General features: G+C 68.2%; 242 protein-coding genes and 1 tRNA gene (2 of these 243 cut by a window edge). 148 read left to right on the top strand and 95 right to left on the bottom strand.

What is annotated here, in order from left to right; translation table 11 throughout:
• The 3 genes from AB0B61_RS16500 to AB0B61_RS16490 form a co-directional block, all read right to left on the bottom strand.
• A protein-coding gene (locus AB0B61_RS16500) for an MFS transporter (RefSeq protein ID WP_358432197.1) crosses the window boundary here: on the bottom strand, positions 1 to 1,191 show its 5' portion. The gene continues 81 nt to the left of window position 1, outside the view; 1,191 of the gene's 1,272 nt are visible here — the first part of the coding sequence; its start codon is at positions 1,189 to 1,191; the stop codon falls past the left edge of the window.
• Between the two features lie 382 nt (positions 1,192 to 1,573).
• Positions 1,574 to 1,858, bottom strand: a complete 285-nt coding sequence (locus tag AB0B61_RS16495; protein ID WP_358432196.1) for a hypothetical protein — start codon at positions 1,856 to 1,858, stop codon at positions 1,574 to 1,576.
• A gap of 34 nt (positions 1,859 to 1,892) precedes the next feature.
• On the bottom strand, positions 1,893 to 2,666 hold the full coding sequence (locus AB0B61_RS16490; protein ID WP_358432195.1) for an NAD(P)H-binding protein: 774 nt from the start codon (positions 2,664 to 2,666) through the stop codon (positions 1,893 to 1,895).
• A 106-nt stretch (positions 2,667 to 2,772) separates the two neighbouring features.
• Here AB0B61_RS16490 and AB0B61_RS16485 point away from each other — a divergent pair, with 106 nt between their 5' ends.
• Both AB0B61_RS16485 and AB0B61_RS16480 read left to right on the top strand, forming a co-directional pair.
• Complete coding sequence (locus tag AB0B61_RS16485) at positions 2,773 to 3,387, top strand: GNAT family N-acetyltransferase (RefSeq protein ID WP_358432194.1); 615 nt, start codon at positions 2,773 to 2,775, stop codon at positions 3,385 to 3,387.
• 25 nt (positions 3,388 to 3,412) lie between these two features.
• Positions 3,413 to 4,159, top strand: a complete 747-nt coding sequence (locus tag AB0B61_RS16480) for a class I SAM-dependent methyltransferase (RefSeq protein WP_358432193.1) — start codon at positions 3,413 to 3,415, stop codon at positions 4,157 to 4,159.
• On the opposite strand, the gene AB0B61_RS16475 is transcribed toward AB0B61_RS16480, so the two are convergent.
• Genes AB0B61_RS16475 through AB0B61_RS16460 form a run of 4 tightly spaced genes read right to left on the bottom strand, consistent with a single transcriptional unit; the run spans position 4,156 to position 7,709 of the window.
• Positions 4,156 to 4,695: a GNAT family protein gene (locus AB0B61_RS16475; RefSeq protein WP_358432192.1), complete on the bottom strand. Its 540-nt coding sequence runs from the start codon at positions 4,693 to 4,695 to the stop codon at positions 4,156 to 4,158. The two genes, AB0B61_RS16480 and AB0B61_RS16475, sit on opposite strands and share 4 nt — an antisense overlap.
• A gap of 35 nt (positions 4,696 to 4,730) precedes the next feature.
• Positions 4,731 to 5,561 carry a carbohydrate ABC transporter permease gene (locus tag AB0B61_RS16470; protein WP_358432191.1) on the bottom strand — a complete coding sequence of 277 codons (831 nt, stop codon included), beginning with the start codon at positions 5,559 to 5,561 and terminating at the stop codon, positions 4,731 to 4,733.
• A complete protein-coding gene (locus tag AB0B61_RS16465) occupies positions 5,551 to 6,462 on the bottom strand; it encodes a sugar ABC transporter permease (protein WP_358432421.1) in 912 nt (303 codons plus the stop codon). The genes AB0B61_RS16470 and AB0B61_RS16465 overlap by 11 nt, the downstream gene beginning before the upstream one ends.
• The gene (locus AB0B61_RS16460) at positions 6,429 to 7,709 is read right to left on the bottom strand and encodes an extracellular solute-binding protein (RefSeq protein WP_358432190.1); all 1,281 of its coding nucleotides are present in this window, start codon (positions 7,707 to 7,709) and stop codon (positions 6,429 to 6,431) included. The genes AB0B61_RS16465 and AB0B61_RS16460 overlap by 34 nt, the downstream gene beginning before the upstream one ends.
• 165 nt (positions 7,710 to 7,874) lie before the next feature.
• On the opposite strand from AB0B61_RS16460, the gene AB0B61_RS16455 reads away from it, so the two are divergent.
• On the top strand, positions 7,875 to 8,819 hold the full coding sequence (locus AB0B61_RS16455; protein ID WP_358432189.1) for an ATP-dependent DNA ligase: 945 nt from the start codon (positions 7,875 to 7,877) through the stop codon (positions 8,817 to 8,819).
• Here AB0B61_RS16455 and AB0B61_RS16450 read toward each other — a convergent pair whose 3' ends face one another.
• The 5 genes from AB0B61_RS16450 to AB0B61_RS16430 form a co-directional block, all read right to left on the bottom strand.
• The gene (locus tag AB0B61_RS16450) at positions 8,820 to 9,194 is read right to left on the bottom strand and encodes a hypothetical protein (RefSeq protein WP_358432188.1); all 375 of its coding nucleotides are present in this window, start codon (positions 9,192 to 9,194) and stop codon (positions 8,820 to 8,822) included.
• Positions 9,195 to 9,264: 70 nt separating this feature from the next.
• Positions 9,265 to 11,214 carry a beta-galactosidase gene (locus AB0B61_RS16445; protein WP_358432187.1) on the bottom strand — a complete coding sequence of 650 codons (1,950 nt, stop codon included), beginning with the start codon at positions 11,212 to 11,214 and terminating at the stop codon, positions 9,265 to 9,267.
• Between the two features lie 16 nt (positions 11,215 to 11,230).
• Positions 11,231 to 12,073: a carbohydrate ABC transporter permease gene (locus AB0B61_RS16440; protein ID WP_358432186.1), complete on the bottom strand. Its 843-nt coding sequence runs from the start codon at positions 12,071 to 12,073 to the stop codon at positions 11,231 to 11,233.
• The gene (locus AB0B61_RS16435) at positions 12,073 to 12,954 is read right to left on the bottom strand and encodes a sugar ABC transporter permease (RefSeq protein WP_358432185.1); all 882 of its coding nucleotides are present in this window, start codon (positions 12,952 to 12,954) and stop codon (positions 12,073 to 12,075) included. The genes AB0B61_RS16440 and AB0B61_RS16435 overlap by 1 nt, the downstream gene beginning before the upstream one ends.
• A gap of 44 nt (positions 12,955 to 12,998) precedes the next feature.
• The gene (locus AB0B61_RS16430; protein ID WP_358432184.1) at positions 12,999 to 14,300 is read right to left on the bottom strand and encodes an extracellular solute-binding protein; all 1,302 of its coding nucleotides are present in this window, start codon (positions 14,298 to 14,300) and stop codon (positions 12,999 to 13,001) included.
• A 172-nt stretch (positions 14,301 to 14,472) separates the two neighbouring features.
• Here AB0B61_RS16430 and AB0B61_RS16425 point away from each other — a divergent pair, with 172 nt between their 5' ends.
• Positions 14,473 to 15,462: a LacI family DNA-binding transcriptional regulator gene (locus AB0B61_RS16425; RefSeq protein WP_358432183.1), complete on the top strand. Its 990-nt coding sequence runs from the start codon at positions 14,473 to 14,475 to the stop codon at positions 15,460 to 15,462.
• 320 nt (positions 15,463 to 15,782) lie between these two features.
• On the opposite strand, the gene AB0B61_RS16420 is transcribed toward AB0B61_RS16425, so the two are convergent.
• Positions 15,783 to 16,268, bottom strand: a complete 486-nt coding sequence (locus AB0B61_RS16420) for an Lrp/AsnC family transcriptional regulator (protein ID WP_358432182.1) — start codon at positions 16,266 to 16,268, stop codon at positions 15,783 to 15,785.
• Between the two features lie 104 nt (positions 16,269 to 16,372).
• On the opposite strand from AB0B61_RS16420, the gene AB0B61_RS16415 reads away from it, so the two are divergent.
• The 4 genes from AB0B61_RS16415 (at position 16,373) to AB0B61_RS16400 (ending at position 20,132) form a co-directional block, all read left to right on the top strand.
• Positions 16,373 to 16,918 (top strand): alpha/beta hydrolase, encoded by a 546-nt coding sequence (locus AB0B61_RS16415; RefSeq protein ID WP_358432181.1) that lies wholly within the window; start codon positions 16,373 to 16,375, stop codon positions 16,916 to 16,918.
• A gap of 93 nt (positions 16,919 to 17,011) precedes the next feature.
• A complete protein-coding gene (locus AB0B61_RS16410) occupies positions 17,012 to 17,206 on the top strand; it encodes a DUF1737 domain-containing protein (RefSeq protein ID WP_358432180.1) in 195 nt (64 codons plus the stop codon).
• A 265-nt stretch (positions 17,207 to 17,471) separates the two neighbouring features.
• Positions 17,472 to 17,828, top strand: coding sequence for a hypothetical protein (locus tag AB0B61_RS16405; protein ID WP_358432179.1), 357 nt, complete (start codon positions 17,472 to 17,474; stop codon positions 17,826 to 17,828).
• Between the two features lie 1,572 nt (positions 17,829 to 19,400).
• Positions 19,401 to 20,132, top strand: coding sequence for a UTRA domain-containing protein (locus AB0B61_RS16400; RefSeq protein WP_358432178.1), 732 nt, complete (start codon positions 19,401 to 19,403; stop codon positions 20,130 to 20,132).
• Between the two features lie 233 nt (positions 20,133 to 20,365).
• Here the strand turns inward: AB0B61_RS16400 and AB0B61_RS16395 are convergent, their stop codons facing one another.
• Positions 20,366 to 21,355 (bottom strand): aldo/keto reductase family protein, encoded by a 990-nt coding sequence (locus AB0B61_RS16395; protein WP_358432177.1) that lies wholly within the window; start codon positions 21,353 to 21,355, stop codon positions 20,366 to 20,368.
• Positions 21,356 to 21,710: 355 nt separating this feature from the next.
• Between AB0B61_RS16395 and AB0B61_RS16390 the strand changes: the two genes are divergently transcribed.
• Entirely contained in the window at positions 21,711 to 22,538 is an 828-nt protein-coding gene (locus AB0B61_RS16390) for a hypothetical protein (RefSeq protein WP_358432176.1), read from the top strand.
• Complete coding sequence (locus tag AB0B61_RS16385; RefSeq protein WP_358432175.1) at positions 22,535 to 22,915, top strand: GntR family transcriptional regulator; 381 nt, start codon at positions 22,535 to 22,537, stop codon at positions 22,913 to 22,915. Before AB0B61_RS16390 ends, AB0B61_RS16385 begins: the two co-directional genes overlap by 4 nt.
• 67 nt (positions 22,916 to 22,982) lie before the next feature.
• On the opposite strand, the gene AB0B61_RS16380 is transcribed toward AB0B61_RS16385, so the two are convergent.
• The 5 genes from AB0B61_RS16380 to AB0B61_RS16360 all read right to left on the bottom strand — a co-directional run bounded on the left by AB0B61_RS16380 (position 22,983) and on the right by AB0B61_RS16360 (position 28,864).
• On the bottom strand, positions 22,983 to 24,173 hold the full coding sequence (locus AB0B61_RS16380) for a MarP family serine protease (protein WP_358432174.1): 1,191 nt from the start codon (positions 24,171 to 24,173) through the stop codon (positions 22,983 to 22,985).
• A gap of 64 nt (positions 24,174 to 24,237) precedes the next feature.
• Positions 24,238 to 25,050 carry a class I SAM-dependent methyltransferase gene (locus AB0B61_RS16375; protein ID WP_358432173.1) on the bottom strand — a complete coding sequence of 271 codons (813 nt, stop codon included), beginning with the start codon at positions 25,048 to 25,050 and terminating at the stop codon, positions 24,238 to 24,240.
• 55 nt (positions 25,051 to 25,105) lie between these two features.
• Positions 25,106 to 26,356 (bottom strand): vanadium-dependent haloperoxidase, encoded by a 1,251-nt coding sequence (locus AB0B61_RS16370; protein ID WP_358432172.1) that lies wholly within the window; start codon positions 26,354 to 26,356, stop codon positions 25,106 to 25,108.
• A 269-nt stretch (positions 26,357 to 26,625) separates the two neighbouring features.
• Positions 26,626 to 27,288, bottom strand: coding sequence for a GDSL-type esterase/lipase family protein (locus AB0B61_RS16365; protein ID WP_358432171.1), 663 nt, complete (start codon positions 27,286 to 27,288; stop codon positions 26,626 to 26,628).
• A gap of 58 nt (positions 27,289 to 27,346) precedes the next feature.
• A complete protein-coding gene (locus AB0B61_RS16360; protein WP_358432170.1) occupies positions 27,347 to 28,864 on the bottom strand; it encodes an FAD-dependent monooxygenase in 1,518 nt (505 codons plus the stop codon).
• Positions 28,865 to 29,053: 189 nt separating this feature from the next.
• Here AB0B61_RS16360 and AB0B61_RS16355 point away from each other — a divergent pair, with 189 nt between their 5' ends.
• Positions 29,054 to 32,452, top strand: a complete 3,399-nt coding sequence (locus tag AB0B61_RS16355) for a BTAD domain-containing putative transcriptional regulator (RefSeq protein WP_358432169.1) — start codon at positions 29,054 to 29,056, stop codon at positions 32,450 to 32,452.
• An 8-nt stretch (positions 32,453 to 32,460) separates the two neighbouring features.
• Here AB0B61_RS16355 and AB0B61_RS16350 read toward each other — a convergent pair whose 3' ends face one another.
• The 3 genes from AB0B61_RS16350 to AB0B61_RS16340 form a co-directional block, all read right to left on the bottom strand.
• The gene (locus tag AB0B61_RS16350) at positions 32,461 to 33,300 is read right to left on the bottom strand and encodes a PhzF family phenazine biosynthesis isomerase (RefSeq protein WP_358432168.1); all 840 of its coding nucleotides are present in this window, start codon (positions 33,298 to 33,300) and stop codon (positions 32,461 to 32,463) included.
• A 7-nt stretch (positions 33,301 to 33,307) separates the two neighbouring features.
• On the bottom strand, positions 33,308 to 33,817 hold the full coding sequence (locus AB0B61_RS16345) for a hypothetical protein (protein ID WP_358432167.1): 510 nt from the start codon (positions 33,815 to 33,817) through the stop codon (positions 33,308 to 33,310).
• Between the two features lie 299 nt (positions 33,818 to 34,116).
• Entirely contained in the window at positions 34,117 to 34,314 is a 198-nt protein-coding gene (locus AB0B61_RS16340) for a hypothetical protein (protein ID WP_358432166.1), read from the bottom strand.
• Between the two features lie 118 nt (positions 34,315 to 34,432).
• Between AB0B61_RS16340 and AB0B61_RS16335 the strand changes: the two genes are divergently transcribed.
• Complete coding sequence (locus AB0B61_RS16335; protein ID WP_358432165.1) at positions 34,433 to 34,837, top strand: hypothetical protein; 405 nt, start codon at positions 34,433 to 34,435, stop codon at positions 34,835 to 34,837.
• A 159-nt stretch (positions 34,838 to 34,996) separates the two neighbouring features.
• Here the strand turns inward: AB0B61_RS16335 and AB0B61_RS16330 are convergent, their stop codons facing one another.
• Together AB0B61_RS16330 and AB0B61_RS16325 are read right to left on the bottom strand one after the other, a co-directional pair.
• Positions 34,997 to 35,197, bottom strand: coding sequence for a DUF5708 family protein (locus AB0B61_RS16330; protein WP_357958197.1), 201 nt, complete (start codon positions 35,195 to 35,197; stop codon positions 34,997 to 34,999).
• 153 nt (positions 35,198 to 35,350) lie between these two features.
• A complete protein-coding gene (locus tag AB0B61_RS16325; RefSeq protein WP_358432164.1) occupies positions 35,351 to 35,812 on the bottom strand; it encodes a hypothetical protein in 462 nt (153 codons plus the stop codon).
• 188 nt (positions 35,813 to 36,000) lie between these two features.
• On the opposite strand from AB0B61_RS16325, the gene AB0B61_RS16320 reads away from it, so the two are divergent.
• Entirely contained in the window at positions 36,001 to 37,122 is a 1,122-nt protein-coding gene (locus AB0B61_RS16320) for a hypothetical protein (protein WP_358432163.1), read from the top strand.
• A gap of 52 nt (positions 37,123 to 37,174) precedes the next feature.
• Here AB0B61_RS16320 and AB0B61_RS16315 read toward each other — a convergent pair whose 3' ends face one another.
• Positions 37,175 to 37,723: a flavoprotein gene (locus AB0B61_RS16315; protein WP_358432162.1), complete on the bottom strand. Its 549-nt coding sequence runs from the start codon at positions 37,721 to 37,723 to the stop codon at positions 37,175 to 37,177.
• 129 nt (positions 37,724 to 37,852) lie between these two features.
• Here AB0B61_RS16315 and AB0B61_RS16310 point away from each other — a divergent pair, with 129 nt between their 5' ends.
• Positions 37,853 to 38,455: a cadmium resistance transporter gene (locus tag AB0B61_RS16310; RefSeq protein ID WP_358432161.1), complete on the top strand. Its 603-nt coding sequence runs from the start codon at positions 37,853 to 37,855 to the stop codon at positions 38,453 to 38,455.
• Between the two features lie 53 nt (positions 38,456 to 38,508).
• Here the strand turns inward: AB0B61_RS16310 and AB0B61_RS16305 are convergent, their stop codons facing one another.
• The gene (locus tag AB0B61_RS16305; RefSeq protein ID WP_358432160.1) at positions 38,509 to 39,036 is read right to left on the bottom strand and encodes a MarR family transcriptional regulator; all 528 of its coding nucleotides are present in this window, start codon (positions 39,034 to 39,036) and stop codon (positions 38,509 to 38,511) included.
• Positions 39,037 to 39,074: 38 nt separating this feature from the next.
• Between AB0B61_RS16305 and AB0B61_RS16300 the strand changes: the two genes are divergently transcribed.
• The gene (locus tag AB0B61_RS16300; RefSeq protein WP_358432159.1) at positions 39,075 to 39,971 is read left to right on the top strand and encodes a DMT family transporter; all 897 of its coding nucleotides are present in this window, start codon (positions 39,075 to 39,077) and stop codon (positions 39,969 to 39,971) included.
• Here AB0B61_RS16300 and AB0B61_RS16295 read toward each other — a convergent pair.
• Positions 39,953 to 41,332: an FAD-dependent oxidoreductase gene (locus AB0B61_RS16295; RefSeq protein ID WP_358432158.1), complete on the bottom strand. Its 1,380-nt coding sequence runs from the start codon at positions 41,330 to 41,332 to the stop codon at positions 39,953 to 39,955. The genes AB0B61_RS16300 and AB0B61_RS16295 overlap by 19 nt on opposite strands.
• Positions 41,333 to 41,428: 96 nt before the next feature.
• On the opposite strand from AB0B61_RS16295, the gene AB0B61_RS16290 reads away from it, so the two are divergent.
• Complete coding sequence (locus tag AB0B61_RS16290; RefSeq protein WP_358432157.1) at positions 41,429 to 41,809, top strand: glutaredoxin domain-containing protein; 381 nt, start codon at positions 41,429 to 41,431, stop codon at positions 41,807 to 41,809.
• Between the two features lie 125 nt (positions 41,810 to 41,934).
• The gene (locus AB0B61_RS16285) at positions 41,935 to 42,609 is read left to right on the top strand and encodes a hypothetical protein (RefSeq protein ID WP_358432156.1); all 675 of its coding nucleotides are present in this window, start codon (positions 41,935 to 41,937) and stop codon (positions 42,607 to 42,609) included.
• 78 nt (positions 42,610 to 42,687) lie between these two features.
• Here AB0B61_RS16285 and AB0B61_RS16280 read toward each other — a convergent pair whose 3' ends face one another.
• From AB0B61_RS16280 to AB0B61_RS16270, 3 genes are all read right to left on the bottom strand, one after another.
• Positions 42,688 to 43,077, bottom strand: a complete 390-nt coding sequence (locus tag AB0B61_RS16280) for a hypothetical protein (protein WP_358432155.1) — start codon at positions 43,075 to 43,077, stop codon at positions 42,688 to 42,690.
• A gap of 83 nt (positions 43,078 to 43,160) precedes the next feature.
• Complete coding sequence (locus AB0B61_RS16275) at positions 43,161 to 46,511, bottom strand: tetratricopeptide repeat protein (RefSeq protein WP_358432154.1); 3,351 nt, start codon at positions 46,509 to 46,511, stop codon at positions 43,161 to 43,163.
• Positions 46,512 to 46,795: 284 nt separating this feature from the next.
• The gene (locus tag AB0B61_RS16270; RefSeq protein WP_358432153.1) at positions 46,796 to 47,482 is read right to left on the bottom strand and encodes a response regulator transcription factor; all 687 of its coding nucleotides are present in this window, start codon (positions 47,480 to 47,482) and stop codon (positions 46,796 to 46,798) included.
• A 175-nt stretch (positions 47,483 to 47,657) separates the two neighbouring features.
• Here AB0B61_RS16270 and AB0B61_RS16265 point away from each other — a divergent pair, with 175 nt between their 5' ends.
• The 11 genes from AB0B61_RS16265 to AB0B61_RS16215 all read left to right on the top strand — a co-directional run bounded on the left by AB0B61_RS16265 (position 47,658) and on the right by AB0B61_RS16215 (position 53,753).
• Entirely contained in the window at positions 47,658 to 47,909 is a 252-nt protein-coding gene (locus AB0B61_RS16265) for a MoaD/ThiS family protein (RefSeq protein WP_357958303.1), read from the top strand.
• 71 nt (positions 47,910 to 47,980) lie between these two features.
• A complete protein-coding gene (locus tag AB0B61_RS16260; RefSeq protein ID WP_358432152.1) occupies positions 47,981 to 48,646 on the top strand; it encodes a DUF2993 domain-containing protein in 666 nt (221 codons plus the stop codon).
• Between the two features lie 37 nt (positions 48,647 to 48,683).
• Positions 48,684 to 49,196, top strand: a complete 513-nt coding sequence (locus AB0B61_RS16255) for a sigma-70 family RNA polymerase sigma factor (RefSeq protein WP_358432419.1) — start codon at positions 48,684 to 48,686, stop codon at positions 49,194 to 49,196.
• Positions 49,196 to 49,999, top strand: a complete 804-nt coding sequence (locus AB0B61_RS16250; protein ID WP_358432417.1) for a zf-HC2 domain-containing protein — start codon at positions 49,196 to 49,198, stop codon at positions 49,997 to 49,999. The genes AB0B61_RS16255 and AB0B61_RS16250 overlap by 1 nt, the downstream gene beginning before the upstream one ends.
• A gap of 28 nt (positions 50,000 to 50,027) precedes the next feature.
• Positions 50,028 to 50,471: a thioredoxin family protein gene (locus AB0B61_RS16245; protein WP_358432151.1), complete on the top strand. Its 444-nt coding sequence runs from the start codon at positions 50,028 to 50,030 to the stop codon at positions 50,469 to 50,471.
• Between the two features lie 32 nt (positions 50,472 to 50,503).
• The gene (locus AB0B61_RS16240) at positions 50,504 to 50,587 is read left to right on the top strand and encodes a putative leader peptide (RefSeq protein ID WP_350668905.1); all 84 of its coding nucleotides are present in this window, start codon (positions 50,504 to 50,506) and stop codon (positions 50,585 to 50,587) included.
• Positions 50,588 to 50,648: 61 nt separating this feature from the next.
• Positions 50,649 to 51,080: a DUF4395 domain-containing protein gene (locus AB0B61_RS16235; RefSeq protein WP_358432150.1), complete on the top strand. Its 432-nt coding sequence runs from the start codon at positions 50,649 to 50,651 to the stop codon at positions 51,078 to 51,080.
• Complete coding sequence (locus tag AB0B61_RS16230; RefSeq protein WP_358432149.1) at positions 51,077 to 51,916, top strand: sulfurtransferase; 840 nt, start codon at positions 51,077 to 51,079, stop codon at positions 51,914 to 51,916. Before AB0B61_RS16235 ends, AB0B61_RS16230 begins: the two co-directional genes overlap by 4 nt.
• Positions 51,916 to 52,236, top strand: a complete 321-nt coding sequence (locus AB0B61_RS16225) for a DUF1416 domain-containing protein (RefSeq protein WP_358432148.1) — start codon at positions 51,916 to 51,918, stop codon at positions 52,234 to 52,236. The genes AB0B61_RS16230 and AB0B61_RS16225 overlap by 1 nt, the downstream gene beginning before the upstream one ends.
• Positions 52,237 to 52,455: 219 nt before the next feature.
• Complete coding sequence (locus tag AB0B61_RS16220; protein ID WP_358432147.1) at positions 52,456 to 53,016, top strand: RNA polymerase sigma factor; 561 nt, start codon at positions 52,456 to 52,458, stop codon at positions 53,014 to 53,016.
• Positions 53,013 to 53,753: a methylated-DNA--[protein]-cysteine S-methyltransferase gene (locus tag AB0B61_RS16215; protein WP_358432146.1), complete on the top strand. Its 741-nt coding sequence runs from the start codon at positions 53,013 to 53,015 to the stop codon at positions 53,751 to 53,753. The genes AB0B61_RS16220 and AB0B61_RS16215 overlap by 4 nt, the downstream gene beginning before the upstream one ends.
• Before the next feature lie 52 nt (positions 53,754 to 53,805).
• Here the strand turns inward: AB0B61_RS16215 and AB0B61_RS16210 are convergent, their stop codons facing one another.
• On the bottom strand, positions 53,806 to 54,360 hold the full coding sequence (locus AB0B61_RS16210) for an XRE family transcriptional regulator (protein WP_358432145.1): 555 nt from the start codon (positions 54,358 to 54,360) through the stop codon (positions 53,806 to 53,808).
• Between the two features lie 224 nt (positions 54,361 to 54,584).
• Here AB0B61_RS16210 and AB0B61_RS16205 point away from each other — a divergent pair, with 224 nt between their 5' ends.
• Positions 54,585 to 55,844, top strand: coding sequence for a hypothetical protein (locus AB0B61_RS16205; protein ID WP_358432144.1), 1,260 nt, complete (start codon positions 54,585 to 54,587; stop codon positions 55,842 to 55,844).
• A 37-nt stretch (positions 55,845 to 55,881) separates the two neighbouring features.
• On the opposite strand, the gene AB0B61_RS16200 is transcribed toward AB0B61_RS16205, so the two are convergent.
• The 3 genes from AB0B61_RS16200 to AB0B61_RS16190 all read right to left on the bottom strand — a co-directional run bounded on the left by AB0B61_RS16200 (position 55,882) and on the right by AB0B61_RS16190 (position 58,192).
• Positions 55,882 to 56,499, bottom strand: a complete 618-nt coding sequence (locus tag AB0B61_RS16200) for a hypothetical protein (protein WP_358432143.1) — start codon at positions 56,497 to 56,499, stop codon at positions 55,882 to 55,884.
• Between the two features lie 359 nt (positions 56,500 to 56,858).
• Positions 56,859 to 57,488 (bottom strand): hypothetical protein, encoded by a 630-nt coding sequence (locus AB0B61_RS16195; RefSeq protein ID WP_358432142.1) that lies wholly within the window; start codon positions 57,486 to 57,488, stop codon positions 56,859 to 56,861.
• On the bottom strand, positions 57,485 to 58,192 hold the full coding sequence (locus tag AB0B61_RS16190) for a hypothetical protein (RefSeq protein ID WP_358432141.1): 708 nt from the start codon (positions 58,190 to 58,192) through the stop codon (positions 57,485 to 57,487). Before AB0B61_RS16190 ends, AB0B61_RS16195 begins: the two co-directional genes overlap by 4 nt.
• Before the next feature lie 163 nt (positions 58,193 to 58,355).
• On the opposite strand from AB0B61_RS16190, the gene AB0B61_RS16185 reads away from it, so the two are divergent.
• The 4 genes from AB0B61_RS16185 (at position 58,356) to AB0B61_RS16170 (ending at position 64,583) form a co-directional block, all read left to right on the top strand.
• A complete protein-coding gene (locus tag AB0B61_RS16185) occupies positions 58,356 to 60,293 on the top strand; it encodes a hypothetical protein (protein ID WP_358432140.1) in 1,938 nt (645 codons plus the stop codon).
• 70 nt (positions 60,294 to 60,363) lie between these two features.
• Positions 60,364 to 63,327 carry an ATP-binding protein gene (locus AB0B61_RS16180; RefSeq protein WP_358432139.1) on the top strand — a complete coding sequence of 988 codons (2,964 nt, stop codon included), beginning with the start codon at positions 60,364 to 60,366 and terminating at the stop codon, positions 63,325 to 63,327.
• A 327-nt stretch (positions 63,328 to 63,654) separates the two neighbouring features.
• Complete coding sequence (locus tag AB0B61_RS16175; protein WP_358432138.1) at positions 63,655 to 64,221, top strand: hypothetical protein; 567 nt, start codon at positions 63,655 to 63,657, stop codon at positions 64,219 to 64,221.
• Positions 64,222 to 64,367: 146 nt separating this feature from the next.
• Positions 64,368 to 64,583 (top strand): hypothetical protein, encoded by a 216-nt coding sequence (locus AB0B61_RS16170; RefSeq protein ID WP_358432137.1) that lies wholly within the window; start codon positions 64,368 to 64,370, stop codon positions 64,581 to 64,583.
• Positions 64,584 to 64,854: 271 nt separating this feature from the next.
• Here AB0B61_RS16170 and AB0B61_RS16165 read toward each other — a convergent pair whose 3' ends face one another.
• Positions 64,855 to 65,085: a DUF397 domain-containing protein gene (locus tag AB0B61_RS16165; RefSeq protein ID WP_358432136.1), complete on the bottom strand. Its 231-nt coding sequence runs from the start codon at positions 65,083 to 65,085 to the stop codon at positions 64,855 to 64,857.
• Positions 65,086 to 65,115: 30 nt separating this feature from the next.
• Positions 65,116 to 65,979: a helix-turn-helix transcriptional regulator gene (locus AB0B61_RS16160; protein ID WP_358432135.1), complete on the bottom strand. Its 864-nt coding sequence runs from the start codon at positions 65,977 to 65,979 to the stop codon at positions 65,116 to 65,118.
• A gap of 620 nt (positions 65,980 to 66,599) precedes the next feature.
• Between AB0B61_RS16160 and AB0B61_RS16155 the strand changes: the two genes are divergently transcribed.
• From AB0B61_RS16155 to AB0B61_RS16115, 9 genes are all read left to right on the top strand, one after another.
• Positions 66,600 to 67,073 (top strand): ATP-binding protein, encoded by a 474-nt coding sequence (locus AB0B61_RS16155; protein ID WP_358432134.1) that lies wholly within the window; start codon positions 66,600 to 66,602, stop codon positions 67,071 to 67,073.
• Between the two features lie 664 nt (positions 67,074 to 67,737).
• Positions 67,738 to 68,277, top strand: a complete 540-nt coding sequence (locus AB0B61_RS16150; RefSeq protein WP_358432133.1) for a hypothetical protein — start codon at positions 67,738 to 67,740, stop codon at positions 68,275 to 68,277.
• Positions 68,278 to 68,308: 31 nt separating this feature from the next.
• Positions 68,309 to 69,094, top strand: a complete 786-nt coding sequence (locus tag AB0B61_RS16145) for a helix-turn-helix transcriptional regulator (protein WP_358432132.1) — start codon at positions 68,309 to 68,311, stop codon at positions 69,092 to 69,094.
• Positions 69,091 to 70,293 carry a M20/M25/M40 family metallo-hydrolase gene (locus tag AB0B61_RS16140; protein ID WP_358432131.1) on the top strand — a complete coding sequence of 401 codons (1,203 nt, stop codon included), beginning with the start codon at positions 69,091 to 69,093 and terminating at the stop codon, positions 70,291 to 70,293. Before AB0B61_RS16145 ends, AB0B61_RS16140 begins: the two co-directional genes overlap by 4 nt.
• Positions 70,294 to 70,424: 131 nt before the next feature.
• Positions 70,425 to 71,531: an NAD(P)-dependent oxidoreductase gene (locus AB0B61_RS16135; RefSeq protein WP_358432130.1), complete on the top strand. Its 1,107-nt coding sequence runs from the start codon at positions 70,425 to 70,427 to the stop codon at positions 71,529 to 71,531.
• Entirely contained in the window at positions 71,528 to 72,307 is a 780-nt protein-coding gene (locus AB0B61_RS16130) for a class I SAM-dependent methyltransferase (protein WP_358432129.1), read from the top strand. Before AB0B61_RS16135 ends, AB0B61_RS16130 begins: the two co-directional genes overlap by 4 nt.
• A complete protein-coding gene (locus AB0B61_RS16125) occupies positions 72,304 to 72,975 on the top strand; it encodes a class I SAM-dependent methyltransferase (RefSeq protein ID WP_358432128.1) in 672 nt (223 codons plus the stop codon). The genes AB0B61_RS16130 and AB0B61_RS16125 overlap by 4 nt, the downstream gene beginning before the upstream one ends.
• The gene (locus AB0B61_RS16120) at positions 72,972 to 74,117 is read left to right on the top strand and encodes a hypothetical protein (protein WP_358432127.1); all 1,146 of its coding nucleotides are present in this window, start codon (positions 72,972 to 72,974) and stop codon (positions 74,115 to 74,117) included. Before AB0B61_RS16125 ends, AB0B61_RS16120 begins: the two co-directional genes overlap by 4 nt.
• A gap of 12 nt (positions 74,118 to 74,129) precedes the next feature.
• Positions 74,130 to 75,035, top strand: a complete 906-nt coding sequence (locus AB0B61_RS16115) for an S-adenosylmethionine decarboxylase (protein ID WP_358432126.1) — start codon at positions 74,130 to 74,132, stop codon at positions 75,033 to 75,035.
• Positions 75,036 to 75,320: 285 nt separating this feature from the next.
• Here the strand turns inward: AB0B61_RS16115 and AB0B61_RS16110 are convergent, their stop codons facing one another.
• Positions 75,321 to 75,521, bottom strand: a complete 201-nt coding sequence (locus tag AB0B61_RS16110; RefSeq protein WP_358432125.1) for a hypothetical protein — start codon at positions 75,519 to 75,521, stop codon at positions 75,321 to 75,323.
• A gap of 396 nt (positions 75,522 to 75,917) precedes the next feature.
• Between AB0B61_RS16110 and AB0B61_RS16105 the strand changes: the two genes are divergently transcribed.
• A complete protein-coding gene (locus AB0B61_RS16105) occupies positions 75,918 to 76,658 on the top strand; it encodes an alpha/beta hydrolase (protein WP_358432124.1) in 741 nt (246 codons plus the stop codon).
• A gap of 94 nt (positions 76,659 to 76,752) precedes the next feature.
• On the opposite strand, the gene AB0B61_RS16100 is transcribed toward AB0B61_RS16105, so the two are convergent.
• Positions 76,753 to 78,903: a hypothetical protein gene (locus AB0B61_RS16100; RefSeq protein ID WP_358432123.1), complete on the bottom strand. Its 2,151-nt coding sequence runs from the start codon at positions 78,901 to 78,903 to the stop codon at positions 76,753 to 76,755.
• Between the two features lie 159 nt (positions 78,904 to 79,062).
• Positions 79,063 to 79,926, bottom strand: coding sequence for an LLM class F420-dependent oxidoreductase (locus AB0B61_RS16095; protein ID WP_358432122.1), 864 nt, complete (start codon positions 79,924 to 79,926; stop codon positions 79,063 to 79,065).
• 217 nt (positions 79,927 to 80,143) lie between these two features.
• Between AB0B61_RS16095 and AB0B61_RS16090 the strand changes: the two genes are divergently transcribed.
• Positions 80,144 to 81,373 carry a MurT ligase domain-containing protein gene (locus AB0B61_RS16090; protein WP_358432121.1) on the top strand — a complete coding sequence of 410 codons (1,230 nt, stop codon included), beginning with the start codon at positions 80,144 to 80,146 and terminating at the stop codon, positions 81,371 to 81,373.
• A complete protein-coding gene (locus AB0B61_RS16085; RefSeq protein WP_358432120.1) occupies positions 81,363 to 82,076 on the top strand; it encodes a glutamine amidotransferase in 714 nt (237 codons plus the stop codon). The genes AB0B61_RS16090 and AB0B61_RS16085 overlap by 11 nt, the downstream gene beginning before the upstream one ends.
• Here the strand turns inward: AB0B61_RS16085 and AB0B61_RS16080 are convergent.
• The 3 genes from AB0B61_RS16080 to AB0B61_RS16070 all read right to left on the bottom strand — a co-directional run bounded on the left by AB0B61_RS16080 (position 82,028) and on the right by AB0B61_RS16070 (position 84,206).
• Positions 82,028 to 83,311: a sigma-70 family RNA polymerase sigma factor gene (locus AB0B61_RS16080; RefSeq protein ID WP_358432119.1), complete on the bottom strand. Its 1,284-nt coding sequence runs from the start codon at positions 83,309 to 83,311 to the stop codon at positions 82,028 to 82,030. The genes AB0B61_RS16085 and AB0B61_RS16080 overlap by 49 nt on opposite strands.
• Positions 83,312 to 83,330: 19 nt before the next feature.
• On the bottom strand, positions 83,331 to 83,735 hold the full coding sequence (locus AB0B61_RS16075) for a YciI family protein (protein ID WP_358432415.1): 405 nt from the start codon (positions 83,733 to 83,735) through the stop codon (positions 83,331 to 83,333).
• A gap of 108 nt (positions 83,736 to 83,843) precedes the next feature.
• Positions 83,844 to 84,206, bottom strand: coding sequence for a DsrE family protein (locus AB0B61_RS16070; RefSeq protein ID WP_358432118.1), 363 nt, complete (start codon positions 84,204 to 84,206; stop codon positions 83,844 to 83,846).
• 67 nt (positions 84,207 to 84,273) lie between these two features.
• Here AB0B61_RS16070 and AB0B61_RS16065 point away from each other — a divergent pair, with 67 nt between their 5' ends.
• The 4 genes from AB0B61_RS16065 (at position 84,274) to AB0B61_RS16050 (ending at position 86,812) form a co-directional block, all read left to right on the top strand.
• Complete coding sequence (locus tag AB0B61_RS16065; protein WP_358432117.1) at positions 84,274 to 84,774, top strand: FABP family protein; 501 nt, start codon at positions 84,274 to 84,276, stop codon at positions 84,772 to 84,774.
• A gap of 5 nt (positions 84,775 to 84,779) precedes the next feature.
• Positions 84,780 to 85,076 carry a DUF2470 domain-containing protein gene (locus tag AB0B61_RS16060; RefSeq protein ID WP_358432116.1) on the top strand — a complete coding sequence of 99 codons (297 nt, stop codon included), beginning with the start codon at positions 84,780 to 84,782 and terminating at the stop codon, positions 85,074 to 85,076.
• A gap of 305 nt (positions 85,077 to 85,381) precedes the next feature.
• Positions 85,382 to 85,795: a Fur family transcriptional regulator gene (locus tag AB0B61_RS16055; protein ID WP_358432115.1), complete on the top strand. Its 414-nt coding sequence runs from the start codon at positions 85,382 to 85,384 to the stop codon at positions 85,793 to 85,795.
• A gap of 78 nt (positions 85,796 to 85,873) precedes the next feature.
• Entirely contained in the window at positions 85,874 to 86,812 is a 939-nt protein-coding gene (locus AB0B61_RS16050; RefSeq protein WP_358432114.1) for a glycine cleavage T C-terminal barrel domain-containing protein, read from the top strand.
• Positions 86,813 to 87,121: 309 nt separating this feature from the next.
• Here the strand turns inward: AB0B61_RS16050 and AB0B61_RS16045 are convergent, their stop codons facing one another.
• Entirely contained in the window at positions 87,122 to 88,006 is an 885-nt protein-coding gene (locus AB0B61_RS16045; RefSeq protein WP_358432113.1) for a LysR family transcriptional regulator, read from the bottom strand.
• 895 nt (positions 88,007 to 88,901) lie between these two features.
• On the opposite strand from AB0B61_RS16045, the gene AB0B61_RS16040 reads away from it, so the two are divergent.
• The 3 genes from AB0B61_RS16040 (at position 88,902) to AB0B61_RS16030 (ending at position 91,090) form a co-directional block, all read left to right on the top strand.
• Positions 88,902 to 90,131, top strand: coding sequence for a serine hydrolase domain-containing protein (locus AB0B61_RS16040; RefSeq protein WP_358432413.1), 1,230 nt, complete (start codon positions 88,902 to 88,904; stop codon positions 90,129 to 90,131).
• A gap of 295 nt (positions 90,132 to 90,426) precedes the next feature.
• Positions 90,427 to 90,678, top strand: a complete 252-nt coding sequence (locus AB0B61_RS16035) for a DUF3224 domain-containing protein (protein WP_358432112.1) — start codon at positions 90,427 to 90,429, stop codon at positions 90,676 to 90,678.
• A 16-nt stretch (positions 90,679 to 90,694) separates the two neighbouring features.
• Positions 90,695 to 91,090, top strand: coding sequence for a VOC family protein (locus tag AB0B61_RS16030; protein ID WP_358432111.1), 396 nt, complete (start codon positions 90,695 to 90,697; stop codon positions 91,088 to 91,090).
• 22 nt (positions 91,091 to 91,112) lie between these two features.
• Here the strand turns inward: AB0B61_RS16030 and dtd are convergent, their stop codons facing one another.
• Entirely contained in the window at positions 91,113 to 91,538 is a 426-nt protein-coding gene (gene dtd / locus AB0B61_RS16025; RefSeq protein ID WP_358432110.1) for a D-aminoacyl-tRNA deacylase, read from the bottom strand.
• Positions 91,539 to 91,597: 59 nt separating this feature from the next.
• On the opposite strand from dtd, the gene AB0B61_RS16020 reads away from it, so the two are divergent.
• Positions 91,598 to 92,506, top strand: coding sequence for an asparaginase (locus AB0B61_RS16020; protein WP_358432109.1), 909 nt, complete (start codon positions 91,598 to 91,600; stop codon positions 92,504 to 92,506).
• A gap of 11 nt (positions 92,507 to 92,517) precedes the next feature.
• Here AB0B61_RS16020 and AB0B61_RS16015 read toward each other — a convergent pair whose 3' ends face one another.
• On the bottom strand, positions 92,518 to 94,125 hold the full coding sequence (locus AB0B61_RS16015; RefSeq protein WP_358432108.1) for a DUF2207 domain-containing protein: 1,608 nt from the start codon (positions 94,123 to 94,125) through the stop codon (positions 92,518 to 92,520).
• 49 nt (positions 94,126 to 94,174) lie between these two features.
• Positions 94,175 to 95,269 (bottom strand): FAD-dependent monooxygenase, encoded by a 1,095-nt coding sequence (locus AB0B61_RS16010; RefSeq protein ID WP_358432107.1) that lies wholly within the window; start codon positions 95,267 to 95,269, stop codon positions 94,175 to 94,177.
• A gap of 117 nt (positions 95,270 to 95,386) precedes the next feature.
• Here AB0B61_RS16010 and AB0B61_RS16005 point away from each other — a divergent pair, with 117 nt between their 5' ends.
• Complete coding sequence (locus AB0B61_RS16005; protein ID WP_358432106.1) at positions 95,387 to 96,424, top strand: TetR/AcrR family transcriptional regulator C-terminal domain-containing protein; 1,038 nt, start codon at positions 95,387 to 95,389, stop codon at positions 96,422 to 96,424.
• 54 nt (positions 96,425 to 96,478) lie between these two features.
• On the opposite strand, the gene AB0B61_RS16000 is transcribed toward AB0B61_RS16005, so the two are convergent.
• Positions 96,479 to 97,213 carry an alanyl-tRNA editing protein gene (locus tag AB0B61_RS16000; protein ID WP_358432105.1) on the bottom strand — a complete coding sequence of 245 codons (735 nt, stop codon included), beginning with the start codon at positions 97,211 to 97,213 and terminating at the stop codon, positions 96,479 to 96,481.
• 162 nt (positions 97,214 to 97,375) lie between these two features.
• Between AB0B61_RS16000 and AB0B61_RS15995 the strand changes: the two genes are divergently transcribed.
• Positions 97,376 to 97,969 carry an SGNH/GDSL hydrolase family protein gene (locus AB0B61_RS15995; RefSeq protein WP_358432104.1) on the top strand — a complete coding sequence of 198 codons (594 nt, stop codon included), beginning with the start codon at positions 97,376 to 97,378 and terminating at the stop codon, positions 97,967 to 97,969.
• Here AB0B61_RS15995 and AB0B61_RS15990 read toward each other — a convergent pair.
• The 5 genes from AB0B61_RS15990 to AB0B61_RS15970 form a co-directional block, all read right to left on the bottom strand.
• Complete coding sequence (locus tag AB0B61_RS15990) at positions 97,954 to 98,322, bottom strand: DUF2516 family protein (RefSeq protein ID WP_358432103.1); 369 nt, start codon at positions 98,320 to 98,322, stop codon at positions 97,954 to 97,956. The genes AB0B61_RS15995 and AB0B61_RS15990 overlap by 16 nt on opposite strands.
• A gap of 118 nt (positions 98,323 to 98,440) precedes the next feature.
• The gene (locus AB0B61_RS15985; RefSeq protein WP_358432102.1) at positions 98,441 to 98,857 is read right to left on the bottom strand and encodes a hypothetical protein; all 417 of its coding nucleotides are present in this window, start codon (positions 98,855 to 98,857) and stop codon (positions 98,441 to 98,443) included.
• Between the two features lie 3 nt (positions 98,858 to 98,860).
• On the bottom strand, positions 98,861 to 99,352 hold the full coding sequence (locus AB0B61_RS15980) for a helix-turn-helix domain-containing protein (RefSeq protein WP_358432101.1): 492 nt from the start codon (positions 99,350 to 99,352) through the stop codon (positions 98,861 to 98,863).
• A 59-nt stretch (positions 99,353 to 99,411) separates the two neighbouring features.
• Positions 99,412 to 100,317: a M56 family metallopeptidase gene (locus tag AB0B61_RS15975; protein ID WP_358432100.1), complete on the bottom strand. Its 906-nt coding sequence runs from the start codon at positions 100,315 to 100,317 to the stop codon at positions 99,412 to 99,414.
• Positions 100,314 to 100,676, bottom strand: a complete 363-nt coding sequence (locus tag AB0B61_RS15970; RefSeq protein WP_357648863.1) for a BlaI/MecI/CopY family transcriptional regulator — start codon at positions 100,674 to 100,676, stop codon at positions 100,314 to 100,316. Before AB0B61_RS15970 ends, AB0B61_RS15975 begins: the two co-directional genes overlap by 4 nt.
• Before the next feature lie 54 nt (positions 100,677 to 100,730).
• Between AB0B61_RS15970 and AB0B61_RS15965 the strand changes: the two genes are divergently transcribed.
• A complete protein-coding gene (locus tag AB0B61_RS15965) occupies positions 100,731 to 101,234 on the top strand; it encodes an O-acetyl-ADP-ribose deacetylase (RefSeq protein WP_358432099.1) in 504 nt (167 codons plus the stop codon).
• A 17-nt stretch (positions 101,235 to 101,251) separates the two neighbouring features.
• On the opposite strand, the gene AB0B61_RS15960 is transcribed toward AB0B61_RS15965, so the two are convergent.
• A complete protein-coding gene (locus tag AB0B61_RS15960; RefSeq protein ID WP_358432098.1) occupies positions 101,252 to 102,043 on the bottom strand; it encodes a class I SAM-dependent methyltransferase in 792 nt (263 codons plus the stop codon).
• On the bottom strand, positions 102,036 to 102,779 hold the full coding sequence (locus tag AB0B61_RS15955) for an SDR family NAD(P)-dependent oxidoreductase (protein WP_358432097.1): 744 nt from the start codon (positions 102,777 to 102,779) through the stop codon (positions 102,036 to 102,038). The genes AB0B61_RS15960 and AB0B61_RS15955 overlap by 8 nt, the downstream gene beginning before the upstream one ends.
• A gap of 132 nt (positions 102,780 to 102,911) precedes the next feature.
• Here AB0B61_RS15955 and mshA point away from each other — a divergent pair, with 132 nt between their 5' ends.
• Genes mshA through AB0B61_RS15940 form a run of 3 tightly spaced genes read left to right on the top strand, consistent with a single transcriptional unit; the run spans position 102,912 to position 105,430 of the window.
• Positions 102,912 to 104,150 carry a D-inositol-3-phosphate glycosyltransferase gene (gene mshA, locus AB0B61_RS15950; protein WP_358432411.1) on the top strand — a complete coding sequence of 413 codons (1,239 nt, stop codon included), beginning with the start codon at positions 102,912 to 102,914 and terminating at the stop codon, positions 104,148 to 104,150.
• A 26-nt stretch (positions 104,151 to 104,176) separates the two neighbouring features.
• Positions 104,177 to 104,665: a YbjN domain-containing protein gene (locus AB0B61_RS15945; RefSeq protein ID WP_225294241.1), complete on the top strand. Its 489-nt coding sequence runs from the start codon at positions 104,177 to 104,179 to the stop codon at positions 104,663 to 104,665.
• Positions 104,666 to 104,686: 21 nt separating this feature from the next.
• Positions 104,687 to 105,430: a phosphoglyceromutase gene (locus AB0B61_RS15940; protein WP_358432096.1), complete on the top strand. Its 744-nt coding sequence runs from the start codon at positions 104,687 to 104,689 to the stop codon at positions 105,428 to 105,430.
• Between the two features lie 108 nt (positions 105,431 to 105,538).
• On the opposite strand, the gene phoU is transcribed toward AB0B61_RS15940, so the two are convergent.
• Positions 105,539 to 106,189, bottom strand: a complete 651-nt coding sequence (gene phoU / locus AB0B61_RS15935) for a phosphate signaling complex protein PhoU (protein WP_358432095.1) — start codon at positions 106,187 to 106,189, stop codon at positions 105,539 to 105,541.
• A gap of 123 nt (positions 106,190 to 106,312) precedes the next feature.
• On the opposite strand from phoU, the gene AB0B61_RS15930 reads away from it, so the two are divergent.
• On the top strand, positions 106,313 to 107,491 hold the full coding sequence (locus tag AB0B61_RS15930; protein ID WP_358432094.1) for an ATP-binding protein: 1,179 nt from the start codon (positions 106,313 to 106,315) through the stop codon (positions 107,489 to 107,491).
• A complete protein-coding gene (locus tag AB0B61_RS15925; protein WP_225294233.1) occupies positions 107,488 to 108,180 on the top strand; it encodes a response regulator transcription factor in 693 nt (230 codons plus the stop codon). The genes AB0B61_RS15930 and AB0B61_RS15925 overlap by 4 nt, the downstream gene beginning before the upstream one ends.
• Positions 108,181 to 108,246: 66 nt before the next feature.
• Here AB0B61_RS15925 and AB0B61_RS15920 read toward each other — a convergent pair whose 3' ends face one another.
• The gene (locus AB0B61_RS15920) at positions 108,247 to 108,828 is read right to left on the bottom strand and encodes a copper chaperone PCu(A)C (protein WP_358432093.1); all 582 of its coding nucleotides are present in this window, start codon (positions 108,826 to 108,828) and stop codon (positions 108,247 to 108,249) included.
• Between the two features lie 241 nt (positions 108,829 to 109,069).
• On the opposite strand from AB0B61_RS15920, the gene AB0B61_RS15915 reads away from it, so the two are divergent.
• From AB0B61_RS15915 to AB0B61_RS15900, 4 genes are all read left to right on the top strand, one after another.
• On the top strand, positions 109,070 to 109,552 hold the full coding sequence (locus tag AB0B61_RS15915; protein ID WP_043624891.1) for a CarD family transcriptional regulator: 483 nt from the start codon (positions 109,070 to 109,072) through the stop codon (positions 109,550 to 109,552).
• Between the two features lie 17 nt (positions 109,553 to 109,569).
• Positions 109,570 to 110,025, top strand: a complete 456-nt coding sequence (ispF, locus tag AB0B61_RS15910) for a 2-C-methyl-D-erythritol 2,4-cyclodiphosphate synthase (RefSeq protein WP_357648841.1) — start codon at positions 109,570 to 109,572, stop codon at positions 110,023 to 110,025.
• 228 nt (positions 110,026 to 110,253) lie between these two features.
• On the top strand, positions 110,254 to 110,541 hold the full coding sequence (locus AB0B61_RS15905) for a GlsB/YeaQ/YmgE family stress response membrane protein (protein ID WP_358432092.1): 288 nt from the start codon (positions 110,254 to 110,256) through the stop codon (positions 110,539 to 110,541).
• Positions 110,542 to 110,635: 94 nt separating this feature from the next.
• Positions 110,636 to 110,911: a GlsB/YeaQ/YmgE family stress response membrane protein gene (locus tag AB0B61_RS15900; RefSeq protein ID WP_225294225.1), complete on the top strand. Its 276-nt coding sequence runs from the start codon at positions 110,636 to 110,638 to the stop codon at positions 110,909 to 110,911.
• A gap of 107 nt (positions 110,912 to 111,018) precedes the next feature.
• Here AB0B61_RS15900 and AB0B61_RS15895 read toward each other — a convergent pair whose 3' ends face one another.
• Complete coding sequence (locus AB0B61_RS15895) at positions 111,019 to 112,620, bottom strand: DUF2637 domain-containing protein (RefSeq protein ID WP_358432091.1); 1,602 nt, start codon at positions 112,618 to 112,620, stop codon at positions 111,019 to 111,021.
• Positions 112,621 to 112,672: 52 nt separating this feature from the next.
• On the opposite strand from AB0B61_RS15895, the gene AB0B61_RS15890 reads away from it, so the two are divergent.
• On the top strand, positions 112,673 to 113,059 hold the full coding sequence (locus tag AB0B61_RS15890) for a PPOX class F420-dependent oxidoreductase (protein ID WP_225294221.1): 387 nt from the start codon (positions 112,673 to 112,675) through the stop codon (positions 113,057 to 113,059).
• 43 nt (positions 113,060 to 113,102) lie between these two features.
• Positions 113,103 to 114,494: a cysteine--tRNA ligase gene (cysS, locus tag AB0B61_RS15885; protein WP_358432090.1), complete on the top strand. Its 1,392-nt coding sequence runs from the start codon at positions 113,103 to 113,105 to the stop codon at positions 114,492 to 114,494.
• Between the two features lie 182 nt (positions 114,495 to 114,676).
• Here cysS and AB0B61_RS15880 read toward each other — a convergent pair whose 3' ends face one another.
• Entirely contained in the window at positions 114,677 to 115,111 is a 435-nt protein-coding gene (locus AB0B61_RS15880) for an organic hydroperoxide resistance protein (protein ID WP_358432089.1), read from the bottom strand.
• Between the two features lie 110 nt (positions 115,112 to 115,221).
• On the opposite strand from AB0B61_RS15880, the gene AB0B61_RS15875 reads away from it, so the two are divergent.
• Both AB0B61_RS15875 and AB0B61_RS15870 read left to right on the top strand, forming a co-directional pair.
• Entirely contained in the window at positions 115,222 to 116,367 is a 1,146-nt protein-coding gene (locus AB0B61_RS15875; RefSeq protein WP_358432088.1) for a TIGR03619 family F420-dependent LLM class oxidoreductase, read from the top strand.
• A complete protein-coding gene (locus tag AB0B61_RS15870) occupies positions 116,364 to 117,158 on the top strand; it encodes an alpha/beta fold hydrolase (RefSeq protein ID WP_358432087.1) in 795 nt (264 codons plus the stop codon). Before AB0B61_RS15875 ends, AB0B61_RS15870 begins: the two co-directional genes overlap by 4 nt.
• Positions 117,159 to 117,343: 185 nt before the next feature.
• Here AB0B61_RS15870 and AB0B61_RS15865 read toward each other — a convergent pair whose 3' ends face one another.
• From AB0B61_RS15865 to AB0B61_RS15850, 4 genes are all read right to left on the bottom strand, one after another.
• Positions 117,344 to 118,204 (bottom strand): NBR1-Ig-like domain-containing protein, encoded by an 861-nt coding sequence (locus tag AB0B61_RS15865; protein WP_358432086.1) that lies wholly within the window; start codon positions 118,202 to 118,204, stop codon positions 117,344 to 117,346.
• Positions 118,205 to 118,405: 201 nt separating this feature from the next.
• Entirely contained in the window at positions 118,406 to 118,924 is a 519-nt protein-coding gene (locus AB0B61_RS15860) for a hypothetical protein (protein ID WP_358432085.1), read from the bottom strand.
• Positions 118,925 to 119,020: 96 nt separating this feature from the next.
• Positions 119,021 to 119,545 (bottom strand): hypothetical protein, encoded by a 525-nt coding sequence (locus AB0B61_RS15855; protein ID WP_358432084.1) that lies wholly within the window; start codon positions 119,543 to 119,545, stop codon positions 119,021 to 119,023.
• 294 nt (positions 119,546 to 119,839) lie between these two features.
• Entirely contained in the window at positions 119,840 to 120,097 is a 258-nt protein-coding gene (locus tag AB0B61_RS15850; protein WP_358432429.1) for a hypothetical protein, read from the bottom strand.
• Between AB0B61_RS15850 and AB0B61_RS15845 the strand changes: the two genes are divergently transcribed.
• From AB0B61_RS15845 to AB0B61_RS15830, 4 genes are all read left to right on the top strand, one after another.
• A complete protein-coding gene (locus AB0B61_RS15845) occupies positions 119,999 to 120,472 on the top strand; it encodes an FAD-dependent monooxygenase (protein ID WP_358432083.1) in 474 nt (157 codons plus the stop codon). The two genes, AB0B61_RS15850 and AB0B61_RS15845, sit on opposite strands and share 99 nt — an antisense overlap.
• Positions 120,406 to 120,774 carry a hypothetical protein gene (locus AB0B61_RS15840; RefSeq protein ID WP_358432082.1) on the top strand — a complete coding sequence of 123 codons (369 nt, stop codon included), beginning with the start codon at positions 120,406 to 120,408 and terminating at the stop codon, positions 120,772 to 120,774. Before AB0B61_RS15845 ends, AB0B61_RS15840 begins: the two co-directional genes overlap by 67 nt.
• Before the next feature lie 16 nt (positions 120,775 to 120,790).
• Positions 120,791 to 121,186: a VOC family protein gene (locus AB0B61_RS15835; protein ID WP_358432081.1), complete on the top strand. Its 396-nt coding sequence runs from the start codon at positions 120,791 to 120,793 to the stop codon at positions 121,184 to 121,186.
• 460 nt (positions 121,187 to 121,646) lie between these two features.
• On the top strand, positions 121,647 to 122,333 hold the full coding sequence (locus tag AB0B61_RS15830) for a winged helix-turn-helix transcriptional regulator (protein WP_358432080.1): 687 nt from the start codon (positions 121,647 to 121,649) through the stop codon (positions 122,331 to 122,333).
• An 11-nt stretch (positions 122,334 to 122,344) separates the two neighbouring features.
• Here the strand turns inward: AB0B61_RS15830 and AB0B61_RS15825 are convergent, their stop codons facing one another.
• Positions 122,345 to 123,340 (bottom strand): alpha/beta hydrolase, encoded by a 996-nt coding sequence (locus AB0B61_RS15825; RefSeq protein ID WP_358432079.1) that lies wholly within the window; start codon positions 123,338 to 123,340, stop codon positions 122,345 to 122,347.
• Between the two features lie 225 nt (positions 123,341 to 123,565).
• Between AB0B61_RS15825 and rlmB the strand changes: the two genes are divergently transcribed.
• Together rlmB and AB0B61_RS15815 are read left to right on the top strand one after the other, a co-directional pair.
• The gene (gene rlmB / locus AB0B61_RS15820) at positions 123,566 to 124,525 is read left to right on the top strand and encodes a 23S rRNA (guanosine(2251)-2'-O)-methyltransferase RlmB (RefSeq protein WP_358432078.1); all 960 of its coding nucleotides are present in this window, start codon (positions 123,566 to 123,568) and stop codon (positions 124,523 to 124,525) included.
• A gap of 21 nt (positions 124,526 to 124,546) precedes the next feature.
• A tRNA-Thr gene (locus AB0B61_RS15815) sits at positions 124,547 to 124,619 on the top strand.
• Between the two features lie 79 nt (positions 124,620 to 124,698).
• On the opposite strand, the gene AB0B61_RS15810 is transcribed toward AB0B61_RS15815, so the two are convergent.
• Positions 124,699 to 125,985: a tyrosine-type recombinase/integrase gene (locus tag AB0B61_RS15810; RefSeq protein ID WP_358432077.1), complete on the bottom strand. Its 1,287-nt coding sequence runs from the start codon at positions 125,983 to 125,985 to the stop codon at positions 124,699 to 124,701.
• Complete coding sequence (locus AB0B61_RS15805; RefSeq protein WP_358432076.1) at positions 125,982 to 126,626, bottom strand: hypothetical protein; 645 nt, start codon at positions 126,624 to 126,626, stop codon at positions 125,982 to 125,984. Before AB0B61_RS15805 ends, AB0B61_RS15810 begins: the two co-directional genes overlap by 4 nt.
• Before the next feature lie 802 nt (positions 126,627 to 127,428).
• On the opposite strand from AB0B61_RS15805, the gene AB0B61_RS15800 reads away from it, so the two are divergent.
• The 13 genes from AB0B61_RS15800 (at position 127,429) to AB0B61_RS15740 (ending at position 134,685) form a co-directional block, all read left to right on the top strand.
• Positions 127,429 to 127,740: a hypothetical protein gene (locus AB0B61_RS15800; protein WP_358432075.1), complete on the top strand. Its 312-nt coding sequence runs from the start codon at positions 127,429 to 127,431 to the stop codon at positions 127,738 to 127,740.
• A 10-nt stretch (positions 127,741 to 127,750) separates the two neighbouring features.
• On the top strand, positions 127,751 to 128,518 hold the full coding sequence (locus AB0B61_RS15795) for a phage antirepressor N-terminal domain-containing protein (protein ID WP_358432074.1): 768 nt from the start codon (positions 127,751 to 127,753) through the stop codon (positions 128,516 to 128,518).
• 85 nt (positions 128,519 to 128,603) lie between these two features.
• Positions 128,604 to 128,948 (top strand): hypothetical protein, encoded by a 345-nt coding sequence (locus tag AB0B61_RS15790; protein WP_358432073.1) that lies wholly within the window; start codon positions 128,604 to 128,606, stop codon positions 128,946 to 128,948.
• Entirely contained in the window at positions 128,945 to 129,814 is an 870-nt protein-coding gene (locus AB0B61_RS15785) for a hypothetical protein (protein ID WP_358432072.1), read from the top strand. Before AB0B61_RS15790 ends, AB0B61_RS15785 begins: the two co-directional genes overlap by 4 nt.
• Before the next feature lie 20 nt (positions 129,815 to 129,834).
• Positions 129,835 to 131,103: a hypothetical protein gene (locus AB0B61_RS15780; protein WP_358432071.1), complete on the top strand. Its 1,269-nt coding sequence runs from the start codon at positions 129,835 to 129,837 to the stop codon at positions 131,101 to 131,103.
• A 62-nt stretch (positions 131,104 to 131,165) separates the two neighbouring features.
• The gene (locus AB0B61_RS15775; RefSeq protein WP_358432070.1) at positions 131,166 to 131,417 is read left to right on the top strand and encodes a hypothetical protein; all 252 of its coding nucleotides are present in this window, start codon (positions 131,166 to 131,168) and stop codon (positions 131,415 to 131,417) included.
• Positions 131,414 to 131,617, top strand: a complete 204-nt coding sequence (locus AB0B61_RS15770) for a hypothetical protein (RefSeq protein WP_358432069.1) — start codon at positions 131,414 to 131,416, stop codon at positions 131,615 to 131,617. The genes AB0B61_RS15775 and AB0B61_RS15770 overlap by 4 nt, the downstream gene beginning before the upstream one ends.
• Before the next feature lie 83 nt (positions 131,618 to 131,700).
• A complete protein-coding gene (locus tag AB0B61_RS15765) occupies positions 131,701 to 132,093 on the top strand; it encodes a hypothetical protein (RefSeq protein WP_358432068.1) in 393 nt (130 codons plus the stop codon).
• Entirely contained in the window at positions 132,090 to 132,506 is a 417-nt protein-coding gene (locus AB0B61_RS15760; protein WP_358432067.1) for a hypothetical protein, read from the top strand. Before AB0B61_RS15765 ends, AB0B61_RS15760 begins: the two co-directional genes overlap by 4 nt.
• Positions 132,507 to 132,522: 16 nt before the next feature.
• Entirely contained in the window at positions 132,523 to 132,933 is a 411-nt protein-coding gene (locus AB0B61_RS15755; RefSeq protein ID WP_358432066.1) for a hypothetical protein, read from the top strand.
• Positions 132,930 to 133,361: a hypothetical protein gene (locus AB0B61_RS15750; RefSeq protein ID WP_358432065.1), complete on the top strand. Its 432-nt coding sequence runs from the start codon at positions 132,930 to 132,932 to the stop codon at positions 133,359 to 133,361. The genes AB0B61_RS15755 and AB0B61_RS15750 overlap by 4 nt, the downstream gene beginning before the upstream one ends.
• Positions 133,362 to 133,504: 143 nt before the next feature.
• Positions 133,505 to 134,332, top strand: a complete 828-nt coding sequence (locus AB0B61_RS15745) for a hypothetical protein (RefSeq protein WP_358432064.1) — start codon at positions 133,505 to 133,507, stop codon at positions 134,330 to 134,332.
• Positions 134,329 to 134,685 carry a DUF6221 family protein gene (locus tag AB0B61_RS15740; RefSeq protein ID WP_358432063.1) on the top strand — a complete coding sequence of 119 codons (357 nt, stop codon included), beginning with the start codon at positions 134,329 to 134,331 and terminating at the stop codon, positions 134,683 to 134,685. Before AB0B61_RS15745 ends, AB0B61_RS15740 begins: the two co-directional genes overlap by 4 nt.
• 801 nt (positions 134,686 to 135,486) lie before the next feature.
• Here the strand turns inward: AB0B61_RS15740 and AB0B61_RS15735 are convergent.
• Entirely contained in the window at positions 135,487 to 135,849 is a 363-nt protein-coding gene (locus AB0B61_RS15735; protein ID WP_358432062.1) for a DUF6221 family protein, read from the bottom strand.
• Positions 135,850 to 135,882: 33 nt separating this feature from the next.
• Here AB0B61_RS15735 and AB0B61_RS15730 point away from each other — a divergent pair, with 33 nt between their 5' ends.
• The 37 genes from AB0B61_RS15730 (at position 135,883) to AB0B61_RS15550 (ending at position 163,322) form a co-directional block, all read left to right on the top strand.
• Positions 135,883 to 136,383 carry a phage terminase small subunit P27 family gene (locus tag AB0B61_RS15730; protein WP_358432061.1) on the top strand — a complete coding sequence of 167 codons (501 nt, stop codon included), beginning with the start codon at positions 135,883 to 135,885 and terminating at the stop codon, positions 136,381 to 136,383.
• Entirely contained in the window at positions 136,364 to 138,103 is a 1,740-nt protein-coding gene (locus AB0B61_RS15725) for a terminase TerL endonuclease subunit (RefSeq protein WP_358432060.1), read from the top strand. Before AB0B61_RS15730 ends, AB0B61_RS15725 begins: the two co-directional genes overlap by 20 nt.
• 41 nt (positions 138,104 to 138,144) lie before the next feature.
• Entirely contained in the window at positions 138,145 to 139,599 is a 1,455-nt protein-coding gene (locus AB0B61_RS15720; protein WP_358432059.1) for a phage portal protein, read from the top strand.
• Entirely contained in the window at positions 139,577 to 141,262 is a 1,686-nt protein-coding gene (locus tag AB0B61_RS15715; RefSeq protein WP_358432058.1) for a hypothetical protein, read from the top strand. The genes AB0B61_RS15720 and AB0B61_RS15715 overlap by 23 nt, the downstream gene beginning before the upstream one ends.
• Positions 141,259 to 141,462, top strand: a complete 204-nt coding sequence (locus AB0B61_RS15710) for a hypothetical protein (RefSeq protein WP_358432057.1) — start codon at positions 141,259 to 141,261, stop codon at positions 141,460 to 141,462. Before AB0B61_RS15715 ends, AB0B61_RS15710 begins: the two co-directional genes overlap by 4 nt.
• Positions 141,463 to 141,563: 101 nt before the next feature.
• Complete coding sequence (locus AB0B61_RS15705) at positions 141,564 to 142,181, top strand: hypothetical protein (RefSeq protein ID WP_358432056.1); 618 nt, start codon at positions 141,564 to 141,566, stop codon at positions 142,179 to 142,181.
• A gap of 9 nt (positions 142,182 to 142,190) precedes the next feature.
• Positions 142,191 to 143,393 (top strand): DUF5309 family protein, encoded by a 1,203-nt coding sequence (locus AB0B61_RS15700; protein WP_358432055.1) that lies wholly within the window; start codon positions 142,191 to 142,193, stop codon positions 143,391 to 143,393.
• Positions 143,393 to 143,713 (top strand): hypothetical protein, encoded by a 321-nt coding sequence (locus tag AB0B61_RS15695; RefSeq protein ID WP_358432054.1) that lies wholly within the window; start codon positions 143,393 to 143,395, stop codon positions 143,711 to 143,713. The genes AB0B61_RS15700 and AB0B61_RS15695 overlap by 1 nt, the downstream gene beginning before the upstream one ends.
• 2 nt (positions 143,714 to 143,715) lie before the next feature.
• Positions 143,716 to 144,111 carry a hypothetical protein gene (locus AB0B61_RS15690; protein ID WP_358432053.1) on the top strand — a complete coding sequence of 132 codons (396 nt, stop codon included), beginning with the start codon at positions 143,716 to 143,718 and terminating at the stop codon, positions 144,109 to 144,111.
• Positions 144,108 to 144,506: a DUF6093 family protein gene (locus tag AB0B61_RS15685; RefSeq protein ID WP_358432052.1), complete on the top strand. Its 399-nt coding sequence runs from the start codon at positions 144,108 to 144,110 to the stop codon at positions 144,504 to 144,506. Before AB0B61_RS15690 ends, AB0B61_RS15685 begins: the two co-directional genes overlap by 4 nt.
• Positions 144,507 to 144,518: 12 nt before the next feature.
• A complete protein-coding gene (locus tag AB0B61_RS15680) occupies positions 144,519 to 144,908 on the top strand; it encodes a hypothetical protein (protein ID WP_358432051.1) in 390 nt (129 codons plus the stop codon).
• Positions 144,905 to 145,321: a hypothetical protein gene (locus AB0B61_RS15675; RefSeq protein WP_358432050.1), complete on the top strand. Its 417-nt coding sequence runs from the start codon at positions 144,905 to 144,907 to the stop codon at positions 145,319 to 145,321. The genes AB0B61_RS15680 and AB0B61_RS15675 overlap by 4 nt, the downstream gene beginning before the upstream one ends.
• Before the next feature lie 68 nt (positions 145,322 to 145,389).
• Positions 145,390 to 145,719, top strand: coding sequence for a hypothetical protein (locus AB0B61_RS15670; protein ID WP_358432049.1), 330 nt, complete (start codon positions 145,390 to 145,392; stop codon positions 145,717 to 145,719).
• The gene (locus AB0B61_RS15665; protein ID WP_358432048.1) at positions 145,719 to 145,913 is read left to right on the top strand and encodes a hypothetical protein; all 195 of its coding nucleotides are present in this window, start codon (positions 145,719 to 145,721) and stop codon (positions 145,911 to 145,913) included. The genes AB0B61_RS15670 and AB0B61_RS15665 overlap by 1 nt, the downstream gene beginning before the upstream one ends.
• A 4-nt stretch (positions 145,914 to 145,917) precedes the next feature.
• Entirely contained in the window at positions 145,918 to 146,403 is a 486-nt protein-coding gene (locus AB0B61_RS15660) for a hypothetical protein (RefSeq protein ID WP_358432047.1), read from the top strand.
• Entirely contained in the window at positions 146,403 to 146,945 is a 543-nt protein-coding gene (locus AB0B61_RS15655; RefSeq protein WP_358432046.1) for a hypothetical protein, read from the top strand. The genes AB0B61_RS15660 and AB0B61_RS15655 overlap by 1 nt, the downstream gene beginning before the upstream one ends.
• 98 nt (positions 146,946 to 147,043) lie before the next feature.
• On the top strand, positions 147,044 to 147,301 hold the full coding sequence (locus tag AB0B61_RS15650; protein WP_358334878.1) for a hypothetical protein: 258 nt from the start codon (positions 147,044 to 147,046) through the stop codon (positions 147,299 to 147,301).
• Positions 147,302 to 147,516: 215 nt separating this feature from the next.
• Positions 147,517 to 151,479 (top strand): hypothetical protein, encoded by a 3,963-nt coding sequence (locus AB0B61_RS15645; RefSeq protein ID WP_358432045.1) that lies wholly within the window; start codon positions 147,517 to 147,519, stop codon positions 151,477 to 151,479.
• Positions 151,480 to 151,495: 16 nt separating this feature from the next.
• Positions 151,496 to 151,720, top strand: a complete 225-nt coding sequence (locus tag AB0B61_RS15640) for a hypothetical protein (RefSeq protein WP_358432044.1) — start codon at positions 151,496 to 151,498, stop codon at positions 151,718 to 151,720.
• Between the two features lie 2 nt (positions 151,721 to 151,722).
• A complete protein-coding gene (locus AB0B61_RS15635) occupies positions 151,723 to 152,196 on the top strand; it encodes a hypothetical protein (RefSeq protein WP_358432043.1) in 474 nt (157 codons plus the stop codon).
• Between the two features lie 58 nt (positions 152,197 to 152,254).
• On the top strand, positions 152,255 to 152,749 hold the full coding sequence (locus AB0B61_RS15630) for a hypothetical protein (RefSeq protein WP_358432042.1): 495 nt from the start codon (positions 152,255 to 152,257) through the stop codon (positions 152,747 to 152,749).
• Complete coding sequence (locus tag AB0B61_RS15625; RefSeq protein WP_358432041.1) at positions 152,750 to 153,439, top strand: hypothetical protein; 690 nt, start codon at positions 152,750 to 152,752, stop codon at positions 153,437 to 153,439.
• A gap of 15 nt (positions 153,440 to 153,454) precedes the next feature.
• The gene (locus AB0B61_RS15620; protein ID WP_358432040.1) at positions 153,455 to 154,537 is read left to right on the top strand and encodes a hypothetical protein; all 1,083 of its coding nucleotides are present in this window, start codon (positions 153,455 to 153,457) and stop codon (positions 154,535 to 154,537) included.
• 25 nt (positions 154,538 to 154,562) lie between these two features.
• Positions 154,563 to 156,371, top strand: coding sequence for a hypothetical protein (locus AB0B61_RS15615; protein ID WP_358432039.1), 1,809 nt, complete (start codon positions 154,563 to 154,565; stop codon positions 156,369 to 156,371).
• Entirely contained in the window at positions 156,368 to 156,778 is a 411-nt protein-coding gene (locus AB0B61_RS15610) for a hypothetical protein (RefSeq protein ID WP_358432038.1), read from the top strand. Before AB0B61_RS15615 ends, AB0B61_RS15610 begins: the two co-directional genes overlap by 4 nt.
• Positions 156,779 to 156,882: 104 nt before the next feature.
• The gene (locus tag AB0B61_RS15605) at positions 156,883 to 157,278 is read left to right on the top strand and encodes a hypothetical protein (RefSeq protein WP_358432037.1); all 396 of its coding nucleotides are present in this window, start codon (positions 156,883 to 156,885) and stop codon (positions 157,276 to 157,278) included.
• 1 nt (position 157,279) lies between these two features.
• Positions 157,280 to 157,594: a hypothetical protein gene (locus AB0B61_RS15600; protein ID WP_358432036.1), complete on the top strand. Its 315-nt coding sequence runs from the start codon at positions 157,280 to 157,282 to the stop codon at positions 157,592 to 157,594.
• Between the two features lie 12 nt (positions 157,595 to 157,606).
• Entirely contained in the window at positions 157,607 to 158,353 is a 747-nt protein-coding gene (locus AB0B61_RS15595; protein ID WP_358432035.1) for an N-acetylmuramoyl-L-alanine amidase, read from the top strand.
• 100 nt (positions 158,354 to 158,453) lie between these two features.
• Positions 158,454 to 158,834, top strand: a complete 381-nt coding sequence (locus AB0B61_RS15590) for a hypothetical protein (RefSeq protein ID WP_358432034.1) — start codon at positions 158,454 to 158,456, stop codon at positions 158,832 to 158,834.
• Between the two features lie 151 nt (positions 158,835 to 158,985).
• Positions 158,986 to 159,360 (top strand): hypothetical protein, encoded by a 375-nt coding sequence (locus tag AB0B61_RS15585; RefSeq protein WP_358432033.1) that lies wholly within the window; start codon positions 158,986 to 158,988, stop codon positions 159,358 to 159,360.
• A gap of 139 nt (positions 159,361 to 159,499) precedes the next feature.
• Complete coding sequence (locus AB0B61_RS15580; RefSeq protein ID WP_358432032.1) at positions 159,500 to 159,709, top strand: hypothetical protein; 210 nt, start codon at positions 159,500 to 159,502, stop codon at positions 159,707 to 159,709.
• Complete coding sequence (locus tag AB0B61_RS15575) at positions 159,706 to 160,227, top strand: DUF6879 family protein (protein WP_358432031.1); 522 nt, start codon at positions 159,706 to 159,708, stop codon at positions 160,225 to 160,227. The genes AB0B61_RS15580 and AB0B61_RS15575 overlap by 4 nt, the downstream gene beginning before the upstream one ends.
• Positions 160,228 to 160,237: 10 nt before the next feature.
• Positions 160,238 to 161,083 (top strand): helix-turn-helix transcriptional regulator, encoded by an 846-nt coding sequence (locus tag AB0B61_RS15570; protein ID WP_358432030.1) that lies wholly within the window; start codon positions 160,238 to 160,240, stop codon positions 161,081 to 161,083.
• A gap of 96 nt (positions 161,084 to 161,179) precedes the next feature.
• Complete coding sequence (locus AB0B61_RS15565; RefSeq protein ID WP_358432029.1) at positions 161,180 to 161,485, top strand: hypothetical protein; 306 nt, start codon at positions 161,180 to 161,182, stop codon at positions 161,483 to 161,485.
• 490 nt (positions 161,486 to 161,975) lie between these two features.
• Positions 161,976 to 162,200: a hypothetical protein gene (locus AB0B61_RS15560; RefSeq protein WP_358432028.1), complete on the top strand. Its 225-nt coding sequence runs from the start codon at positions 161,976 to 161,978 to the stop codon at positions 162,198 to 162,200.
• Complete coding sequence (locus tag AB0B61_RS15555) at positions 162,197 to 162,775, top strand: hypothetical protein (protein ID WP_358432027.1); 579 nt, start codon at positions 162,197 to 162,199, stop codon at positions 162,773 to 162,775. Before AB0B61_RS15560 ends, AB0B61_RS15555 begins: the two co-directional genes overlap by 4 nt.
• Positions 162,776 to 163,169: 394 nt before the next feature.
• Complete coding sequence (locus AB0B61_RS15550) at positions 163,170 to 163,322, top strand: hypothetical protein (RefSeq protein ID WP_358432026.1); 153 nt, start codon at positions 163,170 to 163,172, stop codon at positions 163,320 to 163,322.
• Between the two features lie 175 nt (positions 163,323 to 163,497).
• Here the strand turns inward: AB0B61_RS15550 and AB0B61_RS15545 are convergent, their stop codons facing one another.
• The 7 genes from AB0B61_RS15545 to AB0B61_RS15515 all read right to left on the bottom strand — a co-directional run bounded on the left by AB0B61_RS15545 (position 163,498) and on the right by AB0B61_RS15515 (position 168,309).
• Complete coding sequence (locus AB0B61_RS15545) at positions 163,498 to 165,474, bottom strand: hypothetical protein (protein ID WP_358432025.1); 1,977 nt, start codon at positions 165,472 to 165,474, stop codon at positions 163,498 to 163,500.
• A complete protein-coding gene (locus tag AB0B61_RS15540; RefSeq protein WP_358432024.1) occupies positions 165,474 to 165,833 on the bottom strand; it encodes a hypothetical protein in 360 nt (119 codons plus the stop codon). The genes AB0B61_RS15545 and AB0B61_RS15540 overlap by 1 nt, the downstream gene beginning before the upstream one ends.
• Entirely contained in the window at positions 165,833 to 166,078 is a 246-nt protein-coding gene (locus AB0B61_RS15535) for a hypothetical protein (RefSeq protein ID WP_358432023.1), read from the bottom strand. The genes AB0B61_RS15540 and AB0B61_RS15535 overlap by 1 nt, the downstream gene beginning before the upstream one ends.
• Positions 166,075 to 166,764, bottom strand: a complete 690-nt coding sequence (locus AB0B61_RS15530) for a DUF2637 domain-containing protein (RefSeq protein ID WP_358432022.1) — start codon at positions 166,762 to 166,764, stop codon at positions 166,075 to 166,077. Before AB0B61_RS15530 ends, AB0B61_RS15535 begins: the two co-directional genes overlap by 4 nt.
• A gap of 213 nt (positions 166,765 to 166,977) precedes the next feature.
• On the bottom strand, positions 166,978 to 167,286 hold the full coding sequence (locus AB0B61_RS15525) for a hypothetical protein (RefSeq protein ID WP_358432021.1): 309 nt from the start codon (positions 167,284 to 167,286) through the stop codon (positions 166,978 to 166,980).
• On the bottom strand, positions 167,283 to 167,627 hold the full coding sequence (locus AB0B61_RS15520) for a hypothetical protein (RefSeq protein WP_358432020.1): 345 nt from the start codon (positions 167,625 to 167,627) through the stop codon (positions 167,283 to 167,285). The genes AB0B61_RS15525 and AB0B61_RS15520 overlap by 4 nt, the downstream gene beginning before the upstream one ends.
• A 91-nt stretch (positions 167,628 to 167,718) precedes the next feature.
• Positions 167,719 to 168,309 (bottom strand): hypothetical protein, encoded by a 591-nt coding sequence (locus tag AB0B61_RS15515; protein ID WP_358432019.1) that lies wholly within the window; start codon positions 168,307 to 168,309, stop codon positions 167,719 to 167,721.
• Between the two features lie 175 nt (positions 168,310 to 168,484).
• Here AB0B61_RS15515 and AB0B61_RS15510 point away from each other — a divergent pair, with 175 nt between their 5' ends.
• On the top strand, positions 168,485 to 168,706 hold the full coding sequence (locus tag AB0B61_RS15510) for a hypothetical protein (protein ID WP_358334974.1): 222 nt from the start codon (positions 168,485 to 168,487) through the stop codon (positions 168,704 to 168,706).
• A gap of 277 nt (positions 168,707 to 168,983) precedes the next feature.
• Here AB0B61_RS15510 and AB0B61_RS15505 read toward each other — a convergent pair whose 3' ends face one another.
• The gene (locus AB0B61_RS15505) at positions 168,984 to 169,391 is read right to left on the bottom strand and encodes a hypothetical protein (protein ID WP_358432018.1); all 408 of its coding nucleotides are present in this window, start codon (positions 169,389 to 169,391) and stop codon (positions 168,984 to 168,986) included.
• A gap of 68 nt (positions 169,392 to 169,459) precedes the next feature.
• Positions 169,460 to 169,864 (bottom strand): Tn3 family transposase, encoded by a 405-nt coding sequence (locus AB0B61_RS15500; protein ID WP_358432017.1) that lies wholly within the window; start codon positions 169,862 to 169,864, stop codon positions 169,460 to 169,462.
• A 581-nt stretch (positions 169,865 to 170,445) separates the two neighbouring features.
• On the opposite strand from AB0B61_RS15500, the gene AB0B61_RS15495 reads away from it, so the two are divergent.
• The 3 genes from AB0B61_RS15495 (at position 170,446) to AB0B61_RS15485 (ending at position 174,496) form a co-directional block, all read left to right on the top strand.
• Positions 170,446 to 173,244 (top strand): BTAD domain-containing putative transcriptional regulator, encoded by a 2,799-nt coding sequence (locus AB0B61_RS15495; protein ID WP_358432016.1) that lies wholly within the window; start codon positions 170,446 to 170,448, stop codon positions 173,242 to 173,244.
• Positions 173,245 to 173,450: 206 nt separating this feature from the next.
• Positions 173,451 to 173,939, top strand: coding sequence for a hypothetical protein (locus tag AB0B61_RS15490; RefSeq protein ID WP_358432015.1), 489 nt, complete (start codon positions 173,451 to 173,453; stop codon positions 173,937 to 173,939).
• Positions 173,915 to 174,496, top strand: coding sequence for an Imm8 family immunity protein (locus AB0B61_RS15485; protein WP_358432014.1), 582 nt, complete (start codon positions 173,915 to 173,917; stop codon positions 174,494 to 174,496). The genes AB0B61_RS15490 and AB0B61_RS15485 overlap by 25 nt, the downstream gene beginning before the upstream one ends.
• A 443-nt stretch (positions 174,497 to 174,939) precedes the next feature.
• Here the strand turns inward: AB0B61_RS15485 and AB0B61_RS15480 are convergent, their stop codons facing one another.
• The 3 genes from AB0B61_RS15480 to AB0B61_RS15470 form a co-directional block, all read right to left on the bottom strand.
• A complete protein-coding gene (locus AB0B61_RS15480) occupies positions 174,940 to 175,536 on the bottom strand; it encodes a hypothetical protein (RefSeq protein WP_358432013.1) in 597 nt (198 codons plus the stop codon).
• Between the two features lie 511 nt (positions 175,537 to 176,047).
• A complete protein-coding gene (locus tag AB0B61_RS15475) occupies positions 176,048 to 176,821 on the bottom strand; it encodes a neutral zinc metallopeptidase (RefSeq protein WP_358432012.1) in 774 nt (257 codons plus the stop codon).
• Between the two features lie 102 nt (positions 176,822 to 176,923).
• Positions 176,924 to 177,346, bottom strand: coding sequence for a hypothetical protein (locus AB0B61_RS15470; protein ID WP_358432011.1), 423 nt, complete (start codon positions 177,344 to 177,346; stop codon positions 176,924 to 176,926).
• Positions 177,347 to 178,211: 865 nt separating this feature from the next.
• On the opposite strand from AB0B61_RS15470, the gene AB0B61_RS15465 reads away from it, so the two are divergent.
• Positions 178,212 to 178,787 (top strand): dihydrofolate reductase family protein, encoded by a 576-nt coding sequence (locus tag AB0B61_RS15465; protein ID WP_358432010.1) that lies wholly within the window; start codon positions 178,212 to 178,214, stop codon positions 178,785 to 178,787.
• A gap of 284 nt (positions 178,788 to 179,071) precedes the next feature.
• Here AB0B61_RS15465 and AB0B61_RS15460 read toward each other — a convergent pair whose 3' ends face one another.
• The 5 genes from AB0B61_RS15460 to AB0B61_RS15440 all read right to left on the bottom strand — a co-directional run bounded on the left by AB0B61_RS15460 (position 179,072) and on the right by AB0B61_RS15440 (position 181,369).
• The gene (locus tag AB0B61_RS15460; RefSeq protein WP_358432009.1) at positions 179,072 to 179,362 is read right to left on the bottom strand and encodes a hypothetical protein; all 291 of its coding nucleotides are present in this window, start codon (positions 179,360 to 179,362) and stop codon (positions 179,072 to 179,074) included.
• 94 nt (positions 179,363 to 179,456) lie between these two features.
• On the bottom strand, positions 179,457 to 179,945 hold the full coding sequence (locus AB0B61_RS15455) for a hypothetical protein (protein ID WP_358432008.1): 489 nt from the start codon (positions 179,943 to 179,945) through the stop codon (positions 179,457 to 179,459).
• The gene (locus AB0B61_RS15450; protein ID WP_358432007.1) at positions 179,942 to 180,097 is read right to left on the bottom strand and encodes a hypothetical protein; all 156 of its coding nucleotides are present in this window, start codon (positions 180,095 to 180,097) and stop codon (positions 179,942 to 179,944) included. Before AB0B61_RS15450 ends, AB0B61_RS15455 begins: the two co-directional genes overlap by 4 nt.
• Entirely contained in the window at positions 180,094 to 180,504 is a 411-nt protein-coding gene (locus AB0B61_RS15445) for a hypothetical protein (protein ID WP_358432006.1), read from the bottom strand. The genes AB0B61_RS15450 and AB0B61_RS15445 overlap by 4 nt, the downstream gene beginning before the upstream one ends.
• Positions 180,505 to 180,538: 34 nt before the next feature.
• Positions 180,539 to 181,369: a helix-turn-helix transcriptional regulator gene (locus tag AB0B61_RS15440; RefSeq protein ID WP_358432005.1), complete on the bottom strand. Its 831-nt coding sequence runs from the start codon at positions 181,367 to 181,369 to the stop codon at positions 180,539 to 180,541.
• A 596-nt stretch (positions 181,370 to 181,965) separates the two neighbouring features.
• Here AB0B61_RS15440 and AB0B61_RS15435 point away from each other — a divergent pair.
• The 3 genes from AB0B61_RS15435 (at position 181,966) to AB0B61_RS15425 (ending at position 184,868) form a co-directional block, all read left to right on the top strand.
• Positions 181,966 to 182,229, top strand: a complete 264-nt coding sequence (locus tag AB0B61_RS15435; RefSeq protein ID WP_358432004.1) for a helix-turn-helix domain-containing protein — start codon at positions 181,966 to 181,968, stop codon at positions 182,227 to 182,229.
• A 231-nt stretch (positions 182,230 to 182,460) separates the two neighbouring features.
• Positions 182,461 to 183,333, top strand: coding sequence for a hypothetical protein (locus tag AB0B61_RS15430; RefSeq protein ID WP_358432003.1), 873 nt, complete (start codon positions 182,461 to 182,463; stop codon positions 183,331 to 183,333).
• Positions 183,330 to 184,868, top strand: a complete 1,539-nt coding sequence (locus AB0B61_RS15425; protein ID WP_358432002.1) for a YfjI family protein — start codon at positions 183,330 to 183,332, stop codon at positions 184,866 to 184,868. Before AB0B61_RS15430 ends, AB0B61_RS15425 begins: the two co-directional genes overlap by 4 nt.
• Positions 184,869 to 185,208: 340 nt before the next feature.
• Here the strand turns inward: AB0B61_RS15425 and AB0B61_RS15420 are convergent, their stop codons facing one another.
• The 5 genes from AB0B61_RS15420 to AB0B61_RS15400 all read right to left on the bottom strand — a co-directional run bounded on the left by AB0B61_RS15420 (position 185,209) and on the right by AB0B61_RS15400 (position 192,508).
• A complete protein-coding gene (locus AB0B61_RS15420) occupies positions 185,209 to 185,811 on the bottom strand; it encodes a hypothetical protein (protein ID WP_358432001.1) in 603 nt (200 codons plus the stop codon).
• 103 nt (positions 185,812 to 185,914) lie between these two features.
• Entirely contained in the window at positions 185,915 to 187,951 is a 2,037-nt protein-coding gene (locus AB0B61_RS15415) for a hypothetical protein (RefSeq protein WP_358432000.1), read from the bottom strand.
• Positions 187,952 to 188,023: 72 nt separating this feature from the next.
• On the bottom strand, positions 188,024 to 190,783 hold the full coding sequence (locus AB0B61_RS15410; protein ID WP_358431999.1) for a CARDB domain-containing protein: 2,760 nt from the start codon (positions 190,781 to 190,783) through the stop codon (positions 188,024 to 188,026).
• Between the two features lie 85 nt (positions 190,784 to 190,868).
• Entirely contained in the window at positions 190,869 to 191,417 is a 549-nt protein-coding gene (locus AB0B61_RS15405) for an NUDIX domain-containing protein (RefSeq protein WP_358432409.1), read from the bottom strand.
• Between the two features lie 65 nt (positions 191,418 to 191,482).
• Complete coding sequence (locus AB0B61_RS15400) at positions 191,483 to 192,508, bottom strand: hypothetical protein (protein ID WP_358431998.1); 1,026 nt, start codon at positions 192,506 to 192,508, stop codon at positions 191,483 to 191,485.
• A gap of 174 nt (positions 192,509 to 192,682) precedes the next feature.
• Here AB0B61_RS15400 and AB0B61_RS15395 point away from each other — a divergent pair, with 174 nt between their 5' ends.
• Positions 192,683 to 193,636, top strand: coding sequence for a GntR family transcriptional regulator (locus AB0B61_RS15395; protein ID WP_358431997.1), 954 nt, complete (start codon positions 192,683 to 192,685; stop codon positions 193,634 to 193,636).
• Here the strand turns inward: AB0B61_RS15395 and AB0B61_RS15390 are convergent.
• The 3 genes from AB0B61_RS15390 to AB0B61_RS15380 form a co-directional block, all read right to left on the bottom strand.
• A complete protein-coding gene (locus tag AB0B61_RS15390; protein WP_358431996.1) occupies positions 193,633 to 194,616 on the bottom strand; it encodes a BtrH N-terminal domain-containing protein in 984 nt (327 codons plus the stop codon). The two genes, AB0B61_RS15395 and AB0B61_RS15390, sit on opposite strands and share 4 nt — an antisense overlap.
• Before the next feature lie 150 nt (positions 194,617 to 194,766).
• The gene (locus AB0B61_RS15385) at positions 194,767 to 194,949 is read right to left on the bottom strand and encodes a hypothetical protein (protein ID WP_358431995.1); all 183 of its coding nucleotides are present in this window, start codon (positions 194,947 to 194,949) and stop codon (positions 194,767 to 194,769) included.
• 62 nt (positions 194,950 to 195,011) lie between these two features.
• On the bottom strand, positions 195,012 to 197,342 hold the full coding sequence (locus tag AB0B61_RS15380) for an L-tyrosine/L-tryptophan isonitrile synthase family protein (protein WP_358431994.1): 2,331 nt from the start codon (positions 197,340 to 197,342) through the stop codon (positions 195,012 to 195,014).
• 415 nt (positions 197,343 to 197,757) lie between these two features.
• On the opposite strand from AB0B61_RS15380, the gene AB0B61_RS15375 reads away from it, so the two are divergent.
• From AB0B61_RS15375 to AB0B61_RS15345, 7 genes are read left to right on the top strand one after another with little or no spacing between them, the layout of a single operon-like run.
• Positions 197,758 to 198,867: a GNAT family N-acetyltransferase gene (locus tag AB0B61_RS15375; RefSeq protein ID WP_358431993.1), complete on the top strand. Its 1,110-nt coding sequence runs from the start codon at positions 197,758 to 197,760 to the stop codon at positions 198,865 to 198,867.
• Positions 198,864 to 199,874, top strand: a complete 1,011-nt coding sequence (locus tag AB0B61_RS15370; RefSeq protein WP_358431992.1) for an ABC transporter ATP-binding protein — start codon at positions 198,864 to 198,866, stop codon at positions 199,872 to 199,874. Before AB0B61_RS15375 ends, AB0B61_RS15370 begins: the two co-directional genes overlap by 4 nt.
• On the top strand, positions 199,871 to 200,629 hold the full coding sequence (locus tag AB0B61_RS15365) for an ABC transporter permease (RefSeq protein WP_358431991.1): 759 nt from the start codon (positions 199,871 to 199,873) through the stop codon (positions 200,627 to 200,629). Before AB0B61_RS15370 ends, AB0B61_RS15365 begins: the two co-directional genes overlap by 4 nt.
• Positions 200,616 to 201,419 (top strand): ABC transporter permease, encoded by an 804-nt coding sequence (locus AB0B61_RS15360; RefSeq protein ID WP_358431990.1) that lies wholly within the window; start codon positions 200,616 to 200,618, stop codon positions 201,417 to 201,419. The genes AB0B61_RS15365 and AB0B61_RS15360 overlap by 14 nt, the downstream gene beginning before the upstream one ends.
• Positions 201,420 to 201,421: 2 nt before the next feature.
• Positions 201,422 to 203,113, top strand: a complete 1,692-nt coding sequence (locus tag AB0B61_RS15355) for a non-ribosomal peptide synthetase (protein ID WP_358431989.1) — start codon at positions 201,422 to 201,424, stop codon at positions 203,111 to 203,113.
• Positions 203,110 to 204,474 (top strand): condensation domain-containing protein, encoded by a 1,365-nt coding sequence (locus AB0B61_RS15350; protein ID WP_358431988.1) that lies wholly within the window; start codon positions 203,110 to 203,112, stop codon positions 204,472 to 204,474. The genes AB0B61_RS15355 and AB0B61_RS15350 overlap by 4 nt, the downstream gene beginning before the upstream one ends.
• A gap of 37 nt (positions 204,475 to 204,511) precedes the next feature.
• A complete protein-coding gene (locus tag AB0B61_RS15345) occupies positions 204,512 to 205,705 on the top strand; it encodes an ATP-grasp domain-containing protein (RefSeq protein WP_358431987.1) in 1,194 nt (397 codons plus the stop codon).
• Between the two features lie 88 nt (positions 205,706 to 205,793).
• On the opposite strand, the gene AB0B61_RS15340 is transcribed toward AB0B61_RS15345, so the two are convergent.
• Entirely contained in the window at positions 205,794 to 206,546 is a 753-nt protein-coding gene (locus tag AB0B61_RS15340; RefSeq protein ID WP_358431986.1) for a hypothetical protein, read from the bottom strand.
• Positions 206,547 to 206,961: 415 nt separating this feature from the next.
• Between AB0B61_RS15340 and AB0B61_RS15335 the strand changes: the two genes are divergently transcribed.
• A complete protein-coding gene (locus AB0B61_RS15335; protein ID WP_358431985.1) occupies positions 206,962 to 207,267 on the top strand; it encodes a hypothetical protein in 306 nt (101 codons plus the stop codon).
• Between the two features lie 6 nt (positions 207,268 to 207,273).
• Here the strand turns inward: AB0B61_RS15335 and AB0B61_RS15330 are convergent, their stop codons facing one another.
• Positions 207,274 to 208,209 (bottom strand): NADP-dependent oxidoreductase, encoded by a 936-nt coding sequence (locus AB0B61_RS15330; RefSeq protein WP_358431984.1) that lies wholly within the window; start codon positions 208,207 to 208,209, stop codon positions 207,274 to 207,276.
• A gap of 471 nt (positions 208,210 to 208,680) precedes the next feature.
• Here AB0B61_RS15330 and AB0B61_RS15325 point away from each other — a divergent pair, with 471 nt between their 5' ends.
• Together AB0B61_RS15325 and AB0B61_RS15320 are read left to right on the top strand one after the other, a co-directional pair.
• Positions 208,681 to 210,246 (top strand): alpha-L-arabinofuranosidase B, encoded by a 1,566-nt coding sequence (locus AB0B61_RS15325; RefSeq protein WP_358431983.1) that lies wholly within the window; start codon positions 208,681 to 208,683, stop codon positions 210,244 to 210,246.
• A gap of 142 nt (positions 210,247 to 210,388) precedes the next feature.
• Positions 210,389 to 212,242 carry a cellulose binding domain-containing protein gene (locus tag AB0B61_RS15320; RefSeq protein ID WP_358431982.1) on the top strand — a complete coding sequence of 618 codons (1,854 nt, stop codon included), beginning with the start codon at positions 210,389 to 210,391 and terminating at the stop codon, positions 212,240 to 212,242.
• Between the two features lie 10 nt (positions 212,243 to 212,252).
• Here AB0B61_RS15320 and AB0B61_RS15315 read toward each other — a convergent pair whose 3' ends face one another.
• On the bottom strand, positions 212,253 to 212,681 hold the full coding sequence (locus AB0B61_RS15315; RefSeq protein ID WP_358431981.1) for an SRPBCC family protein: 429 nt from the start codon (positions 212,679 to 212,681) through the stop codon (positions 212,253 to 212,255).
• Positions 212,682 to 212,828: 147 nt separating this feature from the next.
• On the opposite strand from AB0B61_RS15315, the gene AB0B61_RS15310 reads away from it, so the two are divergent.
• The 3 genes from AB0B61_RS15310 to AB0B61_RS15300 all read left to right on the top strand — a co-directional run bounded on the left by AB0B61_RS15310 (position 212,829) and on the right by AB0B61_RS15300 (position 217,837).
• Complete coding sequence (locus AB0B61_RS15310) at positions 212,829 to 213,815, top strand: DUF1838 family protein (protein ID WP_358431980.1); 987 nt, start codon at positions 212,829 to 212,831, stop codon at positions 213,813 to 213,815.
• A 138-nt stretch (positions 213,816 to 213,953) separates the two neighbouring features.
• Positions 213,954 to 217,508, top strand: coding sequence for a DNA polymerase III subunit alpha (gene dnaE, locus AB0B61_RS15305; RefSeq protein WP_358431979.1), 3,555 nt, complete (start codon positions 213,954 to 213,956; stop codon positions 217,506 to 217,508).
• Positions 217,505 to 217,837 (top strand): DUF6300 family protein, encoded by a 333-nt coding sequence (locus AB0B61_RS15300; protein ID WP_358431978.1) that lies wholly within the window; start codon positions 217,505 to 217,507, stop codon positions 217,835 to 217,837. The genes dnaE and AB0B61_RS15300 overlap by 4 nt, the downstream gene beginning before the upstream one ends.
• 2 nt (positions 217,838 to 217,839) lie before the next feature.
• Here the strand turns inward: AB0B61_RS15300 and AB0B61_RS15295 are convergent, their stop codons facing one another.
• Entirely contained in the window at positions 217,840 to 219,057 is a 1,218-nt protein-coding gene (locus AB0B61_RS15295) for a DUF87 domain-containing protein (RefSeq protein WP_358431977.1), read from the bottom strand.
• A 1,201-nt stretch (positions 219,058 to 220,258) separates the two neighbouring features.
• Here AB0B61_RS15295 and AB0B61_RS15290 point away from each other — a divergent pair.
• Positions 220,259 to 220,286 carry the 5' end (the start) of a superoxide dismutase gene (locus AB0B61_RS15290; RefSeq protein WP_358431976.1) on the top strand. The gene runs 575 nt beyond the window's last position, so 28 of the gene's 603 nt are visible here — the first part of the coding sequence; its start codon is at positions 220,259 to 220,261; its stop codon lies off the right edge, out of view.

The following is a 220,286-nucleotide window of genomic DNA, read 5'->3' as shown; positions in this document are numbered from 1 at the left end:
GGCCAGCGCGACCGCGGTCAGCAGCAGACTCGTTCGCAGCCCCAGCGCGCCGGCCAGATAGCCGCCGAGAAGCGACCCGAGCGGGGTCAGGCCCATGCCGACGAAGTTGAGTGTCGCGACGACTCGGCCCTGGATCGGGATGGGGGTGATGGCCTGGCGCACTGTCACGACGGTGACGTCGACCACCTGGCTGAAGACCCCGAACAGGAAGTTGATCGCCATCAGCGCGGCGATCGTGACCGCGGACGAGCCGCGCAGCGCGGGGACGCACAGCATCACGCCATCGGCGAGCACCGCGGCGGACACCAGGACGACGCCGTACCCGTACCGCCTCGGCAACCTGGCCGACAGCAGGGAACCCACCAGCGCGCCCGGGCCCATCGCCGCCAGTACGAGCCCGACGGCGGCGCCCGACAGGTGCAGCGTGCGCGGCAAGAAGAGCAGATAGATGGTCATCACAGCGGCGAAGGAGAACTGGAAGAGGGCCGAGGCGATCCCTACCGCCCGCAATGAGGCGTCGTTGACGACGAGGCGCAGGCCCTCGTGGATCTGCCGCCACACGCGCGCCCGCCCTGCGGCCGGCCCGGGCATCGGTTCGGGACGGCGGATCCGCCGGATCGACAGGACGGACAGGGTGAAGAAGCAGGCGCTCGCCAGGATGGCGATCGGCGCGGTCACGAGCGACATCAGCGCGCCGCCGAGCGCGGGGCCGGCGATCTGCGCGGCGGATCTGCTGGCTTCGAGCGCGCTGGTGCCCTGGGCGAGCTGGTCGCGTTTCACCAGTCGTACGAGGGAGGTCTGGTAGGCCACGTCGAAGTACACGGTGAGGGCGCCGACGAGGAAGGCGACCAGGACGAGCAGCGGGATGTCGAGCATGCCGAGGAGGTAGAGGACGGGGACGACGGCCAGCACCACGGTACGGCCGATGTCGGCCAGCACCATCACGTCGGGGGAGCGTCGGCGGTCCACCCCCGCGCCGGCGAAGAGCGAGAGCAGCAGGATCGGTGCCTGCTGGACGGCGCGGAGGAGGCCGACCTGCTCGGTGCCGGCGCTGAGCGCGACCACGGCGATGAGCGGCAGGATGACCTGGGCGGCCTGCGTTCCCAGTTGGGAGGTGGTCTGGCCGATCCAGAGCCGGCGGAAGTCACCGTCTCGCCACACGCTGGGCGGAGTCGGGGCGGGTCCCGTCATCGGCGGCCTCGCATGGGCGAGCGCGCGAGCACGGCAGGGGACGCCGGCACGGCAGGGGACGCGAGCACGGCAGGGGAAACGTATGGCACAGGGGTCCTTGAGTCGCTGAGAAAGGTGCCCGTCCCGCAGGATCTGGGCAGGAAGGTGCGCTGTGCCGCAGTTCGGATGCAGCACGCGGTGACAGGTCGGGAAGTGACCTAGAACGTCAGCGCGTGCTCGGTTGACCGGGCATCTCAGCTCCTCGAAGGATCATTTACCGCTTGAGACTAAACGTCGGCCCATGTGGCGGCCAAGGCAATTGATGACCGCTCATCTCCGTGCTGGGCACAAGGAGCATTGTCCTAGGGGTTGGCGGGGGTGTTCCCTCTCCCGAGAGAACACCTCACAGAGTGCTCGTACGGTCGCGGGCCGCGATGGCCAAGGCGATGAACTCGCGGAAACGCGCGAACTCCTCCTGGCTCATCTTCAGTTTCACCCCGCCGTAAACCTGGTCGTCGCCCTGCCTGGTGCCGAGATGGACCTTGAAGCCGTCGCCGTGCGGCCGGGCGTCGACTCCGACGAACGCCACGTGGTAGCGCATGCTCTCGGACAGGCCCCGGTGAAAGATTTCCAGGGTCCTGCCGTCCTGCACCAGGATGTAATCGCCGAGCTCGAACTCTGCGGCCATAGCTCCCGCTTCTAAAGCGTGTGGATACCGGATCTTAGAGATGGTCCACCGTACGCTGCGCCAGCACGCGGGAGACCATTGTCTCGGCGGGCCTGCCGAGCACCTGTTCCAGGTCGGGAGTCTGCTTCTCCAGGGCGCCGGCTCTCACCTGCGCATTGAGCCAGCTCATGGGTCCAGGGGCGGTGTCCGGCACGTCGCGATAGGTCACGCCCAGCGCCTCGGCCACCTCTGGGTGACTCCACAGGGGGCCGGTGAAATCGTAGGCCTGGCCCAGATGCCCCTCGCCGGTCAGTACGTTGGCCGCCGCCTCGGCCAGGTCGGAGCGGAAGGCGGTGTTCAGTCCTCGGCCCCCGGTGCTGCCGGTCAGCTCTCCGCCGGAGATCCGCGGGATGAACGCCTCGCCGTAGAAGGGGTGGCGCAGGATCGTGTACGGCAGCCCGCTGCCGAGTATGGCCTGCTCCGTGGCGTGGTGGGCCTCCGTCATTCCGGTGGCGACGGTGTCGGCCTCCAGAAAGCTGGTGTAGGCGATGGCGCCGACGCCCACCTTCACGGCCGCGGCGACCGCGGCCAGGTGGTGACCGATCCGGCGAGCGGGGTCGAGCTCCGGAGAGGAGATCAGGAGCAGGCGGGTGGCACCGTCGAAGGCTTCAAGCAGACTCGCCGGGTCGTCGTAGTCGCCCCGCCTGACCGCGACGTCTGAGGGGGCCCGTCCGGGGTCACGTACCGCGGCCACCACCTCCGCCCGGGTCCGCAACCGGTCAATGACGAGGCGGCCGAGCGCACCCGACGCGGCCGAGACAACGATCATGGAACTCCCTTTGAAAGACAGCTCAAAGTGAAGCGCCGATGGGTAGCTGGAGGCCACTCGTTTTCCGACGGCCGGCCGGAGTTTTCGATCAGCTAGCCTGTGGGCTGTGATTCAGAACGATGGCGGCGAAAGCACCGATCAGAGCATCCTGACTGGCTTTGGGGGAGATTCCTCCCGCGTGACCTTGCGCCGGATGACCGTCGACGATCAGGACGAGTTCACCGAGCTGGTCAGGGCCAGCGCCGACCTGTACGGCCCGTACATGTCCCTGCCCACCACGCCGCAGGATTTCCACGCCTTTCTTGGAAAATTCGCCGACCCGCTGCTGGCCGAATGCCTGGCGGTCTGTGTGCGCGACACCGGTGCCATGGTGGGCAACATCAACATCAACAGCATCATCCGCGGGCGCGCCCAGACCGCCTCCCTCGGCTATGCGGCCTTCGCCCCCACCGCCGGTCAGGGGTACATGTCCGAAGGGCTCCGCCTGGTGCTGCGTTACGCGTTCGAGGAGCTGCGCCTCCACCGGCTGGAAGCCCAGATCCAACCCGGCAACCACGCCTCCCTGAAGCTGGTCCAACGCCACGGGTTCCGCAGCGAAGGATGCTCACCGGAGCTGCTCTTCATCGACGGCGCCTGGCGGGATCACGAACGGTGGTCCATCACCAACGCCATGGCCGGCATGGTTCCCAGCGAGCCGCACCCAACCCAGCCTGCGCGTTGAGGATTCCGGCCGAGAGCGAGCCGATGTGCTGAGCTATGAACGGCTCGTCGAGCAGGCCGTACAGGCATCCCTCAGCGGGTGGGACTTCGGCTGGCTGCGCGGGCGGACGAGCGGTGGAGAACCGTCGTGGGTGTACGCCGAGCGAGCCGCATCGCTCCTTCCCACGGCGCGGCGGCTGCTCGACATGGACACCGGCGGCGGTGAGCTGCTCGCTTCGCTGGCTCCCCTTCCTCGTCACACGGTCGCCATGGAGGGATGGCCGCCCAATGTCCCCATCGCCGGCAAGCGGCTGAGAGCGTCGCGGGTGGCGGTGTTGGGCGCTGCCGCCGATCAGATCCCCGTCCGCGAGGCCACTTTCGACCTCGTGCTCAACAGGCACGGCGCGCTGAACGCCGCCGAGATCGCGCGCGTTCTCGTCCCGCGGGGGCGGCTGCTCACCCAGCAAGTAGGCAGCCGTAATGGGTTGGAGCTGAATGACGCCCTGGGGACACCGCCCCCTGCCGACCCAGCGAGCTGGACTTTGGAGGTCGCGGTCGATCAGCTTCGCCACGCTGGGCTGCGGGTGCTGGACGCCCGCGAGGAGATGGTCGACTACGTCTTCAACGACATCGGCGCCGTCGTCTTCCAGTTGCGCGCGGTCCCGTGGCAAGTCCGCGACTTCGACCTCAACCGTTATGACCGGCGGCTACGTGAGCTCCATGAGCGCATCTGTGCCCAGGGCGCTTTCACCACTCGCGATCACCGCTTCCTCATCGAAGCCGAGCTCCGTTAACGGCTCTCGCCGATGAGCTTCGAGTACAGGTACATATCGCGACGTTCGCCGCCCACCTCCTGCCAGCTGCGCAGGAGGCCCTCCCGGAGGAACCCCGCTCCCTCGGCGGTCTTCCAGGACGGCGTGTTCCACGGCTCCACATGCAACTGCAGCCGTGGAATCCGCAGCCGCTCCAGGCCCCACGCCGAGACGGCCCGCAGGGCGGTGCCGGCGACGCCCTGGCCGCGGGCCGACTTCGCCACCCAGTAACCCACCGAAGCCCGCCCGTGAAGACCCGGCCACAACCCGATCTGGCCCACGGCTCGGTCGTCGCCGACCGTCGCGATCGCGAAGGAGTAGCCGATCCCGTCGGCGGCTTTGCTCCACTGACGTTCGATGAAGGCGATGCCCTCGGCGGCCGTGTAACGCGGTGGCACGCCGGTGACCAGGGGGATGTAGGCGTCTTCGGAAGCCTCCCGCACCGCCACGACGTCGTCCAGCCGCCATGGGCGAAGCAAGAGCGTGTCGCCCGCCTGAAGTTCGGGAACTACCACCATTCCCGCATCATGCCACCCGAGCTGCGCGAAACCCGTCAGCCCTTGAGGCCGGTCGTGGAGATGCCCTCGGTGATGCGCCGCTGGAAGATGAGGAAGAAGCCCAGGATCGGCACGAGCGACAGCACGGCCATGGCCAGCATGGGTCCCCACGTGGAGCCGCTGCTGGAGTCGAGGAAGGCCCGCAGCGCCAGCGGCACCGTGTACGTCGACACGTCGCTCAGGTAGACGAGCTGGCTGAAGAAGTCGTCCCAGGTCCAGATGAAGGTGAAGATCGCGGTGGTGATCAGCGCGGGACTCGACAGGGGCAGGATGATCCGCCAGTACACCTGGATCGGCCCGCAGCCGTCGATCCTGGCCGCGTCGTCGAGCTCCCTGGGCAGCGACCGGATGAACTGCACCATCAGGAAGACGAAGAACCCGTCCACGGCCAGGAACTTCGGCACGATCAGCGGCAGGAACGTGTCGACCCACCCCAGGGCCTTGAACAGCGTGTACTGCGGCACGATCAGCACGTGGATCGGCAGCATGATCGACCCCAGCATGACGCCGAACCAGACGCCCTTGAACCGGAACGACAGCCTGGCGAACGCGTAGGCCGCCATCGAGCACGACAGGACGTTACCGACCACGGCCGCCGTCGCCACGATGAACGAATTGGCGAAGAAGCCGGTGAAGGGCACGCCGAGCGCGTTCCAGCCATCGGTGTAGTTGTCCGTGACGACGGTCTGGGGCACCAGGCCGGGATCAGCGAAGATCTCGTCGTTGGGCTTGAACGACGAGCTGATCATCCAGAACAACGGATAGAGCATGACCAGCGCGCCCACGACGATCAGTACGTGAACGGCCCAGCGTGACCTAGTCGGCATAGTGCACCCAGTACCTCGACGAACGGAAGGCCAGCGCGGTGAAGACCGCGGTCACCAGGAGCAGGATCCAGGCCAGGGCCGAGGCGTAGCCCATCCGGAAGTTCCCGAACCCCTCCTGGTAGATGTAGAGCGTGTAGAAGAGCGTGGAGTCCGCCGGGCCGCCCGTCCCGCCGCTGAGGATGAACGCCGGGGTGAACGCCTTGAATGCGTTGACCGTCTGCAGCACCAGGTTGAAGAAGATGATCGGGCTGAGCATGGGCAGCGTGATCTGGAAGAAGGCCCGCACCTTGCCGGCCCCGTCGACCGCCGCGGCGTCGTACAGCTCGGCCGGGATCTGCTTGAGGCCGGCCAGGAAGATCAGCATGGGCGAGCCGAACTGCCAGATGTGCAGTGCCACCAGGGTGTAGATGGCGTACTCAGGCGTGGAGATCCAGCTCGGCCCGACGATCCCGAAGGCCGACAGCACGTCGTTGACCAGCCCGTCCGGCCCGAAGATCTGCCGCCACAGGATGGCGACCGCCACGCTGCCGCCCAGCAGCGACGGCAGGTAGTAGGCCGCGCGGTACACGCCCACGCCGCGCATGGGCCGGTTCAGCAGCACCGCCACGAGCAGGGCGAACCCGCCAGAAAGCGGCACCGAGGCGACCACGTAGATCATCGTGATGCGCACCGCGTTGCCGAAGTGCGGATCGTCCATGATCCGCGCGTAGTTGTCCAGGCCCACCCACGACGGCGTCGTGAGCAGGTCGAAGTCGGTGAACGAGAGGAACAGCGAGGCCAGGATCGGCCCGCCGGTCAGCAGGAGCAGCCCCGCGAACCACGGCAACAGGAAGAGGTACGCCGACCGCCCTTCTCTCCTCTTGACCGTTATTTCAGTACGCGGTGCGCTTCGTCGAAGAATCGGGACACCCCCTCAGCAATGGACAGCTTCCCGAAGCCCACCTGCTGATTGACGTTCATGAGCACCTTGTTGTGCAGTTCGCCCGCGCCGAGCGGCTGAGGAGGCGGCAAGGGGCCGACCTTGTCGGAGAGCGACTCGATGTAGGCGTAGACGAGCTTCTCCGACGGCGACGCCTTCGGCTCCAGCGCTGCCCGGATCGCCGACGAAGGCGGTACGCCGCGTTCCGAGCCGAGCGGCGTGGCCACGTCCGTGTCACTGACCAGCGCGTTGACCAGCGCGACGGCGTCCTGCGGCCGTTTGGTGGCCGCGCTGACCGTCAGCAGCATCGACGGCTTGTAGTACTGGCCGGGCTTGTCCCCGGTGGGGAAGGCGTGGACGGCTATGTCGTCCTTGGTGACGCTCATGTAGGCGGTGAGCTGGTTGGACCAGGCGAAGTCCATTACCGCCTTGCGGGTGGCGACCAGGCTGTTCTGCACATCGCCCGCGGCCGTGGCCTGCACGTCGGGCGGGGCCGCCGCGCCCGCCTTGCGCAGCCCGTCCCAGAACGTGAACCACTCGGTGAGGTCCTTCTCGTCGTAGGCGAGCTTGCCGTCGGGGGTGAAGAACATCTTGCCCCGCTCCAGCAGCCAGTTCTCGAACGCGCCGCCGTCCTGGGCGCCGTCCTCGCTGGCGTAGACGCCCTTGGGCGCCTTCTCGGCGATCTTCTTGGACAGTTCGCCGAACTCCGGCCAGGTGAAGGTCTCGGGCACCTCGATGCCGAGCTCCTTGGCCAGCGTTCTGTTCCAGATGAGGGCCATGGAGTTGATGCCGAAGTTGACGCCGTACTGCTTGCCGTCGATCTTCCCGGCGTCGACGACGTCCTTCGCGAAGCCGGACAGGTCCAAGCCCTTGCCGAGGTACGGGCCCAGGTCGAGCAGGCTGCCACGCCGGGCGTACTCCCCGATGTAGGAGTAGTCCATCTGGATCACGTCGGGGGCGTTGCCGCCGGCGGTCTGCGTGGCCAGCTTCTCCCAGTAGCCGTCCCAGCCGGAGAACTGCGTCCTGACCTGGACACCGGGCCGCTTCTTGCGGAACGCCGCGAGGGCCTGCTGGGTGGCGTTGTGCCTGGCGGTGCTTCCCCACCAGGCGAACTGCATGCTGGCCGCCCCGCCCGATCCGCCGCCACCGCCCGCGCAGCCCGCCAGGGCTAACGCCCCGGCAGCTGCCACACCGACCCGCAGGAATCCACGTCTGCTCAGATCGCTCATGGCCACGTCCGTTCGTTACGCCCAGGCAATATTTAACTTAGGACGGTAATGAAAGGGCTACGGGACGTCAATCGTTTGCTGCGGGTTGTTTTCCCCGCAAAACGCACCCCACCCGTGTTGGGCGGAAAGTTGACCTCACGTCCGTATCTCGGCATCGTGAACCGGGTGACCAGCGATGAGACGCGGGACGGAGTGTCGCTGACCAATCTCGACCAGCCGCTGTTCGACGGATCGAACGCGACGAAACGGGATCTGGTCGACTACCTGGACGCGGTACGCGACCGCATCATCCCGGTCCTGCGGGACCGCGCGCTGTCGGTGATCCGCGTACGGCCCGGTCAGGCGGCGTTCATGCAGAAGAACGTGCCCAAGTACGCCCCCGAGTGGATCCGTACGGTCTCCGTCTGGGCCGAGGCGTCGCACCGGCAGGTGTCCTACGCCCTGTGCGACGACCGCAGGACCCTGCTCTGGTTCGCCAACCAGCGGGCGGTCGAATACCACCCGGCGCTGTTCCGCGGCGAGCATCCCACCCACCTCGTGCTCGACCTCGATCCGCCGGAAGGGGACGCCTTCCCGCAGGTCGTCCAGGCCGCCCGGCTGGTACGCCAGGCCCTCGACGACACGGGGCTGGCCGGGGCGGTGAAGACCAGCGGGGCGAAGGGGCTGCACGTGTTCGTGCCCGTGGTGGCGGGGACCGCGATGGACGACCTGGCCGCGGCCACCCGAGCCCTGGCCGCGCGCGCCGAACGCGTCGACCCGGCGCTCGCCACCACGGCGTTCATCCGTGAGGACCGCGAGGGCAAGGTGTTCCTCGACTCGACCCGGGCGGGTGGGGCGACGGTGGCGGCCGCCTACAGCCCGCGCATTCGTCCGGGTACGCCGGTCTCCTTCCCCGTGGCCTGGGAGGACCTCGACCGGGTCGTGCCGTCCGACTTCACCGTCCACACCGCGCCGCGGCTGCTCGCCGACGGTGATCCCTGGGCGGAGCTCATGCCGGAGCCGCAGCGGCTGCCCGCGGAACTGGTCGAGGAGGGGCACACGATCCCGATCGCCCGCGTCCAGGCGATGCACGAGGGCAAGCGCCGGGCGAAGGCCAGGAGAGAGGGCTGATCACAGGGTGTACGCGAACGCCGCTTCCGCGATCACCAGCAACGGCACGAGCGGCACGGCGTACAGGGCCGCCTGGCGGGCGCCCGTGTGCCGCTCGGGGATGGCCGTGAGCAGGGCGAGCAGCACCGCGCAGCCGATCGGCGCGAGCAGCCAGGTCGAGAGGGTGATCGTGCCCCACGTGCTGGCCGCGTCGCATTCCGCGGTCTGGTCGTAGGTCAGCGAGCCGAGAGCGCACGCCTTTTCCCCGAGGAGTGACACGGCCATCCAGGCGACGAAGCCCGCCAGCCAGATGACCACGGCGAGGACGGAGACCAACGCGACGGTCGTGCCGCTCGGCGAAGTCGTCCGGCTGAAGGACGGGGAGGGGGCGATCACGCCAGGACTCTAATGCTGATCAACGTCGCCGGGGCCGACTTTGATCAACCTGACGCCCGGCGAACGGCCCTCAGCGCACGACCGCCACCCCGCCCGCGGGGAGCTCGCCCGTGAAGGGGTCGCCGGTCAGCAGGTCCGTGCCGGTCAGGCCGGGCACCGCCACGGGCGCGTCGCCGTGGTTGAGGAGGAAGACGCAGGCGCCGCGCCGTACCAGCTCCAGGGTGTCGGGCAGGTCGCGCGGCCGGGAGACGCCCGCGCGGTCGAGCACCTCGCCCAGCAGGGCCCGCAGGTCGTCGCCGCCGAGCGCGGCGGCCAGGTAGCTCGCCGTGCCGCCGCCGAAGGCGTTGGCGGTCATGGCGGGATACCCGGCGTCGGGGCCGTCGGTGAAGTGCCGCACGGCCACCGCGCGTTCGAGGCGGACCCGCTCGGACCAGATCCGGCCGGTCGCCCCGCCGGTGAGCGTCACGGTCTCCAGCTCGCGCAGCGGGTGGAACTCCTCGACCGACAGTCCGAGGACCTCACGCAGCGCGCCGGGGTAGGCGCCCGCGTGGACGGTGTCGTTCTCGTCGACGATGCCGGAGAAGTACGACACGAGCAGGTGGCCGCCCGCCTCGACATAGCGCTGCAGGTTCTTGGCCGAGCCTTCGGTGAGCAGGTACGAGCTCGGCACGACAACCAGCCTGTATCCCGAAATATCGGCGGAAGGGTGGACGAAGTCCACCGTGACGTGCTCCCGCCAGAGCGCCTCGTAGAAGGCGTCCACCCGCTCGCGGAAGCGCAGGTCGCCCGAGGGCCGCCACTCCAGCTCCAGCGCCCAGTACGACTCCCAGTCCCAGACCACCGCCACCTCGCTCGTGACGCGCTCGCCCTTGACCGGGGCCAGGCGGCGCACGTCGGCGCCGAGCGAGACGACGTCGCGCCAGATCTGCGAGTCGGTCCCCGCGTGCGGGATCATCGCCGAGTGCCACTTCTCGGCGCCGTACCGCGAGGCCCGCCACTGGAAGAACAGCACAGAGTCGGAGCCCCTGGCGACGTGGGCGAGGCTGTTGCGGCGCATCTCGCCGGGCCGCTTGGCGATGCCGCGCGGCTGCCAGCTGATCGCGCTCGTCGAGTGCTCCATGAGCAGCCACGGCCCGCCGCCGGCCAGGGAGCGGCTCAGATCGGCCGACATGGCGAGCTGGATGTGGTTGTCGGGCTGCTCGCCGTTCAGGTAGTGGTCGTTGGCGATGACGTCCAGCTCGGGGGCCCAGCGCCACAGGTCCATCGACTTGCAGTTGACGGTGCCCGCGAAGTTCGTGGTGACCGGTTTGCCGCTGCGGCGCAGGATGTCGCGCTGCAGCCGATAGTGCGACAGGTGCTCCTCGTTGGCGAATCGGGCGTAGTCGAGGCGCTGCGCCGGGTTGACCACGGTATGACTCCACCGGGGCGCGTCGATCTCGTCCCATTCGCCGTAGTGCTGACCCCAGAAGGCGGTGCCCCAGGCGGCGTTGAGCGCGTCGAGGCTCTCGTACCGGTGCCGGAGCCATGCGCGCCAGGCGGCCACGCTCGACTCGCAGTAGCACTCGCCGAGCGGCGCCCCGTACTCGTTGTGCACATGCCACATCACCACGGCCGGATGCTCGCCGTAGCGGGCCACCAGCCGCTCGGCCAGCCGCGCGCTGGCCGCGCGGAAGGCCGGGTGGCTGGAGCAGGCGGTCTCGCGCGCGCCCGCGCCGACGCGCAGGCCCTCGCGGGTCATGGGGGAGGCATCGGGATACTTTCTGGAAAACCAGGCGGGCGGCACCGTGGTCGGGGTGCCCAGGTTCACCGAGATGTCCGCGCTGTGCAGGCGGTCGATGATGGTGTCGAGCCAGCCGAACTCGTAGACGCCCTCGGCCGGCTCCATCAGCACCCACGCGAAGATACCCAGGCTGACCAGGTTCACCCCGGCCTGCCGCATCAGCCGTACGTCCTCCTCCTGCACCTCCAGCGGCCACTGCTCCGGGTTGTAGTCCCCGCCGAACGCGATGCCTTCGATCATGTAAGTCCCCCATTTTTCATGCCTTGACGGCGCCGCTGCTGAGGTCGGTGCGCCAGAACCGCTGCATCGTAAGAAAGAGCGCGATCAGCGGAATGAGTGCCAGAAACGTCCCGATGAGAATGAGGTTGTACAGACTCGGGTGGTTGGCCCCGGCGGCCAGCATCGTGTAGAGCCCGACCGTCAGCGGGAACTTGCCGTCGTCGCCGAGCATGATGAACGGCAGCAGGAAGTTATTCCAGATCGCCACGAACTGGAACAGGAAGATGGTCACCATCCCCGGCCCCATCAGCGGCAACGCCACCCGGGTCAGCAGCGTCCAGTGCGAGGCCCCGTCGATCCGCCCGGCTTCGAGCAGCGAGTCGGGGATGGCCGCGCCGGCGTACACACGGGCCAGATAGATGCTGTACGGATGCAGGATCTGCGGCAGCAGGACCGACCAGTACGTGTCCGCCAGCCCGACCTTGGCGAACAGCAGATATTGCGGGATCGCCAGCACCACCGCGGGCACCAGGATGCCGCCGATCAGGATGTTGAAGATCAGGTTCCGGCCGGCGAAGCGATACTTGGCCAGCGTGTAGCCCGACACCGCGGACACGGCGGTCGACAGCAGTGCCCCGCCCCCCGCGTACAGCAGGGTGTTGAGCATCCACAGCCAGAACACCCCCTCCCGATAGGCGGCGAGGTCGGCCAGGTTCTGGAAGAACCCGGTGCCGGGCGAGAACGTCGAGGTCGAGAACAGCTCGCCGGACGTCTTCGTGGCCGCGATCACCACCCAGCTCACCGGGAACAGGCAGTACACCGCGCCGACCAGCAGAACCCCGGTCGGGACCAGCCCGTACGGAGAAGCGGAGCGGGCCATCACGTCTCCCCGAACGCGCGGTTCTTCACCACGCGCAGGAACCCGAACGACAGCACCAGCGAGATCCCGGCGATCACCACGGCCGTGGCCGCCGCCGAGTACAGGTCACCGGTCACGAAGGCGTCCCGGTAGATCTTCATCAAGGGGCTCCAGGTCGAGCTGATCGTGTTCGTGAACGGCCGGAGCGTGGTGGGCTCGGTGAACACCTGGATCGTGGCGATGATCGAGAAGACGGTGACCAGGATGATCGCCGGAGCCAGGATCGGGATCTTGACCCGCAGCGCGATCTGCAGCTCCGACGCGCCGTCGATGCGGGCCGCCTGGTACAGGTCCTGGGGCACGGCCCGCAGGTTCGTGTAGAGCACCAGCATGTTGAAGCCGGTGCCGCCCCAGACCGCCACGTTGGCCATCGAGTACACGACCGCGCTCTGGCTCAGCGGCGCGACCCCGAACACCTCGCTGATCGGGCTGACGCTCGGCAGATAGAGGAAGCCCCACATCAGGCTGGCGGCCACGCCCGGCACCGCGAACGGCAGGAAGATCGCGATCCGGGAGAAGCGCGCCAGCCGTACCCTGGCGGCGTCCAGCATCAGCGCGAACACCAGCGCCAGCCCCAGCATCACGACCAGGACCAGCAGGCCGTAACCGAGCACCCGCAGCCAGCCGGTCCACAGCTCGCCGTCGCCGATGGCGGCGGCGTAGTTGTCGAGCCCCACGAAGATCTCCCGCTTCGACCCCTTGCCGAGCCCGAGCCCCGACACCTTGGTCCTGCGCAGGCTGAGGTAGCCGGTGTAGCCGATCGGCAGGGCCAGGAACAGGGCGAACAGGGTGACGGCCGGGGTCAGGAACAGGTACGGCGCCCAGCTTTTCCTCGGGGTCATTGGGCGAACATGACGCTTCGTCATTGGGCGGACATGACGCTTCGTCATTGGGCGAGCTTGAAGCCGGACTTGGTCATGTCCGCGACCGTGGCGTCCTGGACGCTCTGGAGGGCGCCGCTGAAGGAGGTCTTGTTCAGCGCGGCCTTGTCGAAGGCGTCCTTGAAGGCGTTGTAGGCCACGTTGACGTTCGGGCCGAAGGTGAAGCCGCGCGCCCCCGCGCCGAACCCGGCCGCCTGCTTCCAGAAGTCGGGGATGTTCGAGAAGTACGCGGGCGGCTCGGAGAGCAGGTCGGCGCCCTTGGTCGCGGCGGGATAGACGGCGCCCTCCTTCACCAGCAGGGCGAGCGCTTCAGGGTCACTGTTGAGCCAGGTGGCGAACGTGGCCGCGGCCTCCTTGTTCTTGGAGCCCGCCGAGACGGAGACGGCCGAGCCGCCCCAGAAGCCGCTGAAGTTCTCGCCGGCGTTCCACTGCGGCAGCTGCGCGATCGCCCACTTGCCCTTGGACTTGGGCGCGTTGCTCGACAGGGGTCCGGGCGCCCAGATGGCCGACGGCCAGGTCAGCAGCTTGCCGTCGTTCAGGGCCTTGTTCCACTCGGGGGTGAAGTAGGGCATGTTGTCGATGACGCCCTCTTTGACGAGGCCGCCCCAGTAGTCGGCGAGCTTCTTGCTGGGCTCGTCGTTGATGGCGACCTTCCACGCCTCGCCACTGATCGACCACCACTGCCCGCCCGCCTGCTGGGCCAGACCCGCGAAGGAGCCCGGGTCCTTGCTGGAGAACGTGCCGAGGTACACCTTCGAGTCCTTCGCGTGCACGGTCCTGGCCGCGTCGGCGTACTCCTGCCAGGTCTTCGGTACGGCTATGCCGTACTTCTTGAACAGGTCTTCGCGGTAGTAGAGCAGCATCGGGCCGCTGTCCTGCGGGATGCCGTAGACCGCGTCGGTGCCCAGCGTGACCAGCCCCCAGATACCCTCGCTGAACTGCGCCTTCACCGGATCCGCCGCCGTCTTGATGTCCGCGACCGCCTCGGCCGCCACGAACGACGGCAGCGCCTGGTACTCCGCCTGGACGAGATCCGGCGGGTTCCCGGCCTTGGCGGCGGTGAGGAACTTGGTGGCCGAGTCGTCCCCGCCCGCCTGGGTGCTGGAGGTGACCTGGATGTCGGGATGCGCCTTGTTCCAGACCGCGACGACCTTGTCCATACCGGGCACCCAGTTCCAGTAGGTCAGGGCGACCTTCTGGGGCTTTTGTGCGGCGGAGCTCGACGGGGTGGCGCTCTGCTGAGCGCCACCACTGGAGCAGCCGGCCACGAGGGTGACGGCCGCGGCGACAGCGGCAAGCCTGTTCATGTGCATGGGTACCTCGACCTGGGGGAGTCAGCGTCCTGCGGGGTCTGTGAACGTTCACAGCGTGTGTCCGGCCATCTGTGCTGTCAACCCCTCGTTACGGTGTCGTTAAACGGCCCAAAAGGTGTGTGCACGTTCACAGTGCTTCAGCGGTGGACCGTGAGATGCTGAACGCGTGAAAAGGCCGACCATCCATGACGTGGCCGCGGCGGCCGGGATCTCACGCGGCACCGTCTCGCGGGTCCTGAACGGCGACCGTTATGTGAGCCCCGCGGCCCGGATCGCCATCGAACGCGCCATCGCCGAGACCGGCTACGTCGTCAACCGCAACGCCCGCAACCTGGTCAGACAGCGCGCCGGATCGGTCGTCATGGTCCTGTCCGAACCCCCCTTCGAGGACCCCAACTACACCACCACCATCCGCACCGCGATCCGCCGCCTCGGCGAACGTGACCTCTCGCTGGTCATGATGATCGCCGGCGACGACAGGGAACGCGAACAGGTCCTCCGCTACGTACGCGGCGGCCACGCCGACGGCGTCTTCCTCCTGTCCACCCACGCCGGCGACCCCCTGGTCGACACCCTCCACGGCGCCGGCATCCCGGTGGTCTCCTGCGGCGCGGTCATCGGCAGGGAGGCGGTGATCCCGTACGCGGCCTGCGACGAGCGGGGCGGCGCCCGCCAGATGGCCGAATACCTGGTCTCACGGGGCCGCAGGAAGATCGCGATGATCACCGGCCCGATGGACACGCCGGGCGGCATCCAGCGCCTCGAAGGCTTCGCCGACGTCCTCGGCCGCAAGGCGTCCAAGAAACTGATCGAACACGGCGACTGGACCCACGCCAGCGGCGAGACCGCCATGGCCCGGCTCCTGGAACGCGTACCGGACCTGGACGCGGTCTTCGCCGCCTCGGACGTGATGGCGTCGGGGGCCCTGCACACACTGCGGGCGGCGGGCCGGCGCGTGCCGGAGGACGTGGCGGTGGGCGGCTTCGACGACTCCTCGGTGGCGATCTCCACCCATCCGCCGCTGACGACGGTGCGGCAGCCGCTGGGGGATGTGGCCAGGGAGACGGTACGGCTGCTGCTGGCACTCATTGACGGCGCTGACCGGGTCGACTCGATCGCCCTACCCACCAGCCTGATCGTCCGTGACTCGGCCTAGCCTTTCTCCCACCCCTTACCCGCTTCGGTGGTTGGCCGCCTGATGCCCGCCCGCCCAAAAGGCCCTCCGCTACGCTCCGGACGTCCTCCCAGGCGGGCTGACGCCCGCCCCCTGAAGGACCTCGCTACGCTCGGACCGTCCTCCAAGCACGCTTCGCCGGCCCGGCTGGGCGGAGCGAGACGTCAGGGCGGTCGGCGACACGGCCGAAGACGAATGAGCAGCCAAGCCACCCCGGCAGAGATGACAAGGCAACATCAGGGGCACCAGTTACCCCCGCCTGACGACTGGGTCGGCCGCGATCCGGATCGTGGGGGTGTCCGTCACCTATGAAACAGCGTCTCCGCAGCGGGGCGGTGCGGTGTGATCGGCTTGGTTTCGTAGGTTCGGAGTACCAGTGAGGTGGTGACGGGCCCGAAGCGGGCGACGCTGTCGACGATGGCTTCGAGGCGTTCGGCGCTGGGGGCGTGAATGTCGATGAGGAAGCAGTCCTCGCCGGTGAGCCGGTAGACGTTGGTGACCTCGGGCAGCTGCGCGAAGTGGTCGAGGGACGCGGTGATGCGGGCATGAGTGGTACGCAGCCGGATCACGGCATGGATGCTCAGGCCGAGCCGGGCGGGGTCGACCACCGCGCGGTATCCGGTGATGATCCCGGATTGTTCCAGGCGCTTGATGCGCGCCGACACGGCCGGTTGCGAAAGGTTGATCCGCCGGCCGATCTCGGTGACGCCAAGGCGCCCCTCGGTTTGCAGGATGGCCAGGATCGCCTGGTCGACCGCATCCAATGAAATCGATGTCTCGCCCGTCATCGACCTTCCATTCATCAGCGGCAAGCGACTCTACTCGATCGTTCGCACATACTGACGCCCAGAGCACAAGCAGGCACCGCTAATGACGACGGAACGAAAAGCCCATGCGCTATTTGATCATCCCTGGCATCAACGGGTCGGATGACGACCATTGGCAGACCATCTGGCAGGCCGAGTGGGGAGCCTACGCTTCACGGATCTCCCCCTTCTCGTGGGACGAACCGGATCTAGACGACTGGTGCCAAGCGATCGACAAAGCCGTTGGGGAGAGCCCATCGACCGACATGGTGCTTGTCGCCCACAGCTTGGGCTGTCTTGCCGCCACCTCCTGGGTCACCCGGCGTCGGCCGGACATCCGCGGAGTGTTCCTGGTGGCTCCACCGGACAACGCCGGAGCGAACTTCCCGGCCGAGGCCTCCACCTTCACCGCGGTGAAGGCGACCCCGCTTCACGTGCCAGGCTTGGTCATTTCCAGCGACGACGACCCCTACTGCTCCCCAGACGTCGCGCTACGCCTGGCCGCTGACTGGCAACTCGACCACGTCAGCGTCGGTTCGGCCGGACACATCAATTCCGCGGGCCGACTCGGCAGATGGAATTTCGGGCGCGCATTGCTCACCGCATTCACCGCCGGCACGCGTAGATCCTGACCGGCCTCCCGCCGATCCCGGTAACGCCCGGCGGTGGCAGTGACCACTCAGCACACATCGGCCACCCGGCCGCCTAGCTCCAAGGATCACCGCATGACCCACGCCGAAGATCTCCCGAGATACCGTGTCCTCACCGGTCCCGACGACGCTGCTTTCTGTCGACGGGTCAGCGAAATGCTTGATCTCGGCTACGAGCTGCACGGCCCACCTTCCCTGGCGTTCGACGGTGCACACGTGATAGTGGGTCAGGCGCTCGTTCGACGCGCAACTATGACGATCCCTGATTGAGTACGCCGGAACAGCCTGTACACCGTCTCCCACTCGCCTATCGGGCAGGCACGTCCCGCCACGGTGCACCAATCCGCGTCCGCCACCGGATCCCATCGATGAGCTGCCGTTTCGTCTACTTCGGCGGGCTGCCCGGCTTCTTGCCGACCGGCAGCAACGGCTCCAGCACTGCCCACTGCACGGCGGTCAGATCACCCCGACTCACCACAAGATCATCCCAGAGGGGAGTTCATTACATTGATGCGCTCCATGGGACGATCAGAGGGTGTACCGCTATGACCGTTTCGTGGAGGAGTTGCTCGACTTCCTGCTGATGCGGCTTGACGAGACAGGCTTTGCGCGGCTCATCGCCCATGAACCGAAGCGCATGATCGCCGAGTACTCGAACGGCAATTATTACGTGGCCGGCGACCGTTGGGGGTCACGGACTACGTGGTTCACCGGTTGTGCAACATGCTCGCCGATTTGCTCTCGCGTCATGGTCGACCCAGTGAATGGCACTGAGCGCGTGCAGTGGCGGGCGATCGATTGGAAGGCCTACAGGCAGGGCGCGGCGCCGCATGAGCAGCGGCACGGCCGAACACACCAGCTCGAGAACATTGGGACACCTACCTTGGCATGAACGTCCAAGAATGGCCGTGCCTGCATGTCCGACGTCTGGCACTGCCGTTTGCCGATGACCCCGACTACCGTAACGGGTGGAGGCCGGAGTACGCCGTATTCGCCTCTGGGAGGCTTGTTCACCCTGACGGCGATCGCGAATGACCCCATAAGCTCCCGCCACCTCGGCGCTGCCCACTGGCGAGTGAGCAGCCCCGCAGCAGCATCTAGATCATCACTCGGGCCACGCACCAACTTCTGAAACCGGCCCCTGTACACAGCAGTAGTTGGTGATCGTCACACTCGCCTGGGGTTTCGTGCTGGGATATCGGCCAAGGTCGAGATGTCTTGACACTTGCTCTGACGATGACAGAGCGGAGGTGCGACCCGCACCTCTTCGTGTCTCGCCTTGAGAAAAATGGCGGTCCTCCGCTGCGAGGTATTGGCCGCAGCGATTCGCTCCGAAACACGGCCTAGATCATGACTACTTCATCCTGGTTTGTGGGGACATCGCCGCCAGGCGAACGCAGGCTTGACATGCGCGAGCAGCCACGGGGGAGAACGGTATCGACCAGTCGCAGATCGGCAGCGGTGACGCCGGCTCCCCACACAGGCTGATCTTCGTGTCGAACCGTACGGCATGCTGCACGGCTTCTCTTTCTACGCTGGACAGCCCAAGCCGGAAGCCGTCGCGAGGCTCCAGAGGCCCGGGTTCCACCGTGTACACGAGCAGGTCATCCCAATGGACGGGCCACCGCCGCACTCCGCCGGGGAGTTTGTCCAGCTCGTTATCGAGTTCGAGCAGGGCCAGAGTGCCGTGACGCAGGATGGCAACGACGTTCCCGTGTTGACCTGCTAGCGCTGTGCCGAATCCCCGCGTCTGGGCAGGACTGTGCAACAAGCTCACGATCTTGGCCCGGTTTCCGGGTCTCGACCAGGGGGTGCTCACTGCGTACTCTCATCTGTTGGTCCTGTGGTGATGAGGGAGGAGCTGGAGTTCGTCTCTGGAAGCGAATGCTGTCTACGGAGATCGGCGTAGCGGAAAGCGACCCGACGAGCGGCCCGTGACGGCTCCGTTGCTGGATGTCGGGCGTATGCGACTCGGTTGCGCCCTTCATCCCAGCCAGCACGCCACCAGAACCACTCGCCGTCGCACCACACCACCAGCCCGACCCAGACCGACACCAGGGCCAGGTCGTAACCGTCATGCGTGTCCGCTGATATGCCGTGTTCTGTCAGGAGTGCCTCGCGCAGGATGTCTGCGGATAGCACGGCTTGGGATCCCTTGCCGTTCCTGGGCACGGCAGTAATCTGGTTCTGCATCGTTGACGCCCCAAAGCTCTCGATGCGTTTCAGACCCCCGTCTGCGGCGGTGTTCCAGCACCGTGCTCCGTGGGCGGGGGTCTCCTTCACCCCCTCGCTATAGGGGGGCTAAAGTCGAGAGTAGATCCTGAGCTCGACCCTCGCAATAGGGGGACTAAAATCGGCCGTCGTCGGTCGCTGAGGAGGCAACGCCCGGATGGACTTGAAGACGCTGAGGGAAGTCGCCGAGGTCAGCGACCCCGTGGAACGAGCCCGTATCCTCAGCCGACTCATGACCGAAGAACAGGGTCTGGTCACCGAGGCGGCGAAGATGCGACGGCAGGCCATCGCCGAGGCACGCGAGTCCGGCATGAGCCTGGAGGAGATCGCCGGACGGCTCGGCGTCTCTCCCGGCCGCATCTCGCAGATGAGAAAGGGGCCGGCGGCCCGCGCACCGGAAGGCCCCGCCTCGTCGGCGCCCAGGGTGCTGGTACAGCGGGCGCTGCCGACCGAGCCCGCCGTACGAGGCTCGAAGTCCCTGTTTCTCGCCGAAGCCGAGCGGCAGGGCCTCAAGGCCGGCCGCCGGATGCTGTACGTCGGGCTGGAGCCTGCCGGCGATCACGTGGCAGCCTGCCTGCGAGTCGAGCCCGGTACGGAGATCGTCGCCCGTCGCAAGATGATGACCGCGAACGACGTGCCCGTACGGATCGCGACCAGTTACTTCCGCGCCGACCTGTTCGGCGACACCCGACTGGCCGAGCCGGAGTTCGTACAGCCGTCACTCCAGTCCGCGCTGACTGCCCTGGGCTATGCCTTCGGCCACGCGGAGGAGAACCTGACCGCCCGGCCGCCGACACCATTCGAGCGCGAGACGCTGGAGCTTGAGCCCGGCGAGTGGATCGTCCAGGTGCTGAGGGCGAGCTATTCCACCGAGGACACGCCCGTCCACGTCCTGGAGACGATTTGCGCCGCCAACCGGCACATCTTCCCGATCGGTCAAGTCTCCGGGTACGACGAATTCTGAACTCAGAGCCCAGGCAGCCCTCACGGCCTTCCGGAGGCCGGCGCGGCCTGAAGGCTGCCCTCAGCCGTCACCTCGAACGACGTCCAGTGGCCCGTTGTCGGTCCGACGGCCGTGGGCGTATACGGCCGTCGCTCGTATGACGGGCGCGGGCGCCAGAAGGTAACGAAAATGCGCTGCAGTCCGCCGACACCGATCCACTCCAGGCCGCGACCGGGTCCCGGCCCGCCATCCCTTTACGGGGTCGTCGTCAGCGCCGGGTTCGTTTCGACAACGCCGTCGAGCACCTGGTCGACGCGCCCCAGAAGGTCGGCGTCGAGCCGGACCCCGGCCGCTTTGACGTTCTCCTCCACCTGCTCGGGCCGCGACGCCCCGATGATCGCCGAAGCCACATTCGGGCGCTGCAACACCCAGGCCAGCGCGAGCTGCCCCAGGGACAGCTCGGCCTCATCGGCCAGGGGACGCAGCCGCTGCACCCGTACCAGCACGTCCTGACGCAGGAAGGGCTGGATGAAACTGCCCGCACCGCTCAGGTCCGCGCCGCGCGACCCGGCGGGCGACGGCTGCCCTGGCCGGTACTTGCCCGTCAGCACGCCCTGCGCGACAGGGGACCAGGCGAGCTGGCTGAGCCCTTCTCGTTCGCACGTCGGCACGACCTCGGCCTCGATCACCCGCCACAACGCGCTGTACTGGGCCTCGTTGGAGACCAACGGCACGTGCAGTTCCCGGGCGAGCGCGGCGCCCCGCGTGATCTGCTCGGCCGTCCATTCGGAGACGCCGACATAGAGCACATGGCCCTGCCGGACCAGGTCGGCGAACGCCAACATGGTCTCCTCCAGCGGCACCGTGCGGTCAAATCGATGCGCCTGGTACACATCGAGATAGTCGGTGCCCAGCCGCCGCAGCGACGCGCGTGCCGACTCCATGACGTGCTTGCGGCCAAGACCTTTGTCATTGGGGCCGCCCGGCCCAGTAGGCCAGAACACCTTTGTGGATATCTCCAAGCTTTCCCGCCGCTGTCCTTTCAGGGCTCGGCCGAGCACCGACTCGGCTGCGGTGTTCGCGTACGCGTCCGCGGTGATGAACGTGGTGATGCCCGCGTCCAGCGCCGCCGTGACGCACGCCCGCGCACGTTCTTCCTGGTCCGGGGCGTCGTACGCGAGCCAGTGCCCATAGGAGATCGCGCTGACAGAGAGGCCGCTACGGCCGAGACGACGAAATTCCATGCATTTAATGTAGCTCTTCATTTCGAGTGGCAAAGCCTTTATCGAGCTGATTTGACAAATCAAATAAAGGCGCTCTGAAGGCAAATGGAGAGAACATATGACGGCGAATTTGTCAAACTTCGCGCGGGGATTCATGGATTGGTTCGAGGACGGCACGGCGCCCCTCGGACTCGGGAACGCTTCGCAGGATCGGTTGGTCGGAGCGGGAGGAGATGCGCCTGGAGGCAACTCGTCGATCTTGCGCCCGGCGACGGTGAACGTCTCGGCGACGACGTCGAGCGTCGTTGGCCCTGTTGACTTTGTCGCAAGCTATGACGCAACATGTTGATACAAACCTTGCGACAAAGGAGACGGTATGGCGAACAGTTCCATGCCGAGCGCGGGCCCGCGGCCGGCGAAGGTCCGATGCACCGGGACCTGGCTGCAACGGCATGGCCTCGGCGACGGCCCACCGACGCCGTTGCTGACCACGCGACTGGCGGTACGGCGGCGGGCGCGGCTCCTCGGCAGTGTCCTGCTGGCCGCGCTGTATATCGCGGCCGCGCTGGTACAGGCCACTGACCGGCTGACCACTGCCGCATTCGGCGGACTCTGGCCGCGCCGGGCGACGCTGGTGCTGGTCCTGAGCGTGTTGATCATCGGGCTGGTGCTGGCCCGGACGCTGCTTGACGCCTGGGTACGGCGCGTCGACCGGCAGGCCGGGGCGGCGCTGGCGCGGCGAGTGGCCCATCCGGTGCAGCTGGGTTGGCGGATCCTCCTCGGATGGAGATACGCCGTCCTGGTGGCCGGCACCTTCGCCGGTGCCTTCGCGCTGGGAGTGAGCGCACTGGCCGTCGGTGAGGGCACCGCGCGGTACGCGGCCGTCGTACTGCTGGTCGCCGTGGCCGGGGTCGGCCTCGGTGCGGCCCTGCAGCTGCGCGAGCTGCTGGCCCGGCCGGTCGTGGCCGAGGACGAGGTGTCGCTGACGGCCGACGTCATCATGCGCATCGAGGACGCGCGTGATAGCACCGCGCCGTCCATGTTCTTGGGGCTGCCGGTGGTGTTGCTGTTAGGCTCCGCGCCCGGCTGGTGGAACGCCGCCGCCCTCGGCTTCATGGTGCTGGGTCTGGCTGCCGTCATCGCCGTCGAGGCAAGGGCGCCGTCGTGTGCGGCCACAGCGCGGCAGGTGGTCGGCGTCGGATGATCGTCATCGACGCGGGCTCACCGGTGCCGCCGTTCGAGCAGCTGCGGGCCCAGCTCGCCCGGCAGATCCACGACCGTACGCTGGCCGTGGGCTCCCGGCTGCCGACCATCCGCCGGCTCGCGGCCGACCTCGGTCTGGCCATCAACACGGTCGGCCGGGCCTACCGGGAGCTCGAGGAGGCCGGGCTGATCGAGACCCGGGGGCGGGCAGGGTCGTTCGTGTCGGCGGCCGGCGAGGAGGCTCGCGAACGAGCCCGCCAGGCCGCCGCCGACTACGCGGCCGTCGTGGCGAGCGTTGGCATCGACGAGACCGAGGCGCTGTGCATCGTCGAGGCGGCCCTGAGATCCGGCGACGCGGCCGCTTCCGCCTCATTCTGACCGGCGTTCTTCCCGCCCGCCGTGTCGTCGGCCACGCAGCGGGACCTGCTGGTCGGCGGAGACGGCATCAGTCGCAGATCTGCGTGCTGACGGGCTTGGTGGCGGTCGCGGCCTGGCGGGCGTCGTCGGCGACTTCGCTGGCGGTCAGTACGTAACCGATGTCCTCCTGGCTGGTGACAGCGGCGAAGGTCACGCCCAGCACCCGCCCGTCGGCGGCCAGCAGGGGACCACCCGAGTCGCCGTGCTGGACCTTGCCCCGAATGAGGTACACGTCCCGCGTCACCTGGGATCCTCGGTAGATGTCGGAGCTGGAAGCGCTCTTCCGCCCCGCGACCCGGGCCGGCTGCGGGGTGAACCCGCGGCCCTGGGGATACCCCGCGATGATGGCGTCATCGCCCTTGGCCGCCTCGCCGTCGAAGGTCAGGTTCGGCAGTCCGAGGCCCGGCACGTGCAGCACCGCCACGTCCCGCCGCGGGTCGTACAGAACCACCACTGCCGGGCGCGGACGCTGCTCGTGATCGACGATCAGCAACTCCTGGTCCACCCCCGCGACCACGTGCGCGTTGGTCATGATGTGATCGGGCGCGTACACGAATCCGGTGCCGGTGATGCGCTTGCGGCACGAGCTCGCCGTCCCCTGCACCTGTACGATCCCCGCCCGGGCCTGCTGTAACGCGGGGCCTTTCAGCACTGCCGCGTTCGGCGCTGGAACGTCGATGAGCGGCTGGCCGGCGATCACGTCCAGCACCGGCGGGAAGCCGGACCGGTCGACGAACTGCTTGAACGGTTTCTGCCAGTCGCGCGCCGCGTCCGGAACCGCCTGATCAACCGTGGCCAGCAGCAGCGAGCCCCGAATCTGTTCCACGACCGGCACCAGCGAGGTGGATACCAGTAGGCTTCCGACCAACCAGGCGACGACCAGCACCGAAAAGGCGGCGACCAGCATCCCTCCCACCGCATCCGCCAGCCGGGCGGGTTCGTCCCGCATATGGGAACGCAACACCGCCCCCATGGTCGAGGTGGCGAACTGGCCGATCATCGCGGCCAGGAGCACGATTACCAGGGCCAGTAATAACTGCGGGACGTCTCCATCCACAACTGAGCCCGCGATGGGCGGCGCGAGGTGAATCCCGAGCACGCATCCGCCCATGAAACCGATGAAGCTCGCCGCTCCGACGACGAACCCTTGGCGATATCCGGAGAAACTGAAGGCGATCACCAGGGCAACCAACACGATGTCGAGCAGATCACCATTCACTAGGCAAAGGTAAGCCCGATCTTTATCACTGCGCTCGCGCAGGATCGGCTTCGTGCGAGTTTATTTACTCCATCGGCGTGATCTCAGTGTTGGAGGCCCGCCGGGTGATGGTGAGCATGTGGCCGCTGACTCCAAGTAACGAAGGCGCGGATTCCATCGAGCGCTGGGCGTCAAGTATGAGTGCTCGCCGTTCCGGATCGTCAAGCCAGTCATTGATGTCGCCATACAGCCATAAGGCGCCCTCCAGTCCGTACCGCTCGACTTGGGGAAACCCGGCATCGGCGAACTCCGCCGGCACCTCGTCCGGATCATGGAAGTAGGCGGTGAATCCCCGCCCGGGAGACATCATGATCCCGTCCGCCATGGCCGCGTGCGCGGCCTGCCGCTCCCGCTCGTGCAGGTAAGAATTCGTGTAGATAGTGTCGTGCACGGCCGCGTACCGGTTGATGGTCGCGGCCGCCACCACACCACCCGGCCGTACCGCCCGCCGCGCCTCAGCCAGGGCCCGCACCCGATCAGCCCGTTCGGCCAGATGGTAGAGCGGGCCCAGCAGCAGGACCGCGTCCACGCTCGCGTCCGGAACCGGCAGGTGCCGTGCGTCCCCCAGTCGCGCGGTCACCCCGGCCAGCTCTGCGGCCCGGTCCACGTGCAGGGGGACCGGATCCAGCAACGTGACCTCGTAGCCGTCCGCGCTCAGCCACTCAGCGTGCACACCAGTGCCACCGCCCACATCCAGCACCCGAGCCGGGGGCGACGGCAGCGCTCGGCGCAGCACATCCTGCGTCCGCCAGAACTCCAACCGGCCGCGCCCCTCACGAAGCCGACCGTGCTCCCTGTCCTGCTCGTAATAGGCGAGCAGTTCCCGTGTCACTGCCATACCTGATCATGTTGGTACATCGGCAAAGCCGACAAATGGTTTACCCCTGGGGCCGTTACCTCTTCGGGCGGAAATAGTGCCCGGCCATGTAAGCCGTGACCTGGCCGCCGATCTTCGCGCCCTGTTCGTCGGCCGTGCGGGTGTGGATGCCGCCCCATACGCGGGCGTTGATGACTTCGGCGAGCGCCTGTGAAAAGCCGCGGAAGTACCTGGTGGTGCCCGAGGCGGCGCTGTATCCGCTGAAGGAGATGTCGTCCCGGCCGAAGAAGTACGCCAGCGCCGACATGCTCGCCGCGGTGAAACAGGTATGTCCCGACGTGAAGTCGGGGTGCGGCGGCGTAACGAGCAACGGCGTCCAGTTGGGGTCGGCGGCCGTTGCCGGGTTGCCGTCGGTGTCGGCCAATTGGATCGCGGTGACCGGCCGCCAGAAGCTCCATGCCGCCTTCTCGTTGAAGCAGGCAGTCGTGGCATCGGCCTCGGCCAGATCGACCATCGCGAACATCCGCGCCGTCTGAAGCGTGTTCAGCCCCTGCGTCGTCGCGAGCTGGCGCTTGATCTCCCATTCGGCCAGATGCCGATCGTGCCACCAGATCGCGGCTTGGGTCTGGTCCGCCGTCCTGACGGTGCTGGTCGCCGAGCCGATCGTCTTGACCTCGTTGAAGTCCCGGGCGTACCGGCGGCTGGTCAGCGATGGTGGGCCGGACGTGCGGAACATGGACGCGCGGGGGATAAGGAATGGTTTGAGGTCACCGACCCATGCCCCGTCGGAGGCGAAAGCGGGAGGTGTCGGCCGCCACTGGCCGGGTTGGGTGCCGACGATCCAGGTCTGGCTGCCGAACGCCCCGTCGTCGCGCCGCGCGGCGATCATCGCAGCGGCCGCCTGCGTGCCCACCGTGATCCCGCGCCGCTTCGCCGCACTGTCGGGAATCGCGGCCAGCGACTCGCCGTACTGCGTCTCCAACCTCGCCTGCTGCGCCGGGAACAGCGCGTTCAGCACCCGGAAGGCCGCGGTCGCGACGGCCGCGTCCGTCGACTCGGTTCCCCTGGCGGCCGGTGCGATCAGGTACGGCTGATAGGGGGTGCCGGCGATCGCGTTCACCGCGTCGTAAACGGCCCCGTGCACCATGGCGAAGCTACGTGCCTGAACTTGTGGCTGCTGCGCGGCGATATCCCAGATCGCTGTCTGGGCGTTGCCGTCCCAGACAATGACGGCATTGGCGGGTGTACGTGCATTCGAGGCGTATGCGAATGACGGGACCGGCGAACCGGCGATGATGACTCCGGCGACGACCGGCCAAACGGCCACGCGCCGCAGGATGGCGACCCAGCCCGCATTACGTGATCTCAGCACTGAAGCAAAGTACTATGCCGGCCTCGGCCGTTACAGCGGCCGAATGAGCGAAAAGCTGATAATGACGTAGCCGGAAACTCTCAAGCAGAAGTGTCCGGCTCAACGTGCAATGCCTCCTCGCCTCACGAACTCCTCGCCGGCCGGCCCGCCCGCCCGGAGTATCGGCAGGCCGGTCGGCGAAGTTCCTTACGATCGCCGGTGTCGCGGTCGATCGCGAGGCCCTGTCACGCGACCAGGCGCAGCCAGGCCGCCGCGAGTGCCGCGTGACCGGCCGGCGTGGGGTGCGCGCCGTCCGCGGCCCAGTACTCCGGCCCGGTCGTCGCGGCGAGCTCGGCGAACATGCCGTCGGCCGCGAGCAGGTGCGCGCCGTACTTGCGGGCGAGCTCGCGTACGACCTGGTTCTTCGGGTCCAGGTCGGCCCGCCACTCCTTCCGCTCCTTCTCACCGACGTGCACGTCGCCGACCTCGACACTGCCGCTGATCGGCAGGAGGGACGTCTCGATGAGGATCAGATCGACGCCGGCCTCGGCGAGGGGCGCGAGCAGGCGGTCGTAACCCGCCGCGTACTCCTCCGCGGTGATCACGTAGCCGTCCGGGTCGTACGTGTGCCAGGCCACGTCATTGCCGCCGACGAGGATCGACACCACGTCCGGGCGCGCGTCGAGCACGTCCGCCTGCCAGCGGGCTTCGAGGTCCATCACCTTGTTGCCCGCGATCGCGGAGTTCAGCCAGGTCACGGGCCGGTCCGGGTGCCGCAGACCCCACTCGCCCGCGACGCGCAGGGGGTAGCCGAAGCCGAGGCCATCTTCGCTGTCCAGCCGTTGGCAGTCGGTGACCGAATCGCCGGTGAACATTACGGTGCTTCCCGGTCGGAGGGTGATCGTCATTTGTACTCCTGAAACTTCGGTTGATTGGGTGTCAGCGTTGATATCCGGCGGCGCGGCGTTAAATTGCCGGGCTGCCGAACCAATGGCCGGCGGCTCGCTCGAACGCTTCACGATCAGGGTCGGGATCGCCTGCCCAGGCGACTATGCCGTCGGGCCGGACGAGCACGGCGCCGAATCCGAGGTCGTTTCTCGCCGGGCCGGCCGCATACCGGATCCGGCTCTCCCAGCCCGTCGCTGAATCGTGCAGGCATCGGTCGGTGCTGAAGTCGAGCGCGACGCCTCGTCCGTCCCGCATCAGGTCGCCGAGGCGAGTGCCGTCCTCAAGGCGCAGGTCCGGGGCGTTGCGGCCGACCAGCGGTGGCTGCTCGCCGCCGAGGTCGTAGCGGAGCGACGAGCCCGAGATCTTCTGGAACGCGTAGGTGGTTCCGTCACGGGTCCCGAGCAGGTCGCGGATCACTGCTTGGATCGCCTGGGCGTGCGGGTCCGGCCGCATGACCGCCGCTTGGGCGCGCGTCCAGTCGAGCACCCAGGCGGCGATCGGATGGCGCTCGCGGGTGTAGGTGTCGAGCAGCCCATCCGGTGCGTCGCCGTCCACGGTCGCCGCGAGCTTCCACCCCAGGTTCAGGGCGTCGCCGATGCCGGTGTTGAGTCCCTGCGCTCCAAGAGGAGAGTGGATGTGCGCGGCGTCGCCCGCGAGCAGGACGCGTCCCTGCCGGTACGTCGTCGTCTGCATCGCCCGATCGGTGAAGCTCGAGGCGAGATGGACGTCCTTCAGCGTCACGTCGGTGCCGGACACCCGGCGCAGAACCGCCTGGAGATGGTCGCGAGTCGGCTCCTGCGAGCGATCGAAGGTGCCGCCGTCGAAGTCCAGCATGCCGATGTACGCTTCCGCGGGCGTCCGGAGGTACATGCCGGTCGGCGTCAGGTTGAACCCAGGGCGCAGCTTCTTGGGATCGGCGATGGTGGCGAGCACGACGTAGCCGGTGAACTGCGGCTCCGTGCCGACGAAGTCGAAGCCCGCGAGTCCACGCACCGTGCTGCGTCCGCCGTCGCATCCGACGAGCCAGCGCGCCGCGTACTCGTGCTCGCCGGCTCGCGCGACCACGCTTTCATCGGTCTGCGCGATGGCGGAGACCGTGACGCCACGCCTGACCTGCACGCCGAGCTTGGCCGCCCGCTCGGACAGCACCTCCTCGACCGCTTCGAGGTTCGTCATCACGCCGTCCATCACCGGGCTGGGCAGCCGGAACGGCAGGGCGGCGACGTCGACCTTCGCCGGATCGAGCATCATGCCGGCGAAGTGGCCCACGCCACGAGGGGGTGACGGCTCGTCCGTGTCGGGGTCCCCGCCTGAAGGGACACCTGAGGCCGTCAGCAGCGGGTGCAGCATCCCCCGGCGATAGAACGCCTCCACCGACGCGGCGGACAGGCCCCGCATCCCGAGCGGGTCCGCCTTCCACGGGGAGCGAGGCTCCCGCTCCCGCTCGAGCACCAGGACAGAGCAGCCCGCGAGGCCGAGTTCGCAGGCAAGGAACAGACCGACCGGGCCGGCGCCCACGATCACTACATCATGCACGAGAGCCCCCTTCCGAAAGTTATGGGAACTTGCGCGGTCCCTCCGCGCGCGCCACGAGATCGCTCATCTGAGGCACGCAAAGACTGACGCGGGCCGCTCACACGGGGCGCACACGGCGCTCACATGGGGGCACAAGTTAGGCATTGTCCTGATTTGGCGACTCAAGGGCACGCGCGCGAGGATCGGGAGATGGACGGGGATGCGCGGCTTCGCGTCACGCTGCTCGGCGCCTTTCAGGCCTCTCGCGGTGACGCCGCCCTGCCCGTTCCCGGCGCGCGGTCGCAGGGGCTGATCGTCCGGCTGGCGCTCGCCGGTGGGCGCGCGGTCGAGCAGGGTGCCCTCATTGACGCGATCTGGGCCGAGGACCCGCCGGCCGACCCCGCCCACGCCTTGCAGGCCCTCGTCTCGCGGCTGCGCCGGACCCTCGGCTCGGCCGGCGACGTCGCGCAGGTCGCGGGCGGCTACCGGCTGAACGTGGACGCGGCCGAGGTGGACGCGCTGCGGTTCGAGCAGCTCGCCGCCGCCGGCCGTGAACACCTGCGCGGCGGCGACCCGAACGCCGCGGCGGCCGCGCTCGGTGAGGCCGTTGCGCTGTGGGGCGACCGTCCCGGAGCCGAGCCCACGGTCGTCGCCGCGGTCGCGCCCGCCGTCGCGACCTGGCTGGCGCACGCCTCGATCGAGGCCGTCGCCGACCTCGCCGACGCCGAGCTGTCCTTGGGCCGTGCCGACGCGGCCGCCGCCCGCCTGACCGCCCTGCTCGCCGAGCACCCCGTCCACGAACGGGCGGCCGCGCTGCTCATGGACGCGCTCGCCGCCCAGGGCCGCCAGGCCGAGGCCCTGGCCCTGTACGAGCGGGTCCGCGAAACCCTGGCCGACGCCCTCGGCACCGACCCGGGCGACGCCCTGCACGAGCGCCACCTGCGCCTGCTGCGCGCCGAGCGGCCCGCCCCGGCCGCCGACACCGCGCAGTCCAGGCCGACTAGCGTGCCCATGCCGCGTAACCTGCCCATGCCGCAGTCCAGGCCGAGTAACCTGCCCGCGCCGCTGACCAGCTTCATCGGGCGCGACGACGACCTCGCCCGGATCGACACGCTGCTCGCCGCCGGGCGCCTGGTCACCGTGCTCGGTCCCGGCGGTGCCGGTAAGACGCGCCTCGCCGTCGAGGCCGCCCGCCGCCACCGGCACGAGTACCGCGACGGCGCCTGGATGATCGACCTCGCCTCGGTCACCGAGCCGGCCAAGGTCGGCGCGGCCGTGCTCGCCGGGATCGGACTGCGCGGCGGCGCGCTGTTCGAGGCTCGGACACGGGTCGAGGGCGGTGCGCTGTTCGAGGCCCGGACGCGGGTCGAGGGCGGCGCGCTGTCCGAAGCCCGTAGGCGCGTCGAGGGCTCCGATCTAGTCGAGGGCTCCGATCTAGATGTACTCGTCGACCAACTCGGCGGCCGGGAGAGCCTGCTGCTGGTCGACAACTGCGAGCACCTGATCGAGGCCGTGGCTCACCTGGTCGCGGCAGTGCTGTCCCGATGCTCCGGGCTGCGCGTACTCGCCACCAGCCGCGAACCCCTCGCGGTCGACGGCGAGGCGCTGGTGCCGCTCGGCCCGCTCGCGCTGCCCGGGCCGGACGACGGTGTCGAGCAGGCCCGGCGGGCGGCATCGGTACGCCTGTTCACCGAGCGGGCCGCGGCGGTGCGCCCGGGCTTCGAGGTGGACGACACGACGCTGCCCGAGGTCCGGCGGGTGGTCCGCAGCCTGGACGGGATGCCGCTGGCGCTGGAGCTGGCCGCCGCCCGGCTGCGGACGCTGTCGCTGCCCGAGCTGGCCGACGGGCTGTCCGACCGGTTCCGGCTGCTGGCCACCGGCAGCCGTACCGCGCTGCCCCGGCACCGCACGCTGCACGCGGTCATCGCCTGGAGCTGGCAGCTGTTGAGCGAGCACGAGCGTACGGTCGCCGAACGCGTCTCGATCCTGCCCGGCGGCGTCACAGCGGCCTCGGCCACCGCGGTCTGCGCCGGCACCGCGGTGCCGGCCGCCGAGATCCCCGAGCTGCTGGCGGGCCTGGTCGACCGGTCGCTGCTGCAGCTCGCGCCCGACCCGGGCCGCTACCGCATGCTGGAGACGCTGCGCGAGTACGGCACCGCCCGCCTGGCCGAGACGGGCGACCTCGGCACCGTCCGCGACCTGGCCGCCGGCCACTTCGCCGAGCTGATGGCCCGGTACGACCCACAGCTGCGCGGGCCTGGCCAGCTGGCGGCCATCCGAGTCATCCGCGCCGAGTACGACAACGCGCTGGCCGCCCTGCGCCGGCGGTGCGACACCGGCGACGCCTCCGGCGCGATCGCTCTCGCCGTGAACCTGACCTGGTACTGGCAGATGTTCGGCCAGCACCCCGGCGCGGCCTACTGGCTGGGCGAGGCGCTGGCGGTGCCCGGCGACGGCGAGCCGACGCCCGGCCGCGACTGCGCTCACGCGATCTACCTGATCGACCGGGCCGACCGGCCGGGGCTGACCGCCGAGGAGGTCGCGGACGACCGGGCGCGGCTGCGCGAGCTGGCCGACCGGCTGCTCGCCTACCCCGAGCTGCCGGGCCCGTGCGGCGCGCTCACCGCGCTCGCGCTCGCGTTCCTACAGGAGGAGGAGACCGCGTTCGCGAAGATCGCGCTCCTGGCCGACGGCGACGACGTGTGGCTGTCCGGGCTGGCCCGCATGCTCCGCGCCCAGTTCGCCGAGAACGCGGGCGAGTTCGACAACGTGCGCGCCGACGTGGAGGCGGCCTTGGCCTGCTTCCGGCAGGCCGGCGACCGCTGGGGTCAGGCCACCGTGCTGCCGATGCGCGCCCAGCTGCGGCAGTACGACGATGAGCTCGACGGCGCGCTGGCCGACCTGCGCGAGGCGCAGTCGCTGGCCGGCGAGTTCGGCTCGCTCAGCCTCAGCGACGAGGTGTTTCTCCACCTGCGCTGGATCGACCTGCACCTGCGGCGCGGCGACACCGACGCGACGATCACGATGATCGGCTCGGCCCGGGAGCGGGCGCTGCGCGCGGCCTCGCCGGAGCTGTCGGCCCTGGTCGACGCGTGGGAGGCCGCCTTCCGGGTGCGGCTGGGCGACCTGGACCGGGCGCGGGACCTGCTCGACGACGCCGAACGAGCTCTGCACGGCGACATCACGTTCCCCGGCCTGCACGCGCGGGCGCTGGCCGGCAACGTGCGGGCCTCGCTCTGCCTGGAGCTGGGTGATCTGGCCGGCGCGGAGAAGATGCTGGCGAAGGCGTACGCCGCGGCGCTGGAGACCGCGGACTTGCCGATCATGGCGCTGGGGGCGGTGGCCGCGGCCGCGCTGGCCGAGGCGCACGGGCGGCATCACGACTCGGCCGTCCTGCTCGGCGCCGCCTCCCGGCTGCGCGGCGCGCACGACCGAACCGACCAGCAGGTCCGCGAGCTCACCCGCCGAGGGCGGGCCGCGCTGGGCGAGGAGGCCTTCGCCACGGCGTACGGGAAGGGCTGGGAGCTGGACGGGAAGACAGCGGTGACCGCGGTCGACCCGGCCAGGCTGCGCCGGGAGCTCGGGACGGCTGACTCAGATCCCGAGTGATCAGTCAGTTACTGGATGGGCACCGCGGTGCCGGAGACCTTGACGCGAGAGTCGCCGGGAATGGTGCCGCAGGTCAGGAGGCTGGGCCGCCTCATGTCGACGCCCTGGTGAATGGTGAGAACTGCCCCGTCTTCGAGGCGTCCCAGCGTACGCAGGTAGCCGGTGAAGGCGGCGGCCGCGGCGCCGGTGGCGGGGTCCTCGACGACGCCGCCAGGTGGGAACGGGTCGCGGGCGTGGTAGACGGTGGGGGATTCGGGCCAGAAGAGGTGGACGGTGGTCCAACCCAAGTCAGCCATGATCTTGCCCAAGGCCTCGAAGTCGTAGTCGAGATCGGCCAGGCGGCTCCGGCTGGCCGCGGCCAGGACGAGATGGTCGTTGCCGGCGTTGGCGACGTGGGCCGGGTAGGCGGGGTCCAGGTCGTCGGCCGACCAGCCCAGTGCGGCGAGCACGGGCCGTACCTCCTCTTCGGAGGCTTGGCGGGTGGAGGTCGGCGGACTGGTCAGGGTGGCGGTGATCTCACCGGTCGGATCCGCGGCGATGTCCACCGGGACCGGGCCCGCCTGGGTGGTGAGGTTCACGGTTCCGGGGCCGATCCGCTCGCCGAGCGCGACCGAGGCGGCGATCGTCGCGTGGCCGCAGAAGGCGACCTCGGCCAGAGGGCTGAAGTACTGGATCCGGTACTGGCGCTCGCCCGTGGGGTGCAGGAAGGCGGTCTCGGAGTAGCCGAGTTCGGCGGCGATGGCGAGCATCTCCGCGTCTGACAACTCCCGGGCATCCAAGACCACTCCGGCGGGGTTGCCGCCAGTGGGAGTGGTAGTGAAAGCGGCATACCTTAGGACTTCGTTCATGCGATCATCATGGCGCTTGGGGTGGTTGCTCCGCACCTGGCGTGGCTTGGGCGTCTTCCTCCTCCACCTGCGCATAACCCGCGGAATGAACGGCCACGCCCAAGATCGTGCCAACCAGGATCGCGATCCCGGCGATCGTCATGATGTGCCAGAAACCGGCGACCACCCCGACGTACCCGAGCCCGAGCGCAGCCTGCTGCGCCACCAGCACGACAACGGAACTCGTCTGGCGCCGGCGGTAGGTCTCATGCCGGTTCAACACGATAAGAGCGGACAAGAGGGGGATGGCCAAGGAGAAAGCGAGCACGCAGATCTGGGCGGACAGATCAAGGGCAGCGGCTCCCGGGGTCAGGAACGGCTGCACCAAGACGACGCCGATGGCGATCAAGCCGCCGTACATCAGGTTGTTCTGCCGGAGAGTCTCGTCCTGATGTGATGCCCCCCGTTTCCGCCACCATTCACCTTGTGCGGCGGCTTGCCGCCTCCACCATGCTTCGTCCCGGATGTTCTCGTCCATGGCGACCATTGTGCAGACAGCGCGAGCCTGCCTCCACCGGCGTTCGCCGTCCGGAAGGCGAACTGGGCGGGATCGGCTGTGTCGATCCCGCCCGCCCCGCTCACCAGTTGCTGCTGGTGAGGCTCACCTCCTCCGGGGCGCGGCCAGGGGTGCCGGTGCAGACGTGGTTCTTCTCGGTTCCCGTGTGGTCCCGAAGCTTGGTCAGACACGTGCCGAGGGCCCGCTGACCGTAGTAATTGGGGTGAATTGATTCCTGGCTCTGGCCCTGGGATTCCAGGACGACCAGGAAGCGGGTCCATTCAGTCGCCGGGTAGCGGGTTCTCAAGAGAGTTGGCGGCGGTGGCTTGCTGCGCACGGTTGGCGCAGACCTCGTGGCCGTCGAACAGGTTGCGCAGATCGAGGAAGTCCACGTTCTGGGTACGGGCGACGTCCTTGAGCATGTCGGAGATCGCGGGAATGACGGTGTTACGGGCCCAGTCGGAGTCGTCGTTGAACATCGGGCAGCCGCCCACGTTGAAGCCGCGAGTCGCTGAACTCGTGGTAGCGGTTCTGATCGCCCAGCGGAACGGGAGACGGGTAGGACTGCAGGACGAGCCGGTAGGACCCATCGGCGTAGTGGGCATCGGTCATGGCCCGTTTGATTTCCCTTACGGCCTGCTCGACCTTGGGCTTCGTCTGTGCCAGGCCTGCACGGAAGACTGGCTCCTGGTCCACGTGGCAGTGCTCGATCCTATGCTGCTTCTGCCATCTCTTGACGCATTTCTCAAGGACGGAGGCGAAGCCGAGGTCGTGGCCGCCGCCTGGATCGGGTCAGTTGTGGGTCGCCGGTCGTCGGTCGCCGACGCGGACTTGCTCAGTCGTGGGCCGGCGGTCGCCGGCGCGGATTCGGCCATTGGCACCGCCAACCCCGCTGCGATGACAACCCCCGCCGCCAACACCCAGACCCGGTACGGCCGCACCGGTCGATCTCGTCTGCCAGAGGGTGGCCTGCGGCGATCCCCTGCCGCCTGTCTCGTCTGACGTCTCAGCATCGAAACCCCCGTATTGCGTGATGAGGGTCCCGTTCTAGCCAGGACGGCATCTCGCTCAGCGGGGTGACGCGCCTGGAAGAGGTTTCCTGGCTGATCATTGGCAGGTTGCATAGCGACGCCACGGCCGTCGCCGCCGCCGGTCACAGCGTCAGCGCGGCTCCGCGCCGTCGCCGCGTACGATCTTGTAGAGCCCGTACAGAGCCTCCAGACCGCCGAGGGCCATCAGAACCAGCCCGACCTTCGTCGGTGTGAACACGAAGATCTCAGTGTCGAGTCCGAACAACCACAGCGCCAGCCCTGCGGCGAAGACGGTCAGACCGGTGAGGAATGTCTTGCGGGCGGGGGCCATGCGGATCTCTTTCGATCATGAGGGACGTGGCGCCCCCGTTCTCTAAAACGCTAATAAAGAGCCAGGTCGGAGGCCTCCTGCGCGCTGAGGAGATCGGACTACATCTTTCGGGTGACGCGGCCGTGGGCGCGCGCGTACACGCCTGAGATTTGCTTACGCGGCGAACCAATAGATTCCGGCGAGCAGCACCAGCGGCGCTGCCCGCCACACCACCGGAGCCCGGGGCGTGGCGACTACGACAGCCAGGGGATACGCGACGAACCCGCTCAGGAAGGGGAGCACTGAGAAGAAGATTCCCAAGAAGCCGTCCTTGTCGGTGCCGTGCGTCAAGTGCCATATCGCCCCGACGAACAACATGCCCATGACGGCGACAGGCCATGCTGGACGGATTTCGCAGAGATACAACGCCGGCCAGCAGAGACCGCCCGGTATTCCCACGAGCAGCGACATCATGGCCAGCTCTGTGAGAGGGAAGTAATCGGGAAGCACTATGAACATCAGAATGATCGCCACGATCGTCCCGCTGGCGGAAAACACGCCGACGACCGCCGCACGTCCCATCCGGCCAGGTAACAGTCGTCCGAAAGGTGGCGCGGGTATCTCTTCCGTGATCACTCGCACATGATGCCACGGGAGGAAGTTCAGTCCGGCTCACACCATGGCCAGATAAGCGGCGAGCTTCTTCCGGCGACGAAGTCGAGATCCCCGAGCGGTGGCGAAGACGGAGGCACTCCTTGCCTCTGGCCGGTCTGCGCTGGCATCATGCCGCACATGATCGAGAGAATCGAGTCCTTCGTCCGCCGGTGAGCGTGATGACCGAGCCTGGACCGCTCGGACCCCAGATCAGCCTGTTCGACTACGCGCTGAGCCTGCACCAGCGAGATCCGAACTCTCCTCTACCGCGTGACGGCGAGCCGTACCCCGATGAGGAGCAATACCGCCGACGATCCCGGCGAGAAGTGCCAGAAGATCAACGGCTGGTCGGCGTGGATGTCGCCGCGATCCTGGACGCGCACTTCGCCAGAGCCGATGCACCGCCCAGCGAACTCGTTGATGCCTTCCACGACGTTGACGTCCCGATCCATCACAACGAGCACATCGCCGCAGCAGCGCTGCGGGCGGACGCACAGCGTGTTCAGCGGACCGGGCGATGGCTCGTACGCCACAGCGGCGATCGGCGCTCCGCCGTCGTGGGGCTGGCGTTGCTCGTCGCCGATTGGGCGGAAGAGGACATCCCGCTGATCCAGACGATTGGGCTGCTGTCGAACTGGTTCGGCCCATTGGCCGCCGATGCCCTGCGACGACGTCATGGTGGTGGCCAGGAGGCACTGATGTGGCTCGCACAAAGGGTCGCCGGATGGGGACGGGTCTACGTCATTGAGGTGCTCTGCCGGGGGAGCGCGTCGTCCAAGGCGCGCCCATGGCTGCTGCGTCACTCCTGCGACGGCGACTTCCTCAACGGCTACTTCGCCGGCCAGGTCGCCACCTCCGCTCACCTCCACGAAGCGATCACCGGGCCCGATGTCGACGACGATCTGATCGATCACACCGGCCGGCTGCTGAAGACCATGGCCGACTGCGGCGGCATGGGCCTGACCCTGGAGCACTATCCGCCGGCCCGCATCGTCCTGGACGCTTATGTCGGTCATCTCAGCCGCCAGACAGCGACCGTGAACAGGTATGTCGACGCCGCCATGATTGCCGACCACCTGGCCCAGAAACCGGCGGAAAGACTCGGTTGCACGCCCGAACAGCGAGACCGCCTCGTACGCCGATACCTGGCAGTGCTCGACCGGGAGGACTGGTGCGCGACGGTTCGCGCGGGCCATGACCCGGACAGCGACTTCTTCGCTTGGTTCGCCGGCAACGTAGCAGAGCGGCTGTGTCTACGAGCGTTCACCGATCCCAACGCTGAGAAATCATGAGTAAGGCCCTCCGCTTCGCCCGGGACCAGCTGGTTGGAGCGGGATTTCCACATCAATAGCGGGGATAGTGCCGCCCGAGCTCCTTGAGCGCCAATGCCCAGGGATAAGTGTCCAGATTCTCTCCTCCGGTCTCAGCGGGAGGTGGCTCGAATTGGCCGGGGCCGAGGAGGACGAGAACGCCTTCGGCGCGCAGGCTTTCGACGCTTCGGAGAAAGGGGTCGCGGGAGGCTAAAGCGCTGCTGACGAAGGGCAGGACGACGACGGGAATGCCCAGGCCGGGCGCCTCGGCGAGGAGGCCGAGAGCGTAGGTGTCGGCGATGCCCTGGGCGAACTTGTTGATGGTGTTGTAGGTCGCGGGGGCAACGATGATCGCGTCGGCTCTGGGGGGTTTCGGCTCGTGCGGCTTGCGGTACTGGCTGCGGACGGGGCGGCCGGTCTGCCGCTCCAGTTCGGGGACGTCGATGAAGTCCAGGGCGGACGGGGTGGCGACTATCTGGACCGTCCAGCCCTCGTCCTGGGCGTGGGTGACCAGTCGGCCGACGTCGGCGGCGGCTCCTGCGGCGCACACGATGATGTAGAGGATCTTGCTGGATTGGATCACGTGAGGACTCCCGGCGGCGCGGCATACTCGCGGGCTTCACGGTAAACGCTGCGGGGACTACCAGCGGTATCGGCACGCCCGATACGTTCCTCAGGTACTCCCGCCTCTTGGAGAGGAACCACGCCCCTCGTGAACGTCGGCATCATCGGGCAAGCCGCCGGCCTGTTCGCCGTCACCAACATCGACGACATCGTGATCCTGGCGCTGTTCTTCGCCCAGGGGGCCGGGCACCGCGGCGCCACCTCGCGGATCATCCTGGGGCAGTACCTCGGGTTCGCCGCCATCCTGGTCGTCGCCATCGCCGCCGCTTTCGGCGCCACTTTCCTGCCCGAGCCCGTCATCCCGTACCTCGGCCTGCTACCGCTGGCCTTGGGTCTCAAGGCCGGCTGGCAGGCGTGGCGCGACCACGTCAACGGAGAGGACGCCGACGACGAGCAGGCCGCTACGGGTGGACCCAAGGCGTTGGAGGTCGCCGCGGTCACTTTCGCCAACGGCGGCGACAACATCGGCGTCTACGTCCCTGTCTTCGCCACCGCCGGCATCGGCGGCATGAGCGTCTACGCTGTGGTCTTCCTCGTTCTGGTCGCCGTCTGGTGCCTGGCGGGCAGGTTCTTCGCCACCCGACCCGTCATCGCCAAGGCTCTCAGCCGGTGGGGGCACATTCTCCTGCCCATCGTCCTGATCGGGATCGGGCTGCTCATCCTCGTCCAAGGCGGTGCCTTCGGCCTCTGACCGGGTTTCTCGTCCTCGACGGATCGCCGCTCAGCTACCAGAGTGCTGTCGCCTCAGGACTGATCATCGAGCTTCGTGGGCCGCGGCGCCTCGAAGCAGGCGAGCCAGGTGGTGAGCAGCGACTCCAGTTGGGCGGCCTGCTCGGGTGTCAGGCCGTCGAGCAGGCGGTGCTCGTTCGCCACGTGTTCGGTGAAGGCCTGGTCGAACAGTTGCCGACCGGCTCGGGTGAGCGCGACGACCCGGCCGCGCCCGTCGCTCGCGCTGCGCTGGCGGGTGACCAGGCCGGCGCGTTCGAGCCGGTCGATGCGCTTGGTCATGGCGCCCGTGGTGACCATGGTGTGCGCGGCCAGCTCGCCGGGCGCGCGTTCGTAGGGCGCTCCGGCGCGCCGGAGGGCGGCGAGTACGTCGAAGTCTCCCTCGCCCAGCCCGTACTGGCGGTACACCACGCACAATCGCTCGGTCAGGTGACCGGCGAGGCGGTGCAGCCGCCCGATCACGCCCAGCGGGCTCACGTCCAGGTCGGGTCGCTCGCCCGCCCACGCTTGCTGGATGCGGGCGACGTGGTCGAAATTGTGCGTCACGCCACCAATATACCTTCCGTGGAAGCTATATTGCTTCCATGGAAGGTACTTTTCGGTGGGCGGCTGTGACCGCGCTCGCTCCGATCGCCTGGGGCTCCACCTATCTGGTCACCCACCGGTTCCTGCCACCCGATCACCCGCTGTACGGAGCGGTGATCCGGGCCCTGCCGGCCGGGTTACTCCTGCTGCTGCTCGCTCGGAAGCTCCCCCGGGGCGCGTGGTGGTGGCGTTCGCTGGTGCTCGGCACGCTCAACATGGGGGCGTTCTTCGCGCTGGTCTACCTGGCCGCCCAGAAGCTGCCGACGAGCATGGCATCGACGATCATGGCGACCTCCCCGGTGATGATGATGCTGTTCGCCTGGGCGGCGCTCGCCGAGCGCCCGAGGGTGGCGCACGTGACCGGTGCCGGGATCGGGATCGCGGGCGTCTGCCTGCTGCTGCTCGACGGTACGGCGTCGGTCGACGCGTCCGGCGTGCTGGCCTCCGTGCTGGCGATGGTCATGTCGTCGGCCGGCTATGTGCTGGCCAAACGGTGGAGCGCGGAGGTCGACGTCTTCTCGCTGACCTCCTGGCAACTCGTCGCCGGAGGGATCGCCGTGCTACCCGTCGCCGTCGCCGTGGAGGGCCCGCCGCCGTCCCTTGACGGCCCGGCGCTGCTCGGCTTCGGCTACGTCACGGTCGTCGCGACCGCGCTGGCGTTCGCCGCCTGGTTCGCGGGGCTGCGGCATCTGAGCGCTGCGACGGTGGGCCTGATCGGGCTGCTCAACCCGGTAACCGGCGTACTGCTCGGCACCGCGCTCGCCGGCGAGACGCTCACCGCGCAGCAGGTCTGCGGGCTGGTCCTGGTGCTCTCCGGCATCCTGCTGGGCCAGCCGGCCGCCAAGCGCCTCGTCACGCTGATCGCGACAAGGCTGAGTCACACCATGGCCAGATAAGCGGTGAGCTCCTCCGCCGACGAGGTCGAGATCCCGACATATCCATCCGGCCGGACCAGCGTGTGGCGCTCGGCGCCGTACGGCTCAGCCGGCTCGTACGCCCGCACCTCCGGCCCGCCGACCACGCGAGGCGCGGGATCAGGCGACAGCAGCGTGAAGTGCGTCCCCCGCAGCAGATCGAACATCCGAGCCTGAGACCCGTCGGCCAGCCGCACCCGGCCATCGGGCACGCGGTCCCCGCCCCGCCGGGCCAGCGAGCCGCCCCGATAGCTCACCGTCAGCTGGTGGGTCTCCTCGTCGCGTTTGTAGGCCTTCTTGTCGAGCAGGTCGGTGCTGAGGCCGAGTACGCGAGCGGCGACGGGCCGCCGCTCCTCCTCGTACGTGTCGAGCAGCGCCTCCGGCGCTCCGGCCAGCACCCGGGCGAGCTTCCAGCCCAGGTTGTAGGCGTCCTGTACGCCGGTGTTGAGCCCCTGCCCGCCGGCGGGCGAGTGCACGTGGGCGGCGTCCCCGGCGAGGAAGACCCTGCCGGTCCGGTAGCTGTCGGCCAGGCGGATGTTCACCCGGTACAGGGACGACCACAGCAGCTCGGTGACCCGAACCCCGCCCAGCATCGACCGTTCGCCGAAGACCCGCTGGAAGCCGGCGAGCGTCAGGTCCGGCACGACGCCCGGCTTCAGCGGGGCGACCATCTGGAAGGTGTCGGTGCCGGCCATCGGGAAGAGCGCCACCATTCCCCTGCCCGGCCGAACCCAGACATGGATGTGCTCCCGGTCGAGCCCCTCGACCCGTACATCGCCGAGGGCCATCCGATCCTCGTCGCGGGTCTCCCCGGCGAAACCGATGCCGAGCGCCTTGCGTACGAAGCTCTTGCCGCCGTCCGCCGCGACCAGGTAGTCCGCCCGCAGGGTCGCCCCGGTGCTCAGCGTGGCCGTGACTCCGCGCGCGTCCTGCTCGAAGCCGGTCAGCCCGGTGCCCTGCTCCACCTTTGCGCCCAGCTCGGTCAGCCGTTCACGCAGCACCGCCTCGGTAAGCCACTGCGGGTGCATCACCACCATGGGGTACGGCACCGCGTCCGTGGGGGTGACGAGCTTGTGCATGCGGCCCTGGTACACCGGCACCCTGCCGATCCGTGCCCGAAACGCCGGATAGAGCGTCGTAGCCGCCAGAACCCGGTCGATCACCCCCAGATCATCGAAGACCTCCTGCGTGCGGGGCTGCAGCCCCTTGCCCTTGGAGCCGCCTGAGGGCTCCGGCGCCTGCTCCACGATGCGGCAGTCGACGCCGCGCCTGGCCAGATCCACGGCGAGAGTGAGCCCGGTCGGGCCGCCGCCGACGATGAGTACGTTCGTCTTCTCGGTCATGGTGCGACCATGCCTGTCCGTACTGCCAGATCTCTGTCAGCATCCCGCCCGCCACTGTCATCGTCGGGTTGCGGGCGCCCTTGAGATACTTCCCCTATGTCCTCCGTGATCGCGATCTCCTTCCTCGTCCTCTATGCGGCCTGGATGATCATCGCGAACCTGCCCCGCCGAGACCGGGCGACGTCGCACGCGCTGGCGGATCGCACGGGCGTGGTCCTCTACTGGCGGCCCGGCTGCAGGTACTGCATGAGGCTGCGCATGCGTCTGCGCTTCACACGGCTGCGGCACGCCGAGGTGAACATCTGGCGAGACCCTGAGGCGGCGGCGTTCGTCCGCTCGGTGGCGAACGGCAACGAGACCGTACCGACCGTGACGGTGGCCGGAAAGGCGATGGTGAACCCGTCGAAGCAGCAACTGCTGGAGGCGGTCGAGATGGAGGCCCCGCACCTGCTGCCTGGCCCCGGCGGCCGCGGCTGACGTCACCACAGCCAGATGCCCAGTGCGAAACAGTTCACGGACGGGGATCGAGCCGAGCCACGTCTCGCACCATGCCCTTAAATCCATAGATCACTAGATACCAAGGATGCTGGCATACTGCCCGGATGTCCGACTTCGCTGACTTCTTTGCCGCCGGACGCGACGCCCTCCTGTCGGGCCGTGCCAGCCACGACCGGCCGATGGTGGAGGGTGGCGCTCGCTGGGGAGCCGCCGCGGTCCTGCGGCCCGCCGGTACGGTGCTCGACCGGCTGGTGGAGCTGGCCCGTGAGGCGGGTACGGTCGCCGGGCCCGGCCACTGGGCGCACGGCGCGGACTGCCTGCATGTCACGCTGCGCTCCCTGGAGCATTACCGGTCGGTCATCCCCGTGGACGATCCGCTACGGCGTGCCTGGGCCGACGCTCTGCGTGCGGCGGTCGAGGGGTTGCCGCCGGTCCGGGTGGTGCTGCGGGGGGTGAGTCCCCACGCGGGTGGGGTGCTCGCCTGTGGTTATCCGGTCGACGACGCGCTGCTCACCCTCCAGAAGCGGTTCGCGCACGGGCTGGCCGCTCGTGGAGTGCGCGACTTCGAGCGTGGCCGGGTGCGTGATCGCTGGTACGTCAGCCTCGTCCACTTCGCCGAGCCCGTGTCCGTGACGACGGCCGAGGCGATCGTCGGGTGGTGCGACGAGCGGGCCGACCTGCCGATCGGCCTCGCCGAACTCACCGCGGCCGAGATCGTCCAGGCCGTCCACACCGGGACCGGAGTGCGGCTCGACACGCTGGAGCGGGCCGAGCGCTGAGGTGGGCGCCAGCGCGCGTCCTCGAACCGCACCGACGCCCATCGCACAACCCTCCACCCCGACTCAGGCCCCCGGCGGTTACCTCACCAGCAGCGCGGTGACGAACTGCAGCAGGTGCCACGCCACATAAGCGCTGAGCGAGCAGAACGCCCACTCCTTGGCCCGCGCGATATGCGACACCCACCGCAACACCTCGGCCGGCTCCCGACGCGGCCGAGCCGTGATGGCGAGGAAGCCCGCCGCCACCAGCCAGGCCGCCCCCGACGCGGTCACCAGGCCCAGGGAGATGGCCAGCAGGGGACCCGACCCGGGCATCGGGTCGGTGGGGGAGAGCTGGCGGATCCAGGCGGCGAGCACTCCGGTGAGCACGGAGAGCGTGATCCGCCGGTCCTTGCGTCCTTGTCGCTTGAGCCAGTGCAGGTCCCGACTGAGCCAGCGCAGGTCACGACGCGGCTGGTTTCTGAGCATCCGGTTCACCTCCGTTGGAGTAGCTGGTAGCACCAGCTAACGGCAGGGAGCCGGTCAAGATCTGCGACCTCAGGTCGCGAAATTTACGACATTTGGCGGAGTTCTGCGGTGGCCTTCTTGAGCTCGAAGACGTCGCCCACCTCTTCCAGGATGCGTACCGCCTCCCTCAGGTGGGCCACGGCTTCCGTACGGTCCCCGACCCGGTGGGCGATCAGGCCGATGGCCCGCAGCGCGCAGCCCAGGTCGCGCCGGGTGCCGGAGACGAGATGCACGTCCCTGGCCTGCGACGCGAACGTCAGCGCCTCCACCGGCCGGTCCAGGTCCAGCAGGATCATGGCCAGTGTGGTGAGCGCCGCCGCCCAGCGGTCCCGGGTGCCGCTCTCGTTCTGCAGCTCGACCGTCTCCCTGGCGTACCCGAGCGCGGCGGCCGTCTTGCCCGCGACGTGCATGGCCTGCGCGATCGACAGCAGCGAGCTGGCCTTGTTGTCGCGCAGCTCCTCCCTGATCGCCAGCGACGCCTTGGCGGCGCGCAGCGCGTCCTGGTGCCGCTCGAGCGACAGGTACGTGTAGGCCAGCGTCTCCTGGACGTCCGCCTCGGCCCGGCGGTTGCCCATGCCCTGGACCAGGTCCAGCGCCTCCAGCGCGTGGACGAACGCCACCTGCGGCAACCCCTGGCGGCGCCGTACCCGCGCCAGCCGGTTGAGCATCCGGGCCTCGACCGGCAGGTCGTGGATCTCCCGGCTGATCGCGAGCGCCTGGTTGAGGTAGTCGTCGGCGCGCAGGTAGTCGGCCAGCCGCCAGTGCACCAGCCCGATGTCGCCGAGCGTCTCCGCCCGCCCCTGCTCGTGGTGGAGCTCCCGCTGTACGGCCAGCGCCTGCTCGTAGTGTTCGAGGGCCTCGTCGTAACGGGAGCCGTTGCGCGCGATGCGCCCCAGCGTGCACAGGGCCCGGCCGCAGCCGTGCTGGTCGCCGGTGGCCGTGTACCCGGCCAGGGCCCGCTCGGCGTCGCGCTGCGCGTCGTGCGGCAGCCGGAGCGAGTCGTAGATCTCGGCCAGGCAGAGCAGCGTCTCGGCCTCGCTGTGCTCGTCGCCCAGGTCGTGGCAGATCGCCAGCGCCTCCAGCCCCTCCGACAGGGCCGCGTTCGGCTCGCCCAGGTGGTGTTGTACGCGGGCCAGGATGATCAGGCTCTGCGCGGTGCCGTGCGGGTCGCCAAGTTGCTCGCGTACCTCCAGCGCCTGCCCGGCGTGGTGCAGCGCGAGCTCGTGCCGCTCCTGGGACAGGTGCAGCCGCGACAGCGAGTGCAGGCAGTCGGCGACCCCGGCCAGGTCGCCGATCTCCTGGTAGAGCTCCAGGGCCTCGCCCGCGCACGTGAGCGCGTCGGCGCTGTTGCCGGCGATGCCGTGTACCTCGGCCAGGTCGTTCAGGGCGCGGGCCCGGCCCTCGCGGTCGCCGAGCGAGGTGAAGTCGGACAGCGCCTCGCCGATGTAGCGGGCGGCCTGCGTGGAAGGGCCGATGTCGCGGTAGATCGAGCCGAGATGGCTGCGCATCAGCGCGATCGCCCGCCGGTCGCCGATCCGCGCCGCCGAGTCCAGCCCGATCTGCTGGATCTCCAGGTCGTTCTGGTAGTACCGCAGCCGCCTGAACGGCTCGAACACCGCCTCGGCCAGCCGCCAGGCAGCGTGGTGCGCGCCGGTCTCCTCCGCCAGCCGTACGACCGAGACCAGCGAACGGCGCTCGGCCTCGAACCACGCGCGCGGCGTGGCCGGATCGGTCGCCATGCCCAGGTAGTGGTCGAGCAGCCGGACCCTGGCCTCGCGCACGCCGGCCTCCGCGTGCCTGCCCAGCTCCCTGGCCAGCCGCTTGACCAGGTCGTGCACGCGATAGCGCGTCTCGGCCATCGGCTCCACCAGGTACGCCCGGTGCAGCCCCTCGACCGCGATCACCGCCTCGCCGACGGTGCCGCCCAGCGCGGCGGCCAGCACCTCGGGCGTGAAATCCCGGCCGGGCAGCAGCCCGACGTGCCGGAACGCGCGCCGCTGCGGCGGAGACAGCGACTCGTAGGCCAGGTCGAGCGCGGAGCGGAAGGCGTCCTCCGGATCACCGGACAGCGGCTGGGGCTGGCCGGGACCGCGCAGCTCGTGTACGCGCGACTCGACGCTCAGCCCGGGGTCCTCGGCGAGCTTGGCCGCCGAGATGCGCAGCGCGAACGGGTGGTACGAACAGACTCTGGCCAGCTCGGCCAGCGCGTCGCGGTCGGCGGCCCGGGGCGACTCCTCGCCGAGCACCGCGACCAGCAGCGCCACGGCGTTGCCCGGATCGAGGACGGACAGGTCCATCAGGTCGGCGTGCCCGGTCGCGCGCAGCGGCGCCATCCTGGTCCTGCTGGTCACCAGCACCACGCAGTCCTTGCTGCCGGGCAGCAGCGCCCGTACCTGGGCCGGGTCGGCGGCGTTGTCCAGGATGAGCAGCAGCTTGCGCCCGGCCAGCCGGCTCCGGTACAGCAGCATCAACTCGGCCTCGTCGGCGGCGGGCATGTGCTCGCCGACGCCGAGCGAGCGCAGGATCTGCCCGAGCGCCTCGGCCGGGTTCATGGGCGGCTGGCTGGGGGACTGTCCGCGCAGGTCGATCACGATCTGCCCGTCGGGAAACCGGGCCGCCTGCTGGTGCGCCCAGCGCGTCACGAGCGCCGTCTTCCCCACGCCGGGAAGGCCCTGTACGACCATCGTGTTCGGGCGGCGCGGCCGGTCCAGCCACGAGGTGAGCAGATCGAGGCTCTGCTGCCGCCCGGTGAAGTCGGACACGTCGGCGGGCAGCTGAGCGGGCCGGGGCACCTCTCCGGCGGGCAACGGCTCGGCCGGCGCACCCGGCCGGGTCAGGAACGGTGTGACCCGCCCCTCCCAGGGCGCGGACAGGTGCTCCCAGGCCCCGGCGACGCCTCGCAACGCCACCGCGTCGGCGATCCGCAGTCGCCGATAACCGGGCCGGACCAGCCACCCCTGCCGAACCCACCGGGTCAGCTGCCGCTGCACCACATCGGGCGCGCTGCCCACCAGATCGGCCAGCGTCTCCATGGACAGGGGCGGTGCCGACTCGCCGGCGAGCCCGTAGCGCTCGTCCAGGTGCAGCAGCCACACGGCCAGCCGCGCGGCGACGGGCGCCCGTGCCAGCGCCTCATGTCGGCGCGCGGCGACGTCCCTGGCGAACAGTTCCTGCACCAGCGCCATGGCCACCGCCGTATTGGCCGCGGCGTGCTCGCGTAATGTCCGTACGTCGATGGACCAGGCGCGAACCTCGGTCAGCGCGTCGATCCGAACCCGTTCGCCCGGGCTCCAGAACGCCAATTCCCCGACGAGATCGCCGCCGGCCCGCAGATCGTGAATGCCGTCGCGCTCGCCGCCCGCTAAATACTCCCGCGCATAGCCATAATCGATCACAAATACCCGGTTGCTCGGCCGAAATGCAGAACAAATGCTCTCGTTACGCCGAAAAATTCGGGGCCGCGCGCCTTCTTCGACCAGCGACCGGAAGATCCCCACCCCGACACCACCCCATCTCGGGACGGCGGTGTCCACGACCGAAACAGCCCACACGACATGACAGCGACACGACGGCCGAGGGCCGCCCTGTCACATCAGTGGAACCCTGGGGGCGTCACATGTCAACGTCACATGTCAACTACGCGTCGCTCCGAGCAGGTCGCGACGCGGGATAGGGACGGTCAGACGTGGGCCGGGTCGGTCCGGTCGGGGACGAAGCGGTAGCCCACGTTGCGGACCGTGCCGATCAGCGACTCGTACTCGGTGCCCAGCTTCGCGCGCAGCCGCCGGACGTGCACGTCGACGGTCCGGGTGCCCCCGAAGTAGTCGTAGCCCCACACCTCCTGCAGCAGCTGGGCGCGGGTGAACACCCGGCCCGGATGCTGCGCGAGGTATTTCAGCAGCTCGAACTCCTTGAACGTCAGATCGAGCACCCGCCCCCGCAGCCGCGCCGTATATGTCGCCTCATCAATGGACAAATCGCCACTGCGGATCTCGTCCGGAACATCCTCGGCCTGAGACGTACGGCCGACGGCCATCCGCAGCCGCGCCTCCACCTCGGCCGGCCCCGCGCTGTCGAGCAGCACGTCGTCGACGCCCCACTCGGCGGTCATGGCCGCCAGCCCGCCCTCGGTGACGACCACCAGCAGCGGGCAGTCGATGCCGGTCGTGCGGATCAGCCGGCACAGGCTTTTGGCCTGCACCAACTCCTTTCGGGCATCGACCAGAACGGCGTCGGCGGGCGGCGTGTCGATCAGCGCGGACGCCTCGGCGGGCGAGACGCGGACCGAGTGGAGCAGCAACCCCAGGGCCGGTAGCACCTCGGCCGACGGCTCAAGGGCGTTGGTCAGCAGGAGCAGGTTGCTCATATCGGCCTCCTCAAACACGCAAGGACCCGGGGGCTTCATCGCCCAGGTCCTGTAGGCGAGGATATCTCACGCGAACGTCGAGTCCATTGCGCGTCCACCAGATGAACAGCGCAAACCGTGGATCGCCGATGTTAACGCGGTCGCACAATGGAGTCTGGAAGAATGTGAGGTGGCCATGGCCACGGGAAAGGTACGTTATTGGGCCGCTGCGAAAGAGGCGGCCGGAGTCGCCGAGGAGCCGTTCGACGCGGCCACACTTGGTGAACTCATGACCAAAATCACACAAAATCGTGCCGAATTGGCCCGCGTGGTCAGCCGTTCGTCGTTCCTGGTCGACGGCTCGCCGGTGGGCAAACGGGCCCACGAGGAGGTGATCCTCGGCGACGGAGCGACGGTCGAGGTGCTGCCGCCCTTCGCCGGGGGGTGATCGAGCGCTCGGCCAGGGCATGAGGCCTTCCAGTCGATAAGCTCATGATCCCCCGTGAGACAGGATGTCCGATGCGCAAACTGATCGTTTTCCTGATCGTGCTGGTCGTTCTCCTCGCTGTCGTCGACCGGGTGGCGGTCACCGGAGTGCAGCGTGACCTGGCCAACAGGATCTCCGCCGCGGCCGACCTCGACAGCCAGCCGACGGTGACCATCGAGGGCATCCCCTTTCTCACACAGGCGGTCTCCGGCCACTATCCAGAGGTACGGTTCAATCTCGGCACTCTCACCTACGGGGGAGTTCCGGTGAAGGACCTGCAGGGCGTCGCCTACGACGTGACCGCCCCGCTGGCCGACGTGCTCCAGAACAGAGCCAACGTCCGGGCCGGGCGCCTGACCGTCCATGGCACTCTGACCAGGGCGACGATCGACAAGTACGCACCGCAGGGCGTCAAGATCTCCGGGAACGGCCAGCGGCTCGTCGCGTCGGGTGAGGTGACGGTAGGGGTGAACAAGGTGAAGTTCAACGCGGAGATGCGCGTCCAGGTGACCGACGGCGGCATCAAGCTCCAGGCGGAGAAGATCCAAGGCGTGCCCGACGCGCTCGCGAAGTTCGTGACCTTCCCGATCCCGTTCAAGGGGAAGCTCCCGTTCGATGTGAAGGTGACCGGAGTGAGGAGCGTGGCCGACGGGTTGGAGATCGCGGCCGAAGCGTCTGACGTGCCGCTCCGTGGATGACATCGAACCGGTCGGCCCCGCCGTACGTGATGAGGGTGTGACTGCAGCCGACACCGCCGACGAGGAACTGGTCAGGACCCTCTTCGACGAGCACGCTGGGCCACTCTACGGATACGTGCTGCGACTCACGGGCGATTCGGGACGAGCGGAGGACATCGTGCAGGAAACGCTGCTGCGGGCTTGGCGGCATCCTGACGCCCTCACCGGCCGCCCGATACGTGCCTGGCTGTTCACCGTCGCCCGTAATCTCGTCGTGGACCAGCACCGCGCCCGCAAGGCGCGCCCGCAGGAGACCGGCGACGAGGCGCTCGCCGTACTCCCCGCGGACGACGAGCTGGAGCGGGCGGTCGAGTCATGGGCCGTGGCCGAGGCGCTGGCCGCGCTGCGGCCCGAGCACCGTGAGGTGCTGATGGAGGTCTACTACCGGGGGAGATCGGTGAAGGAGGCGTCGGCCACGCTGGGCATCCCGCCGGGCACGGTCAAGTCACGCACCTACTACGCGCTGCGCGCGCTCCGGCTCGCGCTCGAGGAGCGAGGGCTGGCGCCGTGATGACGTGTGAGGAGGTCCGGCTGGCACTGGGCGCGCACGCGCTCGGCGCGCTGGAGCCCGACGAGGCGTTGGAGATCGACACCCACCTGGCGACCTGCGAGGTGTGCGGCGCCGAGCTGCTCGACCTGGAGGGCGTCGCGTCCTTCCTCGGCAAGGTGTCGGAGCGCGACATCGAGCTGGTGTCCAGCCCTCCGCGCCAGGTGCTCGACCGGTTGCTGAACGCCAGTGCCCGGCGCCACCGGAGAGGACGCGCGTTGCTGGCCGTGGCCGCCTCCGTCGCGGTGATGGCGGTCGGCGTCACGGTGTGGATGGGCTCCCAGCAGCCGGACGGCATCCAGACCGCCGCTCAGCCCGCCGCCACCTCCGCAGGGATCGAGTCCCATGCGGAAGCGCCGTACGCCGCGACGGACAGCGCGCCGAACGACGCGCGGCTCAAGAAGTCCGAGGCGCGGCCGACTCCGCGGCCATCGGCGAGCCAGACGGCGCCCGGCCGCGAGTTCCCCGGCGAGAACGCGGCCAAGGGCTATCACGCGAGCGTGACGGCCTTTCCCGGCGGCGAGGTGACGAAACTGTCGGTGCGGGTCAGTGGCCTGCCGCTCGGTACGACGTGCCGGCTGGTGGTGTTCGCCAAGAACGGCGCGTCCGACTCCACCATGAGCTGGAAGGTCAGCCGGGAGACCTACGAGAACAAGGCCGTCTTCCCGCGCCAGACCCGGATCCCGATGAACGACATCGCCAGGTTCGAGGTCGTCGACGCGGGCGGCAAGGTGCTCGTCAAGATCCCGGCCCCGAAGGGGAAGTAAAGCGTCCCCTCCGAGGTTGCACCACGAGATGACAGGACTGTGGGTGGCGCTGGCGACGCTGGCGCTCGGCTCGGTGATCGGGGTGGTTCGACTGCGCCGCGACGGCAAGGTGCGCGACACGGCGCGGGCGGACGACCGCCTGGTCACGGCCGATCTGGGTGCCGACCTGGGGGAGCGGGCGACGCTCGTGCAGTTCTCGACCGCCTTCTGCCAGCCGTGCCGGGCGACCCGGCGGGTGCTGGCCGACGTCAGTGGGCTGGTGCCCGGGGTGGCGCATGTCGAGATCGACGCCGAGTCGCGTCTTGATCTCGTCCGGCGGCTCGACATCATGCGCACGCCGACGGTCCTGATCCTCGACAGCGCCGGAAATATCGTGAAAAAGGCGTCTGGCCAGCCACGCAAAGCGGACGTACTCGCCGCCTTGGCCGGGGCAGTATCCCACGTTTCGTCTCAGAACGCGGACGAGATGTGACAGATGCCGAGACGGCGAGTAGTGTCATCGCCATGAACCCATCGACAGAGCTGCTGACGAAGCGGCGCGCGGTTGATTTTTGCCGCGTAGCCACCGCGCTCTGTCGCGCTGCCTGAGGACGGTCTCGCGCGGACTTCCGATCCGCCCCAATCCGACCCCCTTCAGGAGCATCCTTCGATGCGTGCCGACCCTAGAGCGTTGCGTTTCAGCGCGGCCATCACGACTGCGATCCTCGCCCTCGTCCTGGTGACGGGGAGCGCCTGGCCATGGGCTGCCCACGTGCTGCTGGCGGTCCAGGCGCTGGTGTTCGCACTCGGCGTGGCAGGGCGCTCGCCTTACGTGATGCTCTTCAAGGCGCTCGTCAAGAGCGCTCCGAGGGAGACGGAGGACGCCCGCCCACCCCGCTTCGCGCAGGGTGTCGGGCTCGGCTTCGCGGTCGTGGGTCTGGTCGGATATCTCGCCGGGATCACGCCGCTCGCCCTCGTGGCCACGGCCGCGGCACTCCTCGCCGCCTTCCTCAACGCAGCCTTCGGATTCTGCCTCGGCTGCGAAACGTACCTGCTGATTCGCCGACTACTGCCCGCCGCCAAATTGGAGGTTCCCCAATGAGCCGCTCCGCCGTCCTGGTGGATGCCGAATGGGTCGAGGCCAACCTCGACACCCCCGGCGTCGTTCTCGTCGAGGTTGACGAAGACGCCAGCGCCTATGACAAGGGCCACATCCGTGGCGCCGTGAAGGTCGATTGGCAGAAGGACCTTCAGGACCCGGTCCGCCGTGACTTCGTGGACAAGACCGGCTTCGAGACACTGCTGTCCGAGCGCGGCATCTCCAACGACGACACCATCGTGCTCTATGGCGGAAACAACAACTGGTTCGCCGCCTACGCCTACTGGTACTTCAAGCTCTACGGCCACGACAACGTCAAGCTGCTCGACGGCGGGCGTAAGAAGTGGGAGCTCGACTCGCGCGAGCTGGTCAGGGACGTGCCGCAGCGCGCCAAGACCTCCTACGTGGCCCAGGAGCAGGACACGTCCATCCGCGCCTTCCGTGACGACGTGGTCGCCGCGATCGGCAAGCTCAACCTGGTCGACGTCCGCTCTCCCGACGAGTTCACCGGCAAGCTGCTCGCCCCGGCCCACCTGCCGCAGGAGCAGGCGCAGCGCGCGGGCCACGTGCCCACCGCTCGCAGCATCCCGTGGTCCAAGGCGGCCAACGACGACGGCACGTTCAAGACCGACGAAGACCTGCGCACGCTCTACGGCGAGGCGGGGGTCAACTTCGACAAGGACACGATCGCCTACTGCCGCATCGGCGAGCGTTCCGCGCACACCTGGTTCGTCCTGCACGAGCTGCTCGACCAGGCGAACGTGAAGAACTACGACGGTTCGTGGACCGAATACGGCTCGCTCGTGGGCGTGCCGATCGAGTTGGGGGAGGCCCGCTGATGACCACCACTCAGACCGCTCAGACCGCACCGGGTTGCGGAGCTCCGGAGCAGACCATCGCGCTGCCCGCGGGGATCGACCTGTCCACCCAGTCCGTGATCCAGGGCGTCGTGACGGGCGCCGGCACCGCCTACGCGCGGCTGCTCGACCACTCCGGCGAGTTCACCGGCGAGGTCGTCGTGTCCGACGAGGGCGTGTTCCGCTTCTTCGCCGCACCTGGCGACTGGACGGTACGCATCATCGCCGGCGGCGGCGTCACGCGTGACGTCAAGGTCCAGGCGAAGCTGGGCGAAGTGGCTCAGCTGGCCGTCGCCGTCTGACCCGGAAATGCCTAGCAGAAGGCCTGCGTCCGATCTCGGACGCGGGCCTTCTTCTTTCCGTTACGGCAAGCCCGGCAGGCCGCCACCCGCCGCACGGGGCGGGCGGCCTCCAGGAATACGGCCTCTGACCCCGCACGGGGCCGGGCGCCGAGACGAGACGGTGAGACCATGGCCGGTGAAGGGTGCAACGGAATCCGGCCCGATGGTGTTCTACCTGGTGTGAGTGACATCGACTGCCTCGACCCGGTGCGAAAGGCGCTGCTCGACGACCTCGACGGAGGGTTCGCCGAGCTGTTCGGCGCTTATCGCGGCGTGGTCTTCTCGACCGCGCTGCGGCTGAGCGGGCGGTGGGCCGATGCCGAGGACCTCACCGCTGAGACGTTCCTGCGTGCCTACCGTGCCGTCGCCGGCTATGACCGAGAACGGATCGCCGCCCTGCAACCGCGGGCCTGGCTCCTGACGATCCTGCTGAACATCTGGCGCAACTGCGCCCGTACCAAGTCCCGGAAGCCGCCCCCCGATCTGCGCGAGGAGCCGGTCGATACCGTTGATCCACGCGAGAGCGTGGAGGACGCGGCGGTGCGGCATGAGACCGGTGACAAGCTCGCCGAAATGCTCGGCATGCTGCCGGAGGATCAGCGGGTGGCCGTTGTCCTCCGGCATGTCGTCGATCTACCGGTCAGTGAGATAGCCACAGTCCTCAGGATTCCGCAGGGCACGGTCAAGTCGCATGTGTCACGGGGTCTGCGGCGACTGCGCACACTTGGAGGTGTCCGATGACCCAGGACCCGCTGCTTGCCGGACTCGCGGCACTGGCCACGGACGCGCCCGACGGGCTGCTGGAGCGGATCGCCGCGCGCTGGGTGACGGCGCCGAGCCCGCTCGGGGAGCTGTCCGTCGCGTTCACCGGCCAGGGCATCGCCTACGTTCATCGGGGCGAGGGCTTCGCCGCCGCCTTCAGAGCGCGTGCCGGACGTCCGCTGCTGCCCGCTGAGCGGCCGCCCGCCGGGCTGCTGCCCGCGCTGCGTACCGGCCGCTCCTCGGGGGTCGCGCTCGACCTGCGGGGGCTGAGCGACTTCCAGCGCGACGTCCTGCTGGCCGCCCGGACGATCCCCAGGGGCGAGGTACGGCCCTACGCCTGGATCGCGGCTCAGGTCGGCCGGCCCAAGGCGGTCCGCGCGGTGGGCGCGGCGCTGGGCGCGAACCCGGTGCCGCTGCTCGTCCCGTGCCACCGGGTGACCAGGTCCGACGGGGTGCCGGGCGACTACGTGTTCGGGGCGGCGGCCAAGGAGCGGCTGCTGGTGACCGAGGGCGTGGATCTGGACGCGGTGCGGCGGCTGGCGCGGGCGCGGGTGTTCTACCTGGCCAGCGACACCACCGGCGTGGTGTGCTTCCCGACCTGCCACAACGCCCGGCGCATCACCGCCGCGCACCGGCACGGCTTCCGCAGCCTCGCCCAGGCCCAGGAGGCCGGTTACCGGCCCTGCCGCACCTGTCGGCCCGCCCTGGCCGCCTGAGGCGCCCGCCCTGAGGGCGCGTCCTGAGCGTCCGTCAGGTATGGGTGTCCGGTCAGGTGCGGGTGTCCGTTGGGTAGCGCATCAGCAGTGAGGCTCTGACCTCGTCCGGGGGGACCGCGCAGTAGCCGTGCGGGACGTCCGAGCGCCACGAGATGTGGTGGCCGGGGCCCGCCGTCAGCGGCGCGTCCATCGGCCCCGCGATCAGTGTGCCGGCGTAGACCGTGAGGTGCTCGGTCACCCCTTCCAGATGCGCAAGGGAGGTCTGGGTGATGCCGGGCGGAATCCGCAGCCGATAGAGCTCATAGGTCACCCGCCCGTCCTCGAACACCTCCAGCAGCGCGGCCTCGATCGCCGTGCCGTGCACGACCTGCGGCGATGGCGGCGTGTCGAGTATCGCGCCGATCGGCACGCCGAGCTGCGCGGTGATGGCCCAGAGCATCTCCGCCGTCGCCTTGGCCAGGCCGGTCTCCACCTCGAGCAGCGTTGTCCGGTCGATGTCGGCGCGCCTGGCCAGTTCGGACAGCGAGACGCCCGCCGCCTGGCGCAGCAGGCGCACTCGTTGCCCGACGATGACCGGATCCGTGTCCAGCGCGGGCCGTGCCTCCATGTCGCTATGTTCCCCCACATCGCGCCGGATTGCGCCGGGCGCTCTGGTCTGTTGTGGGTATCTCCTTCCAGGTTCGTCATGAATGCGCGGCGATCATCACGCCTGGTAGTCGCATGTCTCGACATGTCGGTAGGATCCCGTGGGTGTCCGCGATGTCAGGAGTGATGGCCCCATCCCGGCCCGTGTCCGCACCGGGACCGATGCCGTCGCCGTTCTCTCTGCCCTTGCACGCGCTACGCATCGCCGGGAAGTGCGCGCTACCGCTGATCGCCTGGTTCTCGGCCGGTCAGGCGGTGCGCTTCGGGCTGCTCTACCTCGGTACGGAGATCTCTCATGGAGACGCCCGGCAGCTCCGCCTGGTCGCGACCATCGCGGTGCTGACGCTCATCGTCATGGCGTCGATGACGATCACCGCGGGCATGCTGTGGTCGGTACGCGGCGCGCTCTGGGAGATCAACGCCCGGCGGGCGGGGGGCGAGGAGGACGAGCGCTACTGGGTCTCCATGAACCGCGTCGCCCCCGCCTTCGCGGTCATCTACCTGACCTGGGGGTTCCATGTCGAGGACGCCCGGGACTTCGTACAGACGGACTTCCTGCACAACATCGACGACTTCTTCAGCGACAGCTTCCTCGGCAGGAGCAGCACGGTCGGGCGGGGGCTCATCGACCTCGACTGGCGGATCTCGTTCGGCCTGATGGCGGTGGCGTTCCTGCTGCGTGCGCTGTTCAGCAAAATGGTGGAGCGGGGTGACGGGACGGTCTCGGGGCTGGGCACCGCCCTGTCCGAGTTCGCCTTCGTGTTCTTCGGCCTGAACGCCACCTTCGTCCTGGCCAACGCGCGCTCCGACTGGGTCTCGCACCGCCTCGCCGTGTCCGCCTCGGGTGAGCTCGTGACCCAGGCCGAGCAGAGCATCCCCGGCTGGGAGGCGTTCTGGGGAGCGGTCGGTGAAGTCTGGCCGTACATCGTGGAGGGCGTCTTCATCCCGCTCACGTGGCTGACGGTGGCGGTGCTCGTCTTCGGCACGTACGCGGACGACGCCCGTACCATGCTCCGCGACACGCGCTTCGAGAAGGGGATCGACAAGCTCTACTCGACCCACTCGATCACGCAGAAGTCGGTCGAGCGGATCACCGGCGGCTTCCAGGAGCGCTGGGTCCCCTTGGCCAACTCCTTCAGGCAGACGCTGACGGGCGGCGTGGCGCTGTTCGGGATGATGTGCCTGTGTTACGTGTCGCTGCACGTCGGCGCGGAGTACGCGATGCGCGGGGTGCGGACGCTGATCGGGTCGAAGGTGGAGTGGCTCTGGATGCTCGTGGGCGCCCCCGTCGACTTCGTCAAGAACCTGATCGTCACGGTCCTGACCATGGCCCTGCTGGCCGCCGCCTTCGACATCGCGGCCACGCGGGGCCGCCGGATGGCTCCGGCGCCCGAAGCGCCGCAATCGCCCGCCGTACGAGGTGGCCAGATGGGCGTCAACGCCTGACGCGCCGCACCCGGTCGGTCGGTCGGTCGGAGGAGCGTCAGCGCTTGAAGCGCAGCACGTCCAGCTCCGGTTCCGTCTTCGCGGTCATGAGCTGGGCCGTGGGGATGTCCGAGCGGTAGTTGCTCGGCGTGAGCAGCAGCTCGACCTCGGCCGCCTGCGCGGCCGGCACCCGGGCGTAGGCCGTCATCCGGTACGGCTCGCCGACCTCCATCTTCTCGGCCGGTGTCGTGTCGTCGCCGACCAGGGCCACCCAGGTACGGCCCTGTCGATCCGTCACGAACAGCTCCTTGGGCCTGGCCGTCTTGAACTCTCCGTCCTTGTCGACGGCCGACCGGGTGATGTCGATCTTGACGTAGGCCGAGCCCGGCTGGGGCTTGTTGCCGGGGACCTGCGGCACGGTCTCCATCGTGGACTTCCAGCTGACGTGCTTGACCGTGACGGACTGCCCCGCCGGTACGACCTGCTCCTGCTTCGCCGGAATCTGCCCGGACCTGACCAGATAGACGTGATAGCGGTCGTAGGTCGTCGCCCCGAGCGCCACGACCAGCGCGGCCACGGCTCCGAGCGCCGTCAGCACGGGCCGCCGTCTACGCGGCGGGGGAGTCACGGCGACCGGAGCGATGGCCGGAAGCTCGGCGGCGACCGGAACCTCCACGGTGGCCGGAAGCTGGGCGGTAGCCGGTCCCGAGAGAGGGGCCGGTTCCGCGGGAGAGGGCGGTCCCACGGGAGGAGGCGGGACAGCGGGGAGAGGCGGGACGGACGGCCGGGGAAGCGGCCCGGCGCTGGGGATGGCCGGGATCGGCTGGGTGGAGGTGTCCACCGAGGGTTCCGTCCGCTTGGGCGGCCACACCTGCTGGTCGGGAGGGACCACCCGCGTCGCGGCCGAACGGCGGCGCCGCGGCCGCGGCCTCTGAGATCGAGGTTGCGGCTGGGACGGAGGCGGCGCCTGGGGCTGGGGCTGGTCCGCGTTCTGGCCGGCCGGAGGAGAGAACCAGCCGCGGTCGTCTGTGCTCATCAGCTCTTCTTCAGAATGTAGACGTCGCTGGGCGCGGACTTGAGCCGGGCCGCTTCCGGGCCGTCGATGCCCAGATCGACCTCGGCCTCCGGTTCGTACGGCTCGACCAGTGCCGATCCGGGCAGCTTGAACACGACCCGCGCGCCTTCGAGCGCCGAAGCGGGGATCTCGAAGACGAAGTTGCCGCTGACCCAGAACTCCGGCTGTACCCAGGGATTGGCCAGCGTCTCGGACGGCTCGATCTTGTCCGTGGCGTCGTAGCTGACGCCGTCCGGGGTCAGCAGCGCGGGGGCGGCCAGGTGCATGGGCTTGGTGGCGGAGGTCGCGGACGCCTGGACGATCAGGAAGAGCTGCTCGGTCTCCACCTTCTTGGTCCCGGCCTGCACGGCTCGTGCCACGGTGACCGAGGTGACGCGGACGGCGAACCTGCCCGCGTTCACCTCCTGGCCCTTCGCGCCGACGGTGGTGATGGGCGCGTCCATCTCGTTCGGGGTCAGGTTGCGCGTCTGGAGGCCGACGGCGCCGCCCAGCAGCACCAGGCCGACGAGGGCGCTGAGCACGCGCGAGCCGCCCTGCCGGCGGGCGCGGGAGCGGCGGCCGGGCGGGCGGCGGGACGCGGTGGCGGTCATGTCGCCTCCGCGCCGTGCACCGGGAGCGTCACCTGGGCCTGGACGACGGGGCGCCGTCCGTTGCCGGGCACTCCCGAGCCGGGCACTCCCGAGCCGGACTCTTCTGAGTCGGTCTCTTCGGAGATCAGGCTCCAGTGGAAGGACGGGTCGTTGAAGCCCGGCTCGTATGCGAAGCCCGCCACGTCCAGCGTCACCTTCTGCGGAGGTTTGGCCGCGCCGTCCAGGTCGTAGCGGAGGATGACCGTGGTCGGGACGCCCGGCTGAAGCTGGCCGCTCTGCGCGTTCTTCGACAGGCTGTAGACCGTCGGCACACCCTTCGCCTGAACCTGCGGGGTCACCTTGACCAGCGACCCGGCGAAGCTCGTCGCCGAGATCGAGCCCTCCGGCTTGCTAGGCGGAAGGCCGACCATGGCCGTGGCCTTGCCCTGGTTCGTCACCTTGAAGGTCAGCTCCACGAAGCGCTTGTCGGTATCCCAGTCGGCCTTGGCCTTCTGCGTGGCCACCTTGGCCGTCACGAACTGCGTACTGAACTGCCCCTGGTCGAGCACCGCCCCCTCCCCGTATTGGGGCGGCGCCGGATCGGGAACCTCGGCGAAACCGCCGAGCAGGGCGGTGATGCCGAGGGCGGTGAATGCCACCAGGGCCACTGCCGGCACCACTACCGGGCGTTTGGGCTTGTTGCTGCCGCCGGAGGGTTCCGTCATGGGTAAGGATGGTAATAGGTCACGCTTGCCCCATCTGCCGCTAGCCTCCCATCTGGCTGGTCTAATTGCCGAGAACCCTGCCGCAGCAGGGGGTCTAGCTCATACGCTGTCACGGAGCGGAGGGTCAGCCCCCACTAACGACATATCGCGGCCGGAGGGTCACGTGGCGGACGTGCATCCCGAGCATGCGCAGCTCCAGGCGGACCGCATCTACCTGGGCTGGCAGTACATCCTGCTGCACCCCGATCCAGGACCACCGCCCAAGCGCCCCTCGCCCGGCGAAGAGGAGGTCCCCTCCGCGGAGGCCGACCAGGAGCTGCTGCGCCGCGAACGCTTTCAGGAAGACCTGCTCAACCGGCCCGTACGGGTGTTCAGGGTGTTCATGGTCATCCTCACCGTGCTCATACTCGGGCTGGCCATCGCCGGTTACCTGCAGTGGTCGTTCGCACTGCTGGGTCTGGGCGCGGCCGGCGGCGTGGCGATCATCTGCAGCTACGCGCTGGTACAGGGTGACCGCGCGGTCCGCTACCGGGTGAGCGAGCAGCAGGCCCGTGACGACCGGCAGCGACGGGAACGTGACAAAGAGCTGTTCCGCGCGCAGGAGGAGCACGCCCAGCGCTACCGCGAGTGGCAGGAGGTCAAGGAACGCCACGACCGCCAGCTCACCTGGTACGCCGTCGCCGTCCCCGACGAGATCGACCGCATCGACGTGGCGGGCGGCACGCTGCCCGGCTGGTCGGCGCTGATCACCCTGCTCGGCGCCACCCGCCTCTACAGCGGCGGCCACCTCACCGTGCTCGACCTGTCCGAGGGCGCGATCGCCAAGGACCTGATCGAGCTGGCCCGGCGGGGCGGCGACGACCCGCTGGTCTGGGTGCTGCCGACGGACCTGCCCCGGCTGGACCTGGGCGCGACGCTGAAGCCCGAGGCGTTCGCCGACGTACTCGCCCATGTGGTCAGCGTGAGCGAGGAGCATCGCACCACGCGCGACCTCAGCTTCGACAACGCGATCCTGGAGCGGGTGCTGGAGGTGCTCGGCGAGAACGCCACGATCAACCAGGTCACCGCCGCGCTGCGGGCACTCGCCCAGGTCGGCGACCCGCGCGACGATCTGAGGTTCGGGCTGATCACGGCGTCGCAGCTCGAACGGATCGGCACGCTGTTCGGGCGGGGCGTCAGCGACCGCGTGGTGATCGAGCGGGCCTGGGCGCTGGAATCCCAGCTGCGCAAGCTGGAGACGCTCGGCACGGAGGCCGTACGGCTGCCGCCGGCCAGGTTGCGGGTGGTGAGCATGGACCGCCAGGCCGGGGTGTTCGGCAACCGGGTGCTCGGCACCTATGTGGCCACCGCGCTCACGCACATCCTGCGCCAGTCGCCCGCCGCCGACCGGCCCTGGTATCACACGATCATCGTGGCGGGGGCCGACAAGCTCCGCGGCGACGTGCTGGACCGGCTCATGGACGCCTGTGAGACGTCCAGGACCGGCCTGGTGCTGACGTACCGGAGTCTGACCCCGACCGTGCGGGAGCGGCTCGGCAGGGGCCACGCGGCGGTGGCGTTCATGCGGCTCGGCAACGCCGAGGACGCCCGAGTGGCCAGTGAGCACGTCGGCACCGAGCACCGGCTGGAGCTGGCCCAGCTCACCGAGACGATCAGCGACTCGATCCCCGGCCTCGACGGCGGTTACACCTCCACGATCTCCCAGGTCGAGGACGCCACGGAGGAGCGTGGCGACAACCGTACGGACCTCGCGGAGGACCTCGTGGAGTCGACGGAGTGGGGCAGGACGGCCGACAAGATCGCCGAGAAGGAGCGGGTGCTGCAGCGCTCGCGCGAGTTCCTCGTCGAGCCGCACCAGCTCCAGCAGCTGCCCACCACATCCGTGATCGTCACCGACGCGACCGCGCAGGGCCGCCGGGTCCGCCTGGCCGACGCGAACCCGGCCATCCTCACATTTCCCAAGACCACGCTCGGCGAGCTGGACGACGTCCGCGAGGCCGTACTCGCGATCGACGGCAAGGGCGGAGACGGCGACGGAGAGCCGCCGCCGAACCTCGGCCCGCCGCCGCCACGCCTGGACTGGCGCAAGGACAGGCAATGACATGGTCAATGTCAACGTGGCGCGCTGACGGTAGGCGGATTTTACTAGCAACCGTCTGTGGGGGAATGAAATGCAGTCGAGTGTCTCGCTGAGCGGGCCCTGGTACCGAATCCAGTCGATCGCGGCACCCTCGCGAAGCTCGTCGGCGGAGTGGGACTTCGTCACCGTGCTGCCCGCCGTGCTGTCCGCCGCCCAACGTGACCGGCCGTTCGTCATCGGGTGGCTCTCCCGCGGCTCCGGGGCGCCGCTCGAGCTCATCACCAACGCCGGGCCGCTGTCGCCGCCACGCCAGCCGCGCCGGGCCACCGACGCGCCGGGGGCGCCGGCCGGGCCGCAGCCGCTGCTGTTCCCCGGCGGGGCGCGCGGGGTGCAGCTCGACGAGGAGTACCTGGCCGATCTCGCCGACCTGGTGTGGACGCCGTGCCCGGGACGGCAGGCGCCGCCGCTGGGCGGCCGGCGCGAGTTCGGCGGGCTCGAACCCGATGAGCTGAAGCGGCCGACGCTGTTCGAGGCGACGCTGGTCACCCTCATGTCGAGGCCGTTCGCGTGGCTGGTGGTGGCCGAGCCGACCGACCTGCTCGACGCCGAGGTCGCGCACCTGCGCACGCAGCTCAACGTGCTCAGGCAGTACGGCGACGCCTCCGAGCGCAGCAGGTTCGACGCCGAGCGGGCCGAACGCCGCATGCAGGAGCTCGACGCCTTCCGCGAGGCCGGGCTCTGGAACGTCCGCGTGCTCGCCGGCGGTGCCACGGCCGAGGAGCTCCGGCAGATCGCGCCGGTCCTGGTCGGCTCCGTCGAGATGAGCCACCACCCCTACCGGCTGCGCAGCGCCCAGGGCGCCGTCTACGGCCTGTCGGAGGCGCTCGCCCTGACGATGCAGGACCCGGCCGACGGCGCCGCCGCGCCCTTCGCCGCGACCGCCGGGGCCCTGGCGGCGCTGGCCGGGCTGCCCAGGCGGGAGGTGCCGGGCGTACGGGTGCTCGAGTCCGGGTTCTTCGACGTGACCTCCGAGGCCGAGGAGGGCGAGCTGGACCTGGGGGAGATCCTCGACGGGCAGGACCGGTGCGTCGGCTCGTTCCGGGTGCCGCTGAGCACGCTCAACCGGCACGCCTTCGTCACCGGGGCCACCGGCTCGGGCAAGTCGCAGACGGTCAGGCACCTGCTGGAGCAGCTCAGCAGGGCCGGCATCCCGTGGCTGGCGATCGAGCCCGCCAAGTCCGAGTACGCCGCCATGGCCGGCCGCATCGAGCCCGGCACGGTCACCGTGATCAACCCGTCGGCCCCCGCGGGCGTGCCGTTCAGCATCAACCCGCTGGAACCCGAGCCCGGCTACCCCGTCCAGGCCCACATCGACATGGTCAGGGCGCTGTTCATGGCGGCGTTCGACGCCGAGGAGCCGTTCCCGCAGATCATGTCGCTGGCCCTGCAGCGCGTCTATGAGGCCACCGGCTGGGACGTGGTCACCGGCGGCGCCGTACCGGGCTCCAAGGTGCCGCCCAGCGTGCCGACCCTCGAACTGCTCCAGCAGCACGCCATGGACGTGATCCGGGAGATCGGCTACGGCCGCGAGGTCCAGGCCGACGTGGAGGGCTTCATCTCGCTGCGGCTGCGCTCGCTCCGCGTCGGCTCGGCCGGCCGCTTCTTCGAGGGCGGCCACCCGGCCGACATCGGCGGCCTGCTGGAGCGCAACGTGGTGCTGGCGATCGAGGACGTGGCCAACGACGAGGACAAGGCGTTCCTGATGGGCACGCTGATCATCCGCATCGTCGAGCACCTGCGGATGCGGGCCCGGCAGGAGAAGTCCACCGGCCTGCGCCACGTCATCGTCATCGAGGAGGCCCACCGGCTGCTGCGCGACCGCGGCACCGGCCGCGCCTCCACGCACGCGGTCGAACTGCTGGCCGGCATGCTCGCCGAGATCCGGGCGTACGGCGAGGGCATCGTGGTGGCCGAGCAGATCCCCACCAAGCTCGTCACCGACGTGGTCAAGAACACCGCGCTGAAGGTCGTCCACCGGCTCCCCGCCGAGGACGACCGGCAACTCGTCGGCGGGGCCATGAACCTCAGCGAGGAACAGTCCCGCCACGTCGTCTCCCTGCAACCGGGGTCCGCCGCGGTGTTCGCCGACGGGATGGACCGCCCGCTGCGCGTCCGGGTGCCGCTCGGCGAGTCCCGCGAGAAGCTGCTGGCCAGCCCGGCCCCGCCGATCCGGGGCCGAAGATCGGCGGCCTGCGGCAGCCAGTGCCGCACCGGCCAGGCGTGCACCCTGGTCGAACTCCGCGAGGCCGACGTCCTCGCCGACGCGCCTGACTGGGCCTGGCTGCGCATCTGGTGCGACACGGTCGTCCTGGCCTTCGTGAGCAACCGCCCCCTGCCCGGCGTACCTCGCGCACTGACGGCCGCCTGGTCCGAGCTCCCGGCCAGGCGCCGGGAGTGCCTGCTGGCCACCCTGATCGAACGCTCGGTGCAGCGCCGGGCCTGGTCGCTGCGTAGCTGGTTCGACCCGGCCCTGCTCACCGAGAAGGCCGCCGAGACGGCCACCCGCCTCCTCGCCGCCGTGGACAGCGGCGGCGAACGCCCCGGCGCCTCGTGGGTCATCCCCCAGGTGCGCTGGCTGCACGAGGTCGACAGACTCTTCCCGTACGGCCAGCCGGCCCCGAACCTGCGCAGCCCGGCGCCGCCGATGGAGTACGCCCTGTTCCGCAACGCGCCCAACGGCAGCTCGGCCGAACTCCTGCAATCGGAGCTCCTCGGCCACCGCGCCAAGGCCCTGCGCCACCACCCGCTGTCGATGGAGGTCGACCACAACAGGGCGCTGGCCTGGCGGGTGATTCTGGGCGACGACGAGAGCGAGGGCGTGCAGCGCGACATCACTACGGTCGCGATCGGCGTCGACCCGTCGTCACGATTGCGGCACGTGGGGCAGACGATGGGGGCGGGGTGGTTGGAAGGGGTACTGTCTTGGCCACGGCGGTTCGTACTGCCGTTTGACCGGGACGGCGCCCCGGAGCTCTCTTTCGCCGAGCCGGGCTGAGCTTTACAAAGGGCTCGCAGTCAGCCTTCGCGTATTAGGAAGCTCGGCGCTCGTCGCAAAGGGCTCGCAGTCAGCGCTTCGCGCATTGGAAGCTCGGCGTTCTTCTTTTGGCGCTTGTCGCGCACTGCAAGGGCTCGCCCATGGGGCTCGGCGTGCTCCCCGGGGCCTTCGGCCCCTCCTATGCGAGGGCAAGCCCTCGCGCTCCCACGCTCCGCCACGGCCAGACCATGGGCGCTAACGTGCGGCGTGTGCTGCCTGGGCACGCTCGACGACTGGGGGTGCTGTAATTATCCAGTTACTATATGTGACCGATCGTGGAGACCCCCCATGCGACAGATCCGCACAACCCTCGCCGCCCTCACCGGCACACTCCTCACCCTGGCTATTGCCGAAGTCTCACAAGCTACCGCCGCTCACGCAGCGGAGATCGTCATCATCGACGGGGACACCACGACGGTGAGGGAATCGGCCCGCATCCCCGTCGCCTGCCCGGCCGATCAGGTCCTGCTCGGCCGCGCCCACTTCGGGGACGAGAACGGCGAGACCACCTACTACTGCGGCCTGATCCTTATTGACGGGCAACGCGTCAAGGTCGGCGCACCGTCCTGGAGCGACGCCCAGCGAGAGAGCAACTCGTTCTTCGCGGCTCCGCAGAATGAGGTCCTGGTCGGTCGGCAACATTCCGGCGATGAGAACGGGCCCACGCGCTACGCCACCGCCAGAATGAGCGCGTGGGGGCGGACCGTCGAACTGACCTCCTACCGCTGGACCCCCGGACAGAGGGAAAGCAGCAGCCATTCCATGGCAGACGACTACGAAGTCATGGTAGGTCGCCAGCACTCCGGAGACGAAAACGGCCAGAGCCGCTACCAATACGCCAGGATCGCCGACTAGACCTCGGCGACTGTCGGGCCACCTCCGATCGCCCCTGGTGGCCCGACAGCTCCACCACCTCCAGCAGGTGGGGCGGCGAGACAGCACCCCGAGTTGGCCACCCGGCAGACAGAGGCAACCTCTGAAGCGAAGGAGGAGGGCAAGCGATGAGCCCCGGACGCAATTGGCGTGAGGTCAAGGCGGAAGCGCACCGGTTGTATCCCGAACTGGCTGACCCGCAGCGGCGAGCTGCCGCCGATGCGCAGCTGGATGCCTACGTCGCCGGTCATCATCTGAAAGAACTGCGCGAGTCTCGCGCTGAATCTCCTCACGCTGATCCCGGCGCGAACTTCCCGATGGTGCTGATCGTCGAACACCCATGATCAGTACCATCGGGGATTTGGGGCGCCATGCGTGCACCGCGCATGATCGTAATAACAGCCATCGCGCTGGCGGCCGTCGGCTGTTCCGGCTCATCGGCTTGTAAGGGCGCTGTCCGGCGCTTCCCACTACTCGCCCGGCCTGGTCATTCCGGAGCGGAGCCGCCGCCGGAGGCATGATCAAAATTCGCTGCGTCTCCGCCAGTACAGGAGAACGCCCGATCGCCACGCAGGCGACCGGGCGCTTCCTCTAAAGGCTGGACTATGTGCGTGCTTAATCATCCAGGTCAAATTGACCAAGTTGGGCACCGCCGATGAAAGCCCGCCACTCGGCAGGCGTGAAGATGAGTACCGGTCCCTGTCGGTCCTTGCTATCACGAACGGCCACGACCTGGCCCAGGTTGGTGGCAACCTCCACGCAGGCTCCACCATCGCCATTACTGAGGCTGCTCTTACGCCATTCGGCACGAGATAGGTCTATAGGAGCTTGCGTCTTAGGGTTCATCCTGATGGACCTTCTCTCTGGTGCGCCCAACTATTTGATCTCTTTCGCCACTTGCGCGATGAAGGCGCGGGAAGCTTCGACTGGTAGAGCTGATGCACGTAGGTGGTCGAACGCCACCAGGTAGGAGTCTGTTTCAGGACTCTTTTCCAAATACAGACTACCTGTCTGATACTCGATGTATATTACTGCGCCCGCTGGTGGCGGGAAGCTGAGGGCGTGGAATCCGCCGCCCATCGCTGCGTGTGCTCCAGCGGTGAAGGGAAGCACTTGAAGGGTTACGTTGGGAAGCTTGGTAGCCTCCACGAGCCGCGCGAGCTGCGCACTCATGATCTCCGGTCCCCCCACCACGCGGCGAATGACCGCTTCGTTGATCACCGTCCAGAGCTGCGGCGCTTCTGCTTGTGTGAGCAACGCCTGCCGAGCTGTACGTACGGCAACCATCTGCTCGATCTCGTCATCGGTTCTGCGCTTCTTGGCTTGGTGTAGGGCTCGGGTGTAGTCCTCCGTCTGGAGGAGACCGGGGACGAACTCGCTCTCATAGATCAACAGCGAAGACGCCTCGGACTCCAGACCCAGGTAAACCTGGAAGGACTCGGGAACTGCGTCGCCGTACGCCTGCCACCAGCTTCGTTGCCGTGCTTCCCGGGCAAGCGCCAACAAGGGCTCGGCGTCGGACCTTGCGAGCTCGTACACCGCGAGCAGGGCTCGAACATCGCTCGTTCTGACTGCACGCTTGGCAGTCTCGATCCGGCTGAGCTTGGTTGGGTGCCAATCGACCTCATCGGAGACCTGTTCGAGCGTGAGACCACGCTCTTCGCGCAAACGACGCAATTCGGCAGCAAGACGTCGGCGGCGAACCGTGGGGCTCTGCATCGGTATCGGGACCTCTTTCATTGCTCTGCCAGTCTGCCAGTGCGGCCAGTCAAATGCCCATCCTTTGGACACTTGCCATTTGGCACTTGCCATATGGCGTTCGCTGCATAACACTGGCCATGTTGACAGCAGGCGAGGGTGCAGTTGTGGAAATCTACTTAACGCTGCGTAACGATCCAGTCGCAGAACGCTTGCCGCAGCAGACCTGAGACCGCACGCGGTCGAACACAGGAACGACTCTCGGCAGAGGAAGGCTCGCCGTGGGAGCGAAGGGGGCGCATCTCCCGGTCGCTGGCGTAGGTGGCGAGGTGGCGCATCGTCCTTGCCGGCTCGCAAGACACGACCCTCGTCATGAATAACCCCTGACCCCAAGGAAGATCCGTTATGCGGTCCTTCGATCACGATGAGGAACAGTTCATTCACTTAGTGCGATTGTTGTGGGATCTCTCTCGGCTCGGGCTGGCCCTGGAGTGGCCTCGAAGGGACGAGCCGTTCATCTCCATTCCTCGGGCGCGTGGGGCTTTGCGGGTGCGGGCTGCGTTGAGGGGTGATTCCTGGGTCTTCACCTGGGGTCATGGTCGGGGTCGGTGGGTGGATGCGTACGACGAGGACGCGGTTGCACGGGTCTGGGAGGAGACGCAGTGAACGAGCGGTTTCTTGGTGAAATCGTGTTGCCGGGGGTGGCGCAATCGGTGGCGGTGGCCCGTCGCTGCGTCGGGGAGATACTGGCGGCGGCAGGGCTCCGAGTCGTAGAGGACGTGCGGTTGATCGTCAGCGAGTTGATCACCAATGCGCTGATTCATACCGCGTCGGGGCTGCACGGCGGAGTGGTGACGGTGGAGGTCGTCGCCGTTGATGCCGAGATTGTTCGCGTTGAGGTGACCGATGACGGGTCGGACACGGTTCCACGATCGCGTGTGTCTGGCGATGACGATTGTCACGGGCGAGGTCTGTGGCTGGTCGAGCAGGTCTCGGTCAAGTGGGGCGTGCGCCTGTTGGGTGCGGGGCAGCGCGCGGTCTGGGCGGAGATGTTCACGGGTCAGGTCGCGCCTGTCTGCGGTGGGGAAGACTTGACGGTCGGGGTCGCGCACAGCGGGCGGCAGGTGAGGGGGTGAGTTGGGTGATGAGTCAGTGGCGGTTTCCTCCTCATTGCACGGCGCCGCATGTATCAGCCGTGCAGTCGCACTACGAGGAGCTGGCATGGAACGATCCACACGAGGGTGAGCCGGACGGTCGGGTCCTGCGGTGGACCTGCGAGTGCGATGAGGTCGTTTACGAACTGATCACGCTCGGCGGGTTGCGCTTCATCCGCCGGACGGCTTTTCGGGCGCGGAAGAGCGTCATTCGTGAGAGTGATCGCTGGTCTTTCCGTGTGGCAGATGCCATGTGGAGCGCTCTGCTGATGGGGCGCGCGAGATGATCCGAAGATCATCGGGCGGGGGAACGTCGTGCGCTGGCTGTGTCGATCTTGTGCGGTCGGAGAATGCCGCCGAGAGGGGTTATGAGGCGGGGTGTGGTGAGGCTATGAGCGCAGCCTGCCGAGTGAGGGCTGTCGGGCCCTCGTCGCCTAAGGCACTCGCCCGATAAACGCCCAAGCAGTCGCCTAGCGACCAAAGATCGCTAGTTAGAGGGCAACGCCGCATCCACGTTGCAGCACAGCACAGCCTCTGATGGCCATCGGGCGGATAGCCGCATCTGGGCGTCTGCGTCCACACCCGGTACCGAGCACCCGTGCTGTTTGGCTGATCCGCCTGAAAGAGGCGGACGGGGAGGGGCACGATGGGTCTCTCACCCGCTGGCCAACTCGTGGAGGAGAAGGTGCAGGACGCCTTGTTCAGCGGCTCGTCCGCCGAGCCGGAACCGATCGTGATGACCCTGTACGCCGAGTATTACGAGCTGATGTGGCAGGGGCTCAAGACACACGAATTCCGGCGCCGGTTCCTGCGCGACCAGCCGGCGAGGTGGTGGGTGTACCTGAACGCGCCAGTCTCCCGGCTCATGGCGGTCATCGACCTGGGCCCGGCAATCGTGGGCAGCCCGGAGGAGGTCGCGGCGATCGCCGAGCGGGTACGGCCCGGTAATGGGGCCAGCGTCCTGGAGTACGTCCAGGACTTGGAGCAGGCGTACGCGATCCCGATCCTGCAGGTGCGCGAGTACGGGGGCCTGTCGGCGGAGGAGTTGCGCGAACATCTCGGCTCGTGGCACCCGCCGCAGGGCTATCTGCGGCTGCGCAACCCGGGAAACCTGGACATGCTGCGCATCTGCGAGAAGATCGCAGGTGGCGAGCTGATCCGGCAGATGACCGTGCAGCATCCGTAGCTGCCGCACTGCGCCGGGAGGTGAAGGGCCGATGGCCCGCCATACGGGAGCACAGGCAGAGCCGTCGCCGCTGCGCCGGGCGCGCCTGGCGCGTAACTGGACGCTGGAAGACGTCGTCGAGCAGATGGACCGGCGCAGCCCAGGCGGCCACTCGGGAGTGACACCGAGCATGGTCAGCAGCTGGGAGCTGGGCCGTCACACCACGAGTATCGGACACCGCAAGACGCTGTGTGAGATCTACCGGCTGCCGCCCGAGACGCTGTTCGCTCACCAGGACGCTGGGCTGGGCCAGCGGGCGGCGCCGCGGCTGCTGGCCGGCTACCGCGACCTGCAGCGGGCAATGTTAGCTACCGTCGCAGGGGCGCGCGAGTGCCTGGTGGTGATGGGCTCCAGGTCGCGGGATGTGGACTATCTGCGAGCGATCGAGACGGCGTTGGAGCAGCACCCGGCGCTGATCTACTACCGGGTGCTGTACGGGCCGCCACATCACCAGGTGCTCACCGCGCATCTGCTGCGGCTGCTGGAGCTGCGTGATCCCGAAGACCGTAGTCTGGGGGTCAAACGGCTGCATCTGGGGGTTGTGGAGGACCCGATGGCGCCCGAGCGGTTTTTCGTGGCCAGCGAGTGCCAGGCGGTCGTGCCTATCCCCAGCTTGACCTCGCATGAGGCGTTCGACTCCGGCGTGGAGCTGGGCGTGGCCGAGGCACGACGGCTGTTGGACCACGGTCGGCAGGCGTACGCGGCTTCCCGCCGGGTCGAGACACGCCAGCAGGTGAGCGGCCTGCCGGTGCTGCGAATGCGAGAGGACCGCCCATGAACGCCACCATGCACACGATCGCGCTCCACGGCGCCCACGACGATCATCAGGCGGTGGTGAAGCTGACCCGCGAGCTGGTGCGCATCCCCAGCCGCGGTGGCGTTGACTCCTACGATCCGGTACTGGACTACACCGCCGCGTGGCTGGCCGAGCACGGCCTGAACCCGCGTCGGCTGACCGAGTCCGGGGCGACGGTCGCGTTGATATGCGAGGTCGCGGGCGCCCACCCTGGCCCCCGCTACGTGCTGGACGCGTGCTTGGACACCGCGCCGTACGGTGACGAGGCGGCCTGGTCGTACCCGCCTGCCTCCGGTGAGATAACCGGTGGGTGGTTGCATGGGCGAGGCAGCGCCGACTCCAAAGCGGGTGCGGCGATCTTCGCGCATGTTCTGGCCAGGCTCCAGCAGGCACGACATGATCTGCATGGCAGTGTGGTGCTGCTGCTGGAGGTGGACGAGCACACCGGCCGGTTCGGCGGCGCGAAAACCTACTTCGAGGGACCCGCCGCGCCCGACCGTGTAGACGGCGTCATGATCGGTTACCCGGGCATCGACCACCTGGTGATCGGCGGGCGGGGAATACTGCGCGCCCGCGTGCACGTGCACGGGGTGGCAAGCCATTCCGGTGGCAGCCGAACCACTCCGTCAGCCATCGCCAAGGCCGCAGAACTGGTCAGCGCGCTGGGCCAGGTCCACCTGCCCGCTGGAGACAGGGACGGATTTCCGCCAGCTGCGAAGCTGACGGTGACTGCGATCCGCGGCGGTGAGGGCTACTCGGTCACGCCGGACCTGTGCACACTCAGTGTAGATATCCGGCTCACCCCGTCCCTGGACGACAGCGCCGCAGAGGATCTGCTGCGCGGCTGCGTGACCCAGGTGGACGCCGGGTGGTCGGGCACCCAGCCGTCCCACGTGGAGATCACCACCCGCTGGCCGCCGTATCGGCTGAGCGACGCGTCGCCGCTGAAGGCCGCACTGCTGGAGGCGGCCTTGGCCGCCGGGCTGGACACCGAAGCGAAAGTGGCCGGCCCGTCGAACATCGGCAACTACCTGGCAGGCCTCGGGATCGAGGCTACTGCCGGGTTCGGCGTCGACTACATGGGCCTGCACGCCACCGACGAACGTGTCCGCCTCGACTCGATCCCGCCGGTCCAAGCCGCCTACCATCACGCGCTGCTCACCCTCCTGCGTCCCGCCTGAACTGGGACGACGCGCTCAGCGTCGACAGCTGGCCGACAAGCGGCAGACAAGCGGCCACCAACCGGTGCGCTGGTCGGCCGCCATGTTCCAGGTGATGGTGCAAGCAACACCACCATCACCTGGGAGGTCGCGTGGAGCATCGTCCCCTTGATCAGACGATCGGGTTCCCGCGTGAAACGGGGCCTGAACGTCGCACCATCTGCACGCCCACGCTCGCCGCCGACCTGGCGCGCGCCGGATTCGGTCTCATCGCCGAGCCCGGTATCGGAGCGGGCGTCGGCATCACCGATGACGCCTACACTGCGGCTGGAGTCCGGCTGGTCGGAGCCGACCGGGTGTGGTCGGCGCCGCTGGTGCTGCGTTACAAGTCGCCCGATCCTGCCGATCTGGATCGCCTCAGTCCGGGGCAGCACATCGGCGCGCTCTTCCACGCCGAGGGTGACGCCGACCTGCTGGCCGCTCTGCAGTCGCGCAAGATGACCGCGTGGAGCTACGAGTTCATGGCCGAGGGTGGCCGCTTCCCGCTCGGCAAGGCTGGCGGGCAGATCGCCGGTATCCAGTCGGTGCTGGCCGGCGCCCAGGCGCTGCAGCACCCGGCCGGGCGCGGCGTCTTGCTCGGCGGCGTGGACGGCGCCGGGGCGGCCCGGGTCGTCGTTATCGGCAGTGGCAACGTGGGTGCTGCCGCTGCTCGCACCGCCGCCGCGCTCGGCGCGCAGGTCGTTGTGCTGGCCAGATGCGAAGCCTCACGCGCCGACTACGAGCGGAGGGCCCCGGCCGGGGTCCGGGTGCTGGTCAACTGCCGTGACGTGCTGCTGGAGCAGTTGACGGACGCCGACCTGCTGGTGGGCGCGGTCCTGGTCTCCACCTACGACACCTCGCCCATGATCACTGACGCGGATTTGGGGTTGATGCGGCCCGGCGCGGTCATCGTCGACGCCACCTGTGGCTACGGGCCCGGCTACCTGCCGACCGCGGGGCCGGTCCAGCAGCCTGGCGATGAACCCCGCTTGGTGGGAGGCATCCTCCACATCAAGGTCGACACGTGGCCGACGCTGGCGCCGACGACGGCGACGGCCGCCTACACCAGCAACGCTGCCCCATACCTGGTGAGGCTCGCCCGCGTTGCGCTCCTGGGGGAGGAGGACCCGGTCATCCAGGCCGCGCAGATCTCCCGAGCCGGGCAGCTGACGCACCCGGTGCTCCTCCAGCACGCCCGCTTCTACGGGATGCAGCCATGACCGCCACCAGCACCGCCGTTACGGCCGATGTCGCGTCGGCCGGGAGTGGTTATGGGGAACGGGCCGCCACCTACGCGGCGGAGATTGCGTCGCTAGCGCCGCCACGCCTGCTGGACGGGCTCCTGCACACGGGGACGACGGTGGCTGAGATGCCGTCCGGCACAGGCCACTTCCTGCGCGCCTACGCCGCCGCAGGCGCGCGCACGGTCCTTATCGACTCCAACCGGGCCATGCTGGCCGCTGCCCGGCCCGCGGTGCGCGGGCAGCACCTGCATACCGTGTGCTCCCTAATCCAGAACGTGCAGCAGGCCCAGACGGGGCCGGTCGGGCTGGCGGTGATCCCGAACGGTGCGCTCAACCAGCTGGCCGCCGACCTCGGGTGTGGAGGCGTACTGGCCGGGATGAGCCGGGTGCTGGCGCCCGGCGGGCTGCTCCTGGCCCAGCTGGTCGACGAGGTGGGCGGCTGCGGCTTCTACGATCCGCGGCTGCCGGACGGGAAGTGGACGATCGACCGGTGCATGCGCGACCTGCACGGAGAAGAGCTCCTGCGGATGCGTCGCCAGCGCCACCACGGCGACCTGGTCAGCATCGACCTCACCCTCACCGCCGCCACCGGAAGTGTGCTATACGACCACCAGGTGCACATCCGGCTTCTGGGCGCGGACGGGCTGCGCGAGCTGCTGAGCGCCGCCGGCCTCGAGGTCGTACATGAGCTGGCTGGCGACGACGACCACCTCACCGAGCTGTTGATGCGCCCCGCCGGGGACGTGCGGTGAACTCGACCGTCGCAGAAGCCGGCCAGTATTGGGACCGCTACTACAACCAGGCGTTCGTGCCGGGTCAGGGCCTCGAAGAGATCCTCGACACCCTGGAAGCTCTGCCACCGGTTCGGACGTGGCTGGATGCCGGCGCAGGGTCGGAGTCGCTGCTGTGGTCGATACCGCTTCGCGCCGGACGGCTCGTCGCCGTCGACATCGACGCCGACCGGCTGGCGCTGCTGCGCGCCTACGCCGCCACCGGCCGGCCCCGCCCCGCCTATCAGACCGTGCTCGACCTCTGCGGCCGCAGCCAGCGGGACTTCGCCGTACGCTGCCGGTCACTGGCCGCCACCGTGCGCGCCGACTGCCTGACCGGGCTGCTGCCGGTCGCCGACGGCAGCGCGGACCTGCTCACTCAGGTTGGACTGCTCGGCCTGACCTCCACCCCGGCGGCGTTCACGACGGCGTGGGAGCACCTGCACCGAGCGGTCGCGCCGGGCGGCTGGTGCGCGGGCGCCAACTGGGTCGCCGCCGACCCCGCTCCGGGCCGCGTCCGCCTCACCACCAGTCTCTACCAGTGGGCCTGCACCGCCAGCGGGATCACCCCGCATCTTCTCACCAGGGTCCCCATCAGCGGCGACCCTGACTTCACCGCCGTCTGGATCTACGCAGGGAGGGCATCATGACACGCCAGCACCCCAGCGACAGTCTGATCTTCGCTCCTGTCGGCATCGCGCACCTGACCGGGGACAACGCCGACCTGCTGCGCTCGGCCGCCGCAGGCCGCTCGCAGCTGCGCATCACCACCGCCGCCCAGCTCAATGGCGTCCCCCACTTTGGCACCGTCATCACGATGCTGACCGTGTTCGCCGTCACCGCCCACGCTTCGCAAGTCCTCAACCTCCCCGCCATAGTGATCTTCGACGCGTTGGAGAACGCCCCGGCGGAGCACATCACCATCGACGATGAGGACTACACCCGAAACGTCGGCGACCTCATCGACGCAGGCCGCCTCGACGCCGGCGAACGCACCGCCGCATTCGAGCGGCTGCTGGCCTGGGCCGCCGATCGCTCCGGCATCAGCTACGAGGTCCGCCCCTATGACGCCTACCAGGGACTGCGACCTGTGCGCGAGTGCCTGCACCACATCGCCTCCCGTCTGGAGGACTTCCGGCCGATAGTCGCCCCCGCAGACGGGATCGTGCGGATCCGGCCCCGCTGTCCCACCTGCAAGCTGATGCGCAAGTCCGCGAAAGGCCTGCAGATCACCGCCCTGTCGGGGGCGGTCCGCCTCGACAGCACCTGCCCGCTCCACGGCCCCTACAGCGAGACCGTGCACCTCGACGGCGGGGGCTGGTACGACGCCAACACGCCGGTCCGCTCCATCCAGAAGGGCTACCTACTGGCCGCCGAACGCGACATGTACGAGGCGTGCTCGGTGTCGGTGGACGGTGCCGACTGGGGCGGCGCTTGGCACGCGCACGTCCTGGCGCCCGGCCTGGCCGCGCTCGGCGTCCCACCACCTGCCTGGCCGGTTTCGATCTTCACGCCGCTCGTCGTGGACCGCACCGGCGGAAAACTGTCCAAGAGCCTGTACGTAGCGCGCGGAGCCTACGCCGACCTGCCAGCACAGTTCCTAGACCTGAACGTGCTCCTCGACACCCACGGCGAGGACGTCTTCGACGTGGCGTGGACCGAGGTCACCCGGTGGGCCGCCGAACCCCGGCGGCTGCACCGCTCCTACACCGTCGACTACCTGCGCGCGCTGCTGGAAACGGGCTTGCCCGTCCCCTTCGAGCAGACCGGGCAGGCTTCCCGCATCGCCTGAAATGAGCGCCTCATGACCATGACTCATGTCGTCTATGACATCACCGGCTGTCCTGGACTCGATCAGTTGTCCGGCGACGAGCTGATCGACGCGATGCGGCAGACCGCGCACCGGCTCGGCTGCACACCCCGCACCTCTCTCATCGACCCGTTCGAACCATTCGGGCACACGTGTGTGCTGGTGCTATCCGAGTCCCACATCACCGTCTCCACGTGGCCCGAGAGCGGCCTGGCGCACGTCGACGTGTTCACCTGCCGGGCACATGTAGAGCCTGGCGAGGCGATTGGCCCGCTGTTGCGGCTGCTCGGCGGGCAGATCGCCAACACCCAGCAGGTCCCGCGCTTGCCCCCCGACAACGCGCTGCACGCCCCGCCGCCGGCCAAGAAGGGTTTCTGCTCCAAGGCCGGGCCGATAACCTGCTCGCTGCTGCCCTCGCCCGAGGGTGTTGAGCGGATCGCCACGAACCCCTGCCTCGCCGTGAACGGCTTCCTCGGCCTCGTGCTAGATGCCATCCCGGAACATGAGATGGCCGACAAGGTGGAATTGCGCAATTTCCGTACGGGACTGAGGACCTTCGCCGAGCAGGTCGTCCTGGTGGCGGATGCCGTGGACTGCGCGTACGAGAACGACCATCTGGCGGTCTCGGTCTACCAAGATCCCGAGTACGACTGGTCGCTGGGCGTCGTGGCCGTGGTGCGAGGCGACGTGGAGGCATTGGCGGAGGATGCGATCTGCCTGCTGGCCAAGCAGGTGCCCTTCATTCCAGACTTCGGCGTGCGGGCGGAGGGCCCGCCGACACCCAAGTTCTGCGCCGACAGCGTGCTCCGGGAGGCCCAGGGCTATCAGTTCAGGGTCGTATGGCTGGGCAGCTCCGACAAGATGTGCCGCAGCCTCTCGGGCAGCCTCGAGGATGCCTAGCCAGTGCGGTACCAGCCAGTCGGGCAGAGTGATCACCGGCCGCCGCAGCGGCGCGGGCCGCGCCCGCGCTCTTCTTGGTGGCCAGCAGCACGCATGAGCTGCGCTTATAACCTTTTGCGCCGGTTCTCGCCAAGGCGGGTGCGAATCGACGAAGGCCAGCGTCGAAAACAGGCAGAGATCGCCACAGATCCTGTGGCTTTCGAGAACGTCGGACTGATCTGAGGGTCCGCCAGGAGCTCCGCAACCCCGTCGGAGAAATGGCAGGGCCATCACTCCCTCTCGGGCTTACTCAAGTGGCAGGCCCTGCTGCTCTCGGCAGGCAAGGATGTCTGCGAGGGTGACGATATGCAAGGTGCCTTCCAGCGCGGCCTTGCGCATCTGATCGGCCTCGGGATCAGTGTCGAGCATCGCCTCACACCACCAACGGCGCAGGACCGCCTCGGCTTGGTCTAGCTGTGCCGTGCCGAGTTCGCGGTAGAACTCCATCCGTCGACCGCTTGGAGAGCTGCGGCGATCTCATCGACGATACGCGGCACCCTGGGCTCGCCAGGAACGTGCGGGCGGAGGAGCTGAGCGCTCATACCGTGAGGATAGCTGTTGGAGGAAGATCGCATTGAGAAGAGACCGGACGACCCCCAGGACCAGAAGGAGTAAGGCCGGATTGGGACGATGCCGGCGGCCCCGAGGGACAGCATCCAGCACGGGGTTAGTGCGTCGACGGGCAGCGTTCGCCCTGTGCGGGCTGTGTGATACGTTCGCCGTCGCTGTGCATCGCCGCGAACTGAGGAGGTGAGACCGATCAACGCTGTGACAGGTCGGGGCTCCCTCCTTCGCACGGTCTAGGGAGCGCCCGCAGAAGCATCCCGAAAGGCTTGCAACGCTATGCGCTTCATCTCCCAGACGTCGTTGGACGGCGTCAGCGAACAGATCTTCACCTTCGGCGACATAACCGGTGTGCTGTGGACGCCGGAAGACGCCGTCGGGCCTCGTCCCCTGATCCTGATGGGGCACGGCGGCGGACAGCACAAGAAGGCCCCGAGCGTCATGACCGGCGCACGCCGCTTCGTCGCCGAGGGCGGGTTCGCGGTCGCCGCGATCGACGCGCCCAACCACGGCGACCGGCCGAAGGACGAGGAGTTCGACCGGATCGCGGGCGAGATGCGGGCCGGTATGGCCGCCGGCCAGGATCCGTCCGTACTGGTCGCCGCCATGCACGCGCACCTGGCTGGGCAGGCCGTCGCGGAATGGCAGGCGGTCATCACCGCGGTTCAGGAACTCGATCACGTGGGCGTCGGCCCGGTCGGTTATTGGGGTATGTCGATGGGCTGCGGACTCGGTGTGCCGCTGCTCGCCGCGGAGCCCCGGGTCCGCGCCGCGGTATTGGGTCTGCTCGGCCTGTACGGGCTGGCCGAGAGCGCCGCTGGAGTCACCGTCCCGGTGCAGTTCCTGCTCCAATGGGACGACAATCTGGTGCCGCGGGACCAAGGCCTGGCGCTGTTCGACGCTCTGGCCTCGGCTGACAAGACGCTGCACGCCAACCCCGGTAAGCACGGGGAGGTCCCCGAGTTTGAGACGGACAACGCGCTGCGGTTCTTCGCCCGGCACCTTGGGCACCTTGGTTAGGGCCGCTTCCTGGTAGTTCGCGACGCGCCGCTCGGGCTCGGTTCCCGGCCGGCGCGTTCGCGTCAGGCTGATCGAGGTGGTCCCAAACTGTGGCTTAGCCGTTGTAACCGGGGCATGGATCGATGCCCGTCGAGCGGAGCCCGGCCGCGAAGTCCCGATCTCCGCCGATGGCCGGGAAGTCGATCAGGTGATCCTGCAGACGGGCGTGACGGAACTGATAACTGCCGCCCACCTGCCGGAGTACACCGTGACGGTGGGCATGGTCCAGAAAGTCCATCACCCGCCAGGGCAGTTTCCTCCGGAACACCAGCCAGGCGCGGATCAGCATCCACCGCCCCCACGCGGTGCCGCTCACCGCGATCAGGGTGACCCCGATGCCCACCCCGGCGCCGGCCACCAGCGCGGCGCCCAGTCTCGCCGCGGGATGGGCGAGCATGGCCGCCGCGACGCCGACCATCAGCCCCGCGCCGAGCCCGCCGCCGAGCGCCTGCGTCAGCGCGGTGGCGCGGTCGAGGTCGAGGAGGGAGCGGGGGCTGATGTTCTCCTCGGGGCCGACCGGCGCGGTCAGGCCCGCGCCCAGCCCGACGCCGATCCCGCCGGTGACTCCGGCCACCACACCGGCCATGAGCCCGATGCCCGAGCCGCCTGTCATGAACCAGAAGACCACTCCGAACACCAACCCGGAGAACTCCCCGACGGCCACCCCCACGAGGACTCCCCGGAGGACCTGGCGGCGGCCGCCCTTGATCGGGAGCCGGACCCGGGAAGGCGACGGCCTTCTCCCGAACCCGGACACCAGCGCCGCCCCGACGCCGACGCCGAGCCCGGTCCCGCATCCGGCGATGCCCAGGAACGATCGGCCGTACACGAGCCCCGCCACCAGCCCCATCACGGGCCCCGCCGTCAGTCCTGCGGCCAGCCCGGCGATGAGTTCGAAACCTCCCCAGGGGAGAGTCCGGTGCAGTTCCCACCAGCCGAGATCGCGGGTGCCGAGTGCTCTCAGATGCCGGGCGAGGTGCGCGAGCCAGGCCCGAGCCTGGTCGTGCTCGTACGCGCGGATGGGCGTCGCGGCAGATCCGGGACGGTCCGGCGGCGGCAGTGAACGTGCCGGATAGACCGTGGGAAGGAACGCGTCGAGCAGGTGGTGTTCGATCGCGGACCGGTCCGGGAACCTGCCGAGGTCGAGCAGGTCGGACGGGTCGGTGCCAGGAGGCGCGTACGCCGAGCGCGTGAGGGAGACCATCAGCGGCGACGACAGCGATCGTGCGAGCGGACCGTCGGGGCAGGCGAGGAGATGGTCGAACATCGGTCCCCAGCGATCGTCGCCGGTGGGAAGGGCGGCGCGCAGGTGGTCGACGGCGTCCTCGGGTTTGACCGGTTCGATCTCCACGACCGCCGCGTGGGCGAGTGGCTGGCCCTCCGCCGCGACCGCGGCGTCGTACTCCGCGCCGCGACAGGTGATCACCAGCGGGCGCTTGTCGATGACGGCTCGATCAATGGCCTTGATCGCCGTCGCGTGCAGCCTGCCCGGCATCTCGTCCAAGCCGTCGAGGACCAGCATCACCCGTGCGTCGTGGACCAGCCGCCATGCCACGTCGGTGCCGTGGACGTCCCGGTCCGCCAGGAACGGATATTCCTCACGCAGCCGCCTGGCGAACCAGACGTCGAGCCGTTCCTGAGCCGGATCCCATGAGGACGCGGTCAGCAGGACGGGCACCGGCTCGGCCGGCTCGCGGGTTTCGAGCACGCCGAGGGTGAACAGCAGCGCCAGTACGGTCTTGCCGGCCGCGTGCTCTCCCAGGACCATCAGTTGCTTACGCGGGAGCCTCCGGAACGCCGTCACCACGTCGCTCAGGTCGCCGTGCAACCGCAGACGCGTGGGCCGCCCCGGTACCGTCCCCTCGCCCAGCACCGCGATCGCGGAGGCACCGGGACGGCCCGAGGACGACCAGCGCAACCGCAGCGGATCCGGCCGGCCGAGCGTCCGCACCGCCGCCTCGTCGGTCCACTGGCCGCGGATCCTGGCCGCCAGCCGGGCCACCCACGGATCCAGCGCCCGAGCCTCGTCCGCCGTGGAGGCGGCGCCCTCCGGCTGAGGTGCGGCGGCCCCCCATCCCAGAGCGGCCACCACGGACACCAGCAGCGAGACTCCGCTGAACAACAGGCTGCCGACGCTGGCGAGCTTGTCGGCCTCCTCCAGCCGATCGGGCGAACCGAGATGAAAGAACACGAGCACCGCGGCCACGGCGATCAAAAACGCCGCGCAACTCACCCAAAGCCACACCGTACGTCGTGGCCTGATTACTCTCCGCACTCGAATATCATCGCCCACCGATGTCCGGCCGGGTGCGGAAACGCCCTGGTCGGGAAGTGCGGCTCAGCTCAGCCGCGGCCGCGGCAACACTCAGCGTCCGGCCGGGGTGATCTCGGAGATCTGTGTGGCCAGCGCCGCCAGGTGCGCGAGTGAGGAGTCGGCGGCGGCGTCGGGGACGGCGACGATGACGTGGTCGATGCCCAGTTCGGCCAGGTCGCCGCAGCGCTGGACGCTCTCTTCGACGCTCTCGCCGTCGGGGATGCGCATGTGGAGGGTCTTCTCGATGTCCTCGTAGGGGCGTCCCAGGCGTTCGCAATGGCCGCGCAGCACGCCGAGCTTGTGCCGTACATCGGCGCCGTGCAGGAAGTTACAGGCGTCGGCGTACTTGGCGACGAGACGCAGGGTCTTCTTCTCCCCGCTGCCGCCGATCAGGATCCGCGGGCGGGCCTGGGGGGAGTTGAGCGTGCGTTCCAGTTGGTAATGGGAGCCCTCGTACGGCTTGTCCTCGTCGCTCCACATCTGTTTGGCGATCTGGAGCGTCTCCTCCAGGCGCTCGAACCGCTCGGCGAGGGACGGGAAGGGGAGACCCAGGCCTCGGGCCTCCTGCTCGTACCAGCCCGCGCCTATGCCGAGGACGGCGCGGCCGCCGGAGAGCGCGTCGAGTGTGCTGACCTGCTTGACCAGGAACCCGGGCGCACGGTAGACGGCGCCGGTGACGAGGGTGCCGAGCGTGACCCGGCGGGTGAGGGCGGCGGCATAGGACAGCGCGCCGTACGCCTCCAGCATCGGATCCTCCACGGCGCCGAAGTTGGGGATCTGGAAGAAATGGTCCATCACCCACAGGCTGTGCAGCCCCGCTTCGTCGGCACCGCGGGCGACGGCCGCGAACCTCTCCGCGATGGCGGTGTCGCCTCCGGGCCAGATGAAGCGAGGGCAGGTCAGACCGAGTTTCATCGCGTACTCCTTGATCGGGGAATGCCTGCCGCAGGATGACGCGTCACTGCGATGTCGGGCATGAAAAAACCCTCCCGCCTGGGTCGCTGGACCCGAGGCCGAGAGGGCTCCGTACGAACAATTATCTCATAGACCGAGCACGGGAAACCGAAGGCCCCGGGCGCGTTTTGGTGTGCCCCACCAGAGCAGAGCCCAACGCCGACTAGGATCCTGTGCCATGACCCAGCTTCCACTGCGGGCTCAGCTCGCGAGCGCCCTGGGCCGCAGTGCCGCCACGCTGTCGAGGATGACCGGGCGCGGCGACGGCTCGGTCATCGGCGGTCGGGTCGGCCTGATGCTCGAGCCCGACCTGCTCCGGCAGCTCGCCCGCGACCGCAGGCTGGCCCTGGTCAGCGCGACCAACGGTAAGACCACCACGACCCGGCTGATCACCTCGGCGCTGCTGGAGCTGGGGGAGGTGGCCACCAACGCGTTCGGCGCCAACATGCCCGCGGGTCACGTCTCGGCGCTCTCCACGCACAAGGACGCCCCCTACGGCGTGCTGGAGGTCGACGAGAAATACCTGCCCGAGGTGCTCGACACCACCGGCGCCGGCGTCGTGTGCCTGATGAACCTCAGCCGCGACCAGATGGACCGCGCGGCCGAGATCTGGCTGCTCGCGCAGAAGTGGCGCAGGGCGCTGTCCGGCAAGCCGACGCACGTGATCGCCAACTGCGACGACCCGCTCGTCACCTGGGGCGCCTCGACCGCGGCCAAGGTGACCTGGGTCGCGGGCGGTCAGCGCTGGAAGGAAGACTCCTGGTGCTGCCCCGAGTGCGGCGGGCCGCTCGATCGTAAGGACGCCGACTGGGCGTGCCGCGAGTGCACGTTCCATCGGCCGGAGCCGCAGTGGGTCCTTGACGACGACGCGGTGGTCGATCCGCGCGGGCAGCGGTGGCTGCTCGACATCCAGCTGCCCGGCCTGGCCAACCGGTCCAACGCCGCGATGGCGCTGGCGGTGGCCGAGGCGTTCGGGCTGTCGGTCGAGCGGGCGCTGCCCCGGCTGCGCGAGGTCACCTCGGTCGCGGGCCGTTACACCACGGTCGAGCGCGACGGCCGCCACGCGCGGCTGCTGCTGGCCAAGAACCCGGCGGGCTGGCTGGAGGCGTTCGACGTCTCCGATCCCCAGCAGCCGATCATCCTCTCGGTCAACGCGCAGGGCCCCGACGGGCGGGACACCTCCTGGCTGTGGGACGTCGACTATCGGATCCTGCGCGGCCGCCCGGTGTTCGTCACCGGTGAGCGGCGGCTGGACCTGGCGCTCCGGCTCGACGTGGCCGACGTGCCGTTCTCGATCTGCGGCACGTTCAGCGAAGCCCTGTCCATGCAGCCGCCGGGCCGGGTCGACGTGATCGCCAACTACACCGCCTTCCAGCAGATCCGATCGGAGTTCGGTCGTGCCGTCTGACAGCGCCCTTCGCATCGTCTGGATCTACCCTGACCTGCTGAGCACCTACGGTGACCAGGGCAACGTCCTCGTCCTGGAGCAGCGCGCCCAGCGCAGGGGGATCGAGACCGAGACCATCTACGTGCGCTCGGCCGACCCGGTGCCGGAGAGCGGCGACATCTACCTCATCGGCGGCGGCGAGGACCGTCCGCAGATCCTCTCGGCCGAGCGGCTGCGCAAGGACGGCGGCCTGCACCGCGCGATCGCGCGGGGCGCGGCGATGCTCGCGGTCTGCGCCGGTTACCAGATCATGGGCAGTACGTTCGGCGGCGAGGAGGGCCAGCCGGTCGACGGCATCGGCGTGCTCGACATCGCCAGCTCCCGCGGCCCCTCACGGGCGGTGGGCGAGCTGGTGGCCGAGGTGGACGCCGAGCTGGGCCTGCCGACGCTGACCGGCTTCGAGAACCACATGGGAGTCACCCGTCTGGGGCCGGGCGTCAAGGCGCTGTCCCGGACGACCGTGGGGGTGGGCAACGGGGACGGCTTCGAGGGGTGTTACGCGGGGCACATCGTCGGGACCTACCTGCACGGACCGGCGCTGGCCCGCAACCCGGCGCTCGCCGACCTGCTGCTCTCCTGGCGCGCGGGCGACCTGGCCCCGCTCGACGACACCCGCTACGAGCAGCTCCGGCGAGAGCGTCTGGCCGCCGTACTCGGCGGCTGACTTCCCAGCGCGCCGGCCTTTGCGTGCAGGTAGCGCTGTTGCTGGAGGCTGCTCGTTCGCTGTGCGGCCGCCTCGTACGCCTCGCGGGCCGCTCGGTGGTCGCCGGACATCTCCAGCAGGTGAGCCCGGACCGCGTGCAGCCGGTGGTCCTCGGCTATCCGGGGGTCGTCTGCCAGCTTTTCGAGCAGGGCCAGCCCTGCTCCCGGGCCGTCGACCATGGCGGCCGCGACGGTGTGGTTGAGCGTGACCACCGGGTTGTCGGACAGGCGCATCAGCACCTCGTACAGGGCCTTGATCTGGGGCCAGTCGGTCGCCGCCGCGGTCGGCGCCTCGTCGTGCAGGGCGGCGATCGCCGCCTGGAGCTGGTAGGGGCCGGTCGGGCCGCGGGGGAGGGCGCCGGTGATGAGGGCTATGCCTTCGGTGATGTAGGCCATGTTCCAGAGGGTTCGGTCCTGTTCGGCCATGGGGATGAGGGCGCCGTCCGGGCCCGTACGCGCCGGTCTGCGGGCGTCGGTGAGGAGCATGAGGGCCAGCAGGCCCGCCACCTCGGAGTCGTCCGGCAGCAGGCGGTTGACCAGGCGGGTCAGGCGGATCGCCTCGGTGGTCAGCTCGGTGCGCTGGAGGGCCGGGCCCGAGGTGCTGGCGCAGCCCTCGTTGAAGATCAGGTAGAGGACGTGCAGGACCGCGGCGAGCCGGTCCGCGCGGTCCTGGCCGGAGGGCATGCCGAAGGGGAGGCCGCTCTCCTTGATGCGGTGTTTGGCCCTGGTTATGCGCCGGGTCATGGTCGCTTCCGGGACCAGGAACGCCCTGGCGATCTCCGCGGTCGTCAGGCCGCCGACTGCCCGCAGGGTGAGCGCGATCTGCGACGCGGGCGACAGTGAGGGGTGACAGCACATGAACAGCAGGATCAGCGTGTCATCGGACTCCGCCGTCGGCCTGTCCGCGGCGGGGGCCAGCCACTGGTCGGGCAGCGTCCAGCGCGAGACGGTGTCCTCGCGGTGCCGGCGGGCCTGCTCGCCGCGCAGCAGGTCGGTCAGCCGGCGCGAGGCGACGGTGATCAGCCAGCCGCGCGGGTTGTCCGGCAGGCCCTCTCCGGGCCACTGGAGGGCGGCCGCGAGCAGCGCTTCCTGCGTCGCGTCCTCGGCTGTGGCGAAGTGCCCGTAACGACGTACCAGCGCGCCGAGAACCTGCGGCGCCAGCCCGCGCAGCAGGTCCTCGATCTGGCCACCAGTCACAACAGGACCTCGCCGCCGGTCACAGCTCCTCGTGGCCTCCGACGATCGGCCGTATGTCCACGTGCCAGTCGTGGATCAGGGTCGCGTTCGCGGGGTGGGGAGTGTCGGCCAGTTGCGCGGCGATCTCGGTGGCCCGGTCGTAGCTGTCGCACTCCACGATCGTGTAACCGGCCAGGACCTCCTGCGTCTCGGAGTAGGGCCCGTCGGTCACGACCGGAACCCCGTCCTTCAGCTCGACCCTCCTGGCGAGCACGGGGGCGCTCAGGCCCTGGGCGTCCACGAACTCCCCGGACTCGACCAGGGCGTTGTTCCACGCCCCCATGAAGGCGTGCAGCGCCGCGACGTCCTCACCGGACCAGACCGGGTTGTCGGGCTTCCCGGACAGATTGTCGTAGTCGCGCTGCGTGCCGCTCATCATGATCATGTACTTCACGATCTCTCCTCTCGGCCGGCACCGCTCCCGGTGCCGTACACCAGAGACGTCGGAACCACCGCGCCACCCCGGACACGCGAGCCGGAGCTTTCTCCGCGGTCAGTACACGAGAGCCTGCGCGTCCTTCGCCACGGCCTCCTCGACGAAGGTGGAGGCGCCGGCGATGCGGACGCCGTCGATGAGGTCGTCGACCGTGAGGTCACGCCGGGCCGCGCACTGGGTGCACACCGTCACCCGGCCGCCCGCCAGAACGGCGTCCAGCAGGTCCGTGAGCGGAGCGGCGTGGGCCAGATTGAACTCCTTGGCCCTGCCCGGCACCGCGAACCATGAGGACTCGCCGGTCAGCCAGAGAGAGACCGGAACGCCGCTCGCCAGCGCGGCGGCCGCGACCGTGAACGCCTGGTTGCAGCGCTCCGGGGCCTCGGCGCCGGCGGTCACCTTGATCACCAGAGATCGTGCCATGTCCGTCACCCTAAACCCCCTTCCCACCGGACGCCTTCACCGCGGGCGGCCAGTACAGTTTGGTGCCATGGAAGATGCTGAGGTCCAGGTGCCGGTGCATCCCGATCTGGAGCACATCGCGTTCCTGATCGGCCGCTGGGAGGGCGCCGGTGTCGGGGGATACCCGACGATCGAGAGCTTCAACTTCGGTCAGGAGATCGAGTTCAGCCACAACGGCAAACCGTTCCTGTCGTACGTGAGCCGCACCTGGCTGCTCGACGATGACGGAAACCGGGTCAGGCCGCTCGCCACCGAGTCCGGTTACTGGCGGCCGCAGCCCGACCGGCAGCTCGAGGTGCTGCTGGCCCATCCGACCGGCATCGTGGAGATCTACATCGGCGAGGTCGTCTTCCACAAGATCGAGCTGCGCACCGACGTGGTGGCGCGCACCGCCTCGGCCAAGGAATACACCGCGGCCACCCGCCTGTACGGGCTGGTCAAGGGCAACCTCATGTGGGCCTATGACATGGCCGCGGTCGGGCACCCGCTCACGTCGCACATGTCGGCCGAGCTCAAGAAGGTAGCTTGATCCATATGAGCACCCCGTTCACCGCTGAGGCGGTCGAGGCGATCAAGCGGCACATGAACGACGACCACTCCGGCGACGCGCTGATCATCGTGCGCGGGCTGGGCGACCGGCCCGCCGCGACCACGGCGGCCACCAGCGGGGTCGACGCCGAGGCGATCGAGTTCACGATCGACGGCGGCGAGCGGGTCAGGGTGCCGTGGGGAGAGACGCTGACCGAACGCCCCCAGGTGCGCATGGCCGTCGTCCGCCTCTATCGCGAAGCCTGCGACAAGCTGGGCATCCCGGCCCGCGGCGAGCACTGACCACGCGCGGGAACCGGGGGCATGAAAAAGGGCCCCAGGCGGCGTTCCGCTCGTGATCGAGCGGGTCGGATGGACCATGGACAGGAAAACCATCCCCGCCCTCCGACTGCCAGGGGCCCCGGTGGTTGCCTCGAATTCGCTAAGCAGACGCGAGACAACAGTCCGCATCGTTAGCGGACAACCACCTCGCTAGTCCAACTATGAATCACCATTGTTTGGACCACCTCCTTTCGGCGTACTCCAGAAGTTATGCGCTCGGTCGCGAAGGGGGCAAGTGATTAATACGCGGTCGTAGACTCGGGGGCATGACGGAGACGCAGTGGCACGAAGAACTCCGCGCCAAGGGCTACCGGGTGACCCCTCAGCGACAGCTCGTGCTGGAGGCGGTCAAGTCGCTCGAGCACGCCACGCCCGAAGAGATCTGCGTCAGGGTGCGCGAGACCGCCCGCGGCGTCAACATCTCGACCGTCTACCGCACGCTGGAGCTGCTCGAAGAGCTCGGCATGGTCACCCACACCCATCTGAGCCACGGCGCGCCCACCTACCACCTGGCGGCGGACGCCGACCATCTGCACCTGGTCTGCCGGGGTTGCGGTGAGGTCGGCGAGGTGCGCCCCGAGCTCGCGGACGGGCTGGTCAAGGGGCTGGACAGCGAGATGGGCTTCGTGGCCGACGTACGCCACCTGACCGTCTTCGGCCGCTGCGGCAAGTGCCGGTAGCACCGTCTTCAGCCGTCGGCGCAAGTGCCGGTGGCACCGTCTTCGGCCGCCGGCGCAACTGCCGATAACCTGGAAGGCATGCGCAGCCCTCTGCTCGATCTCCCCGGTGCCGTTCCCGCCGACGGCCCCGACTCCGACGTGGCCGCCCACTACGGTGACCTGTTCGCCGAACAACGGGCGCTCATCAAGGGCGAGGCGGTGGTCGACCGCAGCAACCGCGAGGTGGTCCGCGTCTCCGGAGCCGACCGGCTGAAATGGCTCAACGACCTGACCTCGCAGAAGCTCGACACGCTGGCGCCCGGCGCGTGGACCCAGACGCTCGACCTCGATCTCCAGGGCCGGGTCCTGCACCACCTGACGCTGGTCGACGACGGCGAGACCGTGCTGGCGCACGTCGAGCCGGGCACCGCCGACAGCCTGGTCGCCTACCTCGACCGGATGCGGTTCATGCTCCGCGTCGAGGTCTCGCGCGCCGACGACCTGGCGGTGCTCTCGTCCGCGACCGAGGACTTCCTGGTGCCGCGCGCCGAGCTGGCCGACCATCTGGGCAAGCCGCTGGCCGGGCTCTGGGCGTACGAGGCGCTCCGCATCGAGGAGCACCGGCCCCGGCTCGGCTTCGACACCGACCACAAGACGATCCCGCACGAAGTGGGCTGGATCGGCACCGCCGTCCACCTCACCAAGGGCTGCTACCGGGGTCAGGAGACGGTCGCCCGCGTCCACAATCTGGGGCATCCGCCGCGGCGGCTGGTGTTCCTGCACCTCGACGGCAGCGTCGACACGCTGCCGGCGCACGGCGCGCCGGTGATCTTCGAGAGCCAGGAGGTGGGCGTCGTCGGCTCCGCCGCCCGCCACCACGAGCTGGGCCCGATCGCGCTGGCCATGGTCAAACGGACGGTGCCGGTCGACGCGCCCCTGCTCGCGGGCGGCGTCGCCGCCGCCCAGGAGGTCATCGTCCCGCCCGACGCGGGCCGCAACGTCACGATCGACCCGGCGATGCGGCGCCGCCTGCGATAACCGATCCGCCCCGCCTTTCAACCCTAAGCATCCCGTACGGCAAGCATGGGGCACCCGCCACCCGCCGACCATGGCCGAGGGCTTCCAGGAATACGCCCGCTGATCCCGCACGTGGCCGGCCGCCGTTACGCGCGCAGGGAATGGGCCCGATATTCCTCACCCGCAGTCGCGGGGAAGCGCCGCAGGCACCTGGCCTGCGGCGAAGGCGGCCAAGGGTGGCGAGTTCGCGGTCGCCGGCCAGTTCGGCGACGGCCTGGGCGCAGGCGGCGTGGGAGAAGTGGGCCGGTGCCGATACGCCGGTGCCCTCGTTCAGAATTCGAGCTCGCCGACGTGGCGGGCAGCACGGGCGAACTGGCGGATCAGGTCGTTTTCTGCTGCGGTGCTCCAGATGAGTGCCCAGCGCAGCGGCGGCGCGTCGCGAATGGGCACGTGAACTGTGTCGGGTCGGGCGTAGTAGCGGGTGGAGTGACCGAAAACGGGGGAGACAGCCTCTCCGGCGGCGAGGATGGGGAGCATTTCTTCGCCGGTGGAGACGGTCGGCCCGGTGCGGATGGGCCGGCCGCTGGGGGTACGGGTGGGGATGATCGCCTCGCGCCAGTAGCCGGGGTGGGCGCCGCCCATGACGATCTCGTCGCCGAGGTCTTCGTAGCTCACCGACGTCCGCGTGGCCAGTCGATGCGTGGCTGACATAGCCAGCACGGGGGGTTCGGTGGAGATGATCGGGCCCACGGTGAGGTCGCGCTCCTCGACGGGGAGCCAGGCCAGCAGCACGTCGACCTCCCTGGCACGCAGGGGTCCGAAGGGATCGCTGAAACTGACGTAGCGGAGCTGGATCTCGCAGTGGGGACGGTGGGCCGCGAACGCGTCGAAGAGGGGACGAAGCTCGGCGGTGTTGGTGCTGAGCATGCCCAACCGCAGCGCCTGGTTCTTGTTCTGCGCCTCACGTTTGGCCCGCTCCACGCTCTCACCGAGCGCGTGGTAGATCGGCCGCAGGTCGTCACGCAGGCGCACTCCCGCGGGCGTCAGCAAGACACTGCGGTTGTTCCGGAGGAACAGCTGGGCGCCGATCTGCCGCTCCTGCTTCTTGATCGCCTGGGTGATCCGGGCCGGGGAGACGTGCAGGCGCTCGGCGGTGCGCCCGAAGTGCAGCTCTTCGGCCAGGGTCAGGAAGATCTGGATGTCCCGCAGTTCCACGCTTGACCTGCCACGATAAGTCTCCGCTTCATGTGATCATGCGGCATTTGTCGTTGTTGTGGTGATCCACCGTACTCGATCCGCGAGTCCGGAAGGGCGACGACCAGGCCTTTTCCGTCAGGGTCGAGCTGGGACCCTCGGTGACGTGGACATCTTGTTCGCCGGACCGGAGGCGGGCTTGCCCGTGGAGGAGCCAGGTACGGATGGACATTCTGGTCAACACCCCGGTTGTTCGCCGCGCCCCGCCGTGCGGCCGAAGTTCAGCTCCTCGGCCGGCGTCAGGAAGATCTCGACGTCGCCGATCTCCCGCGTGTCCGCCCTGACGTTAAGTCTGTGGTTAACGCAGTGTTGCACGTTCCGACATTGCCCCGGCCCGGCCATACCCGCGACCCTGATCAAGGATGAATCACCGCATTGGGGGAAACCATGCTGGGCAACCGCATACGAGCAGAGCCATGAACATTGTCGCCTCAACGGTCGTCTTCGCCATCGACGATCTGGCAAGCTCCCGCCACTTCACCACCCATCTGGGCTTCGCGAGGCGCTCGACACCCGCGAATTTCCCTGGCTGAGCCGCGGCGATGCGGCCGCCGACATCCTGCTGCGCCAGCTCCTCCGAGATGGCCTGCAAGATCACCGGAGCCCTCGACCTAGCTGACCAGCCCTCGCACTCGCCATTGACCATGCGATGTCGTGTCAGCGGTCGCGTCAGGACGGCGACCCCCCGGTATCAGAGCGGTCGGCGATGGTGGACGCCATGAACGGTTCAGCGATTGCGGCCTCGGGGCTGCGAACTGGGCCAACCCCTGACCCTCGTGCGTCGCTCATGGAAGCCCGTGAGCGCCCCGCCGGACGGGTCTCACAAGATCGAACACTGTAGGTAAGGAAATTCATGATGAGACACAGCAACAGCGGCTTCTCCAAGACCGGGCTGGACAGATTGCGCGAGGTGCTGGCCCGGCATGTCGAGTCCGGGAAGATTCCCGGGCTGGTCGCCCTGGTGAGCCGGGGCGGTGAGACGCATGTCGAGGCGCTCGGGACGATGCGTCATGGCGGTGGCGCGCCGATGCGCCGGGACACGATCTTCCGGATGGCGTCCACGTCCAAGCCGGTCGCGATGGCGGCGGCGATGGTCTTGCTGGATGAGTGCCGGCTGCGGCTGGATGACCTGGTGGAGCCGTGGCTGCCCGAGCTGGCCGACCGGCAGGTGCTGAAGCGGATCGACGGCCCGCTGGACGACACCGTGCCGGCGCGGCGGCCGATCACCGTGCGGGACCTGCTGACCTCCACCTTCGGGCTCGGCATGGACATGACGGCGCTGGGTGCGCCGATCATGGGCGCGATCTTCGAGCGGGGGCTGACGCCCGACCTGCCGGAGCCGATGCCCGAGCCGGATGAGTGGATGCGCCGCCTGGGCGAGCTGCCGCTGATGCACCAGCCCGGCGAGCGCTGGCAGTACCAGATCAGCCACGATGTACTCAGCGTGCTGGTCGCCAGGGTCACCGGCCAGTCGTTCGAGACGTTCCTGCGCGAGCGCGTCTTCGACCCGCTGGGCATGACCGACACCGCCTTCCACGTGCCCGCCGACAAGATCGACCGGCTGCCGGCCCTCTACGCCCCCGACCCGCAGAGCGGGGAGTTCCAGGTGTGGGACGAGGCCGAGGGGGGACGCTGGAGCAAGCCGCCGGCCTTCCAGGGCAGCGGCGGTGGGCTGGTCTCCACCGCCGACGACTACCACGCCTACTTCCAGATGCTGCTCAATGGCGGGACGTACGGGGGCGAGCGGATCCTGTCGCGGCCCGCCGTCGAGATGATGACCACCAACCGCCTCACACCCGAGCAGAACGCTCCCCGGACCGCCATGGCCCGCGACAATGTCCACCTGTCCTTCGGCCAGGGCCAGCACGGCGGCTGGGGCTTCGGGATGGCGGTACGCACCTACCGCGGCGACTACGCCCCCATCGGCCAGTTCGGCTGGGACGGCGGCAGCGGCACCTCGACCTACGCCGACCCGGACAACCAGCTCACCGGACTCCTGCTCACCCAGGTCGGCATGTCAGTCCCGAACTCGGCACAGCTCATCCACGACTTCTGGACCACCCTCTACCAGGCGATCGACGACTGACACCGAGCCCGCGCCCCGGTCGGCGCCGCGACGATGGGGATTGTCGGTCATGCCGACACCTTATCGGTACGGTTCGTTCCGTACCGATAAGGGCGGCCAGGTCGAAGCTCGTACCCGAGGACTACAAGAGCTGTGTGCTCTACCTCAACGTGCACGACGTCAGGCGACGGGGCCTGGCGTTCTCCAACTCCACCTCTTCGGAAGGAAGACGATTTGTGATGCCCATTCCTGCCGACCCGAGTGTGGTGCGTCCCATGCCTGAAGCGCCCGCTCCGGGCTTGGGAGTTGAGTGATCATGAGTGACCCGCAGGTAGAGCGCACCGTCAAGGCGGGGTTCGAGATCGTCGAGTTCGACGAGAGCCTGTATGACAAGCACGCCGATGGGCCCAACCTGACCCGGGTCACGATCCGAAAGCGCTACCAGGGCGTGATCGAAGGCACGCTCGACGGCCGCCAGGGCACCTTGGTCATCCAGCACTGGGGGCTGGCCGACGGGACCGACCAGAACAGCGAAGGAAGCATCGTCCCGAACTCCGGCACGGGGTGAAACGTCGAGGAGAGACATGACAAGTAGATTCACCGAATTGGCCGTCGACTGCCACGATCCGGAGAGACTCGCGGCCTTCTGGTGTGAGGTCCTGGACTTCAAAGAGGGCAAGGTCGAGATCGGCTCCTGGGAGCCGGCCGTCGAGGAGGTCCTGGCCCGCCAGATGCCGCCCACCCTGCTGTTCATCCAGGTGCCCGAGGGTAAGACCGTGAAGAACCGGCTTCACCTCGACGTCAGCCCGATCGACGGCAGCACCGACGACGAGGTGACCAGACTGCTCGGCCTCGGCGCCACCAAGAAGGATGTGGGCCAAGGCCCAGACCGAAGCTGGGTGGTCATGGCCGATCCCGAGGGCAACGAGTTCTGCGTCCTGCGCACCTTGGCCGGCATCGGCGTCATACCAACAAGCTAGCCGTCGATCATCTACGCGCAGACTATATGTCGAGCACCAGGGTGATCGGGCCGTCGTTGACCAGGGACACCTTCATGTCCGCGCCGAACCGGCCCGTCTCCACGTGGGCTCCCAGTGCCCGGAGTTCGTCCACCACGGCGTCCACCAGCGGCTCGGCGACCGGACCTGGGGCGGCGGCCTGCCAGGTGGGCCGCCGGCCCTTGCGGGCGTCGCCGTACAGGGTGAACTGGCTGATCACCAGGAGCGGCGCCGACACGTCGGAGCAGGACTTCTCGCCATGCAGGATGCGTAGCCCCCAGAGCTTGGTGGCGAGCTTGCGCGCTTCGGCGCGGGTGTCTGTGTGCGTGACGCCGACCAGAACGAGCAGGCCGGGCTCGTCGATCGCGCCGACCGTCTCCCCGTCGACCACCACGGACGCGGTGCTGACTCGCTGCACTACTGCTCGCATGAGACCTCATTCTGGCGCAGGTCAAAAGCTTCGTAGACTCATGCCGAAAGGGGAGGCGAATGTCGCTGGTCGTCGAGGTTGTCCGGTCCGGGTTCGTGGAGTCGACCCATCACGTGCGCATGCTCACCGTGGACGCCGCGGGCGATCCGGTCGCGGCCCACGGGGCGGTGCACGTGCCGGCCTCGCCGCGCTCGGCCATGAAGCCGCTCCAGGCGCTCGGCATGCTCCGCGCCGGGCTCGTGCTCGACGGCGAACTCCTCGCGCTGGCCTGCGCCTCCCACTCCGGTGAGCCGTACCACGTGGACGGCGTGCGGAAGATCCTGGCGGAGGCCGGGCTGACGGAGTCGGCGCTGCTCTGCCCCGAGGACTACCCCTTCGAGCGGGCGGCGACCGACCTGGGCCGCGTCTACATGAACTGCTCGGGCAAGCACGCCGCCATGCTCGCCACCTGTGTGCTGAACGACTGGCCGACGGCCACCTACCTGGAGCCGGCGCACCCGCTGCAGCGGACGATCCGCCGCACGGTGGAGGAGCTGACGGGCGAGCGGGTCGCGGCCTCGGGCGTGGACGGGTGCGGCGCGCCGCTGTTCTTCGTCTCGATGGTGGGGGTGACACGGGCCTTCCGCGCGCTGGCTTTGGGGGAGGCGGGCTCGTACGAGCGGCGGATCTTCGACGCCATGCGCGCGCATCCGGAGTGGACCTCCGGCACGATCAGGCCGGAGGCCGAGCTGATGCGGGCCCTGCCGGGGCTGATGGTCAAGGTGGGCGCGGAGGGGTTCGACGCGTTCGTGTTCGAGGACGGGCGGGCGGGCGCCGTCAAGGTCGAGGACGGCGCGCAGCGGGCCCGCACGCCCGTCACGGTGGCGGCGCTGCGCTCGCTCGGCCTGGACGCCCCGGAGCTGGACACGATGGCCCACCCGCCGCTGATGGGCGGCGGGCGCGCCGTGGGCGAACTGCGCCTGCGCTGAGCGCTGGGCTCCTACAGCGTGCGGAACTGGCGGCTGGCCGAGATGGCGCCTGAGGTCGTCGTGGTGAACGTCCGCATCGACCCGGCGAACTTGGACAGATCCCACTCGGCCGGGCCGTGATACCAGTACAGGTTGTCGGATTCGTTCCCGTTGCCGGTGACGGAGGCGACGACCCGCGACCAGTGCTCCACACCATCGAAGATCACCGCGTACGGGAGATAGCGGGAGAACAGCTCCACCCGGTGCTGTTCGGGCACCTCGCCGAGGTCACCGGAGAACAGGTACTCGCGGAAACCCATCGTGTGCGCCAGCGCGGCCGAGCCCTTGGCGGTCTTGGCGGGCATGTACTGACCGCCGACCGCCAGCGCGCCACCGGCGATGATCAGTGCCAGACCGAGCAGGCCGTACGTGGTGAACCAGGCGAGGGCCACGGTGGCCAGCAGGCCCACGCCGATGAGCAGCACGCCGATGACCGTCCAGCGGGTCCGCTCGGTGTCGGGGCGGCGGGCGAACCAGCCCTGCGTCACCACGTCGGTGTAGAGGGCGTCGCGGACCTTGCCCAGGTGGCTGGCGAACGAACCGGACAGCTGGGACAGCAGCACCATGTCACGCCCGTCGAAGATGGCGTCATAGAGCGCCCGCTCGTACGGCAGCAGCGTGTTGACCGGCGCGTTCGGCAGCCTGACCAGCGTCCAGTCGGGCGCGTCGTAGGTCTGGCGCGGCTGCTCGTCGATCCGCAGGTAGCCGCGGACCGCGAGGTCCACGATCGTCGCGGTGACGTCGACCACGTCGGCCTGCTCGTCCACGAGGGTGCCGATCTGGCCGGGCCGGACGCCGTCGGGCGGGGAGAAGTGCCCGTTCTGCACGGGGGCGACCGAGTTGCGCTCGTGGCCGGCGGCCCTGGAGTCGCGTCCGCGCGTCCAGTAGAGCAGGCCGACGCCGCCGAGCAGGAGGACCAGCAGGGCGGCGAGCGCGCCGCCGGTGACACCGTTCAGCGTGAACGCGCCGGCCAGCGAGAAGCGCCGCTCCAGGATCGGCGCGCCGCTGGTGGAGCCCTTGGCGTAGCCGACGACCACGGTCAGTGCCTGGCCGGGGCCCACGTTCTGCTGCTCGAAGGCGGCCTCGGTGGCGCCGTGGTCCATGGAGGCGGACGTACAGCCGATGGCCGAGGTCAGCTCACCGGCGAAGCACGACAGGTTCTGCACCTGGCCGGGACCGCTCACCTTGACCGTGGCCTTGGTGACCGGCGTGCTCCAGCCGTTCACCGCGAACCAGCGCAGCTCCTCGATGGCGCCCGCGGGAGTCACGGCACCCTTGACGTCGTACTGGACCGTGCCCGGCCCCTTCATGGTCAGCACGTCGCCGGTGAGCGTGCCGCCCTTGACGTTCGAGATCTGGTAGAGCCGGTCGTTGTCGTCGTCGAAGCGGGTCCGGGTGAGGAATGTCCGCTTCAGCTCCCCCGAGCCGCCGCTGATCTTCTCCACCACGTGTAGCGTGCCGTCCTTGGCAAGGCTCATGGTCACCTCGTCGGTGATCCCGGCCGCCGCCGTGGCGGGGACGGCGGTCAGCGACAGAGCGACGGCCCCCAGTATGGCCAGCGTGCGCCTGATACCCGTCATGGCGGCACATCGTAGCGGTTCGTCCCCCTTGGAGGGGTACCAGGCTGGATCAGTCGAGCGCGATGCCGTTGGCGGCCCGCTGGACGCTCTCCGGAGCCGCGGCCTGGCCGGGGTTCTCCAGGGCGAGGGCCTGGTTGAGCTCGGCGAAGGGCCGTATCCGCGCCTCGTAGCGGTCGAACGCGCCGTGCGGGTCCCTGGACAGCTCCTGAGCCAGGACGTACGCGCCGACCATCGCCAGGCTGGTGCCCTGGCCCGACAGCGGCGAGGCGCAGTAGCCGGCGTCGCCGACCAGCGTCACCCGGCCCTCGGTCCAGCGCTCCATCCGGATCTGCGCCATCGCGTCGAAGTAGAAGTCGTCGGCCGCCCACATCGCCTTCAGCAGCCGGGGCGTCTCCCAGCCCAGCCCGGAGCAGTGCTCCTGGATGAGCCGCTTCTGCTGCGCGACGTCGCGGTAGTCGTAGGCGACGTCCGCGCCGCCGAAGCCGATGTTGACCCGGATCGAGGCGTTGCCGGGCGCGGTGTAGAGGCCGAACCCCGCGTCGCCCTCGCGGTGCCACACCTGCCAGCGGTCCAGGCCGAGGAAGTTGTCGGCGCTGTAGATCGCCACGTACATGCCCAAGTGGTGGATGAACCGCGACTCCTCGCCGAACACCAGCCCGCGCACGTTCGAGTGCAGGCCGTCGGCGCCGACCACGTAGTCGAAGCGCCGCCGCCCGCCGTTCTCGAACGTCACCTGGACACCCTGGCCGTCGTCGTGGAGCGCCGCGATCGAGTCGCCATAGAGGTATTCGACGCCGCTGCCCGAGGCGGCGATGACGAGTGCGGTCAGGTCGTCGCGCATGATCTCGATGTCGGGGCTGTCCAGCCGGCCACCGCTGATCGTCTCCTCGGTGGTGCGCATCAGCTCGTTGCCGTCGCCGTCGACCATCGACATGCCGCGCATGTCGGTCTTCATGGCTCGGGCCTGCTCCAGGATGCCCATGCGCGCGGCCACCTCCAGCGCGGCTCCCCGGATGTCGATCGCCTGGCCGCCTCGGCGGGGGGCGGGGGCGCGTTCGACGACGGTCACCTCGAAGCCGTGCTCGCGCAGCCAGTAAGCCAGGACGGGCCCGCCGATGCTGGCGCCGGAGATGAGGACGTTCATGGGGGCTCTCCCTTGTCTGTTGTTGACGCTGTACGAGGTGAATGTACGACGTACAGACAGGCTTGACAACTGGGGTTCTGCTAATCTCTGTACTAGTACAGGGGTGGAGGAGGCCAGGTGGCTGTGGAAGCCGTGCCGCCGTACGTGCGGATCGTCGACGACATCAAGCGCCGCATAGCGGACGGTGAGTTGCGGGTCGGGGAGCGGGTGCCCTCCACCAGGCAGCTGGCCAGGGACTGGGACGTGGCCCTGGCCACGGCCGCCAAGGCGCTGGCCCGGCTCGGGCAGGAAGGCGTGGTCGTGGCCGAGTCGCGCGTCGGCACGGTCGTCGCCGGGCCGTCGTCCCGGTCACCACGTCGCCCGCACGGCGACCCGGACGACCCCGGCCGGGAGCCGACGCGAGATCCGGCGGGCGATCCGGCCTTCCGCGATCCGGTCCGGGACCCAGTCCGTGATCCGGTCCGCGACTCCGCGCGTGATCTGACGCGGGATCGTGTCGTGCGGACCGCCGTCGAGATCGCCGACGCCGAAGGGCTGCCCGCGCTGTCCATGCGCGGCGTCGCGGGTCGGCTCGGCGTGGCCACGATGTCGCTCTACCGTCACGTGGGCAGCAAGGACGACCTGGTCGAGCTGATGATCGACCAGGTGTTCGGCGAATTCCCGCTCCCCGCCGAGCCGCCACCCGGCTGGCGGGCCCGGCTGGAGGTGGCGGCCCGCGTGCAGTGGGCGGCCTACCGGCGGCACCCGTGGCTCACCCGGATCACCTCGCTGACCCGGCCGCTGCCCTCACCTAGCCTGCTCAAGCACGCCGAATGGGCGCTGGCGGCGGTCGACGGCCACGGCCTCGACCCGGAGAGCATGATGCACGTGCACATCCTGCTGTACAGCTACGTCCAGGGGATCGCCGCCAACTTCGAACTGGAGGCCCAAGCGCAGGCCGCGACCGGCCTCACCGACGACGAATGGATGCGGACCCAGGACGCGCGGCTGACGGCCGTCGCCACCTCGGGCGCCTACCCCACATTCGCCGACGTCATCCGGCGGATGGACGGCGACTTCGACTTCAACCTCGACCGCCTCTTCGAGTTCGGTCTGCGACCGCTGCTCGACGGGCTGGCCGGGATCATCGAGGCCGCGGGCCAGGCCAGGTCATGACCAGCCCGGGAGCTCGACTCGGAGGCGCCGATCCGGGACCGCTACGCGGAGGCGTCAGTCTGAGATCGCGATGCGGAGGCGCCGGAAGCCGCGGCCCTTGCTCTCGATCTTGGCCACCTTGATGCGGCCGATCTGCTTCGTCGAGGCGACATGCGTGCCCCCGTCGGCCTGGGTGTCCAGCCCGACGATGTCGACGATCCTGACGTCCGCCACGTGCGCCGGCACCAGGTTCGTCGCCGTCCGGATGATGTCCGGGATGTCGAACGCCTCCTTGCGCGGCAGCACCCGTACGTCGATGCGCCGGTCCGCGACGATCTCGGCGTTGCACGCGTCCTCGACCGCCTCCTTGAAGCCCGGCGGCAGCTCCGGCAGGTTGAAGTCCATCCGCGCGCTGAGCTCGTCCATGTTGCCGCCCGTCACCAGCGAGCCGTAGTCGCGGAAGACGACGCCGCACAGGACGTGCAGCCCCGAGTGGGTACGCATCAACGCGGAACGGCGTGCGTCGGCCACCGCCCCCTGAACGACCGTGCCGACCGGCGGGACCGGGTCGTCCTCTGCCGGAATCAGGTGCAGATCATCGCCTTTGCGTACTCCGACGATCCGAGTTTCCACCCCCTGCCAGAGCAGAACTCCGTGATCCGCCGGCTGGCCGCCTCCGCCTGGATAGAATGCCGACTTGCTCAGCACGATTCCGTCGGGTGTGGAGTCAAGGACGACGGCCTCGAAGTCGCGCAGATCCTGATCCGACAATTCGAGCCGTTCTGTCCGCCCGTGGAGGTCATGAGTCATGTCGGCAGCTTAAGCCCCGAGGTGGTTATGCGCGGCCTGCTGGATCGAGCCCTGATCGCACCGGCTGTCGCGATATTGGGGATTTGTTGTGCAATAACGGGATGTAGTGGTGGGGCTGGTGAATCCTGGCCGAGCCCGGCGCAGCTTCATTCCGAGTCGCCCGTGCCACAGAGCGCGCCCGTCGTGATGTTCGTCGGTGACAGCTTCACGGTCGGCTCCGGCCCGGTGCCGCTCTGGCGGACCTACGCCACCGAGTCGGCTCGCCTGCTCGGCTGGCAACCGGTCATCGCGGGCGCGGGCGGCACCGGCTATCTCAACCAGGGCCGCGTCGGGCGTACGTTCCAGGAGTCGTTCGAGGCCGAGCTGGCCTGGCGCCCCGCGCCCGACCTGCTGATCATCTCCGGCGGCCACAATGACTGTCCCTGGTCGCCGGAGAGCGTACGGCGAGCGGCGGCGAGCCTCATCTCCGAGGCGCGGACCCACTGGCCGAGAACCCGGATCCTCATGATCGGCCCCATCTGGCTGCACGACACCCCGCGCAAGGCCTATCGGCTGCGTGACGCCCTGGCGAGCCTGGCCCAGCAGGAAACCGTCCCCTTCCTGGACCCGCTCGCCGAGCAGCGGATCACCGGCACCCCGTCCGGCCAGCTGCTCCCCGACGGTATCCATCCGACCGCCGAGGGCCATCTCCACCTGGCCCAATGGCTGGCGGACGCCATCGGCCGCCTACCCGGGAAGGATCACCAAGGTCCGTAGGGGCCGTTGTTGCCACCGCGCCCGCCCATGCCCTTGACGGCGGGCTTGACGTCGACGACGTAGACCGTCGCCGCGATGACGGCGATGATCGAGAAGAACCCCAGCCCGATCCCGAGGAACTCGCGGCCCCCAAGGAACATGAAGGCTTGGAAGTAGGACCACGCGCCCGCGGCGGAGAACAGCGTGGCCAGGATCAGGATGATCAGCCAGAGGTTTTTCTGTAGTTTTCCGGCCGACACGAACGCGTTGGCCGGCACCCGCGCCGCGTGCACCAGCGCGTAGACCGACATGCCGAAGATGCCGGCCGCGAGCAGCAGGAAGAGAAGATTCAAGCCGCCGTTGACAATTTCCATGTGAGTCCCGCCCAACGCTCGCGATGAAACGGCCCCAGCCTAGTAGGCGCTCCCGACAAACGGGCACCCCCGAAGCGGAAAGCCCGCCTCCGTGCGGAGGCGGGCTTTCGGCGTGGTGTCAGGCCTTGGGCGTGGTGGTCTTGGTGGTGCGGGGCTTCTTGACGGGGGTGGCGACGGCCGGCTCGGCGGCCTCCGACACCTCCTCCAGCTCCAGCGCGGCCTCGCCGGTCGTCTTGCTGACGACCTTGCGCCCACGGGTGGCGAAGTCCTCGTAGACCTCGGTGGCCAGCACGGTCAGCTGGTCGGCGTAGGTGCGCGCCTTCTCGGGGAACTCCCTGGCGAAGCCCTCGGCCTTGTCGGCGTAGGTGCGGGCCTTCTCCGGCAGGTCCTTGGCGATCTCGGCGCGCCGGGACTGCAGCTTCAGCAGCTGGTCGGGCAGCTCCCGCAGCTTCTCCACGGCATAGTCGCCCGCCCCCGCCACGGCGTAGAAAGGCTTGGAGTCGGTGAGCTTCTTGACCTCAGTGGCCAGCGTCATGGGTTAACCTTCCTTGGTTTCCTGGTTGGCGGTGCCATTGCCGGTGGACGCCGCAAAAGGCTCAAGCGCGGCGAGATATTCCTCAGGCAGCGGCTCGTCGTCCGATTCGGAGTCGTGCCGGAGATGAGCGTTCTGGGAGGTCTGCTCGTCTTCGGCGCGCTTCTCCTTGCGAAACGACTCGTAGATATCGATGAGCACCTGGCGTTGCCGCCCGCTCAGGGTCGCGTCGGCGCGAATCGCGGTGATGACATCACTCGGCGGCTCGCGGTCCTCGATCAGGCCCGCCTGCACGTAAAGCGCTTGCGATGAGATGTGCAGACCCTTGGCGATCTGGTTGAGGATCTCCGCGCTCGGCTTACGCAGACCGCGCTCGATCTGGCTGAGATAAGGGTTGGACACCCCTGCGGCCGCCGCGAGCTGGCGCAGCGAGATCTTCGCCTGCTGCCGCTGCTCGCGGATGTATTCGCCGATCGAGCCGACCTTCGGTAGTGCCATGCCTCTAGTGTGCCCCAGAGTGCTTGCAATTGCAAACGCAAAGCTAACACCAGCAAGCGCTAAAACTGGATGGTCCAAAGGAAGGGCGTGGCGGTGACCAGCGTCACGGACAGGGCGAGGATGCTGAAGCGCATCGCGCTGGGCAGCGCGGGGCCCGGCTTGATCAGGCGATCCACCCGGGCCATGACGTTCTGGGCGCGTACGCCGAGCATGCCCTGCGGGGTCGGCATGGCGCCGGCCGTACCGAACCTGAGCAGGGCGGTGGCCAGCCTGCGCGGCGAGCAGTAGCGCCGCGCGCGGTCGTCGGCGGCCATCTCGATGAGCAGCTCGACCTGCGCCTGCGCCTCGCAGACCACCTTGGACCAGGGCAGGGCCCGGCGCAGGGCGGCGAACGGCAGCAGCACCAGGTCGTGCCGCTCCCGTACGTGCGCGGCCTCGTGCGCGAGCACGGCCGTGAGCTCGTCGTGCGACAGCAGCTTGAGCGCGCCCTCGCTGACCACCACCTGCGAGCGCAGACCCGGCACGCAGTAGGCCGCCGCGCTCGGATGGTCGAGCACCCGCACGCCGGGCACGCCCGGGTCGTCGCGGGCGATCAGCGCGAGCAGCACGCGGTGCCGCCTGCGCGCCTGCAGCGCCTGCACGCCGGCGGTGATCAGCACCACGATGAGAACGGTCAGTGAGGCCAGCCCGGCGATCATCGCCGTCATGTGCAGCGGATCCCAGGTCCCGCGCGGGCGCTCGCCGCTCAGGAAGGCCGCCATGCCCGGCAGGATGCCCAGCCCCGAGGGCTGCACGGCGTACGCCAGCATGGCGCCGGTCGTGGCCAGGCCCCAGGCCACGCCCAGGGACTGCCACAGGATGATGGCGATCCGAGGGGCGCGAGACGTCCAGCGGGCAGTCGTGAGACGCCAGGAGCCGAGCCCGCACGCCAGGGCGAGCGCTGCCAGCGTCGCTGCCGTGGTCACTCTTCCTCCAGCTCCAGCTCCGTGAGAGCCCTGCGCAGGATCTCCGCCTCCGAGCCGGACACGGCCTGGGCGAAGCGGGTGAGGGCGGCCGAGCGGTCGCCCGTCAGGTCCAGAGCTTCCAGCATAAGCTCAGCGATGTACGCGTCGCGGCTCGCCGCCTGTTCGTAGCGCCAGGCGCGGCCGTCGCGGGTCCGCTGGAGGAACCCCTTGCGGGTCAGACGGTCGAGGACGGTCATGACGGTGGTGGGGGCCAGATCGCGGTCGGCTATGAGCCTGCCGACCTCACGGGCCGTCAGAGGGTTGCTCCCCGCCCAGATGATGTCCATGATGCTGCGTTCGAGCTCGCCAAGACCCTTCACACGCTTCAGCGTAGTACTACAAAGCGTCGAGCAGATATCCGGGATGCTGGTGAGATGGACGTCACGCTCGTACAGGGGGACATCACCGCGCAGACGGTTGACGCGATCGTCAACGCCGCCAACTCGTCGCTGATGGGCGGGGGCGGGGTGGACGGCGCGATCCACCGGCGCGGCGGGCCGGAGATTCTCGCCGCCTGCCGGGAGTTGCGGGCTGCCCACTACGGCAAGGGACTGCCGGTCGGGCAGGCCGTGGCCACGACCGCCGGACGGCTCGACGCCCGCTGGGTGATCCACACCGTCGGGCCGGTCTATTCGCGGACCGATGACCGCTCCAAAGTCCTGGCCTCGTGTTATCGCGAGTCGCTCCGGGTGGCCGACTCGCTGGGGGCACGGTCGGTGGCCTTTCCCGCGATCTCGACCGGTATCTACGGGTGGCCGCTGGACGACGGCGCCCGCATCGCGCTGCGTACTGTGCGAGAGGTTTCCACAGCTGTGGACGACGTGCGGTTCGTCTTGTTCGACGCGGTCGCTTACGCGGCCTTCTCCGCCGCTCTTTAGTCACAGCCGCTCTTTAGTCACAGGGGCGCCACGGAGTCCCAGGGGAGGGTCAGCTCGCCGAGGCGCCATCGGGCCGTGCCGCCGAGCGGTGGATGCCGGTGGACGGGCCAGGAGTTGGCCAGCAGGTCCACGGCGGCCAGCCAGCGTTGCCGACGGCCGTGGTCGCCGTAAGGGGCGGTTCTCGCCCAGGCGCGGTCGAAGTCGCTCAGGAACGCATGGATGCGCTCACCAGGGACGTTGCGGTGGATGAGGGTCTTCGGCAGGCGGTCGGCCAGGTCCGAAGGGCGGTCGAAGGCGTCGAACCTGGCCGAGAGGGTGAGCGTGCGCGGGCCGTCCCGATCCAGACCGGCCCAGATAGCCCGGTGGCCGCTCTCCGAGCAGGTGCCCTCCACCAGGACGCCGCCGGGGGCCAGCCGGCCGCGCAGCGCCTCCCAGTAGCGCCAGGCGTCCGCCTCGCCGTACTGCCTGAGGACGTTGAAGGCCCGGATCAGCAGCGGGGGACGTGAGACCGGCAGTTCGAAGCCGCCCAGGGCGAAGCTCAGGCCGGCGCGCTCGTACGGCTTGGCCAGGGCGACCCGCGCGGGGTCGATCTCGATGCCCACCACCTCGATGTCCGGGCTGATCCGCCGCAGGCGGGTGAACAGCTCCAGCGTGGTGGTGTGGGAGGCGCCGTAGCCGAGGTCCACGGCCAGCGGCCGGGCGGCGCCGCGCAACACGCGGCCGTGCGCGGCGGCGATCCACCGGTCGGCGCGCCGCAGCCGGTTGTGCCCGGTCGTGCCCCTGGTGATCGACCCGACCGGCCTAGCCACCGACGCGGTGCACCCGGTGCTGGGCGGCCTGGGCGCGCGGGCGCATGACCAGGCGGTCGATGTTGACGTGCGCGGGCCTGGTGACACACCACACGATCGCGTCGGCCACGTCGTCGGAGCTCAGCGGATCAGGCACGCCCTGGTAGACGCGGGCGGCCGCCGCCTCGTCGCCGCGGAAGCGGTTCACCGCGAAGCCCTCGCTCTGGACCATGCCCGGCGCGATCTCCACGACGCGTACGGGCTGCCCGACCAGCTCCAGCCTGAGCGTCTCGGCCATCGACCGCTGCGCCTGCTTGGCGGCCACGTAGCCGCCCCCGCCCTCGTACGCCACCAGCCCCGCGGTCGAGGTGAGCATCACCAGCACCCCGTCGCCCGACTCGACGAGCATGGGCACCAGGGCCTGCGTCATCCGCAGCGATCCGAGGACGTTGGTGTCGTACATCCGCTGCCAGTCGTCGAGCCGCCCCTCGGCCACCGGCTCCATGCCGAGCGCGCCACCGGCGTTGTTGACCAGCACGTCGCACCGGTCGAGCGAGGCCGCCAGCGCGTCCACCGACTCCTGAGAGGTCACGTCCAGGGACACGGGACGGATCCCGGGCACCTCGGCGGCCAGCTTGTCCAGCCGGTCCTGACGCCGCGCGCCCGCCACCACGTCGTAGCCCTCGGCGGCCAGGCGCCGCGCCGTCGCCTCACCGATCCCGCTGCTCGCGCCCGTCACCACAGCCGTCTTCTTCATGGCACACATCTTGCCAGCCCTGCCCATGACACCCGCTTGTCGGGAATGTCGGGATGCTCGGCATAGTTGTACTGCGTTTGGAGGTGGTGTCGGGTGAGGCGACGACGGGTCAACCGGGTCGCGACCATCAGCATGCACACGTCCCCCCTGGAACAGCCCGGCACGGGCGACGCCGGCGGGATGAACGTGTACATCGTCGAATCGGCCAAGCGACTGGCCGAGTCCGGCGTCGAGGTGGAGATCTTCACCCGGGCCACCGGACGTGACCTGCCACCGGTGGCCGAACTCGCCCCCGGCGTCATGGTCCGCCACCTGACCGCCGGACCGTACGAGGAGCTGACCAGGGCCGACCTGCCCGGCCAGCTCTGCGCGTTCCTGTCCGGCGTGCTGCGGACCGAGGCGATGTACGACCCCGGCCGCTATGACGTCATCCACTCGCACTACTGGCTGTCCGGCCAGGTCGGCTGGCTGGCCAAGGAGCGCTGGGGCGTGCCCCTGGTGCACACCATGCACACCATGGCCAAGGTGAAGAACCTGCTGCTGGCCCAGAACGACCAGCCCGAACCGCAGGCCCGCGTGGTGGGCGAGCAACAGGTCGTGGAGATCGCCGACCGGCTCGTGGCCAACACCGCCGACGAGGCGAACGAGCTCATGGAGCTGTACGGGGCGCAGGAGGAACGCGTCGCGGTCGTGAACCCGGGTGTCAACCTCACGGTCTTCCAGCCCGCTTCACAAGGGGCCGCCCGGCGCCGCCTCGGACTGCCGCAGAACGCGCACGTCCTGCTGTTCGTGGGCCGGATCCAGCCGCTGAAGGCGCCCGACGTGCTGCTGCGCGCCGCCTCGCGGATGCTCATCGACGACCCCTCGCTGCGCGAGCGGCTGGTCGTCGCGTGCGTGGGCGGCCCGTCGGGCAACGGCCTGGCCAGGCCGTCCCTGCTCGCCGACCTCGCCGCCGAGCTGGGCATCTCCGACGTCGTCCGGCTCGTGCCGCCCGCGCCGCAGCACGAGCTGGCCGACTGGTACCGCGCGGCCGACGTGACCGTCGTGCCGTCCTACAGCGAGTCGTTCGGCCTGGTCGCCCTGGAGTCACAGGCGTGCGGCACCCCCGTCGCCGCGGCCGCCGTGGGCGGGCTGCGTACGGCCGTACAGGATGGCGTGTCGGGTGTGCTCGTGGACGGCCACGACTCGCACGAGTGGGCACGCGCGCTGCGCCGCTTCGTCACCGCGCCGGCCTGGCGCGACGGCCTGTCGGCCGGCGCCCGGGAGCACGCGGCGGCGTTCGGCTGGCAGGCCACGTCGTCCCGGCTGATGCAGGTCTACGCGGACGCCGTCGCCGACCTGCACCGGCTGCCGGTCGCCGTCATCTCATAGGGCGCTCGTTCCGTAGGCTGTACGACATGCGCGAAGTCGTAGAAACCGCGCTCAAGGCCGCGGACGTCTCCTTTGACGAGCCGCGGCCGGGGGCGTTCCTGGTGAAGCTGCCCGGGCAGCACAAACTCGCCACGATGACGTGGTTGATCATCGGCGATCAGGCGCTGCACGTCGAGGCGTTCTTCTGCCGCCAGCCCGACGAGAACCACACCGAGTTCTACAAGTGGCTGCTCGCCAAGAACGGCGGCATGTACGGCGTCCACTTCTCCGTCGACAGCGTCGGCGACGTCTACCTCGTCGGCCGGGTGCCGCTCACGGCGATCACGGAAGAGGAGATCGACCGGCTGCTCGGCTGCGTGCTGACCTATTCCGACGACTGGTTCGACCGGGCTCTGGAGCTGGGCTTCGCCTCGTCGATCAGGCGCGAGTGGGCATGGCGCGCCAAACGTGGCGAGTCGCTGGCCAACCTCCAGGCGTTCGCCCGCTTCGCGGATCCGGCGCGGACCGACAGCTGAGGCCCGCCTAGGATTGCCCGCATGGCGACTTTGGTGCTGCTACGGCACGGCGAGAGTGACTGGAACGCGAAAGGCCTGTTCACCGGTTGGGTGGACGTGAGCCTCTCGGCCAAGGGCGAGGACGAGGCCCGCCGGGGCGGCAAGCTCCTGGTGGAGGCCGGGGTCCGGCCCGATGTGGTGCACACCAGCCTGATGACCAGGGCCATCCAGACGGCCCAGCTCTCCCTCGGCGAGGCCGACCTGCTCTGGCTGCCCGTCAAGCGCTCGTGGCGGCTCAACGAGCGCCACTACGGCGCCCTCCAGGGCAAGAACAAGGCGCAGACCCGTGAGGAGTTCGGCGACGAGCAGTTCATGCTCTGGCGGCGCTCCTTCGACGTCCCGCCGCCCCCGATCGCCGACGACGACGAATACTCCCAGGCGGGCGACCCGCGCTACGCCCTGCTGCCGCCCGAGCTCATGCCGCGCACCGAGTGCCTCAAGGACGTCGTCGACCGCATGCTGCCCTACTGGTACGACGAGATCGTCCCGGATCTCGCGGCCGGGCGCACCGTGCTGGTGGCGGCGCACGGCAACTCGCTGCGGGCGCTGGTCAAGCACCTCGACGGCATCCCCGACGAGGAGATCGCCGGGCTCAACATACCCACGGGCATCCCGCTGCGCTACGAGCTGGACGATGAGTTCCGGCCGCTCCAGCGCGGCGGCGAATACCTCGACCCGGAAGCCGCGAAGGCGGCGATCGAGGCGGTCGCCAACCAGGGCCGCTGAAACACCGACGGCGGGGCGCCCGGTCACCGACCAGGGCCGCGGACGCCGACGGCGGGGCGCATCGCGCGCCCCGCCGTCATCGGCTCATCAGCTCGGGTCAGCCTCGGGTCAGGTGGGCGTCGGGCGGGAGCCCGTCACCAGGTAGACGACGTCACCGGCCACATTGACCGCGTGGTCGGCGTAACGCTCGTAGTAACGGCCGATCAGCGTGATGTCGATCGCCGGCTCCACGCCGTGGGGCCAGTCCTTGGCCAGGATGTTCCTGAACAGCCGCCGGTGCAGCTTGTCCATGGCGTCGTCGTCGGCCTCCAGCTCCAGCGCCGACTCCACGTCGTGCGAGGCGATGCAGCCGCCCGCCTTCGTGACCAGGGTCTCGGCGATCTGACCCATCTGCACGATCGTGGGCCGTACCTCCGCCGGGATGGCCGTCTCGGGGTGGCGCAGTCGCGCGATCTTGGCCACGTGCACCGCCAGGTCGCCCATGCGCTCCAGGTCCGTGCCCATCCGCAGGGCCGTGATGACCATCCGCAGGTCCACGGCCACCGGCTGCTGCCTGGCCATCAGCTCGAAGATGGACGCCTCGAGCTGCTCGAACGTCGCGTTCACCTCCGCATCCCTGGAGATCACGCTCTCGGCGAGCTGGAGGTCGGAGTCGAGCAGGGCCGTGGTGGCTCTGGAGATGGCCGAGCGGACCAGCCTGGTCATCTCGACCAGCTTGTCAGTCAGGGAATCGAGTTCTTCATGGTACGCGTCGCGCATGCCGTCACCGTACGTCGCTCTTGATGAACGAACTCCTACGGTGAGATGAACTTTCCCGGAAAGGGCCGTTCATCCGCAGGTGGAAGGGCTGTCACTTGAAGAAGGCCACCTACCATCGAAAGCATGAGTGAGATGGCCATGAGCTTGACGGCCCTGGCGGGGTTCGTCGTGGGAGCGCTGGCGGTCCTGTTCTACCGCAACCAGATCGAGGCCTCGAACAGGGCCGCGACGGCCGGCGACCAGGAGACCGGCGCCCTGCCGCAGGGTGTGGCCTCGGTGCTGGCCGTGCTTCCCTCGTCCGCCGTCGTGCTCGACGCGCACGACCGGGTGCTGCGGGCCAGCTCGGCCGCCCGCGCGTTCGGGCTGGTCAAGGGCGACCGGCTGATGGCCGCCGAGCTTCTCGCCCTGGCCAGGCAGGTACGCCGGGACGGCGAGATCCGCGAGAGCGAGATCGACGTGGCCGGGCACAAGTTCGGCCAGGAGATCACGAACTTCGCGGTCCGGGTGGCCCCGCTGGGCTCGCACGGCCAGGTCCTGGTGCTCGCCGAGGACCAGACCGAGCGGCGCCGGGTCGAGGCCGTCCGACGCGACTTCGTGGCGAACGTCAGCCACGAGCTCAAGACCCCCGTCGGCGCGCTGAGCCTGCTCGCCGAGACCATCCAGGACGCCGCGGACGATCCCGAGGCCGTCACCAGGTTCGCCGGGCGCATGCAGCACGAGGCCGCCCGGCTCACCTACCTCGTGCAGGACCTGATCACGCTGAGCCGGATCCAGGGCGCCGAGCCCATCCCCACCCCCGGCCAGGTCTCGATCGACGAATCCATCCACGACGCCATCGACCACTGCAACACCAGGGCCATCGCCAAGGACATCACGCTCGTCACCGGCGGCACGGAGGGCCTGCGCATCTGGGGGGACGACGAACTGCTCGTCACCGCCCTGCGCAACCTCATCGACAACGCCGTCGCCTACAGCCCCGAACACACCCGGGTCGTCGTCAGCGTCAGACCGGCCGGCGACTCCGTCGAGATCAGCGTCAGCGACCAGGGCATCGGCATTCCGGAAGAGTCGCTCGAACGCATCTTCGAACGCTTCTTCCGCGTCGACGCGGCCAGGTCCCGGGCGACCGGCGGCACCGGCCTCGGCCTCGCGATCGTCAAGCACGTCGCCGCGGCGCACGCCGGCGAGGTCTCCGTCTGGAGCAAGGAAGGCTCCGGCTCCACATTCACGCTGCGGCTGCCCGCATTCGGCGGCACCGCGGTGGTCGTACCACCCCCGAACACCCTGGAGGCCGCAAAATGACCCGAGTTCTCGTGGTCGAGGACGAAGAGTCGTTCTCCGACGCCTTGTCGTACATGCTCCGCAAAGAAGGCTTCGAGGTCTCCGTCGCGGCGACCGGGCCGGAGGCGCTCGACACGTTCGACCGGAGCGGCGCCGACCTGGTGCTGCTCGACCTGATGCTGCCCGGACTGCCGGGCACCGAGGTATGCCGCTCGCTGCGGCAGCGCTCCAAGGTGCCGGTCATCATGCTGACCGCCAAGGACAGCGAGATCGACAAGGTCGTGGGCCTGGAGCTGGGCGCCGACGACTACGTCACCAAGCCGTTCTCCTCGCGCGAGCTCGTGGCCCGCATCCGCGCCGTGCTGCGCCGCCAGGGCGACGCGGTGGAGGAGCTGGAGTCCGCGGTGCTGGCCGTGGGTCCCGTGCGCATGGACGTCGACCGGCATGTGGTGGCCGTACGCGGTGACCAGGTGCAGCTGCCGCTGAAGGAGTTCGAGCTCCTGGAGGTGCTGCTGCGCAACGCCGGGCGGGTGCTCACCCGGGGGCAGCTCATCGACCGGGTGTGGGGCGCCGACTACGTGGGAGACACCAAGACGCTCGACGTGCACGTCAAGCGGCTGCGCGCCAAGATCGAATCGGACCCGTCGAATCCGCGCTGCATCCTGACCGTGCGCGGGCTGGGCTACAAGTTCGACGCGCTGGAGAGCTGACACTCGCAGGTTGAGCCCCGGTTCCGGCACGTACGAGTTGTGCCGGACCGGGGCTTTCTCCTGGGGTCAGTGCTCGCCTTCGGCCGCGGCGGTGGCCGAGGGCGTAGGCGTCGGCGCGGCGGTCGCGTTGGGCGCCGGCGGGTAGTCCTTGAACTCGCGGCTGCGCGTGACCACAGGGACGTTCATGGACACGACCCCGGCGTTGGCGAACTGGAGGTCCAGGCGGATGCTCTCGCCGCCCCTGAGGCCCTTGGAGATGCCTTCCAGCATGATCTGCGGGCTCGGCTTGCCGGTGTTGACGAGCTGGTTGCTCGGCAGCTGGATCGGCGTGGTCACCTTCGCGGTGGCCATGGTGCCGGCGTTGACCGCCGTGAGCGTGTCGGGGGCGCCGTTGGTGTTGAGGATGTTCAGATATACCGGCGCGGAACCGCCGTAGACGAGCTGTGCGCCCGAGTCGGGGCCGAGGATGAACGCCTGAGGGATCTGGATGCCATGCGTGCCGTAGTTCTTGGCCTGATCGAAGAGGACTCCGGCCTCATTGGGGGCGTACGGCTTGTTGGTGTCTGCGTCGAATCCAGCTGAACAGCCGGCGAGCACGGGGGCGGCCAGGAACGCGGCAGCGGCGACAATCCAGCGACGGCGGGTCACGAGCGGGTTCTCCTAGGGTCTTGCACATGCATGTTGGGCAGCGCCCACCATATCCACCCGAATCCATGGTCATATCCGCACCCCTGCAGGTCATTAGCTATGCGCGCATATGCGATTCATAGAGTTGACGCCTTGTCAACCCCCAATATGCCGCTTTGACCTGCAGTTATGATGATTTCACTGTTCCGGGAGCCTGTGGATGCGTGGTACTCTGGAGTACAGCGGAAGGGGTACTTGTCACATGACTTTCCAGGTCGGCGACACTGTCGTCTACCCCCACCATGGGGCTGCTCGGATCGAAGCAATCACGAAGCGATCCATCAAGGGTGAGGAAAAGACCTACCTGGTGCTCAAGGTCGACAAGGGCGACCTTACCGTCCAGGTGCCAGCAGAAAACGCAGAACTCGTCGGCGTGCGCGATGTTGTCGGCCAGGAAGGCCTAGAGCGGGTTTTCGATGTTCTTCGGATGCCGCACACCGAGGAACCGACCAACTGGTCCCGGCGCTATAAGGCCAATCTGGAGAAGCTCGCGTCCGGCGATGTCAACAAGGTCGCCGAGGTGGTCCGGGACCTGTGGCGGAGGGACCGCGAGCGCGGCCTGTCCGCCGGTGAGAAGCGCATGCTCGCCAAGGCCCGTCAGATCTTGGTGAGTGAGCTGGCCCTCGCCGAGAAGACCAATGAGGACAAGGCGGAGGCCTTGCTCGACGAGGTTCTCAACTCCTGAACACGAAGCTTCCACGGGTGGGCGTCGGAGTCGACGTCCACCCGTTCGTTTCAGGGCGAGACCTGCATCTCGCCGGCCTGCACTGGCCGGGCGAGGTCGGTCTCGCGGGCCACTCCGACGGCGACGCCGCCGCGCACGCGGCCTGCGACGCGCTGCTGTCCGCCGCCGGGCTCGGCGATCTCGGTGGCCTGTTCGGCACCGCCGACCCGCGCTGGGCGGGCGCCTCGGGTGTCACGCTGCTGGAGGAGACCGCGCGCCAGGTACGTTCGGCGGGCTTCGAGATCGGTAACGTGGCCGTCCAGATCATCGGTAACCGGCCCAAGCTCGCGCCTCGGCGTACAGAGGCCGAGAAGGCGCTCAGCGCCGCTCTGGGGGCGCCTGTGAGCCTCAGCGCGACCACCACGGACGGCCTGGGGCTGACCGGGCGGGGCGAAGGGGTCGCGGCCATCGCGACCGCGCTCGTTGTCGCTTAGTTCTGTTCGCCTTTAAGGCGGTTCGTCAACCTTTACCGGCACTGCGGCGTCTTCTTACGGGATCCGTTGAGGGTATCCCGGCGGGCGCTGCCTCCGGCCCGCCGAGCGAACGGGGGCGGCGGTCCGTTACTGGCGCGGTACGGATCGCCGCCTTCCCGAGGGTACTTTCCCGATACGTCGGGTAAGTCCTTCTGAAGACATGTGGAACGTCTTCGGGGGGAGCAACACATGATCGGCGCGATTGTTTCCGCAGTCGTCATCGGCGCCATTGTCGGAGCACTGGCCCGGTTGATAGTGCCCGGTAAGCAGAACATGTCCATCGGCCTGACGCTGATCGTCGGCATCGTGGCGGCTCTGCTCGGCACGCTCGTCGCCCAGGCCTTCGGCTGGGCCGACACCAGAGGCATCGACTGGCTGGAGCACATCATTCAGCTCGTCCTGGCGGTCATCGGCGTCCTCATCGTCTCAAGGATGAGCACCGGGAAAACCGGCCGCACCGGAGGAACACCGATCTGACCTGGCGTTTCCCAGCACCTACGCATATTCGCGCGTTGCCGGGTACTGATCTCCCTCGAGAGTGAACGGCTCACCCTCACTGGGAGGTTTGGTCATGACAATCCAGTCCATCCTTGGCGCCATCGTGATCGGCGCCGTGATCGGCGCCCTCGGTCGTCTGCTGCTTCCCGGCAGGCAGGCCATCGGGTGGATCCTCACCATCGTCGTCGGTATCGTCGCCGCCCTGGTGGGCACGCTCATCGCGCAGGTGCTCGGCGTCGCCACCACCAATGGCATCGACTGGATCGAACTCGTCATGCAGGTCGTTCTGGCCATTGTGGGTGTCGGGCTCGTTGCCGGGCTGCGGCGGGGCAGTGGTAGGAGCGTTTAGACGATGGCTTAGGCAGTTCCGCGACTGTGCCGAACCCCCTTCGGCGCGGAACGGTACGCGAAGACCCGCCCGGTACTTACACCGGGCGGGTCTTCTGCTGCGCCGGCTCAGTCCTCGGGTGGGAGGGGGGTGCTGCGGAGTCGGCCCGAGGGGGCGTCGTCTTCTATGACCGGGTGAGGGGCGGTGTCCTCCAGGGCGCGGTCCTGCAGTGTGCGGCGTGCGGTGGCGGACTCGGCGGGGTCGGCGGCTTCCGGGCCGTGGTCGGGGTCGGGATTGCCCCTCGCTTCGACCTGTTCGGCGACCCCGGCCTTGGCTTCGGCCTGTTCGGCGGCTTCAGCGGCTCCGGCTTCAGCGGCTCCGGCTTTGGCGGGTCTGGCGCGGGGAGGTGCGGCTGGGATGTCGCTGAAGACCCGGACCGGTTGGGTGTCGGTGTCCCGGTCGGTGACGACGGGGGTGCGGGGGTGGACGAGGACGTCGGTCGGCTTGATCCGATCGCCCCACCGCACCGGACGCTTCTGCTCGTTGCTCTCCTCGGGGGCCGACTGTGGCTCTGCGCTCGGCTCAGAGGTCGGCGCGGCCTTGGGGGTCGGTACGGCCTTGGGGGCTGGCTCGGGCTCTGGGGTTGGCTCGGGTTCCGGGAGGAACGGGTCCGGTGCCGCGCCCCGGGGCTCTTCGTCGGTGGGTTCCTGAGCACGCTTGCGCAGGCCACGGCGGAGCTTCGGCGCCCGCGCGGGCGTGTCGGCGGCTTGCGGCTCGGACCGATCGCCCGGCTCGGTGCGTCCGTCCGGCTCGGTGGGTCCGTCCGGCTCGGTGGGTCCGTCCGGCTCAGTGCGTCGATCGGGCTCGCTGTGTGCCACCGGTCCTGGCAGCGTCGCCTCAGGCTCCCGCTGGTCCTCGCGGTCAGGCCGCTGGTCCTCGCGGTCAGGGGTGCGTACTCCGGGCTCCAGGTCGTGCTCTGACCGGTGGGCGTGAGGCTCGAGGCCGGGCGTCGGCTCTTGTGCTCTCTCCGGCTGGCGGGGCCACTCGGCAGTCGGTTCAGAGCTGCGTAGCGGCAGATGTCGCGGTTCGGCGTCCGGATCCTCGCCGGGGGTGGCGGGCCAATGGGTCACGCGGGCGGAGATGGGCGGGGTTTCCGGGGCGGGCGTGGGGCCGACGACCGGGGTGGTCTCCAGCACAGGGTGGTGCAGCGGCTTGGTCAGCGGCGGCGGGGTCTCGGCGGGGCGGTTCCGGTGGAAGGGCACGATGTCCTGCTCCGCCGTACCGTCGTCATCGTCGTCTGTGGACGTCCTGCGGGCCTGGACGTGCTTGATCAGCAGCAACCACAGCCAGAGGGCGATCGCCAGCATGATCCACGGCGCGATCGCCACTCCCACCGCGAGAGGCCGTACGTCGAGCTGGATCTGGAGCGCCGTCAAGGCGTTCGACGCGGCGGCGGCCACGATGAGCAGGACCAGCACGAGCGCCGCCTGGGCGCGTACCAGCAGACGGGCCGAGCGCAGCAGGAGGACGCCGATCAGCGCGACGACCAGGAGCGCGTCGAAGCCGGCCGGATAGAGGAAGGCGAGGTCGGGTCGGGATTCGCCGCGGATGGCCAGCGCCCGCAGGTCGTCGAAGGAGAGCACGCAGGCGACTGCCGTCAGGCCGGCCACCGCGAGACCGGCGAGGGCGATGCCCAGGCGTCGGAGCGTTGAAGGGGGAGTCACGTCCATGGCGGTTCGAGCCTACAGAACAATGGGGGTCAGGACCGATCAAGGGAGATACATGACCGAGCTCTCAGGGGACGTGCGCGAGCTGTTCGACGCGCCCAATTACGCGACGGTGACCAGCATCAATCCCGACGGCGGACCTCAGTCGACGGTCGTGTGGGTGCGTACGGACGGCGACGACGTCCTCTTCTCCACCGCCAAGGGGCGGCGCAAGCCGCGCAACTTCGAGCGCGACCCCCGGGCCAGCCTGCTCGTCATCGACCCGGCGAACCCCTACCGCTACGCCGAGGTCCGTGGTCGCGTGACCATGGAGGAGGACCCGGCGGGCGACCTCATCCAGGAGCTCTCGCTGAAGTACACCGGTAAGCCCTGGGAGGACAAGCCCGGAGTCGAGCGGCTAATTGTCCGCATAAGTCCAGAGAAGGTCATCATGCGTGCGTGATTAAAGGACCTGTGATGTTGGCTTAGGCGTTAGCCTTTCATTCGTGAGCCTGCACATCTACGACACCAGCGCACGCGCCATCCGCGAATTCGTTCCGGTCGAAGCCGGCCGGGCGTCGATCTACCTGTGTGGGGCGACCGTGCAGGCTCCCCCGCACGTCGGGCACATCCGCTCGGGCGTCAACTTCGACGTGCTGCGCCGCTGGCTCATGCGTTCCGGATATGACGTGACGTTCTGCCGCAACGTCACGGACATCGACGACAAGATCATCCGGGTGGCCGCCGAGGAGACCGTCCCCTGGTTCACGGTCGCCGAGCGCAACCAGCGCGCCTTCACTTGGGCGTACGACACTCTCGGCTGCCTGCCCCCGACCGTCGAGCCCCGCGCGACCGGTCACGTGCCCGAGATGATCGTCCTGATGCAGCGGCTCATCGACCGCGGCCACGCCTACGCGTCGGGCGGCGACGTCTACTTCGACGTCGTCTCCTACGAGGACCGCTACGGCAAGCTGTCCAACCAGAAGCTGGCCAACATGCGTGCGGCGGCCGACACCGACGACGAGTCCTGCAAGCGCGACCCGCGCGACTTCGCCCTCTGGAAGGGCGCCAAGCCCGGCGAGCCGACCTGGCCCACCCCCTGGGGCCCCGGCCGCCCCGGCTGGCACCTGGAGTGCTCGGCCATGGCCACCAAATACCTCGGGCCGACGTTCGACATCCACGGCGGCGGCCTCGACCTGGTCTTCCCGCACCACGAAAACGAGCTCGCCCAGTCCCAGGCGGCCGGAGACGGCTTCTCCCGCTACTGGATGCACAACGGGCTGGTCAAGATCGGCGCCGAGAAGATGAGCAAGTCGCTCGGCAACTCGCTGCTGATCCCGGAGATGGTGCAGAAAGTACGCCCGGTGGAGCTGCGCTACTACCTCGCGGCACCGCACTACCGCTCGTCGATCGACTACTCGGAGGAGGCGCTGCGGGAGGCCGCGGCCGCCTACCAGCGCATCGAGGGCTTCGTGACCCGGGCCGCCGAAGTGATCCACGACGTCGACGCCGACGCTCCACTGCCGCAGGCGTTCAGCGACGCGCTCGACGACGACCTGGGCACCCCGCAGGCGCTGGCGGTCGTGCACGAGGTGGTCCGCGAGGGCAACGTGGCGCTGGCGAGGGGCGACAAGGAAGCGGTGGCGCGCCTGCTGGCCGAGACCCAGAACATGCTCGACGTGCTGGGCCTCGACCCGCGCTCGGCCCAGTGGCGCTCGGCCAAGTCCGACCTCAAGCCGGTGGTCGACGCACTGGTGGCCGTGGCGCTGGACCAGCGCCGGGCTGCTCGGGCACGCAAGGACTATGAGGCGGCTGACGCGATCAGGGACCAGCTGACGGCGGCGGGGATCACGGTGGAGGACACGCCGCACGGGGCTCGCTGGGAGCTGTCCCACTAGGTCCGCTCCGTAGCCAACCGGCAGACGGTTGGGTTGCCAGGTCGGCCGACCGGGCGTTGAGCTTGCTGCCTGGCCGGTCGGCGTTGAGCTCGCAGATTGACCAGTCGGGCGCTCAACTCGCTGCCCGGCGACCCTGGCGTTGAACTGACACCGTCACGTTGGACCCATCGCGCGTATTCGTCTCAGAGCGCGGAGCCGTTCACTGACAGAGCGACGTCGATGTTGCCGCGTGTGGCGTTGGAGTACGGGCATACCTGGTGCGCGGTGTGCACCAGGCTGGCGGCCTGCGTCGGGTCCTCGATCGAGGGCAGCGTGACGTCCAACTCGACCCCGAGCTTGAACGTGCCGTTGGCGTTCGGGATCAGCATGACCTTGGAGTCCACCGCCGCGTCTCCAGCCTCTAATCCCTGCCGTTGCCCAAGCATCGTCAGGACAGCCGAGAAGCAGGCGGCATAGCCGACCGCGAACAGCTGCTCCGGATTTGTCCCATCGCCATCGCCACCCAGTTCTTTCGGCTGGCGCAGGTTCACATCCAGCATCCCGTCACTGGAACGCCCGCGCCCGTGTGCTCGGCCACCGGTCACCTGTGCCTGCGCGGTGTAGAGCGGTTTCGTCATGTCGGAGTCCAGTCCTTGTGGTCGTCTTCTTCTTGAAAGTGAATCTTAGACTTCAAAAACAGGAAGTCAATGCTCTAAGATCCGATCGTGATCACTTCGCTGGAGGAACTATGACGAGACCTCAGGTCGGCTATCTGCTGCCGACACGTGACTGGGTCGTTCTGGGCGATCGGGAGCCGTCCGCGCTGATCGAGCAGGCGCGACTGGCCGAGGACGTCGGCTTCGACTCCGTCTGGGCCGGCGACAGCCCGGTGACTCGTCACCGCGCGGATCCGCTGATGCTCCTGTCCGCGGTGGCCGCCGTGACGGAACGGGTGACGCTCGGCACAGCCGTGCTCCTGCCTGCCTTGCGTCATCCGATCTTGCTGGCCCACCAACTCGCCACGCTGGACCGGATCGCCGATGGGCGCCTCATAGCCGGGATGGGTGCCGGATTCCCACATCCGAACACCGAGGCACAGTTCGACGCGCTCGGCATCACGTTCAAGCGCCGGGTCAGCCGTACCGAAGAGTCGATCGACGTGATGCGGCAACTGTGGGCCGGCGGGGAGGTGTCGTACCAGGGCCCGCATTTCGACTTCCGAGACGTGGTGCTGGAACCCAAACCCGCCCAGGTCGGGGGGCCGCCGATCTGGCTGGCGGGAAGCGGCGAGTCGGCGCTGCGGCGCGTGGGACGACTCGCCGATGGATGGCTGCCGTATCCGCCGACAAGTGAGACGTACGCCCATGAATGGGGCGTGCTCCAGGAGGTGGCACGCTTGCACGACCCTGTGTCTGGTGAGGCTGCACGTCTGGGCGGTCCTGTGTCTGGTGAGGCTGCACACTTGCGCGGTCCTGCGCCTATGTCTGGCGAGGCGGTACCTCTCGGCGCTCGCGCGGCGGGGGACGCGTCGCGCCTGAGTAGTTCTGGTCGGGGTGCGGCGGACTCTCTGGTGCGGCCTGTCGCGGGTGAGGGCGCGCGCGTGATTACGCCTGCGCTGTACGCGACGGTCTGTCTGGATGATGACCCCGAGCGGGCGCGAGGACATCTGCGGACCAGTATTGAGCGCTACTACAACGCGCCGCTCGAATTCATCGAGACCATTCAGGCCACGTTCGCCGGATCCGCTGACGATGCGGTCGATTGGTTGAACGCGTACGCCTCGGTTGGGATGCGGCACGTGGTGATCCGGTTCGCCGTCGATGACCATCGTGCGGCGTTGGAGGAGTTCGCCGACCGGGTGCTGCCGCGGCTTCGCGCGGAGATCCGTCCATGACCACCTTTGTTCTGGTTTCCGGTTCTTGGCATGGTCCCTGGGCGTGGGATCGCGTCGTTCCCTTGCTCGAACGCGCGGGAGCGCGCACCGTCGTTCCTGACCTCGCGTATGGCCGTGACGTGGGTCTACACGACCATGTGGCACAGGTCGTCGCCGCAATCGACGCCGAAACCGAAACCGAAACCGAGAGGGCCGGAGCCGGGGCCGAAACCGGGGTCAGGACCGAGGCCGGGACTGAGGCTGGGAGCGGGGTCGAGGGGCGTCACGTGGTTGATGTCCGCGCCGGCGGTGGTGTTGTGCTGGTTGGGCACAGTTATGGGGGTTTGGTGGTGCGGCAGGCAGCCGACCTCCGTCCCGAACGCGTTGACCATGTGATCACGCTGGAGGGCTGGGTTGGGACGAACGGGGACAGCATGTTCAGCCTTGCTTCCGAAGGGTTCGTAAAGTTCGTTCAGGCTTCGGCTGATGGCTGGCAGGTGCCCGCTCCCGCGCCGGCGCTCTTCGGCATCACTGATCCGGTCGACGCCGCGTGGCTTCAGGAGCGGTTGCGTCCGCAGCCGCTGCGTACCTTCACCGAAGGCACTCGCCTGACCGGCGCCGTCGATCGGATCCCTGGGACAGGGGTTTACTGCCGACCGCAGACCTTTGCCTTTGACAGGTTCGCCGAGGCGGTCGGTTATCGGACCGTCGCGCTGGACGGGCCACATGATGTGCTGCTCACCGATCCAGATGCTGTAATCGCCGTACTTCTGAGAGGGCGTCAGGGTGGGCTGGTGTCGGTGATTTCTTAGTGTGATTGGCCGGATTTGTAGCGTTACCACTCGTCGGCGGTCCAGGGCCGCAGCCAGCAGATCGGCGGTACACCCGCGCGTGGGGGACGAGTACGCACCAACCCGGACCCCGGCCGCAGCAGCGTCGGCGGCAACGCCATCGACTTCACCCCCGAGACCCGGCCAAGACGTGCTTCGAGAGCTGATCAGCCGACGACCACATCCAGGAAGATCGGCTTCTTGGCGGACAGCAGCTGGGTCCCGGCCTCGTCGGTCATCTTCCAGTAGATCTTGCATCTGCCGGGGGAGTCCGATGCGCGGACGCGTACCGCGATGTCGACGGGCTCGCCCGGCTGGACCACGCGGATCTCGACCCGGTCGGGGGCGCGGCACGGGGTGTCGTTCAGCCGGGTGAGATAGCGGCCCCGCCATGGGATGGTGCCGGTGTTCCTGATCCGCCAGATCTTCGTGAACTGCGTCCCCGTCTTCACCACCGTGCCGTCCGGATGGGTGACGTCCTGCTCGAAGGCGGAATCGTCGTAGGAGGAGGCGGCCTGAGCCGGGGTGGCCGACGTGGTGGGCTTGTTCTTTCCGGAAAGTGGGGCGAGCCAGGTGAAGAGGGCGGCACCGGCGGTCGCGACCGCTGCGATCATGGCCAGCCTTCTGGCAAGGAGAGGCCGGGCTCGGCGTTCGAGGTGCTCCGCCTGCCCAGTGGAGGTCTGGTCGTGACCCGTACGGTCCTCGGTGGTCTCGCTGCGTGCGGCGCTCGCGGCCCGCTCCCAGTGGGCTCGCCACTCGCGCCTGGCCTCAGCGGCGTCCTGCTTCAGCCGGTCGACGGCGAGGACCCGGACGAACTCCCATGTCGTCTCCCAGGTCGGGAGCACCTGCCCCCGGGCGGCGGCCGCCAGCGAGGACTTCGAGGCCGCCGCGCCCATGCGGGTCGACATCTCCGCGTAGGACGGGTCCCCCGCTTCCGCCTTGAGCTCCCACAGCCGATACGCGAGGGCCGCCACCGGGCCCGCGGCCGGGTCCAGCCGGACCGGCTTTCGCCCAGGTCGCGATCCCATGCCCGTCCGCAGCGGGCCAGGCTCGTCCCCCTGCGAGCCTGATGTCCCCGGTAACTCCGGCATCTTCACCTGCCCTGTCCGGCGCCGTCATCCGGCCGTGCCGACGACTCCGGCATGGCCTGTGACACCTGAGAGCAAATGAGATTACCTGAATTGTCCGAATAAGTCCGGAATTCTGCGGTCTACTCGGGGGCGCCGTGGTCATTCACCCGCGCATGCCCGGAAGCCATACTCCGCCGCGAAGGATCGCAGCGCCTTCTCGTTCTCGTCCGGTTCCAAGGACTGTTCCACCGCCTTCTTCGCCTCGCCGTCCTTGCCCGCGCGCATCGCCGTCTCCGCGCTTCCGCTGAGTTCGCGCAGGCTCGCGGCCAGCGCCCTGGCGGGCACGAAGAACCTCTCCCGCACCCGCGGGACGTCACCACCGGGCGGCGCGATCGCTTCTATCGCGGCGATGGTGCTGGTCATCGACTCCGACGCGCGGCGCAGTTCGTCCACCTCCTCGCGCAGGTTCGCAGGTGGCTCCTCGCGGAGATCCGACTGCCGGGACGCTTCCTCACACACCGCGTCTACGGCGGCGATGTACTGCCTTTTGACGTCCTCGTACGGTTTCTCCTCCGCCACCGAGACCGTCGCCCACAGCACGAAAGCCAGGACGGCCGGCACGACCCCGCCGACGATCACGCGCCACGCCGGGACATGCCTTCTCTCACGCGATCCCATCCGCCGCTCACTCCTTCGGAAGAAGACGCCCTTGGCGCTCTCGCCAGCGCCAAGGGCCGAAGTCCGGCCGAGCTACGTCCCCGTCCCAGCCCGGGATCAACACCGGATCCGACGCTCCTGCGACCGCTTGTACAGGGTGGCCACTTCGCTACCACGCAGGAGGGAGTAGAGATGCACCTTCGTCTGGTTCCGGTAGAGCTGGCTACCGCCGGAGCACTTCCACGAAGGTGTCGTCGTCACGGTGAACGCCTCCCTTCCCTTCTTCACCTCCGAGGTGGCCTTCGTCCGCCAGAAACCGAGTCCGCGATACTGCTGGAGGCTCGTCTTGACCACGGCCCGGCGGCCCCACTCGCCCTTCTCGCAGTGGACCTGCCTGCTGGTCGTGATGTAGGCGCCGCTCCTGTACGGGGTCTTTATCCGCTGCCAGCCCTTGCAACGGTCGTGGTAGCTGATCCCCAGGTACGACTTGGCCGACCAGCCCGGCGCTGCCAGGGCGGCCGAGCTGTCCGAGGCAGCGGTGACCCCCTGCCCCGCCTGCGCCGACGCTGACGACCCCGCCATAAGCCCGGCCGTCAGCCCGACGACGAGAGCCGCTCCTGTAATCCCTTTTCGTCCGATCATCGGATCTCCTTTCAAAGAAATCCTCTGCACTTTCCGACTCGGGAGTCTCCGATCAACCGCGTACAGCGATTCAGCGGAATATCCGCACGCCCGTCAATGGCGCCGATAACGAACCCCGGAACTGGGAACGGCACCACTCTGACCGCCACTGCCCGGCTCCGGCAAGCGATCTGACATGTAAAGTCGTCCGGGCATTGTCCAGAGCTATTAGGACAATCAAATTCGCAGGTCAGAGACCTATGTCAGGGATTCAACGCACCGGTGTAATCCTTCCCGGATTTACACGATCGGTGCTCATGCCGAGCCCACTTTGAGCCTCGCAGCAATTGCGGCATTCGGCAATTCAGGGTCGACGTAGTGCTCGGGGATGAATCGGGCGGATATAGCCATGGCCAGGTGTTTCGCTAATCCGAACGGAGGCGGGTCGGCAGGGGAATCGCCGCAGAACTGCCCGTGGAACAGGCGCACCGGCTCTCGCGCTTCACCTTCAAAGCCCGCCAAGCCGAACGCTACCGGGCCGGGCGGATCCTGCTGGCCGGCGACGCGGCGCACCTGTTCCCCGCCACCGGAGTGGCACTCAACGCCGGCCTAATCGATGCGGTCAACCTGGCCTGGAAGCTGGCCGCCGACCTCCACGGCCACGCCCCGGCCGGCCTGCTGGACACCTACCACGCCGACGCCACCTCGTCGGCGCCCGTACCATGCTGGACACTTACCACGCCGAACGCCACCTCGCCGGCGCCCGTACCATGCTGCACACCCGAGCCCAGGTCGCACTACGGCGCGGACACGACGCAGGCGCCGAAGCGCTGCGAGAGGTCTTTCAGGAGTTGCTCGCCGACGAACAGCCACTGCGCCGCATGGCAGCGCTGGTCGCCGGCACCGACATCCGCTACGCGACGCCCAGCACCAGCCCCCACCCGCTGACCGGCACTTTCGCCCCCAACCTCACCCTGCACACCGACCAAGGCACCACCAGCCTCGCCAACCTCCTGCACCCCGCCCGGCCCATCCTGCTCGACCTCGCCAACCGCCCAGAACTCCGCCAAACCGCCCAAGACTGGCGGCAACGCGTCGACATCCACACCGCCAAGACCGACGATCGACCAGCCGACGCGCTGCTGATCCGCCCGGACGCCCACATCGCCTGGGCCGCCGACCTCGACGAACCCGACAGCACCACGCCCCCGCTGCGTGAGGCACTTTCTGTATGGTTCGGAACGCCGTGAAACACCTGGGAGAAACATGACAAGTAGATTCACCGAGTTGGCCGTGGACTGCCACGATCCGGAAAGACTCGCGGCCTTCTGGTGCGAGGTCCTGGACTTCAAAGTGATCGACCGGAACGAGGGCAAGGTCGAGATCGGCTCCTGGGAGCCGACCGTCGAGGAGGTTCGGGCCCGCCAGATGTCGCCCACCCTGGTGTTCATCCAGGTGCCCGAGGGCAAGACCGTGAAGAACCGGCTTCACCTCGACGTCAGCCCGATCGACGGCAGCACCGACGACGAGGTGACCAGGCTGCTGGGCCTCGGCGCCATCAAGAGGGATGTGGGCCAAGGCCCAGACCGAAGCTGGGTGGTCATGGCCGACCCCGAGGGCAACGAGTTCTGCGTCCTACGCACCCTGGCACCGCCCAACTAGATGACCGATCCCAAGGGTTAGCGGTCGTAGGCGGTCAGTGAGCGCAGGACGGGCTGTCCGGTCTGGTCGTAGTGCCAGATGGCGGTGGTCAGCGTGAGGATGCGCTGGATAACTCAGGCGACGACGCAGGCGGGAACCCGGTGTATTCCGTCTGCCGCCGCGCGGCCGAGGCGATCCCCTGCGATAGCTCCGCGTTCAGCCGTCCCGGGCTTTGACGGGCCCGGCCGGTCAGATCGCGGTCTGGGGGGGCTTTGAGCAGCAATAGAACGGCCAGTCACGTCAAGGGAGCCCGGTGGGCGCCTCTTATGGTGACTGGCCGTTCTGATGCGGTGCCGAGGTCGGCGGCACGACTGTCCCTTCTCCCATACTTGGTCTGCCCCCGAGATGGCCGGCGACCTGGCCGGGACCGCCTCTGACCACGAAGTTCAGAAACAGGAAGCCCGAAGCTTAGAATGTTGAAGTGGATCAGCGATCGTACAACCAGTTCTGTGCCACTGCCCGGACCCTGGACATCGTGGGCGAGCGGTGGACACTGCTGCTCGTGCGTGAGTTGCTGACCGGGCCGAAGCGGTTCGGGGATCTGCAGCACAGCCTTCGCGGGCTGGGCACCGGGCTGCTGGCGGCTCGGATGAAGCATCTTGAGCGTGAGGGGCTGGTACGCAAGATCGTGCTGCCCGCGCCGGCGCGTACCCCTGCTTATTCCCTGACCCAAGCCGGTGAGGAGCTGGGGCCCGCGGTGCTGGCCCTGGCGGGGTGGGGCATGAAGTGGGCGATGGGGGAGCGCAGGGAAGGGGAGGCGTTCCAGGCGGGGTGGGCGGTGCTGGCGTTGCGGGTCGGCTTCGAGCCGGAGGCGGCGGTGGGGTTGCGGGCGGTGTACGAGTTCCGGGTTTCCGATGAGGTCTTTCACGCTCGGGTCGACGACGGGACGATCGAGACGATGCATGGGCCCGCTCAGCGGCCGGATGTCGTTATTGAGATGGATGACGATGTTCTGGTGGATATGGGGGCTGGGCAGGGGACGCTCGGCGATGCGATCAAGAGCGGGGCTGCGAGGGCTTTTGGGGATCTTGCGGCTTTGGGAAGGTTGCATGGGTTGTTCCGATTCCCTCAACCGCAGGATCGGATGGGTGAGCAGGGGGCATCGTAGCTCGTAGCTCTCTAGAGCTTGTCCACTTCGACGACGGCTTCGGCGAACGGCTGCGGGGCCTCCTGCGGCACGTTGTGGCCGATTCCCCGCAGGGTCCGGTGCGCGTACTTACCGGTGAAGTGCTTGCGGTAGGAAGCGCCGTTGCCTGCGGGGGTGAAGGGGTCGCGTTCGCCGTCGAGGGTGATCGTGGGCAGGGAGATGGCGGGAGCCGCGGCCAGTCGCTTCTCGATGCCGTCGTATCTCGGGTCGCCCGCGGCCAGGCTCAGCCGCCAGCGGTAGTTGTGGATCACGATGGGCACCCAGTCCGGGTTCGTGAAGGACACCGCCGTGCGCTCGAACGTGGCGTCGTCGAACTTCCAGGTCGGGGAGACGTTCTCCCAGATGAGCCTGGCGAAATCGTGCCGGTACCGTTCGAGGCCGAGCCGGCCCCTCTCGGTGGCGAAGTAGTACTGGTACCACCATGCCAGCTCGGCCCGCGGCGGCAGGGGCTCCTTTTGCGCCTCGCGGTTGGTGATCAGATAGCCGCTCACGGAGACCAGGGCCTTGCAGCGCTCGGGCCAGAGGGCGGCGATGATGTCGCCCGTACGCGATCCCCAGTCGAACCCGGCCAGGATCGCCTTTTGGATCTTGAGGGCGTCCATCAGGGCGATGATGTCGAGGGCGATCACCGACTGCTGGGCGTTCCGGAATGTCCTGTCCGAGAGGAAACGGGTCGTGCCGTGGCCCCGGAGGTAAGGGACGATCACTCGATAGCCCTCCTTTGCCAGCAGGGGTGTCACCTCGACAAAGCTCTGGATGTCGTATGGGAACCCGTGCAGCAGGATGACCGCGGGACCGTCGGTGGGGCCGGCCTCCGCGTACCCGATGTTCAGGACGCCGGCCTTGATCTGCTTCAGCGGGCCGAAGGGCGTCTTCCATCTGTCGGGTGCGACCGCCGCGGCGGGGAGGGGTAGTGAAGCCGCGGCCGTTCCCGCGAGGAGCAGCTTGGAGAACGTTCGCCTATCCATATATTTCACCTTCCGGGAAACAATATGAACATGTATATGTACTTAGAGTAACTGGAGGGTCTGGCAGGGAGCGCGCCGGGATCGGCACCCTCTATCGGCCTAAGAGAACCGATTACTCCTTTCGAGCTGAGGGCGTGCAGGCCGCCCGGCTTCGGGCGTACTCGTAGCAGAGTGTGATCTTGAGCGAGGCGTGAGGTGGGTGGTGGCCCGAGTACGCTTAATGCCATGGCAGCAGGCGGTAGGGCATCGGGCAGGCCCGCGAAGAAGAAGGGCCCGTCCAAGGGCACCGGTGGGCAGGGACGCCGCGGGCTCGAGGGCAGGGGCTCCACCCCGCCTGCCGAGATGCGTCACTGGTTCAAGGACAAGGCCCGTTCCGAGCGGATCGCCCGCGAGGAGCAAGGCGGACGGCGGCCCGGCCCGGCCCGGCAGCGGCGTTCCGAGGACGCGCCCGAATACATCGGCGGGCGAAACCCGGTCCTCGAGGCGCTGGTCGCCGGGGTGCCGGCCACCGCGCTGTACGTCGCGCAGCGCATCGAGAGCGACGACCGCGTACGCGACTCGATCAAAGCCGCGACGGAGCGGGGCATCGCGCTGCTCGAATCGACCCGCGACAAGCTTGACCGGCTCACCGAAGGCGCCGTTCACCAGGGGATCGTGCTGCAGATCCCGGCCTATGACTATGCGCACCCTTCTGAGCTGGTCGAATTGGCGCAGGATGCGGCGGAAGTCCCCTTGGTTGTAGCCCTCGACAGCGTCACCGATCCCCGCAACCTGGGCGCCATCGCGCGTTCGGCGACCGCTTTCGGGGCGCACGGCCTGCTGATCCCGTCGCGGCGTTCGGCCGGAGTGACGGGCGGGGCGTGGAAGACCTCCGCGGGCACGCTGGCCAACCTCCGCGTGGCACGGGCGGCCAACCTCACGGCGGCGCTGCGGGAATACCGGGACGCCGGCCTGTTCGTGATCGGCCTCGATGGCGAGGGCAGCGCGGACATCGGTGACGTCGACCTGCTGAGCGAGCCGCTGGTGGTCGTGGTGGGCTCCGAGGGCAAGGGGCTGTCGCGGTTGGTGCGGGAGCAGTGCGACGTTGTGGCACGGATCCCCATGCGGGCGGCTGCGGAGTCGTTGAACGCGGGGGTGGCGGCTGGGGTGGCGTTGTACGAAGTGGCTCGTCATCGGGGTCGCTGACCGTCTACACTGATAGGCCGCGCCGACGTAGCTCAATCGGCAGAGCATCTGTCTTGTAAACAGAAGGTCAGGGGTTCGATTCCCCTCGTCGGCTCGCAGGTAGAAGGCCCCTTCCGGACTCCGGGAGGGGCTTTCTTGATCTCGGATGTAGCAGCGCGTGTAGCAACGGACGCTCATGAGGCCCTCCGGCGCTTTTCGCGGTAGGCGCCGAGGTCCGTCAGGACCTCGTTCATGGTGTCGGCCGTCTCGCGCCGTACTTCTTCGAGCAGGTGAATGTAGAGGTTGGCCGTCGTCCCGTGGGACGCGTGCCTCAGGGCGCCCTGAACCTTCTTCGTGTCGGTGCCCTGGCTGAACAAGAACGTCGCCGCCGCATGGCGCAGGTCATGGATGCGCACCTTCCGGCCGATCCCGGCCCGGCCGACCAGCGCATACCACTCCCGGTTGACGTTGCGCGGCTCCAGCGGTGTGCCCAGTCCAGTACAGAACACAAGATCCGGATCCAGCCAGACCGGTGCTGCCTGGCGCTCGGCACCTTGAACCTTGTGGTGCTCGGTCAGCGCCTCGATCACCACTTGTGGAAGTGCCAGAGTCGCCTGTGAGGCGGCCGTCTTCAGGTTCTTCTCCACCAGCCGGCCCTTGCGCTTGCCGGTCTCCTCGTCGAGATCGCCACGCAGACGTTGGATGGTCTTCTCCAGCCGGGTCGTCCCGACATCCAGATCGGTCAGCGACCAGCGCATGCCCAAGCCCTCGCCGCGGCGCAACCCCAGCGCCAGAACAACCAGCCAGTAAGCCCACAGCCGATCTCCCGCAGCCTCGGCAAGCAAGCGGGTCGCCTCGTCCTTCGTCAGCGCCTCCATCTCCTTCACCGTATTGGCAGGGGCGTCAACCAGCAGGCATACGTTGCGTTTGACCGACTCGTCCTTCACCGCGTCGTTCAGCGCCTTGCGCAGCGTCGCGTAGCAGATGGCGATGGTGCGCGCGGAGAGCTTCGCCGGCGGCGGCAACTCCGTCTCGCCGGGGCGCAGCTTCTGACGTTGACGGCCGCTCGGCTTCTTCGCGAGCTCCCGCAGCCACTCCCGGATATGTGTGGTCGAGAGATCAACTAGCCGGACATGACCCAAGTGTGGAACGACATGCTTGACCACGGTGTCCTGGTAGCTGTCGAACGTGGACTCGGCGAGTCGGCCCGCTTCGACGCGCTGCGGCAGCGTCGTCTTCAGCCACACCTTGAGCAGGTAGTGAGACAGCAGGTCGGTCCGTCCGGCCGTGATCGGCTGTCCGGCCTCGATCTCCGCCTCGGCCTGCTTCCTCTTCTCGACGACCTCGGTACGGCTGTCGCCGTAGATGACCTTCCGTCGGCCTGTAGGTAAGTAGATCGGCACGCACCACTTACCGTCGCTCTTGCGCTGGTAGGGCCGCGCCTCGCGGTTTCCTCTCGTCCGCGGCTTTCTTGCTGTCATGGCTCCAACTCCCGTCTGTCTTTCCTCTCCAGCGCGTTGCCCTCGTCGGTTACTACCTGCACGAGGTCGCTTTCTACGTAGATCTCAGCGAGGTCGTCAAGACGTGATCCGCGGCGCCGACGCTTGCGCAGAGAGGCCTCGACCGACATCGTGGCCTCGACCAGCTCCGTCAGGTGATGTCCGGCGTGCGTTTGGACCGTAAGCCTAAGCATGTGAAGCAGTTCGTCCCCGGCGGCCTGCTTCGGGGCCTCCTCGCTCTGCTCCAGATAGCTGATGAGGCGGTACAACTTCTGGCGTTCCTCGTTCAGGCGCTGATCCCAGTAGCGGGTCAGAGCCTCCTTGTGGTTGTCGCTCAAGGAGGCATCGCGGATGTGTCGCACGCTCTCGGTCATTGGCGGGCCGGGGGGATCTGCGTCACTGAGGAGATCTGCTGGAACGTGTTCAGACATGGCCAGGAGCGGATCGATGCGCATCCTGAACAGGTACGCGAGGGCGACCAAGTGTTTGATCTGCGGCTGGTTACCCTGGCGCCATCGCGTCACGGTGGACTGCTGCACGCCGATCGCCTGAGCGAGCGCGGCGTCCGTCTTGTAGCCGAAACCCTTGGCGGTGGTGCTCACCCAGTCGGCGAACGTGGTCATCTCGTTGTCCAAGTCGTCTCAGTAGGAAACATCTGGTGAGGCGCTCAGCCGCTGCTCCCTGACAGCTCGCCTGTGCATGAGACGCTAGCTGCGCTCATGCACATATGCAAGCTGTTGGCGGTTGTAGCAAGTTGTAGCAGCAGGTAGAAGGGTAAAGGGGGCGCGAGGGAACGTGCACGTGCGCGGAGAAGCGCACGCCTGCGCATGCGAACATAGCTGTCTCCTGCTGTCATAAAGCCTGTGTCAATCTGTGCCAATCTGTGCCGCCGACAGTTCCCTATCGCTTCCTATCGTTACCCTGCCTGAACCTGCCTCGCCACCTGGGATCCCGCCTTACGTCTTGTTGCGTCTCGTTGCGTTCTTAATCTCTCGTGATCTCTCGTGATCTCTATTGCACGGCGCAGGAAGTTTTTCGGGAGTCGCGTTTAGTTCGCACCAGGCGGCAGTGTGCATAGACAGAACACACCCCGCTACCTGGGGGCTTGTGCCTTGCGCATGCGTCGGACGGGTTGTGCCCTGCGGCAAAGGTGCGAAGGTCTGGCCGCTAGGGCCGCGTTGCCCGTCCCTGTCGGGGGCCCGACCGTGTAGTCTGCTGTCCAGCGGACCTCAGAGGGCCAAGAGAGCTTCCGGTAAACCTCTGGTGTCCGGAAAGCATTTAGCCCCCAGCGGGCGATCACGGACTGGACCTCCATGATCACAGCGCCCGGCTGGGGGCCGACAACTTAACCCCGGATGAACCTCCTCGAACTCTCACGAACCAGGAGTAACCACCATGGGCCAAGCTGCCTCTCAGTCTACGTGCGTGCAAGCACACACCAAAACCCACTTCCCGGATGCTGCCCTCGTGCGCCCTGTGGGCGTGTCGTCCCAGAACGACCAGATCGAGATCAACCTCAGCGCGTATAGCCACCTCCCGCGCCTCATGACGCCGAAGCTCGTGCAGCAGGAATCCCGGCTCTCGAAGGGCACCATCAACAAGGCGATCCAGTCGGGGCGCCTTAGGAGCATCAAGCCCACGCCTCGTTCTCGCCGCATCCCCGTGGAGTACTTCGCGGAGTGGATCGCGGCGATGAAGGCGGACGCCGCCGCCGTTGACGCCCAGGCCAACGCGTAGGCGGCCCGCGATGACCGAGATCGCCAAGATGCCGTTCTACGGCACGTTCATCCACACCGTGCTCGTCGAAGGCGAGCCCCACGTCGTCATCCGCCCGACCATCCTCGGGATCGGACTCGACTACTCCACCCAGCTCCAGAAGCTGAAGACCCGGTCGTGGGGACGCGTGGGGCAGAACCCCACGCGTGACTCCGCGGGGCGTGTTCAGGAGATGGCCACCGTCGACCTCGACACCTGGTCGATGCTCCTGGCCAACATCGACGAGAACAAGGTCAAGGAAAGCGTCAAAGACCTGGTCATCAAGTACCAGGCAGAGTCCGCTCGCGCGCTGCGCAAGTACTGGACAGAGGGTGGCGCCATCAACCCGCGCGCCACCGTCGAGCAGCTCGACGACCTCGACCGCACCATTCGCCGGGCCAAGGACCAGGCCGCCGTACTCGGTAATCTCAAGGGCGTCGTTGACTCCGCGTGGCTGGACGCGAAGGGCCGGCACGTCGCTGCGATCGCGCTGGGCATGGAGCCGGACATCGACCCTGCTACCAGGCCGCTGACCGTGGGCGAGTTCCTGGAGAACCGCGGCATCCAGGGCGCATCCTTGCGATCGATGTCGACCAAGTTTGGCAAGAAGCTCAAGAACCTTTACCGAGACAAGTACGGCACCGAGCCCGGCACTGTTGACCGGTTCATCGATGGCGCGCTGCGCAGCGTGGCCGCCTACACCGAGGCCCATCGCGACCTGTTCAACCAGGCGTGGGTGGCCATGCTCGACACCGTCTAACCCGCTCGCATGAGCCCGGCGTCCAGATCGGTCGCTGGGCGGTCCGCCCTACCCATAACGAGGAACGACACGCGAGCGGGGCTTCATGAGCAACGAAGACGTCGGGCAGCCCGGCGAAAACATCCTGCTGGTACCGGTGCTGACCGTCGAGGTCACGCCGGACGAGCGTGGATGGCTGCATTACATAGAGGCGAGCATCGCCATCGCAGGCGCCGGCCCCAATATCGGGGGGCCCGCCGCCCTGGTTGTGCAGGGCAAGCTGATGGGCTGCGACGAGAGCGCGGCCGGGGTGCTCGCTCTGATGCTTCACGACGCCACGTCGATCACGATCTACGGCAGCGGGCCAGGAATGCCGCAGCTCCTGGACTGCCTGCGGCGTGCTATCGCGCAAGAGCGCGCATGGCGGGCCAAGAAGGCGAGGGCCAAGTGAGCACCCCGTTCTCTCTGGTCCTGCAGACCTTGTACGAGAAGACTGGATACGCGCCGCGGGGGTCGGCCACGAACAAGAACGCTCGTTGCCCCGCCCACGACGACCGGGACCCGTCCCTGTCGGTCGGAGTCAAGCCGGACGGGGTCGTGGTGCTCAACTGTCACGGCGGCCCGAAGTGCCCGACCGAGGATGTCATGGCAGCCCTGGAGTTGCCGATGACGGCCCTGTGGCCTGCCGAGTTGCAGAAGACGAACCGGCCAGACCGGCGAGACAACAATGACCGTTGGATGCCGTGCGGCCACGACAAGGTGGCCGAGTACCTGTATCAGGACGAGCAGGGCACCGTGCTGTACGGCGTGGCCAGGTGCGCATTGAAGGGAAACGGCTGTAAGGGCTTCCGCCAGTGGAGGCCCAACCCGGCGTCCAAGTCTGGACGCCGCTGGAGCCTAACCCTGGACGACGGCAGCAAGGTGCGGTCTGTGCCGTACCGGCTGCCCGAGGTCCTTGCCGCCATCCAGGACGAGCGCGTGGTGATGATCTGCGAGGGAGAGAAGGACGCGGAGAATCTCCGCGCCCGGCCGGGCATCACCGCCACGACCAACCAGGGCGGTGCTGGTATGGGCTGGCCCGAAGACTTCGCCCAGTACTTCGGCGGTGCAGACGTGAGCATCATCGCTGACCGGGACGAGACCGGCCGCAAGCACGCACAGGCCATCGTCGAGAACCTCATGCCTGTTGCCAGGAGCATCTACGTCTGCCAGGCCGCTCACGGCAAAGACGCTTCCGACCATCTCGCCGCCGGCGGGACAACTGGTGACTTCGTCGAGGTATGGGCACCCAAGCCGTACGAGGGGGCCGCGGGTTGAGCACCGCGCAATCGGAACCCGTGTGGACCCCCGATGTTGAGAAGGAGGGGTCGCCCTCTCCGGCGGGGCGGCCCTGGCCGGTCCTTGACGACGCCGCCCTCTACGGCCTCGCCGGGAAGATCGTGAAGACGATCGAGCCCCACACCGAGGCCGACCCCGCAGCCATGCTGTTCACCCTGTACTCCGCGACCGGCGCGATGATCGGCCGTCGGCCGCACATGTTCGCTGGGGGCGAGGAGCACGGTGCCCGAGTCTGGTCGCTCATCATCGGCAGGACCGCAGGAGGGATGAAAGGAACCTCGTGGGCGGAGATCCGTCGGGTCATCCGCGCCGCCGACGAGAACTTCGCCAGCACGAGGATCATGGGCGGCCTGTCCTCCGCCGAAGGGCTCATAGTCCAACTCCGCGACCCCACCGGGGAGCCCGACGACGACGACTTCGACGAGGGCGTCCTAGACAAGCGGCTGCTCATGGTCGAGTCCGAGTTCGCCACCGTCCTGTCGCAGGGAAAGCGGGAGGGCAACACCCTCCTGCCGCGCCTGCGGGAAGCGTGGGACGGCGGCACCCTGCGGACCACGACCATCCGCCCCCGGGTCGCTAGCAACCCGCATGTTGTGATCGTCGGGCACATCACGCCCACCGAGTTGCGCAAGAAGCTCTCCGACGCGGAACGTGCCGGCGGCACGGCCAACCGCTTCCTGCCCGTGATGTCGCGCCGCTCCAAGCGGCTCCCAGACGGGGGCGACTTGACCGACGCGACGATCAAGGGGCTGGGGGCGGAGTTGGCCCAGGTGGTCAGCGAGGCGGCCAGGGTCGGGCGCATGGCGCGCACTGTGGAGGCGGCGAAGTACTGGCAAGACCTATATATGCGGCTGACCGCTGACCACGCCGGGGACAGCGCGGTCGCTCAGGTCATCGCCCGAGCAGCCCCCCAGGTGCTTCGCCTTTCCGCAACAACGGCGCTCCTGGACGGATGCCGCCAGATCACCATCGATCACCTGCAAGCCGCTGAGGCCATGTGGTCCTACGCCGAGGACTCCGCCTGGTACGTCTTCGGCGGCGGGTCCGGCAACCCCGACCTCGACCGGCTTAGGGCGTTCGTGGACGCCGGTGGCGACGAGGGCGTGTCCCGTACCGACATCAGCGCGTTCTGCTTCGGCCGCAACCGGAAGAAGGCCGAACTGGACGACCTCACATCGGCGCTGCTGGAGATCGACGACTACGAAGAGTGCCTGATCCCCACGGCGGGCCGACCAGCTAAGCGGCTGCGACGAAAGAAGGGAAGTTGAACGAACTATGCCGCTGGCCTGCGGATCGACCAGACCCCTTAATTCGTGCCTACGAAAAAAGGATGGACCTCGACAAGCTCCTGACCTGCATATTTCGTAACTTCGGCTTCTTTCGTACTGAAGCGCCGACCCATCCGACCTACAACCTGAATGGTTACACACCGTATCGAAGAGAGACGCATGTCATGTCCAACACCCCGTCCGGCTGGGACAACCTCAAGGCCGCATCCCGAAACCCGCTCACCGGAATCGTCCTCGCCATCTGCGCAGTGTGTCTGATCGTGTGCGCGATCGTTCTCCGGGTGCTCGCGTGAGCACCGTCAAAACCGCCGTAGCCGCCCCCGAGCGGCGGCCGATCTGCCGCTACCTGGTCCGGCACCTTAACCAGTGCACGTCCGAGGTGGTCGACCCTGACGGCGAGATCCTCCTGTGTGCCCAGCACCTCGCCCGCGCCCTGGAACTGATCAGGCGGGGGATGAAGAGCACCGGCATCACGCGAGTCCCTGGCGCGTGAACAGCAATATGGCCGCCCCCGGGTCTAGCGGGGGCGGCCACCCACAGGATGCCACGACAAGCAACAACGAAGGGAACCGCCCCATGGACGACAACAAGCTCGCCGAGCTGGCAGGGCACTACGCCAAGCACCTGATGACCGAGTGGGTCACCTGGGCCCGCAAGGACTCCTGGAGCGACACCCCCGCGGAGTTCACCGCCGCCGACGTCATCGAGTCCCACAAGGTCCTCACAGAGGCGATCCCGACCTATGAGGGGAAGACCATCGAGGTCGAGTGCGCCGTCTCCATCATCGACGACGAGGGCAACGAGATCGTGACCCCGCTCGACAGGGTCAAGGCCGAGCACATCGACTCCGCTCAAGCGCACCTGGCCGCACAGTTCCACTGCCTCTACACCCAGACCCACCTGATCCTGACCACGTTCGCGGGGCTCGATCGGCTTCGCAACCACCTCGCCGAGGAGACGACCAAGTGACGATCACGCCGATCAGCCCCGCGCTCGTCCACATCGACGACGAAACCGACACCTACTTCGCCGACTACGCCGAAGGGGTTCAGGCCGGGCTCGCCTGGCTCAAGACCCACCCCGGCCGCAGCGAGGCGCAGCAGATCGCCGACCTCCACACGGAGATCCGCGCCGGCGGCGACGGCGAGTCCTCCGGCTACTGGCACAACGCCGACCAGTTCCCCACCTTCGTCCCCTTCATGGAGAAGCAGCGGCACCTGACGGTCATCGACGGCCCCGCCTACTCCGCAGAGCTGGCGGCCGATCCCGAGGTCGCCTACCCGTACACGATTGAGTGGGAGCGCGCCTGGTTCTTCCACTCCGACTCCGGCTTCTGGCAGGGCGTCTGCCACGCCATCCACCACGCCCTCAACCACCTCTGACCAAGGAGACTCGATCATGAGGCAGAACAGCATGACCCCCGAATGGGAGATCGACGACTTCGCCAAGACGTGGCTCCTGCAACACGCCGACGGCTTCCGCAGCGGAACCCTCTGGCTGGCCACCAAGCCGCCCAAGACCGAGGTGTACGAAGTCGCGAAGATCTACCGCGACCTTCACGATGGCGGCTTCAGCGGCACCGACAGCGCCTACTACGACGCCACCCACGTCCCCGGCTTCCTCGACTACCTGAAGGGCTCCCCCTACGAGCGGGAGGTCTTCGACGGCGTCGCCGAGATGGCCGACATCAACACGCGGCAGGGCACGAACTTCCCGGCTTGGCCCAAGGAGGCATTCGGCGTCGGGTTCGACGACTCGTTCATGCTCGGCTTCGCCAACGCCTGCTACGTCGCAGTGAAGATGCGATGAGCACGCTCGCCACGCTCCCGCCCCGCGGCGCGGCCTTCGACTTCACCATCTCCGCAAGGAAGCTCACCAGCGAGTATCTGCAGGGCTTCCAGGCCGGTATCGCATGGATGGAATCCAGCGCGCCCATCGCCGAGGTGGAGGCGATCGCCGACTTCTACGAGCACACCCGGGCCGGCCAGTCACACGAGGAGGCCACCCACTACCAGGACGCCGACCGGTTCCTGCACCTGCTGGCGTCCATGCACGCACAGGGCCACAGCCGCCGCTTCGTCATCGAGGTGGGATCGGAGGTGCGGGCCGAGTTCATCCGCGACTATGGCCCACAGTTCCTGACCTGGGACCTGCCCGGCCGCGTGTTCACCATGACGGCCCTCGACTCCTTCGACGACGGCCTGGCAACCGCCGTGTGGCAGGCCATCCGAGGCTGACCACTTCCCGGCGCCGGGAAAAAGGCAGCTCACAGGACCTGCACGGACATTTTGTCCGTGCAGGTCCACCGCACCGCCCGTACAAGCACGATCAGGGGGACACGTTGGCCATTGATTGCCCGGTCACATGGTGCGACCGGCCGATGCCCGGCTCGCAACGCGTCTGCGGCGCCTGCCGATCCGAGCTCATCCGCGAACTCGCCGAAGTGCCCGGCCTCGCCGAGGACTTCGAACTCGCCCGCACCAGACAGGTCCGCCTCGGCGGCGGCACAGTTGGCGGGCGCGGCACCGAAACGCCGCTGCCGTACAACGAGCGGGCATCGGAAGTCTCCGCCGTCCTCCAGGCCGTCCTCAACGGGTGGGCGCGGACGCTCGCCACCAGCGTGCAGAAGCTCCGCGGCCCCACGTGTCTCGACTGCGAACACCCGACGTGCACGTACATCGACCTCGGTCGCGCGCCCCGCCACCAGCCCGCCCACGCCGCGCACTGGCTCCGCCGCCACGCCGACGCCCTGATCCGTCACCAGGGCGGCGTGAAGGCGCTCGAAGACATCCTGACCGCCATACGCAACGGCCGCCGCGCCATCGACCGGGCGCCGGACAGCATGTACGCCGGCCCATGCAGCGTCTGCGACGGCGACCTGTACGCCCGCCCAGGAGCCGCCGCGGTCACGTGCCGATGGTGCCGAGACGACGACAACCGCCCCCTCCGCTACGAGGTCGCCGACCGGCGCACGCACATGCTCCACGTCTTGGAGGAGTACGAGCTGACCGCCCCCGAGGTCGCCCGCGCCCTCACCTCGCTGATCCACCCGATCAAGCCCGCGCTGCTCCACACATGGGTATCCAGGCAGAAGCTCCAGCCCGTCTGCATCAACGAGGCAGGCCGCATGCTGTTCCGCGTCGGCGACGTCGTAGACCTGATGCTTCAGCCAATCGAGTCCAAAACAGGCAAGGAGACATGCATATGAGCGACGCTATGTTGTTGTGGCTCCGCTCCACGATCGAGGGAGACAAGGCACTCGCTGAGAGGCTGGGCGGCGAGCCAATCTCGATAGACGCCGGCGCGATGCACGAGGACGAGGCCGAACACATTCAGCGCCACGGCCCCAGGGACACGATCGCCCGCTGCGACGCCGAACTGGCGCTGCTCGACGACTTCATACCGATCGTCGAAGAGCTCGACCACATCGCCTACAGCGAAGGGCTTGGGTCGCTGCTGTACGGCGAACCACAGCAGCGGTTGATCAGGATGCTCGCGCGCGGCTACCGCCACCGATCCGGATACCTCGCCGAGTGGACTCCTGAAGCAACGGCTCCGTGACCACGGAGCGCAGAAAGTGCCTCTAGTTGCGCGTGCAATTAGTAAGTGACATGATCCGATCAGATACCGTGGTCACAGTCGTCAAAGAGCTCTCCCGACCCCCCGAGCGGGAGAGCTCTTTGCATGCCCGGACATACACGACAGCGTGTACCCCCGACTCCGGGCGGCCGGTCCAACTGCACGCGCCGTCCGCCCGGAACCATCCCCACACCGCCAGGCCCAAGCGGGTGATCGCATGCCCAGCCGTCAACGCCCCGCTTGCCCACGCCCTGGATGCGAAGAGCTAACCTCTGGTGGCCCATGCTCAGAGCACAAGGCACAAGCAGAGCAGGCACGAGGCACAGCAGCACAACGCGGGTACAGCAGCCAGCACCGTGACCGCTTCAGAGCAGGCGTACTCAGGCGTGACCCCATCTGCGTGGTGTGCCATACAGCCAAGGCCACAGTCGCAGACCACCACCCCACCAGCAGAGCCGACCTGGTAGCACAAGGCCGTGACCCCGACGATCCACGCTATGGACGTGGACTGTGTGCCTCATGTCATGGACATGAGACCCAAGCCAACCCGTCACAGCGCGGTGGATGGAATGCACGATGACGCAAACGATCAATGAAACAGAAACGGACATTCCACGTTTCCGCAGGTCAGAAGCCTGCTCGCGTTTCCGCAGGTCAACAGGGGTGGGGGCCCACCCCTAGATCATGAAAACGGAGACCGCGGGGGAGGCTTTCCGCTGACGCCGCAGGTGAACGGGTTTTCGCGGGGGCCCGTATTCGCGGTGACCAGCCGAATCGTTCGGGCTACGGCCGCCACTCGTTGCGGTAGTCGGGGTGGTCGACGTAGGCGAGGGCCAGCCGTTCCAGCACGCCGTCCACGGAGGACGGTGGCGCTGGGCGGAGAGGCCACCGAAGGACCCAGTTGATCAGCTCCCGCTTGGCTTCGACTTCGCGCAGCACGCGAGTGGGGTCGTGTCGGACGATGTGGCGAACCGTCGCACGCAGTTGGTTGCCGCTCAGGGCGAAGCCTGTCGCGACCTCGATGTCATCGACTGCCAGGACCTCGTCCTGTTCGGCGTTGGCCTTCCAAGGGCCTGGCGATGCTGCGGTGGCCTCCTGCTCGTCCTCGTCGAGGCGGGCACGTAGAAACGCGATCAGGTCGTCCACGCGCTCATCATTCCTCACGAGGGAGGTGCTCGCATGGCTGATCCGCACCGCAAACGCCCGACGCTGCAGGTCGTGCGGGAGGGCAACCCGGGCAAGCGGCCGATCAAGCCGGGCGTTGTGGTCCCTCCTGGAGACTTGCAGGAGCCGGACTGGACTCAGGTGTTCCCGGTCTCGAGGAACCGCGCGTTCCAGGGCGAGAACGTCCGGGCCCGCAACATCGCCCGCCGCGAGTGGCGGCGGATCGTGCCGGTGCTCACGCACACGGCGGGCCTGGGCGACGTCGACGCGACCGTGCTGCAGGACTACTGCGTGTGTGTCGCCCGGGTTGACCAGTGTGAGCGGCAGCTGGCGCGCGACGGCCTGCTGATGCTCGGCGAGCGCGGCTGGCAGAAGCATGGCGCGGCCACGATCGTCGGCGGCTATCGAGCCCAGTTGAAGGTCTACATTCGGGAGCTCGGCCTGTCGCCGTCGGCTCGGGCGGGCATTACGCCGCCCGGGAACGGTGACGATGGCGATGACGACCCCTTCGACTGACCACGGTCTGCCGGTCCCGTACGAGGCGCTGATCGAGCTCGGCCTGACCGAGGCGCAGATCGACGACGCCATCGAGAAGCGGCCGCTCACGGTCGCGTTTCAGGCCGACCGGCAGCCGGGCGCCTACTTCGATGTCGCGCGGGCGCGCAAGGCGCTCAAGGCGCTGGGCGCGTTCAAGCACACGAAGGGCCGCTGGGCAGGGCAAAGGTTCGTGCTCGGCCAGGGCCTGGACCCGTGGCAAGTCGTCTGGATCATCGCCCCGATCATGGGCTGGGTCTTCTGGGACGACGAGATCGAGCGGACCGTACGCGTCATCCGGGCCGCCTGGGTCGAGGTGCCGCGCAAAAACGGCAAGTCGACGATCTCCTCGGGTATCGCGAACGTGCTGCTGCTGGCCGACGGGGAGATCGGCGCCGAGGTGTACGCGGCCGCCGGCAGTCTGCCGCAGGCGGGCCGCGTGTTCGAGGACGCCAAACGCATGTGTCTCACCTCAGCGGCGGCCAGGAGCAAGGTGGAGGCGCTCGCCGAGGTCATCCGCGTGCCGAAGACCGGCGGCATCTTCCGCGCCCTGTCGAAAGTCGCTGAAGCCGCCCACGGCCTCAACGTGTCCGGTGCCGTGATCGACGAGATCCACGTGCACAAGAAGCGGGACCTGGTCGACGCGATCGAGACCGGCACCGGCGCCCGCGACCAGCCGCTCGTCATCTTCATCACGACGGCGGATGAGGCCGATGAGGACACGATCTACGACGAGAAGCACTCGTACACGGAAAAGGTCGCTTCCGGCGTCGTCGAGGACCCTTCGCACTACGGCGTGATCTGGGCGGCCGACGAGGTCGACGACCCCTTCGCCGAAAAGACGTGGCGGAAAGCCAATCCGGGCCTCGGCACCTCGCCTACGCTGCGCTACCTGCGGAAGGAAGCCAACAAGGCGCGCACCACGCCCTCCTACTTCCCGACCTTCTGCCGTCTTCACTTGAACCGGCGGATGCGCGGCCGCAGCCGGCTCATCGACCTCCGAACGTGGGACGCGACCGCGGGCATGCTGACCTGGCCCACGATGCGGGGCCGCCGGGCGTGGGGCGGATTGGACTTGTCGGCGGTCTCCGACTTGACCGCGTGGTGGATCGGTGTCGAATCCCAGCAACCCGACGTAGAGCTCGAGATGGCTTGGCGGTTCTGGGTTCCCGGCGACCGCATCGAGGAGCTGCAACGGCAGCTGCAGGTCCCCCTGCAGCGGTGGGTCAACGAGGGGTTCGTCACGGCGACCGAGGGCGACGTCATCGACTACGCCGCCGTACAACGCGATGTGCTCGCCGACTGCAAACTGCTCGACATGCAGCGCGTCGGCTACGACCGCATGTTCGCCGGCCAGATGGTGCAGGAGCTCGACGTCGCACTGCGCGGCGTGGATGTGGTGCCGGTGGCGCAAACCTTCCTCGGCCAATCCCCCTCGGTGAAGGAACTGCAGCGGCTGCTCGGCAAGTCAGGCGAGCAGGCCGGGCCGGGCCGGATCCGGCACGGCGGCAACCCAGTCGCCCGCTGGATGGCGTCCGTGGTCGAGGTCAAGGATGACGGCCAAGACAATCTGCGGCTGATCAAGCCGGAACGGCGCAAGAGCCAGGCGCGCATCGACGGGATCGCGGCCTGCGTGACCGGCTTGGACGGGTATCTGCGCAGGCCGAAGAAGAAGTCGTCGCGCATGACCGTCACGGGATAGACGAGACCGACCGGCACCACAACGATCTGAGGGGGTGGACGGTGGCTTTCGATCTGTCCCCGGAGCAGTGGCTGAACCGGTTGAAGCGGCGCCACGAGGCCGAGCTGCCCGCGCTGCGGCAGCTGGACGACTACTACGAGGGTCTGCAGCCGCTGTCCTACATGCATCCGGAGCTGCTGAAAGAGCTCGACAAGCGGATCCGGAAGGTTGTCGTCAACTGGCCGCGGCTGATCGTTGATGCGGTCGAGGAGCGGATCGACGTCGAGGGTTTCCGGCGCGACTCCGACTCGGAGGCGGATAAGGGCCTGTGGGAGATGTGGCAGGCCAACGACCTGGACGAGGCGAGCCAGCAGGCGCACGTCGACGCCATGGTGATGCGCCGCAGTTTCATCACCGTCGGCGCCAACGAAGACGACAAGGAACTGCCTCTGATCACGGTCGAGTCGCCGCTGCAGATGCACGTCGACATCGACCCGCGCACCCGGAAAGTCCGGGCCGCGCTGCGGCACTGGTGCGATGACGAGGCCGCCCTGGACGGCCAGGTCCGCGAGCAGTACGCCACGCTGCTCCTGCCAGACGAGACGATCCACTACGAGTTCGCCCAGGGCTGGGCTGAGGTCGATCGGGACGAGCACGGCCTGGGTGTGGTGCCTGTGGTGCCGCTGGTCAACCGGCCGCGCCTGATGTATCCGCTCGGCATCTCGGAGTTGGCCGACATCGTGCCGATCTCTGACGCCGCCTGCAAAATCGCCACTGACATGATGGTGGCCGCCGAATTCCACGCCATCCCCCGGCGGTGGGTGTTCGGTGCCGACAAGGAAGATTTCCAGGACGCCGACGGCAACCCGCTGTCGACGTGGTCGCAGCTGATGGGCCGCCTGTGGGCCAACGAGAAAGGCCCGCAGGAGATCGCCGCCGGCCAGTTCCCGGAGAGCGATCTGGCGAACTTCCATAACACGCTGAACTCGCTCGCGAGGCTGGCCAGCTCGCTGTCCGGGCTGCCGCCGCACTATCTCGGCTACAGCACGGAGAATCCGGCGTCGGCTGACGGTATCCGGTCGAGTGAGGCGCGGCTGGTGAAGCGTGCCGAACGCAAGGAGCGGCCGTGGGGAGGCTCGTGGGAGCGCGCGATGCGGCTCGCCGAGCGGATCCGGGACGGCAAGTGGAACGAGAAGTCGCGGTCGTTGGAGACGATCTGGCGGGACGCTTCGACGCCGACCGAGGCGGCCAAGGCCGACGCTGTGGTCAAGAAGGTCACGGCGAAGATCATCGATGATGAGCAGGCGTGGGAGGACCTCGGCTACACCTCGACGCAGCGTGAGCGCATGCGGAAGCGGAAGAAGGCGGCCGAGTCCGCGTTCAACGACGCCATGGCGGGCAACGTGGCCGGGCTGGTCGGCCCCAAGCCGCCGCTCGACGGCGGCCAGGACGAGCTGGCGGCCGCAGGCGGACCCCAGCCGGCAGGAGTGAACGGTGGCGCTGCAGCAGGTCGTTGACGCCCACTACCGGGCCCAGCAGCAGATCGCCGCCGTCACCGCTGCGCAGGCCCAAGAGCTGTGGCGCGGGATCGAGGCGACGTCGGCGATCGAGCAGTGGACGCAGCTGCTCGCCCAGGTCGTGCAGCTACTAACCACCGGACAGCTGGCGGCCGCCAGATTGACGATGCCGTACCTGCGCGAGCTGGCCACCGCCCAAGGTGTGCCGCCGAACGCCGCCGTGGTGAACGCCGCCGCGCTGGCCGGGATCGCCTCCGACGGCCGGACGCTGGCCAGCCTGCTGATGCAGCCCGCCCTACAGACGGCAGGATGGCGGGCGCGTGGCGCCGACGACCAGACGGCGCTCCGGTCTGGGCTCGCCTCGCTGGTGCGGATCGTGGACACACAGGTCGCCGACGCCTCCCGCGTCGCCGATCAAGTCGGCATCACCGGCACCCGGACATGGGTCACCTACGTACGGAACGTGTCCCTGCCGGCGTGCGGGCGGTGCATCATCCTGGCGGGCAGAAGCTACTCGTGGTCAACCGGGTTCGCCCGGCACGAGAACTGCGACTGCACGATGGTGCCCCAAAGGGAGGGCGATACGCCGCCGACGTCGCCACGGGAGCTGTTCGACAGCATGACCAGCGAGCAGCAGCAACGGGCATTCACCGCCGCCGGCGCGGAGGCGATCCGGCTCGGCGCCGACCCTGGGCAGATCGTCAACGCCCGCCGCGGCATGTCCAAGGCGGGCGGCCGGCTGGTCACGACCGAAGGGACGACCCGCCGCAGTGTGGCTGGCAGGCGCATGCAGTTGACCTCGGGGCGTAGATCGGCGATCCGGCCGATGCCTGAACAGCTGCTCGCCGACGCCGGTGGCGACCGCGACGAGGCCATCCGGCTGCTGAGTAGGTTCGGCTACCTCCTTGGCGAGCCGACCCCTGTACCGAGGGCCGCGCGGGACACAGTGACGATTCCGCAGCCACGGCAGGCAGCCGAACCCGCCGCCGAGCCGGTGGTGCCGCAGCCGGCCGTCGTCCGGCTCACCGATGAGCAGTATCAGGCGCTCAGCGACGAGGACCTAGCCGAGCGGTTCAACGAGGCGCTCGGGCAGGGCGATGAGCTGGAGATCGAGCGCGCGGCCGCGGAGATGGCGCTCCGCGACCAGGTGGACGAGCCGCCAACGGCACCTGAGGTGGGCGAAAGCTGGGGTACCTGGGACGACCTGGAGATCACCGACGACGATCGCCGTGTCGACGAGCTGGTGGCCCAGGGCTGGGACTACGTCGAGGCCTACGCCGAGGTGTACAACGTCGACCCTGAGCAGCTCCGCCGCGAGGAGCGCCGCGCGGCGATCGAGGCAGACCGACGCGAGGGCGAATCTCTCGATCAGACCGTCGCGCGCCTCTACCGCGATTGGGTTCACACCCAGTGGTTGCAGGCTGAGAACACGACGAATGGATTTCTGCTGAACAAGGCCGGACGGGCTGCGGGAATCGACCCGATCACGCTGTTCTCAGGACCGACGAGCAGGGCGACCGCCTACGCTTCGGAAGAGCTGCGCCGCTGGTGGAACGACAACCCGCGGATGACTCTCACGGAGTTCCGCGCCCAGGTCCTCGGGCGTGAAAGCGACCGGCGGGCGGCGCGCACGACGCAGGAGATTGGAGGCGCGGGCATATGACGCTCACCGAGGCGCAGACCCACGCAGCCGTCACCCACGCCCGATTCGCCGCGCGGCGCGATCTGCCGATGACCAGTTGCCCGTACGTCGGCCGACAGGACGATACGTCGCGCGCACTGACCCAGGTGTGGGTTCGCGCCTACCTTGTGATCCGGCCGCCGGCGCCGGACGCAGTCGTCTACACCGACGACGGCGCCTGACGCCGAGCGCCCCTGACGGCCCTCTTGACCACCGCGGCGATCGCCGCGGTTCAACACTCGCCGCGGCGCGATGCTGTGGCGCTTCGAGAGAGACAGCTGCGATGGCTGACGACACCACCAGTGACACCAGCACACCGGATCAGAGCGACGGCGGCGGCCAGCAGGACACGTCCGCGACGGACACCCCTGCGGGCGACGGCCAGCTCGGCGACGGCGGTAAGAAGGCGCTGGACAGCGAGCGGACGGCACGCAAGGAAGCCGAGAAGCGCGCCAGGGAGCTGGAGAAGAAGGTCCAGGCGTTCGAGGACGCCAACAAGTCCGAGCTGGAGCAGGCGGCCGGCCGCGCCGAGCAGGCCGAGCAGCGCGCCCAGGCGCTCATCGACCGGACCGTGACGGCGGAGATCCGTGCCGCTGCGGCTGCCACGTTCAATGACCCGGAGGACGCCGCGGTGTTCCTCGATCGGGCGTCGTACGTGGGCGACGACGGCGACATCGATACGGCCCGGATCAAGTCCGATCTGGGGGATCTACTCAAGCGGAAGCCGCACCTCGCGAAGAGGTCCGGCCCGAAGCCGGACCCCAGCCAGGGCGCGAAGCCTGGCGGCACGCCGGACCTGAATGCGCAGATCGCCGAAGCCCAGAAGGCGCGGGACTTCCCGCGCGCCATCGCGCTCAAGCGGCAACTCGCCGCACAGAACGCACAGACATCGACCACATAGGAGCTGACCATGGCGGGGATTACCGGCCTCGGCACTACCTTCAACCTGCCGAACTACACCAACGAGCTGTATGCGCTGACGCCGGACGACACCCCGCTGCTGTCCGCGATCGGCGGCCTCACCGGCGGCGGCCAGACCACCTCGACGGAGTTCGAGTGGCAGACCTACGACCTGCGGGATCCCGGCCAGCGCGTCAAGCTGGAAGGCGCCGACGCGCCGACCGCTGAGGAGCGCGTCCGGGCGAACGTGAAGAACGTCGTCCAGATCCACCAGGAGAAGGTCAGCGTTTCGTACACCAAGCAGGCTGCGACTGGGCAGCTGGCCAGCCCGCAGTCGGCGCCGTTCAACCACCCGGGCGGCGGCCCCAACCCGGTGACGAACGAGATGGACTGGCAGGTAGCGCAGGCGCTCAAGTCGATCGCGCTGGACGTCAACTGGTCGTTCATCAACGGCCAGTACGTGCTGCCGACCACGAACGCCACCGCCCGCCAGACGAAGGGCCTGCTGGCGGCGATCACCACGAACCGGATCGCCAAGGGCACCACCGTCACCGGCCTGACGTCCGCAACGGACACGATCACCTCGACCGGCCACGGTTTCGTCGACGGAGACAAGCTGGTGTTCACCAGCGCGGGCACCGCGAGCAACATCGTGCCCGGCCGCCTCTACTACGTCGACCAGATCGACGCCAACAGCTTCAAGGTGTCGACCAGCCTCGGCGGCACGGCCATCACGCTCGGCACCGGCACCGGTATCGCCTACACCAAGCCGTGGACGACCGCGCTTACCTCGGATCATGTCAACGACCTGATCCAGCTCGGCTACGACAACGGCGGCTTCTCCGAGCAGACCACCGCCACCCTCCTGGTCAACTCGATCCAGAAGCGGGCCATCACCAAGGCGTACGCGTCGGCGTACGGGCAGTTCCAGGAGACCAGCCGCAACGTGGGCGGCGTCAACGTCACCACTGTCACCACCGACTTCGGAATTTTCAACATCATGTCCGACAGGCACATGCCGCAGGACACCGTCGTCGCGGTGTCGCTGGAGCAGCTCATGCCCGTCTTCCTCAGCATCCCGGGCAAGGGCGTGATGTTCGAGGAGCCGCTGGCGAAGACCGGCTCGGCGGACAACTCGCAGATCTACGGCGAGGTCGGGTTGAAGTTCGGCTCGGAGAAGGCGCACGCCGTCATGACCGGGCTCAAGCTCTGATGGCCACCTACATTCGGGGTGCTGGCGGGCACGTGGCCGAGCGGGTACAGCCAGCACCCGGCAGCGACGACGCCACCCGCCTCGAGCAGCTGGCCGACGACCCGGAGTCCGGCTGGCGCATCGAGGACACAGACACGGCCGAGTCTGAGGGCCCGTTCGACCCGTCCGCCCACGACATGCCGATCGTCCTCGCCTACCTGCAGAAGGCCGATCTCGACGAGGCGGTTCGGGTTTTGGACGCGGAGGCGGCCGACGGCGGCAAGAAGCGCAAGGGCGTGCTCGGCGTCCGAGACGAGCTCCTGGCCAGTAAGAAGGAGTAGCCGTGGCGGCGTTCGCGACCCTGGACCAGTTCAAGGCACGGTTCGAGCGGGCGGTGAAGCTGGCCGAGGAGGCCCGCATCACCGCGCGGCTGGATGACGCGAGCGCCCTCATGGTCGGCCGCGTACCGAAGCTGGCCACCATCACCCCGACCCCGGCAATAGCGGTGAGCGTGTGCTACGACATGGTCGCCCGCGTCTTCCGGAACCCGGAAGGCAAGTTCCGGGAGGCCTTCGGCGACGACTACGAGTACCAGCGCGACGAGGCACAGGCATCGGGCGAACTGGTGCTCACCGAATCGGAGTATGAGGACCTGGTCGCCGCCGTGTCCGGGACGGCGGCCGCGGGCCGAGCGTTCTCGATCACTCCGCTCTACCCGCCATGCCCGGAGGAGTCGTGAGCCTGCAAGACGCACTCGCGGGGCCGCGCGAGCTGATCGTGGACGCCGTCATGGAAGAAATGTGTGTGGTCGAGCACCGCACCGGCACCGAGCTCGACCCGGTCACGCTCGTCGAGGTCGACGTGTGGGAACCGCTCTACGACGGCCCGTGCAAGGCCTCACCGCTCACCGCCGGGCGCGACACGCAGTGGGGCGAGGGCGAGGTGGTCCTTCACCGGTACACCCTCAAACTCCCCTACAGCGCCGCCGAGCCGGTCCAGGCCGGACCCGACTACCGGGCCACCGTCACGGCCAGCGCGGACGCCTGGCTGGTCGACCGGCCGCTCGAAGTCGTCGACGTCGTCTACTCGGCCACCGCGGTCACGCGCCGGCTGATCGTCGAAGACCGATCGTGAGGGGAGGACCTGGTGGCTGACGACATGCTCGACGCGTCCGAGCTCCTGGCCCTCAGCGCGTACATCGACGACGGGGCGCGGCGCGCGGCCGAGGGCGCCTACCCGCTCGTCAAGGATCACGCACTCAAGCTGCGTGACCGGTGGCGCGACAACGCGAAGCGGAGCGCTGGCCGTCACGGCAAGCACTACTCCAAGAGCATCACCGCCGACCAGGTCTACGATCCGGGCGCCGCGGTGTGGGAGGTGGGCCCGGACCGGGCGTTCCCGCAGGGCTCGATGGGCCGAGGCTTCGAGTTCGGGTCGGCGCACCAACCGCCTCATCTGGACGGCGCCCGCGCCACCGTGGCCACCGAGCCCGAGTTCAACCAGGCGGTCGACGACTTCATGCGGGGTCTGCTGTGACCGAGCCGCAGGAAGCGCACCCGCTAGCCGAGGCGATCCGGCAGATGCTCGACAACGGCCTGCCCTCGGCCGCCACCGTGCACCTGGGCGGCGTACCGTCCGGCACCCCGACGCCGTACGTGGTGATCTACCCCGACATCGGGACGGAGACGCCGGCCGACAGATCTCTGGCGGACGACGTGTCGACTGACTTCCGGTTCCAGGCCACCAGCGTGGGCGCCACCTACACCCAGGCGATGCTGACCGCCGGCATGGCCAACACGCTGCTGCTGACCACCATCCCGGCGGTGACGGGCCGCCGTGTCCGCCCGATCCGGCAGGAGGGCTCACAGCCGGTCCGCCGCGAGGACGAATCCAGCCCCCTGTGGTTCGCCACCGCCCAATACCTGGCGCGCAGCGACCGCACTTCGTAGATCCAGTTCGTTTCCCAGCCCGACACCGCAGGTGGCCGGGCTCTTTGCCATGCCTCGAAAGGAGCCCCATGGCCACCCGAGCACCGCAGGTCGCCACCGTCGCAGGCGGTGTCCTGACCATGTACAACGCTGCCGCCGCCGACAAGGTGTCCGGCGTCACCAAGCCCACCCGGATGATCGTCAACAATGCGACGGCCGCGCCGGTCACACTCACTGTCGACCCGGTCGGCAACAACGAGTACGGCGTCGCCAACCCGCCGAAGGTGTGGACGATCCCAGTCGGCTTCTACTTCCTGGACCTGCTGCCCACCTTCCGCGACCCGGCCGACACGAACCTGGTCTCCCTGGCCTGGTCCGCCACGCCGGGCTCGACGCTGACATGGGCGGCGGTGGGCTGATGGGCGCGCGCATGATCCCGGTCCGCAACATCGAGACCGGCCAGGAAACCCGGGTCGGCGAGAGCGCCTTCCCCTACTTCGCCGGCACCTTCGAGCGGCTCGACCAGCCCGCCGCCGACCCCGCCGCCAACACCCCCAGCAAGCCGGACAAGAGCGCCGCCAAGCGCCCGGCCACCACCGAGAGCAAGGAGTAGAGACATGGCCGGTGAAGACCTCCTCGGCGACGGCATGATCAAGGTGACATACCTGCTCACCCTGTCCAACATCTCCAACCCGCCCGCGGCCGAGCTCAACGCTGGCGTGGACCTGCAGCAGTACATCCTCAAGGACGGCCTGGGCATCGAGCCCGACCAGAGCCCGGTGGACAACACCAGCCTGGCCAGCAAGTCCGAGACCGAGCGGGCCGGCACCGCCAAGTTCGCGATCGAGCTGATGTGCAAGCGCAAGCTGGCCTCCGGCGAGGACGTCGCCTACAACACGCTGGTGCCCGGCCAGGACGCATTCCTCGCCGTGCGCCGCACCAAGGACAACGAGTTGCCGTGGGTGACGGGCGACGAGGCGGAAATCCACCCCATCCAGAACGGGATCCGCAAGAAGCAGCAGACCGCGCTCAACGAGGTGCAGAAGTTCTCCTCGAAGCTGTTCAACCACAGCGACTCCGACATTGACGCGGTGGTCGCCTGATGGCCGCACCGCGCTACGTCGAGGACATCGACGACTTCCTGGACGGGCTCAAGCTGCCCGAGACCGAGGTGCCGATCTGCATGCGGGGCGACCTGCAGTCGAAGTTCGAGGAGCTCGAACGCGACTTGGAGGCCGCCCGTCGCAGCGCCGACTCCGACTCTCTGGCCGGGTCCGGCAGCGACACACGTCGTCTGGCAGAGGAGATCACCGCGCTGCAGGACGAGATGCAGGAGCACGTCCGCGTGTTCTGGCTGCGTGCGCTGCCACGCAAGGAGTGGTCCGACCTGATCAAGGAGCACAAGCCGCGCAAGCAGGACGCGCCGGCCGACTTCAACCGCGACACCTTCCCCGTCGCGGCGCTGGCCGCCTGCTCGGTGAAGCCGAGTATCAACGAGGCGCAGGCGGGCAAGGTGATCGACCGCATCGCGCAAGGCCAGTGGGCCACCCTGTGGGACGCCATCCTGCAGTTGAACGGGGGTAGCGGCGAGGTCCCTTTCTCGTACGCAGCCTCCGCGATTCTGTCCAACACCAGAACGAGCTGAGGCTCGCCCGCGCCTACCGCATCCCCCGCTCCAAGCTGCTCGGGCGTGAACCGCGAACGGTCACCACCTACGAGTACGACGAGGAGACGGGGCGGCTGGTGCGGGCGATCACAGTCCGCGAAAGCGAATGGCTGGAAGACGACCGGGATTGGGCGCTGGCCGACCTGCAAGCGCGGGACAGCCTGTGCGGCACATGCGGACTCCCGCTGGAGGAGACGACAGACCCGGACGCCGAAGGTGCCTATGCCGCCGATCCGCCGGTGCGCTGCCATGCGTGCGTGCCGCTGAATGCGTCGAAACGCTCTCGCGAGGACCCGGCCGACGGCTGGGTGTACCGGGTTCGCAAGGTGCGCTAACGCTTGATGATGGCTTTGATCGCGAAGACGAGCCCGATCACGATGGCGGCGAAGACCGCCACTATCAGCATGAAGATCAGCAGCTCGCTCGGCCCGATGTTCGCCATAGTTCCTCCCCTGTACGCCTGGAATCCCCCGATCCGCTCGCATGGTGACACGCCAGCGCGGGCGAGGGGACCGTAACGGACCAACTCGAGAGCAGGGGGTGATCCGTCGTGGCCGACCGCACCGTCACTACCCGCCTCAAACTCGACACTCTCGGCTTCACCGCTGGCGGCAACAGCGCCAAGGGCACGCTGCGCGACCTGGACCGCAAGTTCCGCGAGTCGGCTGGCTTCGCCGCAGGGTTCCGCAAGCAGCTGGAGGACGCGGCAAAGCGGCTGCCGCCGATCGACATCGACGTCAACAGCTCGGCCGCCGAGGTAAAACTGGCCGAGATCCGGTCCAGGCTGGAGTCTCTGTCGTCGAAGACCGTCGGCGTCGACATCGACGCGGGCGAGGCGTACACGGAGCTGCAGGCACTGCAGCGGGAACTGCAGGCGATCGACGACAACGACGTGGCGTTCGAAGTCAAGGCCGGCGTCTCGCAGGCCCTCGCTGACCTGGCGGTGGTCGACCGCGAGATCAGCCACGTGGATGGCCGCACCGCCAGCATCAACGTCAACGCCGACGTCTCCGGCGCCCTATCCAGCATCGCCATGGTGGGCGCCGCCCTGGCGTCGCTGCCCGCGGTGACGACTATCGCCGTCGGCGTGATGGCGCTCGGCGGGGCATTCGCCGCGGCGGGCATCGGGGCGGCGGCGTTCAGCGCGGCGGCCGTCCCTGCTCTGGGCCGCATCAACCAGGCACTCACCGCCCAGGAGAGCGCGGCTAAGAACGCCGGTGCGGCCACAGGCGGCGCCGGCCAGTCGGCAGCGCAAGCCGCCCAGCAGGCCATGCAACTGGAGCAGGCCGAGAAGCGGCTGAAGGATGCCCAAGCCGAGCGCAAGCAGGCACAGGAGGACCTGACGCGGGCGACCGAGGCAGGACGTCGCGCTCTCGAAGATCTCAATTTCTCGCTGGAGCGCAGCGTCCTCTCCCAGAAGGACGCAGCACTGGCCGTTCGCGAGGCCGAGGCGCGGCTACTTGAGTTGCAGTCGAAGGGCGACGCCTCCGATCTTGAGATCGAGCGCGCCATGCTCAACGTCGAGATGGCGCACCAGCGGGCACGCGAGCAGGAAGTCAAGACCACCCGGGCCAAGAAGGACACCGCAGAGGCGAACAAGGCCGGAGTCAAGGGCACCGCCGAATACCAGAAGGGGCTCGACAAGCTCACCCAGGCCGAGGACAAGGTCGCCCAGGCCACCGCAGCGCTGAAGCAGATGCAGCTGCAGCAGCAGGCCGCCATGTCCGGCGGCGGTGGCGGCGCGGCCAAGCTGAAGGACGCGTTCGCTGACCTGTCCGCCCAGGAGAAGGTCCTGGCCAAGGACATCAAGGCGTTCAAGGACGAGTACGTCGACTGGCAGCGGGCGCTCGAACCCGACGTGTTCCCGGTGATCGCCCAGGGCCTCGACCTGATGCGGCTCGGCCTGAAGGAGGCGACCCCGCTCGCCAAGTCCGCCTCTGGCGCGTTGCTCACGCTGGGCAAGGACGCCGAACGGTCGCTGCGCGGCCCGTTCTGGCAGCAGTTCCTGTTCGATGTCCAGACCCAGATTCCTGGCGCGCTGGCCGGGCTCGGCAGGTCGTTCGGCAATGTCACGGTCGGCATCGCCGGGATCGTGCAGGCGTTCCTGCCCTTCACCCCGACCGTGGTCGGCGGCGCGGAGCGAGCCAGTGAGGCGTTCGCCCGCTGGGGCAAGAGCTTGGAGACGTCGAAGGACTTCCAGGAGTTCATGGCCTGGGCCAAGACGAACGCGCCCGAAGTGTGGCAGGACATCCAGAACATCGCCACCGCCATCGGCCACACCGCTCAGGCGATCGCACCGCTCGGCATCGGCGCATTCTCCGGGATCGGCCTGCTCGCGAAGCTGGTCGCGGGAATGGATCCGGAGCACATCCGTGCCATCGCCCTCGCGATCGTGGCGATCAAGACGGCGCAGGCCGGGCTCAATGTGGCCAACTTCTTCACTGACTTCGTTAGCAAGATCGGGGATCTCAAATCGAAGGTGTCCGACTTCGGCGGCACCGTGGACAAGGTCAAGTCGAAGGCGTCCGGACTGAAGGGCGGCATCTCCAACCTGGCCGAAAGCTTCGGTGGCCTGTCCGGGCTGGTCGGCGGCGCCGCCCTCACGGGCGGCCTGTTCATCCTCGACGACATGTTCGCCAAGGCAGCGAAGAACGCCGACCAGTTCGCCGAGAAGGTTGCCGCAGTCGGCGGCAGCAACATCGACGCCGAGCTCGCCGCCCTCAACGCGGAGCTGAAGAAGCAGAACGACCTGTCGGGCCCCAACATTCTCGGCTGGATCTACTTCTCGGACGCCGGGGAGGAGGCTGCCAACCGGGCCGATGCACTGACCAGCCGGATCGAGGACCTGAACCACCAGAAGGATTTGGCCGCAATCAAGGCCAAGGCGGCGGGCGACGGCATTGCCACCATGGGCAGCCAGGCGGCCACCAGCGCCGGGCAAGTTGGCGGGCTCGACCAGCAGCTCGGGACGTTCGCGGCCCGCACCGACGCTGTACAGGCGGTCCGATCCATGGAGGCGGCGTTCAAGGACGCCCGCACTGCCATGGATCGGTCGGCGGTCGGGCTGGATATCACCAAGGCGAAGACCGACGCGCAGCGCGACGCCGTCGTACAGGCCAGGGAAAAGTTCTCCGCCTATATCGACAGCATCCGCACCGCGGCCGACGGCGCCCAGACCTTGTCCGGCAGGACGTCGGACGGGACCCGCACGATTCTGGAGCAGCTGCCGCACCTCGCGTCCCTGGCGGGCAAGAACGCCGAAGCCAAGGAGCAGGTGCTGCTGCTGGCTAAGGCGTACGGCATCTCCCGCGACGACGCCATCAAGGCCATGTCCAGCGCCGAAGGGCTCAAGAAGGTCCTGGCTGAGCTCAAGTCGAAAGAGATCCGCATCGGCTTGACCATGGACGTGTCAGCGGCTGAGAAGGAGTTCGGATCGTTCATCGCCCGCTACAGCAACAAGTCCCTGGCGATCGCGCTGGCCACTAAGACTCGGGCCGCGGGCGGCATCCAGACCCGGTCCGGCGTGGACCTGATGGCGGCGGGTGGGCTGAAAGGCTCCTCGTCGACGTCGCCTCCGCCGCCGGCGATCCGTAGCCAGCCCACGTACGTGCCGGGCGACCGGGTGGGCACCGTGTACGCCGAGGCCGGCCGGGAAGCCTACATCCCGTACGACACCACCTACCGTCCGCGGGCCATCAAGATTCTGGGCCAGGTCGCGAGCGACTTCGGCCTGGAGTTGTACTCGGCAGATGCCGAGAAGAAGACGACCACGCTGGTCGCCGGGCTACAGGCGACGAACACGAGCATCACGACCAGCTTGGACGGCGCGACGCGCGAGCTGGACGCCACGCTCGGCAGCTCGGGCACGCTGACGCAGTCCGTGGCCAGCGTGGGCACGCTCGGGTCGCAGGTGGCCCAGTCCTGGGTGACCGGATCGAAGACCATCGGCGAGTCGGTCACAGTGGGCTCGAAGACCGTCAGCGGGTCAGTGACGGGCATGGCCGATGCTGTCACGGTCGGCTCCGACAAGATCGTGAAGGCCACTGATCTTGTGAAGGAGGCAGCCCTGCGGGTCGCCGACGTGATCAGCAACGCCTCGTCCGGCTCCGGTAAAGGCTCACAGGGTTCAACCAATGTGCCCGCGCCTGGCGGCTCTAAGGGCTCGGGCAAGGGGTCGCAAGGCTCTGTGATCCCGCCTGCGCCTGGCTCATCTTCGTCGATGAACGCCAGCAACAGCGTGGCCGGGGATTACGGCACGAGCGGCTACCTGACCGGCGGATCCGGCTTGACGAACGCGTCGCGCGTGTCCGCGCCGCAGGTCGTGTCCGGCGGCAGTGTGGCATCCCTGCAGGGTGTCTCCTACTCAGGGACGCCCACCAGCACGACAGCGTCTACAGCCGGGCAGAGCGGCAGCGGGGTGACGGTCAACATCGGCACCGCGACCGTCCGCGAAGAGTCCGATTTCGCCAAGTTGGGCGCGCAGTTCGGGTTCGAGTACATGGCGCACGCCTGATCAGGAGGGAGACCCGATGCCCGCAGATGACCCGCCTGAGGACATCTCGTACGGCGAGAAGCTGAGGCGCAAAAACCTGCAAGTCCGCACCGGCGGCTGGTCGTGGCGGACCCGCGACCAAGTGCTCGCGGACTCGTCGACGAGCCGGACGGTGCGGGATCAGGCCGGGAACGACGTGACGGAGCGGACCGACGAGCACGGCGGTTACCACCGTGACGTCACGATCAATTTGAGGAGCTAGCGGTGGCCATCACTCGCGACCTGATGTTCGTCGACACCCAGATCAAGGGCCTGACGAACGCGATCGCTCTCAACCTGGGCGACGCCACCGCAGGCGCGTTCAAGATCGCCCTCTTCCAGGACAGCATTACCCCGGACGCCAGTCAGACCAACCCCGCCTACGGGTCGTCGCCGTTCGCCTCTGGCGAGGTCAGCGGCGCCGGATACACCGCCGGCGGCCTGGCCCTCACGTCGGTGGTGTTCGAGGAGCTGCCCGGGTCGCCGGGTTGGATGCGGTGGGACTTCGCCAACCCCTCCTGGGCGGCCAGCACCATCACGGACGCGAAAGGCGCCCTGTTCTACGCGACCGGCCTGTCCAACCGCGCGGTCCTGTTCAGGTCGTTCGTCCAGACGTACAGCTCCCAGGACGGGACCTTCAGCGTGAACGTCCACAGTGACGGCGCGTGCAAGCTGAACGTGGTCGGCCCGCTCCTCTAACCCCCTGATCTTCGCCCCGCCTGTGTGCGGGGCTTTCGCATGTCTGGAGAGCGTTTCCATGACCTTGTACATCGCCTTCAACGGGCCGATGGCGACCACGGCCGCGCCTGCCCCGGTCACCACCGGCACGGCGGTGAAAACCATGCTGCAGATCGCCACCCCCTCCACCAAAATGATCAAACCCGTGTGGTGGGGCATCAGCTTTAGCGGCTTCGCGGCCGCCGCGCCGATCGTGTGCGAACTCGTCCAGACGGATGTCGCCGCCACGGTGACCGCGCACATCGCGTCCGGGGTGCAGCCGTACGACGACCCGGGCGCGCCCGCCTCGGTGGTGACGCTCGGCACCAGCGCGACCGGCTACACCTCCACCGCCGAAGGCACCATCACCGCGACCAGGCACGCCGATTTGAAGCAGGTTTCGCCCACCACCCAGTACGACTACCTGTGGCCGCTCGGCCGCGAGTTCAAGGTCGCCATCTCGCGGTTCCTGCGGGTGCGGGTGACGGCGGCGGCCGCGGTCAACGCCACCTGCTTCGTGGTGTGGGAGGAGTAGGTGACGGCGACACTACGCGCCTTCACCTCCGCTTCCTCCGCTACCACCTCCTACACCTGCAACCGGCCGACTGTCGTGGCAGGCGACCTGATGCTGGCCTTCCAGAGCGCTGACACCGGGACGCTCGCCAACATGACCACCCCGACGGGCGGGGCGACCTGGTCGTTGCTCACCTCGCGCACGTGGGGGTCTGGCGCGGGCGGCAAGGTGTGGTGGAAGTTCGCCGACAGCGCGGAGCCGTCCACGTACGGGTTCGCCCAGGGGTCCGGCGCCGACGGCGTGACGATCATCGCGAGCATCTCTGACACGTCCACGTCGCTGCCGGTGTTCGCCGACACCGGCAGCGACGTGGCATCCGCCACGGTCGCCACCCCGTCCGTCACACCGACCGGGGCCGACGACCTGGAGCTGCGGTTCGCCACAGCGGCGGGGTCGGGCGGCGCGGTCACCTGGACGTCCCCGGCCACCTACACGCAGCAGACGCAGGTCCAGTCCACGACGTTCACCACCGGCGTGCTGGCGACCAAGGCGCTGTCGTCCGGGTCGGCTACGGGGACGCAGAACTTCACCCTGTCGGCATCGAAGTCGCGCAACCTAGGCTTCACCGTCGCCGTCGCAGGGGTGTCGTTCGTGCCGCCACGGCCGATCCTCATCGTTCAGCCTGCCGTCCAGCGCGCCGCCTTCTACTAGCAGGGAGGGCGCTGCGTGGCTCGTCTTGGACGTTCCCAGCCAGTCCCCGTCATCATCCGCGGCAGGCGCACCTACTGGCAGGCCAACGCCAACCTGCCCACGTTCGCACTCGGCTGGGAATTCCCGACCATCACGGTGACCTCACCGTCAGTGTCCATCCCGCTGCGCACGTTCGCGTTGGGCTGGGAGTTCCCCTCCCTTTCGCTGCCAGTCGGCCTGCCCACCTTCGCGCTGGGCTGGGAATTCCCGGCGATCACGGTCACCATCCCGGTCGCCCCCGGCGACGACCTGACCGGCCCAGGCCAGATCAGCCTCAACGGGTTCAAGATGGGCTCCGGCACCGTCTACGGGATTGTCGAGCTGATCGGCGCCGACATCGACATGCCCGGCGTCGACAACGGCAACGTCAACAACCCATCGAGCGATGGCGCCCAGTCGGGCCGGAAACTCGCTCAGCCACGCATCATCACCGCCTCGTTCATCGTTGACGCCCCTGCCGCCTCGATCCGTGAGGCGATGGAAGCTTTCCGCGACAACACTCCCCTCGCCGACTCGGATGAGGAGCTGGACCTGGCCATCCAGGTGCTGGACACGATCTATGTCACCCGGGGCGCCGTCACCCGCCGCTCCGCACCCATCAACCAGCAGTACGTGCAGCTCGGGATCGCCAAAGCTGTCCTGCAGATCGAATGCTCTGACCCTCGCCTGTACTCGCAGGACCTGGTCAGCGCGCAAATCGTCGACGGCGGATCCGCCGAAGTAACCAACCTCGGGAACCGGAAAACGCGGCCGCTGATACGCATCCCGGGCCCGGCCAACACCCCGCGCCTACAGGTGTTCCGGACGCTCGCCGACGGGTCCGAAGACCTGCGCGTCATCCAGTTCAACACCACCGTGGCCGGCGGCGACACGCTGACCGTCGACATCGCGCGCGGCACCGCCGAACTCTCCAACGGCACCAGCCTCACCCGCTACCTGACCGGCAGCGTCGCCCTCCCCTCATGGGTCCTCGGCCGCGGCGTCTCCGACATCTCGTATGAGACGGCGGACGGCACCGCCCCGGACGTGGTCGTGCTGTGGCGGCACGCCTGGCTGTGAAGGGGGTGGGCGCGTGGTCGCCTCGGTGAGAAGCGTCGCCGCCACGCCGATCGACTTCCATGGCGTCGCCGACGTCGAGCACGGCGCCATCCAGGCCGGCGACGTCGTCCTCGCCTTCCACACCGCCGACTTCGGTGGACCGTCCGACATGGGCATCTCGGGCGGCGGCACATGGACGCCGCTGGACCAGAAGACTGAGGACGAGTGGGCGACCCGCATCTGGCGGAAAACCGGCACCGCCTCCGAGCCAGCCACGTACCGGGTGACGCAGGCCGACGAGTTCACCACCGGTACGGTCATCATCCTGGCATTGAAGGGCGCCGACCCGGCCGACATCATCGTAACCAAGGCGGCCGGGCAGGTCGCGCCAGCGGCCACACCCTCGACAGCGTCCGGGCTGGAGATCCGCTACGGTGCGGGCCTCACGAACGTGGCCGTCACCTGGCAGCAGCTGGCCGGATACTCCGGGCTCGACATCCAGACCCCGAGCCGGCTCACCTCGGCCACGATCGCCGTCAAGCCGTACCTGTCCACGACGCAGCTGCCCGCGCGCGACCTCAACCCCGACCCGCCCATAGTCGACAAGCACGCCTTCACCATCATCGTGAAGTCGTCCGGCGGCGGAACCACCCCGACCCCGCCCACGTTCCCGGTCAGCACGCCGGGCCGCGGCGAAGGGCATATCCGATGCAGCGTGCATGACCTGTTGACCGGCGACTACTACGACGACATCTTCCCGTCCGGGCTGAGCTTGTCGAGGTTGAACAGCCAGCCGGGCGCGTGGCGTGGCCGGCTCGACCTGGCTTCCCGTGTCGAGGCACGGAAGATCGCCGAGATGTTCCCTGCTGACTATGGCGACATGACGGCCGGCCCCGGGCGGCTGGTGGTGCACACCTACCGGTCCGGCGTCCTGTGGGGCATCCACTGGCTGCACACCACCGACGAGGGCCAGGACGCGAGAGGCAATCCCTACCTTGACGTGTCCGGATCCACGCTCGACGCATATCCGCTGTATGTCGCCATCGAGGAGGAGATCGGTTTCGGCGGCGACCAGTTGCAGAACGCCCGCGACCTGATCTCTCACATGCAGGCGACTGCCGCCTCGAATATCGGGCTCGGCCTCCAGACAGGCGACTCTGGCGTGATCCGGCTGTTGGAAGCCGTGCCCGGTCCGAACGTCTGCTACGGCAACATCCTGGCCGACTACGCCAAGCTGGTCGACGGCTTCGAGTTCGTGGTGAACCCGCGGATCGTCGACGGCGCTATCATCCGCAGCCTCGAATTCGGCTCCCCCAAGTTGACCGGCTCCGGGGTGCACACCTTCTTTCAGGGCGACGACGGCGGCACCATCACCGGCTGGCGCATCACTCGGTCTGCACTGGCGGGCGGCACCCGCTGGGGAGCGTACGGTGGCACGCCGCAGCAGGAGGACGCCACCGCGAGCGCCGCTCCGGTGAAGGGCGCGCTCGTCACCACGCCGCACGTCGCCGCCGGTTATCCGATCATCGACAAACGCCCCACCCATCCCGGCGCGTCGACGGATCAGGGGGTGGTCGACGCGTTCGTCCAGTACTGGGCGAACCGCGCGGCTGGCGCCCCGCCGGTCTTCTCCTTCGAGGTGACGATCGGCTCAGAGTCGACGCTCGGCCCCAACTCGATCGGCGACCAGGTGCGGGCCGTGCTCGACAACCCTCGCTACCCGATCAAGGCGGACGGCTCCGCTTCGTTCGACAAGGGTCAGCGGCTGATCGGGTGGGAGCTCACCCCCGCCGACCGGAGCGCGGGCGGCAAAGACAAGCTACGGCTGATCACGGAGACAGGGGTCGAGGAATGAGCATCTACGACCCGGTCGGCTCGACCGACGTACGCATCGTCAAGGACCTGGAGACGCGCATCGCCGCGCTCGAGACTCTGGTGCGGACCGTCACCGGGGCGCCGGTCACCAAGGCGTCCGGACCTCTGTTCGTGCCGAATGCTTCCACGCCGGCCACCCCGTCGGGCGGCATCCGGATCTACGCCGTGGGCGGCACCTTCCGGGTCATCCAGTCCGACGGCACCATCAAGGAGATCTCCGAGTTCACCCCGGCCGACAACGTGATCGTGCCCGGCATCTCGGCGCCGAACGCCCCCGGAACCTACAGCCAGTCGCAGGCTCAGGCCATCAGCGACGGGCTCGCCACCACCTACAACTCGCTGGTCGCGCTGATCGTCAACCTGCGAGCCGCGGGGATCCTCGTCTGACCCCCGCCCCCTGATCGTGGCCGCCCGTGTAGGGGCTTTGGGTGCGCGCCCCGACAAGGGAGCGCGGGCGGCCACCCCCAACCGTCGAGCAGGGGAGGCGAGCCGTGCCATATCTCGAAGAGCTCCGACATCGCGTCGGCCGGCGCGGCTGCGCCTTGCTCTTCTTCGCGCTGCTGGACTTGATCTACGCCGCGTCGCTGCTGAGCGCCCCCACGAGCGGCTCCTACCGGTTCCTCGCCGACATCCTGCCGCTCGCCGCATGGGCTGGCCTGTGGGCCGCCGTAGGGCTGCTGTGTCTCGCGCAGGCGTTCATGCGCACCGACCGTGCCGCGTTCGCCGCAGCGATGCTTATCAAGGTGGTCTGGGGGCTGGTGCAATTTTTCGGCTGGCTCATCGCGGGCCTGGACCGCGGCTACGTCAGCGCCGTCATCTGGCTCGCCCTGGCCGCTTTCGTCCACGTCATCGCCGGATGGCCGGAACCCGCACGCCAGGGGCGGTGACGTGGACGCGGGAGTCATCGTCGCGGTCATCTCCGGAATCGTCGGGCTCGCCTCGGCCGTCTACACCGCCAGGTCAGCCTCCCGGACGTCAGCGGCGAAAACGGAAGCGGACGAGCGGGTCGCGCTGCGCCAGATCGAAGCCGGCGCGTTCGCGCGGGCCAAGGAGTTCTACGTGGACGCGCTGACGAGGATGCAGGGCGAGATCGATCGGCAGGCCAAGCGGATCAACATTTTGGAAGGTCAGGTCACGCGGCTGTCCCGGCAGGTGCGGGATGTCGGCCTGGTGCCGGTGACCAGCAATGAAGACGACACGTAAGGAAGAGTGATCATGCCGTACCTGACGCAGCTCGCCACCGTGGCCAGACGCACGGGCTTCCCGGTCGTCGAAGTCTCCGGGTGGCGGACGCGCGGCCACGGCCCGCAGCCCGCCGTGCGCGGCATCGTCGCCCACCACACCGCGGGCCGCGCCGACATGCACGTAGTCCGTGACGGCAGGCCGGGCCTGGATGGGCCGCTCAGCCAGTTCTGGCTACGCCATGACGGCACCATCTACGTGGTGGCGGCCGGGAAGTGCTGGCACAACTACCCGTCCACGTCGCCGAACCACGACAACAGCCATGCGATCGGTATCGAGGCCGAAAACGACGGCCGCGAGGCGTGGCCCACCATCCAGCTCGACGCCTATAAACGGCTGTGCGCCGAGCTGTGCAGGGCGTTCGGCGTGGCTGCGAGCAGGGTCAAGGGCCACAAAGAGGTGCAGCCGGGCAAGCCCGACCCTCACCACGTCGACATGGACGATTTCCGCCGCGACGTCGCCCAACTGCTGCTCGCCGACCACGACGGGCCGTCCCCGTGGCCGGGCCGCCTCCTGAAGTACGTGTCTGGCGAGCCGCTGATGATGGGCCAGGACGTCCGCACCTGGCAGGCCGCCCTCACCACGAACGGCTTCAAGACGACGGTGGACGGCGCTTTCGGCGAGAAGACCCGTACGGCCACGCGCAAGCTGCAGCGCCGCGAGGACCTCGACGATGACGGCGTCGTCGGCCCGCTCACGTGGGCCGCCGCCTGGCAGTAGGACCTGTCCTAAAGGGCTCTCAAAGTCGTCCCAGGCCCTCGGTGCCTGGGCTTTTTCATGTCCCGAGCATTCATGTCCCCGAGCAAGGAGCCCATCTCCGATGTTCAAGAAGATCGCATCCATCGCCGCCGTCGGCCTCGTCGTCCTCGGCGGCACCGGCCTGGCCGCAGCCGCCACGGCGGCGAAGGAGCCGGCCAAGAGCTACGGCGTGTGCGTCAACAAGAAGACCGGCGCGGTCCGGGTGCTGGAGGCCAAGAACCTGGCCAAATCCCGCTACGGCAAGTGCCGGGCGGGTGAGCGGCGGGTGCTGCTGCCCGGCGTCGACGGCGTCCCCACCCCGTTCAAGCTGCCGGCCAAGATGCAGTTCACATTCGAGGGCGTCACCGCGGTCTGCACGCGCGGCAGCGACGCCGCGTCGGGCGTGCCAGCGTACGCGTGCGTGAAGCCGACGCCGAGTCCGTCGCCCACTCCGACGTCGTGATCAAGGTGTTGGGAAGCCGCTGATTTTATCGGCGGCTTTGCAACAGCTGGAGCTGACGAACGCCCCGAAAATATACCGGCTCGCATACCGCTTCCTCTGACCAGTGCAAACACCGCTGGTCTTATAGTTTTCCGACCTCATTGGAGGGGCCATGCAGGTACGTATCTTCGGCCGCGAACCGGCCGTCTGGGTCTACGCCATCAACAGCCTGGTGGCCGTCCTGGTCGCCTACGGCCTGTCCCTCACACAGGTGCAGGTGGCGACCATCTCGACCGTGGCCACCGCAGTCCTGGCCGCCGTGGTGGCGATCCTGACCCGGCCTTTCGTGGTCAGCGCGCTGACGGGAGCGGTCGGCACCGTACTGACCGCGATCGCAGGGTTCGGGCTCGACCTGTCGCAGGAGCAGATCGGCGCGACCGTAACCGCGCTCAACATCGTGCTCGCCCTGGTACTGCGCATGAACGTGTCACCGTCTTCGGCGACGTCGGAGTATCCGCCGGGCGTGCATTCGACGCCCAGGTTCTGACCGGTACCGACTGGCCGAAGCCCCCGTCACTTCCCCGCTTGGGGAGGTGACGGGGGCCTTTCTGCGTTCGCCCTTGACCAAGCCCTCTTCGCAGCAGACCATCGAGAAATCATAGAAAGAATCCGAAGGGATCAAGCAAATGAAGCTACGTTTCCTCGGCAGTACCTCCGACGGCGGCGCCTGCCCGACGCTGTACGAAACCGATCGCGACACGTTCGTCGTCCAGGGGGATGAGGTCACCGACCCTGAGGCGCTGGCTGAGCTGCGTAACGTGCTCCCCGGCGAAAGCTTCGTGGAGATCCCGAAAGAGCTCCTCCGCTTCGCGAGGCCTGACGAGAGCGGAGCATGACCCTCATCACAGGATCCGACTTCAATGCCCTGTTCGCCGAGTTCAAGCGTTCAGCGTTCCGGCTGGAGGGCCGGGACAGGTATTACGCCCCTGATGAGCGTGAGCGGATCCGGAAGTTCCTCGCAGGGGAGGGCTACGACGTCTCATCGCGGCTGGCCGCCCCGTGGTGGCAGATGATCCGCGACGCCACCGCAGGCGGCAAACGCGTTCAACGGGTACGTGTGGTGACGGAACCGCTCGGCGACTACAGCCGATACGCGCTCGCTGGAGCCCGCATCAACATCGACGGCGGAGAAGACATCCGCTACATGGCACGCGACAAGGCCATATCGCTCGACCTGCCCGAGCATGACTTCTGGCTGTTCGACGAGAAGACCGTCGCCTGGATGCACTTCGACGACAACGATGCCTTGCTGGGCGCCGACCTGGTGGAAGATCCTGACGTCGTAAAGCAACACCTGCAGTGGCAGGCGACGGCGTGGCAGCACGCCACACAGTACGACGACTACATCCGATAGAAAGCAGCACGTGTCCGACGTCCACCAAGTACGCACCGCCCTAGGCCGCCGACTCCGCGGACTCCGTACCAGCGCCAGTCTGTCTGGAAAGAGTCTCGCGGAGTCGCTGGGCTGGCCATCGTCGAAGATTTCTAAGATCGAGCACGGCAAGCAGACCCCGACCGCTGAGGACATCACTGCCTGGGCGCGAACCTGCGGCGCCGAGGCCAGCGCGAGTGAACTGCTGAGCCTGCTCGGCAACCTGGAGACGCTCTACGCCGAATGGCAACGGATCCTGCGCGCCGGCACCGGCAAGCGGCAGCAGACCTACCAGGAGATCGAAGCGAGTACCCGCACGCTGCGGGTCTTCGAGTCGTTGCTGATTCCCGGCCTGCTGCAGACGCCGGATTATGCACGGGTCCGGCTGGCCGAGAACATCGAGCTATGGGGAGGTGTTAACGACCTGGATGAGGGCGTACGGCAGCGGATGCGCCGACAGGAGATCCTCTACGACTCCAGTCGCCGGTTCTATTTCGTCCTGTCTGAGGCAGCGCTACGGACGCTGCTGTGCCCTCCGCAGGTGATGGCTGGACAGCTCGAACGGTTGATCGCCTTGTCGCTGTCGCAGACGCTGAAGGTGGGGATCATCCCCTTTAGCACGGTCCTGCCGATCAGCCCGAAGCATGGTTTCTGGATCTACGATGACCGGCTCGCCACGGCGGAGACGGTGACCGCCGAGTTGCATCTCACCCAGCCGGACGAGATCGAGCATTATCGGCGCGTTTTCGATGCCGTCTCGGGAGTGGCTCACTACGGCAGCGACGCGAGGCAGATCATCACAAAGGCTCTGAGCGACCTAGCCGCAACCTTGAATTAGAGATCGATCTTGAAGAAATATTGAGCAATTTGCTTCCCATGTAGATCGGTCGTCTTTACCGTCCTGGACATGGACAGTCACGGGTCCGTATCCCCCATGCGAACGCCTTCCACCGCAGGCGTTGACGCCACGAGCAGGTCTGCCGGCGGCGACGTGACGCGGCGTCGGCAGACCGACCACCTGGCCCCGCGTCCCCGACGCGTCGACGCCAGCCCCGCGAGCTCGGGACCTATCGAGATCGCCGAGTTCCACGACATCCGCCAGCGCGATGACGGGATCTGGATCGCCGTCCACGACAGCGGCCGGGTGATCACTGCCCCGAGTCTCAGGCGCCTGCAATACATCGAGGCCCTGAAGGTGCGCATCCTTCACTCGTTGCACACGTCTGGGGCGGCGCTCTGATGATGGCGATCGAGCTTAAGAACTCCCCGGCCTGCCGCGTCGCCCCTGTCACGGTGCGCCGGGTGGGTGGCCCCGCGACTCATTGGCCCGCAGCCCAGATGGCGGCGGCCGGAGGGACGGCGCGGGGTCACCATCAAGACTTCCGGCACACCGCTTGGTCCCCGTGGCTCGTTGCCGGATACGTCCCTGCCCGTTCCGGACCGGCAGGGACTGGCCGGGGCCCACGCCCAGACCCCGCCGCGGCCCCGGCCCTCGACCATAAGGAGAACCGTGCCAGAAGAGCCGCAGGAATCCGGCTGTCCGCCGTGCGGCCCGTTCAGCCAAAAGTTCGTCGACGGCGTCACCATCTCGACATGCGACAAGTGCGGGCTGACCATGCACGGCTGGTAAGGGCGGGCAAGGATGAGCGGCGCAGCACCAGACCGAAGCCGCTGCCCCTGCCGTGGATCACGTCCCCGCGAGAGCTGCCCTTCCGGACCGGGGAGTCAATGTGAATCCCGAGGAGACGGTCGCCTACTACGACGATGACCCGGCTCGCGCCCAGTGGGTGTGCGGCTTGCTGATGAGCGCCCGCCCCGGCTGGACGGTTTGGCGCAGTGAGGACCGGATCTGGCGGGCTCGACGCGGCCACTGGCCGCCGGAGCCGCTCGCAGACCAGAATGCCGGGCTGGTGAATCTCGCCATGGCGTACGCGGACGGCGGCGATGTGGCATGACCACCACCACCGTCCGGGCGCCCTACGTCGTCGCCTACGAGGTCGAGACCGTCGCGCTCGACCTGGCCGTCATCCACGACGTGTGGGCGCTGAACGGGCGTCGGCTGTCCTACATCGACCCCGTGGCGAGTGACTGGAGTATGGGCGTGCTGTGGGCCCGGCAGAAGTGCGATCGGCGCGGGAAGGTCAACTACAAGGAGATGCACACGCTCCGGCAGCGGACCTGCATGCTGCACCGGCTCTGCCAGGTGTGCGAGGGTCCCGCGCTGGACCCCAGTACCGGGCGCCTGTCCTGGGTGTTCCACGAGGAGCTACCGGCCACGTCCGGCCGCCTCAGCAAGCCTCCGACGTGCCTGCGGTGCATCCCGGAGGCGCTGGCCGCGTGCCCGCATCTCCAGCTCGACGCCCACGTCTACACTTCGCCCGACTACGAGCCGTGGGGCGTGAAGGGAGTCGTCTTCTCCACCTCCGGTAGGCCGGCCTTCCAGGACATCCCACTGACCGACCTCCCCACGCTGGAGCTCACGCTTGCCCGAGCCCTGATCGTTCATACGTGGGGGCTCGAGCATGTCTAGCGAATGGACGCGCTACATCCCATCTGGGAACCGCAGTCGGGTGGTCGAGGCGTCGTGCTGCAGCCTGTACCAGCTGCTCCAGGAGGGCGGCGCATACGTCGTCGTGGCGTACGGCCGTAGGCCGTACTCGCTCTCTCTGGAGGAGACGGCCAGAGGGCCAGCCAGCCTCGCCCAAGACGTGTTCCGTGAACTGGTGGCTGCCCATCTCACCGGGACACAGAAGCACCATCCATAGACAACCCGGCCGCCATGCCGAACCTCCATGGCGGCCGGGCTCAAGCTCCCCGGCGAGCCCGCCGCACGTCAAAGCGGCGGCCGAACCGGGGTTACGGGGTCTCCGTCCGGATCTGGAGGGACGGTGGCGGAGACCCCCTCTTCCCCCCGAGGAGTTTCGATGTTGAATGCCCCGCTGTTGCCCGTCGTCCTCGCGGCGAACGGCCTGGTGGTGATGGTGATCGCTGCGGTCGTCATGTGCGCCGAGTACATCCCCGATGGGGTGCGCTGGCTGTGGCGGCGTATCACCCGCCGGACGACGGACTCCCAGTAGCGATCACGCGGCTGCGCGTGGGATGCGCGCGATTTCACTTTTCGATCTTGGTTGTGGGTGTCGCGGACTGTCGCCGGGGGTGTCGGACTGGCTGTCGCGGACCGTCGCGACACCTGTCGCGAGGCCTCGACCTGTAACTCTCCCCGCCCGACACCCCGGCCCCTGTCGCGACACCTCACACCCCGGCAGGCTCACCCAGCAGCACGTCCGCGCGGATGATCCGGTAACACCGCCTCTCGTCGTCGCGTTCGATCACACCGTCGTCGACGAGCAGGGCCAGCTGGTCGTTGAGCCAGCCGCGCGAGCTGTAGCCGGTCCTGGCTTTCACCTCCTTGAGGTCCTTGACGGCGAACTCCGGGCGGCCCTCGCGTGCCCACGCACGCAACTGGTCGAGCAGCACGCCGCGAGCCTGCACGGCCTCCATCTTCGGACCGCTCATGGTTGGGAATTTGCGGTCGTCGGCCGGCTCGATTGGGTCGTCCATCCCGGCCGACAAGTCGGGGCTCGGGTTCTCAGTCTTTACCAGGTTGCCCACGGGCGGCTCCTCTTCGAGCCCGGCCGCCGCCTCTGCGCCGAAATTGGCGGCCACGATCCGCGTGAACTCGTCGGCCTCCTTCGCGCTGGCCGGCCAATCAGCCGCGTGCGCCCGCATCCGCTTGTTGGCCTCCTGGTCGTCCTCGCCCCAGTCCCAGGTGCGCAGCGCCATCGCGATCCGCTCGTCGGGGATGCCGGGCGCGTCCAGGTAGGCCATGCCGGGTTGCTTTTGCGCCCACCGCTCCGGTTTCGCGCCACGCTCCCGCTGCTCGGCCGAGAGCCCGAACTTGGCGTCGCCCGGGGACTCCACCCCGAGGCACATCTTCGCGAGCTGGCCGCGCGCGAGCGTCGGCATCTGCGTAAAGTCGCTGCGCTGCAGCGACATGACCACCGTGCCGCCCGCGCTGCGGATGGCCTTCAGCATGGACAGGAATGCTTCCTGTTCCTTCTCCGGCAGCGCGTTGTAGATGTCGGGGAACTCTTCCAGCCAGATGATCCAGTACGTGAGGCCACAGCCCGCCTTCCACTTCTGATAGCCCCGAGCCGAGAGCCAGGCGGTGCGCTCGGCCAGCTGCGCCTGGATCTCTCGGAGCATCGCGCGCGCACCCGCGGCGGTGTACTCCACGCGGTGCAGGCCGTTCGCGAGAGGCCCGAGCGTCTGGTCGGCCTTGGTGATGTCGGCCGCGAAGATGGCCACATCGAAGCGAGTCATCAGCTCGGCGAGGATGTTCCAGCAGGCGCCGATGCTCTTGCCGCTGCCGGACATGCCCATGATCATCAGATGGAAGCCGAAGAGGACCAGCTCCACCAGGTCGAGGTCCTGCCACAGCCCGAGCCGTAGAGGCTCTGCGATGCTCTTGCCGGGGCGCGAGGGTCCCGGCCACGGGATCCGATTCTTCAAGACGCGCGGATCCGAGATGGTGACCTTCGCCTTCGATGCGTCGTCCGGGTCGATCGACACGGTGATAGACCCAGGCGGCAGCCGCATCCCGGACTCGACGTAGGTGGCCTTCTTCTGCAGGTCCTCGACGACGGCGCGGCCTTCGTCGAGCTGCACGTCGCCCTCGACCTTGTGCTCGCCCGCCTTGGTGGTGGACGCCTGGGCGTCGATGCCGGCTTTCTCGGCGCCGCGGCCGAACAGCACCGCGAGCGGGTCAGCCAGGGCGGCCGCAGTGTCGACGCCCTGGCGTCTGAGCGTGCTGCGAATGTTCCAGGCGAGAGCTAAGGCCACTCCGCCGACCAGCACGGCCCGGCCGGTGATGACCGTGGCAGGGCCGTTGATCGTGGCCGCGCACACCCACAGCCCGGCTGCGCCGGTGGTGAGAGTAGAGAAGAGTCTGCCGCCGGTGGAGCGGGCGTGTGACCACCACCAGGTGCCGCTGGCCAACGCCAATGTGCAGACCGCAAGCAGGAACATCGTCCACGCGATGACGAGAGGGTCGTCGGAGGCGAGGATCCAGTGGAAGGCCGACCCGAGCCCGAAGACCAGGGCGAGCCCCAGCCACGGCGGCACATAGACGAGGATCTTGGACGTTTCGCGCGCCCACAGCCGATCCCATGAGGTGTCGTGTACCTCGGTGACGTCCACCGTGCTGGCGGTGGAGGTGCGTCGCGCCATCACCAATCCCAGGCGCGCTTGGGCTCGTCCGGCTCCGGGCTGATCAGTTCGGAGAACTGCCGCCGATACTCCAGATTGAGCAGCACCGATTCGGTGGCCACCCAGCCGGCCATTTCCGACATGCGTTCCAGCCTGGCGGCGACCTTCCCCGCGCGGCGCTTCACGTCGAACCCGAACTTGTACCAGTCACCGCTGCCGAGCTCTTTGAGGATGCCGTACAGGTCTTCGGCCGCGGCCTCGTACTCCTGCGACAGCGCCCGGTTGTGGTCGCGGGAAGCCGTGGCGTACTTCGCCACGCTCTCGCTGCCGTCGAACTCGATCACGTCGAGCCCGGCCGGGGTCTTCCGGTGGTCAGCCATTACCACCGCCCCCGGACCTTGACGTAGCCGAACCGGTAAGCGGTGCGGGCCACCCATCGCTGCCAGCAGACGGTCACCAGCACGCCGGCCGTGAACGCGGCGGCCAGCAGCAGCCACATCGGATTGACTTCCAGACGGGCCACCACCTGCATACCCGCCCCGACGACGAACAGGAGGGCGACGAACGCTATCCACTCGCGCCTACTCGCCCTGCGGCGCTTCTTGCGGATCCGGCGGGCGGTCATCGCGCCACCTCCACAAGCTGCCCCAGGTACGCCTGAAGGCGGCGTGCCCGGTCGGTGCCGACGTTCATCCGGTCCTTGATCGCGCGCACGGTCGGGGGCTCGCCCTGCGCCACCTCGGCGAGGAAGTGAGCCACGGCCACGGGCCGGTAAGGCGCGTCGACGTCCGGCTCAGGTACAAGATCGGGCTGTACCTCGACCTCGACCACGGGCGGCCCGTCGAGGGCGTCAACGTCCAGGTTCCCGGCATCGGGAACCTGGACGACCTGCACAGGTACAACAGGCTCGTGTACCTCGTGGTGATTCACCACGAGGTTGGCCGATCTCCGAATCAGGCCCATCAGCAGCTCGTAGGAGAGCACCAGGGCGACGGCCGGCCACGCGGCGACGATCGACCCGCCTACACCATGCGCCCAGCCGTGCATGACGTTCGCCGCGAGGGTGGCCAGGATGCCGAGCCCGAGCGTGAAGTACGCCAGCTTCGGCGCCTTGAGCCCGCGGCGGGCTGCGTCGAGCAGCACCATCGAGGAGGCGAAGATCAGACCGTCGATCGTGAGCGGCACCAAGTAGGCCACCCAACCCGACTCGCCGTAGACCGTGATGACCTCGTAGGCGTGCCTGTAGCTGACGATCGCGGCGACTGCGGCGAGCAGCAGCACAACGATTGTGGTTGACCGGCGGATCATCATGCGTGCCCCCTCGCGATCGTGGCGGCGTCGGTCAGCAGATAGCCGAACTCGTGCAAGCCGGGCGGGCTGGCGAGGCGCTCTGCCGTTTCCGGCATCGCATCCGTAGGGTTGGTCATCAGATCCTTCTCCTGTGCTTGCAGGGGTTGGGTTGAGGTCCCCGGCCGGCGGTAGGGTCGCCTGGCCGGGGACCGGCGTGTCAGGACTTGCGGTGCGTCACGTGCTCGCCCCCAGCGTCACGCCCGCCTGGTAGAGGGCCTGAGCGATGGCGGCCAGTTCGCGGACGTCGACGGCGGCGAGGATCTCGGCCCAGTCGGCGGCGGCCTGCGGGGTGACGTCGTGGTGGTGGCGGTGGCCGTTCGCGTTGTAGTCGAGCTGCACCCACGACTCGTCGAGCATGTCGCCCGGCCTCTCGGACAGCGACAGGCCGACCTTCAGTCCGGCGAACTCGGCGATAACGCCCTTGTGGTTGGCGTCGAACGGGTCCTTGTGGGCGACCTGACACCACCGGTGGCGGCATCTCATTGGGTCGGCTCCTCGTTCAACAGCACCGAGCCCTCGTCGAGCAGTTCGCCGATCTCGCGGATGCCGCGCCGGTCGAAGGTGCGGATGATGTAGCCGATCACGCCCGCCTGCTCGGCCGACAGGGTGATGGTGGTGTCCTGCCGGTCGAGGTCGGTGAGCTTCACGACGACGGCCTTGTCCTGGCCGTGGATGCGCACGTCGAGTTCGACGAGGCAGTGGGAGTGGTCGAGGTGCTCGACCAGGTCCAGGTTCGTGTGGTGGGGGCTGTCCGGCTGGACGTGGGTGGCGGAGCACCAGTAGTAGGTGGTGCACCGGTTGTTCGACGGCGGTATCTTCGCCATCAGATCTCTCCCTGTGTGAGCAGGTGATTGAGGTCCAGGCCCTCGGCCGGTGTTGACGCACCGGCCGAGGGCCGTTTCGCTATGAGGAGCCCTAATGGGCCTTGAAGCCCTGCCGCTCGTCGGCGATGTCGAACAGGACCGCCGTCAGGCGCTGCTGCTCGTCCGCCGTGAATGGCGCTCGGGTCGTCTCGTCGAGGGCGGTACGGGCGACGTCCAGCGCGCTCATGTCCAGCTCGCTGGCGAGCTGCCAGGCGGCCAGCCAGCCCCAGCGGAACGCCTTCAGGGCGTCGTCCGCGAGGATCTTCGACTTGGGGCCGAGCTCGGCCAGTTCGGCGCGGAGGTGGTCCATCTCGGCGTGCATCGCGTTCACTTGGGCGATGACGGCTGCGGCGAACTCGGGCCTGACGCTGGAGTCGTCGCTGGCCACGATGTCCTTGAGGGACCGCATCGCCGCTTCGGTCCTGGCGCGGGCGGTGGACTGTCCGTGGCTGCTGCACTCGAACACCTGGACGCCGTCGCGGACCTCGACCGGCTTCATCGGCTGGTCGTCACGTCCGCAGGTGATGCAGGCCAGGCCGTCAGCCTGTGCGGCGTTGAGCTTGCTGGGCCGTGCCGTCTCGGCGTCGACACGGTCCTGAGGGGTGGTGGCTGCGGCGTCGTTGCCGCCTTTAGCATCTTGCATGGGCTGGGAGCCTTCTTCCCGGTCAAGGGCTCGTCCTGGTGGCTGGAATCACTTGGGCGGGCCCGCTTTTGCTCTTGGTGCTGATGAGGAAACCGTACAGATATCGTGTACAGGTGTCCATAGATTCTGGGTACCAGTATTTCCTGTACGCCCATGATCTGCGTACACTGCTCCCATGAGTCAGCCCACCGAGCCCCGCCCTGTCGCCGTGAGCGACATCGCCGTGTTGCTCGGCGTGAGCGTCCACACCGTGAACCAATGGAGAAAGCGGGCCGCGACCGCGAAACAGGTCGAGCCCTTCCCTGGCCCCGTGGGCAAAGTGGCCGGCGCCGACTACTGGTGGGCCGAGGAGATCCTGGCCTGGGCGAAGCGGACGGGCCGCATCAGAGAGCAGTGATGGGGGAATCGCTGCCCGGCCGGATGTAGCAACGCGTGTAGCAACGCGGGCCGGTTCACTGAGGTGTAGGGCGGTTTTCTGGAGTGCTACACCAGGTGGGGGGAGTCGTCGTGAGCCTCGGTGAACCTCTCGCCCGGAACTTGTAAACAGAAGGTCAGGGGTTCGATTCCCCTCGTCGGCTCTGCAGTTCAAAGGCCCTTCGGGATGATCCCGGAGGGCCTTTGTGATCTCTGTACAGCAGCGCTGTACAGCAACGGCATCACACCGATCCAAGGCGCTACTTCACGCGGAGCTCCCTACGGACTGCACGGACGTAGTCGTCGAAGGCAGCTTGTAGATCATCGTGATGCTCCGTTCCATCTGTCTTCATGTAAGCCATTAGTTGATCTTTGGCCTTCTCCGCCGCCCGATAGCTCTGTGCTGAAGCGAAGACCTGGACAGTCAGCAGTGCATTGAACAGGGCTTCGAACTGATCTGGATCAAGGTCGGATGGGGCCGGCCCTTCGCTGTACATCGTGTGTAATGCCGTCGCGTTCCAGTACCCGTTGAAAGTCTTCAGGAATTGGACATGAGCCTCTCGGCGATGCACGTAGGAGCGGGCGATGGTCTCCCTGCGGTCCTGCCAAAACTGCGTCAGTGCGACGCCGCCGAGCGCGCTTAATGCTCCGAGAATGACCTGCCACATATCGTCCTTCTCTGATCGAGAGCCATCGCAACCCACGGTGCCAGGACAACCGGTGGCCTCAGCCCCGATCAAGAAAAAATGCCCCGCTGAGAGCAGCGGGGCAGACGTAAAGTTAATCTAGGTTGCAGGCGGGTGGAGCGTAAGTAGCGGGCGACGAACGTGGTGTGCGCCGCCCGGCCGATCTCCAGCATCGCCTGGTAGGCCGGGTGCGAGGCGGTGCGGGTGAAGCGCGACAAGATGGCCTCGGTGGAGGCGGTGCGGGTACGGATCGCGATGGCGTACTTGACGACCTGGTCATAGTTCTTGGCGATGATGTCCCAGCGGATCGGCCTGGTCATCGCCGGCGCCAGGTTCGCGTACCGGGCCAGATCTCCGTAGTCGGCCTGGTGGAGCTTGACCCGGTTGATCTGCTTGATGCGCGGCAGCAGGTCCACGTTCAGCAACCGGGTGATGCCGAAGCCAGGTTCGATCATGATGCGCGTGTGGGCCGGCGCCTACTATCGACGTGCGCGCCGCTAGTACGTGAGGATCCGCGCCGCGGTCGCCAAAGCACCGGCCAGCACTCTTGCCGACCCCGAGCGCCTCCTCGATCATCTGCTCACCCACATGCTCGGAGAGCGTGAACCGGATGACGACGTGACCGTGTTGGCGGTGCATATTCCCGCCCGGCGATGAAGAGCGCCGGAGCGGCTCAAGCGGACGTGTTCACCGTCGGCACCCTGCGCATCATGGCGGCTCGGAGTGCAACCCGAACCTGCAACCCGGGTAGCGCCGGGCCCCTGCCGACGGGGTGCAGCCCTGTGCGACTGGCCGTGGGCCCGTGGGCGAGCTGACGAGACTCCACGGCGCCGAAGGGCATGCCGCACATCGCTCATCAGCTCGCCGGTAGCGGCAGCCAGCGGTGTCCCGTCCGTCCTCGGCAAGCACATCGATGAGGAAGTCGGCTCGTCCCGATGCCTGCGATCGATTCGAGCTTTGTTGAAGTCTGGGGCGGCCCGGACCGTCTTCTGTAGAGTGAGCGCCCGTCATCGTACGACCCGGCCGAGGGAGAGCGATGCGGGTCGAGTTCCGGCTGTTGGGCGAGGTGTGCGCCCGTGTGGATGGCAGATCGGTCGATGTCGGCCCGGCGCGGCAGCGCTATGTGCTGGCGGTGCTGCTGGCGGAGGCCAATCACCCGATGTCCATGGATCAGCTTGCCGAGCGGGTCTGGGGTGAGGACCGGCCGCCGCAGGCCGCGGGTACGTTGCGGAGTTATCTGTCGCGGTTACGGGCCGCTGTGCCGGTGGTCGAGGAGTGGGGCATCCGGCGTCGTTCCGGCGGCTATCTGCTTGAGGTCGACGAGGCGGCCGTGGATCTGCATCTGTTCCGCCGGCTGCTGGCGCAGGCGCGGGGCAGCCGGGACGGCGTGGAGCCGGTGGCGCTGTATGAGCGGGCGCTGGCGTTGTGGCGTGGCGAGGTGTTCGCCGACTTGGACACACCCTGGTTGATGGCGCTGAGGCACACGCTGCAGGCCGAGCGGTTCGCCGCGCAGTTGGACTATCACGACCTCCGGCTCCGGCGCGGTGAAGACGCCACGTTGCTCGTCGACCTCGCGACGCTGGCGGCCGTGCATCCGCTGGATGAGCGGCTGGCCGGTCAGCTCATGATCGCGCTGTACCGCAGTGGCCGCCAGGCCGACGCCTTGGCATGCTATGCGCAGATCCGGCGCGAGTTGGCCGAGGCGTTGGGGACCGATCCCGGCGCTGCTCTCCAGGGGCTCCAGCAGCAGATCCTGGCCGCCGACCCCGTGCTCGCCCCGGCGGCGGTGGACGTCGCTGTGGCAGCGCGCAGCGTCGTTCCGGTGCCGCAGACCCTGCCGGCGGCGCCGCCGTTGTTCGTCGGTCGGGACCGCGAACTGGCGGGGCTCGATGAGGCGCTGGCCGTTCAGCTGACGACGGGCACGGTGCGGATCGTCACGATCGGCGGCTGCGGTGGCATCGGCAAGACCTGGCTCGCTCTGCACTGGGCGCACCAGAACACGGACGCGTTCGCCGACGGGCAGTTGTACGTGAACCTGCGTGGCTTCGACCCCTGCGACGCGACGATGTCGGCGGCGGTGGCGGTGCGAACCTTGCTGGGCGCCCTTGGCGCCGATCCGGCGACCATTCCGCCGATGCTGGACGCGCAGGTCGCGCTGTATCGCAGTCTGGTGTCCGGCAAGCGGATGCTGATCGTTCTGGACAATGCCCGCGACACCGCGCAGGTGGCGCCTCTGCTACCGGGGAGTCCGTCCTGTTTCGTGCTGGTGACCAGCCGCCAGGAGCTGGCCGGCCTGATGGCCGGTTACGGTGCCCGTCCGATCACGTTGCCCCCTCTCGGTCAGGCCGAGGCGCGCCGGCTCTTCACCCGTCATGTGGGCAGCCGGCGGGCCGAGGCAGAGCCTGCGGCAGTGGCCGGCCTGCTGGAGCTGTGCGCGGGGCTGCCGCTCGCGCTGAGCATCATCGCGGCGCGGGCGAAGGTCCGCCCGGACTTCCCGCTGTGGGCCCTGGCCGAGAATCTGGGCAGGGACTCGGCACGGTTGGACGCCCTGGACGGGGGAGAGCCGGCCGCGGACCTCAAGGCGGTGTTCTCCTGGTCTTATCGCACCTTGTCGGCACCGGCGGCCAGACTGTTTCGATTATTGGGCATTCACCCTGGTCCGGACGCCGACGAGGAGGCGGCGGCCAGCCTGGCCGGGCTGGAGCATGCTCAGGCGCGACGGTTGTTGACGGAGCTGACGCGGGCGCACCTGCTCATCGAGCACCGGCCGGGACGCTACACCTTCCATGATCTGCTGCGCGCCTACGCCGCGGAGCAGGCTCGCACGCGCGATGCGCAGGCCGCCCGGCGCGCCGCGTCGCACCGCGTACTGGACCACTATGTGCACACCGCTCACACGGCCATGCTGCTGCTCTATCCGCACCGCCATCCGATCACCCTGTCCGCGCCGCAGGACGGAGTGCGCCCGACGGTCCTGACCGACCCGCGGCAGGCGATGGCCTGGTTCACCGCCGAGCACGCGGTGCTGATCGCGGCCGTGCGCCAGGCCGCCGACCTGGGATTCGGCAGCCTCACCTGGCAGCTGCCCTGGGCCTTGGTCACCTATTTCGACCACCAGGGACATTGGCAGGACCTTCTCGCCACCCAGCAGACCGCGCTGAACGCCGCGCAGCGGCTCGGCGATCGACTCGGCCAGGCCCACGCCCACAGCGGACTCGTCCGGGCCTACACCCGGCTGGGCCGCCATGACGACGTCCGCGCCCACGTCGAGCAGACGCTCGCCCTCTTCACCGTGCTCGGTGACCGGGTCGGCCTGGCCAACGCCCACCGCGGCGTCGCCTCGCTCCTGGAGACCCACAGCGGGTATCGAGAGGCGCTCGACCATGCAGAACAGGCCCGCGATCTCTATCAGCAGGCCGGCCATCGGGCCGGACTCGCGCACGCGCTCAACGCGATCGGCTGGTATCACACCCTGCTGGGCCACCACGACCAGGCCCTGATCCACTGCGAGCAAGCCCTGGACCTGCACCTCGAGCTCGGCCATCAGCACGGGCAGGCCACCACCTGGGACAGCCTCGGACACGCGCACCTGCATCTCGGCCATCACGCCCAAGCCGCCGCCTGCTACGAGCAGGCCCTGAAACTGTTCCGTGAGGTCGCCGACCGCTACAACGAGGCCGCCACCCTCGTCCGCCTCGGCGACGCCCACCACGCCGCCGGCCACGACCGGCCGACCGGCCATGCCTGGCGGCACGCACTGGAGATCTTCGAGCAGCTCGGCCACGCCGACGCCGACCGGATCCGCGCCAAGATCCACGATCAACTGGAACGGTAGCGCCGACGGCGCAGCGGCGAGTCCAGCACCCGCACGAACCCACAACGCTGGTCAGACATGCTGAGCCAGTGCGAAGGTACGACCGGATCCCCGCACCGGGGCGCCTTTGCCGGACTTCGCACGCCACAGCCCTTCGATCTTCTGCGCACGCCTGCGCCACGGTCGCTGCCCGGTCAGGAGGCCGGGCCGAGAAAGGGGAATGTGTAATGCCATCGATCAAGCTGATCGCCATCCGTGCAGCTCTGGCTGTGACTCTAGGGGCCGCGGCTCTTGTCAGCGGAGCGGGCGCAGCCTCCGCAGGCGCCCAGTACTGGAATTACAAGTGCGACGACGGGAGGGCCTGTGTCTACCAGAAGATCTCCGGACAGGTCTGGAACATCGAGCACTGCGGGATAACCGGCCTCCACGACTACTACCGCTATGCCATGGCCCACGGAAACGCGTTCACGATCTACTACGACCCGAACTACTGGCATCCAAATGGATCCCCGACACATCCTGCGCTGTTCATCAAGGGCCTCGGCCAGGTCCTCGAACACCGTCCGGGCTGGAAGCATGTCAGGCCCCACCTTTCGCCGCCCCATACGGACAGCGGCGACACGCTCGCGGGAACCGTATCGATCACGCGCCACCGCCACGGCGGCCCAACGACCGACACCACGTCGAACACGTGGAACAGTTCCACGACGCCCTGAGCGAACGCCCGCAGCTCAGCTCGGAGACCTCCCACGCCACCAACGCCTCGACGGCAGGCAGATACGGCGGCGGACCAGCCCCGACCACCACCCCGTACGAGGACGCCGCTCGCTTGCATGCACTCGCTGACAAACCCTCGGTCGCGAACGCCCCGATCGATGCAGTTCCCAAGCTGACAGCCTCGCTTGTGCGCGATCATGGGACAGTGAGAGCACGAGTGGGAGAGTTCCGTTGGGTCGATCTTGAGGCGGAGCGGAGAACCTATGATCCGGCCCATGCCTGCGAACTCCTGGAAATGTATGTCGGTCCTCAGGATGAGCTAGGCGAGGAACGCTTCCAACTCACCGTCTGCACCCCGTCGGCCCTCACGAAGCAACTTGGACACCGCCCCTTTCTCGTTGGTCGGCACTGGCTCTTCGTCGCCGAACTCCATCCCGACAAGGTGACCGAGTGGCTGAGCGATCGGATTGCCGTACTGGAGGCCCCCACATGGGGTGAGCTGGCAGAGAAGATCGGCCGAATCGCAGAGTGGGAGTTCGAGGACCGCACAGGCTGAGGCATGGCGATCCAGCACAGTCTTGGGAGCCACCTTGGGAGCCACCGAGCCGAACGATCATGAACTCTCGCGAACTGCTGCGGACGGTGTGGCATCCAGCGACCAGCTCGGCGAACGTGGCCGGACGGCTCTGAAGATCGTTTGGGGATCTTGTATACAGAAGGTCAGGGGTTCGATTTCCCTCGTCGGCTCTACAAGAGGAAGTCCCTGACCAGGCGTTATGCCGTCAGGGGCTTCTTGTTTATCAGGACAATGTCGCGATCTTGCTAGTGCCCTTGCTAGCGGCCGGACCATGCTGGTGGTGCTGTTGTCCTGGTTATGGGCTCTCGCGATCAGGCGCATGACTAGGTCGCTTTGGCCGGGGCAATGGATCACGTGCGGAGATCACGCCGACCTCTGCAACCTTGGCGAGACCCGGATAAGCAAACAGGCCCGAAATTGGCTTAAGCACTCCGGTTGCGTGGGAGGTTCAGAGCCATCCGTGCTTCCTGCATGAATTGGTCAATCAAGTCGCGCCGCACCTTCAGCGCTCCTCGGATTTGTACTGTTATTCCTAGCGTGTCTTCAGGGCGGTGAGTCAAGTCGAATAGCATAAGGCTCACCAGTTCGGCGTCCTTGAGCGTGAGCCTGTTGGTTGCTACTAAGAGTGCGTCGTCCGTCAGATGGAGCAGCTCGATTTCGCGCCTCGCACGCCAGACGCGGTCAAATGTCTGGATCAGCTTGGCGCGTTCATTCGTAGCGAGTGGCGGAATTGCTTCATCGGGATCTACTATTCCACTATCGGTTACTGGCTGCCCAGGCGGCGGGTCACGCAAGTCCCGGATCACACAACGGTACAGTTCATCGTCGGCGTGGACGAGCTTGAGGTACGACTTCCTTCGGTCCTGCTGCCAACGCCTCAGATCGTCGCGCAGCCAGTTACCCTGCTGAAGCAGTGATTGCCGCCAGGCGCCAACAAGCACCCCGACCACAACGCCAACAAGACCGACAACGGCCGGCACTGCCTGCATCCAAATGACAACCACCTCCGGGTCCTTCATAAGGAAGAGGTCGGGGCTGGTCCAGGGCACACGACCCGTGAAAAGCGCCTGCGAAACGTTGACAACCAGCGGAAGCCGCAGCAGCAGGTCAACGACGCGATCCAGAAGCCGCCCGGGTCAGCGTGCAGCGTAGTGTCTTCGGGCATCGCTCGACCTATCCAAAGATTCCCGGCGTACGGACCTCGCTTCATCCTTGATTTCGTCGTGCGCACATGGATCGTTACATAGCGCTATCGGTCGACGGTCCGCAGGACGGCGTGTATTTCAGGAGAGCGCGCTACGGAAACACACGCGTGCTCTGGGCGCTCATGTGCCCCACGGCACGTGGACCTATGCTCCCGAGATGGGCCGCGTACGGCTACCTGCGAGGTCCTCTCGCCCGTGGGCGGGGTGGCGAGGACGGTCACGATGGACGGCGCGATGGTGAACGTGGATCTCGATGAGGATGGCCGGGCGATCGATATCGAGATTCTCGGTGCGTGGCCTGGAGATCGGTAAGAGGTTCACCTGGTTAGCCGATCTCTTTCTTGGGGGCGGTCCAGGTGTTGCAGGAGCCGAGTCGGCCGCCATGGTGTCCACGGTCGAGCCACACCCCGTAGCGTTTGAGGTCCTTCTCCGTCCTGTACATCGATATGAACTCGGACCAGGGAGGCAACGTATCGCGCATCGCCTGTAGCGCGGCCGCCGCGAAACACCCGGCCTGATCTTCGATTTTGTCTTCGGTCAGGAGTCGGTCGTGCTCGTTCCTGGCTTTGGCATCGAGCTCCGCTTGGTAGTCCAGGATGCCCACCAGGTCTTGAATGTAGTGGCTGTGCTCGTGGGCGACGAGATGCGCGGCCCAGAGGGCTTGATAGGAAGCCCACGAACTACGGTCGGCCAGCACGTAATAGGTCTTGTTGAGCGGACAGTAAACGCCGTATGCCCCCTTTGGGGGCGTGGGTCCACCGCAGGCGGTGACCTTGATCCGCTTCATCAGATACTTGCGCTTGGGTGGCGTGTAAGACGCGTGCATCTTGGTGACCTGCCGCGCCCACACGCGGTCGAGACAGCCACTCACCGTCTGCATGTAGCGTCGCATCGAGCCCCAGCTGTCATCCTCAAGCAGCGGCAGCTCGCATTTGATTTTGGTAATGGGAGGCGTGCGGTAGAGGGGGCTTTTCAGTGCCGCATTGCGGGGAGAGATCGATGGCGGAGCAAGAACGGCGCCTGGTTTCGCCTGCGTCGCATCGACGGCCAGAGCTTCATCCTGGCCGCCGGCCGAAAGACACCCGGTCAGGCTGCCCAAAATCACAAGGATGGCTAAGACGCGGAGCGGTGGCCGCGTGTGTGTGAACCTCATAAGAGGACATGATCGGATACGGCACCATTCATGGAGAGAGGTGCGGCGTCACGTTCGGGTCACAGGTGTGGCGGCGACGACTCGAGAGTCCCAGGTGGATGAGGGTTTTGTGCGGCGCGTCTTGATCCTGCCGGCCCTGGTCACCGCTGCCGCGAAGCTTCTGCTTCTCGGGTCTGGCGACCCTGCGGTGCGGATCCTCTTGCCACCGAATGCCGTCGCCGGCTTGTTGATCTTTCCAACTCCACCAGCCGTGGCTATCCCCGCGCGGTCGACAACCTCGCCTTCCAGGCCCTGCTGGCCACCTTCGCCGCCAACAAGAGCATCGTCGACGAAGCCGCCACCCGCACCGCCGTCAACGAAGTCATCGCAACCGAGTGACAGCAATTGAGCGCCGACGACGCCCTCGCCAGATGGCTGCGATCGTTGACCCCAGTCCCGTCGGCTGACCAGACGTAGGTGCACATCGGTCAATCCGCCGATTGTCGCCCTTTCTACGACACTCTCAGGATGCTGAACGTGGAACTGTTGCGGCCGTTACTGCGGGCCGCCTGGGGGCCTGACACCTGCTAGCCAGGGCCGGCAGTAAGGGCCCTCTAGTCGGAGCCGCGTCCCGGAGTAGTGTCGGCTCGAACTTCGCGGTATAAGTCGGGTGCGGTAGCGCGATTTTGTGCGTTTCCGTAGAGCGCGGTGCTCGATATCAGCTCTTATGCCAATTACGCCTGGTGATATCGATTACGCAGCGCTACTTGCAGCCTATCGCACGGGGTCTGCGGCGAGCCAGTCAGCGATGAACTGCAGGAGCTAGGCGAGTTCGATGGCGTCGGTGGTGTCGATAAAGATGGCGGGCATGGTGGGCCGGTCAGGTCTGCTGAGTTGCGCGGGTTTGGGCAAGGCGGCAGGTCAGTTGCTTGTTGTCGTCGGCGGCCTCGTGGAAACTGACCAAGTTCAGGAGGCCGCTGAGCAGGCGTCGATAACAGCGGTGGACGCTCGTGGGCAGACTCGAAGTCTCTTGCGAACAGAAGGTCAGGGGTTCGATTCCCCTCGTCGGCTCTGCAACTGGAAGGCTCTTGGGGAAGACCCCGGAGGGCCTTTCGATCTTCGTACAGCAGCGTTGTACAGCAACATGGTCTTTCGAGGTCCTCAGCGTTGACGAGCGCGCGTGGCGACACAGCGAGGCCGGCGGGTTCAGAGCTCAACTCCACGCGCAGGTCGGATGAGCCCGGAAAGTTTTGCGAGAAATCCGGGAGGTGTGTCGGATCGGGGCGGTGGTGTTCGTAGCAGGGGTGAGGCCGCCGCAAGGGGCGCGCGGCCAGCTTCCCGCAAGGAGATAGACACCATGACTGCCACGTACACCTTCGACATCTTCTCCACGCTCGACGGCTTCGCCAACCACAGCGGCGACTGGGGCGGCTACTGGGGCAAGCAGGGTCCCGAATTCCTCGCCTATCGCGCCGCCGCCTACCGCGACCCGTTGCGCATGGTGCTGGGGGCCAAGACCTACTCCTCCAACGCGCCGTTCCTTGACGCGGGCTTCGACCGCAGCCTGTTCGACGGGTGGATCACGCGCATGTTCGACTCCCCGGTCACGGTGCTGTCCAGCCGGCTGACCGAGCCGCTGGAGTGGCCGGGCACGACCATCGAGTCCGGCGATCCCATCGAGGTCATCACGCGCCTCAAGGCCGAATCCGATGTGCCGCTGCGCTCGCACGGCAGCCTGACGCTCAACCGGGCACTGCTGAACGCCGGCCTGATCGACGCCATCGAGGTGACGGTCTTCCCCGTGATCTCCGGGGCGACCGGCGTGGACCGGATCTTCGACGGTGCCGGCGACTTCGACCTCGAGCTGCTCCAGGCCCGGACCTTCGACGGCCACACGCAGGTGCTGACCTACCGGCCGACCCGACACGGTTGATCGACGACGAGACGTCGCCGAGCCATGCCGAGATCGTCATCCCCGCCGCGTGCGTGGTGCCTGGCGCTTCCGCCTGGAACACCTACGTGGCTCCGCCCTGGGCTTCCGCGACCTCACCGACTACGTTGCCCGGTCACGGCTCGAGACCGGCGGATTCAGATCCAGTTACACCCTCGATCATGAAGAGCCATATTTGTCATCAAGTCGCTGCTGTTCGGCCACCGCGTCACTGAGTGGATATGAAGCAGGCCCCCTCACGGCCATGAGAGGCCCTGCTAGCTCACTTAGGGCTGCCTGGTCGGGCAAATGTCGCGGTAGGGCACGTCCTTGGGGAAGGCGGCCCAGTCGGCCGGGGAGAGCGTGTGCCCGGCACGGCGTGTCGGGGGCCTTCTGCTTTCCGATCTTTCAGCCGGTGTCTTCGGGAGCTGTTTGCTCAGGAGAGCGGTGGAGATGGCCTCCGTTGCCGCGCGCCGGTCGCCTTCCAGTAGGTGGGCGTAGATGCTCATGGTCACTTCGGTGTCGCTGTGGCCGAAAATGTCGCGGACGACCTGGAGCGGGATCCCGAGGCTGAGCAAGGGGGTCCATTGCCGTGCTCATCGGACCGGCACTCTACGTGGCCGCGGTGAGCGGAGCGGGACGAGGTCGGTCCGCTGGCCGGGCTCCGATAGATCAGCCCATCACCCTGCGCCGGTCACGTTCCGGATGGACGAGTACGGCGAAGCAGAGCCCGCCGAGCGCCACCAGCGCGCCGAAGACGAGGAACACCTCGGCGTAGCCGCGCTGCTGGGTGTCGGCGATGTCGAGCAGCCAGCCGGTGAAGATCGGGCTGGTGACTCCGGCGAGCGATCCCAGCGCGACCAGCGCGGAGAGCGCGCGCGCCCGCTTGGCGTCGGCTCGCACACCACCGCCCGCCAGCTCCCCGAGTGGCCATGGCGTCCGCTGGCCGGGCTGTCCCTTCCCAAGATCACTTGGGCGGTACGGCTGGCGCACACGCGGACGGTCGTCGAGCTGGTCGCGGCCGTCATCTCCGCGCAGGCGGCCGGCCTGTCCGGCGCGGAGCAGGCAGGAGATCGCGACTGTTGAGACCGGGGACCCGGTCAGGTCGTCGAGCGCACGACGAGCCCCAGGCCAAGGACGGTGAGCCACAGGACTGGTCAAGTGTCGCTCATGGCGGCGGTGAAGGGGCGGTGGGCCTCGTCCTGGGTGAGGAACGTGCCCCGCTCGCTCTTACCGGAGGGCGGCTCGGCCAGTTCGGCGGCGTTGCGGCTGACGAGTTCCTCCTTGCGGGCGGCGTTTAGCGCCGTCTTCAAGAGGGTGTGGCAGGAGATCGGGTACGGCCTCGGCGTCGTGCACCGTCTTCCTTCGCCAGCCGGAAGGCTTGCTGCTGCAACTCTGTGATCCAGTCTCGAAGCTTCGCCAGGGTGAGTTTCGTCAACAGCTCGTTTCCGGTGCGCGGCACGATGTGGAGACGAATGTTGCCGGCATAGGAAAGGCGAGTCGATTCGCGGATTTTTCCTGCGGCTGCGCGCTGCTTCAGCGCCTTGTTCACCCACTGGTCCGGGTATGCCGCCAGTGCCATACCTTTGCCCGTGGTAATTGGCTTGCCGTCTTCTATGTCGCGAAGAAGCTTGCGCCACTTCTCTTGCGCCTTCAACCTGGATCTTGAAGAGACTGTCGGGCGTGAGTCATCGGGCAGGGCAACGGTGCCGATCCGCATGCCATCCGCCCGTCGGTAAAAACTACCCTCGCCGTCAGCTCTCGCTCGGGCCTCGCGGCGAGCCCTTTCTGTCACGCTTGTTCACCGCCTTCTCCACTACTTCTCGGAGAACGTTGAGTGTTGCTTGGCGTGTTTCGATGGCCTCCACTTCGCTTGAGAATGTAACCTCGAACGTTGGTTCGCCGTTAGGTCTACGCCAGAACCACCGCCCGTCTGGGCTCTTGCGTAGCTCTGACGCCTCGATGCCGCCGACCAGGTGATCCTGCGCACTGACGAGGTCGAAGATCGTCGATTGCCGTGTGCGCCGTCGCCCTCGACGAGGAAGAGCGTTCTCGAAATAGTCACGGGCAGCCGTCATGAGATCGGCGAAATGTTTAGGCAGGTCCGACTTCATGAGCCGATATGTCTCGGCCACGTCAAGAGAAGTCTCCGGCCCCGTTCTTTCTTCCTCTTCCAGCGCCTTGATCAGGGCATAGAGTCGTCCACGTTCTTCGCCGAGGCGTAGGTCCCAATACTCAAGCAGGCGCTCCTTTAAACTGTCGCCCAGCGTTGAGTCCTTTATCTTGCGTACCGTTTCCGTGGTCGCGGATGGAGGTTCGGGCGCATCTGTGTTCGCGTCGAAAGTATCGGCCGAAACATGGCCGGTGAGAACCAGAAGGGGTTCAAGACGAGTCCCGAGCACACGACTGAGGCCGGCGAGATGTCGAATGGATGGCTTACTTCCTTGCCGCCACCGCAAAATGGTGGATTGGCTTATCCCGAGTGCATCAGATAGGGCGGCGTCAGTGCCGTATCCCATCGCCTTCGCCATGGCGGTGAGCCAATCGGAGAAGTTGCCTCGGCCCGAGGGGTTGTCGCCGGACACTGGTACACTCCGTAAATTTTCGCTAATTTTGCAAGCAGACACTAGCTGTCGGCTTGCGCGCACGCAAGCGTTCTGTCGTTCGATGGGGTTCGCTGGAGTCCTCTTTGGGTCCGTTGCGAGCGACAGGGCCGCCGCAGGGGCCGCCTCGGAACCAGCTCCTGACAGTAAGCGATACGCGACAGAGAGTGATTGAGTCGTTCCAGTCAGTGGTGGACATCGAGTGCAACAGCATACGACAAAACGACAAAAGCGACATTTTTTGCCGTCCCTCTGTGGAGTTTGGCCAGGCCGCAAGGGGTGCCGCTCTGCGGTGGAGCGTGTACACGCCTTGGGGGAAGTTGATCAGGCGACACGCCTTGCGCGCGCGCAGGCCATGCGCGTTGTAAGAAGGTCAAGAGCTGGTAAGGTCGTCTTGGACTCAAGGGGTCTATCGGACATCCCTAGGGTCTCCTGAAGACAGCTCGACTCCAGAAACGGGGACGGCCCGACAGGGGATATACCGAGAGCTTGCACCTCTCGGGCCTGCCAGGCCGACGTCCCCACCACCCCTGCTCACGCGGGGGCATCACCTATGCGAAGTGAAAATCGGAGGACGTGTGAAGTCTAGTCATGCCGCTGACCTGTCCGTACCCCGGACCGGTAAGTCCGAGGTCACGACTTTGGATCATGCCGGGGCCGCGACGCTGCCGCTCCTCCTCACCGTCGAGGAGGTCGCCGAGCAGCTCCACATTGGGCGCACCAAGGCTTTCGCCATGGTGAAGTCCGGGGAGATCGAGTCGGTCATGATCGGCGAGCGCGGCCGGCGGGTCCCCCGCGAGGCCGTTATCGAGTACATCGCCCGCCTGCGCGAGCAGGGGTAAGAACCTCTTGGCCAAAGCCCTCATGAACTGCCCGTAGCGACCTTCGTGGTTTTCCACGTTGATCCAGCTTCGGCGGGGCATCAGTGGCGCTGCCCAGAACTTCGAGGCCATCGGTAAGCCCGGTAACCACATCGGCTGCCGGGCGCTCCCTTTATCGCGCCGCTAGCGCGACTTCACCACTTATCAGCGGAGTTCGCTCCGCTGCTTCAAGCTGCTCAAAGGGGAGACAGCATGAGCACGCCTTTCGCGCGGGTTCTCCAACGCCTTTACGAGGTCACAGGCCACGCTTCGCGTGGTTCGGCCACCCAGAAGAACGCCATGTGTCCCGCCCACGATGACCGCCACCCTTCGCTCTCGGTGGGCGTAGGCAGCGACAACGTGGTCAAGCTCAAGTGCCACGGCGGGCCGAAGTGCTCGACCGAGTCCGTGATGTCCGCCCTCGAACTGCCGATGTCCGCCCTCTGGCCCGCCGACCTCCAGAACGAGGCCAGGCCGGACAACGGCAACGCTGACCTGTGGATGCCGTGCGGCCACGACAAGGTCGCCGAATACCTCTACCGCGACCGCGACGGCGCCATCCTGTACGGCGTCGCCCGGTGTCGCCTCAAGGGCAACGGTTGCCAGGGGTTCCGGCAGTGGCGGCCCGACCCGTCCAAACGCTCCGGCCGCCGGTGGAGCCTTTACGGTGACGACGGCAAGCTCGCCGTCAAGCTGGTCCCCTACCGTCTCCCCGAGGTTCTGGCGGCCGTCCGCGAGGAGCGGGTCGTCATGATCTGCGAGGGCGAGAAGGACGTCGAGGCGCTCTGTGCCCGCCGGCACATCACCGCCACCTGCAACCCGATGGGCGCGGGCAAGTGGCGCCCGGAGTTCGCCGAGTACTTTCACGGTGCCGACGTCTCCATCGTCGCCGACCGCGACGAGCCCGGTCGCACGCACGCCACCGAGGTCGTGGGTCACCTCATGCCGGTTGCCCGCTCCATCTATGTCATCCAGGCCACTCACGGCAAGGACGCCGCCGACCACCTCGCCGCAGGCGGGACGACCGGCGACTTCATCCCCGTCTGGGAGCCCAAGCCCTACCTGAACGAGGAGTACTACGGGTGACGACCCCGAACAACGAACCCGCCTGGGCTCCGGACATCGACAAGAGCGGGAAGGAAGTCCCGCCGGCCGCCGAGGAAACCCCTGGCTCGGATGACAAGTGGGAGGAGCCCATCCTGCTTCGTGCCCGCGCCGAGCTCCCGCCCTTTCCCACCGAGGTGTTCCCCGGCTACATCGCCGCGATGATCCAGGCCGTCGCGGAGGAAATTCAGGTCCCGGAGGACCTGCCGGGCGCGCTGGCGCTCGCTGCGCTGGCAACGGCAGCCGGCGGACGAGCCGAAGTCGCGGTCAAGGGTCAGTGGCGCGAGCCGCTGAATCTGATGCTCGCGGTGGCCATGCCGCCGGGTGCGGGTAAGTCGCCCGTCTTCAACGCGATGATGGGGCCGATCTTCCGGACCGAGAAGGATCTCCAGGAAGCGATCCGCGTACGCATCGCGGAGTGCGAGGCCGAGCGCCGCACCGCCATGGCGGACGCGGAGGAGTTGATGAAGAAGGCCAAGAGTCCCAACGATCTCAAGGTCGCGGTGGCGGCGGAGCTGATGGCCCAGCAGATCGCCGTGCCCGTCATACCCCGGCTCACCGCTGACGACACCTCCCCCGAGCAGGCCACGACGATCTTGGCCGAGCAGGGCGGGCGGCTGGCGATCCTCGCGGCCGAGGGCACGTTCTTCGAGGTGATCATGGGTCGGTACTCCAGCAACGGCCGTCCGAACGTGGAGCTGGTGCTGAAGGGCCACGCGGGTGACCGGCTCCAGGTCGATCGGCGGGGCCGCGGTGAGTTCGTCGAGCGGCCCAGCCTGACCATCGGCTTGTGCATTCAACCCCAGATGCTGCGCGACATCGCGGCCAAGCCGCAGATGGCTGGCAGGGGCGTGCTGGCTCGTTTCCTGTTCAGCCTGCCGCCCGACTTGGTGGGTAAGCGAAAGATCACGCCCGACCTCACGCCGGAGGAGGTGCTGCGGGCGTACGGCGAGACCATGAAGCAACTGGCCATGGGCCTGTCGGACTGGACCGACCCGGCCCTGCTGACCATGACCCCGGCCGCGTTGAAGCTCTTCACGGAGTGGCGAGCCGAGATTGAGCCCCGGCTCCTGGTCGGCACCGGAGACCTGGAAACGCTGCGTGAGTGGGCCTCCAAGCTGGCGGGCCACACGGCCCGCTTCGCGGGCGTCCTGCACCTGGCCGAGAACCCCATGGACGGTCACAGGTCTTCCATCCAGGAAGGGACCATGGAGCGGGCGATCAAGCTCGCCAGGTACTACGTGGACCATGCCAAGGCGGCATTCGGCGTGATGGAGGAGCACCCGCTGCTAGACAAGGCCCGGAAAGTCCTGAAGTGGGCCGAGGGCAAGAAGACGTTCAAGCGGCGCGACGCGCATCGATGCATCCAGAAGCAGGCCAAGTCCGTCGGCGAGCTGGTCCCCGTGCTGAAGCTTCTCGAAGACTATGGCTACATCCGCCGGATGCCCCCTGCGGCGACGGTGGGTCGCCCATCGATCATGTACGAGGTTCACCCTCATCTGGCGGTGACACGGTGACAAAACCTCGCTTTATCTCTGCTGACCAGCGAGAACAGGTGTCATCCGTACCGGTGACAAAAGCGGTGACAAAACCGCTCGCTGGTGACAGAACCGCTCCAGGCATGTCACCAACGCCGGTGACAAATATCTGCGCAGGTCAAGACGTATCCCACCGATATCGTCCCCAATTCGTCACCACCACCGGTGACAGCATTACCGCAGTTCAGAAGCCTAATCCGGAGTTTTGTCACCCACATGCCGTCTTACTGTCGTGCGGGAGACGGCGGCCGGAATGGCTGGCCGGCCCTTGGGAGGCGAGCGGAGGAACCGCCTTGATGGGTGTCGTCCCCTCGTACGGTCAGGCCGGTGTCGGCACGGGGGCCGGGCGCCACTGTTCGGAGCCGAAGACCTCGTAGCGGATCCGCTCGTCCGGCACGCCGCGGCGGTGCAGGCCGGCCCGGACCATCTGCATGAACGGGAGTGGACCGCACAGGTACACATCCGCGTCGGGGTGCAGCGGGATCGCGTCGGTGTCGATGAAACCGGTGAAGGCATCCGGCGCGTCCGGGACCGGCTGCTCGTACCAGACGAGGTTGCGGAAGGAGAGTAGCCGGGAGCCGTTGGCGATCATGTCGGCGCGTAGCGGGTGGCGTTCCATGCTGCGGTCGGCGTGCACGGCCGTGACGTCGCGGGTGGGCTGGGTGCGCGAGACGTGGTCCAGGATGGCGGCCATCGGAGTGATGCCGACGCCCGCGCTGACCAGGACCAATGGCGCTTCGCTGGCGCGCAGGGTGAGTTCGCCGTACGGGTGGCTCAGCCGCAGCCGGTCGCCGATACCCACCTGGTCGTGCAGGAAGCCAGAGACTATGCCGTCCGGGGTGCCGCCGGTGCCGCGCACCCGGCGTACGGTGATCCGCAGCATGCCGGCGGCGGCCGCCTGCGAGAGGGAGTACTGCCGCAACTGGCTGGTGCCGTCGGGCAGAGTGACCTCACTGGGGAAATCGATCTTCCTGTACGCGGATCCGTTGGGACGGCGGCGGTCCGGCCGCGCCTGCCTCCTCTGATCAGCCGTGATCGGCGAAGTAGTCGACGAAGATCATGTGGGGGAAGCGGTAGGCCGTACGGGTGTACCCGGCCGGGATCAACAGGCCCGTCGCGGCCGCGAAGCGGCAGAAGCGGTTGGCCCGCACCGGCAGCAGCCGCGCGGCGATCAGCACCGCCACGGGCAGCCAGGCGCCGATCACCCCGTTGCCGCTCAGGATGCCGACGCCCCCGGCGAGGGCGGTGCCGATCCAGACCCCGGCGAAGCCCGCCAGGAAGGGGCCGGTCCAGGGGAGTACGCCGAAGACGGCAAGCGGCAGGCAGACGACCCCCACGGCCCCCGCGCCCAGGAAGCTCATCGACAGACCGATACGGATTTCCTCATCGGTCGAATCGGCGGTCCAGAAATTGATCAGCGCGCCGACTGCCCCCAATGTGACCATGGGGAGGAACGCCGAGGTGAATCCGATGAGAAGCGCAAGCGAGAAGTTGGGCGAGTCCGGAAACAGCGGCGGATCCGCCATCATCGTCTGTAGCGCGTAGCCGGCCGCGGCCAGCGGCAGGGCGGCCAGAGTCCCCACGATCCATGACCGCCTGTCGAACGGCCATCGGATGTGCCCGCCGACCGCCCACTTGGCCACGAGGATGGCCGCCACCGTGGCCGGGAGCGGGGCCAGCGCGACGGTGCTCAGCGCCCCGAACCTCGTGGCCAGCATCGCCCCCGCCTGGAGCACGGAAGCGACGGGCAGAGCGACACCGAGCGTGGGCAGCAGGGCGGCGATGAAGCCGGCGGGAACCGTCCCTTTGAAGACCGAAGGCATCACCTGCGGCGAGATGACCGTCGTCCAGCCGAGATGCCGGGCGCTCCTGGCGAACTGACCCAGCCAGCGCAGCACCTGCTCGGGCGCGTAGCAGCCCAGCTCGGGCCTGGGCCGCCGTAACGCCTGCGCGACGTAGGCGTCCAAGATCCGGCGCCGGCGCTCGGACGGCTGCGCCGTCTCCGCCAGCCCACCGACTCCCGGCGCCCTGGCGACCGACGCCAGCACGTGCAGCCAGAACGGCGAGTCGACCACCTCCCAGAGCGACTCGTCGGCGTCGAGCGCCCGCCCGAGGTCGGCGAATTCGGATCCGGCGCCGGCGAGGTAGGCCGACACCTGCTCTCGGCCGAGCGGCAGGATCGCCGACGCGGCCGCCAGTTGGAGGGGCGGGCAGCGCTCGTACTCCGCGATACGGCTGGCCACCACGAGGACCAGGTCGCCGTGCGCGTCGCTCAGCTCGTTGAGGAGGCCGACGAGCTCGGGACGCACCTCATCGGCGACCTCGTCCAGGCCGTCGAGCAGCAGCGCGAGCTCACCCTTGTCCAGCCAGGTCCGGCCGATCCGGGTGCCGACACCGTAGCTTTCCTGCGCCCTGCCGAGCAGCCACTCGCGCAGGCTGTCGACGGTGCGCTCCCGTTTCAGGAAGGGCAGCAGCGGCCGGTCGCGCCCCCAACCGCCCAGATCGATGAGCACGGGGACGGGCCCGGCGCAGTCCCGCGCCTCGCCGAGCAGGTCGGCGGCCAGTTCCAGGAGCTGGGTGGTCTTGCCGGCGCCAGGCTGCCCCAGGAGCAGCAGTGAGCAGCCGCTGTCCTCGAAGGCGTGCCGTACCGTCGTGCTGGTGGCGCCCTCGGGCGCGTTCAGCCTGCGGACCTGGGCACTCAGGACGGGGGAGACGGCGTCGGGCCGACGCTCGGCGCGGATGTCGGCGCGGGCGATGTCGCCCAGTTTGATCGTCAGCTGCCGCGCCACCTGCTCGTGGACGTTCTCCAGCGCCCGCTCCCTGGCGCCTGGCCGTACCTTGCCCGTCACGGCCGGCCGGGTCGCGGGTCCGCGGGCGGCGGTGAACCCCAGGATGACCGCGAGCGAGCCGAGCACCGCGACGGCGGGCCAGGACCAGCTCTGGTACGGCTCGAGCCAGAGCGGCAGCGGTTGGTCGGTGGCGAAGTTGATCGCGATCGGTAACAGCACCGCGCCTACGGCGGCGGCCACGATGATCGCGACGACCCGCCACAGCGCACGCACCCCTCCAGCCTAAACGAATCGGGCCGGCCGAGGCCAAGGATCATCGCCCGCCGATGGCGCGCCGTGCTGGTCCTAGCCCGCCAGACCTGAGTTGATCTCGGTGAGCAGCTGGGTGGCTTTCGTGTAGCGGAGGAGGTTGTCCAGCGTGGGTGGCTGGGCGAGGGTGGCCTGGGCGTGGCGGACGGCGTCGCCCACCGTCCTCAATCCCAGGGCGCGGGCGGTGAGGGTGTCGACACCGGTGTCGGGGTTGATCCGGCGGGTGGCCAGATTGAGCGTGGTGGCCAGGAGTTCGGCCTGCAGCGTGCGCGGCTGCGTCACCGGCAGCGTGAGGACGGCGGAGGACTCCCGCTGGGAGAGCATGCCGTCGGTGGCCGAGCCGCCGGCGCCGTCGAAGCGGGTGTCGGTTGCCTGGACGCGGGCGAGTGGCTCGGCGGTGCGCAGGTCGGGCCGCAGCGCCCAGAACGTCACCAGCCTGGGGTCGTGGCTCGGCGAGACGGTCGTGATCCGGGTTTCCGCCGTCGCGGTGGCGGGGCTGATCGGGCACGGACCCGAGCCGGCGACGCTCAGCGAGACCGGTACGGTGACCTTCGCCCCGTCCAGGAGCAGCAGGCTCGGTCGCGCGGTGAACGCGATCGTGCCGGTTCCGGTGCGGGCGGGCAGTGTGCCGATGTTCCAGCGCAGCGTGGTGGTGCCGTCGGCGTTCCTGGTCACGGAGCCGGGACGGGGTCCGGCGCCCTTGTCGAGCGCGGTGCTGTAGTAGACGCCGGCGGGCAGCGTCGCGGTGAGCGTGGCGGGGGGCGCGGGGGCGCCACCCGTGTTGCGGTAGGTCAGGGTATAGGCGGTGGCCTCGCCGGCGTTGACGGTGGCGGGCGCGGCGGCGTCCACGCCGATCAGCGGCCTGTGCACGGTGGTGGGCACGTCGGCGGTGTTGTCGGAGAGGGTCTCGGTCTCGGCGTATCCGCGCTCGTTGGTCCCCGACACGGTCGCCTTGTTGGTCAGGACCGTTCCGTCCGCAGTCGTACAGGGGATTTCGTAGGTGAATGTCTCCCGTGCGGAGTCACCCATCTCGATGTCGGACGTTGTACGGCGGATGACGGTGCCGTCGGGCATCGTGTCGTCGATCTTCACCGCCGTGGCGGTGGCGGGTCCCTTGTTGCCCACGTTCACGGTGTAGGTGAGCGTGTCGCCCGGGAAGGCGTCCTGCCTGTCCACGGTCTTGGCGGCGGTGAGGTCGATCGGCGGGTTGAGACTCGCCGCGGCCTCGGCGGTGATCTCGGTGTCGCCCAGGCCGAGCACGCCCTTGTGCGCGCCGTCCTCGAACCACAGGCTCTCGCGGAAGTTGAGGTTCAGGTGCTCCCAGTCGTTCCAGGAGATCAGGGTCTGGTTCGGTGAGACGGGACAGGATGTGGTGTCGGGGCCGAAGACGATGTGGTTGACGTCGCCGGACTGGCCCGTCGCGCTGGTGCCGTCGCCGTTCCAGTCGACCGGTTTGTTGGCCGGCGTGGTCTTCCAGGCGCCGCCCAGCCCGTACACGACCGTCCGCCCGCCGACCCCTGGCAGGGCGTCGCCCACCTCGTCGAGCCCGTGGTCCTCGGCCATGGTGGCGCGCTCCTGGGGCTGATAGTCCAGAGGGCGGGTCGCGGTGGATGCCGTGGGGAACTGGTAGGAGTAGTTCATGACGCTCAGGTAGGTCGGCTTGCAGTTGATGCTGTCCATGCCACCGTGCTGGAGCCCGAGCGTATGGCCGAGCTCGTGCATGAACGTGCCCGCCTCCGCCGCCACCTGGCCGCCGTTGTCGGTTATCCGCTTGTTGTCCCAAGTGCCGAGCGTGATGACGAAGTCGTTGCCGCCCGGCAGGGCGATGCGGCCGAGGCGGGAGACGTCGACGGTGAACTGGGAATCGTCTCCGGCCTCGGCCTTGCCCGACGTGGTGCCCAGCCCGGTCAGCCCGTGCGCCGACAGGGCATAGCGGAAGACCAGCCGCTTGGCGCCCAGGATGTTCTCGCAGTTGCGGGAGATCCGGTCGAGCACGTCGCCGAAGTTCCCGTCGCAGGGCAGGTCGGGGTCGCCGAACTTGAGGTCGGCGAAGTCGTTCAGCGCGCCCGGGCTGTCGGTGTCGAAGGAGATCCGCTCCACCTCGGCGGCCCGCTCGCCGGTACGGACGTGCAGGGTGATGCCGTGCGCCGCGAAGGCGGCCACCACCTGGCCGACGGCGGTCGGGTCGAGCTCCCTGGAGCGCGGGCAGTACGACGCCACGCAGAACATCGCGTCCAACTCGACGAAGATGTCCTTGCGGTTCGGGTCGGCGTTGTACGGGGGCTGGTTCAGCGCGAGGTCGACCGTGCCGTCCTGGTCGTAGTCGATCCCGTTGGTCTCCCAGTCGTCCAGCAGCCCGTCCTGGTCGGTGTCACGGCCCGTGTGCACCTTCAGCTGGGTGGCGCACGTGCCGATGGGCGTGTCGCCCGACAGCGTCGAGGTGATCGTTATCCGTACGCCGCTCGCCTCGCCGAGGCCCTCGCCGTACGCCGGCGGCAGGTCGAACTCACCCTGCACCAGCCCGGTCTCGGCGGATAACAGCTGCCGGTAGAACGGTGTGGCGTGCCAGTAGTGGAACCCTCTCTCGACCGTGGCGGTGAACCACCCGCTCTCCTGGCTGTCGTTGACAAAGGTGATCCTGGCCCGGGGCCGCCCGCCTTCCACGACCGAGAGGGGCGAGCTCCCGAGGAACTCACAGTCACCATGGACCGACCCCGCGGCGTGCCCCGGTGGGGCGCCGAGCAGGACGGCGACGACGGTCAGAACGAGCGGCATGATCACCCGGCGGATACGCATGGACCGAGTGTCGATGCGCATCTCGGGGTCGCCATGAGTAACCCCTACTCAGAAATCACCCCGCCCCGGCCCGCACTGGTCACCGTCAGGTGTGAAGCAGCTCCGTGAGCGGCCCGCGCACATCGGCGGGGTACAGGTTCAGCTGCTCGAACTCGTCAGCCCTCAGCCATCTGAGCTCAAAGGTGTTGTCCGGCCCGTGGTCCAAGGCCTCCTCGCCGGACAGTGACGGAACGCCGCTGACGTCACCTATGAGGAAGTAGAAGGCGGGCCGGCCATTGTGTGAGCTGGTGAAGAGCAGCCGGTCGATCTTCCCGGTGAGAGTCGTCTCCTCGTGGAGTTCGCGTACTGCCGCACTCTCTGGCGACTCGCCATCCTCCACATGGCCCCCGGGGAGCACCGTATAGCGGTGACCAGGACACGAAGACCCCCGCCAGCCTGCGGCATCGCACATGACGCACGGGACACCGGGGCGGCGCATGAGGAAACGCTTGATGACCAGGACTCGGATACCGTCGGTGACCACGGCGACTGCTCGGGGGATCGACATGAAATTGATCATACGATTCGCCCCCAAGTCGACCAGGCGGCCGGCCGTAAGAAGCGCGGCGGCCGCCCAGTCACCCATGATCCAGATCTCTACATGGCCTTCCGCTCCGGCAAAGCTCCCGAAAGTTGTCTCGTCGGACTCCACCCACGCTTTTAGGCCCGTTGGGTTGAGCGCGGGTGGTGCACGTGCCCATGGTTGGCGGGCGCCATCTCCCTGCGGCGGGCCGCCAAGATGGCCAGCACCGCCAGCAGCGCGGTCACGGCAGCCGACACCGCGAGCGCGATCCACGTGGCCGTGTCGGGGTGGATCAGCGACTGACCGCGCAGCGCCTGCCACGCCGTGATGGCGAACAGCGCGGCGTAGCCCACGATGACGACCCCGGTCAGCTGGGCGCGCGTGCGTTCGCCGCGCAGCCAGCTGATCCGGGCCGCGAGGGCGGTGAGAACCAGCACCGCGAGTACGAACACCTGCATGGAGTGCAGGCTGATGAAGTGCGGAACGCGCAGGTCGCCACCCACGGTGCTCCAGTTCGTGATCGGCATGCCGTCGCCGTCGGGCACCCCCACCCCGTGTCCCCCTACCAGCGGGACCGGGTTTCCGTAGGCATCCTCGACCGTCCGGGGCGTCCTCGTGGCCGTCCCGACCATGAAGGACGCCAGCCCCATGCCCATGACGGCCAGCCCGATCCCAGCGCGCAGGGCCCAGGTGAGTGCCGTTTCACCGATCCGCTGGAACAGCAGCATGACGGCGATGAGCAGGTTCGCCCCGAACAACCCGACCACGCCGGTGGAGAAGACCACCTGCCCGATCGTGTTGAACGTATCGGCGCCGGTGTTGAAGTGGCTGAAGGTGCCGCGAGCGGCCTGTACCGCGATGAAGCCGACGTCGATCAGCCCGGCGACGGCCAAGGCCGTCCCGAGGGCCCACATCGTGCGCTTCGCCTTGCGAAGCTTCGGCAGCAGCCATGCGAGCGTCGCGCCATGGATGACGAACGACACCCCGAACTTCAACGGCTTCACCCAGATCGACTGCTGCATGAGCTCGCGACCGTCTGCGAGGAGGCCGAAGATCGAGACGACGATGAGCGCGGACATCGCCGCCACCATGATCATCAACGGTCGATGCCACGACCGCACTTCGGCGAACGAGATGGACATCGGGTCCTCTGGCCGGCTCATGCGCCACCAGCCTGTCGCATCGATGCGTACGGCGTATCAAATGTCATGCGTACAGGGTAGCGAGCGGCTGTCAAAAAGCCGGATTATTCTGGGGTTTAGCCAGATAAAGTGCACTAGTACTGTGATAATTGAACTAGTACACTAGCGACCTCACCAACGAATCGGGGGCACCCCATGTCGTCGTCAACGCAGCGGCCGGACCCGCCATACCGGCGGATCGTCGCGGAGATCCGCGCCCGGATCCTGTCCGGCGAGCTGCGGCCCGGCGAGCGGATGCCGTCCATCCGGCAGATCGCCCAGCGATGGGGCGTCGCGGTCGCGACCGCGACCAAAGTGATGGCGACGCTCCGCGACGACGGGCTGGTCGAGGCGAAGGTCGGTTCTGGCACGGTGGTCAGCGCACGCGTGAGCCGGCCGCAGCCGACCGGCCCGAGTACGCCACTGAAGCCGCGGCAGGGCGGAATCACCAAGCTGAACCGGAAGCAGGTTCTCCGTACCGCCATCACGATCGCCGACGCCGAAGGACTGGACGCCGTCTCCATGCGGCGACTCGCGGCCGAACTCGGCGTCGGTCCGATGTCGCTGTACCGGCACGTGGCGAACAAGGACGAACTGGTGACGCAGATGGTCGACGAAGCCTTCGGCGAACCGGATCTGCCCATCCCGGGGCCGGAGGGCTGGCGAGCCAAGCTCGAACTGATCTCCCGCAGTCAATGGGAGCTGTGCCGGCGACACCTCTGGCTGCCGAGGGCCATCTCGTTCACTCGCCCGTCGCTCGTCCCCAACATGATGGAGCACACGGAATGGACCCTGCGCGCACTCGACGGGCTCGGGCTGCCCGTGGCGACAGGGATCCAGGAGGCGCTCACGCTGCACACACTGGTCCTCACCATCGCACTGTCCATGGCGGATGAGGTCGAGGCGGAGCAGGAGACCGGCGTGACGCTCGACCGGTGGTGGCTGGCCCAGCGAAAGCGAACCGACGAACTCCTCCACAGCGGACGATTCCCCCTGCTGGCGGCGATCCCAGAGGAAGCGGCGTCGGACCTGAACGGACTGTTCGAGTACGCCCTCGCACGCCATCTCGACGGTTTCGCCGTCCTGGTGGAGGGCCGCGGCGGGCGTTAAAGCTCATTCAGCACTTGCATGGCGTCCCGCTCGATCTGCGAAAGGTCGTGGAGGATGGCGCCCGCTTGCTCAAGGTGCGTCGCGTCGCCGTTCTCCCCGGCCTTCGCGATCAAGTCGGCCACGGTCGTCCACAGCGTGGCGGCCTCGGCGTACAGCTGGTGACCTGTGCGCAGGCGGTCATCGTCGATGAGTTCGGCGCACTCGCCGAGGAAGTCACGGTAGAGGGCGCGGAACAGGGCGCCGCCGGTGCCGGCCTTCTCCATGAGTACGGCGGCTTGCGGCAGGTCGCGCTGCGGATCGTCCGTGCGCAGCAGCCACTTGGGCACCTGGCTTGCGGCTTTTTCGATGCCGCGGTGGCCCAGGTTCGCGATGGGAGGGGCCAGGAAGGCTCCGGCGCAGGCTTTGATCGCGGGGATGATCTGGTCCTGCCAGGAGGGCGCGTGCGCCGGCAGGGTGATGGAGAACGAGCGGTTCCTGGCCGTCATCGGGCCTCCTTCGGCCCTCGCCATGGACAGGCTGGTCCGGCTCGTACGTACGGCTCCTCCCTGCTGCGCGGTGTCCACCAGGTAGGCGTCGTGCTCGTCGTAGCCGTACATGGCGACGACGTGGCCGCCGAAGTGCACCTTGGACTGGAAGTAGTCCAGATGGAAGGAGTCGAGCTGGAGGCCGACCGGTCGACCGGCATCGATCTGGGTGGCCGCGTTCTCCCACGCCTTGCGTAGCGAGGTGGTCTCATCGACGGACAGTGTCAGGCCGAGCCTGGCAGTCAGGTTTCTGGTGAGTTCAAAGGGCTTGACGCGGCCTCCGAGGAAGGGGAACGGCATGCTTTTGCTGTCCCAGTAGATGAAGGACAGGCCCGAGCCCAGTCCGAACAGCATGGGCTCGGACAGATCGAGTCCCTCATGCCGCAGCAACACTCCCAGGGCCGTCGTCTCGCAGTGCTGCAGGCCACGGCCCTCGATGCCATGCACGATGGTCATGTCGCTCTCCTCGGTAGTTGGGCGATCGGCGAGAGCAGCATGGGGTCTCCCACAGAGGAAGAGTCAAGCCGCCGAAGGGGTGGGCCGCTTGGTCCGGCTCGGCCGAGGCGTCGGTGAAGGGTCGGGCGAAGCCGTGCTGCCCATCCCGCCCTAGTGATCGCCCGGCCACCCGGTCACCGACAGCGTCGTGTTGGAGAACAAGCCGCCGATGACGACCGCGAGCAGTGCGATGGCCAGCACACTGGACGCGATCGAGCCGATCATGATCAGCCGTCGCCGGCGACCGCTCTGGTCGACGAAGACGGCCGTCGTGTGGGGATGCTCAGGAGACACATCGGGAAATGGTAGTGACCAGATGTAACTTGTGGGGAAATAGTGCGATTTGGGCGGGGTGCTCAGCGGTGTCTGAGTCGTACTGCGGCGCGGAAGCCGTCGTTGAGGCGGCCGCCTTCGGTGGCGGTGACCGGGACCATCGTCCACGGCTGGTCTGGGCCGAGCAGGGTCGAGTACGCCGGAACAAAGCTCTGGTCGAGCAGGGAGACGGCGAAGTCTGTCGACACTCGGCCCAAGACGTCCAAGGCCGCCATGCCGTGCCAGGGGAGGACGGACGCCCCGCCAAGGTAGGTGAAGCCGAGGCAGCCGCTGCGCGGATTCGGGGTCAGCCGGATGTGGTGGGAGAACATCGCCGCGTCGAATCCCAGCTCATGATCGACCCACAGGACCGCCATGTACCGGATGGTGTCGTGCCAGGCCCGGACCAGGACCGCGCGACGTTCGGCGGAGAGTGCCGGGTCGGTCAGGTTGAACAGATCGGCGTAGATGTGCCTGGCAAGAGCGGCGCTGTGCCCCTGTGTCACGGAAACCGTGTACATCAAGGATCGGAACAGGTTCTCGAAATGCGGCATCGCCTCACCGATCACACGGGCCGTGCGAAGCGTGGCCTGCTCCAGTGCGGACAGAGGAGTGGAGGTGATGTCCAGCCCGGCGAGGGCGTCACGAATTTCCGCCACTCGCTGCGGGACGAGAACGGCGTGCTGTCGCATGGCCAGGGTTCCCATGCGCTGTTCGGCGACCTCGTTCAGGTCGGAAATCGTGAGGATCTCGCCGACCAGAGCGTGATAGGAGAGCAGTTTCTCCCGGTAGGCGCGCAGCAAGCTCCGCGGGTGCGGCCGGAAGTGGTTGCCGTCGCCGAGCACCGTGATCGCCAACCCCGGCGGATAAATCCGCTGCACCGTACGTTGCAGCTCGCGCAGCCGGATCATGGCGGCGAGCTCGGACAGGTCGGGCAGGCTGCCCATCGTCTTGAGCTTGTTGTAGTGGAACTTGAGCGGAAATCCCCTGGTGATGATGGGAATGGGGGCGCCGTCGGCCACATGGGGCCGGATCTCACGCCTCGCCATGGCCAAGGAATAGGTGGCCCGAGCTCCCTTGCGGAATTGGGGGCGGGTGAGCAGGTGATAGATATCGGCCGCGAGATCGTCTGTCCGGGGAGCACGCTCGGCCGTCTGGATCGCGGCACGTTCGGCGCCTTGGATCAGTGTGCCGACCATTTCCAGGGATTCGCGTTCGCTGAGCCGTACGGCGTGCTCCAGAGCGAGTTTCCCCTCCGACATCTCGGCCAGCGGCAGTTCGGCCAGCGAGTTCGCATGTGACAGCGCCGGAAGCTTTGTGGCCCGCGCCGTGCGGGCGCAGCGGGGAACGGTCTCGAAGGACTGGACGACCTCGGCACCGTCATACGGTCGCTCGTGGACGTAGCCGGGCAGTTCCACCGCGACGAAGAGAGCGTCAGGGAGTCTCTTGGCCATCGCCTGCCGGTTCTCGCAGATGTCGTCGAACACCGCGACGATGTCCAGGTCGGCGAAGGTAGGCAGACTCTCGGCCTTCAACTCGTGAACAGGCCGGGAGCGGTCGTTCCGCAGGAAGGCGACGCGTGGCCCCGTGATGCCGGCGGCGGCCAGCGCGTGCTCGGTGTGTTCGCGGACCCGCTCCCGCCGTCCCGTGTTGAAGATCACGCGGCCGCCGGCGTCGTACACCTCCCACACGAAGCGGGCCAGCCCCGGCACCGGGGTGTCCCAGCGCAGGTTCTCCCACGGGCGGAAGAGGGCGCGGCAGAAGTCCTCGTGGTCGATCTCCGCGTCGGCCTCCTGAACCCACAGATCCCAGGCCGGCCGATGATAGGAGGGCAGAGCCGCGAGCCCGTGGGGATCGACGCCGACGGCTCTGAGAGCATGGACGACCCGGGCGCGGGGATCGAGCGCGCACATGTCAATGTCGAGCATCACGGCCGGCGGTTTGATCGCCGGATCAGCCCGCCGCAGGCGCGCACGCTCGGCCACCCGCCGCAGCACCTCGCTCAGCACGGCATGCTGGCGGTCGTCCACCGCGTGAGCCGGGCCGTCCCCCGAGGCGTCGAGCAGTGCCGCCGCGCGAGCGGACAGGAAGCGAAGCTCCGTCGCGAGGACGGCATGGGCCGACGTGCCGGTGGTCCGCCCCAGGAGCGCGATCGTCTCGGTCAGCTCCGCCAGGTGGCGCCGCGCCTGCTCCTCGTCCAGTTCTTCCATGGCCACGTCCGGCAGCACCACCCGGCCTGTCGCCCGCCCGCTGGGCGCCACTTCGAAGCGGGGGTCGCTCATGCCGATGCCGTACCTGTCGACGCAGATCCTGAACACCCGGGCCAGCGAGGTGCGTAATTCGTCGGCGCCGTCCTGGATATCGTCAAGGTCCACGACGCGGGTGGTTTTTCCGTGAGCGGGATATGGCACGCCGTCGCGCTCCACGGCGCAATGCAGACGCAGAATCGGGTCGGTTTCAATGAGTTTGGCGAGCAGCGTGCCGGACATCCATTTCTCCTGGCATGAGGTTCTGTTCATTTGCAACGCCGCCGATTCTGGCTCCGTCGCTTCCCACGTACGTGCTGTGGCGACGCGCTAATCGCTGCTCCATAAATGGGGCAGTAAGAAGGCCGGAAAGCCACGCTGCCAGTTCATGAGACGCCGGACCAGGTCAGCGAGCGGACATTGGCCGGTCATACCGCCCTGTCGTAAAAGCCCGGTCGATGTCCGGTCCTTGCCCTGGATCAGCGTCGAGCCGGGAGACCAAACTCAAAGTCGCCGCATTGACATCCGCACCTGGAGCGAATGAGTGGATTTGGATATCTCGGTGACGCAGGGACTCGACGAGGTCGGGCAGCCGGACTGGGATCGGCTGGCGACCGCCGACGACTTCTACCTGTCGTACGGATGGCTGCGGACGCTGGAGGGCGATCCGTACGTGAGCGACCACTACGTGCTCACCTACGATGACGGAGCCCTGGTCGGCGCGCTGCCCATCTATGACATCCGTGTGGAAGGCAGCAGTTTCTACGCACCGAGACGGCACCGTCAGGCCCTCACCGGGGGCGGCCGCTGGCTGCTGGCGGGCGGTCGTCGCGCCCACCACAGCGGGATCCTGCTGTCCGGCGACGAGCGGGAGCGCCGGTCGGCGCTGCGGGCGCTGCTGGCGGCCGGGCTCCGGCTGGCCGCCGAGCGGGACGCCCGGGGCCTGGTGTGGATGTTCGCGCCGACCCGCGTCGCCAGGTGGCTGCACGCCGAGGGCGGGTCGGTGGCGTTCGACACGGTCGAGGCGTGCCTGACCGCCGACGGGTGGGACAGGTACCTGGCCGGGCTGGGCGGCCGGCGGCGCAAGAGCACGATGCGGGAGCGGCGCCGGTTTGAGCAGGCCGCGTACGAACTGGCGGAGCAGCCGTTGAGCGAGTGCTGGCAGGCGCTGGCCACGCTGGTCGCCAACCTGCAACAGAAGTACGGCTACCGCACCACCCCGGAGTCGATGCGGCGGGTGCTGGGCCCGCAGGCCGAGTTCCTCGACGACGAGAGCGTGGCGTTCACCGTGCGCCGGGAGGGGCAACTGGTGGCCGGCGCGTTGCAGTACCGCTTCGGCGACACGCTCTACGCCCGGATGATCGGCTTCGATTACGCCCGGCTGGCCAACGCGTACGAGTACTTCAATCTGTCCTACTACCTGCCTGTTCAGTACATGGAACGGACCAGATTGCGCCGTCTGCACCTCGGCATCGAGTCGGCGCGGGTGAAGGCCGAGCGGGGCGCGCGGCTCCACCCGCTGTGGACGGTGGCAGTGCCGTGCGACGGATCCGCCCGCGTACCGGCGGAGCACTGCGCCGCCGGGCGGCGCGCGTGGCGGGAGCGGTACGACGAACGGGTGCTGCCCGCGGAGGACTGGGACGTGCCCTGGTGAGCGCGCTGGAGGTGAACGCGGTCGGCCGGCTCTTCAAGACCGGGCCCGGGATCGTCGAGGCGCTGCGTGAGGTCTCCTTCACGGCTGAGGCGGGCGAGGTGGTCGGTCTGCTGGGTCTCAACGGCGCGGGGAAGACGACCCTGATCAAGGTGATCAGCACCCTGCTGCTGCCGACCTCCGGCAGTGTCCGGGTGGGCGGAGTGGACGTGGCCACCCGGACCCGGCAGGTACGCCGCCTGCTGTCCGTGGTTTTCGGCGGGGAACAGGGTCTTTACGGCCGGCTGTCGGGCCGGGACAACGCACGCTTCTTCGGCACCCTGTCCGGCCTGGACCACCGGCGGCTGGAGCGGCGGGCCGCCGAGGTGATCGCCATGGTCGCCCTGGAGAAGGTGGCGGACCGGCCGGTGGAGACGTACTCGCGGGGCATGAAGCAGCGTCTGCACCTGGCCATCGGGCTGATGGCCGCGCCGAAGCTGCTGATGCTGGACGAGCCCACCGTCGGACTCGACCCCATAGAGGCGGACCGGCTGCGCCGAGTGATCGGCGAACTGGCCGCCGGGGCCGCCGGATATCGGCCGTGCATCCTGCTGACCAGCCATTATCTGCGGGACATCGAGGATCTGGCGGACCGGGTGGCGATCCTTCAGGACGGCCGGCTCACCCACGACCTGCCGCTGAAGGAACTGCTGCGCCAGGCGGGTTCGGCCGCGGCGGTGACGGTGAGCGTGCGCGGGGACGAGCCGGTGCGGCCGGGCGGTGACGCCGGGCAGTCGGGTGTACGGCTGGTGGATGCCCAGCCTGCCGGATCCGGCATGTGGACCGCCCGCTACGAGGTGACCCGGTGGGAGCCGGCGACGCTGACCGAACTCGCCCGGCAGTGGCCGCACGGCGAGATCGCCGACGTACGCGTTGAGCCGGTGGGTCTGGAACAGATATTCCGAGACCTCAGCCGGGACGCCGGCCGCCTCAGCCGGGACGCCAGGCTCAGCCAGGGCGGCCATAGATGATCGCCCGCGTGCTGCTGGCCAGCGCCCGGGTCCAGTTCAAGAGCGAGACCCGGCTGGCCGGCGTGATGGCCGGTGTCGTGCAGCCGGCGGTGTTCATGGCGATCACCCTGCTGGCCTCTGGACAGGCCGCGGCCGGCACCCGTACCGCGATCGGCTGCGGCCTGATCGGGCTGTGGGGTGCGACCGTGTGGAGATTCGGGCTGGTGCTGCGGCAGGAGCGGCAGCGCGGCATCCTGCCGGGCATCGTGAGCCGCCCGGCCGGGCTGGTGGTGGTGCTGGTCGGCAAGAGCCTCGGCGCGGTGCTGCGGTCGGCGGCCCTGACGGTGCTGACCGTCGGGGTGGTGGCGGCGGTGGCCGGGCATCCGGTCGGCATCGCCGCACCGGTGGTGTTCACGCTCACCGCGCTGGCCACCCTGATCTCCGCGACCTCGCTCGGGCTGCTGCTGTGCTCGGTGTTCCTGCTGGCCCGCTCGGCGGTGCGGATCGCCGAGACGCTGATCTATCCGGTGTTCATCCTGGGCGGGCTGTTCGTGCCGACCGCCCTGCTGCCGGGCTGGGCGCAACAGCTCTCCACGCTGATCAGCCTGCGGTGGGCGGGCGAGCTGCTGCTCGACGCCGCCTCGGGACGGGGACAGCAGCTCGGCGACTGGCTGCTCCTGGCCGCGACCTCAACTGGGTACGCGGTGGGCGCCGTCGTCGGTCTACGCGCCGTACTGCGGCGGATTCGCGCGGAGGGCACCCTTGAGCTGGTCTGATCCCACCGCCGTACGCACCGTCGCCGCCCTGCGTACGGTCGCGATCCTTTCGTGGCGCGAATACCGGGCGGTCTATCCGCTGCGGGTGGTGCTGGGGAGCTCGCTGCCGCGGGCGATCCTGCAGACGCTCTTCATCGCGTACGTCGGCCTGATGGGAGCCGGTCCGGCAGGCCGGGACTTCGCCCTGGTCGGCGGGGCCATGCAGGTGGTCACCATCGCAACCGTGATCAAGGCCGCCGACATCCTGGTCGAGGACCGGATCTTCGGCATCCTCTACCGGATGCGGCTGGCGTGGATCCCGCTGCCGGTGGTGGCGGCCACCCGGTGGTGGATCTTCACCGCGGAGGGCGTGCTGGGCGGCCTGGTGGCGGCGACGGCGGCGTGCCTGCTCTTCGACCGGCCCGCGCTGCTGGCGGGCATGTGGGCGGCCGGCGGGCTGGTGGTGCTGGTGGCGCTGTCCACCAGCGCGCTGGGGATGGCCGTCGCGGCGTTCGCGATGACCCAGCGCGTCGACTCGTTCATCACGAACGTCGCCAGCTACCTGCTGCTGGCGCTGACCGGCGCGGTGGCGCCGCTCGAACGGCTGCCGGACCCGCTGGAGGCGGTGGCACACGGACTGCCGATGACCAACGGGCTGCTCGCCATACGCGGGGCGCTCGCGGGCGGGCCGTGGCTGGGGCACGCCGCCGCCGAGGCGGCCGTCGGCCTGGGCTGGCTGGCGGTGGCCGCGATCGTGTTGACGCTGCAGGCGCGGCGGGCTCGTACACATGACACCGACGGATGGATTTGACGATGCTCCTCCAATGGATCGAAGCTGCCGCAGCCGCGCGCCCCGACGCGCCGGCCATCACCGGCCCGACGGGCAGCGTCTCGTACGGGGAACTCCTCGCGCGGGCCCGCCGCTTCGCCGGACTGCTGCGTGCGCTGGGCGCCGCGCCAGGCGAGGTGGTGGCCGTCGAGGACGGCGGAACACCGGCGTCGGTGATCGCCCTCGTCGGCACGCTCTACGCCGGTTGCGCGATCCTCCCGATCGATCCGGTGCTGTCGCCGGAGCTCCGCGACAGCATGACCGGCGTGGCGCGCTTCCTGGTACGCGCCGACGGCCTCTTCGAGTCTGGCCAGACCCGCCCGATGGCCGTCCCTGACCAGGTGGAGCCGCTGGCCGAGCCCGCCGAGCTCGACGCCCGCGCGCCCGCGTACGTCTGCTTCACCTCCGGCAGCACCGGCCGCCCGAAGGCGGTGCTGGGCGCGCACGACTCGCTCGCCCATTTCGTCCGCTGGCAGCGGGACACCTTCGAGGTCGGGCCGGGCGACCGTATGGCGCAGCTGACGAGCTGGTCCTTCGACGTGATGTTGCGCGACGTCTTCACCCCGCTGATCAGCGGCGCCACACTCTGCCTGCCGGGGTCGCGGTCGCGGGACGCCGCACGGGTCTTCTCGTTCGCGCGGGAGTACGGGATCACGCTGGTTCACACCGTTCCGTCACTGGTCCGGCGGTGGCTGGCGACCACGGCCGTGGACACCGCGGTGCCGACCCTGCGGGTCGCCTTCTTCGCCGGGGAGCCGCTGCACGCGGAGCTGGTGAACGACTGGCGCGGCCGGGTGGCGCCGGGCTGCCGGGTGGTCAATCTGTACGGACCTACGGAAACCACCCTGGCCCAGTGTGCTTTCGAGGTGCCTGACGAGCCGGGCACCGGCCCGTTGCCGGTCGGGCGGCCGTTGCCCGGGTGCTCGGTCGGCGTGCTGCGGCCGGGGTCCTGGGAGCCCGATGATGTGGGCGAGGTGGTGCTGACGACGCCGTATCGCTCACTGGGGTACCTCGGCACGGACCGCACGTTCGAGACGGCTCCCACGGGTGAGCAGGTGTACCGCACCGGCGACCTGGGGCGGCGGGACGAGCGAGGGTTGCTGCATCTGCTCGGCCGGTTGGACCAGCAGGTCAAGGTGCGCGGTGTCCGGCTGCGGCTGCCGGAGGTCGAACGGGTGCTGCGCGGCGTGGCCGACGTCCGCGACGTCGCCGTTGTCGTCGCGGGGGATGGACGGCTTGTCGCCTATCTTGTGGGGGATCCGGCCGTGCCGCCGGTTCGGGTGTTGCGGGAGGCGGTTCTGCGAGAGTTGCCGGCCGCGGCGGTTCCGGATGAGTTCGTCGTGCGTACGGACCTGCCGCTGCTGCCGAACGGCAAGATCGACCGCACAGACCTGCGCTCCCAGGCCAGCGCCCCGGCCCTGACCCCGGCCTCGGTTAAGCCAGGCGAAGCTGGGGGGAACGTGCTGGTCGTCGAAACCTGCCGACGGGTCCTCGGCGTCGAATCGGTCCCGCTCACCGCGGATCTCTTCGAGCTCGGCGTCGATTCGATGTCCGCGATGGAGATCGCCGCCCGGCTGGAGGACGCGCTGGAAGCGGAGATCCCGTACGGTCTGGTCTTCGACCATCCCACCGTCGAAGAGATCTCCCGCTATCTCGCCGGCCGGAGCCTCGGGTGACCGGCCCGACCACCCCGTCGTGGACCCAGCGCAGCCGCCTGCTCCGGCTGGTCGAGGACGCGGCGGCCGGGCTGTACCGGCCGCAGCACACGATCGCCGCGTTGCGCGTACGCGGTGCGCTGAACCTGTCCGCGCTGAACCTGGCCTGGCTCCGGCTGCAGCGGCGGCACCCGATCCTGCTCACGTCCTTCGACCCGCACAAGCCGCTGTGGCGGCTGGACCCGACGGACCCGGTCGACCTGGTACGTCTGCCGCTTCCACCTCCCGCCGACGCTCGGCAGGCGCTGGTGCGGGAGGCCGAGCGACCGTTCGACATCGAGCGGGGACCGCTGGCCCGGCTGGTCGCCATCCCGCTTCCGGACGCCGCGGAGACGCTGCTCGGGCTGGTCGTCGACCACCTGGTCTCCGACGCGTGGTCGCGGCGGATCCTCCTGGGGGACCTGTGCCGCCTCTACGACCTGGAGATCGGCGCGTCGACCGGAGACCTGCCCCCGGCTGCGGCCGCGTACGCCGGCTGGGTCGAGCGCCAGAACGACTACCTGGAGTCCACGGCCGGCCTCAACCTGCGCCGGAAGCTCACGCGGCACGTTCTCCTCCCCGACCGGGGGCCCGCTGACCGGGGGCCCACTGACGGGGGGACCGCCGAGCGGAGGCCCGTCGGCCGGGGGATCGCCGACCAGGGGCTCGCTGGCCAGACCGATGTCCCGCGGATCGAGCGGCAGTTCGACGTGGATTCGTACGAGCGCCTGCTGCCGGCCGCGAAGCGGTTCCGGCTGACCCGGCTCCAGCTCGTCCTGGCCGCCCTGGACGCGGCGTCGGCCGAGCTGGGTGATCATTTCCCCGCCGCGACGATCATGGCGGTCGCCGGCCGTCCCCGCCCCGAGCTGCACGGCTCGGTGGGCTGGTTCGCCGACCAGGTCGCCGTCGTCAACCGGGGCAGGCATGCCTCTCCAGAGGAGCAGGTGCGGTCGTTCCGCGAGGCGGTCGTTACGGCGCTGGACTCGGCGCGCGTTCCCTGGGCGCTGGTCGTCGCGGACACCGTGCCGGAATGGTTCACCCACTCGATGTCGCTGCCGTACATCTCGTTCAACGCCCAGCCGCTGCGGATGGGCCCCGGCCTGCGCCCGGCCGCCTTCGCCGGCACCGAGATCGAGGAGTTCCCCGTCCACCTCGGGCGACCGGACGGGGCGCTCCTGACGTACTGGTCGGAGGACGACGGCGGCGGCCTGCGGGTGGCCCTGCGGTACAAGCCCGAACGCTACAGCGAGGCGGACGTCCTCGCGCTCTGGGAGAGCACCATCGCGAACCTCGACCGGTTCGCCGAAAGCGCGGGCCGGACAGTTGGGAGCGCGGACGGATGAGGTTGTTCGTCATCGGCATAGTTGGGAGCGCAGACCAGTGAAATTGTTCGTCATCGGCGCGGACCCGCGCCGCGAGTGGGCCTTCTCCACCTGGCTGCGCGCCGGCCTGTCGGTCACCCTCGCGGACGGGGTCAGCGGCGGCGGCTTCGAGCACGCCGTCGACCGTTTCCATCCGGTCGAGGTCCGCGATGAGAAGGCCGATGTGGAGTCGCTCGCCCGAATGGCGGCCGGCCACGACGGGGTGACCACGCTGGCCGAGGGATCGCTGATCACCGCCGCGACAGTGGCGCGGCAGCTGGGCCTGCCAGGCCCCGGCGCCGGCGCGGCGCGCATCGCGCGCAGCAAGCTCCACCAGCGCTCGGCCGGCCAGCGACACGACCTGGCCGGCCCCCGGCACTCGGCCGTCACCGGCCCCGACGATCTCGTACGCTTCTTCGCCGCCGGTGTCCAGGCCGCCGTTCTGAAGCCGCCGGACGCCTCCGCGAGCGCCGCCGTGTTCGCCGTCCACAGTGTCGAAGAGGCGCTGGACCGGTGGCCGAGAGTACGGGCGATCTCGCCGAGCCGTACCGGCATCGTGGAGGAGTACCTGCCCGGAGCGGAGGCGAGCGTCGAGGCCGTGGTGCGGGACGGCGAGCTGGTCTTCTCCTCGCTGACCCGCAAGCAGACAGGCGGCCCCACCGGCTTTCTCGAAGTCGCCCACACCACCGACCAGGCCGAACACCCCGACGCCGCCGTCAGGGCGCTCGTCCGCGACCTGATCGCCGCCTGGCGGGTCGAGTCGGCCATCATGCACGTCGAGGTGAAGCTCGACGGCGGTCGCCCCGTCCTGCTGGAGGGGACGGTACGACCGGCGGGCGACTACATCACCGAACTGGTGTCCGCCGTGCATGGCCGCGACCTCTACATCGACCAGGCCCACCTGGCACTGGGCCAGCCGCTCGCGGCGGACCGCCCATCCCGCGCCCACCGGGCCGAGGTGCGCTTTCTGCTGGCCTCCGGCATCGTCCGCCGGAACGTCGCCCCGGTGGAGGTGCTCACGGGTCTGCCGGACGTCAAGATCGTCCGGCAGCTCGCCGCGGCCGGCTGCCGCCTTCCGCCGCTGACCGCGAACTGGGCCAGAGCCGGGTACGCCCTCGGCTGGTCCACGGACGACGGCGAGTCACTGACCGGGCAACTCCGGGCGGCGGTCACCGATCTCGGCAAGCTGATGGGCACACCGGAGCTGGCCTGACCATTCACACGTTGCACGCTGTGTCTCCAGGTCAGCCAGTTCGTTGGCTGCCAGCGGCGGCCCAAGCTTCCAGCTGCGGCGGCGAGGCTCAGGACCGGGAGTCTCTCCACTCGTCCGGTCCCGCTGTCTCGTCGGCGGAGGGGACCGCGATGTCCGTCTTGGCGCCCCAGCCGGTCAGGCGAGCGTCGACGACGTGGGAGATCAAGCGCTTGCCGAACCTTTCGGGCCAGGAGGCCCGGACCCTGCGCACCAACTGGTCCTCTCCGAGCCACAGCCGCCACGAGAGTTCGGTCTTCGCGGACATCCCGTCGTGCTGGGCGCGGAACGCGGCCGACGTCTTAAAGAGCCGGCTGAAGGTGAGCGTCCCCTGGTAGACCGTGGTCCGGGTGTTGTCGTAGGTGCCACCGGGACGCTTGACATCGGTTGTGGCCAATATCGCCTTCAGCGTGCCTGGATCGGCGAGATCGATCCCGCCGACCTGCAGGAAGGGACGGGTCTTCTCGTCCTCGGAGAGGAGCACCCAGGTCTTCCCCTCGGGAGCGGGACAGATCCAGCCCTGGCAGTACGTCCGGCCCTTGAATATGAGGAACCGCGGGGGATCGTCAGGGGTGTCGGGGGTGGCGACGTCCCTGACATCGGTGCCCGTCACCCCGGCCTTGCCGAACTCGGCTTGGGTCTTTTTCCGATAGCTCGTTCTTCCCCCGGATTCCCGCGAAGCGAAGACCTCTGACATGGTCACTCCCCGGCCCTCGACCAGTTGACGCCTGAGCGCGTCGGCCGGGTCCGTCTGAGCGTTCGCGGTGGTGACAAGTCCGCTGAGCGTGACGGATGCGATCGTCACGACGGTCATGGTGGCTGCCCATCGCCTCATCCGAGCTGTCCTCTCTCGAGTCGCCCCCAACAGGGATGGCAGCCCTGATCGTCTCGGCTCGAGATCTCTTTTCGATCACCGCTTTTAGCCACAGTTGGTGGAGGAATGCCGTACAGCAACACCGGCTCACGCGATCACAAGGCTGATCCACAGGGCGTGAACCCGCGGAGGCAGGACCAACCCGAGCCAGAGGGTCCGCAGGAGCGAGGTCCTTCACGCGAGGCACGCCCCCATGTCCCAGGGAGTCCCGTACTTGCCGGTGAGCTCACCGATCTCCGCCTCGGCGAGGAGGTTTCGACATGGTGATCACCGACGCCGCACTCACCGAGGCGGCCGCCGAGGGGATCCGCGCCGGTGGCACCGACCTTGAGCTGGCCCGGATGTAGTGCCTTTTTCCGCATCGGAGGCCGCGCGGGCCGGTGTGGGTTCCGTCGAGCTCGGAGGCTACCGGCAGGAGCTGAAACGGACGCTCGGCTCTGGGGTCATGCTCATGGTCGCGCTGTCAGGTGCCGCGCTGCTGGACCTGATCACGGCGGCGACGATCCTCTCGGCGATCATCTACGGCCTGGCGATCGTCCTGTACCTGGCGGTGCGCGGCCGATCGGATCGCAGGCAGGGCGCATTCGACCTGGGACGCTTCGAGCTACCGGTCGCGATCGGCTCTACATCGCGACGGCCGGCGACATCCTGATGATCTTTAAAGGGTGAGGACGAGGCGGCCGCGGAGGCCGCCTTTCGCGAGGCGTCGGTGGGCGGCGGCGACGTGGTCGAGGGGCATGGTCTCGGCTACGCGTAGCGTGAGGGAGCCTGCTTCGACCAGGGTGGCAAGCCTGGAAAGGTGGGCGCCGTCAGCGCGAATCCAGTGGTTGAAGACCCGGATGCCACGAAGCGGAGCCGGCGCCCCGCCCGCCACCAGCGCGGCGAAGGCTCCCCCCGACCGGACCGCGTCGAGGGCGGCCGCTCCGAGCACGGCCGCGTCCAGCGCCGCGTGCACGCCGCCCGGAACAAGGGAACGGACCGCCTCGCCAAGCCGTGCCGTGCGCGGTACGAACAGTTCGGCGCCGAGCCCGCGGACCAGCGGTTCGTCGTCGGCTCCGGCGACCGCGACCACCCGGAGCCCGCGCGCGACGGCCAGTTGGATCGCGAAACCGCCGACGGCACCGGCCGCTCCCGTCACCAGCAGCGTCTGCCCGTGGTGCAGGTCGAGTCCGTCGAGCGCTTGCGCGGCGGTGAGACCGTTCAGGGGCAGCGTGGCGGCTTGTACGGCCGATACGCCCGCAGGCGCGGCTGCGACCGCGTCCGCGTCGATGACGACCTGGTCGGCCTGGGTGCCGAGCGGCACGTCCAGCCGGTCGGACAGGCCGATCACCTGCTGCCCGCGCACGAAACCGGTGACCCCTGGGCCCGCCTCCTCGATGGTTCCGGCGACATCCCACCCGATGCCGATCATGTCCCGCACCGGCAGCAAGCCCGCCTCGGTGAGCGCACCGGACCGAGCGGCCAGATCGACCGGGTTGACCGTGGCGGCCTCGACTCGGATCCGGACTTGGCCTTCTCCCGCGACCGGCGTCGGTACGTCCGCGATCTGCAGAACCTCCGGGCCGCCGAATGCACGGATGACAACTGCGCGCATGAGATCTCCTTAAGGGTTCAGGAGAACGACCTTACGGAGAGCTACTCTCTGGAAGGAAGTACGCACCTCAAGGTGCCTAGCGTACGGACAGGAGCGTGAGCAGGCGCGGATCGCCTACGACGGCCATCTCACGACCCCTGAAGGGCTGGCCGAGGCGCATATCGAGCAAGTCGCCGCCGCCCGCGACAACCGTTCTGCTCAGTAGTCGCATAACTCCACCGAAACCTTGACGCAACATAGGCTTCCGATCCATAGTGAGCCAGTCAACCCATTAGCGCGTCTCTGGAGGTCTTATAGCACGCAAGAATGTTAGCGCTAACAATGTAACCCCCTTTCCGCCCCTGTCGCGATGTCGCAGGTCGGCAGGCATGTCGCTGTGCGCACGGCCGCACGGCGACGTCCTTCGCGTCTTTTGTTAATGACCTGTGCCTGGAATATAGCGACGCCCCCCCTGAAAGGCAGAGGTTCATCGTGATTGTTCGGTCCCAATTACGGCAGCTTAAAAAGGTACTGCTGTCCGCCGGTGCGGCCGTCGCGCTCGCCGCCGGCCTCCTCGCCGGGGTCTCCACGCCGTCCCAGGCCGCCACATCGCTGTCGTGTGACATCTACGCCGCCGGCGGCACCCCGTGTGTCGCGGCGCACAGTACGACCCGTGCCCTGTACGGCACCTACAACGGCTCGCTCTACCAGGTGCGCCGTACCTCGGACAACACCACCAGGAACATCGGCCTCCTGAGCGCGGGCGGCTACGCCAACGCCGCCACGCAGGATTCGTTCTGCGCGGGTACGACCTGCCTCATCACCATCATTTACGACCAGTCCGGCCGGGGTAACAACCTCACCCAGGCGCCCCCCGGCGGATTCCCCGGCCCGTCTCCGGGCGGGTATGACAACCTCGCGAACGCGACCGCCGCGCCGACGATGATCAACGGTCACAAGGCGTACGGCGTCTATGTCGCTCCTGGCACCGGCTACCGCAACAACACCACCAACGGCGTCGCGAAGGGCGATCAGCCTGAGGGGATGTACGCGGTCTTCGACGGCACGCACTACAACGGTGGCTGCTGCTTCGACTACGGCAACGCCGAGACCAACAGCCGCGACAACGGCAACGGCACCATGGAGGCCATCTACTTCGGGAACATCAAGGTCTGGGGCTACGGCACGGGCAACGGCCCCTGGGTCATGGCCGACCTCGAGAACGGCCTGTTCTCCGGAGTGAACCCGGGTTACAACGCGAACGACCCGACCGTGAACCACCGGTTCCTGACCGCCATCATCAAGGGCGAGCCGAACCACTGGTCGATCCGGGCCGGCAACGCGCAGTCGGGCAACCTGTCGACGTACTACAACGGAGCGCGCCCCAACGTCGCGGGCTACAACCCGATGAAGAAGGAAGGGGCGATCATCCTCGGGATCGGCGGCGACAACAGCAACAGCTCCGCCGGCACCTTCTATGAAGGCGTGATGACCTCCGGCTATCCGTCGGACGCCACCGAGAACTCGGTGCAGGCCGGCATCGTCGCCGCCGGATACGCGCCGTCGAGCGGCGGCAACCCCGGTGGAACGCTCACCCCCGGCTCGTCGATCTCCCTGCGCGCGACGACAGCCTGCTGCACCGACCGCTACATCCGGCACCAGAACGACCAGGCCATCACCTCGGTGATCACCTCGGGCAGCTCGTCTCTCGACAAGAGCGACGCCTCGTGGATCGTACGCAGCGGTCTGGCCAGCGGCTCGTGCGTGTCGTTCGAGTCGAGGAACTACCCCGGCGACTTCCTGCGGCACCAGAACTACCAGCTGTACCGGCAGCACAACGACGGCAGCTCACTGTTCGCGGCCGACGCCACCTTCTGCCCGCAGGCCGGCAAGAGCGGCCAGGGCTCCTCGCTCGCCTCCTACAACTTCCCGACCCGGTTCATCCGCCACTACAACAACATCGTCTACATCGCCAGCAACGGCGGCTCGAACGCCTTCGACAGCGCCACCTCATGGGCCAACGACGTGAGCTGGATCGTCGAACAATCCTGGGCATAGATGTCGCCCTCTTGAGTGGAGCCGTCCCCGGTCCTTGGGGGCGGCTCCACGACCGTCGACTGAAAGTTTCGGGCCGACATTGACATGTTTCGGGCGAGTTCTCAGACTGATCGCCAACGCCCCACCTGGAAGGGAGAGCCTAGTGACCCTCCGTACGAGGGCCGTCGCGCTGGCGGTAGCCGTGACACTCTCGCTCACTGGAGCGCTAACCGTAGCCCCCACCAGGGCAACGGCGGCAACCGGAGTCGAGGACGAGGGCGCCGACTGCGTCGTGACCGGCCTGCCCGACACGGGATCTCTGCCGAGCAGCTCCCGGCTCCCCGACCCTTTCAAGAAGCTGGATGGTACGCGTATCTCCGCCAAGTCCGATTGGCGGTGCCGACGAGAAGAGATCAAAAAGCTGGCGGAGAAATTCGTCTATGGCGAGAAGCCCGGAAAACCGGCGAGCGTCACGGGTACGGTCTCGAGAACCGGCATCACCGTGAACGTGAACCACAACGGCAGGAGCGCTGGCTTCTCGGCGAGCCTCTCCTTGCCGAGTGGTTCCGGACCCTTCCCGGCCGTCGTCGTCCTGGGCGGATTCGGCGCGGACACGGCCGCCATCAGCGCGGCCGGCGCCGCCGTCATCAACTACGACCCCTACGCGGTCGGGCGAGAGGGCACGCCGCGAAACAACAAACAAGGCGCCTTCTACAGCATCTACGGCTCCTCCAGCAGTACAGGGCTGTTACTCGCCTGGGCCTGGGGGGTGAGCCGAATCATCGACGTCATCGAGCAGTCGGACGGCAGCATTCTGAAAGCGGATGCGACCGGCGTCACGGGATGCTCGCGGTTCGGAAAGGGCGCCTTCGTGATCGGTGCCTTCGATCAGCGCATCGCTTTGACCATGCCGATCGAGTCGGGCAGCGCCGGGGTTCCCATTTTCCGTGGGATTCCTGGGGAAGGTGCCCAGAGTTTGAGCAGTGCCTATGGAGAGCAGCCGTGGCTGGGCGACGCGTTCGGCTCCTTCACCAGCGGTCCGGACCGGCTGCCGGTGGACACGCATGAAATGGTGGCCATGGTCGCGCCGCGCGGACTGTTCATCATGGATAACCCGCACATTGTCAATCTCGGCCCCCGGTCCGCGAGCGTGGCGGCCTTGGGCGGAGCCGAGGTCTACAAGGCGCTCGGCGCGGGAGGCAACATCACCTACTGGTCCGACATTCAGGACGGCAATCACTGCGCCAACAGGCCTGAATGGCGGTCCCCGTTGCAGCAGAACATTCAGAAGTTCCTGCTGAAGACGGGTAATGCCGCCGGCGCGATCAGGATCTCGCCCAAGGCGCTCGGCAATCTGTCCGAGTGGCGGGACTGGCAGACGCCGGCCCTCGGCGATTCCGGCGACACCACCCCGCCGACGGCCCCGGCCGGCTTGGCGGCCTCGGGAACCATGTCCACGGGCGCGAACCTGAGCTGGACGGCCGCCACGGACGACAACGGCGTCGCCGGCTACGACATCCTGCGTGCGCCCGGCGCGAGTGGCGGTACGTTCGCCCAGGTCGGCACCTCGATCACGACCTCGTTCAGCGACACGGGCCTGACCCCGAGCACCACCTACCGCTACCAGGTCAGAGCACGGGACGGCGCGGGCAACGTCTCACCGGTCTCGAACACGGCGACGGTCACCACCCAGCCCGGCACGTCCACCGGCACCTGTACGGCCGCTGCGACCGTACAGACCCAGTGGGCCACCGGGTACGTCGTCCAGCCGCTGACCATCACCAACACCGGCACCGCGACGATCACCGGATGGACGGTCACCTTCACGCTGCCGGCCGGGCATACGGTGACCGGTTCGTGGAACGGCGCCCTCACCGTCAGCGGGCAGACCGTGACCATCAGAAACGTCGCCCACAACGGCACCCTCACCCCCGGAGCCAGCACCACCAGCGTCGGCTTCCAGGCGACCCGCCCGAACGGCAACACCGCGCTGCCATCCGGGTACACCTGCGCCTGACACCTGAGGCCTACCTACCAGACAGCCGCGCCGCCAGGATCCGAGCGCGGGCGAGCTGGACGTTGCGCGCCTGGCCGGCGGCGAACCCGGCCAGGAGCCATGGCGCCGTCAGGTCGAGCCGATCGCTCATCCGCGTGCCGGTGCCGTCCGGCTCAAGGTCGAAGCGGTAGGCCATGCGAATGCGTCCCGGGCTCCGCACCTCGCCGTGGACGGACAGCCCGTCGGTGTGCAGGGCCACGTCGATCGCGTTGTCGTAGGTGAAGATCCGCAAAAATCGGAAACGCTCGACGGCCCTGTACCGGATCACGCCGGCCTCCGAGCGGTCCACATCGCTGACGGAAACCACGAGAGGGGACAGCCCGATGTAGCTCTCTGGAGTCGTCAGGTGCTCGAACACCTTCTCCGGTGTGGCGTCCACGTGGAATTCGTGGGTCAGCACGCTGCTCGACACCTGGCCTCCCGTACCTGCGAGTTCTGTCCGAGAATTGTGGTCAGATTTCTTACCGCCGGGAAGCGCGGAATGATCACGAACGCCGCCTGAGATGATCGGCATGATCACTGTCACTCCGGCATCCCAGGAGCACCCTTGTCCAAGCGTCGTGGCTTAACCCTGTCGGCAGCCCTCACCGCGCTGCTCGTGTGCGTCGCCATTCCCGGTGCGGCAGCGGAACAGCAGTCCGAGGATCCGACATATCCGGGGCCGGTCTATAGGACGGTCACGGACAAGAGCGGGCTGCTGTCCCTGCAGACCAATGGGCGACCGGACGGGCGCGACATGGTCTTCCGGATCTCGGGAGCCGTCTACGCCAACATCGAGGGCAACGCCTACGACCCGCAGCTGCGCCACGGCCAGAAACTGTTCAACATCGAGGGCTACAACATCCGGCGGCTGTACCGGGTGCCCGGCACCACGCAGCTCTACCAGCTCTCCCGCGAGATCGTCTTCTACACCGACCCCGCCGACCCCACGAAGATCCTGCGGGAGTGGAAGAACCCGATCGACCAGCGCACCTACCCCGTCGTCCCGATCAACAACGACACGGTGAACTTCGGCCCGTTCAACGTCACCTCCTCCTACGTCGGCCCGCCCCTGCGGGAGATGCACGACGAGACGGAGTGGACCAGCGACATCCCGGTACGCACCGACTTCGGGGCCACGTTGGGCGAGCGGTTCGGCCTGGTGAACGGCGTCTACGCGGCTCAGGAGATGTTCGACTTCTACGTCGACGATCGCGAGGTCGCGGCCCGTACGGTCGCGGGCAGCGTCCCCAGGGGCGCGATGGACACCAAGATCAGCTGGGCCAGGACGAGCCCGTGGGCGCCGTTCATGTGCCTGCCGGAGACCAGTGTCCGCGGCCAGCTCACCTACCACGCCCGCAGCTGGTCGCTGGATTCCTACCTGGACGTCGAGCCGTGGCTGCGCGCGGAGATCGACACCGCCTACCCGCTCTTCAAGGCCGCTCCCACCGCGCCCGGCCCGAGCGAGAACTCCTGGAGCTCCTTCTACAACAAGCAGCTGGGCAAGGGCGCCACCACGTGGTCCGGCTGGTGCGCCGCCAACGGAAAGGGCTGACCTTCCGGGAGCCGCATTGCACTCTGGCAACACCCCGGCACAGGGTGTCTGCGCCTTGGGTTCGATGCCCCAACAGCCTCGTGGGACGGAATAGGCTCATGCGTGCAGTCGGGCCGGGGCGCAAGGTTAGGGGAACGGGTGAGCAAGTCCTTCGTACATCTGCACGTCCACACTGAGTACAGCATGCTTGACGGGGCGGCGAAGATGAAGCCGCTGTTCAAGGAGGCCGCCCGCCTCGAGATGCCGGCGATCGCGATGTCCGATCACGGCAACATGTTCGGGGCCTACGAGTTCCAGAAGGTGGCCAAGGACAGCCCCGTCAAGCCCATCATCGGCATCGAGGCCTACGTGGCGCCGGAGAACCGGTTCGTGAAGAAGCCGGTCTTCTGGGGGTCGCGAGCCGAGACCGGTGTGGCGGACGGCGAAGGCGGCAAGGACGTCTCCGGCGGTGGCCGGTTCACCCACATGACCATGTGGGCCAAGGACGCGAACGGACTGCGCAATCTGTTCAAGCTGTCGTCCTTGGCCTCGTTCGAGGGCTACTACTCCAAGCCCCGGATGGACCAGGACCTGGTCTCCCAATACGCCAACGGCATCATCGCCACCACCGGCTGCCCGTCCGGTGCGGTGCAGACCCGGATCCGGCTCGGCCAGTACGACGAGGCGGTCAGGGTCGCCGGCGAATACCAGGAGATCTTCGGCAAGGAGAACTACTTCCTGGAGCTGATGGACCACGGCATCGACATCGAGCGGGACGTCCGGGCCGACCTGCTGCGGCTGGCCAAGCAGCTCAACATCCCGCTGCTGGTCACCAACGACAGCCACTATGTGACCGAGGACCAGGCCGACGCGCACGACAGCCTCCTGTGCGTCGGCGTGGGCAAGAACAAGGACGACCCCAACCGGTTCCGGTTCAACGGGTCGGGCTACTACCTCAAGAGCGCTGACGAGATGCGCAGGCTGTTCGCCGACCTGCCCGAAGGGTGCGACAACACGCTGCTCGTGGCCGAGATGGTCGGCGACTACAGCGACGTGTTCGCCTACGTGGACCGGATGCCCCAATACCCGGACGTCCCCGAGGGCGAGACACAGGAGTCCTGGCTGCGCAAGGAGGTCGAACGCGGCCTGGAGATGCGTTACGGCACCCCGGTCCCCGCCGAGGTCACGGAGCGGTACGAGACCGAGATGAAGGTCATCGGCCCGCTCGGCTTCTCCTCCTACTTCCTGGTCGTCGCCGACATCTGCCGGCACGCCCGCGACAACGGCATCGCGGTGGGCCCCGGCCGTGGTAGCGCCACCGGCTCGATCGTCGCCTACGCGACGCGCATCACCGAGCTCGACCCGCTGGAGCACGGCCTGCTGTTCGAGCGGTTCCTCAACCCCGAGCGCATCAGCCCGCCCGACATCGACCTCGACTTCGACGACCGCCAGCGCGACCGCATGGTCCAGTACGTGACCCAGAAGTACGGCAGCGAGGCCACCGCCCAGGTCAACACCTTCGGCACGATCAAGGCGAAGGCCGCCGTCAAGGACGCCTCCCGCATCCTCGGCTACCCCTTCGTGATGGGCGACAAGATCACCAAGGCGATGCCCCCGGACGTCATGGGCAAGGGCGTCCCGCTCGCGGACATGTTCAACGAGAGTCACCCCCGTTACGTCGAAGGCGCCGAGATCCGCGCCCTGTACGACAACGACCAGGACGTGCGCAAGGTGATCGACACCGGCCGCGGCATCGAGGGCCTGATCCGCGGTACGGGCGTGCACGCGGCGGCGGTCATCCTGTCCTCGGCGCCGCTGCTGGACCTGATCCCCATGCACATGCGGGACAAGGACAAGGTGATCATCACCGGGTTCGACTACCCGAGCTGTGAAGACATGGGCCTGATCAAGATGGACTTCTTGGGCCTGCGCAACCTGGGCATCATCGATCACGCCATCAAGATCATCAAGCAGAACCGGGGCGTGGAGCTCGACACGCTGACGCTGCCCCTCGATGACAAGACCACGTACCAGCTGCTGGCCCGCGGCGACACCCTGGGCGTCTTCCAGCTCGACGGCGGCCCGATGCGGCAGCTGCTGCGGCTGATGGAGCCCACCCGGTTCGAGGACATCGCCGCAGTGCTCGCCCTCTACCGGCCGGGCCCGATGGCCGCCAACGCGCACACCAACTACGCGCACCGCAAGAACGCCCGCCAGGACATCGAGCCCATCCACCCCGAGCTCAAGGAAGCGCTCGAACCCATCCTCGGTCCCACCTTCCACCTGCTCGTCTACCAGGAGCAGATCATGGCCGTGGCCCGGGAGCTGGCCGGCTACACGCTGGGCGGCGCCGACCTGCTGCGCCGGGCCATGGGCAAGAAGAAGAAGGAGATCCTGGACGCCGAGTACGCCAACTTCCAGGCGGGCATGCGCGCCAACAAGTACAGCGACGAGGCGATCCAGGCGCTCTGGGACGTCATGCTGCCGTTCTCCGGATACGCCTTCAACAAGTCCCACACCGCCGGATACGGTCTGGTCGCTTACTGGACCGCCTACCTGAAGGCCAACTACCCGGCCGAGTACATGGCCGCCCTGCTGACCTCGGTCGGTGACGACAAGGACAAGGCCGGCGTCTACCTGGCCGAATGCCGCAAGATGGGCATCCAGGTCCTGCCGCCGGACGTGAACGACAGCCAGCTCGACTTCGTCGCCGTCGGTGACACCCAGGTGCGGTTCGGGATGGGCGCGGTCCGTAACGTCGGGGAGAACGTGGTGGAGGGCATCGTCAAGGCCCGCGCCGAGAAGGGCCGCTACGAGCACTTCAACGACTTCCTCAGCAAGGTGCCGTTGACGGCCTGCAACAAGCGAGTCATCGAATCGCTGATCAAGGCGGGCGCGTTCGACTCGCTCGACCACCAGCGCAAGGCGCTGCTCATGGTGCACGAGCAGGCGGTCGATTCGGTCATCGACATCAAGAAGAACGAGGCCCACGGCCAGGACTCCCTGTTCGGCGGCCCGAGCGACGACGAGGGTGAGGCGGCGTTCTCCGTACAGATCCCCGACATGGAGTGGGACAAGAAGACGCTGCTGGACTTCGAGCGGGAGATGCTCGGCCTGTACGTGTCGGACCACCCGTTGGCGGGCACGGAGCGGCTGCTGGCCCGCAACCGCGACACCACCATCGCCGAACTGCTCGAAAGCGGCCGTGACGACCGCGGCGACGTACGGGTGTGCGGCCTCATCACCAAGGTCGACAAGCGGGTCAACAAGGCCGGCAACGTGTGGGCGATCGTCACCGTCGAGGACATGGACGCGGCCATCGAGTGCCTGTTCTTCCCCAAGAGCTACGAGCTGTACGCCCCGGAGCTGCGCGGCGACGTCGTGGTGTCGGTCGGCGGCCAGATCAACAACCGGGACGGCGCCATCAGCGTCTTCGCGCAAGATCTCACCCCGCTCGACGTGTCCGGCATCACCAGCGACTCCGGGCATCCCGTCACCATCCAGGTCCGCGAGGAACGCCTCACGCAGCAAGTCGTGGAAGAGCTCCGTAACGTGCTGAAGCTGCACCAGGGCAGCGTGCCGCTGCGGATCAACGTGCAGCGGCTGAGCGGGAAGACCCTGGTGTGCGCTCTGCCGGAGTTCTCGGTCAACGCCGAGCCCAGCTTCGCCGCGGACGTGAAGCAGTTGTTCGGGCCGGAAGCCATCATGCTGTGATCGAGGTCGTCTCGACCGCGGAGCCACTCACGTGCCCGCGCTGCGACGGCGAAGCGCTGTTGTCGGCGCGGGTACCGTACGGCTGGGCCAACGCCGGCGGAGGGTGGGTGCACGGCCGTACCGGGGTCGTGCTCTGCCCGGCCTGCGACGAGGACACGCCGCACGCGGCACCGCTGATCACGTGGTTCCACGTCCACGGCAAGGCCGACCATGGGGACGAGGAACTCGCACGGCTGCTGGCGGCGTGGGCCCGGAACGTGTCGGTGTCCCGCTTGGACGAGCAGGCGCTGGAAGCCGAGATAGGCCGGTGGCGGCGCGGCGACCTGTAGCGTCATTCGGACGCGCGCCGCATGATCTCCTCTTCGGTGAGCGGGTCGGCGGGATGGTGGCTCAGGCACTGGGGTGTGCGGATCAGCAGTTCGGAGATGCCCTCGCTCGCGGTGTAGAACTGTCCGGTGTCGAGCCGTCCGACCCGGTCGGCTCGACCACCGCGGGCTCGCGCCAGCGTCTGGACCACAGAGATCTGGGTGGGGCTGTTCATCCGGCCGATGAACTGGGTGGTGGCGTTGCCGGCGATCTGGTTGTGCAGCCCGCGGGGCGCCTGGGTGGCGAAGACGAGGCCGAGACCGTACTTGCGGGCCTGCGACGCGAGAGTAAGAGTGCTGGCCAGCGCCTCGGTCTTGGGCGTCGCCGGTACGAGGGCCTGCGCCTCGTCCATCACGTACAGGCCGTTCAGGGGGCGGCCCCGAGCCGGGTTCCGCTTGATCCAGGAGAACAGGGCCATCTGGAGTTGGTTGACGAATCCCGGCTTCGTGTCATCGCTCAGGCCGATGAAGCTGATGACCGAGACGCGGGCCCGTTTGCCCGCCGACGGTGTGAGCAGTTGACCGGGGTCCGCCGGCTCGCCGTCGCCGGCGAAGAGCGGGTCGTTGATCGTCGCGGCGGTCAGGAGTTGTCCCAGCTCGGCGGCGATCTGGTCCGCCCGGTCGATCCGGCTGACTTGGAAGGGCAGCGCGGCGAGCATGCCGAGGAAGGCGGGGAAGTCGCCACCGCCCATGCGCGCGAAGTGTTCCAGCGCCTGGCGGAGCACGGCCTTCCCCTTGCTGGCCTTGGCAGTCGCTCCGTCGACGTTGGCTCGGCGGGCGAGCGCCGCGACGGCCAGGCCGAGCGCGGAGTCCAGTTCGTCACGGTCATCCGCGACGGCCGCGAAGTCCGGCAGCGGCTGGAAGCTCAGCGGACGTCCGCGAGAGCGTCCCGGGGTCCAGACCACGACTTCCGTTTCGGCGAGGTAGCGGGCCGCCTTGTCCGCGTCGTCGGCGCCCCATCCGAGAGGCGGGGTGGGCCAGGGATCGCCGAGCCGGGCGAGGTCGTTGTTGGAGTCGAGCACGATCGAGGACACCCCGTGCAGGGCGCACTCTTCCACCAGCCGTCGCAGGAACACGGTCTTTCCGGAGCCGGATCCCGCGAAGACAGCGGTGTGGCGAGCCAGCGTGCTCAGCTTCAGTTCGAGGTCGGCGCCGGTGTCCAGTCGCTTGCCGACCGGGATCACAGCGACGGCGGGACCGTCTGAGGCCCCTCGAAACGCTGTCGCTTTCCGTTCGGATTCCTTGGCCGGCGGGGCCGCGTCGGGGAGCAGGTTGCCGAGAAGTTCGGTACCGCTCGCCGGGCGGTGGCGACGCAGCGTCCGACCACGCGTGGTTCCGCAGCACGACGAAATACCGGTCGGGCGTCTGCGGGCCGAGCCCCGACGACTCGATGCCCTCGGTCAGCCGTTTGAGCGCCGCGTTCGGATGCCGTGCGCCGATCATCCGGAACGTCCAGTGCCGCTGTTCCTCCGAGTCGGGATCCAGCGCTTGGCGCAGCCTCGCGTGGAGGCTCGGCCGCCGGCCCGGCGGCGGATCGACGGAGAAGGCGCGGCCCGCCTCGCCCTGCTCCGTGATCCAGGCGATGAGGCCGGCGGCGAGCAGTGGAGGAACGAGTTCGTCCTCGCGGTCGGGATCGAACGCGTCCGATACCTCAGCCTGAGCGCGCAATTCGGCGAAGCGGGCATCGAGCCGGGTGAGGTCCGTCTTCGGTACGGCGAGGACCCGGGTCGCCTGGCCCGGGGCGTCCTGATCGAAGCGATCCAGCGGGCTCACCGTGCCCTCCGCTCGGCAGGCCTCGACATGTGCGCTGATGCGCCGGAGCAGAGCCCTCGGAGTGTGACCCGGCGCCGTCTCGAACGCGGTCGGGGCGATCGGCCAGACCGGGCTGGGCGGCGTGAAACCCGCGTTCGCGAAGGCCACCGCGAATCGCCGCTCGACCAGGCTCCGGGCGATCTCCGGGCGGGCGATCGTGGTGAGGATCAGCGACGTACGGAACCTGTCCTGCGCCGTCCCGATGGCTCGATCCTTGATCAGATTCCACGACGAGGGCAGGCAGGCCACAAGACAGAGCGCTCGTTGGGTGGCGTGCCGCAAGGCCATGAGGCCGCCCGCGATCTCGTCGATCACATCCTTGCGCTGGTTCGTGTCAAGAAGCACGGTGGCGTCCGTTCCCGCGGCCGGACGGGAGTGCTCGAGGATCGCGTCGATCTGATCCACCGCGATGACGCTGGGGCCGGTCAGCGCGAGGATCATCGACAGCTCGACCGCGATCGCCTGCCCGGGACGCCGCGCATCTGGGCGGGTGCCCCGTGGCTTCCCGACGCCTACTTGCACATATATGGTTATTGCAAGTTAGATGCATTAAGCGCTATAGAGGAGACAGACATGGGGGACTACACCCTTCCGGACATGC

The sequence above is a fragment of the Nonomuraea sp. NPDC049158 genome, from assembly GCF_040648335.1.
In the GTDB taxonomy this organism is placed as follows: Bacteria; Actinomycetota; Actinomycetes; order Streptosporangiales; family Streptosporangiaceae; genus Nonomuraea.
Note: the sequence above shows the minus strand (reverse complement) of the source record. Positions and strands in the feature narration are given on the sequence as shown.

What these genes read in the sequence shown, in the direction of transcription:
- AB0B61_RS16475 (WP_358432192.1), bottom strand. Translation starts at nt 4,695, where the DNA reads ATGGTGGTAGTTCCCGAACTTCAGGCGGGCGACACGCTCTTGCTTCGC.
- AB0B61_RS16175 (WP_358432138.1), top strand. Translation starts at nt 63,655, where the DNA reads ATGCGACAGATCCGCACAACCCTCGCCGCCCTCACCGGCACACTCCTC.
- AB0B61_RS16170 (WP_358432137.1), top strand. Translation starts at nt 64,368, where the DNA reads ATGAGCCCCGGACGCAATTGGCGTGAGGTCAAGGCGGAAGCGCACCGG.
- AB0B61_RS15575 (WP_358432031.1), top strand. Translation starts at nt 159,706, where the DNA reads ATGACCCTCATCACAGGATCCGACTTCAATGCCCTGTTCGCCGAGTTC.
- AB0B61_RS15695 (WP_358432054.1), top strand. Translation starts at nt 143,393, where the DNA reads ATGGCCACCTACATTCGGGGTGCTGGCGGGCACGTGGCCGAGCGGGTA.
- AB0B61_RS15565 (WP_358432029.1), top strand. Translation starts at nt 161,180, where the DNA reads ATGCGAACGCCTTCCACCGCAGGCGTTGACGCCACGAGCAGGTCTGCC.
- AB0B61_RS15510 (WP_358334974.1), top strand. Translation starts at nt 168,485, where the DNA reads ATGAGTCAGCCCACCGAGCCCCGCCCTGTCGCCGTGAGCGACATCGCC.
- AB0B61_RS15900 (WP_225294225.1), top strand. Translation starts at nt 110,636, where the DNA reads ATGACAATCCAGTCCATCCTTGGCGCCATCGTGATCGGCGCCGTGATC.
- AB0B61_RS16375 (WP_358432173.1), bottom strand. Translation starts at nt 25,050, where the DNA reads ATGGCAGTGACACGGGAACTGCTCGCCTATTACGAGCAGGACAGGGAG.
- AB0B61_RS15390 (WP_358431996.1), bottom strand. Translation starts at nt 194,616, where the DNA reads ATGACCATCGTGCATGGCATCGAGGGCCGTGGCCTGCAGCACTGCGAG.
- AB0B61_RS15520 (WP_358432020.1), bottom strand. Translation starts at nt 167,627, where the DNA reads ATGGCGAAGATACCGCCGTCGAACAACCGGTGCACCACCTACTACTGG.
- AB0B61_RS16350 (WP_358432168.1), bottom strand. Translation starts at nt 33,300, where the DNA reads ATGAACGAAGTCCTAAGGTATGCCGCTTTCACTACCACTCCCACTGGC.
- AB0B61_RS15580 (WP_358432032.1), top strand. Translation starts at nt 159,500, where the DNA reads ATGAAGCTACGTTTCCTCGGCAGTACCTCCGACGGCGGCGCCTGCCCG.
- AB0B61_RS16495 (WP_358432196.1), bottom strand. Translation starts at nt 1,858, where the DNA reads ATGGCCGCAGAGTTCGAGCTCGGCGATTACATCCTGGTGCAGGACGGC.
- AB0B61_RS15980 (WP_358432101.1), bottom strand. Translation starts at nt 99,352, where the DNA reads ATGGCACTACCGAAGGTCGGCTCGATCGGCGAATACATCCGCGAGCAG.
- AB0B61_RS15630 (WP_358432042.1), top strand. Translation starts at nt 152,255, where the DNA reads ATGACCTTGTACATCGCCTTCAACGGGCCGATGGCGACCACGGCCGCG.
- AB0B61_RS15465 (WP_358432010.1), top strand. Translation starts at nt 178,212, where the DNA reads ATGACTGCCACGTACACCTTCGACATCTTCTCCACGCTCGACGGCTTC.
- AB0B61_RS16210 (WP_358432145.1), bottom strand. Translation starts at nt 54,360, where the DNA reads ATGGAGGCACGGCCCGCGCTGGACACGGATCCGGTCATCGTCGGGCAA.
- AB0B61_RS15530 (WP_358432022.1), bottom strand. Translation starts at nt 166,764, where the DNA reads ATGATGATCCGCCGGTCAACCACAATCGTTGTGCTGCTGCTCGCCGCA.
- AB0B61_RS16115 (WP_358432126.1), top strand. Translation starts at nt 74,130, where the DNA reads ATGACCATGACTCATGTCGTCTATGACATCACCGGCTGTCCTGGACTC.
- AB0B61_RS15940 (WP_358432096.1), top strand. Translation starts at nt 104,687, where the DNA reads ATGGCGACTTTGGTGCTGCTACGGCACGGCGAGAGTGACTGGAACGCG.
- AB0B61_RS15865 (WP_358432086.1), bottom strand. Translation starts at nt 118,204, where the DNA reads ATGGGATCGCGACCTGGGCGAAAGCCGGTCCGGCTGGACCCGGCCGCG.
- AB0B61_RS16410 (WP_358432180.1), top strand. Translation starts at nt 17,012, where the DNA reads ATGACCCACGCCGAAGATCTCCCGAGATACCGTGTCCTCACCGGTCCC.
- AB0B61_RS15610 (WP_358432038.1), top strand. Translation starts at nt 156,368, where the DNA reads ATGAGCATCTACGACCCGGTCGGCTCGACCGACGTACGCATCGTCAAG.
- AB0B61_RS15640 (WP_358432044.1), top strand. Translation starts at nt 151,496, where the DNA reads ATGCCCGCAGATGACCCGCCTGAGGACATCTCGTACGGCGAGAAGCTG.
- AB0B61_RS16215 (WP_358432146.1), top strand. Translation starts at nt 53,013, where the DNA reads ATGACCCAGGACCCGCTGCTTGCCGGACTCGCGGCACTGGCCACGGAC.
- AB0B61_RS15745 (WP_358432064.1), top strand. Translation starts at nt 133,505, where the DNA reads ATGCCCGGCTCGCAACGCGTCTGCGGCGCCTGCCGATCCGAGCTCATC.
- AB0B61_RS15655 (WP_358432046.1), top strand. Translation starts at nt 146,403, where the DNA reads ATGGCCGCACCGCGCTACGTCGAGGACATCGACGACTTCCTGGACGGG.
- AB0B61_RS16300 (WP_358432159.1), top strand. Translation starts at nt 39,075, where the DNA reads ATGGAAGGTACTTTTCGGTGGGCGGCTGTGACCGCGCTCGCTCCGATC.
- AB0B61_RS16130 (WP_358432129.1), top strand. Translation starts at nt 71,528, where the DNA reads ATGACCGCCACCAGCACCGCCGTTACGGCCGATGTCGCGTCGGCCGGG.
- AB0B61_RS16140 (WP_358432131.1), top strand. Translation starts at nt 69,091, where the DNA reads ATGAACGCCACCATGCACACGATCGCGCTCCACGGCGCCCACGACGAT.
- AB0B61_RS16195 (WP_358432142.1), bottom strand. Translation starts at nt 57,488, where the DNA reads ATGACCGCCACCGCGTCCCGCCGCCCGCCCGGCCGCCGCTCCCGCGCC.
- AB0B61_RS16110 (WP_358432125.1), bottom strand. Translation starts at nt 75,521, where the DNA reads ATGGAGTTCTACCGCGAACTCGGCACGGCACAGCTAGACCAAGCCGAG.
- AB0B61_RS15895 (WP_358432091.1), bottom strand. Translation starts at nt 112,620, where the DNA reads ATGGACGTGACTCCCCCTTCAACGCTCCGACGCCTGGGCATCGCCCTC.
- AB0B61_RS15495 (WP_358432016.1), top strand. Translation starts at nt 170,446, where the DNA reads ATGCGGGTCGAGTTCCGGCTGTTGGGCGAGGTGTGCGCCCGTGTGGAT.
- AB0B61_RS16145 (WP_358432132.1), top strand. Translation starts at nt 68,309, where the DNA reads ATGGCCCGCCATACGGGAGCACAGGCAGAGCCGTCGCCGCTGCGCCGG.
- AB0B61_RS16260 (WP_358432152.1), top strand. Translation starts at nt 47,981, where the DNA reads ATGCGCAAACTGATCGTTTTCCTGATCGTGCTGGTCGTTCTCCTCGCT.
- AB0B61_RS15395 (WP_358431997.1), top strand. Translation starts at nt 192,683, where the DNA reads ATGTCGTCGTCAACGCAGCGGCCGGACCCGCCATACCGGCGGATCGTC.
- AB0B61_RS15540 (WP_358432024.1), bottom strand. Translation starts at nt 165,833, where the DNA reads ATGGCTGACCACCGGAAGACCCCGGCCGGGCTCGACGTGATCGAGTTC.
- AB0B61_RS15445 (WP_358432006.1), bottom strand. Translation starts at nt 180,504, where the DNA reads ATGCGGATCGGCACCGTTGCCCTGCCCGATGACTCACGCCCGACAGTC.
- AB0B61_RS15775 (WP_358432070.1), top strand. Translation starts at nt 131,166, where the DNA reads ATGGACCTCGACAAGCTCCTGACCTGCATATTTCGTAACTTCGGCTTC.
- AB0B61_RS15430 (WP_358432003.1), top strand. Translation starts at nt 182,461, where the DNA reads ATGAGCACGCCTTTCGCGCGGGTTCTCCAACGCCTTTACGAGGTCACA.
- AB0B61_RS16395 (WP_358432177.1), bottom strand. Translation starts at nt 21,355, where the DNA reads ATGGAATTTCGTCGTCTCGGCCGTAGCGGCCTCTCTGTCAGCGCGATC.
- AB0B61_RS16040 (WP_358432413.1), top strand. Translation starts at nt 88,902, where the DNA reads ATGAGACACAGCAACAGCGGCTTCTCCAAGACCGGGCTGGACAGATTG.
- phoU (WP_358432095.1), bottom strand. Translation starts at nt 106,189, where the DNA reads ATGCGCGACGCGTACCATGAAGAACTCGATTCCCTGACTGACAAGCTG.
- AB0B61_RS15905 (WP_358432092.1), top strand. Translation starts at nt 110,254, where the DNA reads ATGATCGGCGCGATTGTTTCCGCAGTCGTCATCGGCGCCATTGTCGGA.
- AB0B61_RS16035 (WP_358432112.1), top strand. Translation starts at nt 90,427, where the DNA reads ATGAGTGACCCGCAGGTAGAGCGCACCGTCAAGGCGGGGTTCGAGATC.
- AB0B61_RS16095 (WP_358432122.1), bottom strand. Translation starts at nt 79,926, where the DNA reads ATGAAACTCGGTCTGACCTGCCCTCGCTTCATCTGGCCCGGAGGCGAC.
- AB0B61_RS15945 (WP_225294241.1), top strand. Translation starts at nt 104,177, where the DNA reads ATGCGCGAAGTCGTAGAAACCGCGCTCAAGGCCGCGGACGTCTCCTTT.
- AB0B61_RS16065 (WP_358432117.1), top strand. Translation starts at nt 84,274, where the DNA reads ATGGAAGATGCTGAGGTCCAGGTGCCGGTGCATCCCGATCTGGAGCAC.
- AB0B61_RS15585 (WP_358432033.1), top strand. Translation starts at nt 158,986, where the DNA reads ATGCAGGTACGTATCTTCGGCCGCGAACCGGCCGTCTGGGTCTACGCC.
- AB0B61_RS16415 (WP_358432181.1), top strand. Translation starts at nt 16,373, where the DNA reads ATGCGCTATTTGATCATCCCTGGCATCAACGGGTCGGATGACGACCAT.
- AB0B61_RS15835 (WP_358432081.1), top strand. Translation starts at nt 120,791, where the DNA reads ATGACAAGTAGATTCACCGAGTTGGCCGTGGACTGCCACGATCCGGAA.
- AB0B61_RS16290 (WP_358432157.1), top strand. Translation starts at nt 41,429, where the DNA reads ATGTCCTCCGTGATCGCGATCTCCTTCCTCGTCCTCTATGCGGCCTGG.
- AB0B61_RS15740 (WP_358432063.1), top strand. Translation starts at nt 134,329, where the DNA reads ATGAGCGACGCTATGTTGTTGTGGCTCCGCTCCACGATCGAGGGAGAC.
- AB0B61_RS15730 (WP_358432061.1), top strand. Translation starts at nt 135,883, where the DNA reads ATGGCTGATCCGCACCGCAAACGCCCGACGCTGCAGGTCGTGCGGGAG.
- AB0B61_RS15500 (WP_358432017.1), bottom strand. Translation starts at nt 169,864, where the DNA reads ATGATCGAACCTGGCTTCGGCATCACCCGGTTGCTGAACGTGGACCTG.
- AB0B61_RS16245 (WP_358432151.1), top strand. Translation starts at nt 50,028, where the DNA reads ATGACAGGACTGTGGGTGGCGCTGGCGACGCTGGCGCTCGGCTCGGTG.
- AB0B61_RS16385 (WP_358432175.1), top strand. Translation starts at nt 22,535, where the DNA reads ATGATCGTCATCGACGCGGGCTCACCGGTGCCGCCGTTCGAGCAGCTG.
- AB0B61_RS15855 (WP_358432084.1), bottom strand. Translation starts at nt 119,545, where the DNA reads ATGATCGGACGAAAAGGGATTACAGGAGCGGCTCTCGTCGTCGGGCTG.
- AB0B61_RS15810 (WP_358432077.1), bottom strand. Translation starts at nt 125,985, where the DNA reads ATGACAGCAAGAAAGCCGCGGACGAGAGGAAACCGCGAGGCGCGGCCC.
- dtd (WP_358432110.1), bottom strand. Translation starts at nt 91,538, where the DNA reads ATGCGAGCAGTAGTGCAGCGAGTCAGCACCGCGTCCGTGGTGGTCGAC.
- AB0B61_RS15955 (WP_358432097.1), bottom strand. Translation starts at nt 102,779, where the DNA reads ATGAAGAAGACGGCTGTGGTGACGGGCGCGAGCAGCGGGATCGGTGAG.
- AB0B61_RS16440 (WP_358432186.1), bottom strand. Translation starts at nt 12,073, where the DNA reads ATGGCCCGCTCCGCTTCTCCGTACGGGCTGGTCCCGACCGGGGTTCTG.
- AB0B61_RS16345 (WP_358432167.1), bottom strand. Translation starts at nt 33,817, where the DNA reads ATGGACGAGAACATCCGGGACGAAGCATGGTGGAGGCGGCAAGCCGCC.
- AB0B61_RS15795 (WP_358432074.1), top strand. Translation starts at nt 127,751, where the DNA reads ATGACCGAGATCGCCAAGATGCCGTTCTACGGCACGTTCATCCACACC.
- AB0B61_RS15790 (WP_358432073.1), top strand. Translation starts at nt 128,604, where the DNA reads ATGAGCAACGAAGACGTCGGGCAGCCCGGCGAAAACATCCTGCTGGTA.
- AB0B61_RS15665 (WP_358432048.1), top strand. Translation starts at nt 145,719, where the DNA reads ATGGGCGCGCGCATGATCCCGGTCCGCAACATCGAGACCGGCCAGGAA.
- AB0B61_RS15915 (WP_043624891.1), top strand. Translation starts at nt 109,070, where the DNA reads ATGACTTTCCAGGTCGGCGACACTGTCGTCTACCCCCACCATGGGGCT.
- AB0B61_RS15965 (WP_358432099.1), top strand. Translation starts at nt 100,731, where the DNA reads ATGGACGTCACGCTCGTACAGGGGGACATCACCGCGCAGACGGTTGAC.
- AB0B61_RS16060 (WP_358432116.1), top strand. Translation starts at nt 84,780, where the DNA reads ATGAGCACCCCGTTCACCGCTGAGGCGGTCGAGGCGATCAAGCGGCAC.
- AB0B61_RS16010 (WP_358432107.1), bottom strand. Translation starts at nt 95,269, where the DNA reads ATGAACGTCCTCATCTCCGGCGCCAGCATCGGCGGGCCCGTCCTGGCT.
- AB0B61_RS16000 (WP_358432105.1), bottom strand. Translation starts at nt 97,213, where the DNA reads ATGACTCATGACCTCCACGGGCGGACAGAACGGCTCGAATTGTCGGAT.
- AB0B61_RS15355 (WP_358431989.1), top strand. Translation starts at nt 201,422, where the DNA reads ATGCTCCTCCAATGGATCGAAGCTGCCGCAGCCGCGCGCCCCGACGCG.
- AB0B61_RS15700 (WP_358432055.1), top strand. Translation starts at nt 142,191, where the DNA reads ATGGCGGGGATTACCGGCCTCGGCACTACCTTCAACCTGCCGAACTAC.
- rlmB (WP_358432078.1), top strand. Translation starts at nt 123,566, where the DNA reads ATGGCAGCAGGCGGTAGGGCATCGGGCAGGCCCGCGAAGAAGAAGGGC.
- AB0B61_RS16355 (WP_358432169.1), top strand. Translation starts at nt 29,054, where the DNA reads ATGGACGGGGATGCGCGGCTTCGCGTCACGCTGCTCGGCGCCTTTCAG.
- mshA (WP_358432411.1), top strand. Translation starts at nt 102,912, where the DNA reads ATGCACACGTCCCCCCTGGAACAGCCCGGCACGGGCGACGCCGGCGGG.
- AB0B61_RS15890 (WP_225294221.1), top strand. Translation starts at nt 112,673, where the DNA reads ATGACCGAGCTCTCAGGGGACGTGCGCGAGCTGTTCGACGCGCCCAAT.
- AB0B61_RS16340 (WP_358432166.1), bottom strand. Translation starts at nt 34,314, where the DNA reads ATGTTCAACGACGACTCCGACTGGGCCCGTAACACCGTCATTCCCGCG.
- AB0B61_RS15805 (WP_358432076.1), bottom strand. Translation starts at nt 126,626, where the DNA reads ATGACCACGTTCGCCGACTGGGTGAGCACCACCGCCAAGGGTTTCGGC.
- AB0B61_RS16190 (WP_358432141.1), bottom strand. Translation starts at nt 58,192, where the DNA reads ATGACGGAACCCTCCGGCGGCAGCAACAAGCCCAAACGCCCGGTAGTG.
- AB0B61_RS16180 (WP_358432139.1), top strand. Translation starts at nt 60,364, where the DNA reads ATGCAGTCGAGTGTCTCGCTGAGCGGGCCCTGGTACCGAATCCAGTCG.
- AB0B61_RS16470 (WP_358432191.1), bottom strand. Translation starts at nt 5,561, where the DNA reads ATGCCGACTAGGTCACGCTGGGCCGTTCACGTACTGATCGTCGTGGGC.
- AB0B61_RS16075 (WP_358432415.1), bottom strand. Translation starts at nt 83,735, where the DNA reads ATGATCATGATGAGCGGCACGCAGCGCGACTACGACAATCTGTCCGGG.
- AB0B61_RS16225 (WP_358432148.1), top strand. Translation starts at nt 51,916, where the DNA reads ATGACCACCACTCAGACCGCTCAGACCGCACCGGGTTGCGGAGCTCCG.
- AB0B61_RS16120 (WP_358432127.1), top strand. Translation starts at nt 72,972, where the DNA reads ATGACACGCCAGCACCCCAGCGACAGTCTGATCTTCGCTCCTGTCGGC.
- AB0B61_RS16400 (WP_358432178.1), top strand. Translation starts at nt 19,401, where the DNA reads ATGACCGAAGAACAGGGTCTGGTCACCGAGGCGGCGAAGATGCGACGG.
- AB0B61_RS15365 (WP_358431991.1), top strand. Translation starts at nt 199,871, where the DNA reads ATGATCGCCCGCGTGCTGCTGGCCAGCGCCCGGGTCCAGTTCAAGAGC.
- AB0B61_RS16020 (WP_358432109.1), top strand. Translation starts at nt 91,598, where the DNA reads ATGTCGCTGGTCGTCGAGGTTGTCCGGTCCGGGTTCGTGGAGTCGACC.
- AB0B61_RS16050 (WP_358432114.1), top strand. Translation starts at nt 85,874, where the DNA reads ATGCGCAGCCCTCTGCTCGATCTCCCCGGTGCCGTTCCCGCCGACGGC.
- AB0B61_RS15755 (WP_358432066.1), top strand. Translation starts at nt 132,523, where the DNA reads ATGAGGCAGAACAGCATGACCCCCGAATGGGAGATCGACGACTTCGCC.
- AB0B61_RS15860 (WP_358432085.1), bottom strand. Translation starts at nt 118,924, where the DNA reads ATGGGATCGCGTGAGAGAAGGCATGTCCCGGCGTGGCGCGTGATCGTC.
- AB0B61_RS16090 (WP_358432121.1), top strand. Translation starts at nt 80,144, where the DNA reads ATGACCCAGCTTCCACTGCGGGCTCAGCTCGCGAGCGCCCTGGGCCGC.
- AB0B61_RS16460 (WP_358432190.1), bottom strand. Translation starts at nt 7,709, where the DNA reads ATGAGCGATCTGAGCAGACGTGGATTCCTGCGGGTCGGTGTGGCAGCT.
- AB0B61_RS16420 (WP_358432182.1), bottom strand. Translation starts at nt 16,268, where the DNA reads ATGACGGGCGAGACATCGATTTCATTGGATGCGGTCGACCAGGCGATC.
- AB0B61_RS16150 (WP_358432133.1), top strand. Translation starts at nt 67,738, where the DNA reads ATGGGTCTCTCACCCGCTGGCCAACTCGTGGAGGAGAAGGTGCAGGAC.
- AB0B61_RS15515 (WP_358432019.1), bottom strand. Translation starts at nt 168,309, where the DNA reads ATGCAAGATGCTAAAGGCGGCAACGACGCCGCAGCCACCACCCCTCAG.
- AB0B61_RS16330 (WP_357958197.1), bottom strand. Translation starts at nt 35,197, where the DNA reads ATGGCCCCCGCCCGCAAGACATTCCTCACCGGTCTGACCGTCTTCGCC.
- AB0B61_RS15765 (WP_358432068.1), top strand. Translation starts at nt 131,701, where the DNA reads ATGGACGACAACAAGCTCGCCGAGCTGGCAGGGCACTACGCCAAGCAC.
- AB0B61_RS15400 (WP_358431998.1), bottom strand. Translation starts at nt 192,508, where the DNA reads ATGAGCCGGCCAGAGGACCCGATGTCCATCTCGTTCGCCGAAGTGCGG.
- AB0B61_RS15985 (WP_358432102.1), bottom strand. Translation starts at nt 98,857, where the DNA reads ATGACGCTGGCCACTGAGGTCAAGAAGCTCACCGACTCCAAGCCTTTC.
- AB0B61_RS16030 (WP_358432111.1), top strand. Translation starts at nt 90,695, where the DNA reads ATGACAAGTAGATTCACCGAATTGGCCGTCGACTGCCACGATCCGGAG.
- AB0B61_RS15990 (WP_358432103.1), bottom strand. Translation starts at nt 98,322, where the DNA reads ATGGAAATTGTCAACGGCGGCTTGAATCTTCTCTTCCTGCTGCTCGCG.
- AB0B61_RS15840 (WP_358432082.1), top strand. Translation starts at nt 120,406, where the DNA reads ATGGCAGCGCTGGTCGCCGGCACCGACATCCGCTACGCGACGCCCAGC.
- AB0B61_RS16250 (WP_358432417.1), top strand. Translation starts at nt 49,196, where the DNA reads ATGACGTGTGAGGAGGTCCGGCTGGCACTGGGCGCGCACGCGCTCGGC.
- AB0B61_RS16235 (WP_358432150.1), top strand. Translation starts at nt 50,649, where the DNA reads ATGCGTGCCGACCCTAGAGCGTTGCGTTTCAGCGCGGCCATCACGACT.
- AB0B61_RS16270 (WP_358432153.1), bottom strand. Translation starts at nt 47,482, where the DNA reads ATGAGCAACCTGCTCCTGCTGACCAACGCCCTTGAGCCGTCGGCCGAG.
- AB0B61_RS15410 (WP_358431999.1), bottom strand. Translation starts at nt 190,783, where the DNA reads ATGCGTATCCGCCGGGTGATCATGCCGCTCGTTCTGACCGTCGTCGCC.
- AB0B61_RS16070 (WP_358432118.1), bottom strand. Translation starts at nt 84,206, where the DNA reads ATGGCACGATCTCTGGTGATCAAGGTGACCGCCGGCGCCGAGGCCCCG.
- AB0B61_RS16015 (WP_358432108.1), bottom strand. Translation starts at nt 94,125, where the DNA reads ATGACGGGTATCAGGCGCACGCTGGCCATACTGGGGGCCGTCGCTCTG.
- AB0B61_RS16365 (WP_358432171.1), bottom strand. Translation starts at nt 27,288, where the DNA reads ATGACGATCACCCTCCGACCGGGAAGCACCGTAATGTTCACCGGCGAT.
- AB0B61_RS16165 (WP_358432136.1), bottom strand. Translation starts at nt 65,085, where the DNA reads ATGAACCCTAAGACGCAAGCTCCTATAGACCTATCTCGTGCCGAATGG.
- AB0B61_RS15535 (WP_358432023.1), bottom strand. Translation starts at nt 166,078, where the DNA reads ATGACCGCCCGCCGGATCCGCAAGAAGCGCCGCAGGGCGAGTAGGCGC.
- AB0B61_RS16230 (WP_358432149.1), top strand. Translation starts at nt 51,077, where the DNA reads ATGAGCCGCTCCGCCGTCCTGGTGGATGCCGAATGGGTCGAGGCCAAC.
- AB0B61_RS15550 (WP_358432026.1), top strand. Translation starts at nt 163,170, where the DNA reads ATGTTGAATGCCCCGCTGTTGCCCGTCGTCCTCGCGGCGAACGGCCTG.
- AB0B61_RS16265 (WP_357958303.1), top strand. Translation starts at nt 47,658, where the DNA reads ATGGCCACGGGAAAGGTACGTTATTGGGCCGCTGCGAAAGAGGCGGCC.
- AB0B61_RS15480 (WP_358432013.1), bottom strand. Translation starts at nt 175,536, where the DNA reads ATGAAGGACCCGGAGGTGGTTGTCATTTGGATGCAGGCAGTGCCGGCC.
- AB0B61_RS16445 (WP_358432187.1), bottom strand. Translation starts at nt 11,214, where the DNA reads ATGATCGAAGGCATCGCGTTCGGCGGGGACTACAACCCGGAGCAGTGG.
- AB0B61_RS15925 (WP_225294233.1), top strand. Translation starts at nt 107,488, where the DNA reads ATGACCCGAGTTCTCGTGGTCGAGGACGAAGAGTCGTTCTCCGACGCC.
- AB0B61_RS15825 (WP_358432079.1), bottom strand. Translation starts at nt 123,340, where the DNA reads ATGGATAGGCGAACGTTCTCCAAGCTGCTCCTCGCGGGAACGGCCGCG.
- AB0B61_RS16295 (WP_358432158.1), bottom strand. Translation starts at nt 41,332, where the DNA reads ATGACCGAGAAGACGAACGTACTCATCGTCGGCGGCGGCCCGACCGGG.
- AB0B61_RS16160 (WP_358432135.1), bottom strand. Translation starts at nt 65,979, where the DNA reads ATGAAAGAGGTCCCGATACCGATGCAGAGCCCCACGGTTCGCCGCCGA.
- AB0B61_RS16390 (WP_358432176.1), top strand. Translation starts at nt 21,711, where the DNA reads ATGGCGAACAGTTCCATGCCGAGCGCGGGCCCGCGGCCGGCGAAGGTC.
- AB0B61_RS15505 (WP_358432018.1), bottom strand. Translation starts at nt 169,391, where the DNA reads ATGTGGCAGGTCATTCTCGGAGCATTAAGCGCGCTCGGCGGCGTCGCA.
- AB0B61_RS15930 (WP_358432094.1), top strand. Translation starts at nt 106,313, where the DNA reads ATGAGTGAGATGGCCATGAGCTTGACGGCCCTGGCGGGGTTCGTCGTG.
- AB0B61_RS15590 (WP_358432034.1), top strand. Translation starts at nt 158,454, where the DNA reads ATGTTCAAGAAGATCGCATCCATCGCCGCCGTCGGCCTCGTCGTCCTC.
- AB0B61_RS15880 (WP_358432089.1), bottom strand. Translation starts at nt 115,111, where the DNA reads ATGACGAAACCGCTCTACACCGCGCAGGCACAGGTGACCGGTGGCCGA.
- AB0B61_RS16240 (WP_350668905.1), top strand. Translation starts at nt 50,504, where the DNA reads ATGAACCCATCGACAGAGCTGCTGACGAAGCGGCGCGCGGTTGATTTT.
- AB0B61_RS16430 (WP_358432184.1), bottom strand. Translation starts at nt 14,300, where the DNA reads ATGAACAGGCTTGCCGCTGTCGCCGCGGCCGTCACCCTCGTGGCCGGC.
- AB0B61_RS15555 (WP_358432027.1), top strand. Translation starts at nt 162,197, where the DNA reads ATGACCACCACCACCGTCCGGGCGCCCTACGTCGTCGCCTACGAGGTC.
- AB0B61_RS15705 (WP_358432056.1), top strand. Translation starts at nt 141,564, where the DNA reads ATGGCTGACGACACCACCAGTGACACCAGCACACCGGATCAGAGCGAC.
- AB0B61_RS15875 (WP_358432088.1), top strand. Translation starts at nt 115,222, where the DNA reads ATGACGAGACCTCAGGTCGGCTATCTGCTGCCGACACGTGACTGGGTC.
- AB0B61_RS16435 (WP_358432185.1), bottom strand. Translation starts at nt 12,954, where the DNA reads ATGACCCCGAGGAAAAGCTGGGCGCCGTACCTGTTCCTGACCCCGGCC.
- AB0B61_RS15545 (WP_358432025.1), bottom strand. Translation starts at nt 165,474, where the DNA reads ATGGCGCGACGCACCTCCACCGCCAGCACGGTGGACGTCACCGAGGTA.
- AB0B61_RS15525 (WP_358432021.1), bottom strand. Translation starts at nt 167,286, where the DNA reads ATGAGATGCCGCCACCGGTGGTGTCAGGTCGCCCACAAGGACCCGTTC.
- AB0B61_RS15490 (WP_358432015.1), top strand. Translation starts at nt 173,451, where the DNA reads ATGCCATCGATCAAGCTGATCGCCATCCGTGCAGCTCTGGCTGTGACT.
- AB0B61_RS16280 (WP_358432155.1), bottom strand. Translation starts at nt 43,077, where the DNA reads ATGCTCAGAAACCAGCCGCGTCGTGACCTGCGCTGGCTCAGTCGGGAC.
- AB0B61_RS16055 (WP_358432115.1), top strand. Translation starts at nt 85,382, where the DNA reads ATGACGGAGACGCAGTGGCACGAAGAACTCCGCGCCAAGGGCTACCGG.
- AB0B61_RS16105 (WP_358432124.1), top strand. Translation starts at nt 75,918, where the DNA reads ATGCGCTTCATCTCCCAGACGTCGTTGGACGGCGTCAGCGAACAGATC.
- AB0B61_RS15725 (WP_358432060.1), top strand. Translation starts at nt 136,364, where the DNA reads ATGACGACCCCTTCGACTGACCACGGTCTGCCGGTCCCGTACGAGGCG.
- AB0B61_RS15670 (WP_358432049.1), top strand. Translation starts at nt 145,390, where the DNA reads ATGGCCACCCGAGCACCGCAGGTCGCCACCGTCGCAGGCGGTGTCCTG.
- AB0B61_RS16285 (WP_358432156.1), top strand. Translation starts at nt 41,935, where the DNA reads ATGTCCGACTTCGCTGACTTCTTTGCCGCCGGACGCGACGCCCTCCTG.
- AB0B61_RS16490 (WP_358432195.1), bottom strand. Translation starts at nt 2,666, where the DNA reads ATGATCGTTGTCTCGGCCGCGTCGGGTGCGCTCGGCCGCCTCGTCATT.
- AB0B61_RS15330 (WP_358431984.1), bottom strand. Translation starts at nt 208,209, where the DNA reads ATGCGCGCAGTTGTCATCCGTGCATTCGGCGGCCCGGAGGTTCTGCAG.
- AB0B61_RS15595 (WP_358432035.1), top strand. Translation starts at nt 157,607, where the DNA reads ATGCCGTACCTGACGCAGCTCGCCACCGTGGCCAGACGCACGGGCTTC.
- AB0B61_RS15710 (WP_358432057.1), top strand. Translation starts at nt 141,259, where the DNA reads ATGACGCTCACCGAGGCGCAGACCCACGCAGCCGTCACCCACGCCCGA.
- AB0B61_RS15750 (WP_358432065.1), top strand. Translation starts at nt 132,930, where the DNA reads ATGAGCACGCTCGCCACGCTCCCGCCCCGCGGCGCGGCCTTCGACTTC.
- AB0B61_RS15870 (WP_358432087.1), top strand. Translation starts at nt 116,364, where the DNA reads ATGACCACCTTTGTTCTGGTTTCCGGTTCTTGGCATGGTCCCTGGGCG.
- AB0B61_RS15660 (WP_358432047.1), top strand. Translation starts at nt 145,918, where the DNA reads ATGGCCGGTGAAGACCTCCTCGGCGACGGCATGATCAAGGTGACATAC.